This window comes from uncultured Shewanella sp. (assembly GCF_947501225.1).
Classification (GTDB): Bacteria; Pseudomonadota; Gammaproteobacteria; order Enterobacterales; family Shewanellaceae; genus Shewanella.
On the sequence record NZ_CANMUW010000001.1, the window covers coordinates 1 to 230,686 of the forward strand.

General features: G+C 47.8%; 190 protein-coding genes, 13 tRNA genes and 2 rRNA genes (1 of these 205 cut by a window edge). 130 read left to right on the plus strand and 75 right to left on the minus strand.

Features of this window, described 5'->3' with window-relative positions:
* From Q1B47_RS00005 to rimI, 5 genes are all read left to right on the plus strand, one after another.
* Nucleotides 1–751 (plus strand): 23S ribosomal RNA (locus Q1B47_RS00005); the annotation flags it as partial.
* A 102-nt stretch (nucleotides 752–853) separates the two neighbouring features.
* A 5S ribosomal RNA gene (rrf, locus tag Q1B47_RS00010) occupies nucleotides 854–969 on the plus strand.
* A gap of 1,106 nt (nucleotides 970–2,075) precedes the next feature.
* Nucleotides 2,076–2,152, plus strand: a tRNA-Trp gene (locus tag Q1B47_RS00015).
* 230 nt (nucleotides 2,153–2,382) lie between these two features.
* On the plus strand, nucleotides 2,383–2,727 hold the full coding sequence (locus Q1B47_RS00020; RefSeq protein ID WP_299786716.1) for a DNA polymerase III subunit psi: 345 nt from the start codon (nucleotides 2,383–2,385) through the stop codon (nucleotides 2,725–2,727).
* A 53-nt stretch (nucleotides 2,728–2,780) separates the two neighbouring features.
* A complete protein-coding gene (gene rimI / locus Q1B47_RS00025) occupies nucleotides 2,781–3,185 on the plus strand; it encodes a ribosomal protein S18-alanine N-acetyltransferase (RefSeq protein ID WP_299788742.1) in 405 nt (134 codons plus the stop codon).
* A 66-nt stretch (nucleotides 3,186–3,251) separates the two neighbouring features.
* Here the strand turns inward: rimI and lipA are convergent, their stop codons facing one another.
* From lipA to leuS, 14 genes are all read right to left on the minus strand, one after another.
* The gene (gene lipA, locus Q1B47_RS00030) at nucleotides 3,252–4,217 is read right to left on the minus strand and encodes a lipoyl synthase (RefSeq protein ID WP_299786718.1); all 966 of its coding nucleotides are present in this window, start codon (nucleotides 4,215–4,217) and stop codon (nucleotides 3,252–3,254) included.
* The gene (lipB, locus tag Q1B47_RS00035; protein ID WP_299786721.1) at nucleotides 4,210–4,869 is read right to left on the minus strand and encodes a lipoyl(octanoyl) transferase LipB; all 660 of its coding nucleotides are present in this window, start codon (nucleotides 4,867–4,869) and stop codon (nucleotides 4,210–4,212) included. Before lipB ends, lipA begins: the two co-directional genes overlap by 8 nt.
* Before the next feature lie 148 nt (nucleotides 4,870–5,017).
* On the minus strand, nucleotides 5,018–5,284 hold the full coding sequence (gene ybeD / locus Q1B47_RS00040; RefSeq protein ID WP_299786723.1) for a DUF493 family protein YbeD: 267 nt from the start codon (nucleotides 5,282–5,284) through the stop codon (nucleotides 5,018–5,020).
* 133 nt (nucleotides 5,285–5,417) lie between these two features.
* Complete coding sequence (locus Q1B47_RS00045; protein ID WP_299786725.1) at nucleotides 5,418–6,590, minus strand: serine hydrolase; 1,173 nt, start codon at nucleotides 6,588–6,590, stop codon at nucleotides 5,418–5,420.
* Between the two features lie 169 nt (nucleotides 6,591–6,759).
* Nucleotides 6,760–7,557, minus strand: a complete 798-nt coding sequence (locus Q1B47_RS00050; protein WP_299786727.1) for a septal ring lytic transglycosylase RlpA family protein — start codon at nucleotides 7,555–7,557, stop codon at nucleotides 6,760–6,762.
* Nucleotides 7,544–8,560, minus strand: a complete 1,017-nt coding sequence (gene mltB, locus Q1B47_RS00055) for a lytic murein transglycosylase B (RefSeq protein WP_299786729.1) — start codon at nucleotides 8,558–8,560, stop codon at nucleotides 7,544–7,546. Before mltB ends, Q1B47_RS00050 begins: the two co-directional genes overlap by 14 nt.
* Before the next feature lie 177 nt (nucleotides 8,561–8,737).
* The gene (rodA, locus tag Q1B47_RS00060; RefSeq protein ID WP_299786731.1) at nucleotides 8,738–9,844 is read right to left on the minus strand and encodes a rod shape-determining protein RodA; all 1,107 of its coding nucleotides are present in this window, start codon (nucleotides 9,842–9,844) and stop codon (nucleotides 8,738–8,740) included.
* Complete coding sequence (mrdA, locus tag Q1B47_RS00065; protein ID WP_299786733.1) at nucleotides 9,841–11,697, minus strand: penicillin-binding protein 2; 1,857 nt, start codon at nucleotides 11,695–11,697, stop codon at nucleotides 9,841–9,843. Before mrdA ends, rodA begins: the two co-directional genes overlap by 4 nt.
* 82 nt (nucleotides 11,698–11,779) lie before the next feature.
* Nucleotides 11,780–12,250: a 23S rRNA (pseudouridine(1915)-N(3))-methyltransferase RlmH gene (gene rlmH, locus Q1B47_RS00070; protein ID WP_299786735.1), complete on the minus strand. Its 471-nt coding sequence runs from the start codon at nucleotides 12,248–12,250 to the stop codon at nucleotides 11,780–11,782.
* Nucleotides 12,250–12,579 carry a ribosome silencing factor gene (gene rsfS / locus Q1B47_RS00075; protein ID WP_299786736.1) on the minus strand — a complete coding sequence of 110 codons (330 nt, stop codon included), beginning with the start codon at nucleotides 12,577–12,579 and terminating at the stop codon, nucleotides 12,250–12,252. Before rsfS ends, rlmH begins: the two co-directional genes overlap by 1 nt.
* 122 nt (nucleotides 12,580–12,701) lie before the next feature.
* Nucleotides 12,702–13,331 (minus strand): nicotinate-nucleotide adenylyltransferase, encoded by a 630-nt coding sequence (gene nadD / locus Q1B47_RS00080; RefSeq protein ID WP_299786738.1) that lies wholly within the window; start codon nucleotides 13,329–13,331, stop codon nucleotides 12,702–12,704.
* A 7-nt stretch (nucleotides 13,332–13,338) separates the two neighbouring features.
* A complete protein-coding gene (holA, locus tag Q1B47_RS00085) occupies nucleotides 13,339–14,379 on the minus strand; it encodes a DNA polymerase III subunit delta (RefSeq protein WP_299788745.1) in 1,041 nt (346 codons plus the stop codon).
* Nucleotides 14,380–14,446: 67 nt separating this feature from the next.
* Nucleotides 14,447–14,941: an LPS assembly lipoprotein LptE gene (gene lptE / locus Q1B47_RS00090; RefSeq protein ID WP_299788748.1), complete on the minus strand. Its 495-nt coding sequence runs from the start codon at nucleotides 14,939–14,941 to the stop codon at nucleotides 14,447–14,449.
* A 148-nt stretch (nucleotides 14,942–15,089) separates the two neighbouring features.
* The gene (gene leuS, locus Q1B47_RS00095; RefSeq protein WP_299786740.1) at nucleotides 15,090–17,681 is read right to left on the minus strand and encodes a leucine--tRNA ligase; all 2,592 of its coding nucleotides are present in this window, start codon (nucleotides 17,679–17,681) and stop codon (nucleotides 15,090–15,092) included.
* Nucleotides 17,682–17,802: 121 nt separating this feature from the next.
* On the opposite strand from leuS, the gene Q1B47_RS00100 reads away from it, so the two are divergent.
* Nucleotides 17,803–18,303: a zinc ribbon-containing protein gene (locus Q1B47_RS00100; protein ID WP_299786742.1), complete on the plus strand. Its 501-nt coding sequence runs from the start codon at nucleotides 17,803–17,805 to the stop codon at nucleotides 18,301–18,303.
* Nucleotides 18,304–18,699: 396 nt separating this feature from the next.
* Nucleotides 18,700–20,568 carry a methyl-accepting chemotaxis protein gene (locus tag Q1B47_RS00105; RefSeq protein WP_299786744.1) on the plus strand — a complete coding sequence of 623 codons (1,869 nt, stop codon included), beginning with the start codon at nucleotides 18,700–18,702 and terminating at the stop codon, nucleotides 20,566–20,568.
* Nucleotides 20,569–20,695: 127 nt separating this feature from the next.
* On the opposite strand, the gene Q1B47_RS00110 is transcribed toward Q1B47_RS00105, so the two are convergent.
* The 7 genes from Q1B47_RS00110 to Q1B47_RS00140 form a co-directional block, all read right to left on the minus strand.
* On the minus strand, nucleotides 20,696–21,580 hold the full coding sequence (locus Q1B47_RS00110) for a GGDEF domain-containing protein (RefSeq protein WP_299786746.1): 885 nt from the start codon (nucleotides 21,578–21,580) through the stop codon (nucleotides 20,696–20,698).
* A gap of 264 nt (nucleotides 21,581–21,844) precedes the next feature.
* Complete coding sequence (gene lnt / locus Q1B47_RS00115) at nucleotides 21,845–23,386, minus strand: apolipoprotein N-acyltransferase (RefSeq protein ID WP_299786747.1); 1,542 nt, start codon at nucleotides 23,384–23,386, stop codon at nucleotides 21,845–21,847.
* Between the two features lie 43 nt (nucleotides 23,387–23,429).
* Complete coding sequence (gene corC, locus Q1B47_RS00120; RefSeq protein ID WP_299786749.1) at nucleotides 23,430–24,305, minus strand: CNNM family magnesium/cobalt transport protein CorC; 876 nt, start codon at nucleotides 24,303–24,305, stop codon at nucleotides 23,430–23,432.
* A gap of 25 nt (nucleotides 24,306–24,330) precedes the next feature.
* Complete coding sequence (gene ybeY / locus Q1B47_RS00125) at nucleotides 24,331–24,807, minus strand: rRNA maturation RNase YbeY (protein WP_299786751.1); 477 nt, start codon at nucleotides 24,805–24,807, stop codon at nucleotides 24,331–24,333.
* Nucleotides 24,797–25,840: a PhoH family protein gene (locus tag Q1B47_RS00130; protein WP_299786753.1), complete on the minus strand. Its 1,044-nt coding sequence runs from the start codon at nucleotides 25,838–25,840 to the stop codon at nucleotides 24,797–24,799. Before Q1B47_RS00130 ends, ybeY begins: the two co-directional genes overlap by 11 nt.
* A 151-nt stretch (nucleotides 25,841–25,991) precedes the next feature.
* Entirely contained in the window at nucleotides 25,992–27,416 is a 1,425-nt protein-coding gene (gene miaB, locus Q1B47_RS00135) for a tRNA (N6-isopentenyl adenosine(37)-C2)-methylthiotransferase MiaB (protein ID WP_299786755.1), read from the minus strand.
* A gap of 95 nt (nucleotides 27,417–27,511) precedes the next feature.
* Nucleotides 27,512–27,829: a hypothetical protein gene (locus tag Q1B47_RS00140; RefSeq protein WP_299786757.1), complete on the minus strand. Its 318-nt coding sequence runs from the start codon at nucleotides 27,827–27,829 to the stop codon at nucleotides 27,512–27,514.
* Nucleotides 27,830–28,125: 296 nt separating this feature from the next.
* Between Q1B47_RS00140 and Q1B47_RS00145 the strand changes: the two genes are divergently transcribed.
* The 16 genes from Q1B47_RS00145 to Q1B47_RS00220 all read left to right on the plus strand — a co-directional run bounded on the left by Q1B47_RS00145 (nucleotide 28,126) and on the right by Q1B47_RS00220 (nucleotide 38,676).
* Nucleotides 28,126–29,334, plus strand: coding sequence for an FAD-dependent oxidoreductase (locus Q1B47_RS00145; protein WP_299786759.1), 1,209 nt, complete (start codon nucleotides 28,126–28,128; stop codon nucleotides 29,332–29,334).
* Between the two features lie 202 nt (nucleotides 29,335–29,536).
* A complete protein-coding gene (gene pth, locus Q1B47_RS00150; protein ID WP_299786762.1) occupies nucleotides 29,537–30,121 on the plus strand; it encodes an aminoacyl-tRNA hydrolase in 585 nt (194 codons plus the stop codon).
* A gap of 165 nt (nucleotides 30,122–30,286) precedes the next feature.
* A complete protein-coding gene (gene ychF, locus Q1B47_RS00155; RefSeq protein ID WP_299786765.1) occupies nucleotides 30,287–31,378 on the plus strand; it encodes a redox-regulated ATPase YchF in 1,092 nt (363 codons plus the stop codon).
* Nucleotides 31,379–31,855: 477 nt separating this feature from the next.
* A tRNA-Met gene (locus tag Q1B47_RS00160) sits at nucleotides 31,856–31,932 on the plus strand.
* Nucleotides 31,933–32,030: 98 nt separating this feature from the next.
* A tRNA-Leu gene (locus Q1B47_RS00165) sits at nucleotides 32,031–32,115 on the plus strand.
* Between the two features lie 50 nt (nucleotides 32,116–32,165).
* Nucleotides 32,166–32,240 (plus strand) — tRNA-Gln (locus Q1B47_RS00170).
* A gap of 17 nt (nucleotides 32,241–32,257) precedes the next feature.
* A tRNA-Met gene (locus tag Q1B47_RS00175) sits at nucleotides 32,258–32,334 on the plus strand.
* Between the two features lie 121 nt (nucleotides 32,335–32,455).
* A tRNA-Leu gene (locus tag Q1B47_RS00180) sits at nucleotides 32,456–32,540 on the plus strand.
* A gap of 49 nt (nucleotides 32,541–32,589) precedes the next feature.
* Nucleotides 32,590–32,664, plus strand: a tRNA-Gln gene (locus Q1B47_RS00185).
* Nucleotides 32,665–32,761: 97 nt separating this feature from the next.
* Nucleotides 32,762–32,846: transfer RNA gene (locus Q1B47_RS00190), tRNA-Leu, on the plus strand.
* Nucleotides 32,847–32,887: 41 nt separating this feature from the next.
* A tRNA-Gln gene (locus Q1B47_RS00195) sits at nucleotides 32,888–32,962 on the plus strand.
* Between the two features lie 1,165 nt (nucleotides 32,963–34,127).
* Entirely contained in the window at nucleotides 34,128–36,458 is a 2,331-nt protein-coding gene (locus tag Q1B47_RS00200; RefSeq protein WP_299786768.1) for an OmcA/MtrC family decaheme c-type cytochrome, read from the plus strand.
* A 191-nt stretch (nucleotides 36,459–36,649) separates the two neighbouring features.
* Nucleotides 36,650–37,954 carry a winged helix-turn-helix domain-containing protein gene (locus Q1B47_RS00205; protein ID WP_299786772.1) on the plus strand — a complete coding sequence of 435 codons (1,305 nt, stop codon included), beginning with the start codon at nucleotides 36,650–36,652 and terminating at the stop codon, nucleotides 37,952–37,954.
* 20 nt (nucleotides 37,955–37,974) lie between these two features.
* Nucleotides 37,975–38,307: a thioredoxin family protein gene (locus Q1B47_RS00210; RefSeq protein ID WP_299786775.1), complete on the plus strand. Its 333-nt coding sequence runs from the start codon at nucleotides 37,975–37,977 to the stop codon at nucleotides 38,305–38,307.
* A 92-nt stretch (nucleotides 38,308–38,399) separates the two neighbouring features.
* A tRNA-Leu gene (locus Q1B47_RS00215) sits at nucleotides 38,400–38,484 on the plus strand.
* A 96-nt stretch (nucleotides 38,485–38,580) separates the two neighbouring features.
* Nucleotides 38,581–38,676: transfer RNA gene (locus Q1B47_RS00220), tRNA-Leu, on the plus strand.
* Nucleotides 38,677–39,193: 517 nt separating this feature from the next.
* On the opposite strand, the gene Q1B47_RS00225 is transcribed toward Q1B47_RS00220, so the two are convergent.
* From Q1B47_RS00225 to lolB, 3 genes are all read right to left on the minus strand, one after another.
* Nucleotides 39,194–40,141, minus strand: a complete 948-nt coding sequence (locus Q1B47_RS00225) for a ribose-phosphate pyrophosphokinase (protein ID WP_299786778.1) — start codon at nucleotides 40,139–40,141, stop codon at nucleotides 39,194–39,196.
* Between the two features lie 81 nt (nucleotides 40,142–40,222).
* The gene (gene ispE, locus Q1B47_RS00230) at nucleotides 40,223–41,077 is read right to left on the minus strand and encodes a 4-(cytidine 5'-diphospho)-2-C-methyl-D-erythritol kinase (RefSeq protein ID WP_299786781.1); all 855 of its coding nucleotides are present in this window, start codon (nucleotides 41,075–41,077) and stop codon (nucleotides 40,223–40,225) included.
* Nucleotides 41,067–41,726 carry a lipoprotein insertase outer membrane protein LolB gene (gene lolB / locus Q1B47_RS00235; protein WP_299786784.1) on the minus strand — a complete coding sequence of 220 codons (660 nt, stop codon included), beginning with the start codon at nucleotides 41,724–41,726 and terminating at the stop codon, nucleotides 41,067–41,069. Before lolB ends, ispE begins: the two co-directional genes overlap by 11 nt.
* 271 nt (nucleotides 41,727–41,997) lie before the next feature.
* On the opposite strand from lolB, the gene hemA reads away from it, so the two are divergent.
* The 10 genes from hemA to Q1B47_RS00285 all read left to right on the plus strand — a co-directional run bounded on the left by hemA (nucleotide 41,998) and on the right by Q1B47_RS00285 (nucleotide 51,427).
* Entirely contained in the window at nucleotides 41,998–43,248 is a 1,251-nt protein-coding gene (hemA, locus tag Q1B47_RS00240) for a glutamyl-tRNA reductase (RefSeq protein WP_299786787.1), read from the plus strand.
* Between the two features lie 13 nt (nucleotides 43,249–43,261).
* Nucleotides 43,262–44,347, plus strand: coding sequence for a peptide chain release factor 1 (prfA, locus tag Q1B47_RS00245; protein WP_299786790.1), 1,086 nt, complete (start codon nucleotides 43,262–43,264; stop codon nucleotides 44,345–44,347).
* Between the two features lie 55 nt (nucleotides 44,348–44,402).
* Nucleotides 44,403–45,245, plus strand: a complete 843-nt coding sequence (gene prmC, locus Q1B47_RS00250; RefSeq protein ID WP_299786793.1) for a peptide chain release factor N(5)-glutamine methyltransferase — start codon at nucleotides 44,403–44,405, stop codon at nucleotides 45,243–45,245.
* Nucleotides 45,246–45,891: 646 nt separating this feature from the next.
* Complete coding sequence (locus tag Q1B47_RS00255; protein WP_299786796.1) at nucleotides 45,892–46,488, plus strand: hypothetical protein; 597 nt, start codon at nucleotides 45,892–45,894, stop codon at nucleotides 46,486–46,488.
* A gap of 107 nt (nucleotides 46,489–46,595) precedes the next feature.
* Nucleotides 46,596–47,033 carry a T6SS immunity protein Tdi1 domain-containing protein gene (locus Q1B47_RS00260; RefSeq protein ID WP_299786799.1) on the plus strand — a complete coding sequence of 146 codons (438 nt, stop codon included), beginning with the start codon at nucleotides 46,596–46,598 and terminating at the stop codon, nucleotides 47,031–47,033.
* A 451-nt stretch (nucleotides 47,034–47,484) separates the two neighbouring features.
* Nucleotides 47,485–47,895, plus strand: a complete 411-nt coding sequence (locus tag Q1B47_RS00265; protein ID WP_299786802.1) for a hypothetical protein — start codon at nucleotides 47,485–47,487, stop codon at nucleotides 47,893–47,895.
* Between the two features lie 110 nt (nucleotides 47,896–48,005).
* Nucleotides 48,006–48,224 (plus strand): hypothetical protein, encoded by a 219-nt coding sequence (locus Q1B47_RS00270; RefSeq protein WP_299786806.1) that lies wholly within the window; start codon nucleotides 48,006–48,008, stop codon nucleotides 48,222–48,224.
* A 39-nt stretch (nucleotides 48,225–48,263) separates the two neighbouring features.
* Entirely contained in the window at nucleotides 48,264–49,127 is an 864-nt protein-coding gene (locus Q1B47_RS00275) for a hypothetical protein (RefSeq protein ID WP_299786809.1), read from the plus strand.
* Between the two features lie 552 nt (nucleotides 49,128–49,679).
* Nucleotides 49,680–50,864, plus strand: coding sequence for a flagellin lysine-N-methylase (fliB, locus tag Q1B47_RS00280; RefSeq protein ID WP_299786812.1), 1,185 nt, complete (start codon nucleotides 49,680–49,682; stop codon nucleotides 50,862–50,864).
* 47 nt (nucleotides 50,865–50,911) lie between these two features.
* Nucleotides 50,912–51,427 (plus strand): hypothetical protein, encoded by a 516-nt coding sequence (locus Q1B47_RS00285; RefSeq protein WP_299786815.1) that lies wholly within the window; start codon nucleotides 50,912–50,914, stop codon nucleotides 51,425–51,427.
* A 101-nt stretch (nucleotides 51,428–51,528) separates the two neighbouring features.
* On the opposite strand, the gene Q1B47_RS00290 is transcribed toward Q1B47_RS00285, so the two are convergent.
* Nucleotides 51,529–51,960 carry a GNAT family N-acetyltransferase gene (locus tag Q1B47_RS00290; RefSeq protein ID WP_299786818.1) on the minus strand — a complete coding sequence of 144 codons (432 nt, stop codon included), beginning with the start codon at nucleotides 51,958–51,960 and terminating at the stop codon, nucleotides 51,529–51,531.
* A gap of 248 nt (nucleotides 51,961–52,208) precedes the next feature.
* Between Q1B47_RS00290 and Q1B47_RS00295 the strand changes: the two genes are divergently transcribed.
* From Q1B47_RS00295 to Q1B47_RS00325, 7 genes are all read left to right on the plus strand, one after another.
* Entirely contained in the window at nucleotides 52,209–53,144 is a 936-nt protein-coding gene (locus Q1B47_RS00295) for a LysR family transcriptional regulator (RefSeq protein ID WP_299786821.1), read from the plus strand.
* A gap of 133 nt (nucleotides 53,145–53,277) precedes the next feature.
* Nucleotides 53,278–53,673, plus strand: a complete 396-nt coding sequence (locus Q1B47_RS00300) for a SirB2 family protein (RefSeq protein ID WP_299786824.1) — start codon at nucleotides 53,278–53,280, stop codon at nucleotides 53,671–53,673.
* Nucleotides 53,673–54,461 (plus strand): tetratricopeptide repeat protein, encoded by a 789-nt coding sequence (locus Q1B47_RS00305; protein ID WP_299786827.1) that lies wholly within the window; start codon nucleotides 53,673–53,675, stop codon nucleotides 54,459–54,461. The genes Q1B47_RS00300 and Q1B47_RS00305 overlap by 1 nt, the downstream gene beginning before the upstream one ends.
* Before the next feature lie 305 nt (nucleotides 54,462–54,766).
* On the plus strand, nucleotides 54,767–56,020 hold the full coding sequence (locus tag Q1B47_RS00310; RefSeq protein WP_299786830.1) for a DUF819 family protein: 1,254 nt from the start codon (nucleotides 54,767–54,769) through the stop codon (nucleotides 56,018–56,020).
* A 135-nt stretch (nucleotides 56,021–56,155) separates the two neighbouring features.
* Complete coding sequence (gene kdsA / locus Q1B47_RS00315; RefSeq protein ID WP_299786833.1) at nucleotides 56,156–57,004, plus strand: 3-deoxy-8-phosphooctulonate synthase; 849 nt, start codon at nucleotides 56,156–56,158, stop codon at nucleotides 57,002–57,004.
* Nucleotides 57,005–57,446: 442 nt separating this feature from the next.
* Complete coding sequence (locus Q1B47_RS00320) at nucleotides 57,447–58,985, plus strand: AbgT family transporter (protein WP_299786836.1); 1,539 nt, start codon at nucleotides 57,447–57,449, stop codon at nucleotides 58,983–58,985.
* 185 nt (nucleotides 58,986–59,170) lie between these two features.
* Nucleotides 59,171–60,043: a multidrug transporter gene (locus Q1B47_RS00325; protein ID WP_299786839.1), complete on the plus strand. Its 873-nt coding sequence runs from the start codon at nucleotides 59,171–59,173 to the stop codon at nucleotides 60,041–60,043.
* Here Q1B47_RS00325 and Q1B47_RS00330 read toward each other — a convergent pair.
* The 3 genes from Q1B47_RS00330 to Q1B47_RS00340 all read right to left on the minus strand — a co-directional run bounded on the left by Q1B47_RS00330 (nucleotide 59,999) and on the right by Q1B47_RS00340 (nucleotide 63,211).
* Nucleotides 59,999–60,688, minus strand: coding sequence for a phosphatase PAP2 family protein (locus Q1B47_RS00330; RefSeq protein WP_299786842.1), 690 nt, complete (start codon nucleotides 60,686–60,688; stop codon nucleotides 59,999–60,001). The two genes, Q1B47_RS00325 and Q1B47_RS00330, sit on opposite strands and share 45 nt — an antisense overlap.
* A gap of 146 nt (nucleotides 60,689–60,834) precedes the next feature.
* Nucleotides 60,835–62,844 carry a flavohemoglobin expression-modulating QEGLA motif protein gene (locus Q1B47_RS00335; RefSeq protein ID WP_299786845.1) on the minus strand — a complete coding sequence of 670 codons (2,010 nt, stop codon included), beginning with the start codon at nucleotides 62,842–62,844 and terminating at the stop codon, nucleotides 60,835–60,837.
* The gene (locus Q1B47_RS00340) at nucleotides 62,831–63,211 is read right to left on the minus strand and encodes a DUF413 domain-containing protein (protein WP_299786848.1); all 381 of its coding nucleotides are present in this window, start codon (nucleotides 63,209–63,211) and stop codon (nucleotides 62,831–62,833) included. The genes Q1B47_RS00335 and Q1B47_RS00340 overlap by 14 nt, the downstream gene beginning before the upstream one ends.
* A gap of 153 nt (nucleotides 63,212–63,364) precedes the next feature.
* On the opposite strand from Q1B47_RS00340, the gene Q1B47_RS00345 reads away from it, so the two are divergent.
* Entirely contained in the window at nucleotides 63,365–64,201 is an 837-nt protein-coding gene (locus Q1B47_RS00345) for a LysR family transcriptional regulator (RefSeq protein WP_299786850.1), read from the plus strand.
* Between the two features lie 4 nt (nucleotides 64,202–64,205).
* On the opposite strand, the gene Q1B47_RS00350 is transcribed toward Q1B47_RS00345, so the two are convergent.
* The 4 genes from Q1B47_RS00350 to Q1B47_RS00365 form a co-directional block, all read right to left on the minus strand.
* Nucleotides 64,206–64,313 carry a MetS family NSS transporter small subunit gene (locus tag Q1B47_RS00350; RefSeq protein ID WP_299786852.1) on the minus strand — a complete coding sequence of 36 codons (108 nt, stop codon included), beginning with the start codon at nucleotides 64,311–64,313 and terminating at the stop codon, nucleotides 64,206–64,208.
* The gene (locus Q1B47_RS00355) at nucleotides 64,310–65,797 is read right to left on the minus strand and encodes a sodium-dependent transporter (protein WP_299786854.1); all 1,488 of its coding nucleotides are present in this window, start codon (nucleotides 65,795–65,797) and stop codon (nucleotides 64,310–64,312) included. The genes Q1B47_RS00350 and Q1B47_RS00355 overlap by 4 nt, the downstream gene beginning before the upstream one ends.
* Nucleotides 65,798–65,995: 198 nt before the next feature.
* Nucleotides 65,996–66,925, minus strand: coding sequence for a 2-dehydropantoate 2-reductase (locus tag Q1B47_RS00360; protein WP_299786857.1), 930 nt, complete (start codon nucleotides 66,923–66,925; stop codon nucleotides 65,996–65,998).
* Between the two features lie 32 nt (nucleotides 66,926–66,957).
* A complete protein-coding gene (locus Q1B47_RS00365; protein ID WP_299786860.1) occupies nucleotides 66,958–67,317 on the minus strand; it encodes a VanZ family protein in 360 nt (119 codons plus the stop codon).
* A 177-nt stretch (nucleotides 67,318–67,494) separates the two neighbouring features.
* Here Q1B47_RS00365 and Q1B47_RS00370 point away from each other — a divergent pair, with 177 nt between their 5' ends.
* Nucleotides 67,495–67,980 carry a YajQ family cyclic di-GMP-binding protein gene (locus Q1B47_RS00370; RefSeq protein WP_299786863.1) on the plus strand — a complete coding sequence of 162 codons (486 nt, stop codon included), beginning with the start codon at nucleotides 67,495–67,497 and terminating at the stop codon, nucleotides 67,978–67,980.
* 74 nt (nucleotides 67,981–68,054) lie between these two features.
* Here the strand turns inward: Q1B47_RS00370 and Q1B47_RS00375 are convergent, their stop codons facing one another.
* From Q1B47_RS00375 to Q1B47_RS00390, 4 genes are all read right to left on the minus strand, one after another.
* Nucleotides 68,055–69,491, minus strand: a complete 1,437-nt coding sequence (locus tag Q1B47_RS00375; protein WP_299786866.1) for an MFS transporter — start codon at nucleotides 69,489–69,491, stop codon at nucleotides 68,055–68,057.
* Nucleotides 69,492–69,699: 208 nt separating this feature from the next.
* Nucleotides 69,700–70,026 (minus strand): hypothetical protein, encoded by a 327-nt coding sequence (locus Q1B47_RS00380; protein WP_299786869.1) that lies wholly within the window; start codon nucleotides 70,024–70,026, stop codon nucleotides 69,700–69,702.
* An 82-nt stretch (nucleotides 70,027–70,108) separates the two neighbouring features.
* Complete coding sequence (locus tag Q1B47_RS00385) at nucleotides 70,109–70,693, minus strand: peptidylprolyl isomerase (RefSeq protein WP_299786872.1); 585 nt, start codon at nucleotides 70,691–70,693, stop codon at nucleotides 70,109–70,111.
* 36 nt (nucleotides 70,694–70,729) lie between these two features.
* Nucleotides 70,730–71,296: a YajG family lipoprotein gene (locus Q1B47_RS00390; RefSeq protein ID WP_299786875.1), complete on the minus strand. Its 567-nt coding sequence runs from the start codon at nucleotides 71,294–71,296 to the stop codon at nucleotides 70,730–70,732.
* 230 nt (nucleotides 71,297–71,526) lie between these two features.
* On the opposite strand from Q1B47_RS00390, the gene Q1B47_RS00395 reads away from it, so the two are divergent.
* Nucleotides 71,527–72,573, plus strand: a complete 1,047-nt coding sequence (locus tag Q1B47_RS00395) for a DUF2804 domain-containing protein (protein WP_299788751.1) — start codon at nucleotides 71,527–71,529, stop codon at nucleotides 72,571–72,573.
* Between the two features lie 266 nt (nucleotides 72,574–72,839).
* Complete coding sequence (locus Q1B47_RS00400) at nucleotides 72,840–73,403, plus strand: porin family protein (protein WP_299786878.1); 564 nt, start codon at nucleotides 72,840–72,842, stop codon at nucleotides 73,401–73,403.
* A 122-nt stretch (nucleotides 73,404–73,525) separates the two neighbouring features.
* On the opposite strand, the gene Q1B47_RS00405 is transcribed toward Q1B47_RS00400, so the two are convergent.
* On the minus strand, nucleotides 73,526–74,764 hold the full coding sequence (locus Q1B47_RS00405; RefSeq protein WP_299786881.1) for a methyltransferase: 1,239 nt from the start codon (nucleotides 74,762–74,764) through the stop codon (nucleotides 73,526–73,528).
* 120 nt (nucleotides 74,765–74,884) lie between these two features.
* Between Q1B47_RS00405 and Q1B47_RS00410 the strand changes: the two genes are divergently transcribed.
* The 14 genes from Q1B47_RS00410 (at nucleotide 74,885) to dinB (ending at nucleotide 87,126) form a co-directional block, all read left to right on the plus strand.
* A complete protein-coding gene (locus tag Q1B47_RS00410; RefSeq protein WP_299786884.1) occupies nucleotides 74,885–75,538 on the plus strand; it encodes an alpha-ketoglutarate-dependent dioxygenase AlkB in 654 nt (217 codons plus the stop codon).
* Nucleotides 75,539–75,681: 143 nt separating this feature from the next.
* On the plus strand, nucleotides 75,682–76,185 hold the full coding sequence (locus tag Q1B47_RS00415; RefSeq protein WP_299786887.1) for an ACT domain-containing protein: 504 nt from the start codon (nucleotides 75,682–75,684) through the stop codon (nucleotides 76,183–76,185).
* Between the two features lie 124 nt (nucleotides 76,186–76,309).
* Nucleotides 76,310–76,609 carry a BolA/IbaG family iron-sulfur metabolism protein gene (locus Q1B47_RS00420; RefSeq protein WP_299788754.1) on the plus strand — a complete coding sequence of 100 codons (300 nt, stop codon included), beginning with the start codon at nucleotides 76,310–76,312 and terminating at the stop codon, nucleotides 76,607–76,609.
* A 263-nt stretch (nucleotides 76,610–76,872) separates the two neighbouring features.
* Nucleotides 76,873–77,382, plus strand: coding sequence for an S-ribosylhomocysteine lyase (gene luxS, locus Q1B47_RS00425; RefSeq protein ID WP_299786890.1), 510 nt, complete (start codon nucleotides 76,873–76,875; stop codon nucleotides 77,380–77,382).
* Between the two features lie 548 nt (nucleotides 77,383–77,930).
* Nucleotides 77,931–79,265, plus strand: a complete 1,335-nt coding sequence (locus tag Q1B47_RS00430; RefSeq protein ID WP_299786893.1) for a Na(+)-translocating NADH-quinone reductase subunit A — start codon at nucleotides 77,931–77,933, stop codon at nucleotides 79,263–79,265.
* Nucleotides 79,265–80,464 carry an NADH:ubiquinone reductase (Na(+)-transporting) subunit B gene (locus Q1B47_RS00435; RefSeq protein WP_299786896.1) on the plus strand — a complete coding sequence of 400 codons (1,200 nt, stop codon included), beginning with the start codon at nucleotides 79,265–79,267 and terminating at the stop codon, nucleotides 80,462–80,464. The genes Q1B47_RS00430 and Q1B47_RS00435 overlap by 1 nt, the downstream gene beginning before the upstream one ends.
* A complete protein-coding gene (locus Q1B47_RS00440) occupies nucleotides 80,457–81,251 on the plus strand; it encodes a Na(+)-translocating NADH-quinone reductase subunit C (RefSeq protein ID WP_299786899.1) in 795 nt (264 codons plus the stop codon). Before Q1B47_RS00435 ends, Q1B47_RS00440 begins: the two co-directional genes overlap by 8 nt.
* The gene (locus Q1B47_RS00445; RefSeq protein ID WP_126505797.1) at nucleotides 81,251–81,883 is read left to right on the plus strand and encodes an NADH:ubiquinone reductase (Na(+)-transporting) subunit D; all 633 of its coding nucleotides are present in this window, start codon (nucleotides 81,251–81,253) and stop codon (nucleotides 81,881–81,883) included. Before Q1B47_RS00440 ends, Q1B47_RS00445 begins: the two co-directional genes overlap by 1 nt.
* 5 nt (nucleotides 81,884–81,888) lie before the next feature.
* The gene (gene nqrE, locus Q1B47_RS00450; RefSeq protein WP_299786915.1) at nucleotides 81,889–82,497 is read left to right on the plus strand and encodes an NADH:ubiquinone reductase (Na(+)-transporting) subunit E; all 609 of its coding nucleotides are present in this window, start codon (nucleotides 81,889–81,891) and stop codon (nucleotides 82,495–82,497) included.
* A gap of 45 nt (nucleotides 82,498–82,542) precedes the next feature.
* Nucleotides 82,543–83,790: an NADH:ubiquinone reductase (Na(+)-transporting) subunit F gene (gene nqrF / locus Q1B47_RS00455; protein WP_299786918.1), complete on the plus strand. Its 1,248-nt coding sequence runs from the start codon at nucleotides 82,543–82,545 to the stop codon at nucleotides 83,788–83,790.
* Between the two features lie 143 nt (nucleotides 83,791–83,933).
* Nucleotides 83,934–84,950 carry an FAD:protein FMN transferase gene (locus Q1B47_RS00460; protein ID WP_299786921.1) on the plus strand — a complete coding sequence of 339 codons (1,017 nt, stop codon included), beginning with the start codon at nucleotides 83,934–83,936 and terminating at the stop codon, nucleotides 84,948–84,950.
* A 109-nt stretch (nucleotides 84,951–85,059) separates the two neighbouring features.
* Nucleotides 85,060–85,281 (plus strand): (Na+)-NQR maturation NqrM, encoded by a 222-nt coding sequence (gene nqrM, locus Q1B47_RS00465; protein ID WP_299786924.1) that lies wholly within the window; start codon nucleotides 85,060–85,062, stop codon nucleotides 85,279–85,281.
* 194 nt (nucleotides 85,282–85,475) lie between these two features.
* Nucleotides 85,476–85,658, plus strand: a complete 183-nt coding sequence (locus Q1B47_RS00470) for a hypothetical protein (protein ID WP_299786927.1) — start codon at nucleotides 85,476–85,478, stop codon at nucleotides 85,656–85,658.
* A 385-nt stretch (nucleotides 85,659–86,043) separates the two neighbouring features.
* Complete coding sequence (gene dinB, locus Q1B47_RS00475; protein WP_299786930.1) at nucleotides 86,044–87,126, plus strand: DNA polymerase IV; 1,083 nt, start codon at nucleotides 86,044–86,046, stop codon at nucleotides 87,124–87,126.
* 58 nt (nucleotides 87,127–87,184) lie between these two features.
* Here the strand turns inward: dinB and Q1B47_RS00480 are convergent, their stop codons facing one another.
* On the minus strand, nucleotides 87,185–88,645 hold the full coding sequence (locus Q1B47_RS00480; protein ID WP_299786933.1) for an aminoacyl-histidine dipeptidase: 1,461 nt from the start codon (nucleotides 88,643–88,645) through the stop codon (nucleotides 87,185–87,187).
* A gap of 317 nt (nucleotides 88,646–88,962) precedes the next feature.
* On the opposite strand from Q1B47_RS00480, the gene Q1B47_RS00485 reads away from it, so the two are divergent.
* The 4 genes from Q1B47_RS00485 (at nucleotide 88,963) to Q1B47_RS00500 (ending at nucleotide 96,730) form a co-directional block, all read left to right on the plus strand.
* Nucleotides 88,963–90,498, plus strand: a complete 1,536-nt coding sequence (locus tag Q1B47_RS00485) for a leucyl aminopeptidase family protein (protein WP_299786936.1) — start codon at nucleotides 88,963–88,965, stop codon at nucleotides 90,496–90,498.
* Nucleotides 90,499–92,824: 2,326 nt separating this feature from the next.
* Nucleotides 92,825–94,114 (plus strand): NCS2 family permease, encoded by a 1,290-nt coding sequence (locus Q1B47_RS00490; RefSeq protein ID WP_299786939.1) that lies wholly within the window; start codon nucleotides 92,825–92,827, stop codon nucleotides 94,112–94,114.
* A gap of 165 nt (nucleotides 94,115–94,279) precedes the next feature.
* Nucleotides 94,280–95,398: a glutamate 5-kinase gene (proB, locus tag Q1B47_RS00495; RefSeq protein WP_299788757.1), complete on the plus strand. Its 1,119-nt coding sequence runs from the start codon at nucleotides 94,280–94,282 to the stop codon at nucleotides 95,396–95,398.
* Nucleotides 95,399–95,455: 57 nt separating this feature from the next.
* Complete coding sequence (locus Q1B47_RS00500; RefSeq protein ID WP_299786941.1) at nucleotides 95,456–96,730, plus strand: glutamate-5-semialdehyde dehydrogenase; 1,275 nt, start codon at nucleotides 95,456–95,458, stop codon at nucleotides 96,728–96,730.
* Nucleotides 96,731–96,793: 63 nt separating this feature from the next.
* Here the strand turns inward: Q1B47_RS00500 and Q1B47_RS00505 are convergent, their stop codons facing one another.
* Nucleotides 96,794–97,102, minus strand: a complete 309-nt coding sequence (locus tag Q1B47_RS00505) for a DUF3303 family protein (protein ID WP_299786944.1) — start codon at nucleotides 97,100–97,102, stop codon at nucleotides 96,794–96,796.
* Nucleotides 97,103–97,543: 441 nt separating this feature from the next.
* Here Q1B47_RS00505 and Q1B47_RS00510 point away from each other — a divergent pair, with 441 nt between their 5' ends.
* Nucleotides 97,544–99,601, plus strand: coding sequence for a S9 family peptidase (locus Q1B47_RS00510; RefSeq protein ID WP_299786947.1), 2,058 nt, complete (start codon nucleotides 97,544–97,546; stop codon nucleotides 99,599–99,601).
* Nucleotides 99,602–100,183: 582 nt separating this feature from the next.
* Nucleotides 100,184–100,849: a hypothetical protein gene (locus Q1B47_RS00515; protein ID WP_299786950.1), complete on the plus strand. Its 666-nt coding sequence runs from the start codon at nucleotides 100,184–100,186 to the stop codon at nucleotides 100,847–100,849.
* A 132-nt stretch (nucleotides 100,850–100,981) separates the two neighbouring features.
* Here Q1B47_RS00515 and Q1B47_RS00520 read toward each other — a convergent pair whose 3' ends face one another.
* Nucleotides 100,982–101,905 (minus strand): DMT family transporter, encoded by a 924-nt coding sequence (locus Q1B47_RS00520; protein ID WP_299786953.1) that lies wholly within the window; start codon nucleotides 101,903–101,905, stop codon nucleotides 100,982–100,984.
* A 323-nt stretch (nucleotides 101,906–102,228) separates the two neighbouring features.
* Between Q1B47_RS00520 and dnaK the strand changes: the two genes are divergently transcribed.
* The 8 genes from dnaK to greA all read left to right on the plus strand — a co-directional run bounded on the left by dnaK (nucleotide 102,229) and on the right by greA (nucleotide 113,799).
* Entirely contained in the window at nucleotides 102,229–104,151 is a 1,923-nt protein-coding gene (dnaK, locus tag Q1B47_RS00525) for a molecular chaperone DnaK (RefSeq protein ID WP_299786957.1), read from the plus strand.
* A 101-nt stretch (nucleotides 104,152–104,252) separates the two neighbouring features.
* A complete protein-coding gene (gene dnaJ, locus Q1B47_RS00530) occupies nucleotides 104,253–105,389 on the plus strand; it encodes a molecular chaperone DnaJ (RefSeq protein ID WP_299786960.1) in 1,137 nt (378 codons plus the stop codon).
* A gap of 326 nt (nucleotides 105,390–105,715) precedes the next feature.
* Nucleotides 105,716–106,516 carry a M48 family metallopeptidase gene (locus Q1B47_RS00535; RefSeq protein WP_299786963.1) on the plus strand — a complete coding sequence of 267 codons (801 nt, stop codon included), beginning with the start codon at nucleotides 105,716–105,718 and terminating at the stop codon, nucleotides 106,514–106,516.
* Nucleotides 106,517–106,599: 83 nt separating this feature from the next.
* Nucleotides 106,600–107,217 (plus strand): FKBP-type peptidyl-prolyl cis-trans isomerase, encoded by a 618-nt coding sequence (locus Q1B47_RS00540; protein ID WP_299786966.1) that lies wholly within the window; start codon nucleotides 106,600–106,602, stop codon nucleotides 107,215–107,217.
* A 121-nt stretch (nucleotides 107,218–107,338) separates the two neighbouring features.
* On the plus strand, nucleotides 107,339–108,151 hold the full coding sequence (gene dapB, locus Q1B47_RS00545) for a 4-hydroxy-tetrahydrodipicolinate reductase (RefSeq protein WP_299786969.1): 813 nt from the start codon (nucleotides 107,339–107,341) through the stop codon (nucleotides 108,149–108,151).
* A 455-nt stretch (nucleotides 108,152–108,606) separates the two neighbouring features.
* Nucleotides 108,607–109,764 (plus strand): glutamine-hydrolyzing carbamoyl-phosphate synthase small subunit, encoded by a 1,158-nt coding sequence (carA, locus tag Q1B47_RS00550; RefSeq protein WP_299786972.1) that lies wholly within the window; start codon nucleotides 108,607–108,609, stop codon nucleotides 109,762–109,764.
* A 20-nt stretch (nucleotides 109,765–109,784) separates the two neighbouring features.
* Nucleotides 109,785–113,003 carry a carbamoyl-phosphate synthase large subunit gene (gene carB, locus Q1B47_RS00555; RefSeq protein WP_299786975.1) on the plus strand — a complete coding sequence of 1,073 codons (3,219 nt, stop codon included), beginning with the start codon at nucleotides 109,785–109,787 and terminating at the stop codon, nucleotides 113,001–113,003.
* A gap of 319 nt (nucleotides 113,004–113,322) precedes the next feature.
* Nucleotides 113,323–113,799 (plus strand): transcription elongation factor GreA, encoded by a 477-nt coding sequence (greA, locus tag Q1B47_RS00560; RefSeq protein WP_299786978.1) that lies wholly within the window; start codon nucleotides 113,323–113,325, stop codon nucleotides 113,797–113,799.
* A gap of 304 nt (nucleotides 113,800–114,103) precedes the next feature.
* Here greA and yhbY read toward each other — a convergent pair whose 3' ends face one another.
* Nucleotides 114,104–114,403, minus strand: a complete 300-nt coding sequence (gene yhbY / locus Q1B47_RS00565) for a ribosome assembly RNA-binding protein YhbY (RefSeq protein WP_299786981.1) — start codon at nucleotides 114,401–114,403, stop codon at nucleotides 114,104–114,106.
* Nucleotides 114,404–114,494: 91 nt separating this feature from the next.
* Here yhbY and rlmE point away from each other — a divergent pair, with 91 nt between their 5' ends.
* From rlmE to rpsO, 14 genes are all read left to right on the plus strand, one after another.
* Nucleotides 114,495–115,124 carry a 23S rRNA (uridine(2552)-2'-O)-methyltransferase RlmE gene (rlmE, locus tag Q1B47_RS00570; RefSeq protein WP_299786983.1) on the plus strand — a complete coding sequence of 210 codons (630 nt, stop codon included), beginning with the start codon at nucleotides 114,495–114,497 and terminating at the stop codon, nucleotides 115,122–115,124.
* Between the two features lie 45 nt (nucleotides 115,125–115,169).
* Nucleotides 115,170–117,149, plus strand: coding sequence for an ATP-dependent zinc metalloprotease FtsH (ftsH, locus tag Q1B47_RS00575; protein ID WP_299786986.1), 1,980 nt, complete (start codon nucleotides 115,170–115,172; stop codon nucleotides 117,147–117,149).
* A 75-nt stretch (nucleotides 117,150–117,224) separates the two neighbouring features.
* Nucleotides 117,225–118,064, plus strand: coding sequence for a dihydropteroate synthase (folP, locus tag Q1B47_RS00580; RefSeq protein WP_299786989.1), 840 nt, complete (start codon nucleotides 117,225–117,227; stop codon nucleotides 118,062–118,064).
* A 191-nt stretch (nucleotides 118,065–118,255) separates the two neighbouring features.
* On the plus strand, nucleotides 118,256–119,587 hold the full coding sequence (gene glmM / locus Q1B47_RS00585; protein WP_299786992.1) for a phosphoglucosamine mutase: 1,332 nt from the start codon (nucleotides 118,256–118,258) through the stop codon (nucleotides 119,585–119,587).
* A 207-nt stretch (nucleotides 119,588–119,794) separates the two neighbouring features.
* On the plus strand, nucleotides 119,795–120,577 hold the full coding sequence (tpiA, locus tag Q1B47_RS00590; RefSeq protein ID WP_299786995.1) for a triose-phosphate isomerase: 783 nt from the start codon (nucleotides 119,795–119,797) through the stop codon (nucleotides 120,575–120,577).
* 1 nt (nucleotide 120,578) lies between these two features.
* Nucleotides 120,579–120,926 carry a preprotein translocase subunit SecG gene (secG, locus tag Q1B47_RS00595; RefSeq protein ID WP_299786998.1) on the plus strand — a complete coding sequence of 116 codons (348 nt, stop codon included), beginning with the start codon at nucleotides 120,579–120,581 and terminating at the stop codon, nucleotides 120,924–120,926.
* Between the two features lie 108 nt (nucleotides 120,927–121,034).
* Nucleotides 121,035–121,120, plus strand: a tRNA-Leu gene (locus tag Q1B47_RS00600).
* 104 nt (nucleotides 121,121–121,224) lie between these two features.
* A tRNA-Met gene (locus Q1B47_RS00605) sits at nucleotides 121,225–121,301 on the plus strand.
* A 162-nt stretch (nucleotides 121,302–121,463) separates the two neighbouring features.
* Nucleotides 121,464–121,919: a ribosome maturation factor RimP gene (gene rimP, locus Q1B47_RS00610; protein ID WP_299787001.1), complete on the plus strand. Its 456-nt coding sequence runs from the start codon at nucleotides 121,464–121,466 to the stop codon at nucleotides 121,917–121,919.
* A gap of 28 nt (nucleotides 121,920–121,947) precedes the next feature.
* Nucleotides 121,948–123,447: a transcription termination factor NusA gene (nusA, locus tag Q1B47_RS00615; RefSeq protein WP_299787004.1), complete on the plus strand. Its 1,500-nt coding sequence runs from the start codon at nucleotides 121,948–121,950 to the stop codon at nucleotides 123,445–123,447.
* Between the two features lie 26 nt (nucleotides 123,448–123,473).
* On the plus strand, nucleotides 123,474–126,170 hold the full coding sequence (gene infB, locus Q1B47_RS00620) for a translation initiation factor IF-2 (RefSeq protein WP_299787008.1): 2,697 nt from the start codon (nucleotides 123,474–123,476) through the stop codon (nucleotides 126,168–126,170).
* A gap of 57 nt (nucleotides 126,171–126,227) precedes the next feature.
* Nucleotides 126,228–126,656: a 30S ribosome-binding factor RbfA gene (gene rbfA / locus Q1B47_RS00625; protein WP_299787010.1), complete on the plus strand. Its 429-nt coding sequence runs from the start codon at nucleotides 126,228–126,230 to the stop codon at nucleotides 126,654–126,656.
* Entirely contained in the window at nucleotides 126,656–127,621 is a 966-nt protein-coding gene (gene truB / locus Q1B47_RS00630) for a tRNA pseudouridine(55) synthase TruB (protein ID WP_299787013.1), read from the plus strand. Before rbfA ends, truB begins: the two co-directional genes overlap by 1 nt.
* 150 nt (nucleotides 127,622–127,771) lie before the next feature.
* On the plus strand, nucleotides 127,772–128,041 hold the full coding sequence (gene rpsO / locus Q1B47_RS00635) for a 30S ribosomal protein S15 (RefSeq protein WP_299787016.1): 270 nt from the start codon (nucleotides 127,772–127,774) through the stop codon (nucleotides 128,039–128,041).
* Nucleotides 128,042–128,130: 89 nt separating this feature from the next.
* Here rpsO and Q1B47_RS00640 read toward each other — a convergent pair whose 3' ends face one another.
* Nucleotides 128,131–130,164, minus strand: coding sequence for an EAL domain-containing protein (locus tag Q1B47_RS00640; protein ID WP_299787019.1), 2,034 nt, complete (start codon nucleotides 130,162–130,164; stop codon nucleotides 128,131–128,133).
* Nucleotides 130,165–130,360: 196 nt separating this feature from the next.
* Here Q1B47_RS00640 and pnp point away from each other — a divergent pair, with 196 nt between their 5' ends.
* From pnp to deoD, 11 genes are all read left to right on the plus strand, one after another.
* Nucleotides 130,361–132,466: a polyribonucleotide nucleotidyltransferase gene (pnp, locus tag Q1B47_RS00645; RefSeq protein ID WP_299787021.1), complete on the plus strand. Its 2,106-nt coding sequence runs from the start codon at nucleotides 130,361–130,363 to the stop codon at nucleotides 132,464–132,466.
* Nucleotides 132,467–132,619: 153 nt separating this feature from the next.
* Nucleotides 132,620–133,528, plus strand: coding sequence for a lipoprotein NlpI (gene nlpI / locus Q1B47_RS00650; protein WP_299787024.1), 909 nt, complete (start codon nucleotides 132,620–132,622; stop codon nucleotides 133,526–133,528).
* 252 nt (nucleotides 133,529–133,780) lie between these two features.
* Nucleotides 133,781–135,361 (plus strand): peptide chain release factor 3, encoded by a 1,581-nt coding sequence (prfC, locus tag Q1B47_RS00655; protein ID WP_299787027.1) that lies wholly within the window; start codon nucleotides 133,781–133,783, stop codon nucleotides 135,359–135,361.
* Nucleotides 135,362–135,512: 151 nt separating this feature from the next.
* On the plus strand, nucleotides 135,513–135,716 hold the full coding sequence (locus Q1B47_RS00660) for a hypothetical protein (RefSeq protein WP_299787030.1): 204 nt from the start codon (nucleotides 135,513–135,515) through the stop codon (nucleotides 135,714–135,716).
* The gene (locus Q1B47_RS00665) at nucleotides 135,709–136,521 is read left to right on the plus strand and encodes a TatD family hydrolase (protein ID WP_299788760.1); all 813 of its coding nucleotides are present in this window, start codon (nucleotides 135,709–135,711) and stop codon (nucleotides 136,519–136,521) included. Before Q1B47_RS00660 ends, Q1B47_RS00665 begins: the two co-directional genes overlap by 8 nt.
* 177 nt (nucleotides 136,522–136,698) lie before the next feature.
* A complete protein-coding gene (locus Q1B47_RS00670; RefSeq protein WP_299787033.1) occupies nucleotides 136,699–137,958 on the plus strand; it encodes a NupC/NupG family nucleoside CNT transporter in 1,260 nt (419 codons plus the stop codon).
* 379 nt (nucleotides 137,959–138,337) lie between these two features.
* On the plus strand, nucleotides 138,338–139,180 hold the full coding sequence (locus tag Q1B47_RS00675; RefSeq protein ID WP_299787036.1) for an outer membrane protein OmpK: 843 nt from the start codon (nucleotides 138,338–138,340) through the stop codon (nucleotides 139,178–139,180).
* 451 nt (nucleotides 139,181–139,631) lie between these two features.
* Nucleotides 139,632–140,405 (plus strand): deoxyribose-phosphate aldolase, encoded by a 774-nt coding sequence (deoC, locus tag Q1B47_RS00680; RefSeq protein ID WP_299787040.1) that lies wholly within the window; start codon nucleotides 139,632–139,634, stop codon nucleotides 140,403–140,405.
* A 183-nt stretch (nucleotides 140,406–140,588) separates the two neighbouring features.
* Complete coding sequence (gene deoA, locus Q1B47_RS00685; protein WP_299787043.1) at nucleotides 140,589–141,920, plus strand: thymidine phosphorylase; 1,332 nt, start codon at nucleotides 140,589–140,591, stop codon at nucleotides 141,918–141,920.
* 13 nt (nucleotides 141,921–141,933) lie between these two features.
* Nucleotides 141,934–143,151, plus strand: coding sequence for a phosphopentomutase (locus tag Q1B47_RS00690; protein WP_299787046.1), 1,218 nt, complete (start codon nucleotides 141,934–141,936; stop codon nucleotides 143,149–143,151).
* Between the two features lie 150 nt (nucleotides 143,152–143,301).
* Nucleotides 143,302–144,012: a purine-nucleoside phosphorylase gene (deoD, locus tag Q1B47_RS00695; protein WP_299787049.1), complete on the plus strand. Its 711-nt coding sequence runs from the start codon at nucleotides 143,302–143,304 to the stop codon at nucleotides 144,010–144,012.
* A gap of 134 nt (nucleotides 144,013–144,146) precedes the next feature.
* Here the strand turns inward: deoD and Q1B47_RS00700 are convergent, their stop codons facing one another.
* Nucleotides 144,147–144,875 carry an AhpA/YtjB family protein gene (locus Q1B47_RS00700; protein WP_299787052.1) on the minus strand — a complete coding sequence of 243 codons (729 nt, stop codon included), beginning with the start codon at nucleotides 144,873–144,875 and terminating at the stop codon, nucleotides 144,147–144,149.
* Nucleotides 144,876–144,952: 77 nt separating this feature from the next.
* Here Q1B47_RS00700 and serB point away from each other — a divergent pair, with 77 nt between their 5' ends.
* Together serB and Q1B47_RS00710 are read left to right on the plus strand one after the other, a co-directional pair.
* Nucleotides 144,953–145,933 (plus strand): phosphoserine phosphatase SerB, encoded by a 981-nt coding sequence (gene serB, locus Q1B47_RS00705; RefSeq protein WP_299787055.1) that lies wholly within the window; start codon nucleotides 144,953–144,955, stop codon nucleotides 145,931–145,933.
* A gap of 208 nt (nucleotides 145,934–146,141) precedes the next feature.
* On the plus strand, nucleotides 146,142–147,086 hold the full coding sequence (locus tag Q1B47_RS00710) for an alpha/beta hydrolase (RefSeq protein ID WP_299787058.1): 945 nt from the start codon (nucleotides 146,142–146,144) through the stop codon (nucleotides 147,084–147,086).
* A 97-nt stretch (nucleotides 147,087–147,183) separates the two neighbouring features.
* Here the strand turns inward: Q1B47_RS00710 and Q1B47_RS00715 are convergent, their stop codons facing one another.
* A complete protein-coding gene (locus Q1B47_RS00715) occupies nucleotides 147,184–149,595 on the minus strand; it encodes a PilZ domain-containing protein (protein WP_299787061.1) in 2,412 nt (803 codons plus the stop codon).
* Between the two features lie 298 nt (nucleotides 149,596–149,893).
* Here Q1B47_RS00715 and radA point away from each other — a divergent pair, with 298 nt between their 5' ends.
* A complete protein-coding gene (radA, locus tag Q1B47_RS00720; RefSeq protein WP_299787065.1) occupies nucleotides 149,894–151,267 on the plus strand; it encodes a DNA repair protein RadA in 1,374 nt (457 codons plus the stop codon).
* A gap of 343 nt (nucleotides 151,268–151,610) precedes the next feature.
* Here radA and Q1B47_RS00725 read toward each other — a convergent pair whose 3' ends face one another.
* The 3 genes from Q1B47_RS00725 to Q1B47_RS00735 form a co-directional block, all read right to left on the minus strand.
* Complete coding sequence (locus Q1B47_RS00725) at nucleotides 151,611–152,282, minus strand: hypothetical protein (RefSeq protein ID WP_299787068.1); 672 nt, start codon at nucleotides 152,280–152,282, stop codon at nucleotides 151,611–151,613.
* A 158-nt stretch (nucleotides 152,283–152,440) separates the two neighbouring features.
* Nucleotides 152,441–153,031, minus strand: coding sequence for a hypothetical protein (locus tag Q1B47_RS00730; RefSeq protein ID WP_299787071.1), 591 nt, complete (start codon nucleotides 153,029–153,031; stop codon nucleotides 152,441–152,443).
* A 556-nt stretch (nucleotides 153,032–153,587) separates the two neighbouring features.
* On the minus strand, nucleotides 153,588–153,959 hold the full coding sequence (locus tag Q1B47_RS00735; RefSeq protein WP_299787074.1) for a PilZ domain-containing protein: 372 nt from the start codon (nucleotides 153,957–153,959) through the stop codon (nucleotides 153,588–153,590).
* Between the two features lie 241 nt (nucleotides 153,960–154,200).
* On the opposite strand from Q1B47_RS00735, the gene torR reads away from it, so the two are divergent.
* A complete protein-coding gene (gene torR, locus Q1B47_RS00740; protein WP_299788763.1) occupies nucleotides 154,201–154,911 on the plus strand; it encodes a two-component system response regulator TorR in 711 nt (236 codons plus the stop codon).
* 93 nt (nucleotides 154,912–155,004) lie between these two features.
* Here torR and torT read toward each other — a convergent pair whose 3' ends face one another.
* Nucleotides 155,005–156,120 (minus strand): TMAO reductase system periplasmic protein TorT, encoded by a 1,116-nt coding sequence (gene torT / locus Q1B47_RS00745; RefSeq protein ID WP_299787077.1) that lies wholly within the window; start codon nucleotides 156,118–156,120, stop codon nucleotides 155,005–155,007.
* Nucleotides 156,121–156,186: 66 nt separating this feature from the next.
* Between torT and torS the strand changes: the two genes are divergently transcribed.
* From torS to Q1B47_RS00760, 3 genes are all read left to right on the plus strand, one after another.
* Complete coding sequence (torS, locus tag Q1B47_RS00750) at nucleotides 156,187–159,282, plus strand: TMAO reductase system sensor histidine kinase/response regulator TorS (RefSeq protein WP_299787080.1); 3,096 nt, start codon at nucleotides 156,187–156,189, stop codon at nucleotides 159,280–159,282.
* Nucleotides 159,283–159,410: 128 nt separating this feature from the next.
* Nucleotides 159,411–160,670, plus strand: a complete 1,260-nt coding sequence (locus Q1B47_RS00755; RefSeq protein WP_299787083.1) for a DEAD/DEAH box helicase — start codon at nucleotides 159,411–159,413, stop codon at nucleotides 160,668–160,670.
* 63 nt (nucleotides 160,671–160,733) lie between these two features.
* On the plus strand, nucleotides 160,734–160,985 hold the full coding sequence (locus tag Q1B47_RS00760; RefSeq protein WP_299787086.1) for a DUF3624 domain-containing protein: 252 nt from the start codon (nucleotides 160,734–160,736) through the stop codon (nucleotides 160,983–160,985).
* A gap of 89 nt (nucleotides 160,986–161,074) precedes the next feature.
* Here the strand turns inward: Q1B47_RS00760 and torD are convergent, their stop codons facing one another.
* The 4 genes from torD to torE are packed head-to-tail and all read right to left on the minus strand — an operon-like array spanning nucleotide 161,075 to nucleotide 165,632.
* A complete protein-coding gene (gene torD, locus Q1B47_RS00765; RefSeq protein WP_299787090.1) occupies nucleotides 161,075–161,722 on the minus strand; it encodes a molecular chaperone TorD in 648 nt (215 codons plus the stop codon).
* A complete protein-coding gene (torA, locus tag Q1B47_RS00770) occupies nucleotides 161,719–164,211 on the minus strand; it encodes a trimethylamine-N-oxide reductase TorA (RefSeq protein ID WP_299787093.1) in 2,493 nt (830 codons plus the stop codon). Before torA ends, torD begins: the two co-directional genes overlap by 4 nt.
* 19 nt (nucleotides 164,212–164,230) lie before the next feature.
* Nucleotides 164,231–165,409 carry a pentaheme c-type cytochrome TorC gene (gene torC / locus Q1B47_RS00775; protein WP_299787096.1) on the minus strand — a complete coding sequence of 393 codons (1,179 nt, stop codon included), beginning with the start codon at nucleotides 165,407–165,409 and terminating at the stop codon, nucleotides 164,231–164,233.
* 52 nt (nucleotides 165,410–165,461) lie between these two features.
* Nucleotides 165,462–165,632 (minus strand): trimethylamine N-oxide reductase system protein TorE, encoded by a 171-nt coding sequence (torE, locus tag Q1B47_RS00780; RefSeq protein ID WP_299787099.1) that lies wholly within the window; start codon nucleotides 165,630–165,632, stop codon nucleotides 165,462–165,464.
* 222 nt (nucleotides 165,633–165,854) lie between these two features.
* Here torE and Q1B47_RS00785 point away from each other — a divergent pair, with 222 nt between their 5' ends.
* Both Q1B47_RS00785 and Q1B47_RS00790 read left to right on the plus strand, forming a co-directional pair.
* Nucleotides 165,855–166,319, plus strand: a complete 465-nt coding sequence (locus Q1B47_RS00785; protein ID WP_299787101.1) for a hypothetical protein — start codon at nucleotides 165,855–165,857, stop codon at nucleotides 166,317–166,319.
* A 462-nt stretch (nucleotides 166,320–166,781) separates the two neighbouring features.
* Nucleotides 166,782–168,092: an NCS2 family permease gene (locus Q1B47_RS00790; protein WP_299788766.1), complete on the plus strand. Its 1,311-nt coding sequence runs from the start codon at nucleotides 166,782–166,784 to the stop codon at nucleotides 168,090–168,092.
* Between the two features lie 31 nt (nucleotides 168,093–168,123).
* On the opposite strand, the gene Q1B47_RS00795 is transcribed toward Q1B47_RS00790, so the two are convergent.
* From Q1B47_RS00795 to Q1B47_RS00810, 4 genes are all read right to left on the minus strand, one after another.
* Nucleotides 168,124–168,528 carry a CBS domain-containing protein gene (locus Q1B47_RS00795; RefSeq protein ID WP_299787104.1) on the minus strand — a complete coding sequence of 135 codons (405 nt, stop codon included), beginning with the start codon at nucleotides 168,526–168,528 and terminating at the stop codon, nucleotides 168,124–168,126.
* A 90-nt stretch (nucleotides 168,529–168,618) separates the two neighbouring features.
* Nucleotides 168,619–172,332, minus strand: coding sequence for a two-component regulator propeller domain-containing protein (locus Q1B47_RS00800; RefSeq protein ID WP_299787107.1), 3,714 nt, complete (start codon nucleotides 172,330–172,332; stop codon nucleotides 168,619–168,621).
* Between the two features lie 460 nt (nucleotides 172,333–172,792).
* Nucleotides 172,793–174,070, minus strand: a complete 1,278-nt coding sequence (locus Q1B47_RS00805; protein ID WP_299787110.1) for a YjiH family protein — start codon at nucleotides 174,068–174,070, stop codon at nucleotides 172,793–172,795.
* A gap of 429 nt (nucleotides 174,071–174,499) precedes the next feature.
* Nucleotides 174,500–176,044, minus strand: a complete 1,545-nt coding sequence (locus Q1B47_RS00810) for a PAS domain-containing methyl-accepting chemotaxis protein (protein ID WP_299787113.1) — start codon at nucleotides 176,042–176,044, stop codon at nucleotides 174,500–174,502.
* 374 nt (nucleotides 176,045–176,418) lie between these two features.
* Between Q1B47_RS00810 and Q1B47_RS00815 the strand changes: the two genes are divergently transcribed.
* Complete coding sequence (locus tag Q1B47_RS00815) at nucleotides 176,419–177,114, plus strand: hypothetical protein (protein WP_299787116.1); 696 nt, start codon at nucleotides 176,419–176,421, stop codon at nucleotides 177,112–177,114.
* Nucleotides 177,115–177,147: 33 nt separating this feature from the next.
* On the opposite strand, the gene Q1B47_RS00820 is transcribed toward Q1B47_RS00815, so the two are convergent.
* Together Q1B47_RS00820 and Q1B47_RS00825 are read right to left on the minus strand one after the other, a co-directional pair.
* Nucleotides 177,148–178,008: a U32 family peptidase gene (locus tag Q1B47_RS00820; RefSeq protein WP_299787119.1), complete on the minus strand. Its 861-nt coding sequence runs from the start codon at nucleotides 178,006–178,008 to the stop codon at nucleotides 177,148–177,150.
* A 32-nt stretch (nucleotides 178,009–178,040) separates the two neighbouring features.
* Complete coding sequence (locus tag Q1B47_RS00825) at nucleotides 178,041–179,042, minus strand: peptidase U32 family protein (RefSeq protein WP_299787121.1); 1,002 nt, start codon at nucleotides 179,040–179,042, stop codon at nucleotides 178,041–178,043.
* Between the two features lie 174 nt (nucleotides 179,043–179,216).
* Here Q1B47_RS00825 and Q1B47_RS00830 point away from each other — a divergent pair, with 174 nt between their 5' ends.
* From Q1B47_RS00830 to Q1B47_RS00850, 5 genes are all read left to right on the plus strand, one after another.
* Nucleotides 179,217–179,729 (plus strand): SCP2 sterol-binding domain-containing protein, encoded by a 513-nt coding sequence (locus Q1B47_RS00830; protein ID WP_299787124.1) that lies wholly within the window; start codon nucleotides 179,217–179,219, stop codon nucleotides 179,727–179,729.
* A gap of 179 nt (nucleotides 179,730–179,908) precedes the next feature.
* Entirely contained in the window at nucleotides 179,909–181,675 is a 1,767-nt protein-coding gene (locus Q1B47_RS00835) for a hydrogenase maturation protein (RefSeq protein WP_299787127.1), read from the plus strand.
* A 312-nt stretch (nucleotides 181,676–181,987) separates the two neighbouring features.
* Complete coding sequence (locus tag Q1B47_RS00840; protein WP_299787130.1) at nucleotides 181,988–183,790, plus strand: acyl-CoA dehydrogenase; 1,803 nt, start codon at nucleotides 181,988–181,990, stop codon at nucleotides 183,788–183,790.
* A 299-nt stretch (nucleotides 183,791–184,089) separates the two neighbouring features.
* Nucleotides 184,090–185,343 carry a response regulator gene (locus Q1B47_RS00845; protein ID WP_299788769.1) on the plus strand — a complete coding sequence of 418 codons (1,254 nt, stop codon included), beginning with the start codon at nucleotides 184,090–184,092 and terminating at the stop codon, nucleotides 185,341–185,343.
* Between the two features lie 291 nt (nucleotides 185,344–185,634).
* On the plus strand, nucleotides 185,635–188,802 hold the full coding sequence (locus tag Q1B47_RS00850; RefSeq protein ID WP_299787133.1) for an EAL domain-containing protein: 3,168 nt from the start codon (nucleotides 185,635–185,637) through the stop codon (nucleotides 188,800–188,802).
* 164 nt (nucleotides 188,803–188,966) lie between these two features.
* Here the strand turns inward: Q1B47_RS00850 and arrB are convergent, their stop codons facing one another.
* The 4 genes from arrB to yegQ form a co-directional block, all read right to left on the minus strand.
* Nucleotides 188,967–189,671 (minus strand): arsenate respiratory reductase iron-sulfur subunit ArrB, encoded by a 705-nt coding sequence (gene arrB, locus Q1B47_RS00855; protein WP_299787136.1) that lies wholly within the window; start codon nucleotides 189,669–189,671, stop codon nucleotides 188,967–188,969.
* Nucleotides 189,672–189,682: 11 nt separating this feature from the next.
* Nucleotides 189,683–192,265, minus strand: a complete 2,583-nt coding sequence (gene arrA / locus Q1B47_RS00860) for an arsenate respiratory reductase molybdopterin-containing subunit ArrA (protein ID WP_299787139.1) — start codon at nucleotides 192,263–192,265, stop codon at nucleotides 189,683–189,685.
* A 367-nt stretch (nucleotides 192,266–192,632) separates the two neighbouring features.
* Nucleotides 192,633–192,890 carry a YfhL family 4Fe-4S dicluster ferredoxin gene (locus Q1B47_RS00865; RefSeq protein WP_299787142.1) on the minus strand — a complete coding sequence of 86 codons (258 nt, stop codon included), beginning with the start codon at nucleotides 192,888–192,890 and terminating at the stop codon, nucleotides 192,633–192,635.
* A gap of 16 nt (nucleotides 192,891–192,906) precedes the next feature.
* Nucleotides 192,907–194,292: a tRNA 5-hydroxyuridine modification protein YegQ gene (gene yegQ / locus Q1B47_RS00870; protein ID WP_299787145.1), complete on the minus strand. Its 1,386-nt coding sequence runs from the start codon at nucleotides 194,290–194,292 to the stop codon at nucleotides 192,907–192,909.
* A gap of 290 nt (nucleotides 194,293–194,582) precedes the next feature.
* Between yegQ and Q1B47_RS00875 the strand changes: the two genes are divergently transcribed.
* Both Q1B47_RS00875 and Q1B47_RS00880 read left to right on the plus strand, forming a co-directional pair.
* On the plus strand, nucleotides 194,583–195,425 hold the full coding sequence (locus Q1B47_RS00875; RefSeq protein ID WP_299787148.1) for an HDOD domain-containing protein: 843 nt from the start codon (nucleotides 194,583–194,585) through the stop codon (nucleotides 195,423–195,425).
* 61 nt (nucleotides 195,426–195,486) lie between these two features.
* Entirely contained in the window at nucleotides 195,487–196,974 is a 1,488-nt protein-coding gene (locus tag Q1B47_RS00880; protein WP_299787151.1) for a bifunctional diguanylate cyclase/phosphodiesterase, read from the plus strand.
* Between the two features lie 72 nt (nucleotides 196,975–197,046).
* Here the strand turns inward: Q1B47_RS00880 and Q1B47_RS00885 are convergent, their stop codons facing one another.
* Nucleotides 197,047–197,493 carry a thioesterase family protein gene (locus Q1B47_RS00885; RefSeq protein ID WP_299787154.1) on the minus strand — a complete coding sequence of 149 codons (447 nt, stop codon included), beginning with the start codon at nucleotides 197,491–197,493 and terminating at the stop codon, nucleotides 197,047–197,049.
* A 127-nt stretch (nucleotides 197,494–197,620) separates the two neighbouring features.
* Nucleotides 197,621–198,403, minus strand: a complete 783-nt coding sequence (locus Q1B47_RS00890) for a transporter substrate-binding domain-containing protein (RefSeq protein WP_299787157.1) — start codon at nucleotides 198,401–198,403, stop codon at nucleotides 197,621–197,623.
* Between the two features lie 342 nt (nucleotides 198,404–198,745).
* On the opposite strand from Q1B47_RS00890, the gene Q1B47_RS00895 reads away from it, so the two are divergent.
* Both Q1B47_RS00895 and Q1B47_RS00900 read left to right on the plus strand, forming a co-directional pair.
* Complete coding sequence (locus Q1B47_RS00895) at nucleotides 198,746–201,802, plus strand: EAL domain-containing protein (RefSeq protein ID WP_299787160.1); 3,057 nt, start codon at nucleotides 198,746–198,748, stop codon at nucleotides 201,800–201,802.
* A gap of 59 nt (nucleotides 201,803–201,861) precedes the next feature.
* Nucleotides 201,862–203,148: a DEAD/DEAH box helicase gene (locus tag Q1B47_RS00900; protein WP_299787163.1), complete on the plus strand. Its 1,287-nt coding sequence runs from the start codon at nucleotides 201,862–201,864 to the stop codon at nucleotides 203,146–203,148.
* Between the two features lie 82 nt (nucleotides 203,149–203,230).
* Here the strand turns inward: Q1B47_RS00900 and Q1B47_RS00905 are convergent, their stop codons facing one another.
* The gene (locus tag Q1B47_RS00905) at nucleotides 203,231–204,619 is read right to left on the minus strand and encodes an endonuclease/exonuclease/phosphatase family protein (protein WP_299787166.1); all 1,389 of its coding nucleotides are present in this window, start codon (nucleotides 204,617–204,619) and stop codon (nucleotides 203,231–203,233) included.
* A 332-nt stretch (nucleotides 204,620–204,951) separates the two neighbouring features.
* On the opposite strand from Q1B47_RS00905, the gene Q1B47_RS00910 reads away from it, so the two are divergent.
* The 3 genes from Q1B47_RS00910 (at nucleotide 204,952) to Q1B47_RS00920 (ending at nucleotide 208,649) form a co-directional block, all read left to right on the plus strand.
* A complete protein-coding gene (locus Q1B47_RS00910; protein ID WP_299787169.1) occupies nucleotides 204,952–206,004 on the plus strand; it encodes a GTP-binding protein in 1,053 nt (350 codons plus the stop codon).
* A 57-nt stretch (nucleotides 206,005–206,061) separates the two neighbouring features.
* The gene (locus Q1B47_RS00915; RefSeq protein WP_299787173.1) at nucleotides 206,062–207,408 is read left to right on the plus strand and encodes an MATE family efflux transporter; all 1,347 of its coding nucleotides are present in this window, start codon (nucleotides 206,062–206,064) and stop codon (nucleotides 207,406–207,408) included.
* Between the two features lie 140 nt (nucleotides 207,409–207,548).
* Nucleotides 207,549–208,649 (plus strand): energy transducer TonB, encoded by a 1,101-nt coding sequence (locus tag Q1B47_RS00920; RefSeq protein WP_299787176.1) that lies wholly within the window; start codon nucleotides 207,549–207,551, stop codon nucleotides 208,647–208,649.
* Nucleotides 208,650–208,733: 84 nt separating this feature from the next.
* On the opposite strand, the gene nadK is transcribed toward Q1B47_RS00920, so the two are convergent.
* The gene (gene nadK / locus Q1B47_RS00925) at nucleotides 208,734–209,612 is read right to left on the minus strand and encodes an NAD(+) kinase (RefSeq protein ID WP_299787179.1); all 879 of its coding nucleotides are present in this window, start codon (nucleotides 209,610–209,612) and stop codon (nucleotides 208,734–208,736) included.
* Between the two features lie 93 nt (nucleotides 209,613–209,705).
* Between nadK and grpE the strand changes: the two genes are divergently transcribed.
* Complete coding sequence (gene grpE, locus Q1B47_RS00930) at nucleotides 209,706–210,335, plus strand: nucleotide exchange factor GrpE (protein ID WP_299787182.1); 630 nt, start codon at nucleotides 209,706–209,708, stop codon at nucleotides 210,333–210,335.
* A gap of 191 nt (nucleotides 210,336–210,526) precedes the next feature.
* Here grpE and dxs read toward each other — a convergent pair whose 3' ends face one another.
* The 3 genes from dxs to xseB are packed head-to-tail and all read right to left on the minus strand — an operon-like array spanning nucleotide 210,527 to nucleotide 213,534.
* On the minus strand, nucleotides 210,527–212,392 hold the full coding sequence (gene dxs / locus Q1B47_RS00935; RefSeq protein WP_299787185.1) for a 1-deoxy-D-xylulose-5-phosphate synthase: 1,866 nt from the start codon (nucleotides 212,390–212,392) through the stop codon (nucleotides 210,527–210,529).
* A 20-nt stretch (nucleotides 212,393–212,412) separates the two neighbouring features.
* Entirely contained in the window at nucleotides 212,413–213,294 is an 882-nt protein-coding gene (gene ispA, locus Q1B47_RS00940; RefSeq protein ID WP_299787188.1) for a (2E,6E)-farnesyl diphosphate synthase, read from the minus strand.
* Complete coding sequence (gene xseB / locus Q1B47_RS00945) at nucleotides 213,295–213,534, minus strand: exodeoxyribonuclease VII small subunit (RefSeq protein ID WP_299787191.1); 240 nt, start codon at nucleotides 213,532–213,534, stop codon at nucleotides 213,295–213,297.
* Nucleotides 213,535–213,976: 442 nt separating this feature from the next.
* On the opposite strand from xseB, the gene pomA reads away from it, so the two are divergent.
* The 3 genes from pomA (at nucleotide 213,977) to thiI (ending at nucleotide 217,368) form a co-directional block, all read left to right on the plus strand.
* Nucleotides 213,977–214,744, plus strand: coding sequence for a flagellar motor protein PomA (pomA, locus tag Q1B47_RS00950; RefSeq protein ID WP_299787194.1), 768 nt, complete (start codon nucleotides 213,977–213,979; stop codon nucleotides 214,742–214,744).
* Between the two features lie 4 nt (nucleotides 214,745–214,748).
* Nucleotides 214,749–215,717, plus strand: a complete 969-nt coding sequence (locus Q1B47_RS00955; protein WP_299787197.1) for a flagellar motor protein MotB — start codon at nucleotides 214,749–214,751, stop codon at nucleotides 215,715–215,717.
* A gap of 196 nt (nucleotides 215,718–215,913) precedes the next feature.
* A complete protein-coding gene (gene thiI, locus Q1B47_RS00960; RefSeq protein ID WP_299787200.1) occupies nucleotides 215,914–217,368 on the plus strand; it encodes a tRNA uracil 4-sulfurtransferase ThiI in 1,455 nt (484 codons plus the stop codon).
* Between the two features lie 995 nt (nucleotides 217,369–218,363).
* Here thiI and Q1B47_RS00965 read toward each other — a convergent pair.
* On the minus strand, nucleotides 218,364–218,591 hold the full coding sequence (locus Q1B47_RS00965; RefSeq protein WP_299787203.1) for a hypothetical protein: 228 nt from the start codon (nucleotides 218,589–218,591) through the stop codon (nucleotides 218,364–218,366).
* 181 nt (nucleotides 218,592–218,772) lie between these two features.
* On the opposite strand from Q1B47_RS00965, the gene Q1B47_RS00970 reads away from it, so the two are divergent.
* The 4 genes from Q1B47_RS00970 (at nucleotide 218,773) to rlmM (ending at nucleotide 222,004) form a co-directional block, all read left to right on the plus strand.
* Complete coding sequence (locus tag Q1B47_RS00970; protein ID WP_299787208.1) at nucleotides 218,773–219,684, plus strand: transcriptional regulator GcvA; 912 nt, start codon at nucleotides 218,773–218,775, stop codon at nucleotides 219,682–219,684.
* Nucleotides 219,665–220,339 carry an alpha/beta fold hydrolase gene (locus tag Q1B47_RS00975; RefSeq protein WP_299787211.1) on the plus strand — a complete coding sequence of 225 codons (675 nt, stop codon included), beginning with the start codon at nucleotides 219,665–219,667 and terminating at the stop codon, nucleotides 220,337–220,339. Before Q1B47_RS00970 ends, Q1B47_RS00975 begins: the two co-directional genes overlap by 20 nt.
* Nucleotides 220,332–220,721 carry a DUF423 domain-containing protein gene (locus Q1B47_RS00980; protein WP_299787214.1) on the plus strand — a complete coding sequence of 130 codons (390 nt, stop codon included), beginning with the start codon at nucleotides 220,332–220,334 and terminating at the stop codon, nucleotides 220,719–220,721. The genes Q1B47_RS00975 and Q1B47_RS00980 overlap by 8 nt, the downstream gene beginning before the upstream one ends.
* Before the next feature lie 200 nt (nucleotides 220,722–220,921).
* Nucleotides 220,922–222,004, plus strand: a complete 1,083-nt coding sequence (gene rlmM / locus Q1B47_RS00985) for a 23S rRNA (cytidine(2498)-2'-O)-methyltransferase RlmM (protein WP_299787217.1) — start codon at nucleotides 220,922–220,924, stop codon at nucleotides 222,002–222,004.
* A gap of 53 nt (nucleotides 222,005–222,057) precedes the next feature.
* Here rlmM and Q1B47_RS00990 read toward each other — a convergent pair whose 3' ends face one another.
* Nucleotides 222,058–223,065: an isocitrate dehydrogenase gene (locus Q1B47_RS00990; RefSeq protein WP_299787220.1), complete on the minus strand. Its 1,008-nt coding sequence runs from the start codon at nucleotides 223,063–223,065 to the stop codon at nucleotides 222,058–222,060.
* Nucleotides 223,066–223,345: 280 nt separating this feature from the next.
* On the opposite strand from Q1B47_RS00990, the gene Q1B47_RS00995 reads away from it, so the two are divergent.
* The 3 genes from Q1B47_RS00995 (at nucleotide 223,346) to Q1B47_RS01005 (ending at nucleotide 227,472) form a co-directional block, all read left to right on the plus strand.
* Nucleotides 223,346–226,159 (plus strand): prolyl oligopeptidase family serine peptidase, encoded by a 2,814-nt coding sequence (locus tag Q1B47_RS00995; protein WP_299787223.1) that lies wholly within the window; start codon nucleotides 223,346–223,348, stop codon nucleotides 226,157–226,159.
* A 194-nt stretch (nucleotides 226,160–226,353) separates the two neighbouring features.
* Entirely contained in the window at nucleotides 226,354–226,839 is a 486-nt protein-coding gene (locus Q1B47_RS01000) for an isoprenylcysteine carboxylmethyltransferase family protein (RefSeq protein ID WP_299787226.1), read from the plus strand.
* 39 nt (nucleotides 226,840–226,878) lie between these two features.
* Nucleotides 226,879–227,472 carry a GNAT family N-acetyltransferase gene (locus tag Q1B47_RS01005; protein WP_299787229.1) on the plus strand — a complete coding sequence of 198 codons (594 nt, stop codon included), beginning with the start codon at nucleotides 226,879–226,881 and terminating at the stop codon, nucleotides 227,470–227,472.
* A gap of 495 nt (nucleotides 227,473–227,967) precedes the next feature.
* Here the strand turns inward: Q1B47_RS01005 and Q1B47_RS01010 are convergent, their stop codons facing one another.
* The 4 genes from Q1B47_RS01010 to ppnN form a co-directional block, all read right to left on the minus strand.
* The gene (locus Q1B47_RS01010) at nucleotides 227,968–228,528 is read right to left on the minus strand and encodes a hypothetical protein (RefSeq protein WP_299787232.1); all 561 of its coding nucleotides are present in this window, start codon (nucleotides 228,526–228,528) and stop codon (nucleotides 227,968–227,970) included.
* Nucleotides 228,529–228,947: 419 nt separating this feature from the next.
* The gene (locus tag Q1B47_RS01015) at nucleotides 228,948–229,358 is read right to left on the minus strand and encodes a DUF3192 domain-containing protein (RefSeq protein ID WP_299787235.1); all 411 of its coding nucleotides are present in this window, start codon (nucleotides 229,356–229,358) and stop codon (nucleotides 228,948–228,950) included.
* 132 nt (nucleotides 229,359–229,490) lie between these two features.
* Complete coding sequence (gene xni / locus Q1B47_RS01020) at nucleotides 229,491–230,279, minus strand: flap endonuclease Xni (RefSeq protein WP_299787238.1); 789 nt, start codon at nucleotides 230,277–230,279, stop codon at nucleotides 229,491–229,493.
* A gap of 94 nt (nucleotides 230,280–230,373) precedes the next feature.
* Nucleotides 230,374–230,686 carry the 3' end of a nucleotide 5'-monophosphate nucleosidase PpnN gene (ppnN, locus tag Q1B47_RS01025; RefSeq protein ID WP_299787241.1) on the minus strand. It continues 1,040 nt past the right edge of the window, so 313 of the gene's 1,353 nt are visible here — the last part of the coding sequence; the start codon falls outside the window, past its right edge; it ends in the stop codon at nucleotides 230,374–230,376.

A 230,686-nucleotide genomic window follows, 5' to 3' on the forward strand; every position in this document is an offset into this window, starting at 1 on the left:
TGGAGTCATCCTTGAAATACCACCCTTGTAGCTTTGATGTTCTAACTCTGGCCCCTGAATCGGGGTTGAGGACAGTGCCTGGTGGGTAGTTTGACTGGGGCGGTCTCCTCCCAAAGAGTAACGGAGGAGCACGAAGGTTGGCTAAGTACGGTCGGACATCGTACGGTTAGTGCAATGGCATAAGCCAGCTTAACTGCGAGACATACACGTCGAGCAGGTACGAAAGTAGGTCATAGTGATCCGGTGGTTCTGAATGGAAGGGCCATCGCTCAACGGATAAAAGGTACTCCGGGGATAACAGGCTGATACCGCCCAAGAGTTCATATCGACGGCGGTGTTTGGCACCTCGATGTCGGCTCATCACATCCTGGGGCTGAAGTCGGTCCCAAGGGTATGGCTGTTCGCCATTTAAAGTGGTACGCGAGCTGGGTTCAGAACGTCGTGAGACAGTTCGGTCCCTATCTGCCGTGGGCGTTGGATGATTGAAGGAAGCTGCTCCTAGTACGAGAGGACCGGAGTGGACGAACCGCTGGTGTTCGGGTTGTTATGCCAATAGCATTGCCCGGTAGCTACGTTCGGAATCGATAACCGCTGAAAGCATCTAAGCGGGAAGCGAGTCCTAAGATGAGTCATCCCTAGGAATTTAATTCCTCTAAAGAGCCGTTCGAGACTAGGACGTTGATAGGCAGGGTGTGTAAGCGTTGTGAGGCGTTGAGCTAACCTGTACTAATGACTCGTGAGGCTTAACCATACAACCCATATGGGTTTTACTGGTGATTACTTCAAAAGAATACAAAGCATTTGATTTTAGTGTGACTTGATTATTTAAAGCTTTTCAAATTTACCAAATTAGTCTGGAAACCATAGCATTGTGGTCCCACCTGATCCCATCTCGAACTCAGAAGTGAAACGCAATAGCGCCGATGGTAGTGTGGGGTCTCCCCATGTGAGAGTAGGTCATTTCCAGGCGCCTAATTAAGTGAAGAAGCCACCTGAATAAGGTGGCTTTTTTGCGTTTGGGGCATTATAAATTTTAACGTTAATGTTCCCATATCGACTTTCATTGTAGGTAGGTGGCTTATCCACTTAAGCACGTACGTGCAATACCTACTCCCGACGTCGACCCGCCGCTGAGCGGGCTCTCCAGCTTCGTAACAAGTTACTCGCGCTACAAAGTAGCTGAATGCTTCGCATCCAAGGCACTACTTTTTCGCCCCCATGTGAGAGTAGGGTGAAGCTTCTGCGCTTATCAAGCAAAGCTTGATGCTGGAGCTGAACGCGGAGAGCTTGCGACCTACAGGACGTAGGGAGTGCCATTTATGCAGGATGCATATAAATGGTCTCGAAGCTGACCATGACAGGCGCACTCTTTAATTAACACGGAAAATCCCCAGCACTTCGTGTTGGGGATTTTTTCGTTGAACGGCTTTTGAAATGACCACTCGAATATGGGGAAAGTGTAGGACCGGCTTTAGCCGGGAATAGCTCATTTGTAATGTCAACATCGCGGCTGAAGCACGCTCCTACATAGGAGAAGGACGCTTCTACCATCTTATGTTTAGGATTAACGAATGGCTTGATGGCATGGTCAGTGATGTTCCTCACATCATAATGACATTTTCCATATCCCTGTTGAGCAAATGGGGAGGAAAGGACAGGCAGTCATGCTCTATAGTGTTATTTTTCTGCTTATGTTCAAAGGTAAGCTTTACAGGGACCTCCATCTTCGTTTAACGGCTTTTTAGAATAGGAGAACTGGCTTTAGCCGGGAATAGTTCATTTTGCATTCACCCATAGAGTCAGGGGGGGGACGATACTTAATCCAAATTATTAAATCTACCTGTATAGATAAGCGTAAAATTACATCTAAAACTTCCACTCTTATAGGTTTGGTATAGCTCCCGCTTATTGCTGGGTAAATGCTGTTTAGCATTAACTAATGTTAATTTTTCAAAGTTTCGTTTAAAAATAAATCATTAAAGCAATTTGTGACCGAAAAAGCCGCAGTTAAGCGGTTTTATCATAAATAGTACTTTACCTTTTGGGGGAGTTTAAGCATAATGCGTCTCGTCAACAGGGGTATAGTTCCAATTGGTAGAACAGCGGTCTCCAAAACCGATGGTTGCGAGTTCGAGTCTTGCTACCCCTGCCACATTCAGAAAAAGCCGAGCATTAGCTCGGCTTTTTCGTATCTGAAGTTTGATCTATATACCTCATGTTTTAACCATATCAGTCAATGCCTCTCTAAATCTGAAAAATTCAATTTCAGCTGAACAGGGTCCTGTCTCAGGTTTGTTAATTCCTCACTATATCTACTGAAAAGTGCATAGATAAGCTGGTATCCTAGTGGACATCATATTCAAATATTTAAGTGGCAACGGTGTGGAAAAGTCGGCATATCTTGATGCAATGGGAATAACGAGGTGGAACCAGAAAGGGAGTGGTGTGCAAGCTTACGTTATTTTGGTCGATAAGGTTTCTGAGGAGCTGGAGTCGCACCCTATTATTATGACCGTGTTGTCACTGGTGGAGTGTCCCTTTACTCATTGCTCATTTAAAATTTCACCAGATCAAGCTTCTAAAGTGATTTGGGATATGCGACGAGTGAAGATACCCAGGGCTAACCCGATATTATCCTCTCCACCTTTGAATGAACTTGAGCAGCTATCCAAGAGTAAGCGAGAACTATGGAATATGATTGTGGCTCAACAGGAGGCAACCGGGTGAGTATTCAGCCTAAAGTAGAAGTTTGTACACTCGATATTGATGCAAGCTCTCAGATGGCTCATATAGCTTCTTTAGCCCATAGCCACCCAATGAGCTTAGCGACTATAAAAACATGCTTTAGCAAGCTATACACCTCTTTAGGTGTATACCAGGAGGGAGAGTTACAAGGGTTTGCGATTCTTCATCAGATCTTTGAAGATGCGACACTCATGGATATCTGTATAAACCCCAAGTTTCAGGGGAGGGGATTGGGTAGCATGCTGCTTGAGCAGGTAATTGCTCTGGCTTCAAAGGGAGAGGCCGAAACTCTTTTGCTTGAGGTGAGAGACTCGGGGAGCGCAGCTAAAAATTTATACCTGAGGCATGGTTTTCAGATCAGCGGTCATCGTAAAGATTACTATAAAACTGATGATGGCACTGAAGACGCTGTTTTGATGGAGCTTAAGCTGAGCCGCTGAGCTGATAAAAAAATAGCGTCGGCAGAATATTCAGCGACGCTATTTAAACCGTTTGAAGTAAAGGCGTTATTTCACTTCTTTACCTTGAGCCTGTAGATCGGCATGGTAGCTGGAGCGTACCATAGGCCCACAAGCCGCATGAGTAAAGCCAATGCTTTCGGCAAATTCTCTTAGTTCGTCAAATTCAGCCGGCGGTACGTATCGCTCAACAGGTAGATGGAACTTTGAGGGTTGTAGATATTGACCCAGGGTAAGCATCTCAACGTTATGAGCGCGCAGATCTTGTAGTACCTCGGCAATCTGCTCGTTGGTTTCTCCTAGGCCCATCATCAAGCCTGATTTAGTCGGAATATCCGGGTGACGCTCTTTGAACTTCTTCAGCAGATCCAACGACCATTGATAATTGGCACCGGGTCTTGCTTTACGGTAATGCATCGGTGCCGTTTCAAGGTTGTGATTGAATACATCTGGTGGCTCAGTTGCCAAAATGTCCAGAGCTGCATCGATACGACCTCGGAAATCAGGTACCAGAATTTCGATCTTTATACTGGGGTTCAGTAGACGTATTTCGCGGATACAATCGGCAAAATGCTGTGCGCCACCATCCCGAAGGTCATCGCGATCGACAGAGGTGATCACCACATATTTAAGCTTCATATCCTTGATGGTCTGAGCCATTTTTTTAGGCTCATTAGGATCTGGTTTTAACGGTCGACCATGGGCAACATCGCAAAACGGGCAGCGTCTTGTACAGATCGCACCGAGTATCATGAAGGTCGCCGTTCCGTGGTTAAAACACTCTGCAAGGTTAGGGCATGATGCCTCTTCACAAACTGAGTGGAGCTCGTTTTTACGTAACGCTTTTTTTATGTCATCGATACGCTGGCTGGACGCCGGTAATTTCACTCTGAGCCAATCGGGCTTACGCAGCATTGTCTCACGTTCAGAGGGAACCACTTTTACAGGGATACGAGAGACTTTATCTGCATCCCTAAGCTTGACACCCGGTTGTAATCTTTCTGGCCTACTCATATGACTCTGATAATCCTTGATGGTGAACTAGATTCTGATAGCCTAAATTGCGGCTGAAGGTTTTAACAAGCTGTTCGCCCGCCTCTTTAACTGTTTGAGGACCACCTAACTGTTTGCATTGCACCATCTCTAAGCCGGCATAACCACATGGGTTGATGCGTTGAAATGGGCTCATATCCATATCTACATTAAGGGCTAGCCCGTGAAAGGAGCAGCCTTTACGTATTCTAAGGCCTAGTGATGCAACTTTACGCTCGTCGACATAAACGCCTGGCGCGTCGGCTTTAGCATAGGCGTCAACTTGATAGTCTTTAAGCATCTGTACAATGCTATTCTCAATATCGGTAACCAACTGCCTGACACCGATCTTAAGCCTTTTGATATTGATTAGCGGGTATGCAACCAGTTGGCCGGGGCCGTGATAGGTCACTTGACCGCCACGGTCGACTTGAATGACTGGGATATCACCAGGATTTAAAATGTGTTCACTTTTCCCGGCTTGTCCTTGAGTGAAAACGGGCGGGTGTTCAACGATCCAAAGTTGATCCGGACTCGTGGCGTCTCGATTATCTGTATAGTCCTGCATTGCATGCCATACAGACTCGTAGTCCTGTTTACCAAGATACCTGACGTGTAAAGTGCTTTCTGACAAGGGCAACCTCTCCCCTAAACAATAATGGCGGCCATTATACGCTTCTAATCAATAAATGTAAGCCAGATCACATTTGACAGGTTTTGCGTGATCTCATCTGGTATGTGAATCGGGTAAACTCACTGGCATTTACTGATGTTAGTTGATGCTAAAGTACGCGTTTTACGCCTTCGATTTTAGCCAGTTCAACGTACAATGTTTCGACGTGTTCTTTGCTCTGCACCATAACCCGGATTGTCACCGAGTGGTAAGTGCCTTTACTCGAAACTTTGGTAGTGGGTGAGTAATCACCAGGGGCGTGTTGCTGAACAACAGAAACAACGCGATCAGCTAAAGTTTCATGGGCATCACCAACCACTTTAAATGGGAAAGAACTGGGGAACTCAATCAACTCATCAAACTTTGTATCTAACATTTTTAACTCTCAACAATTTCAACATAGGTTATATGGTGTCAATTATACCGAAATCAAGGGGGCGAGTCTTGTTTGGGCGTAAAACGAAACAAGCCACCCTAAGGTGGCTTGAGTTATCTTTCAATATCAATGCTTAGCTAAACCAGCTTGAGAACATCTGCTTGAAGTAATCCATCAACTTGCTGAACCAACTACCTTCATTTACCTCTTGCAGAGTAACAAGCGGGAATTGAGCGATATCTTTACCGTTCAGCTGGAAGTAGATGCGACCGACAGTCTCCCCCTTAGCTAAAGGAGCCGTGAGCTCTTTTGTTAACTCAAAATTAGCCTTAAGGTTCTTAGCCTGCCCGCGGTTGATAGTGATTGGAGTATCTGTCATTACGCCTAAATCAACAGATTCTTTGTCACCGTACCATATCTTTTGGGTCACGAAGCTTTCGCCAGCTTTATAAGGGGTGATCGTTTCGAAGAAGCGGAAACCATAGTTTAGAATTTTCTTGCTCTCAGCTTTACGAGCCGATTCGCTTTTAGTGCCCATAACAACAGCGACTAATCGCATTCCATCCTTAGTCGCCGAAGTGACTAAGTTGTAACCGGCACCAGATGTATGTCCGGTCTTAATCCCGTCTACATTCATACTCTTGTCCCACAAGAGTCCATTACGGTTGTATTGTTTGATACCGTTGTAAGTAAAAGATTTCTTCTTATATAGAACATACTCTTCGGGTACATCACGAATAAGTGCCGCACCCAAAAGCGCCATATCGTAGGCGGTAGTTTTGTGGTTTTCAGAGTCCAGCCCATGTGAATTTTCAAAATAGCTGTCTTCCATGCCAAGCTGTTTTGACCATGAGTTCATCAGGTCTACGAAACCATCTTCCGTACCTGCAATATGTTCAGCCATGGCAACGCATGCATCATTACCTGATTGGATGATGATGCCATGGTTAAGGTCATCGACAGTAACTTGCTTACCGACTTCGATAAACATCTTCGAAGAGTCAGGAAAGTTCTTTGACCAGGCTTTCTTACTGATGGTGACTTTATCATCAGGTGAAATATTGCCGACCTTAATTTCATGGCCAATGACATAACTGGTCATCATCTTGGTCAAGCTTGCAGGGTTTAAGCTTTCATAGGCATTTTCTTCTGCTATGACTTGCCCGGTATTGTAATCCATTAAGACGAAGGCTTTTGCTGCGACCGTTGGTGCGTTAGGGGTTACGACGGGAGCTGCAAATGCAGATGAACAAGCGACAGTAGTCGCAAGAATAAGCGTTTTTAAAGGTCGATTAAAAAGATTCATATCAATAAGGCGCATCTTATTTGGTTATATACGGGAAATCAAAACTCGTCAGAGTATATCACTAGTCGACAAGCTTAATCAGTGAAGGTTCATTAATCTTTTATAAATTGGAACAAAAGCGTTGCCCTATCTAATTGATAGAGCAGTTCTCTAAAATATAAGGATTAATCTATTCAGTGATCAGATAGCTTTGAGGGTATCCGTCACTTTTTAGTTTTTCATTCAGTTTGGTTGCAATCTGGTGTTGACCTATGGGCCCCAGTTGAAGCTTATAGAGATTATTTGCCGACAGTAATCGGGTTTTGAGCTGGTATTTGCTCTCCAGATTTTTTGCCAGTTGCTCAACCTTACTCTTGTTCGAGGAGGCTAACACCTGAATATAATGTAACTTGCTCTCTTTCAGTTCGGCAAGAGCGACAGACTCGGGGTTATCGATATAGATAACCTCAATTTTTACCTTTGCCGTTCCGGTTTTAAGTACATCTAGTCTGTGGGCTGCCGCGTAGGAGAGGTCTATGATGCGCCCTTCGTGAAAAGGGCCTCTGTCGTTGACTCTAACAATGACTTGTTTGCTGTTATCCAGGTTGGTGACTCTTACATAGCTGGGTAAGGGCAGGGTCTTATGCGCCGCAGACATAGAATACATGTCATAAGTTTCACCATTGGATGTAAGGTGGCCATGGAATTTTGAACCATACCATGATGCTATACCGGTTGCCTGATAGCCTTTGCCTGTATCCATTACCTGATATGTTTTTCCAAGTACCGTATAGTTCTTTTTATTTCCCCCACGGCTGTATGGCTCATATCTGGGGTGTGCATCTTCGACTTTGGTTACATCCGGGGCATTACTCGGGGCTTTATCGTCAGCCATATCGTAACGGCCTCCCCCCGAGCTGGAGCAGGCCGAAATACATAGTGCGACAATTATGGCAACCAGCCATGTGGTACTTTTAGCTTGCATCATGTGCTTTCTTCAATTCCTGACTGAATTGGTATACTGCCATTGCATACAATGGGCTGCGATTATAGCGGGTGATCACATAGAAGTTATTCAATCCCAGCCAGTAATCGCTGTCTTTCTCCTGCTTTAGTTCTACCAACATGGCCGGTTGGGATATGTCCAGGTCGACAGGCTCACTCAAGGCAAGTGTTGGTGATAGGATGTCAGATACTTGATAATGTAAACGTTCACCTTCCCAGACTTTCAGGTTTGATGGGAGCTCGGTAGGTCCGGATAGCGGTATTGCTACAGGTGCCTTAGCGACCCAGCCATGCTGATGAAAATAGTTGGCGACACTGCCGACAGCATCGACCGGGTTATTTAACAGATCTCGTTGTCCGTCATTGTCAAAGTCAACAGCGTAGTGACGATAACTGGATGGAATAAATTGGCCGTAGCCCATGGCACCGGCGTAGGAGCCATTGAGGTTATCCAGGTCCAGTTTTTCATCTTTAACCAGCGTCTGTAGGTTACTGAGCTCTTTTCTGAAAAAAGTAGCCCGGGGGGGATAGTAAAAGCCAAGTGTATATAGTGCGTCTACCACCGGGTATTTGCCCATGTAGCCACCGTAGAAGGTCTCTATTCCGATGATGGCAATAATAATTTGTGGATCTACTTCGAACTCTTTTGCCGCCCTGTTAACGGTTGACTCGTGCTTCTTCCAAAATTCTAGCCCGGCATTTAAGCGCTTTTCGGTGAGAAATATCGGGTAGTACTGGTGCCAGGGTTTAGCTTCCCAGGGTTTCGTCATCGCATCTATAACACCTTGATCAAATTTGGCTTTCCCCAGAAAGCTCTTGACCTCCTGCTCTGTAAATCCTAAAGCAAGCTGAGTCTGTAAAAACTCTGATTTGAGTGATGCCGCTGTCTCATCCGGAGAGTCGGCTTTAGACGTTGTAGTGGCTGAGGCTCCGAAGGAGAGCGTGGCCAAAAGCAATGAAGTCAGAAGTTTTGGTGATATTTTCACTTAAATCAGATCCCTTTGTTGAAAAGCTTTCAGAGTCGGATATCGGTGATTAGTCGGATACCCCTAAGAAGGACTCTACCTTGTTAAGTTATCGATATTAACGGACTTGCCTTAATTGTCGATGAAACGGTTATCTGAACATAGCTTCATCACGCAATATCGAAAATTTAGCTATGTTTATCTGTCGATGAAGCGCCTATGAGTATGGATACTCATTAAGATGCCAAATCCTGTCATCAAAGTTAGCATGGATGTTCCGCCATAACTAATCAGAGGCAGAGGGACACCGACTACAGGTAACAGGCCTGAAACCATGCCAATATTAACAAATATATAAACGAAGAAAGTTAAGATAATGCTACCGGCCAGTAATCGGGCAAAACTCGTTTGTGCCCGAGAGGCAATAACCAACCCCCTGCCTATGACATAGAGGTATATTGCCAGTAACAGTAAGCTACCAATCAGGCCAAACTCCTCACCGATCACGGCAAAAATAAAGTCGGTATGGCGTTCCGGCAGGAACTCTAACTGTGACTGGGTGCCATCTAACCAACCTTTACCCCACATACCACCCGAACCGATAGCTATCTTGGACTGAATGATATGGTAGCCGGCACCCAGAGGATCCTTCTCGGGATCGAGCAATGTTAATACCCGTGTACGTTGGTAGTCATGCATCAGGAAGAACCATAGCACGGGGAGCATGGCCAGCACACCTCCGATGAAGGTTCCGACAATGGCCCAGCTCATTCCCGACAGGAACAGCACAAAGATCCCCGAAGCCGCGACAAGAATGGAGGTGCCAAGATCCGGTTGCTTGGCAATCAAGAGTGTTGGGATAAGTAAGATGATTCCGGCTCCGGCTAAGTATCTCTTCTTAGGGGGGAGGGGGAATTTACTGATATACCAAGCCATGGTGATAGGGAAGGCAAGCTTGATCAGCTCAGAGGGTTGAAACTCCATGAAACCTAGGTTAAGCCACCTTTGAGCTCCTTTATTGATCTCGCCAAAAAAGTGGACTCCGAGCAGTAAAACTATACCCGCCAGATAGATGGGAAATGCCCAGCGCCTAAGTACTTCAGGATTGATCTGAGCAACCACAAACATGATCACCAGCGACAATCCCATACGAATAAGCTGGCGTTCCATAAGCGCAAGATCTTCTCCACCCGCTGAGTAGATAACGAACAGGCCGAAACCCATCAAGGCTAAGATCCCGAGCAGTAGCGGCAGATCGATATGAAGTCGCTGCCAAATATTCGGGCGGTGGTTCTGCGAACTCATTGAATAGACTCCCAGCTATCTCGTAACATATATTCATCGAGCAGAGATCTGGCAACCGGGCCGGCATTAGCGCCCCCCCAGCCTGCATTCTCCAGTACCACGGCTAGTACAATTTTTGGATTTTCGAAGGGGGCATAGGCGACAACCAGGGCGTTATCTCTCAGATGCTCGTCAATAGTATCGGCATCGTATTTAGCGTCGGCCGCAACATTAATGACCTGAGCCGTACCGGTCTTCATTGCAGCTGTATAGCTGGCATCTTTAAATCGCTTATTATGTGCAGTATCTCTCATCGCATCATTGATGATATCCCAGTTGTTAGGGTCTTTAAGCACTATGGGGGCCATCTCATCGACAGGGGAGTTAATCTTTGCAGTGCTGTCTTTTATCGACTTGAGCAGGTGAGGCACAAAACGTCTGCCTTTATTCGCCATGATTGCGGTGGCGTTAGCCAATTGCAGAGGCGTTGAGGTCCAGTAACCCTGTCCGATGCCGACTGAGATGGTATCTCCTATATACCAAGGTTGGTTATAGCGCATCCGTTTCCAGTCTTTTGAAGGCATGATGCCGGCAGACTCTTCAAAGATGTCGACTCCTGTTCGTTCACCAAAGCCAAAGGGCTGCATGAAGTGAGAGATCTTATCCACTCCGGTCTTATAGGCGAGTTCATAGAAGTAGGTGTCACAAGAGCCTATTAAGGCGCTGTTGACATCGACCCAGCCATGGCCCCATCGCTTCCAGTCTCGATATTTCCTCTCCACACCGGGGATCTGCCAGAAACCCGGATCCCAAACCCGGGTCTTGGCTGTGATGGTTTTCTCTTCCAGACCCAGTAGTGCGATATGAGGTTTTACTGTCGATGCTGGCGCGTATTGCCCCTGTGTTGCACGGTTAATCAGAGGGCGGGAGCGAGAGTTGAGAAGCTCGCCGTACGCCTTACTGCTGATCCCGTGCACAAACAGGTTGGGATCATAGGTGGGGCTGGATACCATAGCTAATATACCGCCATCACGTGGATCGATTGCCACAATCGAGCCTCTGCGTCCATCGAGCAGCTCAACGGCCTTTTCCTGCAAGTTGAGATCTAAGGTCAGGTAGATATCCTGTCCCGGCACCGGAGGTACAGATTTTAATGTTCGAATGGTTCTGCCTCGGTTGTTCACCTCCTCTTCGAGGTGGCCCGGCTGGCCGTGGAGCAGGTTTTCATAAAATTTTTCGATGCCCTGCTTGCCGATATCTTTGGTCGCGGCATAATTTTTCCACAGGTCATTACGTTGTAATGCTGCTCTGTCCCGATCGTTAATCCTGCCCACATAACCCAGGGCATGAGTCATCATTCCGTTATAGGGGTAGTGGCGCTTCAGACCGGCGACGACGGAGATCCCCGGGAATCGGTGACGGTTTACGCTAAAAAGCGCAACCTCACTCTCGCTCAAGCGGTTCTTCAGCGTTAATGGCTTGAAGCGTCTGTGATATTTCAAGGACTTTTTAAACTCCTCCTGCTCATCGGCAGAGAGGGGAATAAGTGCGCTGAGCTCCGTCAGGGCCGCGGGGATATCTTTTACTTTTTCCGGGATCAGCTCTAAGGAGAAGAAGGGCTGATTTTCGGCTAACAGCTTGCCGTGACGGTCAAATATCAGACCTCGGCTCGGTGCCACCGGAACCACCCGTATACGGTTGTCATTAGAACGGGTTTCGTAGTCTGTATAGGAGAGTATTTGCAGGTGATATAGGTTTGCAAGTAATACCCCCAATAAAATAACCACGCAAGCGAATGTAAACAATGCTCTTCGTTTGAAGAGCGATGCTTCCGCTGCGTGGTCATGCATTGTGATCCGCTTCTTTGGCGCCACTTACACTTTCTCCAGCTTAGAAATAAGCAATTGACACATAGTCTTGTCCTTAGCTTGCTTGCTTAGGTTTTAAGCCCGATAGCTACTCTCTATGGTAAGGGTGATTATTGTTGATGCTCCAAGCTCGGTAGAGACTCTCGGCGACAACAACTCTGACTAATGGATGAGGTAGAGTCAAAGCGGACAGACACCAGCTTTGAGATGCTGCTTGTTTACAAGCAGGGGCAAGACCTTCGGGGCCACCTATGAGTAAGCTCACATCGCGTCCGTCTAACTGCCATCTGTTCAATTGAGTGGCCAGATCCGGAGTTGTCCAGGTTTTACCCGGAAGGTCTAAGCTGACGATATGATTACTCTTGGGAATAGCAGCCAACATCTGCTCGCCCTCTTTGTGAAGAATTCGAGCAATATCGGCATTTTTGCCTCTTTTTCCCGCAGGGATCTCAACCAGTTCGAGTGCCATGTCTCTGGGAAAACGCCGCTGGTATTCCTGAAAACCTGTGGTAACCCAATCTGGCATACGAGTGCCAACTGCGATTAACTGTAACTTCATTAAGCTGGTTTTTCTGACCAAAGTTTCTCAAGTTCGTAAAAATCACGAGTCTTGTCTTGCATGACATGAAGTATCACATCACCTAAGTCTACTAATACCCACTCGCTGCTTTCACGGCCTTCAACACCGTAGATATGTAGCTTGGCACGCTTAGACTCAACCACGACATTTTCAGCGATTGATTTCACATGAGTTTTAGATGTACCAGAACAAACTATCATGTAATCAGTGACGTTAGACTGGTTAGATACTTCTAATGTAACAATATCTTTGGCTTTTAGATCTTCGATTTTATCGATTACAAATTGCTTTAGCTCGGCGCTATCCACGCGGAATACCTCATTAAATTTTTAACAGCGCAGTAGTATAACAGGTTATGACAGATCTCATAAGCGATTGGTGATACCTAATAGCAATTTCCGGTAGGAAAGTGATAAAGCTGAGCTTAAGTTTACGGTCGATATAGTCTATTCACTTGAATAAATTCGATAATCTGTTTCGGCAGCGCATCTTCGGCAAAAACGTCATCAGAGAGTTGCTGACGGATCTCGGTAGAGGAGTAGGGCTGTGGGGTTATCTCTATCGGGATAATGAGGCCGGAGGCTTGATGTGGGATGCTGGCTGCTGGGCTTAGCCTACGCTGATACTCGACATAGACTTCGCTATTTTTCGTTAAGTCCCAGCCATGGCGCTGAGCAACGACGATATGGCACAGCTCAAAGAGTGAGCGCCACTTATACCAGCTTGGTAGTGACACCAGAGAGTCCATGCCGACTATGAAGTAGAACTCATCATTTGGGTGTGAGTCTCTCAGCTGGTTCAGTGTTGTCACCAGGTAGGATGGACTGTCTCGCCTGGCTTCAATATCACAAAGCTCAAACTCATCATATTGGTCACAAATCAGCTGGACCATCTCCAGTCGTTGCGCCGTACTCACACAGGTTGATGACTTGTGAGGCGGGATGTGATTCGGCATCAGCCAAACCTTATCCAACTTAAGTTGTCGCCTGATCTCGAGAGCCGGTCTGATATGGCCAAAGTGAATAGGGTCGAAGGTCCCCCCAAGAATTCCTATGCGCATGCTTAAGTCAGCTCCACTCGTTGAGCTCAATATGGGACAAGCCGGAATGTGCTTTAGGATCGAATAACAGACAAAGGTGACTCATTCCCGTCCAGTCCTCTATCCCATGCTGTTTCAGATTCAACTCTATGGCAGATGCTCCGCTGAGCAAAGACTCAATTTGAGCCAATGAAAGCCGGTTCAATGCGCTCTGATATAGAGGTTTCCGCTTGTCCCAAATCCTGAGCTTGCCCCAGAGTGACTGCAGTGATTGCTGATTTTCAAGCGCACTCTTTAACTGCAGTAATATGGTTAACTCTTTAAATAAACCCCAGAGGATTATGGGCATCGCGACCCCTTCAGCCTTTAGCTGAGAAAGGATATGTTGCGCCTTATCCTGCTGGTTATTCAACATGGCATCGGTGAGCTGAAATACACTGAAACGCGATTGGTCTTCGAAATAGGACTCGAGATGTTGGCTGTTGATCTCGCTTTCAGGGCTAAGCAGTTGCAGTAGCTGTAGTGATTGATCGGCGGCGAGTAAGTTTCCCTCGTACAGGCTGAATAACATCTCTCTGGCGTCACGGGTAAGCCGCAGATTAAAATGACTGATCCGGCCGTCGAGCCAACGTTGAAATTGCTGACCTTCAGGAGTGGTACACGGAATATAGACCCCTTGAGAATCTAAGGTCTTAAACCATTTACTCTTGGTCTGCTCTGCTGCTAGCTTAGGACCCGTCACAATCAAGAGTAGATCCGGATTTGCCATCTGCATCAAGCGTTGAAAAGTTGCTCCGCCTTCGCTTCCGGGCTTGGCCTGGGGAAGTGTCAGCTCGATGACCCTTCTGCTGGAAAAAAGGCTCATGGCTTGCCACTCATCGACTAACTCGTTCCAGTTAAAACTGTTCTCTTGAGTGAGTTGAATCTTCTCTTCAAATCCCTCATTTTTAGCCTGAGCATAGATCTGGCTTCGGCTGGTCTCACATAGCCAGGGATCATCGCCAAAGATGAGATAGCACTGTTGCAGAGGTTTGAGGTGACGCTTGAGTTGATCCGGGTAGACCCTCATCAAATCCCCCCTATTTGCAGGAGAAGTTGCTGTGGAGAGAGATGTATGCTGAGCATTGAGAACGGCATCAGTTTCTCTCTATCGATGCGAGGATCTGTATCATTTGGTCAGCAGCTTGAATGCGCATCTCTTTTAAGAGAAGCTCCATCTCACGGCTTTTAGCTAATGCGGTACGTGGATCATCGAGGTAGTCTCGATGGATGTCGACTTCGAATGTCTGGGCTTCACCTTCCGGCAAGTGTACCGCAAATGTAACATGATAGGTCAGCTCATATTCGGCCACATTTCCTGTTGGATAAAGGGAGAGAGTCGATCTGTCCAGTGAGTCACGTAAAATAGTCAGGGTTGGTGTTTCGTCAGATTCATCTACCAGTGAAATGCTGTGTAGACGTAAACGTTCACGAACCAGGCGAGTCAACTCGCTATATTCGTCCAGACTACTCAGGTGCAAGGTTCTTAACTGCTCCGGAATGGAGTAGCTTCCCTGTAGTTTAAAGCCGCAACCGGCACTGAATAAGATACTCAGAGACATAATTACGAAACATATGCGTTTGATTAGTATCGGCATTAGTTAAACTTTTCTTCCTTTAGGTGACATCACAAGTTAGTCACGACACAGAGCAAGGCGCTCTGTGTCGTTATTAATGCGAAACATATGCCGCTAACGGTTGGCCGCATATGTTAAGCATTGCCTCTTTCAGGCGACGTCATCAGTTAGCAACGATATTGAGCAACTTGCCCGGTACGTAGATAACTTTGCGAACGGTTTTACCTTCGGTGTGCTTGATAACACCTTCCTCTGCCAAACCTTGCTCCTCAACAACTTCTTTAGTCGCATCGGCCGGCACAGTGATCTTAGCACGAAGCTTACCGTTGACTTGAACGATGATCAGCTTGCTCTCTTCAACAAGTGCAGACTCATCCGCTTTTGGCCATTGTACATCTTCGATGCTCTGTGGGTTACCCAGTTCGTTCCACAGACAGAAGCTGGTGTGTGGAATGATAGGGTATAGCAGACGAACAACTGCAGATAGTGCTTCCTGCATCAGAGCGCGATCCTGCTCGGTTTCTGTTGGCGCCTTCTGAAGACGGTTCATCAGTTCCATCACAGAGGCTATCGCGGTATTAAACATCTGACGACGCTCAATATCATCACCGACCTTAACTATGGTCTTGTGTAGTTCACGACGTAACTCTTTCTGCTTACCATCGAGAGACTTAACATCCAACGCAACAGTTGTGCCTTTAGCCACATGATCGTGAGCAAGTTTCCATAGACGCTTAATGAAGCGGTGCGCCCCTTCTACACTCGACTCTTGCCATTCAAGCGTTAGCTCTGGTGGCGCTGCAAACATCATAAACAGGCGCACAGTATCGGCGCCGTATTTGTCTACCATCTCTTGAGGGTCGATGCCGTTGTTTTTAGACTTAGACATCTTGCTCATACCGGTATACACAAGCTCGTGACCTTCACTGTCAACGGCTTTCAGAATACGGCCTTTCTCATCTGTCTCCTGTACGGTTACATCTGATGGAGCAACCCAAACTCGTGCGCCCTTCTCATTGTTATAGTAGAAAGCGTCGGCCAATACCATACCCTGAGTCAGCAGACGTTTAGCCGGCTCATCTGAGTTAACCAGGCCGATATCACGTAGTAACTTATGGAAGAAACGGAAGTAGAGCAGGTGCATACATGCGTGCTCGATACCGCCGATATATTGATCGACCGGAAGCCAGTAATTAGCCTTGGCTGGATCTAGCATCTGGTCAGCATCTGGGCTGCAGTAGCGCGCATAATACCAGGATGACTCCATGAAGGTGTCGAAGGTATCAGTCTCTCTGAAGGCTTCCTGACCGTTAACCTGAGTCTTAGCCCACTCTTTATCGGCCTTAATCGGGCTTTGGATCCCGTCCATAACCACATCTTCAGGCAGAATGACAGGCAGTTGCTCTTCCGGCGTAGGAATGACAGTGCCGTCTGCAAGCGTAACCATAGGGATGGGTGCCCCCCAATAGCGCTGGCGTGAGACACCCCAGTCGCGTAAACGGAAGTTCACCTGACGCTTGCCTTTGCCCTCTGCCGATAATTTTGCGTCGATCGCATCGAAAGCCGCCTGGAAATCGAGACCATCGAGTTCAGGGAATGAGTCACCCGAGTTAAACAGAATGCCTTTCTCTGTGTAGGCTTCTTCGCTGATATCTAAGTCGCTGTCGCTTGGCTTAATAACACCTTCGATAGCTAATCCATACTTAGTCGCAAACTCATAATCACGTTGATCGTGAGCCGGTACCGACATGACCGCGCCAGTACCATAGTTCATCAATACGAAGTTGGCCGCCCAGATTGGAACTTGCTTACCGCTTATCGGGTGAGTGGCATAGAGGCCTGTTGCAACACCTTTCTTTTCCATCGCTGCCATGGCTGCTTCGGTAGTATCGGCGTTTTTGCACTCTTCGATGAAGGCTGCAAGCTCTGGGTTATTCGCTGCCGCTTTTTCTGCAAGCGGGTGACCCGCTGCGATGGCGACATAAGTCACCCCCATCACAGTGTCCGGACGCGTGGTGTAGATATCGAATGTCTCTTCGCTACCCTCGACACCGAACGTCATCTCGATACCTTCGCTGCGTCCAATCCAGTTGCGTTGCATGGTCTTAACTTGCTCAGGCCATTCGTCTAACTGATCGATATCTTTCAGTAGCTCATCAGCATACTCAGTGATCTTGATAAACCATTGTGGTATCTCTTTTTGCTCTACCGTAGTGTCACAACGCCAGCAGCAACCATCGATAACCTGCTCATTGGCGAGTACGGTTTCATCGTTCGGACACCAGTTGACCGAAGAGGTCTTCTTATAGACCAGGCCTTTTTCATACAGCTTAGTGAAAAACCACTGTTCCCAACGGTAGTACTCAGGAGTACAGGTCGCGATCTCACGGCTCCAGTCATAACCGAAACCCAGCATTTTCAGCTGGTTTTTCATGTAATCGATGTTTTCGTAAGTCCATGGCGCAGGTGCAGTGCTGTTCTTAATCGCCGCATTTTCAGCAGGAAGACCGAATGAGTCCCAACCAATAGGTTGTAATACATTTTTTCCCTGCAGTCGCTGGTAACGAGCGACAACGTCGCCTATGGTGTAGTTACGAACATGACCCATGTGTAGCCGGCCAGAAGGGTAAGGGAACATAGAGAGGCAGTAGAACTTCTCTTTGTTTTCATCTTCGGTGACTTCAAATGTTTTTTTGTCTTGCCAGTGCTGCTGCACTTTAGCTTCAATTTCTGAAGGTTGATATTGCTCTTGCATCAATATTTCCCGGCCATGCCGCCCATTTATTTGATCTTGCGCACTTTCCGCGCGAGTTAGATCTGCATAGAATAAACTAGAAGTGAGTCATTAAAAAGGTTCAGATGAAGGAGTATTGAGTATGAGTAAAAAAAGTACTGAGTTGCTAGCGCTATACGAAGCCTTAATTACGCAAGTCAAATCTGATTATTCTGACGATAATACTATGACTGTTAAGAAGTTATTCAACATAGTGACTAGCAGTAAGGAGTACCTTGCTCTTAAAGATCGGGCAAAAGAGAATGAACTGGCTTTAGTCGAACAATTTTTAAAACGTGATATAGCTGCTTATCTTCAAGAGAAAAACGATTCCGATCTGAGTCACAGCCCCACCATGATCACCGTAGAGAATACGCTTTGGCACTGGTTGAGTGGAATAACGGATAGAAGTCAGATCGAGTGGCATGAGGTCATTCAGGATTTTAAGCACCAGGGTCATTACATGAGTGGTGAAATTGTAGGGCAGGGAACCCTGATCTGTACCCACTGTGGACATGAGATGAGAATCGAGTTCCCCGGTGTGATACCCGATTGCCCACAATGCGATGAGAGTGAGTTCACTCGTGAGGCTTTAGCCCCATAAACGGCGCTGCCTCGCTACCAATCTGAACCTGGTAAGCATGTGTTATTAGTGCATGCTTACTGAGAAGCTACGGCCTATGAATATCAGCCCCCCTCGCTGGGATGTTGATATAACCTGAACTTAGTTCGCCGTCTATCTGCCAGAAACCTTCCCGTCAGCCTAAATTTTCATCGTTTTTATCCGGCAATCGACACCGGCAATACGCATTTTTACTCCTTTTTACCTATTTTGTTGAATTCATTTGATATGAATAACCATAATGTGATTAATCTTTACTATATTTGTACTGTAGTTTGTGGTCTTTATTTTAGTTATTCCGTGTAACTCTGTTACTTTTTGGTTAAAGGCGGCGCATTGTCACTTGCAAAGCCATTCGCATCGCTTGGGGGAGTTAGAATGAAGTTTGTACATAAGATTGTGATTGCTGTGAGTTTAATCTTGATGTTGTCCTTAGGCTGTTTGTCTGGATACCAGTATATTCAAATTAAGCAGCAGATTAATGATCAGGTAAACAGTAGTGTCTCTGAGCTGGCCAGCTCCATGAACAGTAACATTCAGGCTGTCATGGCGCAAAAGGCTGACCTTACAGCGTATGCGGTTTCACTATTGCAGACAGAGTTATCGGATGAACATTTTATTGAGGTGCTGGGGCAAGAGGTCATAAAGAAGCATTTTCTTCTTGCCGGTATGGGCCTGGAAAGTGGGCATTTTGTGGGTAACGATCCTAACTGGAACCCGGGCTCTACATATGATCCTCGTAAACGCATGTGGTATCAGGAGGCTAAGAGGCAAAATAAGCTGTTATTTACGCCGCCATATGCCGATGCCTCCAGTGGCGAAATTATGATCTCAACAGCCGCTCCCCTTTATGAGAATGGCCAGTTCAGGGGAGCCCTGTTTACCGATGTCAGTCTTAAAGCTCTGGCCGAGATCAGTAACGAGGCGCACCTTTTCGGTGCCGGCTATGCGTTTATAGTTGGGGGGGAGGGGGAGTTTATTGCTCATCCGGATGCCTCTCAAAATGGCCGTTCAATGGATCAGTTTTTTGGCGAGAGGCTGGATACAGGTAAGGAGTTTGGCGAGCTAGAGATCGATGGCCAGATGCACGCTGTGATCTTCAGTCCCTTAACGGGTCTGGGATGGACACTGGGTATAGTTCTGGATGAAAGCATCATCTATGCCGCCGCCGATGAACTACGTAATGCCGCGATACTCTACTCTGTGTTGTCAATCATTATAGCAATATTGGTTATGAGCGGAATCATCAGTCGCTTGATGAGGCCTCTCGAGGTTCTGAATGAGGCTATGGCCGATGTGGCAACGGGCGAAGGCGATCTTACCCGTCGCTTGAGTACCGACTCCGATGTGGAATTTGCCACTCTCGCAGGCAATTTCAATAACTTTGCCATTAAGCTTCAGGAGCTTATCCAGCAGGTTAAGCAGATTGGTGGAGAGGTTAGCTTAGGCACCGAGAATACGGCACGAGGAGCGAGTGAAGCGACTGACTCGATGAGTGCCCAGACTCAAGAGGTGGAGCAACTGGCTACCGCGATGCATGAGATGGCGACAACGGCTTCCGATGTGGCTAATAATGCTCAAGGTGCCGCCTATGCGGTTCAACAAGCCGACAATGCCGTGAGTGACGGAGCGTCGGCAGTCCTGCAGACAACTGAGTCTATCGAACATCTGTCCAAGCAGATCGATGAGGCCGTGGTAGTCGTCAAAGAGCTTGAAACAGATACCGTGAGCATCGAGTCGATACTTGGAGTGATTAACGAGATTGCCGGACAGACGAATCTACTGGCACTCAATGCCGCAATCGAGGCAGCAAGGGCCGGTGAGTCAGGAAGAGGCTTTGCCGTTGTAGCCGATGAGGTTCGAAGTTTGGCTGCACGAACACAAGAGTCGACCTCAGAGATTAAAGAAAAGATCGAGAAGTTGCAGTCCGGTGTGGCAGCAGTTGTGAATGTCATGGATGAAAGTCGTACGACAACGGTTACCACGGTCGATAAGGCCCAATTAGCGAATGAGACACTTAACGAGATCCGTAAGAGTATCGAAGAGATAACCGATATGAACCTACAGATCGCCAGCGCCGCAGAGGAGCAGAGTCAGGTGGCCGAGGAGATGAATAAGAACACCTCCAACATCAGGGATCTGTCTATGCAGGTTGCTGACAATGCCGAGCAGACAAACCAGGCGATGAGTGAGCAGTTGGAGCATGTTAAACAACAAGAGGCGCTGTTGAATCAGTTTATTGTTTGATCATACTGATTAGTTTGATGCCGGCACCCGTGAACTGTGCCGGCATTTTATTATGATTCACATATCTGAACTAATCCAAGGCTAGATGAATCCTAGTGCGGCGAACTCTTTGAGAGGTCACTCTCCTCTATTCCGGTTTATGTGCTTCAATCAAATTTCTGTCAATATTGTTTAGCTCACTCATTACGACCCGGTTACGGCCACTCTGCTTGGCCTGATAGAGGGCTTTGTCCGCTTTTTCAATCAAACAGTGACTGTTTTTACAATCGGGAGTCAGGCCGGCAACGCCCACACTTACTGTCACGGCTAAAGAGAGAGAGTCTTTGTCCGCCTCTTTGGGGAGCGTCAACACATAGTCTGCTACAAGGTGTCTGAGCCGTTCGGCCAGTTGATAGGAGGTTGATACCTGAGTGCGGGGCAGGATCACGACAAACTCTTCACCTCCATAACGGGCGAGTACATCGGATTCTCTGATGGAACGTTTGAGTAGTTGCGCAATATATTTTAGTACCTGATCACCAATCTGATGCCCATAACTGTCATTTATCTGTTTAAAGTGATCGATATCTATCAGGAAGATGGAGAGAGGGTGAGAGTAATTGATCGCTCTCTCTGTCTCATCATTGAGCCGACGATCCAGATAGCGGCGGTTAAAGATCTCCATCAATGAATCGGTGATGTTTTCCTGTTTGAGGGCGTAGTTCTGCATGATATCCCTGGTGGTTCTGAGGGAAAGGCTGCAGACAACAAAGACAAAAATTGCCCCACCGAAGAAGATGATTGGCACAACCAGATCCAGTGGTTGAGTAAATTGAACCGAACTGAATTTTGCGTATACGATATAGCCTGCGATAAAGATCAGGATCAGCAGTATGAGAAAGCCCCAACTGTATCTCAGCCCTCCGGCAGGCAACTGCCGAAATATCTTCCATACCGGTGCAATCGCAATTGCCAGCAACAGAGCACCGGAGATAACGAGGCCACTTCCTAATACGGGTAAAATATCGTACAAATTGAGTCCTTAATCAGGTGCCACTTCAATCTGAAACACGCATAAATCCAGACGTGCCTTCAACATCGTCGTGGGTATCGTCCTTGGAACCGCAGAAAATATCCGGGACACAGATCTAGAATATCAGATGGTCTAAGCAGAAAAGTGATGAGACTCAAAACTTGATCATTTTACTCACAAATGTGACCGGTTATGTTAACCAGTCACATTATGAGTGAAGCTTGTTCGTCCTTAGGTGACTCAACTACTCCCGGATGCGGGAAGTTATGGTGTTTTAAACCTGCTCCGACCGAGTCCAAGCAGCAACAACAGGGCTGATAATATCAGTACCGGCCACTGGCCCCAAAGAGCAAACAGGGTTTGACCTTTTACCAGCGGAATATCCGCCACAAGCACGCCCGACTCAAACTGAGGTAGTTTATGAGTGATGTTCCCCATTTCGTCTACAACCGCTGTTAAGCCATTGTTGGTTGCGCGGACTAAGGGCCTGCCAAGTTCTATCGATCGCATCTGTGCGATCTCCATATGTTGTAAGGGACCGTTTGAGCTGCCAAACCAGGCATCGTTAGATACGGTCAGTAACAGCTCGGTGCCCTCATCCACATTTGCCCTGAGTTGCTCGGGAAATGCAATTTCGTAACAGATGGCGGGCGCTATCTGGTGTCCCAGGGCATCGAGGTTAGGTTGCCGGTACTCTCCACGGGCGAAAGAGGACATAGGTAGGTTGAAAAGCGGGGCTATCGGCCTGAGCAGCGTCTCGAATGGCACAAACTCCCCGATTGGAAGCAGGTGGTGTTTCTTAAACTCGTTGGTGCCATCGCCCTGGTAATCAGCTTGAGGTTGGATTTTTTCCTTGTGGTTCCCCAGAACAATTAAAGAGTTATAAAAACTATCCTGCTGGTGGCTGATGATGCCGGTAATTATTGCGCTATGGTTTAGATTCGCGACCTTATTGGCATTATCGAGGAACTGTGAAACCATATATTCCGGTGCCGGAATTGCCGCTTCAGGCCAGATGATAATATCAGCATCGAGTTCAGGCCTGGTCAGATCCATGTATTTACTCATCGTCGGCCAGAGCGCATCGGGCTCCCATTTCATACTCTGGGGGATGTTTCCCTGCACCAGCACGACTCTTACCGATTCTCCTTTGGGTTCGACTGATGAAGTAAGCGGAGCGAGATAAGTGGCAATGATTAGCAGGGGAATAATGATGGCTGCAGGTTTGAATCGTTTCTGCATACACAGAGCCAATGCTCCCGCCACAAGCATGCTAAGATAGCTCAACCCCAATGCGCCGACGACACCGGCGAGCGCCTTAACCGGTCCTTCGGTTTGTGAGTAGCCGGCCCATAACCAGGGGAAACCGGTTAACATCCAGCCTCTTACCCACTCGGTTAGCGTCCATAAGGCAGGAAAAACAACCAGGTTTCTCAGCAGCGGTGCATCTGGTGCAATTTTTTGCATCAGGTAGCCGGTAATAGCCGGATAGAGCGCAAGGTAGAGGGCTAGAAGCGCCATCAAACCAATCGATGCAATGAGGGGTAATCCGCCAAATTTGTCCATACTCACATGGACCCAGCTGATACCGACAGAGAAGCAGCCGAAACCAAAACTTAACCAGTAAAAGAGTCCGGCTCTGGCAGACAGATTACGACTTTGATGTAGCGCAAATATCACGGCCATAAGATATATAGGCCATAAGGAGTAGGGAGCAAAAGCGAGCGCGGTACTGGCACCGGCAAGATATGCCAGCACCAGACGTATTTTTGAATGATGGGCGAATGCCCGAAGTTTATTCAGCATTCCAGCCTCATCATAAAACATCATTACCGTGTAAGAGTGTGACTTATACTGTCTTCTCTTCGGTATTTGGATCGGGGAGCTTAACTCTGAGTTGTAGCAATCGGCGCGTATCGGCACTAATCACAGTAAATTCAATACCATCTATGCTCACCTTCTCATTACGCTCAGGAAGATGACCAAATGCATGGGAGACCAGGCCACCAACAGTATCGAACTCCTCATCACTGAATTGAGTGTTAAACTCTTCGTTGAAATCCTCGATTGGTGTCAAGGCTTTGATCATATAGACCTGTTTGCTTACCTTACGGATCTCGGTCTCTTCAGCTGAGTCGTGATCGAACTCATCTTCGATCTCGCCGACAATCTCTTCGAGAATATCTTCGATGGTAACCAGGCCGGAAACTCCGCCATACTCATCTACGACTATCGCCATATGGTATCGCTGACAGCGGAACTCTTTTAGCAAAACATCGACACGTTTGCTTTCCGGTACAACGACAGCCGGACGGATCACTTGTCCTAATGAGAAAGGCTCTTCGTTGTTTTTAAACCCATATTGAAGCAGGTCTTTGGCCAGTAAAATGCCTTCAATATGATCTTTATCTTCATTGACCACGGGAAAGCGGGAGTGTGCCGAGCTAATCACCGTAGAGAGCAGCTCTGATACAGTGTTATCAATTTGAAGCGCCACGATCTGAGCTCTTGGGATCATGATGTCCCGAACGCGGAGATCTGTCACCTCTAATACACCCTTGATCATTTCGCGGGTATCTTCAGAGATAACTTCACGCTGCTCAGCATCGTGTATTACATCAACAAGATCATCACGGCTTTGAGGTTCGCCCTGAAACAACTGGCTTACTTTTTCTAACCAGCCCTTTTTTTGGGCGCTGGTACTGGGGGGGATATCGTCACTCATAGTCTTTCATGACCTTTACGGTCAATTATTGCTCCTTATAAGGATTGTTAAAACCTAGGCTTTCAATGAGTTGAGTCTCTAGCGACTCCATCTCTACCGCTTCGGCATCATTAATATGATCATACCCTAGCAGATGCAGACAACCATGTACAACCATGTGAGCCCAGTGGGCCTGCAGGGGTTTAGCTTGCTGTATCGCTTCGCGTTCGACAACGGGGGCACAGATGATTAAATCGCCTAATAACGGAATCTCGACCTCCGGCGGTGCCTCGAAAGGAAAAGATAGCACATTTGTCGGCTTATCTTTCCCTCTGTATGTCGAGTTCAGCTCCTGACTCTCGGCTTCATCGACAACTCTTATGGTCAACTCCGCTTCTGTCATACTCTTTGGGAGTGCAGTGCGCACCCAAAGTTCAAAATTATCTTTACTCGGTAGCTGGTTATTCTCTATTGCCAGTTGCAGATCGAGATCTAACGCAACCTCAGTCTGGTTAGTGTTCATTTTCCGCTGTTCCTTGAAGTTTATACTGACTATCTTTCTTAGCCTTAGCCAGTTGAATACGTTGGTCATGCTCTTCATAGGCTTCGACGATTCTGGCTACCACCGGGTGTCGTACGACGTCCTGAGCCTGGAAGAAGTTAAAGCTGACCTCGTCGACCTCCCGTAATACCTCTATGGCATGACGCAGCCCCGACTTCTGATTTTTAGGCAGATCGATCTGAGTGATATCACCGGTGATCACCGCACGAGAATTAAAACCGATACGGGTGAGAAACATCTTCATCTGCTCGACGGTCGTATTTTGGCTTTCATCCAGGATGATAAAGGCATCATTGAGTGTACGGCCACGCATGTAGGCCAGAGGGGCAACTTCGATGATGTTGCGCTCAATTAAGCGTTCAACCTTCTCAAAACCTAACATCTCAAACAGGGCGTCATAGAGCGGGCGCAGGTATGGGTCTACCTTCTGGCTGAGATCACCGGGAAGGAATCCCAATTTTTCACCGGCTTCGACGGCAGGCCTTGTCAGCAAAATACGACGAACCTCCTGATGTTCCAGGGCGTCGACAGCTGCCGCTACCGCCAGGTAGGTCTTACCCGTACCGGCGGGGCCGACTCCGAAGCTGATGTCGTGACGAACGATGTTGGCGACATAATCACTTTGATTCGGATTTCGTGGCTTGATGACGCCGCGCTTAGTCTTTATATAAAGCTCTTTGTCATCTCTGGGGGCTTCGGCTTCTAGTGCTACGGCTTCCTGAATGGCAAGGTGAACAGTATCTGGCTCAAGATCCGGAGTACTGCCTTTTATAGACTGAGTTTCCACATAAAGCGTTTTTAATAGGTTATTGACGATGAGGCAGTTTCTGGGTTGACCGACGATTTGAAAATGATTATCCCGGTAGCTGATCTCTACACCGATTCGGCGTTCAAGTTGCTTGATATTGTCATCGAATGGCCCACACAGGGAGATTAATCGACGGGTGTCCGCTGGCTCCAGGTAGAGGTTCAGCGTGGTTAACTTGTTAGACAAAATAACTCCAATTAGCAATTGTCATCTGCTTTCTATATCCACAGTTTACGAGTCAACACGAAGAAATGCTAACGGAATTTATCAATAGGTAAACTGTTGTAAGCTAAAAAAGGCGGCATTAAGATGCCGCCTTAGAACAAGCTCTCAGGAGTTAGGGGATATATTGAGTCACACCTAAATCATCATCCTGCTTATGTTTGGCAAGAATGTCAGATGGTCTGAGTGAGCGGCGAAGGTCCATCTCATCTTCTCCGCGAACAAAGACGCCGCGTAGCGAGTTTGTGTACACATCGACAATTTCAACATCGACGAAGCTGCCGATATGCTTAGGGTCGGCTTCGAAGTTTACGACACGACTGGTTTCGGTGCGGCCTCTCAGCTCCATCGGGTTCTTAACCGAAGGGCCTTCCACTAAAATGCGCTGTACCGTTCCAAGCATTTGGCGACTGTAGCGCATCGCTTGCTGAGTGATTCGGTCCTGCAGAATAGCTAAGCGCTCTTTCTTTTCATCTAAGCTAACATCATCGGGGAGATCGGAAGCCGGGGTGCCAGGACGGGCACTGTAGATGAAACTGAAGCTGTGATCGAACTGAACATCTTCAATAAGCTTCATTGTATCGGCGAAGTCCTGCTTGGTCTCACCGGGGAAACCAATAATAAAGTCGGAGCTTATCTGAATGTCGGGACGTGCTTTTCTCAGGCGTCGGATAATAGACTTATATTCGATTGCCATGTGTCCACGTTTCATCTGAGTCAGAATGCGATCTGAACCGGACTGTACCGGCAGGTGAAGGAAGCTGACCAGCTCTGGGGTATCTTCATAGACATCGATGATATCCTGAGTAAACTCAATTGGATGACTGGTGGTAAACCTGAGTCTGTCGATGCCGTCAATCGCAGCAACGTAACGGAGCAACTCTGCAAATGTACAGATCTCATCGTCATGGGTTGCGCCACGGTAAGCATTAACGTTTTGTCCAAGCAGGTTTACTTCACGTACACCTTGCTCTGCCAGCTGAGCAATCTCGAGAATAATATCATCGAGAGGGCGGCTGACCTCTTCGCCTCGTGTATATGGAACAACACAGAAAGAGCAGTATTTACTGCAACCTTCCATGATAGAAACAAAAGCCGTCGGACCGTCGGCACGTGGCTCGGGCAGTCTGTCAAACTTTTCAATTTCCGGGAAGCTGATATCGATAACAGCCTTTCCGCCGTCTCTAATCTGATCGATCATCTCAGGTAGACGGTGCAGTGTCTGTGGGCCAAAGATCAGGTCGACACACTGAGCGCGCTCCTTGATCACTTTTCCCTCTTGGGATGCTACGCATCCACCAACCCCAATGATTAGATCGGGATTCTTATCTTTAAGTGTTTTCCAGCGTCCAAGTTGGTGGAACACCTTTTCCTGGGCTTTTTCACGGATAGAGCAAGTATTCAGTAGCAGTACATCTGCCTCGGTTGCTTCATCGGTTAAGGTATAGCCTTCGTACTCGTCCATCAGGTCAGCCATCTTAGATGAGTCATACTCATTCATTTGACAGCCCCAGGTTTTAATATGGAGTTTTTTACTCATCAGTTTGCGTCACTCTTGGAACCACGGGAAAAATAGCGCGACATTTTACCTCTTGAGTAACCCAGTGGCTAGCTTTTGCACTTTTTTATTCCAAATCATTCTGAATTCGACTCCTGACTATCGATAATATCTGTCGAATAGGGGGTGACCCAGGCCGTCATCTGCAGATGAGACTTGGCCATCTGCTGTGAACTTGCCCGTGCCTGAGTGTAGATATCCGTCTCAATTTGACTTCTGAAGTTGGACAATATTTCCGTAGTGTATTGATATAGGGCATAATCGAAAGGAGACCTATAGGTTACAGTGATCACCTCAATGCCCTCATTGACTGTGGTGCCTTGGGTTGTTTCGGCTAATGAAGTCTGAGGTACAAGACTGATTGCCAGCAGGGTCGCAGATAGGGTTAGTTTCATAATATTCTCACTCATTCCATTGGTTTCTATTTGAAGACTGAGTGTAGGGGAAGAAGCTGTATTAAAATTGTACTGTTTGTAAGCAGGTGTGAGTCAAAGTACGCACAGCAACATTTATATACTTATTTTAATAGTCTCGAAATGCTTATCGCTTCCGGGAAAACTTTTTGAGCGGTTAATGCCTACTATCTGCTGTCATTTCAGGCTCAATAATGGCGCAAGATAGCTTCTCGTGTGGATTTATAGAAAGGGCTCTCAGCTTCACTTGGGCCAGATAATAGATTAAGAAAAATTGTATGGATGAAACCGTGGTAAGTCAGTCGCAAGTAAAAGCTATAAAAAAAGATGTTGTTATCGTTGGCGGTGGCATGGTTGGGGCCGCCTCTGCTCTGGGGTTAGCGCAACTTGGACTCAATGTTGCGGTTGTGGAAGCGTTTGAGCCGACTCCATATAGTAGTGAGCAACCAGTCGATATCAGAGTGTCGGCGGTGAGCCTGGCATCGGAACAGTTATTAGAACGTTTGGGGGCGCTTAAGCGTCTGAGTTCGATGCGACGAGCCCCATACCTTGGGTTGGAGACCTGGGAGTTAGATGGTTTCATCACTCGGTTTCATGCGCAGCAGGTTGGAGTCTCTCATCTGGGGCATATTGTTGAAAACCGTCTGATACAACTGGCGCTTTGGGAGCAGTTTGATTCATACGATAATATTGAACTTCTCTGTCCGGCAAAGGTTAAGCTGTTTACTCGTCATGAAGAGGGAGTCAGAGTCACCTTAGACAATGGTGTCACGCTGGATAGCAGATTACTGGTCGGTGCCGATGGAGCCAACTCACAGGTCAGAAGTTGGGCCGGAATAGGCCTGACCGGCTGGGATTACGCACAATCGGCGATGTTGATAAATATTAAGACCGATTGCCCGCAACAGGATGTCACCTGGCAACAGTTTACTCCTCAGGGGCCTCGCTCTCTCCTGCCATTGCCGGGGAATCATGCTTCTCTGGTTTGGTATGACGATGCGAGTCGTATCGCGCAGTTAACGCAACTGAGCAATACGGCGCTGGCTCAACAGATAAAGTTGCACTTTCCAGACCGCCTGGACAGGGAATTTGAGGTGTTGCAAAAAGGCAGTTTTAAACTGACGCGGCGCCATGCACAATCCTATTATCGCGATAACCTGGTTATCCTGGGGGATGCGGCGCATACCATCAACCCACTCGCAGGCCAGGGAGTTAACATAGGTTTTAAAGATGTAGATGCATTGATATCTACTGTTTCGCGAGCAATGAGTAAAGGTGAACCTTGGTGGGAAGAGGCTGCATTGCGCTCGTATCAGCAGAGTCGTTATAAAGATAACCAACTGATGATGTCTGCGATGGACCTCTTCTATGCCGGATTCAGCAATGAACTATTGCCGTTAAAGTTACTTCGAAATGCTGCATTAAAAGTTGCCGATATTGACTCCCCGGTTAAGAAGTATGTATTAAAGTATGCGTTAGGCTTGTAGTTGCCCCCCCACTAATTGCCAAAAGTGACAGTTCAGCCATCGAAGAGGTTCTATTATCGATGGCTCCTTCCCCTTCTTTTTTTACCTATACTCCGTGAATCAGAACAATTTTGCTCATTATTTGTTGAGTCGGGCATTGAGTGTTAAAATGCCGCGTTTTTCTTTATGACAACTTCACTCGCTGAATGAAAGAATAGGCTAAATGAGTAACATTAAACTGATAGTTGGGCTTGCAAACCCAGGCGATAAATATGCACAAACCAGGCACAATGCGGGAGCCTGGTATGTACAGGAGTTAGCGAGAGTGTGTGGTGCCACGCTTGTCGCTGACAGCAAATATTATGGGTTGACGGCAAGAGTGACTTTGCATGGGAAAGATGTTCGACTATTGATCCCAAGTACGTTTATGAACCTGAGTGGTAAGTCGGTTGGTGCTTTGGCAAACTTTTTCCGTATCGAGCCCGAAGAGATTTTGGTTGCACATGATGAGCTCGATATGCAGCCGGGGGTGGCCAAGTTTAAACTTGGTGGTGGTCATGGCGGCCATAATGGGCTGAAAGATATCATAGCAAAACTTGCCAATAATAAAGGTTTCTATCGACTCAGGATCGGTATCGGTCATCCGGGGGATAAGAATCAGGTAAGTAATTATGTGTTAGGTAAAGCACCTGCATCGGAGCAGACTCAGATAGAAGCGGCTGTCGACGAAGCCGTAAGGTCTACTGAGTTACTGTTTAATGAAGATATGTCGAAAGCGATGCACAGGTTACATTCGTTTAAGGGCTAATTTCTGTAAGACACAACTCCCCGGCGTTGTTTTTCGATGCCGGTTGTTGGGCAAAATGAGTTAGTGCACCAGTTTAAAAATTGATGAAGCGGCATAGCGCGGCTTTAATAAGAACTTTACCGGCAGTGATACTGCTGGTTTACTATTGATATTAAAGGTAAAAATATGGGTTTTAAATGTGGCATCGTGGGCTTGCCAAACGTAGGTAAATCAACGTTATTTAATGCATTAACTAAGGCCGGCATCGAAGCGTCAAACTTCCCGTTCTGTACTATTGAGCCTAATACAGGTGTGGTTCCTGTACCCGATTCACGTCTGGATGCTTTGGCTGAGATCGTAAATCCGGAGCGTATTTTACCTACCACAATGGAATTTGTTGATATCGCCGGTTTAGTTGCCGGTGCATCAAAAGGTGAAGGTCTGGGTAATAAATTCCTGGCCAATATCCGTGAAACCGACGCTATCGGGCATGTAGTACGTTGTTTCGAAGATGACAACATCGTTCACGTGGCTAACCAGGTTTCGCCTGTTGCCGATATCGAAGTGATTAACACCGAGCTTGCTTTAGCGGATCTCGACTCTTGTGAGCGTGCTATTACCCGTCAGGCAAAGCGAGCTAAAGGCGGCGATAAAGATGCCAAGTTCGAGGTGTCTGTACTGGAGAAGATGCGTCCGGTGCTGGACGAAGGGCATATGCTGCGATCAATGGACCTCTCTAAAGAGGAGCTTGCGGCCGTAGCATACCTGAACTTCCTGACACTCAAGCCAACCATGTATATTGCCAACGTGTCTGAAGATGGTTTCGAAGATAATCCACATCTAGATGCAGTTCGTGAAGTCGCAGCGCAAGAGAATGCCGTCGTTGTTGCCGTTTGTGCAGCAATCGAATCTGAACTGGCTGAGATGGACGCCGAAGATCGTGAAGAGTTTATGGCAGATCTGGGTCTCGATGAGCCTGGCCTGGATCGCGTGATCCGTGCCGGTTACGATCTACTGACGCTACAAACTTACTTTACTGCCGGTGTGAAAGAGGTTCGTGCCTGGACCGTTCCGGTTGGAGCGAGTGCCCCTCAGGCTGCCGGCGTTATTCACACCGACTTCGAACGTGGATTCATCCGTGCTCAGGTGATGGCCTATGATGACTTCATCACATATAAGGGTGAGGCTGGTGCCAAGGAAGCGGGTAAGTTACGCGTAGAAGGTAAGACATATATAGTTAAAGATGGCGATGTGATGCATTTCCTGTTTAATGTATAAGTTATCTTCACAGGCCTGCTATAGATAGTTGTTGGCAGTGCGAGAGGATTAAGTGGCTCAATTGAAAAATTGGGCCACTTTTTGTTTCTGGCTACTGACTTTAGCTTGTCAGGCTATTCGATGAATAGGCTGTAGCAACCGATATTCCTCCCCCTGATGGTCACTAAGACAGCAATTGAAGCGGGAGGTGATAAAGTTACTGCTAGGTTGATGAGTATTTCGAAGTTCGCAGGACTCGAGCCAACCTCTTTTTAGACGCTTTAGACTTTTAAATAGCGATTTTTTCGCCCCTGATAACGCTGTTTCACTGCATATATTGAGGAGAATAGGCTATATTTGTGCATCAGGTGCTCACTTTGGTGAACTTATAGCCGAACAAGTGAATTAGTTTAAAATAGAGAAAAAAAGCGGTTGACCTCAATACTCCGAATAAGCATAATACGCCCCGTTCCTCACCAAGAGGGACGCAGAAACGATGGCAATGTAGCTCAGCTGGTTAGAGCACAGCACTCATAATGCTGGGGTCGCAGGTTCAAGTCCCGCCATTGCTACCATCTTTTCAAGATGTAAAACATGATTTGTAGTTAGCAGTCGGAACTCAGTCCCGACGATATGGCTACCATCTTAATCAGGATGTAAAACCAGATGATGTGCGGGAGTGGTGGAATTGGTAGACACGCCAGATTTAGGTTCTGGTGCCGTAAGGTGTGAGAGTTCAAGTCTCTCTTCCCGTACCATTTATTGTAAAGTAATCGGCTCAGGCGGGTTACAGTAAAAAAAGTTTGATTGGGGTATCGCCAAGCGGTAAGGCACCGGGTTTTGATCTCGGCATTCCCAGGTTCGAATCCTGGTACCCCAGCCATTAATTTGGTAAACGTTGGCAATGTAGCTCAGCTGGTTAGAGCACAGCACTCATAATGCTGGGGTCGCAGGTTCAAGTCCCGCCATTGCTACCATCTCCTCTAGATGTAAAACTTGAGTTGTAGCAAGTCGGAACATAGTCCCGGCAATATGGCTACCATCAACTCAGGATGTAAAATAGAGCCATCTTTATCAGGATGTAAAACAGGATGATGTGCGGGAGTGGTGGAATTGGTAGACACGCCAGATTTAGGTTCTGGTGCCGTAAGGTGTGAGAGTTCAAGTCTCTCTTCCCGTACCATTTATTGTAAAGTAATCGGCTCAGGCGGGTTACGGTAAAAAAGTTTGATTGGGGTATCGCCAAGCGGTAAGGCACCGGGTTTTGATCTCGGCATTCCCAGGTTCAAATCCTGGTACCCCAGCCATATAAAAGGTCAGTTTGTTATGGCCTGGTCTTTAAGTTTGAATGAATTTAAAGATACTTAGATTAGTCTGAAAAGAGTAATTTAAGAAAAGTTAGATGCGGGAGTGGTGGAATTGGTAGACACGCCAGATTTAGGTTCTGGTGCCGTAAGGTGTGAGAGTTCAAGTCTCTCTTCCCGTACCATTGTTTAAAGTACAGGTAATTATCTGTATTAAAAGTTAGATTGGGGTATCGCCAAGCGGTAAGGCACCGGGTTTTGATCTCGGCATTCCCAGGTTCGAATCCTGGTACCCCAGCCAAACACAAAGAAGCCCGTCTCATGACGGGCTTTTTTGTGTCTGGAACACTTATGTCAATTTCCCATGGATGGAATGAAATTGGCTTTGTGTCTGGACTTCTTGCAACAGAGAGTTATTCCGCTCTTTTTATAAAGAGTCCATGGGTCAAAGATGTTCCAGACATCTTCATGACATTTCCTCCATCCCTGGAGGTCAGGGAATGAAATTGGCTTTGTGTCTGACTGAAAATGTTTCCGACATTTTCAGCACTCCCTCTATCTGACCCATATGGATATGGGAAATGTCTTAAAAGCCAATGGAGCGCGCCAGACCATGGAGGTCAGATGTTCCAGACATCTTCACGAGATCTTCATGACATCTCCTCCATCTGACCCATAGGGATATGGGAAATCTCTTAAATGCGAATGGAACGCGCCAGGCCTCGGAAGTCATGGAATGACATAGAGTAATAAAGTTCTGTTCCCCATTTCGTCACTCTGTCATACAACTACTCAGGAGTTAAGCGTAGGGTCCTCTGTTTCTTTATCGGCCTGATATAGACATCGTGCGCCTGTTAAGAAGTTATTTAGTACGCCCTATAGCCATAAGCGTGTAGTTGACACCACAGTGTTTATATTCATGTCTGTTTCTTCTTCGCGCCCGTTTATAGTCGGTTCGTTGTAACTACTCTAAAGTGTAACTCTGATAGCGGAATAAACGGCCAGAACTCGGGTGCTTTCAAAGTCATCGTGTACTGAGTTTATTAAGCATCTGTGAGTGATTGTCATAGGGCTCACTCAAGCTAAACGAGTAAGTCGGCAAGTTTGCTCTTAACGTGGGTTAGTTCAATGATATTTTATGCCGGAACGAGGATGGGCATAAATGGCAAATCGGAGAGAATTCCTATGCTTTGGTAACAAATCAGTGTTTTGTTAGCTTTTGTGAGTGTGATATGTGCTAACAATCACGATTTTAAAGCGGCCTGAAACCTTTTGCTAACAATTTTGTATCACTGCGATCCCTTTTGTTTATCAAGTTGTTTTAATATCTATGTTTTTTTGTGCCCTGTTTCTCGGCGCTTGTTTTCGGCTTAATTGCAACCGAGCCAGTCACACTTTACTTCCAACCACTTAGGTACATTTCACTTGCCCCATATTAGAGGGCATCAATAAAAGCGGTGGAGTAAATGATGAAACGAGTCGATATTAAGCTTGCCTCACTGGCAGCAATAATCGGTTTGGCCTTAAGCGGCTGTTCCGGTGATGATGGAAAAAATGGTACCGATGGTGAACCGGGCAAAGATGGTAACCCTGGGATCCCGGTTGCGACCGATGCCAAGGCATTAACCGTTGCGATAGATAATGTCGTGGTCGGTCCTCAATCTGATATTAGCTTTACGGTAACTAATGAAAAAGAGTTACCCGTTGTAGGACTCGAAAAATTCGGCTTTATTCTTTCGGGCTTAGAGCAGGGAACGAATGGGGATGCCAGCGATTGGAGCCTGCTAAGTTCGGAGTCTTGTCCGGCGAGCAAGTACGCTAAGTGTGGCTCTTTAACAGATAACGGAGACGGTAGTTATAGCTATCGTTTCGAAAAAGATGTGACCGCTGAAAGCGGATTTGCCATTACCGATGAGAAGACATTAAGGCTGGTACTTAGAACCGGAGGCGAGGCCGTAGGACAGGCTGAAGTGGCTTATGCCAACACCAGCTATGATTTCAGAGGAGAGGGCGAAGCGGCCTTATACTCTAAAAATGTCGTTAACAATCAAAATTGTGCCGGTTGTCATGATGACTTTTCCATCCATGGCGGCAAATACACTGAGGTTGAAACCTGTGTTTCGTGCCACACCGACAACAAGGTCAGCGATGCGAGTAAAGTCTTCCCTATGTTGGCACATGATGTTCACATCGGCGTGATCTCTGCGCCGGTCGGCGGTTGTGATAACTGTCACTCTGAGAATGAGCAGGCCACAGACTTCGCTAACTGGAAGATGATTCCGACTCAGGAAACCTGTATTACCTGTCACGCAGATGTTGACTTTAAAGAGGGGGTTAATCACTGGCCCTATGATGACAACACACAATGTGCGAACTGTCATACACCTGAGGTTATCGAGAATGTCCACCTTTCAACTTATCAGGGGCAAAATGAGCGACGCAGTAATCTGCACCTGAGTGTGACCGATGCCAAGATGGTATCGGCCCCCGAGGCCGAGGAGAATAAGGGTAAGCCTGGCTCCTATGTACAGCTAACGATCGATATTCTAGATAAAGATGGTAAGAGCCGTAATGAGCAGTTAGACAAGGTTAAGTACCTCTATTATGCAGAGTTCTATATCAACTGGGGAGGACAGGATCAGGGCTTAGGCTACGGTGAAGACGTTGCCGATGGTCGTGGTAAGGTACTGCGTGTACATACCAATAAGGGTCCTTATCCCGGCTACTCTGAAAAGCCAATTGTGCTCAACTATGAAAATGGTAAGACGACTTACGAGATTGGCCCGTTCGACATGAATGACAAGTTCAAAGGCGACATAAGTGATCTCTATGGTACCGTCTCTCCACGTATCTGGTTCTGTATGGATGCCACTGGTGAGAATATCATGGATTGTGACGGTCAAACTGATTGGAGCAATGGTGCGGCAGGATATAACTGGCTTGAGTTCTTCAACACTCAAGGGTTAATGGAGGAGCGCCCACGCAGACAGGTCGTCACTAATGAGCTTTGTGGTGACTGTCATGGTACTACAACTTCAGAAGATGGCTTCGTTCAGATGACATTGAACTGTCGTAACTGTCACTCAAAAGCCGGCGATGGTGAATTTCACGGCACGACATGTGTATCAGGCAGCGTAGATAGCCAAGAGCAGATCTTACTGAAGAAGATGATGCCACGTGGCGAGCGAGACTGGACTACTGCATCGAACGCGGCCGAAGAGTGTATGGCGTGTCATAACGCTAACGTGGTACCGACTCAGGTCATACGTGATGCGCATACTAAGCAGGGCGATAAGGATTATATCGAGCAGCTGACCATGAGCCACCCTGATCAGAAGGTTTGGATCCATGCGATGCATGCAAACAACCGTGCTAACCAAAGTGGTGAAGGCTGGAGACGAAATGTTGAGTACTCTGCCGATCTGGCTAACTGCGCTAAGTGTCACGTGAAAGACAGCTATGATGCTAAGTTCCTTGTGGGACGTAAGCCTCTTGCTCTCGACCTGGACTACATGGATACCTATACAGATCCAACCGATCCTATTAATGGTCGTTATGCCGTAGATGGTGTGGCCGATGCCTATGTATCGCCAACTGCCGCAGTGTGCTTGAGCTGTCATGGTAAGAGAGCTGCCGAGGAGGGCGAAGATCGTCGCCAGGTACGAAGTGAAGTTGTCGCACATATGAAGCAAAATGGTGCTCAGTTCGGAGTGACACTTGATGAGTACAATGGAGAAGAGTCCTGTGCCGTATGTCATAACCTGAACAACCTAAAAGAGGTACATGGTCAAAAATAACAAGTAAATCCCCTGCAATCCCACCTTGGCCCCGACTTTTTGTCGGGGCCTTTTTTAACTGAGTTCACAATTACTCACTCAGATACGCGTTTGCAGTAAAAGTTGGAAGAATGTCAATTTTAATCGTATTACCATTACATAAAATGGTTCTGTCAAAGGAACTACAGGGAGAGTAGTACGAAGGAAAAAATGTGAATATTTCAAAATGTTTAACAATAGATCTTGAGTCCAGAGAGTTAGTGGATCACAAGGTGGCACAGAGGCATCCGCTGACACTGGCGGAGTTTGAAGTGCTCAAGTGTCTGGTTAACCATATTGGTGAGGTTGTCAGCAAAGAGACGTTAAATGAGGCGGGCTGGCCCAACCGTGTCGTCGCTCCATCATCCCTGACTCAATGCATGAGTTGTCTCAGGCGTAAGCTTGGTGCTCATGATGAGGTCGAATTAAAAAATATTCCCCGTTATGGCTATAGCCTGTGTATTAAAGACACCGATGAAAAGGGTAACCCAGAGCCGGCAGAGCCATCAGATATTGGCAATGCCTCAATCAAAGTCGGGCATTTTAGTCGTTATTGGCGCTGGTTTGGTGCGGCACTGTTTGTTGCTCTCCTGGCGGGCTTACATTTCTCAGGTAAGCTGAAGCAAACCGTTAACTATCTTGCGTTGCTGACAGAGCCCGGCGTGGCGTCGATTCTGGATGCTGAGACCGAACTTGACGGGCAGAAAATACAATTGAGTCAACTCAGGTTAGAGGATCAGCCTGACGAACAGAGAAGTGCGGCACACTTTATTGGTAACTGGTCCAACACGGATAAAATATTCGGCAATGAATTACTCAAGCGTATATTTGCCAATGATAATGCACGTTATGAGTCAGTTGCCCTTTGTAATCAGTATGATGGGGAGTGTAAGGATACCCAGCCTCTGAATCTGGTCAGAGAGAGAAATACCTATTCACCATTGGATCTGCAGTGGCTCAGTGATACTAAGCTGCGTATGGAGCAGGTTACCTATAATAAAATTTTACTTGATAAATTTGATAACCCTCCAGAGGGGCTGGTAGAGGATATCTATCGGGCCGATGTCTATTATTATGGTGCCAGTAAGAACGTGGTGCGAGCCGATGTGCGCCTCTCCTTGGTCTACCAGTCACCGGCTCGCGGAACCCTGGTTATGGCAGCCTGTATCACAGACGATATGCTGCGGCATATCTCTATGCGTTACCAGTTCAGTGGCGAGTTTAAGATGCAACAAAAGACCGTCGATGGACAACTGGTGAAGTCATTTCTGCTCGATACCGGTAATGTCAGCTTTACCAGCCCCGACGAGATCTCCGAAGAGTCTGCTACCATCTATCGTGAAATCCGTAAGTCGGTGCTGAGTAATGAAACTCAGATCCTCAGGCAGGTCTACCAGGATGCTAATAGCGGAGTGTGGATGCTGCCGCTGTGGGGAGATACCATGGTGTGGGCTCACAGGGTAGAGGTTACGTTATAACATTGATATAGGAATATCTTTTGTCTCAGTTTCCAAGTTCAATTATTTACCTTAACCGGCATGAAGATTTGGCCACGCTTAAGTTAAGGCATTCTCATATTTTGCTCTGCTTTTCCGCCGATTGGTGTGCCCCATGCAGAGCCATGGAGGGCACGCTGTTCAACACGGCATTCGAGCTGGGTGAAAAGGCTGTTGTCATAAAGGCCGACCCCAAAATCAGTCAGGCTCTTGCCACAGAGTTGGGGGTACGCAGCATACCTGCCTATGTGGCAATTAATGATGAGCAGGTATCTGAACCAATTTATGGAATACAGACCATCACTAACTTACTGGATATGATTGAGGTTTATTGAACTGTTCAGATTTAACCACCGCTGCTGGCTTTGGCCTAGACAATGTTTTTTATAGGAGCTATAAATAAGTCATAGGGTAATGGTTTATTGATGCGGGAGTGGTGGAATTGGTAGACACGCCAGATTTAGGTTCTGGTGCCGTAAGGTGTGAGAGTTCAAGTCTCTCCTCCCGTACCATCATAGAAAGTAGCCTGTCATTTGATGGGCTTTTTTGTGCCTGTAATAAATATTTCATTCTTTCCCATAATTAGTCAGGTGATGAGGCTGCGGCTTGCGGGAGTGGTACTCTTTTTTAGAGATGGGTAGACACGCCAGATTTAGGTTCTGGTGCCGTAAGGTGTGAGAGTTCAAGTCTCTCCTCCCGTACCATCATTGAAAGTAGCCTGTCATTTGATGGGCTTTTTTGTGCCTGTAATAAATATTTCATTCTTTCCCATAATTAGTCAGGTGATGAGCCTGCGGCTTGCGGGAGTGGTACTCTTTTTTAGAGATGGGTAGACACGCCAGATTTAGGTTCTGGTGCGCTAATACTAAAGATAGTGTGTGAGAACTGTCCTGAAACAAAGTGGAGTCTCTCCTCCCGTACCATCATAGAAAGTAGCCTGTCATTTGATGGGCTTTTTTGTGCCTGTAATAAATATTTCATTCTTTCCCATAATTAGTCAGGTGATGAGGCTGCGGCTTGCGGGGTGGTACTCTTTTTTAGAGATGGGTAGACACGCCAGATTTAGGTTCTGGTGCGCTAATACTAAAGATAGTGTGTGAGAACTGTCCTGAAACAAATGGAGTCTCTCCTCCCGTACCATGATTGAAATACAAAACAGCAGATAAAATGCAAAAAAAATGCACTCCGGAGAGTGCATTTTTTATATATTTATAGCTGCGATTAGTGCTTGAACATCGCTGAGATAGACTCTTCATTGCTTACACGACGAATCGCTTCGGCCATTACAGTCGACATAGTCAGCTGAGAAACCTTATCGAGTGCAGCAATTTCAGGGCTCAATGGAATCGTATCTGTAACAATCACTTCATCGATAACTGAATCAGCCAGGTTGCTCGCTGCATTACCCGAGAATACAGGGTGAGTAGCATAAGCAAATACACGGTTAGCACCATGTTCTTTCAATGCTTCAGCCGCTTTACATAGTGTGCCGCCGGTATCGATCATGTCATCAACTATGATGCAATCGCGTCCCTGGACGTCACCTATGATATGCATCACCTGTGCAACGTTCGCCTGTGGGCGACGTTTGTCGATGATAGCTAGATCTGAATCATCGAGTAGTTTAGCTACGGCACGTGCACGAACAACGCCACCGATATCAGGTGAAACAACAACCGGGTTTTCAAGGTTCTTAGCTAACATATCTTCCAGTAGTACAGGGCTACCGAAAACGTTATCAACTGGAACATCGAAGAAACCTTGAATCTGCTCGGCGTGTAGGTCACAGGTCAATACGCGGTCAACGCCGACGCTAGACAGGAAGTCGGCAACGACTTTAGCTGTAATTGGTACACGAGCACTGCGAACACGACGGTCCTGGCGGGCATAACCGAAGTATGGGATCACGGCAGTAATACGTCCGGCAGAGGCGCGGCGTAAAGCATCAACCATAACGATAAGTTCCATCAGGTTATCGTTAGTCGGTGCACAAGTAGATTGAATGATAAAGACATCCGCACCACGTACATTCTCGTTAATCTGAACACTGATTTCGCCATCGCTGAAAACGCCAACATCTGCGTCTCCAAGTTTGCAAAATAGACGATCGGCTATCTTCTTAGCGAGACTAGGTGTAGCGTTACCGGCGAAAAGTTTAATGTCAGGCACTGTGTCAACCTCAGGCGTATGCTTTATTTTTTAGTGGCTGGAGTTAGTGGCAAAGTAGGCAATAACTCCAGAATAGTGTGTTCAGAGCTGAGCTAGTCTCAACTCTAAAGATGATATATTTGCCCCTTTCGCCACAAACCCTGTCATATCGCTTGGCAATTTCGCCAAAACATCTAAGGCCTGTTGCTGCAGTTCGAACTCCCCGAAAACGCATGCTCCGGTTCCGGTCATTCTGGACGGCGCATATTCTAGCAGCCAGCGCAGTGTCTTGGCAACTTGGGGGTAGCGTTTGGCAACCAGCTCCTGGCAGTCATTTTGCCAGTTGCCCTTCATCAATGAGTCGATATCAAGTTTGGGCGTATTACGTGGAAGATCGGGGTCCTGAAATATCTCAGCGGTCGAAACATGTACGTCCGGGATTAACACTAAGTACCAGTATTCCTTAGGTGTAACTGATTGAAACTCTTCACCTACTCCTTCGGCAAATGCGGAGAAACCATTAATGAAAACAGGAACATCGGCCCCAAGCTGTAAGCCGATCTCCTTGAGCTGCTCTCTATTTAACCGGGTATCCCAAAGGGCATTGAGTGCGACTAATGTTGTCGCGGCGTCGGAAGAACCACCGCCGATCCCCCCGCCCATAGGTAGCCTTTTATCCAACCAGATCTCAGCGCCTTTGTTGCAGCCGGATACTATCTGAAGTAATTTTGCGGCACGGAGAATTAAGTTATCGCTATCGGCGACAACCCCACCCATATTAGAATGCAACTTTAGCGTCGAAGACTCGGTGACTTTGAAATCCAGATAGTCGCAATAATCGATAAATTGAAACAGCGTCTGTAATTCATGATAGCCATCGTCTCTGCGGCCATTGACGTGCAAAAACAGGTTCAGTTTGGCGGGGGCGGGCCAGCCCTGTGATATTCTACTGCTCATTTAAGCGCTCTTTTGGTTGATTCGAAGGCAATATGGGCGTCGCCGACAAGGCTTGCCAGTGGCTGATCTGTAATTTGAGGCGCAGCTCCTCCCGCTTGAGCTCTAGTAGTCTGGGGAGTTCCGCACCACTTTGTTGCTGCCAGCTGATAAATTCCACCTCCCATGGACGAGGATCTTTGATTGTGGTTAGCTTTTTCGGCCTTTGTCGTTCATCTTGCATGAGGAGCTCGTCATCATCACTGAGCTGTCCGGTGATCCACAGGGGGAGGGCATCGACAGGAATTGCCCAGCCGGTCACCTTAGTCAGGAGTCGTTGTGCATCCCTGTCTTGATAGACCTTACCATCGACCTCCAGTCGAGCCTTCCCCTCAACAGTCGTCAGAGATAGCACTGTGGTGCCCAGCATGGTCGTGAGTCTTAGCTCATTCTTATCATCGGTGTGAAGCCAGTAGAGGTTGGTGCTGAATTTGTCCTTGTCGGTTCTGACTGCGAGTTTACCCTGCATCTCCCATGCTTTGGCCTCAGAGACATCATCTACCTCTACCGAGAGTAGATTTTCAGGCGGTGTGATAGAGCATGCTGAAAGCAGAGTTACGCTTAACAGCACCCAGATGAGTGGTATTTTTGTGAGGTAGCTCAAATTATTCATCTATTGCTGATATTGATGAGTCATATGATACGAGGGCTTACTGAGAATACCAATGGTAATCGTAAAATATAGTGCAGGGCGCACTCTATCTGAGGATCTACACAGGTCAGCTTTGAGTCATTAGCCCAATAAATACAGTGACCTTAATTGTGAAAATGGATAAGAACTAAGATTATTATTCGGTTTTGTTAAGCATATTCTGTTTTTAGTCCACTCAATTCAGTAGAATGTCTCACAATAAATGAGATGCCTAGAGACCAGAACGAGTCAGATGAGCCTTGTAGCAATCGGTATTAATCATAAAACAGCCACGGTCGACCTACGTGAAAAGGTCGCGTTTTCACCAGATAAAATTCATGATGCCATGAGAAGTCTGGCGAGTCGGACCAAGACCGGAGAAGCTGTTATTATATCAACCTGTAATCGAACCGAACTTTATACCAATACCGGTGATGAAGCTGAGGTGATTAACTGGTTAGAAGAGTATCACCAACTCTCCCACGAAGATGTAGAACCATGCCTTTATAAGTTTGAGGGGCAGGAAGTTGCACAGCACTTGATGCGTGTCTCCTCTGGCCTGGACTCTTTGATCTTGGGGGAGCCTCAGATCTTAGGTCAGGTAAAGCAGTCTTTCGTAAAGGCGAAAGAGGCCGGTAGCGTCGCTATCACCATGGACAGACTCTTCCAGAATACATTTTCTGTAGCGAAGAAGATTAGAACTGAGACAGAGATCGGCACCGCCGCGGTCTCAGTGGCTTTCGCCGCCGTGAGCATGGCTAAGCATATCTTCTCATCATTGAGTACCACCAAGGTGTTGCTTATCGGTGCAGGTGAAACCATCGAACTGGTTGCCCGTCACCTGAAAGACAACGGTGTAGAGGCGATGGTGGTCGCTAACCGGACACTTTCACGCGCCGAGGGGATGTGTGAAGAGTTTGGCGCCACGGCAATTACACTGGAACAGATACCTGATTTTCTCCCACAGGCCGATATCGTGATATCATCTACCGCCAGCCCTCTGCCAATTTTAGGTAAAGGCATGGTAGAAAAAGCGCTTAAGCAGCGTCGTCATCAGCCTATGTTATTGGTTGATATAGCAGTTCCTCGAGATATTGAAGCCGAGGTCGCAGAGCTTGACGACGCCTTCCTCTATACAGTGGACGACCTGCAAAGCATTATTGAACAGAATATGGCCTCGCGAAGAGAGGCTGCCGAGAAAGCGGAATTAATTGCTGAAGAACAATCGCATCTTTTCATGGAGTGGGTCCGCTCATTAGAGTCGGTCGACAGTATTCGTGAATACCGTACCGCAAGTATGGCAATAAAAGATGAGCTGGTTGAGCGTGCTATCAATAAGTTAGCCCAGGGTGGAGACAGTGAGAAGTTGCTTCTCGAACTGGCAAATAAGCTAACCAATAAATTGATTCATGCGCCAACGCAAGCATTAACAGTCGCCAGTCGCCAGGGTGATCTGAATAGCATTGGCCAGCTGAGAACCGCGCTCGGATTAGATAAAGACTAAGGTTAGCGTTTTAATGAAGGACAGTGTCATTCGCAAGCTAGAAGGCTTGCTCGAGCGTAATGAAGAAGTGTTAGCTCTGTTAAGTGATCCAGGTGTTATTGCAGACCAGGAGCGTTTTCGTGCGCTCTCAAAAGAGTATTCGCAACTGGAAGAGGTGGTAAAAAGCTTTAAATCCTTCCAGCAAGCGACGGAAGATCTCGAAGCCGCTAAAGAGATGGCTAACGAAGATGACCCTGATCTGAAAGAGATGGCTCAGGAGGAGATGAAAGAAGCCAGGTCTCTGCTGGAAAAGCTTGAAGATGAGCTACAGATCCTGCTGCTTCCGAAAGATCCGAACGATGACAACAACGCCTTCGTTGAAATTCGTGCCGGTGCTGGCGGCGATGAAGCCGCTATTTTTGCCGGTGACCTCTTCCGTATGTATAGCCGCTACTGCGAGTCTAAGCGCTGGCAGCTTGAAGTCATGAACGCCAATGAAGGCGAACATGGCGGCTTCAAAGAGATGATCATCAAGGTCTCAGGTGAAGGTGTTTACGGTAAGCTTAAGTTTGAGTCAGGTGGTCACCGTGTTCAACGTGTACCGGAGACGGAGTCTCAGGGGCGCGTTCATACCTCGGCATGTACCGTCGCTGTTCTTCCTGAAGTGCCGGAAGCGGAAGCTATCGAGATCAACGCCGGAGACCTGAAAGTCGATACCTTCAGGGCATCGGGTGCCGGTGGACAGCACGTTAACAAAACTGACTCAGCTATTCGTATTACCCATATTCCTACCGGAATCGTGGTGGAGTGCCAGGATCAACGCTCTCAGCATAAGAACCGTGCCCAGGCGATGAGTGTACTGTCTGCACGCATCCAGGCGGTAGAAGATGAGAAGCGTCGCAGCGCCGAAGAGAGCACTCGTCGCAATCTTGTCGGCAGTGGTGACCGCTCTGAGCGAATTCGTACCTATAACTTCCCGCAGGGACGTGTGAGTGAGCACAGAATTAACCTGACGCTCTATCGTTTGAACGAAGTGATGGAAGGTGAGCTCGACGCGATCCTCGAGCCCTTAATGCTAGAAAACCAAGCAGATATGCTGGCGGCATTATCAGAAGAGTAATTATCCGGTTGCGCTTTCTGGCTGTTTAACAAGGTTTCAAAATTAAGGAACGCCTTTGTACCATACTCTAGCCGAAGCCCTCGATTGGGCTTCATCACAGCTGAACAATATCTCCGACACACCTAAGCTCGATGCCGAGGTGATGTTACTGCACATCATCCATAAGCAGCGAGGTTATCTCTATACCTGGCCCGATGAACGTTTGAGTTCTGAGCAGAAGACCGCCTTCGGCGAGATGGTGGCAAGACGACTGCTGGGAACGCCTATCGCACATATCGTCGGTGAGCGAGAGTTCTGGTCACTGCCATTTATGGTTAACCCGACGACCCTTATTCCGAGACCGGATACCGAGATCTTAGTCGAGACCGCCTTGAACCTACCTCTTGCCGATAACGCACGGGTGTTAGACTTAGGAACCGGCACCGGGGCCATCGCGCTCTCTTTGGCTTATGAGAAGCCGGATTGGCAGGTTACCGCCGTCGATAAGATCATCGAAGCGGTGGCGCTGGCTAAGGCTAACCGGGAGCACCTCAAGCTCAATCAGGTCGAGATCATTCAGAGTGACTGGTTCGACGCTATCGACTGCTACGATTTCAATCTGATCGTCTCTAACCCTCCCTATATCGACGAGGCCGATGAGCACTTGAGTCAGGGTGATGTCAGGTTTGAGCCTCAAAGTGCATTGACGGCAGGTGAAGAGGGGTTCGCGGATCTCTACCATATCGCGGCTGCGGCGAGAGACTACCTCGCGCCCGGTGGCTACCTGCTGCTGGAGCATGGCTATCAGCAAGCGATACAGCTGAGGGAGAAGATGACCGAGCTGGGCTATGAAAATGTCGCCACCGTGCGGGATTTTGGCAGCAATGACCGCTGTACCCTGGGGCGTTGGCCAAGATAGGTAGCTTGGGTTGATCCCCAAGGTTGTCTCTTAAAGGTGAAGAGTGCCGCGGCATCGGCTGGTGCTGCTTTATTTAGTTAGGCTGAGCAGCCCTGAGCGTGCTTTTAAAATGTAACGCCATTGGTAGCTCTAATACCAATGGCGTTTTTGTTTGTAAAACGGCAAAACTAGCCAGCCTTGAAATGAAGGCTGATTACATTTTTTCTTTTGCTCAATTGTATTGGGATGTTTGTTTGAAGGCCGTACCTTTATAGTTATCTATCACCTGCGGTGAGCTTATGTGCAAGTAATCTCTCGGTACGCTGTAAACCCATCCCTGGGCGCTCTACGATTTCATCCCTGAAATCGAAGTCCTCGTGCTCACTTGCACCTGAGTATCAATCTCTTCGATTCGACCTTTTTTGCTAGGATGCGTAACTCATTTCTGCCCCATTACGTGTTAACTAGTGACATATCGCCACCAATGAACAGCCAATATAGCCTTATGTTTTTTATCAATGGGGTACTTAGAACCCGAAAAGCATTATGCAAATACACAGCGATAATTTTCTCACAGATAACCCGCGACAAAAGTGAGCAAAAACCTGATGTTTATGCTCAATAAACTGCCGTTAAATGTTTAATCAATTGAATTAAAAGGGTTTGATTGTTTGTTGTAGAGACCTCTACATCAACTTGCTCAGCTTTGCGGGCGGCTTATTCAACTTTTCTGGAAATGATGTTGATTTTGTCGCTTTATTTCAGTGTATTAGCATGGCATAGTTGCTGTAAGTTAAATTTTAGGCAGCAGTTTATTGAGCTGCTATTCAATAAGCTGTTAAATGGCAAGGATGGCATGAAGACTCTTCAGCAGAAAAATGATGAACATTCGAAGTTAATAGCTAAGGAAAGGCATAGCGCACTCTATTTGTTTTTGTCGCTATTTCCAATATTTGCAATTTTTGGCTATGACTTCTATCAAGGGGTTGTTGATGCTGAAACTCTTGGTTTTCACCCTGCATTTGTAGTGTTTGGTACTTTGCTCTTTGCTTTACCAATTCTAGCTATTGGGCAAATGCTCATACTTCCATCTTGGCTCAAGATGACCTTATATGTATGTATTCAAATCTTATTCATCTCATTGTGGTTTCTTGATGGATTATTATGGCTTGCAATAATTCCGCTGATTATAATTTTGGGCATACTACAGTACCAATTGCCTGAGATCCGGAAATCCGCAGAGCAGAATGAGAATGCCACTTAACAAGCTGCTAAATTCAGATTCACCAAGGCTGTCATGCCATTTGCTGAGCAAATCGCCCGCCAGCACATGGCTAACTTATTAGCAGGGCGTTATACGCAAGGAAGGCCATGAGCATCATCCAAGAAATCAAAGAGTCATGGGGTTGGGTAGGAATTAAACCAGTCCAAGTGGTCGGTGAAAACGATTTCGGCAATCTCATGATCGAGGGTTCTGAGGGTAAGTACTGGCGTCTCTGCCCTGAAGATGTCTATTGCGAAGTCGTTGCCAAAACAAGAGAAGAGCTTGATCAACTATCTACAGATCAAGAATTTCTAGAAGACTGGTACATGCAAGCTCTGGTTGAGCAAGCGCAAGAGCATCTTGGCCCCCTTAAAGAGGGCGAAAAATACTGTCTGGTAACCCCTGGTGCCCTTGGCGGCGAATACGCCATTTCAAACATAAAAACGGCACCACTAATCGAAATGGTGCGCTTTTCAGGTCATGTTGCGCACGAAATCAAAGATCTTCCAGATGGTGCACAGATTAAACTGAGGGTGGTCGACTAAATGCGTATAACAAGGCGTGCAACTTCAGCCCTTCGGGCTCGGACCTCCAAACTGCTACGCAGTTTTCCGGCCCGTTAACGCGGCGTTATATGCCTATTGGAATCGCAATGAAGCAATACTCAGTTGTTAGAATAAAGAGGCTCAAGAAGCAATTTGAGCACAGTGACTTGACCGTTGGAACGCGTGCGCCTCGAGCAGGAGATGTTGCGACGGTGGTAGATGTCTATGATGATGCCTTTGATCTCGAGTGCTCGGATGATGATGGCTCTACTCTTTGGTTGGAGCTATTTAGACCGGATGATGCAGATTTGGACATAGTTAGCATATAACAAGCCGCTTCAGTCTGGACGTCAACAGTCGCCGGTGTTGCTCGTCCCTCGCAGATTTTAACCGGCTTGTTGCCGCCACTGAGCGGGGCGTTAGTTTGCAAAGGAAGGCTTGGGTTATATTAATGGATATTCGATTTGTATTAGCCATATTTAGTGTTTTTATATGTTTTGGGCTTTTTATGAACTATCTAAATACTCGTAAAAATATTGCACTTAATCGAGTCCGCAGTTCCTACACTGCAAATAGTGAGTTTCAATCAAAATATTACCCCGAACCTTTTTACATTTGGTGTGTAGGTGAAGAGCGGGGTTGTTTTAATACCATGCTTGTATCATCCAATGAAAAAGGCCTAATAGTTAAAGGTGGGGTCTTATTTTTTTGGGTAAAAGAGATACTTATACCTTGGTCAGATTTGGAGTTACCAGAAAAAATCAGGCCCTATATTTCGAAGAAACAGACTTTTTTCATTAAAAGCTTAAATGTATACGTTGCAGTTTCACTAAAGCATAGCCAGCATATGGTTTCAAACTAACAAGAATTTAAAGCGCGACTGCTAACAGTTTGCTCAGTTTCGCTACGCTACACAATTTTAGCAAACTATTATCAGCCCCTTAAATGGGCGTTATATACCTAAGGAAATTGATGAATTCAGGTGTCCAATTAACAGAAGCTGAGTTGCTTGAGCTCTATAAGTTTATGGAGAAAGCCAACGAGCTATTTCATCAGCCAATGAATTACTCTGATGCTGAAAAAATTGCCAAATTTGGACAGGAAAACTATCCAACAATCAAAAAGTATTATTACGATGTTTTGTGGGATAAATTACCGGATAAAGTAAAAGAAAACATACTTAACGAGTAAACGTTATATAACAAGCAGTTAAAGCCACAAGGAGATCTAGTGCACGAAGAAACGAAATTACTTATAAGTGCTATTGACGGATTAAGGCAAGAACCTAATTATTTTAAAGACTATGCCTTTCCAATTGCCAGTGCATTCTTCACCTCCATTCTTGGTGCAGGAATAGCCTACCTAACTCTAAGGCATCAAGAAGGCATTCAAATTGAAAAAGATAAAATGGATGCGGCGAATAAATGGATTCTTTCTGCCGAAGAAGCACGGGCAACTCTTCTAGCTATCAAAGGCAATTATCACGGTGAGCTAAGTGAGAACCCGCTCCAACGATTAGCTGCGATACCAAGTATTTTGTTTCATGCAAGTCCGATAACTGAGGGCTATCAAGATCTTTCATTCGTGGTGCCATCTAGCGAAGAAGATGGAGAAAGCTATCACAAATGGAGTCAGATACCACGTATCAGATCAATGGTTAGCAATTACAACTATATCCTTAAGCTCTGGGAGCAAAGAAACGGAATCAATCAGCAATTTAAAGAGCAGTTATTAAAGCACCACGGTGACAAAGCGTATGCCACCTTATCACTCGACGATACGGTAGCTGCTGTTGGGCAAGCGAATGTTGTAATTCTAATTGACTTGACCGAAAGGTTGATAAAACTAACGGATGATTTAATCGTCGAGTTTGATAACTTTATGTCTGAGTTCCCTGGGTACGCAAAAACGAAGATTCAAGTAAAGCGTTTAAAAAGATATGGCTCGATCATGACCTACTCAAATAACGGAAACCAGAAGCTACTCGATTTGCTAGCAAAGTCGCCTGAGGTCGACTTTAAGCCATTTGAGCCTTTATTTGGTGAGTCATCAGAAAACATTAAAAATAGGCATGTAACAGGCTATGAAGAATAGCTTTAACAAAGCCAGCCAGAGGGACCAAAAAAACGCCGCTTCGCTCTGGTTTTTCGGCCCCTGCTGGCGGCGTTACCGCACATCCCATTGCCATACTTTTCTTAAATAAAGCCTCACGAGTTAGACTCTTGGCTCTAACTCATTTGTGTCCAAAAACGTGTTTGTAACTAAGAACCTCATTCGCAGAGATAGGTGACTAGGTGTAGATGCGGCTGAGGGTATCGAAAACATGGAAGTTTTCGTTAAGCGGCCACGGATGGTTTTACAGCGTCCCGAAGCAGTATCTGCACATAAGCCTGCTGCAAGCAATTGGTACAAGTAGAGCTATGGCTTCCTACGAGTAAGTCCAAGACAAAATCAGATTAATGAACCCAACTTAGAAAGATATTTGAAACTTGTTATCAGACAAGTAATCGAAACTGTGTTCGATTACACTTGTTAGCAGATAAATTACCCTATAGTCTGAGATATTTAAGTGTTGAATGGGCTAATAGCTTTCAGTTTTGAGTGGGGACTCGTTAGCCAGAAAGCCATGTTGAAGGAGTAACATCTGTGGCGAGTAACACTATCAGACCCGGGTATGTCAGCGAGTTTAGCTGCATAGGCCCCGACTGCGAAGATTCCTGTTGTATCGACTGGTCGGTGCATGTTGATAAGCAAAGTTATCTCAAGACCATGGCACACCCGCAGCTGAAGAGTCTGGCCGAAGATTCGATGCAGCCAATTAATGTCAAAGATGAAGACTGGGCCATTATCCGTTTTAGCGAGCAGGGAAGGTGCCCGTTTCTGCAACAGGACAAGCTGTGTAAGATTCATGCTGTCGCGGGTGAAGAGGCACTGAGTGAGACCTGCAGGAGTTATCCGAGGATCTTCAGGGTAAGAGGCGATGATGGATTCGAAAGCCTCTCTTTGTCATGCCCGGAGGCCGCCAGGTTGATATTGTTCGGCGAGGATGCGTTTATCTTTGAGAGAAACGAGACTGAAAAACCTATCCAACCAAGATCCGTTCCCTTGTGGGCTGAAAAGGCTTATGACTACAGCATAGATCTGTTGCTCGATGAGCATTCTGACTGGCAGCAAACACTGCTCGCCATAGGCCTGCTGGTCAATTGCGCAGATAAGGTCACTAAACAGCAAGCCTTGCCGGAGTTGCTTGACGATACATATACGCAACTATCCCATATGGCCGCAGAGGGGGAGCTCAGGCAGGCTTTTCAATCATTGCCCTATTTGCCGGAGCACCAACTGCATATCTTTCTTTCTGTTCACTCCATGTGTTGTGATGAGCACCCCAGACGCTACCGGCCCAGATTCGGCGAGTTAAACGATGCTATCCTGGCTATGTCAGATGGGAAGGAGGCGCTGAACATGGAGAAGATTAACAGCGCCTGGAATGATATTGCCGTGCCGGCATTGAGAGCAAATGAGGACTTGTTTAGCCGCTATCTGCTCTATTACATCTATCACCTGCAATTTCCTATGACGGCAGATAATAGCCCCCTGTCGGCATTTAATTTTCTGGTGCTCGATTGCTTTATGCTGCGTAGTTATCTTGCCGTTATGGCTGCAAGGCACAACGGCTTAAGTGAGCGTGACATAGTTTTATGTTTTCAGGTCTACCATGTGGTGAGGCAACATAAACCTAATTTTCACAAGTCTGTAAGAAGCATCATGGAGCAATCTGCCCTTACCGGCGTTGAAGCCGTGGTTAGCCTGTTGAAAACCGGCGGTTCTTAGTCCTGAGTTAAGTAATACAAGTAATCCAACAGGAGTGGATAATAAAAATGGAAGAGGTTAAGTGGTACAAAAAGCCTGAGATGATAGTAGCACTCTCAGCACTTTTGATAAGTTTAGTGACAACCGTCATTAGCATGTATTCCGCATATATAGACCGCGCTTATGCACGTGCTTCTGTCTGGCCCAGGCTGGAAATATTTCGAAGTTTTGGCGATGAACACTTTGAATATGGTGTAACCAATAGTGGAAATGGTCCTGCTCTAATAAAATATGCTGTAGTTCAGTACAAGTCTGATGCCATCAAGTACTGGGGAGATATTCCTGATTTGCCAAATTTCGTTCAGTCACATCTAGGCGCCAGAATATTATCACCACAAAATAGCATCCAACCAATAGTATATAGAGGTGAAAAATCTAAGGAGTTTCTAGAGGCTGACAAGTTTATAAATATTGAGCTTTGTTACTGTTCTATTTACGAAGAGTGTTGGCTCACCAATAGAGTTAATGAGCCCATACTTGTGAATAGCTGCTCGGTAGATGAAAGCAGGAAGTTTTTGCAATAAGCCAGTGAACAACTCCGTCAAAGAGGCTCTGTAGTTGCTCTCATTTAGTAGATACTGTATCTATCTTTATTGCCTGGTTACCCGACTCCTACAGCCAAAACTTAACTCTTCAGGTTTTTTACCATAAAGTACTTGCAGCCGGTTTTGGGGTAGGCCTGCTGAGTCCATTGAAGAGTGTAGCCTCTGGCTTCGTAGAAGGGGCGGGCCTGAAAGTTCAGGGTGTCGAGGATGGCATAGATACAGCCTCGTTCGATGGCGATGGCTTCGGCGTCTGCCAATAACCGGCTACCAATATTTTGTCCTCTTAGTGTCTCGCTCACCCAGAGGTTGTCTATCTGCAGCCAGTTACCGAATGTTCGGGCAGAGAAGCCAGCCAGTAACTCGCCGTTTTCACCTTCGAGTTTTAGCCCAAGGGGGAGGCGCTCTGAGACCTCCCAGTTCTGCCAATTAAATTCGGCGATCTTATCTTCGACTGCATTGGCAAACTCTTTGCTGTCGTCGAGGGTAAAGTCAGTTGTGAAAGTAGGGCTCATGAGCTTTCCATAGTTGATTTATCTTGTGTACAGCATAAACTAGCAATGGTTATGTGATAAGTGCATATTAATCATGTCTAGATGAATAGCGTGCATAGTCGGCTGAACTAGCCTGATATGAGCTTTCTTAAAATCGCTGAAACTGTGCGGCCCAGCGACCTTCAGCTGAGTCGATAATTCTAAACCAACTGGCTTTTTGCCATGAGTTGCTTAGGTTGCGAATGCAATTCATATTGGAAGGTGCCTGAATGAAAATAATGCATAGTAAGCTGCAGCGTCTCGACCTGAACCTTCTTAAACTGTTCTGCGCCCTCTATCTTCATCGTAATGTCTCCCTGGCTGCGGAGTCGATGAACCTGAGTCAGTCGGCGTTCAGCCATGCCCTGGCGAGATTGCGGATGCAACTTGATGATGAGCTGTTTATTCGCAGCCGGGCACAGATGGTACCGACGCGGTACGCCGATAGCATTTATGAGCCAATATCTGAGGTGCTGTCGACCTTGAACTGCTGCTTCGCTCCGCAGACTCATTTTATTCCCTGTGAGAGCCGGCACGAGTTTAATTTTGCCGTTACGGATTTTACCGCACTATTGATGATGTCTCGCCTGATGCCACATCTGGAGGTGCATGCCCCAGGGATCCGCATCAACCTGACCTCTCGCAGCGAGAAGCTGCCTTTGGCTGCATTTGAGTCTGGAGAGCTGGATTTTGCCCTTGGCTATTCGCATTTTGACGAAGTGAAAACCCCGCTCATTAACCGATGGACATGGTGGGAGGATAGATACTGCACCATAGCGGGTAATAAGCTTGAAAGCATGGATTTACAGACTTTTCTCTCACACCGGCATATTCTGGTCTCGCCCTGGGGGGAGAAGACCGGAGTGGTGGATGAGCAGTTGAGTAAGCTTGGGTTAGAGCGAGATATCGCGCTGCAGCTACCCAATGTGATAAATGCGCCATTTGTGGTTGCCGGCTCGAGACTGTTGCTCACCTTGCCTAAATTTGCAGCGCAGACACTTCAGGGCCAGTTACCTGTTAAGCTGTTTGAGGTTCCATTCGAAATGCCAGCCTATCGGCTAGAACTGTTTACCTATAAACCCACTGAGAATACCCCGGAAAATCTCTGGATGAGGGAGCAGCTGCAATCTCTGTTTAAATTTTCCTGGCATGGTGGCGGTACGTAGCGTTTTCAGGCTTGAACAACCTCTTTGGATCTGAAGATATTCTACCCGTTTGCAGAGTTTCTGACCATGATATTGGTGATGGGGGAGGGGATCGGGTACACTACCGCCTTTGTCAGCCAAATAAGAACTTTTAATGGAAACTTTCTACAGTCTTTATCCGGTGATTAAGCATCTTCACCTGACTCTGGTTGCGGCTAGCGTCTTGTTTTTCCTGGTACGTTTTGTGTTGCACCTGCGTCAGTCCCCTATCATGGGTAAGAAGCTGGTCAAAATCGCGCCTCACGTGATCGACACCTTCCTGCTGTTGTCGGGTTTGACTCTCTGTTTTCTTATTAAGCAGTATCCTTTCGTCGACCCATGGTTAACAGAAAAGATAGGGGCCGTTGTTGCCTATATCTTCCTGGCGGCGATCTCCCTGCATGCGCAACGAAACACCCTGTTCAAAGTCTTTGCCGCTCTCGGTGCGATAGGCTGGATAGTCTACGCTGCAAAGCTGGCGATGTTTAAACAAGCGATGCTGCTGGGATAATGACGATTTTTACCTTAAAAGAGACGATTCAGCTTCCTGAATCGGCATTAGAGATCACAGAGCATCTGGGTTTCTCTAAACTGGAGTCTGCTAAGTGGGCCTGGCTTGAGATAGCCGGCTCAGTGCTGAGTCACTATGTTGTGGACAGGCACGCGAGACTCGATGGCTTATTGCGCTGGTTCTATCAAGATCTGGGTTTCTGTGCGCGAGAGTCATATTTCAGCGTCGAGGCTGCGGATCTGGGAAGCTGCATTGTCAGCCGACAGGGAAACAGTACTACCCTGGCTACTGTGCTCATGTTATTGGCCAAGCAGTTGGACCTAAAGCTCGAGCCGATCCTGCTTCCCGGAAATACCGTGCTTTGTAGCCGAATCGATGATGAAGTTCGCTATATTGACCCTTTGACCGGGGATAGGCTCACTCGTCATCAACTGCATTCTCTGGTCCGTGGCGAGTTGGGTAACGGGGCTCCTTTTAAGGCTGCATACCTGAAACCTGCCAGCCTCAAGCGTCTGATATCCAGGATGATCCACGAGCTTAAGGCGGGAAGCATACTCTCGCATAGGTTTGAGCCGGCGATGGAGTGCTGTAACTTGTTGTTGCAGTGGCATGAAGACGATCTCAATCTGAACAGAGAGCGGGCCTTTATTGCCCAGCAGTTAGGCTGTATCAGTGTGGCTGCTGCCGACTTGAAACACTTTGTCGACAACAGTCCTCATGATCCTGTTATCGAGCTGGTTAAGATGCAGCTGAAAGAGCTTAAAGAGGAGCAGGAGATCTACCATTAGTCTCTTGCCGTGCCATCTCAAGGTGTGTCAGGCTGAGAAGTAGATGAGCAGAGCGATGACCTTGCCGGACAGAGAGTCTGGCTCCTGTTAAGAGTGCAAGGCTTGTGCTGCACTCTTCGCCGCTTAGCGTATCCCCTGGTCATGTCGCACTCGGCTCGTTAAATTTTCCGAATTATCGTTGTAAATTGAAAAAAAGCTGTAATAGCAGCGAAAATACAATAATAAAAGCGCTCAGAAGTCAGCGTCATAAATAATCATAACAATAAACAATCAACAAAATATTGCCGGTAGGGAGATAGTATCAAATGAGTAGTACCGCGTTAGTGACCAATGACGCCACGGGCTTGGGCTTGTTGGCCGTCGTATTGGGTTTTGTCTTTTATACCAGTCACAGTAAACATCCGTTCTGGATGAAATTCTATAAATTCATCCCGGCGCTATTGATGTGTTATTTCCTGCCATCCTTGCTCAATACCTTTAACATTATCGACGGCCACGCCTCGCAGCTTTATTTCGTTGCATCCCGCTACCTGCTACCAGCATGTCTGGTGCTGCTGATCTTAAGTGTCGATCTTAAGGCGATCCTCTCTCTGGGACCCAAAGCTATCATCATGTTCCTGACCGGAACCGTCGGTATCGTTATCGGTGGTCCCATCGCCCTGCTTATCGTCTCGGCTATCAACCCGGAGATCATCGGTGGTCATGGCCCGGATGCGGTCTGGAGAGGCATGACGACGCTGGCGGGAAGCTGGATTGGTGGCGGAGCGAATCAGGCGGCCATGAAAGAGATCTACGAGGCCGGAGGAGATATCTTCTCCATCATGGTCACCGTCGATGTGATTGTTGCGAATATCTGGATGGCTGTGTTGCTGTTTATGTCATCGAAAGCCAAGCAGATAGATAAGAAGACAGGTGCAGACACCACCGCCATCGAAAGGCTCAAGGAGAAGGTTGAGAAGTACCATGCCGAGAATGCCCGAATCCCAAGCTTAAACGACCTGATGATGATCGTTGCGGTCGGCTTCGGTGTGACCGGTCTGGCCCATGTGGTTGCCGATTTCTTAGGCCCGTTTTTCGAGGCCAACTACCCATGGACCCGCGATTATAGCCTCACCTCTAAGTTTTTCTGGTTGATCGTGACCGTGACCACTATCGGTCTTGCCATGTCCTTCAGTCCGGTCCGTCACCTTGAGGCGGCGGGTGCGTCAAAGGTAGCATCTGCATTCCTCTATATCTTAGTGGCGACTATCGGCCTGCATATGGATGTATCGAAGTTGGCCGATCCCGATAACCTTTGGTATTTCGCAATCGGTATCATATGGATGATAGTTCATGCGAGCTTTATGTTGATCGTTGCCAAGTTGATACGGGCGCCGTTGTTCTATATGGCTGTAGGCAGTCAGGCCAACGTAGGTGGTGCGGCCTCTGCACCTGTGGTCGCCGCCTCTTTCCACCCGGCGCTCGCGCCTGTGGGTGTGTTACTTGCGGTATTGGGCTATGCTGTGGGAACTTATATGGCTTGGATGTGCGGCCAGCTGTTACAGGCTATCGCGTCATAATCTTGAGTTGCCAGGTGCTTGTTACCTATATTCTGGATATGAGGCCGGCGGCTTAATGCCCTAGCTGAAAGATAGATGTAAACCAAATTGATTCATGCCAAGGCAAGCCTTGGCTTATTTTAGAGAGAAGTTCTGATGAGTAATAAAGTCATAGGTCTGGGTTCAATCGAGATCGCAAACGATAAACCTTTCGTGTTGTTTGGCGGTATGAATGTCCTTGAGTCGCGTGATTTGGCAATGAAGATTGCTGAAACATACGCTGAAGTGACTCAAAGGCTCGGCATTCCTTATGTGTTTAAGGCATCTTTCGATAAGGCTAACCGCTCTTCGGTAAACTCTTACCGTGGGCCGGGGATGGAGGAGGGACTCAAGATCTTCGAAGAGATCAAGTCGACCTTTAATCTGCCTATTATCACGGATGTTCATGAGACGCATCAGTGTGCGCCTGTGGCTGATGTCGTCGACATCATCCAGCTTCCGGCTTTTCTTGCCCGTCAAACGGATCTGGTTGTTGCCATGGCTAAAACCGGTGCCATCATCAATGTTAAGAAGCCTCAGTTTTTAGCACCCCACGAGATGCGTCATATCATCACCAAGTTCAATGAAGCCGGTAACGATAAGATCATCTTGTGTGAGCGTGGCAGCAGCTTCGGTTACAACAACTTAGTGGTTGATATGTTAGGCATGGATGAGATGAAACAGTCCGGTTATCCGGTTATCTTCGATGCGACCCACGCACTGCAGCGTCCGGGTGGACGTGCCGACAGCGCCGGCGGACGTCGTGCTCAGGCGACAGAGCTTGCCCGCAGCGGTATGGCACTTGGCCTGGCTGGCCTGTTTATCGAGGCTCATCCGGATCCGGATAATGCTAAGTGTGATGGCCCATGTGCACTGCCGCTCAATCAGCTGGAAGCTTATCTTAAGCAGATGAAAGCGGTCGATGATCTGGTTAAATCGTTCGATGCTATTGACACCAGTAAGTAGCAGTTGTTGATACGCTATTTTCAAGGCCCCGGTTAATACCGGGGCTTTTTTTTGCTTTTTAACTAGGATTAAGGTTGATTACAGAGTGCAGCTGTATCCTGCCGCGACATCTTATACCAATCAGTATAAAGATGTGATCGCTCAGCGAGAATTTAGCGCTTCTGAGGCAAGGCAACGAGTGAAGAACATAGTTGTTCTACGTTAAAGCTCGTTAACACAGCATCGGATGCGCTAAAACTCGCCTGTTAGGCGTGTTTTTGGCTGCCTACTTCTATGTTGAATGAACTCACAAGGGATCAACCATTCCTTCATCCATTCGCCTTGAATTAGTTGCCAAAAAACACGCTGAGTAGATCACTTTCTTATACTGATTGGTATTAAACAATGCGCCCGCTTTTTGTCGAAAAGTCAGGAGTGCTTAATCAATAGAGGGTGGTGAACTATGGCAAATGAACAGTCTGGTCCGGGAAAGCTCGGACGAATGTTGGATGGCATTGAAAGGGTCGGAAACAAGCTCCCCGATCCTGCAATGCTGTTTCTTATTTTACTCTTTGCTGTGTGGGGGCTTTCGGCACTGCTCTCGGGTGTCAGTTTTGAGGCAATAGATCCCAGAACCAACTCACCTATAGAGGTGGAAAACCTGTTAAGCGCCGAGGCATTGACTCACTTCTTAACCAGCATGGTAAGTACCTTTACCGCCTTTGCACCGTTAGGAGTGGTATTAGTCGCTATGCTAGGTGTTGGCGTTGCCGAGAATTCGGGTTTTATCAATACCGCACTGAAGCGGATGCTCAAAGTTACTCCGCTCAAGTTCTTAACACCTGCGGTTGTCCTGGTGGGGATCATCTCCCATACTGCCACCGATGCAGGTTATGTGGTGGTGATCCCGCTTGCCGGGGTGATCTTCTTTACCGTGGGGCGTCATCCGTTAGCGGGTATTGCTGCAGCCTTTGCCGGTGTGTCGGGAGGGTTCTGTGCTAACTTTATCCCCTCGGGTATCGATCCGTTGCTACAAAGTTTTACTCAATCGGCCGCACAAATTGTTGACCCGGATATTCAGATTAACCCATTGAACAACTGGTTCTTTGCCGCAAGTTCCTGTATCCCTATCGTGTTAATTATCTGGTATCTGACCGATAAGATGCTGGAGCCCAGGTTGAATCGTACTCATAAGGTGAATGTCGAAGAGGTCGATGTCCCCTCCATGGAGGAGAGCACCCCTGAAGAGGAAAAAGCATTTCGTGTCGCCAGCCTGGTGATGGTGGCGGCTATGATCGGTTTCTTCTCGCTTACTGTTTCTGAAACCTCAACCTTGCGTGATGCTAACGGCTCGCTCACCAGTTTCAGTGCTCCATTGATGCAATCGATCGTGCCCTTGATCTTCATCTTCTTTGTGATACCCGGGGCGATCTATGGTTATATGACCGGCACCTTCAAAAACTCGATCGACGTCGTTCAAGCTATGTCTAAGTCGATGAGCGGGATGGCCCACTATATCGTGATGGCATTCTTCTGTGCTCAATTTGTGGCAGCGTTTTCTGCATCAAACTTAGGTGCACTTATTGCCGTTGAAGGGGCGAGTGGTCTTCAGGCGATGAATCTGCCCGCTGAGGTGACGATAGTGGGTTTGATCATCTTAGTTGCCTTCGTGAACCTGTTTGTCGGCTCATCATCGGCTAAGTGGGCCTTGATTGGCCCTGTACTGGTGCCTATGTTAATGCAGTTGAATATCAGCCCGGACCTGTCGCAGGCGGCTTATCGTGTCGGTGATTCCAGCTCCAACATCATCACCCCCTTAATGCCTTACTTCCCACTCGTTGTTGTCTATTGCCAACGCTACGTGAAGGATATCGGTATCGGTACTCTCATCTCGATGATGTTGCCCTTTAGTCTTTTTCTGCTTGGGTTATGGAGTTGCTGGTTACTGATCTATTGGTCGATTGGTATGCCTCTGGGGCTGGGAGCCAGCTACACCTATTAACTGTCGAGCTATTCTCAAGTTACCTGAGAAGATAGCAATATCAGATTTAAGCTCCGAGCTCGCCGGGGCTTTATTACTCTGATTGATAATGAGTATATTTAACTTTCTTGCGTTCCTGATCGTCTGACATCAGTCGATGGGGTATTCTTAGCGGCTATTATCGTTTTCAGAAGTGGCCGGTCTTTATGTGGATCCTGTTTACCTTTCTAGCTGCGTCCATGCAGGCCTGGCGAAATGCGTTTCAGAGCCAATTGAGTCGAGAGGTCAAGGTTGCCGGAGTGACGCTTGCGCGTTTTATCTGGGCCGGACCCATAGCAGGGCTTTATCTGCTGACACTTTATCTGTGGCACCCGGTGGCATTACCCGAGCTCTCACCAGTCTTCTCCCTTTATGTGCTCGGGGCTGCGGCAATGCAGATACTGGCAACGGCCTTGATGGTTAAGTTATTCAAGATGAAGAACTTTGCCGTCGGAGCCGGGCTTGCCAAGAGTGAGGCCTTGGTGGCTGCGGTATTAGGGGTTATCTTTTTCGGCACACAACTCTCGCTATCGGGGGGGCTCGGAGTCATTATCGGCGGCGTCGCTATCTTTATGATGAGCAGCCGTCAGGGGCTAAAGGATATCTCGGTGCTGACCGCTGCTATAGGGCTGGTGTGCGGCAGCGCATTTGCGCTGACATCTCTGTGGGTGAGAGAGGCGAGTCTGAATCTGGAACTACCTTTTCCTCACCGAGCCGCCTGGGTGCTGCTGTTGGTGATAACGATTCAAACCCTCGTGCTGCTGGCTTATCTCTATGTGTCGGATAAGCAGACCTTAACCGCGCTTTGGCAGCGGCCTAAGCTCACCTTGCTGACAAGTACCACCAGCTGTCTGGGATCCATAGGCTGGTTCAGTGCCATGTCCCTTCAAGCCGTACCTTATGTTAAGACCCTGGGACAGATAGAGGTGTTCTTCATGCTGCTGATTGCCATGTATTGGTTAAAGCAGCAGGTAAAGATCAAAGAGGTATTTGCCTTAGTCATGATAGCCGTTGCGGCCATCCTGGTGATGTGGGGCTAATCCCGGGACTCTTAGCTTACCTGTTGTAACTATCACCATCTGGGCAACTAAGGTACCTAAGGTGGCGCCGGCAAGCAGATCACCCAGATAGTGGTAGTTTTGCCCCAACTGTCCGGCGATGACTGCACACATGGCGGCAATCCAGCACGGCCGATAGCGGGGCAGGTGATACCAGAAGATGGTTGCCAGTGCGAAGGTGAACAGGGCATGGCCCGATGGAAATGAGTTATAGGCGAGTCCCTCGGCAAAGGGGTGAAATCCTTCGATGCGATCGGTTATCCAGGAGGGGTTATTGTTAACCCAGGTTTCGGGCCAGGTGCGGCCAAACAGGTATTTCGCTCCCACGCGTAGTATCGATGCCAGAATAAGGGTCATCGTCAGATGTATCGCTAACCAGCTATATTGCCGGCGCAGCTTCGGGGCAATACAAAGCGCGAGTACACCCCCGGCCAATACCTCTAAAACAAGGGGGGTATTGCTCAGCAACTTGATAAATGCGTTGGCAAAAGATTGTCGATAGATGAAATCAGCCAGCACTCTGTCGAGCCAATATACGCACAGGAGTATGGCGACAAGCATGATGGCGTAAGATATCACACTTTTTTTAAATGAATGAAGCAGGTGCTCTGGGCGGGATGTCGTCATCTGGATTCGTCAGTGCAGCGAAATATGTGACGGTAATCTACCCTTTTTGGATAAGAAATGCAGCCAACCTTAAACTCATATCGACTGAAGTTATGATAACAGTGATGCCGGGAGCCGGTGTTGTTTGCTTCGGCATCGTGATAGTTTCAGACGGGGGGGCAGTTTCTCAGGCTATCTAGCAGGTAGTCCAGATTGCTATTGTTGCTCATCTTCTGCTGGTGTTTATCTTCACCGATATTGAACTTAGGCGGTGTCAGCCAGTTTCTTTCAACTAACTCATCGATAAGATCCAGGTATTGATAACTGGTTTTTCCTACCAATAGGTTACTTAAGTTCCGCGTTTCACTGATAGCCTTTATCCGGATGAAACCGCTGAGGTAGAGGTGGTCTTTGGTAAAGCCTCCGCCACGGTAGACACGGGTCGTGGTAACAAATGCATCCGCTGCGTCCATTTTCATCTCGTCGACCAGGAAACTATAGGTATGGCAGAATTTTTGCTCTTTGAGCATAGAGTCGACGGCTAACACCCTATAGGCAAGGGTGTTGAGTCGTTCATGGGCCATGTACCCGGCATCGAGCTCGGCTAATATTGCTAACCCCTCCTGAGTTTGGGTGGCACCGGGAAGTCCCAGTCTCAAAGCCTTCAGCGGTTGTTGACGTGAGTTCAGTGTGGTCGCCATATGTATGCCCAGTTCATGATGACTTAATCTTTGCACCTCGGCATGGCTGAAGCGGGCATGACTGTTCACCATCAACTTAGGCGGAGCCGAGCTCACCATGGCACGGGCTAACAGGGTACTGCTCAACTGCACCTTACACTGCATGCCCCAATCTACGGCTTGCTGCTTCATTAACTCGCAGGCTGCAGACGCATCCATTATCTCCCCACCATCATGTTCAAGCTTTCTGGCGTAGAGAATAAACCTGGCGTTATCTATGTCTGTGGCATCGGGACGACCGTAGTGACGAAGAGAGTGGTAGAGGAAAGCCTCCTGCCCAACGCTTGAGAGTAGATCCAGCTGCTCACTCAGGGAGTTAACCATATCGGAATAGAGTCGCTTCATCGCCGGGTCTGAGATCTGCTCGATGGGAATGCGATATAACTTCTGTTTAAACTCATTGGTATCCAGCGGCAGCTGCCGGTAATGAAAGTCTGGTACAAACCGTTCAGGCGCTCTTTCGAAGCGTCGTCGTTCGGCGGTGAGGTTGATAGGATTGACATACTTGAGAATGCCGACCCTGCTTGCGAGTTGATACAGTTGAGCATCAACATTGAGTACCGCCGGTTCTATCGTGGAGCTCAGCATGTTGGCACTACGTACCTTACTTCTCTGGTTGTACTTGCGCTGGAAGAGGGCGCTGGTTGTACTTAATGCCTGCTTTAAACCCAGTTTAAGTGCATCCAGAACCTGAGGGTAGAGATTGCCGGTTTCAACGTCGACATAGACCTTTCTGATCTGGGTGGGTAGCACTAAGGTACGATCAAATTTTGCGTTGGTGTGGGTTGTTAAGTAGTTCATTCCTGAGTCGATGAGATCGATTGCTGTGTTGCTCGCCATATTGGGTATCGAGATAAGATCAAGCTCTTTATGAAACTTGTTGATAACGGCTTGCCATCGTGGCATCTCTATCTGGGTCGCATCTATATTGAATAGCGGTGCCTGCAGGTACTCCTGTGTGTTATAAGCCTTGATATCAAAAACGATAACCATCCCAAACAGCCCCTCAAGTTTCGCAATCAGGGCCTGATATACAGTGAAAAAGTCCTGATGTTTGCGATGACTCAGGGCTCGTTGTTTAGCGCTGTGTGCCTTGTCCCATAGTTTCCGTTTTGATGCCAGCCTGTAAGAAGTTGATAATGCCCTTGGGCGGTTCAGGTCGTACTCGAGGCGAGAGTCCATACAGACAAGGGTGACAGGCTGTGAACTGATCAACTCATCTGTGTACCCGGACTCTTGGAGATGACGCTCCTCATCTGAGAGCTGACAGCTCTTGAGTAGATCTGGTCGCAATTCGTGACCCGCATGTATTGCGGTACAGACCACCGGGAGGTACTCCTCTATCTTGATGTAACAGCCGGAGCCGGCTAGCCTGCAGGAAAATAGCTCTTTTCGTTCGATGAGGTTTAGGACCTCATCAAGATCATATACTTGCATCTGTCAGGTTGGCCTCGTCATGTTTTACATTCGACTGCTTGAGCGTATCGACAGGGAGCTTGTATGAGTGACAACTGTTCAGGCTGTGGAATTTTCTTGGTTCCCGGGTTAGCTTGACGTACTTGAACCATACCTGTTCCAGTCTGCTGCTGGCCTTGTGGGGCTGACGCAGTATCTCGACAAAATGTCTCTCCTCGGAGGTGAAAGGTTCCAGCTCGCCGGATTCTAAGGAGAGCAGGGTATCGCCGTAGAGGCTTAGCAGTTCAGATTCTGCTAAGGTGAAGTCTCCCGACTTCCTGAATCCCCGAGGGAAGTTGATATTATCGATAAAACATTTTCGGCCGAAACGAAACGATTCTTCACACATGTTAGCCCCTGTTAATCTTGATGCCATAGCTGGATAAGCGAAATACTTACCGAGAAAATAGGCGTTTTGAGTGCAAAAGAGAAACAAGTTATTTTTGTCGTCAGCATAAGAGTTTGTTGTTATTCTCACGGCGGGCACGAATGAGATAATTTGATGGACGTAAAGGTATTTAAAACATTTCTGGAGGTGGCGAAAACACGCCATTTTGGTCGCGCAGCCGAGAATTTATATATTACTCAAGCTGCTGTGAGTGCCCGTATAAAGCAACTTGAGTCCTTCTTCGGTCAGCCGTTGTTCATTCGTCATCGAAACAGCATCAAGCTAACCACATCCGGTGAGCGGCTGTTAACCTATGCCGAGACGATGGTGAAGACGCTTGAGCAGGCCCTCAATGAGTTGGCGCTTGGTGATGATAAGCTGTTACAACTTATGATGGCGGGAACCCCTAACATATGGGATGCCTATCTACAGCAGAGGTTAGGTGAGGTTGCTGAGGCATTTGAAGGTTATGGTTTTCAGGCCGAAGCCCTGAGCCGGGAACAGTTGAGCCGAAATTTATCTGAACGAACTCTTGATATGGCTTTTGCTTTCGATCCATTAAAGTCCGATGAGCTGGTGAGTACACAAGTCTCTGGGATAGTACTGCTCTTGGTTGCAACCAGGCCAACGGATGTCGAGACCGCGTTAAGTCAAAAGTATATCTATGTCGACTGGGGGACACGCTTTGCCAACGAACACGTCCAGCGTCATAGTCGTATGCCAGCCCCCTACCTTCGGACCTCGACGGGAAGAATCGCATTAGATTTCATACTTGATAAAGGCGGGGCGGCTTACCTGCCGGCTTCGATGGTGAACTTCTATCTCGAATCTGAGCAGCTCTATCGGGTAGAAGGTAGTGAGCCCTGGCACAGGCCTGTCTACCTGACCTACCGCCGGGATAGCGCCTCGCTTGAGGCGATAACTAAGGTAGAGGCCCTCATAAGCCGTTAAGCGCCTAGGGCTTAAGCTTTCTGGCTCTCATCGCTATCGCAATACAGATGGCGGCACCACCCCAGGTGATGCTCAGGGCCATCACCATCATAATTATCGCTCCGGTACTCATAGCTTCTCCTTATGATTGGATGCCAGGTTTATCAATATAGAGATAAACAGCATAAATACGATGAGCCCCCAGCCCAGTAGCAGTTGATCGGTAATAGGGTAATCACCATAGCCATTATTGATTGTGTTGACTAAGTTTCTGACTATGATGACGCCCAACATGGCCGGGCTGATAAAGCGCAGGCACAGTTCGAACCATATCCCTATGGTAAATTCCGAGAGCCGGTTGGTGTAGTCCCGGATATCGGCAATTCTGAATAGCCAGGTCAGAATGATAAGCTCTATAAAGCAGCTGAATAGCAGGGCGACATTGTTGATAAAGTAGTCGATAAGGTCGAGCAGGAGCAGTCCCCCGTTAGTGGCAAACGCCATGGAGACGATAAAGCCGCTGCCACACACCATAGCAGCCGCTTTCTTGCGGGGCATGTGTAACTTATCCATGATGGCAGAGGTTACGGCTTCAAGAATGGAGATGTGAGAGCTCAGTCCAGCCACCACTAAGGCCAGGAAAAACAGTGGCCCGAGCAGGTAGGGGGCCGGGAGCAGGTTTATGGCAGCCGGAATGGTGACAAATGCCAGCCCCACCCCGGATGTGACCACTTCGGTTAAAGGTTTAGCCTGCTCCATTGCCATGTAGCCTAACACGCCGAATATCATGATCCCCCCCAGGATAGAGAAACCACAGTTGATCAGCACTGTCATGAAGGCGTTATTATTAATATCTGATTTTTCAGGAAGGTAGCTCGAGTAGGCGAGCATGATGGCGAAGCCCACACTGAGGGTGAAGAAGATCTGACCATAGGCGGCAGACCAGACCTTAGTATCCATTATCTTGCTGAAATCGGGTTGAAACAGATAGTTGAGCCCTTCCAGGGCGCCGGGAAGAAACACAATTCGGCCTATCAGGATCAGGACCATGATGAACAGCAGTGGCATCATTATCTTGCTTGCGCGCTCAATTCCCCCTTTAACTCCGGTGAAGATTGCTAATGAAGTGATGGCCCAAGCTATGGCCATCGGCAGGGCGATATGGGGTTGGAACATGCCTAAGCTGGTGGGAGAGTTATCACCCAGCTGCAGGTATTCGTTAAAGAAGAAGGCGTTGGTGTCACTGCCCCAGCTCTGTGTAAATGAGAAGCCGAAGAATGAGATTGTCCAGCCAATAATCGCCACATAATACACGGCGATGACAGAGGCGATAAGCACCTGAAACCAGCCTAACCACTCCAGCCTTATCCCATAATGGATCCCCAGTCTGGAGAATACCCGCGGTGCCGCCCCCCTGAGTTTATGTCCCAGACTGAACTCCATAATCATAAATGGAATACCGGCAGATATCATGGCAAAGAGATAGGGGATGAAGAAGGCGCCGCCACCGTTTTCATAAGCCATATAGGGAAAACGCCAGATATTACCCAGCCCGATAGCAGAACCGACAGCCGCCAGAATAAAGCCTATTCGTGAGTTCCACTGTTCTCTTTGCATATAATTTTTCCATATTTTTCAATCTACTTTCACCTCTCATAATAGTAGACGAAAAATGAAACCCTGCACTCAGATGCCAGGTTTTCACCTTAATAGGGTGGCGGGATATCTGATCGCCTGATAAGCAAATAAGGGTTAGTAAGTGTGCCGCATCGATACCCGTTTGCACCTTCACCATTTGCCTGTGATGAGTTCAGACTAAATGAGGTAGGCAGATTCGATCTCTTTGACCCGCAGCAGCAGGTCCTGGTTCAGCTTTGCTGATAACTCATGTTGCTTCGCTCTTTGCACCACAAAACCATTTATCGACTCGATCTCTGTCTTTCTCTTGTTGGCAATGTCCTGATGCATTGATGAGAAGTTAGCGGCTGTTAGAGAGATTACTTCGTACACACGGTTAATGAGTGCTGACTCATCAAGCTTAACCCCATCCGCCGCAGCGACCGAAACCAACTCGGAAACGACCCCTGAGATCTGCTGTCGATATTGCATCTGGGCTAATGCCCCGTTATTACAGTTGTGGATCGCTGTCAGGGGGTTGATCGCCGCATTGATGGCGAGTTTATGCCAGAGTGAAGGCAAAATCGGCTCGCACCACTGACTCCCCGGGATGGCATCCAATAAGCGAGATTTCAACTCCCGCCCCATATTTGGCGTGGTGAGTGGGCCTAACTGAGTGCTGCCTGAGCCGGTTTGGACTATGTGCCAGCGACCCTGTTTCAATGCCGCCTGCGAGGTAGTGCCTAAGCTTAAGCCCTGTCCGCGTAGTTGACCTGCTACCTCCAGGTGAGGCCCCATACCGTTATGCAGTAAGAGGATGTGGCTCTCTTTGGGTAGCTTATCTATAACGGACTTGAGTGCATCACCCACCTGGTAGGCTTTGACACAGACAATGACGAGACGAATATGCTCAAATAGTGAGGGGTCACTATGGGCGCAGAGCAGAGTCGCTGTAGATTCTGTCACCTGACCATCTAATGCGGTAAAGGTTACTGTCTGTTGCTGCTCGCTCTCTCTGGTGATGAACAGCGGGGCATCTGCGTCGGTGCGTAGTTGTTGATAGATCAGCTGACCAACGGCGCCGGCTCCCAGAATCGCAATGGCTGTCTTATTCAGTAGTTGACCCATGGATATTCTCTACGGTGTTAATCAGGTTATTTTTAATCGGTGAGTCTGGCTGCACGAAAATAGCGACGGTAGCTCCATTGACTCAGATAGAACAGCATGACCCCGGCCATATCGGCAATAAAGTCACCAACAGATGCGCTGCGATAGGGGAGAGTGGACTGAACCAGCTCTATGAACAGGGCATAGCCGGCAAGAGTGATAGCCAGATATTGCCATCTGGGTCTGAACGCTAAGTGGGTAAGATAAGAGAGGCAGAAAAAACTACCCAGATGACCAACCTTATCCATATGGGGGAGCAGTTGAGGGTAGCTAGGTCTGGAGAAAACCAGATAACTGATAAGTATCAGGGCTAAGGCCAGCGCCATTTTAAAAAGATTTCGTCTTGATATCACTATATCGCAGAAGTTTTCGTTGTTTACGCCATCATAGAAAAACCACGGCAGATTGTCATTAAGAATATCGGGCTTTATTTGGCGTTAAACGGACGCTTTCTCGCGTTGTTAAGGCTTCATATTTACCTCAGATGCGTTAAACTAACCCCACAAAAAATACTGTAAGAGGACACTGTAATGCCTTCAATGGATATTGTTTCTGAAGTGGATGAAGTTGAACTGCGAAATGCAGTTGATAACTCGGTTCGTGAGCTGAAAAGCCGCTATGATTTTCGTGGTAAAGAGGCGAGCATCGAGTATAAAGATCATATTGTCACACTATCTGCCGAAGATGATTTTCAGTGCCAGCAGTTGGTCGATATATTACGTATGCAGATGAGCAAGCGTAATGTTGATCCCGCATCCATGGATGTCGATGAAAAGGCGCTGCACAGTGGTAAAACTTTCTCTTTGAAGGTGCGCTTTAAAGAGGGCATTGAGACTCTGGTCGCTAAAAAATTAGTCAAGTTAATCAAAGACAGTAAATTGAAAGTTCAATCCTCTATTCAGGGGGATTCGGTGCGTGTTACCGGCAAGAAGCGGGACGACCTGCAGGCCGTGATGGCGATCGCTCGTGAGTCTGAACTGGGTCAGCCATTCCAATTTAATAACTTCCGTGACTGAGTTACTGTTTCGCTAAACCTTAAAAAAGCCCTCATCATGAGGGCTTTTTGTTTTATAGCAGATCACCCGCAAGGTTAAGTATGCTGACCGGCCGAGTCATGTGACTCGTCACTTTTTGTCTGTCGGGCCTGCCTGAGGCTCTCGTCGTGTCGGGTGCGCCTGTCGACCATGAGTACTAATCCCAATACCGGTAAGCCGATGATACTGGCACCGATGAAGAAGTTTACATAACCGTAGGCATCGACATAGGCACCCGAGAAACCGGCAATAAACTTGGGGAAAAGCAACATGATAGAGGAGAGCAGTGCGTACTGTGTGGCGCTGTATCCGTTACTGGTCAGGCTGGAAAGGTAAGCGATAAAGGCCGCTGTAGCGATACCTGCGCTGAAATTATCGATTGAGATGACGATGGTTAACAGCGGAACGTTATAGCCCACCACTGCCTGATAGGCGAATAGCAGATTCGTCACCGCGACCAACAGGGCGCCCATAAAGAGTATCTTCATCGTACCGTACCTGGCCAGTAATACCCCGCCAAATCCCGCGCCGACTAAGGTCATGATCAGCCCGTAGATCTTACTGATGGCGGCAATCTCCTCCTTGGCAAACCCCATATCGACATAAAAGACGTTAGCCATGATCCCCATGACGATATCTGATATCCGATAACAGGAGATCAGCAATAAGATCAATATTGCATTGCGTCCGTAACGTTTAAAGAAGTCCATAAATGGCAATACGCTGGCGGTGTATAACCAAGATAGGGTGCCGGCAACGGGCTTAGGGTAGCGCAGGCTCAGTGTCTGTTTAAGTGCTTGCTCCTGCTCATCGGCCTCTCTGTTTTCGACTTCGGGCTCTTTACTGAGGAGCGTGGTGATAATACCCACCGACATGAGCGCCGCCATGGTGAGGTAAGCCGTTTGCCATGAGAGTAAATTATATTCACTGTTGCCGGGATCGACCCAGGCCGCGATCGTCAGGGCACCTGCGGTCGCGACTATCATGGCACTACGATAACCAACCTGATAGGCTGCCGCCAGTGCGGCCTGCATCTTCTCGGGAGCCGACTCGATACGAAAGGCGTCTATCACTATATCCTGTGTCGCCGAGGCGAAGGCCACCATCAGGGCGAACAGAGCCAGGCGCTCCAGGTCTTGTAGCGGGTCGCTGAAGGACATGCCCAATATGGCGCTCACCAGCAACATCTGGGCAAATAGCATCCAGCCTCGCCGTCGGCCGAGCAGACGTGTAAATATGGGCAGTGACAACCTGTCGACTAAGGGTGACCAGGCCCACTTGAAGCCGTAGGCAAGCGCTATCCAGCTGAAGTAGCCTATCGCTGTTCTGTCGATCCCAGCCTCCCTAAGCCAAAATGAGAGGGTCGAAAAAACCAGCATCAGAGGGAGTCCGGCCGAGAAGCCAAGCAAGAGTAGCACCAGTACCCGTTTATGACAGTAAATGGTGAGAGCATCTTTGATGCGGGAATATTTAGAGCCTGATGCAGGTGACATAGATAGATTTCAAGATGGTCATTACGATTAGCTTAAGGGGGCGTGTAGTTTGGTTCAAGATAAAAATGCCTGAAACCGCTACGGCTTAGTGTGTGGAGGTTTTTTCGCCACAAGGGAGGGGGGCAATAAAAAAGCCCGGGCAAACCTGCCAGAGCTTTTCTGTAAAAGCAAAAAGCGATCATTTAAATGATTTCAGCTTCCTACTTTGTCAGGAGATCGGTCTGTTGCCTATGCAGCCTTCTGGTATTTTTCCTCCCAGACTCAGATAATCACAGCACTCATCTATCTGCTTACGCAGATACTGGTTACCACGTATCATCCAATCAGGCCATTTATCAAAGGCATGTAACAGGTGCCAGAACACTCTCTCCATATCTGATTGCGCATCACCTTGGTGATTGAACTGTTGCCACTCTTCAAGGACGTCCCATAGATATAGCTGGACCTCATTAAAAGCGAGTTGATCGCTCAAAAATGCTTTTCCATATTGGGCCAGCTGGGGCGCTTTTTTATCGATGAACTCATCCGGGGTCATCGGCTCGCCTCCTTATTACTGCCTAGGTAGTATAGAAGGATATTGCGTTCTTGACAGGTATTCTGTCAAAAATATTGAACTATTACTTTCTGGGGAGTAGCGTGGCTTTCTCTAAGATGATGTCTTCTATGGGAAAGTCGGGCCAGTCAAGTTTAGTGTTATGCTCAGTTGCAACACCTGCCATGGCCGCAAGTACCTCTTCGCCCTCGGTTACTTCGCCGAAAACAGCATAGCCCCAGCGTCTGGAGGAGGGATCGAGGCGTTCATTATCGCCCACATTAAAGTAGAACTGGCTAGTGGCTGAGTGCGGGTCATTGTCTCGTGCCATGGCGATGGTCCCGAATGTGTTAGATAACCCATTGCCGGACTCATTAACGATTGGATCCGCGTAAGGTTTCTCCTCCTGTTTTAGATCTAATCCACCTCCCTGAACGACAAAATCCGGGATAACCCTATGAAACAGGGTGTTATCATAATGTCCTTTCACTACATAGGTGAGGAAATTATCGACTGTAATGGGGGCCCGTGTTCTGTCTAATTCCACCACTATCTTTCCCATGCTGGTATCGAGCTGTACCTGCGGGTAGAGGGTGTCGGGTTGAATATCGACGGCAACAGCGCTCTGGCTTAGGCAGAGTATGAATAGAGCATTAATCCAACGGATCATGGGGCTTCCTTGTTCTTGTTGTAACTGGGGGCGTGTTTACTGTTGAATAAACTGATTAAGTTCAGGGTCATTAACGATGTCGCTGCTTAATTGACCGAGGAGTTTATTTATCTCGAGTTCTAAAGTCGCAAAATCGGCATTGAAAGGGCCCTTGAGTGTTCCGCGAGCCGTATAACGTTTGGTGAGCTCCTGAGTGCTGTTTTTCGCTATGACATTGATGATGATGTTGCTTTTCGCCTCGAATCCGAAGGTGCTTTCATTGACGTCAGTCAGCAACTGCTCTAACTGAAACTGAATATGTTGCACGGCGCTTGGATCTATCTGGTAGCCAGCTTTGGTAAATCCCTTACGAAACACCTCATCCATCTGTCTTCGGGGAGCTTCTGAGGGGCTGATAAGTTTGGCGGCATCCCCTTCGTTATTGAAGCGCACAATAAAGTTGGCAGCTCGGGTATCTATGGTCTCGATGGCCAGCTCTTGTAGCGATAGGGTCTGTGGCTGAACTAGCGGAAGCTGAGGATCCAGTGCGATGTGGCTCGGCATCTGGTTCGCACAGCCGGATAGTGTGAAAGCAGCGGTTAGCATTAAAAAGAGACGTTTCATTATCTTGATTTTCTTAGTTAAGCATTACGGAATGTCGTGGCATCAGCATACCAGAATTACCATCCGATTCCATCGCCTTCGATGCTGTCGTTTCATGGCGCTCTATCGGCGTACGATGAATAATGTGTTGGGAGGAAGTGCTAGAAATTAAGCTTTAAATTTTACTATCATCACGTTAGAGTAAAAATCAGATGAGCAGGGAGTGGTAGATGGTGTCAAACCGTTCAAATATGAGGAAGATTGAGAGTCAGCGAGCGCCTGAATGTTTGATGTCGAGTCACGGTAACCCCTGTTTCGGCTATTTTGACGGGCCAGTGACCTCTTTGGGGCTGAAACAGTTCCATTATTTGAATGAGATGGATAAGCCAGCCTCCGCCCTGGCTCGTTACCTTAACTACAAGCAGTTTCAATTTGTTAATATCGTCACTCCCCGCTTTGTCATCGGCGTTGCCATCGCCGACATCCGTTACGTCGGCACTGCATTTTGTTACCTCTATGATATCAGTAAAAACACGCTTACCGAGACGACCTGGTTAAGGCCCTTGGGCACCGGGTACCAATTAACGCCCTCTCCTATGTCCGGTGTTGCAAGGATGGGAGGTCGGAATGCCTCCATCTCATTTAGCATAGATGGTGGTGTATGGCGAGTATCGATAGCGACCCGCTCCATTCGCGCCGAGATAGCTCTCACTCCCCCGGTATTGAGCCTCCCCATGGCCATGTGTAGTCCGACCGGGTACAGCGGTTGGACCTATACGCAGAAACATAACGGGCTTAAGCCGGCTGGTGAGCTCACCATCAATGGTGAACCTCAGCCACTCAATAAAGCGTTGGCCGGTTATGATTTTTCTGCCGGTTATATGCGCAGGGAGACGAGTTGGCGTTGGGCAAGCATCAATGCCCATACCCATGACGGTATTGTCGGGCTCAATTTAGCGGCTGGGGTCAATGAAACCGGCTGCAATGAGAATGTCTTCTGGATCAATGGTGAGCGGCACCTGTTAGGACCTGTTCATTTTAATTTTCAACGAACGACGAGTGCTAAGGGGGGCAGAGAGACTCAGGCCTCATGGCGTATCTATTCGGACAATGGTCAGGTTGAGTTGAGCTTCACGCCGGTCAACTGCAGGCAGGAGAAGATGAATCTGTTATTGCTGAAGAGTAACTTCAGGCAGTACCTGGGTTACTACTCAGGTTTTATCATAGATAATTTTGGCAATAAACATCTGCTCGATGATGTACTGGGTCTTACCGAAGACCACTTTGCACGTTGGTGAGTAAGATAACCGATTTTTCGCCCATCCCCCTGGTTTTTTTATCCATATCATCGCTCCCTCAAAAGTTTAGGGCATAACGCCTCCTGCTATCTTAAATTTGTTCAGCTCAGGTACAGCTTGCCTATCTATTATTGCTAGCAAATTGTTGTCTGCGTGTTTTGAGTTGGCTCTCAAATTAACCTCTGTATCATTTTGTTTCTTTTGATTCAGTGGTATTGAACATTGGCTTTAGTAAAAATTAAAGCTTTCTTAATAAAGGACTAATTATGAAAAGATTGTTGTTGGTGATCGGTAGTTTGCTTAGTGTGGGGGCTTATGCCGGTGATTCAAATCATATTGTGGGTGGCAGTGTAGGTTACGGTATTCAGGATTTTGAATCCGAATCCGGGCAGGAAACCGGTGGCGGGGATAGTTTCGCCATCGATGCATATTACCGCTATATGTTTAATGAAAACTTCGGTATCGAAGCCGGGGCATTTAGTGGTACGGGTGGTGTAGCGTCAGTGTTTACCGGTTTGTTCACCGAAGTTGATAATATCAGCTATAAAGGTGTTCGAGGCGCCATTTACGGCCAGGTTCCGCTATCGGAGAGTAACCGTCTCTATGCCAAACTCGGCGCCAGCGCCAACCGGCTCAGTTACGATGTCTCACGGGCGTTCAGCAGTGAGGTGAGCAAGAGTGTAGAAACCAGCGGCAGCGACTTCTATGGCGCCGTGGGGTGGGGGATACGTTTTCAGTCGGGCATCGGCATGAATATCGAATATCAATATGTGCCGGTTCAAGAGCTTAAGGTACAAAACTTTAATATCGGCATGAGCTATCGCTTCTAGGTTTCAATACCCGAACGCGTTAGCTTTTGGCCATTTTTCTGAGCGGCTTTCAGGAGCCAGGCGTTAATAACAGGAGGCAGGAGGAGTCACTATCCTCCTGCCTCTTTAGTTTCTCACCGGCGTTACTTTTTTACGCCACCATAGAGTGAGCTTTGCGGATGAGGTGTGGCTGAGGAGCTTTCTCCATTCTCATGGGGCTCGGCCTTCTTACTAATCTTCTGCGCCTGTAAAATAACAAATTTACCGTTAGAGGCGACCGTGGTGCAGTTTTTAAAGATACGTTGTAGCTTCACATGGTAAGCCAGGTGCCGATTCCCTACCACATGCAGGATGCCGCCATTTTTTAGTGCGCGCCATGACTGGAGGAACATCTGCCAGGCGATATGATCGGTAATCGCTTCTCCCTGATGAAACGGAGGGTTGCATAAGATCAGATCGGGGCGAACACCTGCATTGAGATGAGTTAAGCAGTCATCCCAACTAAATGTGGCCTGCTCGCCCACCAGGCCCGGTGTATCTAATTTATTCAGTGCCCAGTTTCGTCTCGCCGACTCGACCGCCATCTCAGAGTCATCCACAAAATGAATATAGGCCTCAGGAAAAACCTGTTTAGCCTTGAGCCCCAGCACGCCATTGCCGCATCCCAGATCGATAATCGACTTGAAGTTACCCTTAGGCATGTTGTCGAGCATGATGCGGGCCCCGATATCCAGTTTGCCGGCGGCAAACACATTACACAGGTTGGTGATTTCAAGGTTTAACTCGGGAATCGACCATTGAGTCTCGTTGGGCAGAGCACGTGCTTTTCCATCAGTGATACAGGTGATGACACGGGTTTTCTTCCAGGTCAGGCTGGCACTCGCCGGGCCCAGGTTCCTGGCGAAGAGCTCGAGCAGGGGCTTGTTGATCGATTTCGCTTTAGCGCCTATCAGGACCTGAGTTCCTTCGGGTAAGACTTGTGATAAACGGGTTAACTGATAGGTGAAGTAGTTGAGGTTTTTAGGTAACTTCATCAATACCAGCTCGATAGTGGTCGGCAGAGCCTCACGACTATTTAGCCACTGAATATTGTCCGGGTTGAGTCGGTTATTTTCCAGGTTTTGCTGTGCACCTAAAAGGCTGGTTCTGGCGTCGGTTTCGGCACTTAAGGGCCATGCGGGATCGATACTGCGCAGGCATGAAGTTAAGGCACCAAAATTATCATTGATGATAGCGGTGACAACGCTCTGTTGTTCAGTCTCTTTAAGGTGTTTAATCAGGTGCTCGTCGGCCGCATCCCAGGCCTGTAGATTCGATTCCTGATTTTTAGGGTAACGGACGAGCTCCAGCTCGATACCGTCGACTGAAAATTGTGTTGTCATATGCCAAACTGCACCAATAAAATAGGGGCGCATATTATCGCAGATTAAGCCTGCGAGGTACATATGACTATTGCTGGTGGCGGGATTTGGCCGGTAAGGCCGAGGGTGATAGGAGGGGGCATGAAACAACAAGATTTGGGGTTCAACTCTCAGCAGGGCCAAACAGGTCAAGAATTGAGCGCTAACGACGTGAAGCCGCCGATTCAACTTGTTCGTGGTTATCTGGACGAGTCGCAGCAGGCGGCGCTGCTGCAGGAGGTGAGGAGCTACCCGCTCTCCCGCCCGGTTATCAAGGTTTTTGGCAAGCAGCACCCCATTCCCAGAACACAGGTGTGGTTTGGCGATGAGGGTTGTGATTACCGCTATTCAGGCCTGTTCATTGAAGCCTTACCCTGGCCCAAGTATGTACACCTGTTACAACAGAAGCTGGAACGGGATTTCGGCATACAGAGCAATGGTGTGTTGGTTAACCGTTATGCCGATGGCAGCGAGTCTATGGGCTGGCATAGTGATGATGAACCGGAAATTGCACCGGGGAGTGATATTGCCTCTGTGACACTGGGGGCGACGCGTGACTTCTTCATTCGTCATAAGTCGAGCCATAAGAAGGTGCGGGTCTCTCTGGAGAGTGGCGATCTCCTTATTATGCAGTGGCCGATGCAGAGGCATTGGGAGCATAGCCTGCCTAAACGAATGAAAGTACATGAGCCAAGGGTTAACTTTACCTTCAGAACCTTAGTGAAAGATTTCCATAAACAGATAGCTGCGGACTGAAAATATGTGCCAATATTAGGTTAGGTGGCCAGCCTGCTTTTATGTTACTCAGATCTCAATGTTGACCAGATAAATATTCTAAGCTGAATCGAAAAGAAGATATTGCGCTTCACTCTGTTTGTTTCTGCAATAAGGAGTTTCACATGAATAAGTTGTTTATTACCACCGTAATAGGTCCAATCACACCGGGTATCATCAAGTCGTTAGCGGAAGTCACTCGTGCTTTCAAAGGGGAATGGTTGACGAGTAAGGTGATAAAGCTCGATGGTCATTTCTCTGCCATGATGAAGGTGGCTATCGCTCCCGAAGCCGAGGCTGAGTTAAAAGCCGAGCTGGTGGCAAAGTTTGCAGCTCTGCAATTTGTTTTCGATGACGTGATCGCAGAACCCGCAGCGGCCTCCAGAGCACTACATCTGACTCTGGACTGCGGTGATCGTGCCGGTCTGACCCGGGATATCGTTAATATACTTACGAATTTAGACTTAGTCATCGAGCATATGGAGTTTAACCGGGTACATGTATCGCCTATAGGACAAACCGTGTTCTCTTCAAATCTGAATATTGCCGTACCCGAGGGGGTCAGTACCGAGAGCGTGGTTGAGTTGCTCGAAGGTGTGAGTGAAGATGCCAGAGTGAACATCTTATAGTTCACTGATTATCCTTTACTGAATATTCTTGTCTCGGCTATAGGGGAGTAGGGAGGTGTTGACCTTTCCCCCCCCAGGCAGTAATCTGCCGCCATAGCATTTATGTATGACTGAGAATATCGTTATGTCAGTAGAACAGATCATTACCGAAAAACTCACCGCAGCTCTTTCTCCATCTCACCTTGAAGTGATTAATGAGAGCCATAATCACCATGTGCCGCCTAACTCTGAGACACACTTTAAGGTGATCATTGCCTGTGATTCATTCGAGGGTAAACGTTTACTGGCTCGCCATCGAACGGTCAATGAGGCGTTAGCTGCCGAGTTCGCTAATGGCTTACACGCATTATCTATGCATACTTTTACGCCGGCTGAATGGGCTCAAGAGGCCGATATTCCATCGTCTCCTAAGTGTAAGGGCTGATTTTAGAGTTACAATGGCTTACCTATATCAATAAGGCCATGGCGGTTATTGCCATGGCCTTTTCTATATCTGTTCCCGGATTCAGTCTTTGTTACTCAGTCAGACGTTAAACCTTATATTTCAAAATATTCCTGATAACTGAAGAGTATGAAAATAGTACAAATTATGTGCTAGTATGCAGCTGAACAGAGTAAATAGATAACAAGGCGGATGTGCGTCACAGGTACCATTATCATTCACGCCATAACATCAGGAGAGTAGATATGCCCTTACTTGATAGTTTTACCGTTGATCATACCCGAATGCAGGCTCCTGCGGTTAGAATCGCGAAGACCATGACAACCCCTAAAGGAGATGTGATTACGGTTTTCGATCTGCGTTTTTGTGTGCCTAATAAAGATATCTTAAGTGAAAGAGGCATTCACACCCTGGAACACCTTTATGCCGGCTTTATGCGTGATCACTTAAATAGTGATTCGGTTGAGATCATCGATATCTCCCCTATGGGATGTCGTACCGGTTTTTATATGAGCCTGATAGGCACTCCGGTAGAAGCTGATGTGGCCGAAGCCTGGCTCGCATCGATGCACGATGTGTTAAAAGTTGCAGAGCAGGCTCAGATACCCGAATTAAACGAATATCAGTGTGGCACATTCGATATGCACTCCCTGGAGCAGGCGCAGAGCATAGCTCGTTCCATTATCGCCTCCGGTATCAGTATTAATAAGAATGATGAGCTCAAATTGAGCGATGAGATACTGAACGGTCTATAAATAACATCATTCCTATTCGATAAAAGCGGCTTTGCCGCTTTTTTTATGTGGCAATATTGCTTGAGTTAAGCAATCAAAAAAAACGTGAGATTAGTAAGTTAGACTCAATTTTGGTACTTTTGTTGTATTTGGGGTGGTTAAAAAATGAACTGTTAATGGTGTTTATTTGGTTAATTAATGAGCGGTTAAACTTAGGTTAAAAATTGTTTAAATTTTATCTATTTAAGGGGATTTAGCTCTTTTAAATTTCCGATAACCTTGCTAGGCCTGAGTGTTGAATTGCTTTAGTAGTGTCTGAATCAAATATAAATACTAAAGTGTGATCTGAACCATATTCTAAAAAACTTCATTATCCTCCTAAAACACTCACATTTTTCATGGCGATACCGTGATATTTGCGGTAAAATGCGCGCGAACAGCGTGATTGCGGTCGCATTTCTGTAATAAATCTGCGCTAGCTCAATGAGATGGGGTTTTTGATGAAGACTCGTCAAGTTTAGCTGGAACGCGACGCATTTTCTTTCCTTCATAACGTAGTGCTTGTGGATATGATTACAATAAAGAAAGGATTGGACCTGCCCATAGCAGGCGGACCAGAGCAAGTTATCCATAATGGCTCAGCCATTAAACATGTAGCTACTTTGGGTGAAGAGTATATTGGCATGCGCCCCACCATGAAAATTAAGGTGGGTGATAAAGTCAAAAAAGGTCAGGTTATCTTTGAAGATAAAAAGAACCTTGGAGTTAAATATACTGCTTTAGCCAGTGGCACCATTAAAGAAGTTAACCGGGGCGCTCAACGTGTACTTCAGTCTGTCGTCATTGCTGTGGAAGGGGAAGAGAGTGTTTCCTTTGCTAAGTATGATGCAGCACAACTGGATACACTGGACTCTCAGCAAGTTCGTGACAACCTGATTGAATCGGGTCTGTGGACGGCGTTGAGAACTCGCCCTTTCAGTAAAGCCCCAGCCGTAGATTCTACCGCTGCCGGCATCTTCGTTACCGCGATAGATACTCAACCTCTCGCTGCCGACCCTGAAGTGGTCATCGGTGAGCATAAAGAAGATTTTGCAAACGGACTTAAGGTCCTGTCGAGATTGACCGAAGGTAAAGTGTATCTGTGTAAAGCGCCCGGAGCCGATATTCCGGCTGCAAATGCACAGGTGGAAGAGTTTGCAGGCGCACACCCTGCAGGTCTCGCCGGTACACATATTCATTTCCTTCTACCTGCTTCAGTTAACAGAACTGTTTGGCATATTGGTTATCAAGATGTGATTGCTGTTGGTCAGCTATTTACTACCGGTGAGCTAAACACTCAGCGCGTAATTGCAATTGCTGGGCCTAAAGCGGCGAATCCGCGCCTCGTTCGCACTCAACTCGGTGCATCTACCACAGAGATCTCTGCCGGTGAAACAACCGATGGTGAAGTGCGTGTTATTTCGGGGTCGGTTCTTAGCGGTCGCACCGCTACCGGGCCACATGCCTATCTGGGACGTTTTCATCAGCAAGTTGCTCTCCTGGAAGAGGGAAGAGAGAAGGAGTTTTTCGGTTGGGCTATGCCAGGACCGAATAAGTTCTCTATTACTCGTTCCTTCCTTGGCCACCTTTCTCCCTCTCGTCTTTTCAATATGACGACGAGTACTGGTGGTTCAGACAGAGCCATGGTGCCCATCGGTAACTATGAGCGTGTAATGCCACTCGACATCCTTCCGACTATGTTACTTCGTGATCTGGTCTCGGGTGATACCGATGGTGCCGCTACTCTGGGAGCACTGGAACTGGATGAAGAAGATTTGGCACTGTGTACTTTCGTATGTCCGGGTAAGTATGACTATGCGACTTATCTACGTGACTGTTTAGATACGATCGTGAGGGAAGGCTAATGGGCTTAAAGCAATTTTTCGAAAATATTGAACCGCAGTTTGAGAAAGGCGGTAAATATGAGAAGTTTTATGCGCTTTTCGAAGCCGCATATACGGTGTTTTATACACCGGGTCAGGTAAACAAAGGGGCGACCCATGTTCGTGATAACCTCGACCTGAAGCGTATGATGATTATGGTTTGGGCCTGCGTATTTCCTGCTATGTTCGTGGGTATGTATAACGTGGGTCTTCAGGCTCAAGATGCATTGGTTGCAGGTTTTGCTGCTCCTGATGTTTGGCAGGTAAGCCTGTTTAGCATGTTTGGAACCGAGTTGAGTGCAAGCTCTACCTGGCCTACGCTCATGTGGTATGGCGCCTGTTTCTTCCTTCCTATCTACGCGGTGTCATTCGCTGTAGGTGGCGTATGGGAAGTCTTGTTTGCTTCGGTTCGAGGCCATGAAGTTAACGAAGGTTTCTTCGTAACCTCTATTCTGTTTGCGCTGACACTTCCACCTAACATTCCTTTATGGATGGTCGCCTTGGGTATCACCTTTGGTGTGGTCGTGGCAAAAGAGATATTTGGTGGAACGGGCCGTAACTTCCTTAACCCTGCGCTTGCCGGTCGTGCTTTCCTGTTCTTCGCGTATCCGCTAAGCATGTCGGGTGATACCTCCTGGGTTGTTGCCGATGGATTCTCCGGTGCGACAGCATTGAGCCAGGCGGCACAGGGCACACTAGAGTATGGATTTACTCAGGACTGGTGGGATGCCTTCTTAGGATTCATTCCTGGTTCAGTGGGTGAAGTCTCTACGCTGGCACTGCTGCTGGGTGGTGCGGTTATCGTCTATATGCGAATAGCTTCATGGCGCATTATTGCGGGTGTTATGGTCGGTATGATTGCCGTCTCTATGCTTCTGAATGCAATTGGTAGTGACACAAACCCAATGTTTGCTATGCCCTGGTACTGGCATCTGGTACTCGGTGGTTTTGCCTTCGGTATGATGTTTATGGCAACCGACCCGGTATCGGCCTCGTTTACCAACCAGGCGAAATGGAGTTACGGGATCTTGATTGGTGCAATGGCCGTGTTTATTCGTGTCATTAACCCAGCATTCCCGGAAGGTATGATGTTGGCCATCCTGTTTGCCAACCTGTTTGCACCGCTGTTTGACCATTTTGTGGTTCAGGCAAATATCAAGCGGAGGATCGCTCGTGGCTAGTAATAAAGATTCGTTCGGCAGAACTCTCTTTGTGGTTGTCGGTTTATGCTTTATCTGTTCGGTTTTTGTATCAACCGCTGCAGTATTGCTGCGACCTGTCCAGATTGAGAATAAATTGCTCGATAAGCAGAAGTATATTCTTGAAGCCGCTGGCCTTGTCGATACTAAAGCATCAAAAATCGATAAAGGTGAAGTGCTTGCTACATACGCTAAGTTTGTTGAAGCCAAGCTGGTTGACCTGAAAACAGGTGAATGGGTTGAAGGCGATGCAGATTCATTCGATGCCGATAAGGCAGCGCGTGACACGAAGACATCCTTCAAACCACAAAATGACGTCGCGTCGGTTAAACGTGTAGCAAATACCGCCGTTGTCTATGTGGTTAAAGATGAGCAGGGTAACCCTGAGACACTCATCTTACCGATTAAAGGTTACGGCCTCTGGTCAACCATGTATGCCTTCTTAGCTGTTGAGCCTGATATTAATACCATTAAGAGTCTGGTTTATTACTCATTTACCGGTTCCGGTGAAACTCCTGGTCTGGGTGGTGAAGTACAAAACCCTCAGTGGATGGCTAAATGGCACGGTAAGAAACTCTATAACGAGCAGGGAGAGTTAGCGATAAAGGTCACTAAGATCCCAGCTGTAGCTGCTTCTATCCATGGTGTTGATACCCTCTCTGGTGCAACCTTGACGGGTAACGGTGTTCAAAACTCATTAGATTTTTGGTTAGGTGAGGAAGGTTTTGCTCGCTTTATCGAGAAAGTTCGTAAAGGAGGGCTGAGCTAATGGCTAACGCTAAAGAACTTAAGGAGGTCCTGTCGGGACCAATCGTGAGTAACAACCCGATTGCCTTGCAGGTATTGGGTGTATGTAGTGCACTTGCTGTAACCAGTAAGTTGGAAACTGCATTGGTTATGACGATAGCATTAACAGCCGTTTGTGCCTTCTCTAACCTGTTTATCTCAATGCTTCGTAATCACATTCCCAGCAGCGTACGTATTATCGTACAGATGACCATCATCGCATCACTGGTAATTGTGGTCGACCAGGTACTGCAGGCGTATGCCTACGATGTGGCTAAGCAGCTTTCGGTATTTGTTGGTTTGATTATTACTAACTGTATCGTAATGGGGCGCGCAGAAGCCTATGCGATGAAGACGCCGCCAATGATGAGCTTTATGGATGGTATAGGTAACGGTATCGGCTATGGTGCTATCCTGCTGTCAGTTGGTTTTGTCCGTGAACTCTTTGGTAATGGTTCGCTATTTGGTGTCGAGATCTTGAGCAAGATTTCAGATGGTGGCTGGTATCAGCCTAACGGTCTGTTACTGCTACCACCGAGTGCGTTCTTCTTAATCGGTACGTTGATCTGGATCATCCGTACTATTAAGCCAGAGCAAGTTGAAGCAAAAGGGTAAGCGCGATGGAACATTATATTAGTTTGCTAATTCGCTCAATTTTCATCGAGAATATGGCACTCTCTTTCTTCCTGGGAATGTGTACATTCCTGGCGGTATCAAAGAAAGTGACAACGGCGATGGGATTGGGTATTGCAGTAGTTGTGGTACTGACAATTTCGGTTCCTGTTAACCAAATCATCTATCAGGGGCTGTTAGCACCGGGTGCTTTGGCTTGGGCTGGTCTTCCTGAAGCTGATCTAAGCTTCCTGAAGTTCATCACCTTCATCGGTGTTATTGCAGCACTGGTACAGATTCTGGAGATGGTGTTGGATAAGTTTTTCCCGCCACTTTATAACGCTCTGGGGATCTTCCTTCCGCTAATCACCGTAAACTGCGCAATCTTTGGTGCGGTATCATTCATGGTTGAGCGTGACTACAACCTGGCTGAGAGTGTGGTGTTTGGTATCGGTTCAGGACTTGGTTTTGCATTAGCTATTGTCTTGTTAGCTGGTATCCGTGAAAAGCTGAAATATGCTGATGTGCCTGACGGGCTGCGTGGCTTAGGTATTACCTTCGTTACAGCCGGCTTGATGGCCCTTGGATTTATGTCGTTTTCTGGTGTGTCCCTATAACAGGGGCCCACTGGGTCCCTATTTCGGACTTTTAAGGATAAGTTAATGGATATTCTTAAATCTACTCCACTCGAGGTCTACCTTGGTGTGAGTATGTTTACCGCGATTGTCTTAGGTTTGGTGTTGATCATTTTATTCGCCAAGTCAAAGCTGGTTAACAGTGGTGACATTACAATTGGTATCAATGATGATCCAGATAAAGGTATTAAGCTGCCTGCAGGTGGAAAGTTATTAGGCGCACTTGCTGAGAATGGTATCTTCGTTTCCAGTGCTTGTGGCGGTGGTGGTACCTGCGGCCAGTGTAAAGTACACGTTAAATCCGGTGGCGGCGACATTCTGCCGACCGAGATGGATCATATTACTAAAGGTGAGGCTCGTGAGGGCTGCCGTTTATCTTGCCAGGTAAACGTGAAAACCGATATGGAGATTGAACTCGAAGAGGAGATCTTCGGAGTTAAGAAGTGGGAATGTACAGTTATCTCTAACGATAATAAGGCCACTTTCATTAAAGAGCTTAAGCTTCAGATCCCTGATGGCGACTCGGTACCTTTCCGTGCCGGTGGTTATATTCAGATCGAAGCACCAGCCCATCACGTTAAGTATGCAGACTATGATATTCCTGCAGAGTATCGTGGTGATTGGGAGCACTTTGGTTTCTTCAATCTGGAATCAAAAGTCGATGACGATACAATTCGTGCTTATTCAATGGCGAACTATCCTGAAGAGGAAGGTATCATCATGTTGAATGTGCGTATTGCAACGCCGCCTCCACGTAACCTGTCGCTGCCATGCGGTAAGATGTCTTCGTACATCTTTAGCCTCAAAGAGGGCGATAAGGTGACAATCTCCGGTCCATTTGGTGAGTTCTTCGCTAAAGAGACCGACAATGAGATGGTATTCGTCGGTGGTGGTGCAGGCATGGCACCTATGCGCTCACACATCTTTGATCAGCTAAAGCGCCTAAAGACCAAGCGTAAGATGAGCTTCTGGTATGGTGCTCGTTCTAAGCGTGAGATGTTCTATGTAGAAGATTTCGATGGCCTGGCGGCTGATAATGAAAACTTTGATTGGCATGTTGCCTTATCAGATCCTCAGCCTGAAGATAACTGGGAAGGTAAGACCGGCTTTATCCATAATGTACTTTATGAAAGCTATCTGCGTGACCATGAGGCACCGGAAGATTGTGAGTTCTACATGTGTGGTCCTCCAATGATGAATGCGGCTGTTATCGGCATGCTTAAAGATCTCGGTGTCGAAGATGAAAACATCTTATTGGATGACTTCGGTGGCTAATCTGCTGTAAGAAGGCTAGAATCTGCTGCGATATTTGTTATCGGTTCAGAGAGTCGGAGGCGAGGGTGAACTCTTTCACATTCGCTTCCTATGACTCTTCCGGTGGCTCGCAAACAGAATAGTGATTAAGGATCCAGGTCAAAATGAAGAAGACCTTAGTAAACTGGTTAGCTCTTATCGGGCTAGCCTTTTTTGTTTCAGGCTGTACTCAGCCGACTGAAATCATATCGCTTTCGGGCAGTACCATGGGGACGACGTACCACATCAAGGTCGTTCCTAATGAGCAACTCCCTGAGGCCAACTTGCTGCAAGCCGAGATAGATCTGGCGCTGGAAAAGGTCAATGACCAGATGTCAACCTACAGGCCAGACTCAGAGCTGTCCCGCTTTAACAGGATGAGTCACGAAGAGACTGTTACAGTCTCGAAAGATACCGCATCTGTTATTGCCGAAGGGATACATCTTTATAAGGTTACCGGTGGTGCACTGGATATCACCTTAGGACCCCTGGTTAATTTATGGGGATTTGGCCCCGATAAACGCCCGACTAAGCTGCCCTCTGAGGCAAGCATTGCCGAGGCGAAAGCTAAGACCGGTATCGAGTATCTGCATCTTGACGGGACTAAGCTAAGTAAGACAAACCCTGATCTGTATGTGGACCTGTCGTCGATAGCTAAAGGCTTTGGTGTCGACATCGTCGCCGCTGTGCTGGATAAATATCGGGTTCCCGGTTATCTGGTCGAGGTGGGGGGAGAGTTAAGTGTATTTGGTCAAAAAATGGATGGCTCTCCCTGGCGGGTTGCCATCGAGCAGCCCGATGTCGATAATCGCGAGATACAGCAGGTGATAACCCCCGGCGATATGGCTGTTGCAACTTCGGGGGATTACCGTAATTATTATGAGGAGGAGGGACGTCAATTCTCTCACCTTATCGACCCGCGCGATGGTTTTCCTATCGATCACAGGCTGGCGTCAGTAACTGTGCTACACAAACAGTCTATGGTCGCCGATGGTTACGCAACCGCTATGATGGTGATGGGCACGCAAGCATCATTGGAGCTGGCTAAGCAGGAGGGCCTGGCTATCATGCTGATAGAGAAGCAGGATGACGGCTTCAAAGTATTATATAGTGATGCCTTTAAGCCATTTGTAGGTAAGTGACAAGAGTTCACATTTTAAGCGTTAATTGTGTGTCAGAGTGATAGCTTTAACGTGTTCTAAAGTGAATTGATGGTATAATGATCTAATCACGCTATTGTTGGAGTGCATAATGAGTACATTTATAGCGGCATTTGTAGTGTTACTGCTGTTTTTTTTATTAATGTCGATCGGTTATATGATTAAACGCACGGCCGTTGCAGGCAGTTGTGGTGGATTAGGCGCACTCGGCATTGAGAAGGCGTGTGATTGCGATGACCCATGTGAAAACCGCAAGGCTAAAATGGCCGAAGCGGAGCGCTTGGAAAAACTTAATAAGAATCGTATTCTTTAGTCCGCTTAAGTCAGCCACAATGAAGCACCTTTTTGAAGGTGCTTTTTTTATGCCCTAAACAGCTGCTATCCCTAATCTCTCCCTCAGGATACAAATTGATTCTTTATCGACCTCTGATTATCAGTGGGGTTCAGCTTTTGTTCAGTTACTTTCCTTATCCTTGAACCATATCTTGTTGCAACCGGGAGATGAAGATGATCAACACCGAACATGTCGAGAAGACTCACGAGAATGTTACTGAGTTAGTCATTCGTCTGAAGTTGCGTATCGAGTGCCTGGAACGTCAGCTTGAGCGCTCAGTCGTTTCCTCAACCTCCTCTAGCTCAGGATTTAAGTTAACCCGTGATGAGCTCAAGATGCTCCATGAGCAGTTTTAAACCCTTAGCGGGGTCAGGCTTGTCATGATGGATGGCGTTGACTCCGGTCGGTGAGGATATTGCCGGCTCTTCCGGCGACAGAAGCGGTGGTCGATTCACCATTGTTACCTTCAATAGACCTATATCTGGCTAAGTGGCCCGTCTGCATGGATATCGATTCGGGAGCTGGCGGCTCCTATCTTAATGCTATAAATCTGACTCGATAAATACCCAATATTTAGCCCATATTCCAGTGTTTGTTTGTGATGTGAGCAAGAGGCCATTGGCTACTTTCCCTATTTTGGGCACTTGCTCTTGAGTACTGTTTAAATATACAGTATCTTATCTGCAGATGCCTGACATCGATGTTGATGAGCCCGATATCTGTATTTCTGGAATAAGCTAAGTGAAGAAAATCATTCATATCGATATGGATTGCTATTTTGCCGCGGTGGAGATGCGGGATTTTCCCGAACTGAGGGGAAAACCTCTGGCCGTGGGAGGGCGGAGCGATCGCCGTGGCGTTATCAGTACCTGTAACTATGAGGCGAGGCAATATGGTGTTCGCTCAGCTATGGCCTCGGGTTATGCCCTTAAGCTCTGTCCCGACTTAGTTTTAGTTCCGGGACGCATGTCAGTCTATAAAGCGGTCTCGGCTCAGATCCGCGAGGTGTTTTCCCGTTATACCGATCTGATTGAGCCACTCTCACTCGATGAGGCCTATCTCGATGTCACCGACTGCACCTTGTGTCAGGGATCGGCCACCTTAATCGCAGAGGCGATACGTCAGGAGATATTCGAGCTTACAGGTTTAACCGCTTCTGCCGGCATTGCGCCGGTAAAATTTCTTGCAAAGATAGCTTCCGATCTGAATAAACCAAATGGACAGTATGTGATAACTCCTAAGATGATCCCGGCCTTTGTAAAGGACCTGCCACTTACCAAGATCCCCGGAGTGGGTAAGGTCACAGGGAAGAAGCTTGAGGATATCGGCTTAATTACCTGTAGCGATCTTCAGGCTTACCCTCAGAGTGCACTGATAGAGAAGTTTGGTAAGTTTGGTTCGGTATTGATTGAGCGGGCACAGGGTATCGATGCCCGTAGTATCTCCCCACACAGGGAGCGTAAGTCTGTTGGGGTTGAGACCACACTGGCTAAAGATATCTATAGCTTAGAGCAATGTCAGGCCGTTATGCCTCAGTTGATCCAGGAGCTGGGGAGCCGGATAAAGCGAAGTGCTAAGGAGCGCACCATACATAAACAGGTTGTTAAGCTTAAATTTAACGATTTTAAACAGACAACCATAGAGCATAGAAGCGATGAAGTGTCGGTAAAACTGTTTTACGACCTCCTCTCTCAGGCACTGGAACGTCAAAAGGGGAGGGGTATTAGATTACTTGGGGTTTCGGTTGGATTAGCGAGTGATTCCGATACAAAAAAGGAGCAAGACAATCAAGTGAGGGAGTCGCAGATGGACTTAGGATTTTAAAAAAGGCTTTTTTACAAGTAACCAGGCCCTAGGTTCTAGAACCTAGGGCCTGATAAACCTAACCTTTCTCTGGAATACGCTCCAGTACGGCTAACAGTAGCTGGTAATACTGGCCTACCGTTTCAATAAGCACCTTCTCATCAGGGCTGTGTGGGAAGCGAATGGTGGGGCCAATCGATACCATATCCATCTCCGGGTAAGGCTTCTTAAACAGACCACACTCAAGACCCGCATGAATCACCATAATCACAGGCTCTTTATTATAGATGCTGTCATAGGTTTCACGAACCAGTGCCATTACCGGTGAGCTGTTATCCGGCTTCCAACCCGGGTAGGTACCGCTGAATGCCACTTTGGCACCGGCCAGTTGGCTTAGGGCATTAAGTTGCCCTTCTACATTCTCACGGCCGGAATCTATCAGGGAGCGGATAAGGCAGAGCAGGGTAACACTCTCTTCACCTGTAGTGATCACACCTAAGTTCAGTGACGTTTCTGTCACTCCCTCAATTTCATCACTCATGCGAACGACACCGTTCGGGCAGGCGTGCATTAAGCTAATCAGACTGGATTGCGCTGCGGTACTCATCACCTGAGAAGCATTCGAGGTCTCGAGCAGAGTTAATGTTAGCTCCGGCTCAGTAACACTCAGCTCCTGCTTCAGTAAGCTTTCATAGTCGTTGATGGCTTGCTGTAGTTCAGCGAGTTTAGCGCCGCTGACATTGATTGTCGCACTGGCCTCTCTGGGAATGGCGTTGCGCAGAGAGCCCCCTTGAAAGTGGCTCAACTCGAGCCCCAGAGTCGTCGCATTATCGAAGAGGAAGCGTGCCAGAAGCTTATTGGCATTACCGCGACCCAGGTGGATATCTACGCCTGAGTGACCGCCGCGCAGACCCGCAATTTTAAGGGTCAAGGTTTGGCTACCCGCTGCCGGAGCCTGCCAGCTTATAGGCAGGGTTATCTCTCCATCGGCACCGCCGGCGCAACCCATGTAGATCTCGCCCTCTTGCTCTGAATCGGTATTAATAAGGATCTCGGCATCAAGATACCCCGCTTCCAGGCCAAATGCTCCTGTCATACCCGCTTCTTCATCTATGGTTAGCAGGACTTCAAGTGGTCCGTGAGGAATATCATCAGAGCCAAGAATTGCCAGGGCCGATGCCATTCCAATACCATTATCGGCTCCTAAAGTCGTTCCGGTTGCCTTTACCCATTCACCATCTACGTAGGGTTCAATGGGATCTTTCTCGAAGTCGTGTACCTTATCGGAGTTCTTCTGCGGCACCATGTCGATATGTGCCTGTAGGGCAACAACCTTACGGTTTTCCATGCCAGGTGTGGCGGGCTTCTTAATGATCAGGTTACCGACTTTATCTTCAACGATGTCGAGTTGCTTATCTTTGGCCCAGGCCTGAATGTGTTCGCTCAGCGCTTGCTCATGTTTTGACGGGTGTGGGATTGCACAAATTTGTTCAAACCACTGCCATAGGGCTTGAGGTTGTAATTGACTTAATGCTGTCACTGATGACTCCTCTTTTAATGTCGATGAGGCTAAAAATGACCATAGTCTACCACAGAGTCGGGGTTATCATTCTTACCACATGTCAGCAGTGAGTCCTGCTTGCCAAACTAAGTGTCAGTGAAAGTTGCCAATCAGAACGATTATTGCCGAAAGAGCTTGGCATTCTGGAGGGTTTGTGTGCATATTGTCCGGCCAAACTAGATAATTTTAGTCTCGGCAACTATTTAGAAAAAATAGGTTCGAGGTTATCTCTATTCGGCTCGGTACTCACTGCCCGCAATGATATCGATTTGATCTCACAAGCAAAAGGATGGTTCATGGTTCAAGTTAACTTTATTGATGTAAAAGATGATGATGCAATTTTTGAAGGCAGCGGTTGGGATGCACTCGTTGTCGTTGCGACCGATATCAGCCAAACCGGTTTCGATGAAGTTTCATTACTGGCCGAACACGGGGCTAAGGTAGATAAGCGTGTCGGTCAATCTCCCACTCTGTTGTTTGCCCCCGGCCTGGCTGGCGGACGGCTCATCATCTCACCGGTAAAAAATAGTGACGATGATGTCGAGGATGTGCGGATTTTTGCCGATGCCGCCAGAGCCGGTATCAGACTGGCTAAAGATGCCGGTGCTACTCGTCCCTTGATGCTGGTGTCTAAAAGTGCCGATCCAAGATATCAATCAGCCACAGAAGTTGCGGCTCTCGCCTGTGGTCAGGAGCTATGGCAGGCACTGGAACTTAGAGAGGCTAAAGGTGATCTTGGTGATTTTGAAGCGATCGGCTTGCTTAATTCGTCTGAAGCATCAGAGAGTGTGAATGCTATCGAGGCGGGTCGTATTCTGGCGAGAGATCTTTGTGGCACGGAGCCTGAGAGGATGTCTGCACCCGCATTCGCCGATTACTGTATTGATGCCTACCGGGACTCGGGCCTAAAGGTTAGTGTGGTAGAGGACAGAGATGTACTGGAGCGTGACTATCCTTTGCTTAGTGCCGTCGGTCGTTCCTCTTTTGCGGTATCCAGACATCAGCCCCGTGTGGTGAAGGTCGAGTACGTAGGGGAGGGAGAGATAGAGCGTAGCTTTTTCTTCGCCGGTAAAGGTGTGGTTTATGATACCGGTGGTGCAGATATTAAAGTTGCCGGTGGTATGGCGGGTATGAGCCGTGATAAAGGGGGGGCTGCTGCCGTTGCCGGTTTGATGAAAACCTTATCTTTGCTTAAGCCTAAAGGTATTCGCGTCGTTGCTGAGCTTGGCTTGGTGAGGAACAGTATAGGCAGTGAAGCTTTTGTGACAGATGAGATCATCACCAGTCATGCAGGTGTAAGGGTGAGAATAGGTAACACAGATGCCGAGGGGCGCCTTGTGTTGGCGGATCTCCTGTCTCACCTCAGAATACAGGCGGAAAAAGCGGTTAAGCCGGAGCTCTACTCGGTTGCTACACTTACAGGTCATGTGGTTCGCTGTTATGGTGGCTACACCGCGACGGTTGAAAATGCGGTTGCTAAGCAAGATGGCATTGCGATGAGCATAGCAAGTGAAGCGCAAGCATGGGGAGAGCCTGTCGAGCAATCACAGCTTCGCCGTGAAGACTTTGGCAAGATCATCGACCCATCAGGAGCCGCAGATATCCTATCTTCAAATAATGCCCCCTCTTCGGTTACTGCTCGTGGTCACCAATATCCGGCGGCATTTCTTCTGCGGGCATCGGGACTCAGTGCCAATGGTTGCATGTCGAAGATGCCACTTGCCTACACTCATATCGATATTGCCGGCAGTGCGACCGAGGGGGATCCACTATATGGTAAGCCAACGGCGGCGCCTTTAGTGGGTCTGTATAAACATATTACCAGAGCATAGATATAACGGCTGCAAGTGTCCTCCAATATTAAGGGGAGCACTTGCAGTGAGGAGGGGCTTCACTGGTGACATCTCTCCTTTTTAGCCAGGGTCAGGGTTTATCGTTTTAGTTATTCGGCATATCAGTGAAATTTTCTTTACCCATAGCCACCTATGTGGTCGCTGTTCAGTCTAAAAAGTACGAAAACTGTTGTAAACTTACGCTGATTTGCGGTTTTTGGGATTAAAATTAAAAAATACTTGTAATAAAATTACAGTTATCTTATAATTCTTCTCGTTGGTTAGGCAGTGAGCCTTCCATCACTAAGTCTATCCAGGATGGATAACTCTCCAGGGAATCGAGCGACGAGTTGACTCTGCCTTAGTTATTAACTGCTTACCTTCAGAGTTTTTAGGTAAGCTTGAGTAGAGTAATTTTATTACAACTTTGTTAGGAGTATTGACTATGTCTTATACCGGAAATCAGCACGTTTATTGGCAAAATACTTGGTTCTGTACCGAAACTTTGCGTAACGGCTTATTTGCAATGAACACTAAAGGTTAATCCTTTAAGGTTTACAGGGCTGACTACCCCTTTAAGTAGTTTCCATCATCCATCAACCTTAATCCCTTTTGGGATATTTAGACTCAAGTTGCATCTTGATCAATTGATCGATATGCCAGTGTAACTGCTAGCGTGGTAACTCTTTCCTTTAGGAACACTTGAAATTAGTCTTTGCCCGCTCCTTGAGCGGGCTTTTTTTTATCTGGTCTATACCCGTATTCCCCATTACGACTTCAACATGCAGCTCACGTTGCTTACTCGGTTTATCATCTCCGTGAATGCAACTGCTATGATGTTTCGTTTGTTGTAAAATTACAGTTTTTAGGGCGTTTTAGATTAAATTTCAGATAATACTTGTAATTTAATTACAGTTTAGCTATAGTTACTTCGTTGGTTAGGCAATGACGCCTTCCACCTCTAAGTCTATCCAGGATGGATACTTCTCCAGGGAATTGAGCGACAGGTTGACTCTGCGGCGAAAGCCAAGTTTAACCAGAGTATATTTTACAACTTTGTTAGGAGTAGTGATTATGTCTTATACCGGAATTCAGAATGTTTATTGGCAGAACACTTGGTTTTGTACCGATGCATTACGTGGTGGTTTGTACGCCATTGGTTTCAAGGGTTAACTACCCCTCAAGTTAGTTACCATCTATCGACCCTTATCCCTTTGGGATGTTCAGACTCAAGTAACATTTTGATTTTTTTATTGTTCAAAATGTTGGTGCAACTGTTAGCGCGGTAACTCATTCCTTTAGGAAAACTTGATTTAGTCTTGGCCTGCTCTTTGAGCGGGCTTTTTTTTATCTGTTCAAGGCTCAAATTAATCTGTCTCTGCGAAGAGATTCGCCCTAGAGAAGTCATGCATCTTCGATGCTTTATTATCACTCTCTATTACCTTCAAAACATCGAATTGAGACCTGCTTATCCGGCAGGTGTTCTCACTGATTATCGGAAGTGGGGAACGTTGATGAAGACAAGGTTGTCGTGACTTTCCTTGGTATAGGCAAGAATTCAGGTGAATAAACAGTATCTATATTAGGTGTTGTAAAATTACAGAACGGGGTCATTTTTCACTATTTTTAAAATAAATCTTGTAATTAAATTACATTTGAGTATAATTACTCTAGTTGGTTAGGCAATGACGCCTTCCACCTCTAAGTCTATCCAGGATGGATAACTCTCCAGGGAATTGAGCGACAGGTTGACTCTACGGCTTTTCTGTTACTTTGTTTAGTAGGTTGAGCCAAGTTTGACTAGAGTAATTTTATTACAACTTTGTTAGGAGTATTGACTATGTCTTATACCGGAAATCAGCACGTTTATTGGCAAAACACTTGGTTTTGTACCGAATCTTTGCGTGGCGGGCTGTACACCATGAACGTTAAGGGCTAACTAGTCCCTAAGTGGTTACCTTGGTCTGCATAGCTCTGACCCCTTGAGTCATGAAGACCGCAGATAACCTAGAGTTATCACTGTAACACCTCCCCCGGGGAGCACTTAAAAATTAGTATTGACCCGCTCATTGAGCGGGTTTTTTTTGTCTTGCGCCCATTTATTAAAACTCCGATACCTGTCACATAGCCCTATTCCTATTGCGCTAGCCTCACTAGAGTAAACCCCCTATAATCGTCGAAATGTAAATAGATATTGGATGAGTACCCAATATTTTTTACGTGATTTTATGTACCTACACCATAATAACCAGCGCAATAGTCTCGGCTGGATACTCAAATATTACACCCTACTTACAACTATAAAAATTTTAAGGAACACAGTTCCATGTTGGAAAAATTATTTAAATTAAAAGAAAACCAAACAACATTAAGGCAGGAGGTAGTGGCGGGATTAACGACCTTTCTGACAATGGCTTACATTATTTTTGTAAACCCCATGATGTTGGCCGATGCGGGCATGGATCATGGTGCCGTATTTGTGGCTACCTGTCTCGCTGCCGCTATCGGCTGTTTGATCATGGGGATTGTGGCAAACTATCCTATCGCGCTCGCGCCGGGCATGGGATTGAACGCCTTTTTTACCTACACAGTCGTCGGAGAGATGGGCTATAGCTGGGAGACGGCATTGGGAGCGGTTTTTCTTTCGGGGATCTGTTTTCTGATCCTCTCTCTGGTTAAGATCAGAGAGTGGATTGTCAACAGTATTCCAATGTCGCTTCGTCTGGGGATCGCCGCAGGTATTGGCCTTTTTCTTGCCCTGATAGGTCTCAAGAGTGCCGGAATTGTCGTTGCCAGCCCGGCAACTCTGGTAACCATGGGAGATATTACCGCCTTTCCGGCTGTGATGGCCGTGTTGGGCTTCTTCATGATCATCGCCATGGTACACCGTGGAATGAAGTCTGCGGTTATCGTCAGCATTCTCTCAATAACGCTACTGGGGATCCTGTTTGGCGATGTTCAATATCAGGGTGTGATGTCAACACCTCCCTCTATTATGCCCACTTTCATGAAGATGGATCTCTCCAGTGTACTGGAAGTGAGCATGCTTTCGGTGGTATTCGCCTTCCTGTTTGTCGATCTGTTTGATACTTCCGGGACACTGGTTGCCGTAGCGCAGCGCGGAGGTTTCCTTGACGATAAGGGGCGACTGCCGAGATTGAACCGTGCCTTGACTGCTGACAGCACTGCGACAATCGCCGGTGCCATGCTGGGTACATCAACGACTACGAGTTATATCGAAAGTACCGCTGGTGTGAGTGCGGGGGGGCGTACAGGATTAACGGCTGTCGTGGTTGGAGCGTTGTTTTTGCTCTCGCTGTTCCTGTCACCACTTGCGGGCATGGTGCCTGCGTACGCGACTGCTGGTACCCTGTTCTATGTCGCTATCCTGATGATGTCGGGTTTAGTGCATGTCGAGTGGGAGGATTTAACCGAGGCGGCACCAGTTGTCGTTGTCTGTATCTTGATGCCACTGACCTTCTCGATTGCCACGGGTATCGCTATGGGGTTCATCTCCTACGCGGTGATTAAACTCTTGAGCGGACGGTTCAGAGATTTGAATATAGGCGTACTGGCTTTAGCGGCGCTGTTTATCGCTAAGTTTATCTATGGCTAGCTGTCTTCCAGCTTGTTTTTTCTTGAAGGCCATACACCGTATGGCCTTTTTTTATGGGGAAAATTCACAATTCCATCCATTTAACACTTCTTTTTTCCGGTCGACTACCAATTAGCTGCAAGATTGGGTATAACGCTAAGTTCGGCTTTATTTACTATTTTGAAAATGAACTTAAGTGAGATTGGTTACCGCCGCGTCGTGGTAAAACTGGGAACAAGCGTACTGACATCCGGCAGCCGTCAGTTGGATAAGGCGCATATGGTTGAGTTGGCGAGGCAGATGGCGTCGTTAATGAAGGCCGGGGTAGAGGTCGTACTGTGTACATCGGGAGCGATCGCCGCCGGTCGTGAACATTTGGGTTACCCGGAGCTTCCCGATACCGTTGCCAATAAACAGCTGCTTGCCGCTGTGGGGCAGAGCCAACTCATTTTAGCCTGGGCGCAACTGTTCAGCATCTATGGCCTGCATGTGGGCCAACTGCTATTAACCCGCGCCGATCTCCATGACAGAGAGCGTTACCTCAATGCAAGAGACTCTCTCAATGCGCTGTTGGCTCAGGGCATTATCCCTATCATTAATGAAAACGATGCGGTGGCGACCAATGAGATCAAAGTTGGTGATAACGATAACCTTTCGGCCCGCGCTGCTCTGCTTTGTGATGCGGACCTTCTGATCCTGTTAACCGACCAGCGAGGGCTTTTCGATGCCGATCCCCGCTCGAATCCCGATGCGCAGTTGATTAAGCAGGTGGTGAATATCGACGACAGTCTACGCATGCTCGCCGGTGGCGCCGTTTCCGGGCTGGGAACCGGAGGAATGGCGACTAAACTCGAGGCTGCGGATATTGCCAGACGTGCCGGTGTTGAGGTTATCATTGCATCGGGTCATCACCCCAAGGTGATACAGGATGCGGTCTGCAAAGAGCCAGTTGGAACTCACTTTACGGCGCTGGAAAACCCACTCGAGAGCCGTAAGCAGTGGATCTTAGCCGGTCAGGCAACCCGGGGTAAGTTGATATTGGATCAAGGTGCCCTAAATGCCGTGACTCAGAAGGGGAGAAGTCTGCTATCCAAGGGGGTCGTTGGCGTCGAAGGTAAGTTTGAACGTGGCGCAACCCTTCAGCTTGTCGATAGTGATGGCAGGGAGTTTGCGCGTGGCATGAGCCGCTACAGTGCAAAAGACCTGCAGCAGATCGCGGGTAAGCACTCGAATGATATCGAGTCTCTGCTTGGTTATGATTATGGCGATGCCGTGGTTCATCGCAATGATATGGTCGTACTTTAGAATTTAGGTTTACAGGCCGCTAAAGAGCGGATCCTCTGATAATGAAGGTGATGTGACGTGATTGAGAATAATGCAGCTTATCTGCAGACTTTGGGTAAACAGGCCAAACAGGCAAGCTATCAGCTGGCGGGCTTGACCGGTAAACAGAAGCAGGCGTTATTAAGCGCTGTTGCGAACAGCCTGACAAAAAATAGTGCCACCATCCTGGCCGCGAATGAAAGAGATGTCGCCACCGCGCGGGAGAACGGCCTCAATGATGCCATGATCGATCGCTTACTGCTCGATGAGTCACGCCTGCAGGGGGTGATAAGTGATATCGATAATGTGATAAAACTTGCCGATCCAGTCGGTACGGAGCTGGAAAGCCAGATTTTAGATAATGGTCTGCGTCTGTCACGTCGTCGTGTCCCTCTGGGAGTCATTGGTGTCATCTATGAGGCACGTCCCAACGTGACCGTTGATATTGCCGTACTGGCACTGAAAACCGGTAACGCCGTTATCCTGCGAGGGGGGAAAGAGACGCTGCAATCTAATCTGGCCCTGAGCGAAGCGATTCGTGCGGCCGTCGTAGAGCAAGGTTTACCGGCCGATAGCGTGCAACTGATCCAAAGCCCGGACAGAGCCTTGGTGAGCGGTCTGCTCAAGCTTGACCGGTTCGTCGATATGATAGTGCCCCGAGGCGGACAAAACTTGCAGCGCCTTTGCGCAGAGCAGGCAACCATACCGGTTATTTTGGGGGGCATAGGAATTTGTCACCTCTATGCCGATAAAGACGCCGATATCGCGAAATCGATTGAGGTCATTGCAAATGCCAAGGTTCAGCGCCCAACGGTCTGTAACGCACTCGATACGGTTTTAGTTCATGAGTCGATAGCGGATGAGCTGTTGCCCCGCTTATATTCTCAGCTTGCGGCATCTGGCGTCAGTTTCTATGGCTGCCAGCGAGCTCAAACCATTGCAAAGACACAGGGCATAGCCATCTTGGCTGCGACCGCAGAGAGCTATGGTCAGGAGTGGCTCTCACTGACGTTGGGCATCAAGGTCGTCAATGATATCGACATGGCAATTGAGCATATCAGAAGATACTCAAGTGGACACTCCGAGGGGATATTGACAGATAACCTACAGGCATCGGCACATTTCGTTAATGAGGTGGACTCGTCGGCAGTGTACATTAATGCCAGTACACGTTTCACCGACGGTGGTCAGTTTGGTCTTGGGGCGGAAGTTGCTGTGAGTACTCAGAAGTTACATGCCCGTGGCCCCATGGGGCTCGAGGCGCTGACCACCTACAAGTGGATCGGGGTCGGGGAATATACCGCCAGAGGGTGATTGTTCGCGAACAATAGGCGCAATTGTATATAAACTAAAGGAAGCCAGTAGGCTTCCTTTTTTTTAACTTAACTTCTTAATCATCTCTGCTGCGGACTCCATCGCCTCCTGAACCGGGCGAGCCGGAGATATTTTGGTCGATCTGAATATTCCCGGACATGCGATACGCCAAGAGTTGATCACACTTGAAACGCTTCCAACATCATCAGCCTCAACCAGTGTTACTCCCCACAGATCCGGGGTCGTGTCAAACCTCACTACCTCAACGTCTTGCGGTGGAAAGAGTCCCGCCGCCGTCAGTTTTTCTGCCGCCTTTAACCTGTCTAAGGCATCGGTTTCCTCATTCAATTCCCAATAGATTAAAAATAACATTCTCTAGCCTCCGGTAGTGATCTGGCAGCAACTCATCCCTTCGAAGGAGCTGCACTGGATGTGACTAAAAAGTATAGTCCCTTGGCAGGATTCCGGGAGATCGCAGATGTACTTCATACACATTGTTGCCGTTATCCGTAACTTTTTTATTGTAAAGAAACAGGAGCCAGACTGATGGCATGTCTCTACCTGATACTCTTCAGCGTTGAGCCTAATGGCAGGTATAACAAAATAGTAGGCCTCGATATTTAGTTAATCTCCCTCGTCGCTCCTGATTAAGCTTCATTTAATGGGTAAGTACGAAAATAGCTTAGTGTTTAGGTGAACAGGGGGAAGTCGATTCGCTATATTAGTGTGAATTCGATTAACATATGTTATTCGCCGTGTTGCCTTCTTGGGTTGGCAATGACAAAAACAATAATTTAATCAAGGAGAAGACTCGTGAAGAAAGTCGGAGCTCTACTGCTTTGCATCTTGATGCCCTTTGCATCTGCGTTTGCTGAGCAGGCTAAACCAGACCAAGTAAAACCAGAGCAGGCTACGACACTATCTGTCGATGTGTTGTGGAAATTAAAGCGTATAGGTAGTCCAACTATTTCGCCGCAGGGCGAGTATATTATTGCGCCTGTCACTCAATATGATGTGCCAGAAGACAAAGGCGCGACGCAACTCTGGCTGTTCGCCGAAGATGGTTCCAGCCAGCGACCGATAACTGCCGAAGGTATGCTGGTTAGTGAGCCGGTTTTCTCGCCAGATGGTAAGACATTAGCGTTTGTAAGTAAGCGTGATAAAGATGAAGCCGGGCAGGTGTACCTGCTGCCTATGGATAAGCCCGGAGAAGCCCAGCGTCTCACCGATGTTCCCGGTGGCGTAAAAGGCGTGAAGTGGGTGGGCGAGCATATCTACTTTATCAGCCGTGTCTTCCCCGGTAAAAGCTGGGACGAAATGGCAGAGCAGTTAAAGGCCGATAAAGAGGATAAAGTATCTGCCCGTCAATGGAATGCGCTGCCTTATTCAAGTTTTGATCACTGGATCGAGGAGGAGCGCCAGGCGCATGTTTTCCGTATTCCGGCAAAGGGGGGGGAGATTGAAGCCATCACCCAGGCGCTGAATAAGCAGCTGCCCCGCTCATCTCAAAGTGCCGCCAACTATGATATCTCTCCTGATGAGCGCCTGATTGCGTTTAACAGCAATGGTTGGGATAACAAGGTCGATCCTAAAGTTGATATCTTTCTGGCTAAGATTGGCAGCGATAAAGCGGAAAATTTAACCTCAAAAAATAATGCGCCGGACACGAACCCTACCTTCAGTCCCGATGGTAAGACGTTAGCCTTTACTCGTCAGCTTATTCATGGGTTTTATGCCGATACTGCGAATCTGATCCTATTTAATCTGAAAAAAGGCACCGAGCGCGAGATAACCACAGATTGGGACCGCTCTGTGACACGTTTCATCTGGACCGCAGACAGTAAGGGCTTTTACGCCGCGATAGATGATGCCGCAACCCGTCGAATTTTCCATATCGATGTCAAAAACGGCAAAGTAAAAGCAATCACTAAGCAAACTAACTTCGGTAAACCTTCTGTTGCCAAAGACGGTACCTTAGTGGCGGCAAACGATAGCTTTGTGTACCCGGCTCGTGTCGTTAAAATTAACCCAACCAATGGTAAAACCACACGTTTAGATAGCTTTAATGACGATATCCTTGCCGATATCGATATGGGCACCTATGAGTCGGTAACCTATAAAGGGTATAACGATGAAGATGTGCAGATGTGGGTGCACTATCCGCCCGGGTTCGACAGCAGTAAAGAGTATCCCTTGATGATGCTGATCCACGGTGGTCCCCACGGCGCGATCTCTGATGGTTTCCACTATCGCTGGAATGCTCAGACATTTGCCTCCTGGGGCTATGTCACCGCCTGGCCTAATTTCCACGGCTCAAACAGCTTCGGTCAGGACTTTACCGACAGCATCAATCCTGACTGGAAAAATAAGTCATTGGAAGATGTCTTTAAAGCCACCGAGTGGTTTAAACAGAAAGCGTGGATCGATAACGATCGTTTAGTGGCTGGTGGCGCAAGTTATGGCGGGTACCTAACCTCTATTATCTTAGGTCAGGAGCATCCGTTTAACGCCCTGTTTATCCACGCTGCGGTATATAACATGTACTCGCAGATGGCGGCAGATTTCTCGGTGCATAGCACCCGGTTCGGCAACTACTGGGAGAAGCCGGAAATTTATAAAGCTATCTCACCCCATTACGGCGCTGAGAACTTCAATACGCCAACCTTAGTGGTGCATGGCCAGCTGGATTACCGTGTCCCTGTGGGTCAGGGTTTCGAGCTATTCCGTACCCTGCAAACCCGTGGCGTCGAATCCCGCATGATCTACTTCCCCGATGAAAACCATTGGATCATGAAGCCGAATAACTCTATCTATTGGTATAACCAGGTTGAAGACTGGATGACTAAATATGCCGAGCCAGGTGGGAAGTAGCCTAAGCTGAGGTACTTTAGCTAGGTAGTTTGTGAGCACCGCTCATTGATACTTGAACAATGCCGCACCAACCACAGTGCGGCATTTTTATATTTGAAGCTAGGATTAGGGGGGCGGAGCTAATTAAGTTTGCGCTGTGCTTCAAAGCTAAACCCAAATCGAAGAGATAACTTTCTCGAAATCAGAGTCAGGTGTGAACGCGGCTGTGACCGTCCGTGACAGGGATGTCACGGCCGAAGCTATAGGGACATACTTGTGCTGTGTCACAGAAGTGTTTACACAATCCTCGCCGGGAAGGCGGTAGATAACAATGCAATATTGGTATGTAGAATATTGCCAAATACCAAAACCGCCAAATGACACCTACCTAAAATATACCCAGACATCGTTTTCCAACAAGCTATTAACCAATAGTGAAAATCACCAACCAGTAGCCTAATCTGCGAATAAACTAAAATGATTCCATCCACTTTCTAAATTCAATTTGATTAATTGTTTGAAATACAATTAAAAAATAAACTTGGCTTGGCTTTTGCTGTATCTGTATATATTCCAAGGGAATCCAATGACAGGATGGCACAAATGAATAAGCTAATAAAAAAACTTCTTACAGCGACCCTCAGCAGCTTACTGGTTATCTCGGCGGCTTTTTCGACCTTGGCTGTCACCTCGGCCCAAGCCGATGGTGACAGAACATTGAGCCAGCTCTATAGCTATAACGGTCAGGAGGTGGTGCTCGATATGGATGTGGGTTCAGTTGAGATCTTCGCGACCGATGAGCAGGAGATCAGGGTCGAGGTGGTGGTGAGTCAGACCGAGACCAGTTGGTTCACGCTCTGGGGCAGTGCGGATATCGCTGGTGTCGAGTTGGATGTGGCTCTGAGTGCTAAAAGGGTTACCCTTAAACTGAGTGAGCAGGATGACATTAAGCAGGAGTGGAAGATATACCTTCCCCGCCAGGCGGCGGTTAATCTCAATGTCGGTGTCGGCAATGTAGAGGTTGTGGAGATGGAAAATGATATCGATATCGATCTGGGAGTTGGTCATGCACAGGTGAAACATAACGTCACCTTCGCTGCGACCTCCCTCGAATCAGGAGTCGGAGAGGTGTCGGTGAGGGAGTCAGGCAAAAAGGTAGCCGTCGAGCGTAACTTCGTTCGCCAAGCTTATTACAATGAGGAGCAAAGTGGTCTTGGGGAACTGCATGTCAATGTTGGTGTGGGCCAGATAGAGATCGAGCGCTATTAATAAGCCGCCCTGTTGATTAGGGCTTCGGCATAACTCGGAAGGGTGCCATCCCTTCATTTACAGCTTCGGGTTGGTGACCGATAATTAAGCCCACGTGATGTGGGCTTTTTAAGGGGAAAATTATCTGCTTACCTACACAGATTCTCCAGAGGTCGGGGCTTTGCTGCGCAGCTTATTCAGATGAGGCAGTAGCTGCTGCAGGGCAAGCGCCGTTAAGATGAGGCTGAGTCCTATATAGGTCGATGTGGCGATCTCCTCTTGCAATATCCAGGCGATAAAACCGATGGACATGACCGGAGACATGAATACCATAGTGCTGATACTGGCGGTGCGATCAGCCTTTTTCAGCGCCACTAACCAGAGGACGAAGGTGACGCCCATCTCGAACAGGCCCACATAGATACCGGCAGCAAATGCCTGGAAGTTCCAGCTTGGCAGTGCCTGTGTGAATAACAGAGTGCCTAAGATAAACGGAAAGCCAACAAGAAAGCTGAGCAGCAGACTGACGACGGGATCGCCTTTATCTTTAGTGTTGATGATCCAGTAGAGTGACCAGAGCAGGGTGCTGGTCAGTGCCAGCATGACCCCGGTGCCGCTCTCGAAAGAAAATCCGGTCAACTCACCATTGGTGGCGATTACGAATACACCAAAATATGCAATGACCGCTGCCGTTATATCACTCTTTCTCAGTTTCTGTGCTAACAGAGGCACCGAAAGCAGTGGCAGCAGGATGGCCCAGGTGTAATTAAGCGAGAGTGCCTGTTGAGCCGGCAGAAGATCGTAGGCTTTAAATAGCACCAGGTAGTATAGGAACGGATTGAGTAACCCGGTCTGCAGGTAAAACAGCGGACGCTGAGAGAACTGTTGTTTTATCAGGTTTAGTTTTCGCTGAGCCGTGAGAATAAGCCCCAACGCGAAGATAGAGGTTAATACGGCTATAAACACCAGCTGCAGCGGACTCAAGTGCGCTAGCGCCAGCTTAAAAGCGGTGGCAACAGTAGACCAGAGGCAGATAGCGCCAATGCCATACAGATAGGCCTGATTGGATTGTTTCAATGAATTTACTCTTACAACATAGATGACTAAATGATGCACTCGAAGTTTCTACTGCATCACACCTTAAGATTGCATGCATTATACGGTATCCTTTTTGTCAATTGTGAGTTTGGGATCAAAAAATTTACCGATGTGACTAATTTTTCCCTAATGCCCCTTGTATTCGATATCAACGTCCCAATATAGGGTGTTAAGGAAAGATATCGGGAAAACGGGATTGGAAATTAAAGCTGATATTTAGGCTTGAAAACCCTTGAGTCCATCCCCATATCTCCAATCAGATAACAAATTTAGTTTTATAGAAAGATTTCAGGAGCACCACAATGGGTAAAATTATTGGTATCGATTTAGGCACGACTAACTCTTGCGTAGCCGTTTTGGATGGCGACACACCACGCGTATTGGAGAATGCCGAAGGCGATCGTACTACCCCGTCAATCATTGCTTACACTGGTGAAGAGATCTTAGTGGGTCAACCTGCAAAGCGTCAGGCTGTTACAAACCCAACAAACACTTTCTTTGCGATTAAGCGTCTTATTGGTCGCCGCTTTAAAGATGATGAAGTTCAGCGTGACGTTGACATCATGCCGTTCAAGATCATCGATGCAGATAATGGCGATGCATGGGTTGAGGCTCATGGTAAGAAGATGGCTCCGCCACAAGTTTCTGCTGAAACTCTGAAAAAGATGAAGAAAACTGCCGAAGACTTCTTAGGCGAAGAGGTGACTGAAGCGGTAATTACAGTTCCAGCTTACTTCAACGATTCGCAGCGTCAGGCGACTAAAGATGCCGGCCGTATCGCTGGTCTTGAAGTAAAGCGTATCATCAACGAGCCTACAGCGGCCGCACTTGCTTACGGTATCGATAAGAAGCAAGGCGACAACATCGTTGCGGTATACGATTTAGGTGGTGGTACTTTCGATATCTCTATCATCGAAATCGACAGTGTCGAAGGTGAGCAGACTTTCGAAGTTCTGGCGACTAACGGTGACACACACTTAGGTGGTGAAGATTTCGATAACCGTCTGATCAACTACCTTGCTGACGAGTTCAAGAAAGAGCAATCTCTTGACCTACGTAACGACCCGCTAGCGATGCAGCGTCTGAAAGAAGCGGCTGAGAAAGCTAAGATTGAGCTTTCAAGCACGACACAGACTGAAGTTAACCTGCCTTACATCACTGCCGATGCAACAGGTCCTAAGCACTTAGTGGTTAAGATCACTCGCGCTAAGCTTGAGTCTCTGGTTGAAGATCTGATCACTCGCTCACTTGAGCCGTTGAAAGTCGCTCTTGCTGATGCCGACCTATCAGTATCTGATATCAACGAAGTGATTCTTGTTGGTGGTCAGACTCGTATGCCTAAAGTTCGTGAAGAGGTTTCTGCTTTCTTCGGTAAAGAGCTGCGTCAAGACGTTAACCCAGACGAAGCAGTTGCTATCGGTGCTGCAGTTCAAGCTGGTGTACTGGCTGGTGATGTAAAAGACGTACTTCTACTGGACGTTACACCTCTGTCTCTGGGTATCGAGACAATGGGTAGCGTAATGACTAAGCTTATCGAGAAGAACACTACTATCCCGACTAAAGCTTCACAAACATTCTCGACTGCTGACGACAACCAAAGCGCCGTGACAATTCACGTACTTCAAGGTGAGCGTAAGCAATCAAGCGGTAACAAGTCTCTGGGTCAATTCAACCTGGAAGGTATCGAGCCGGCTCCACGTGGTATGCCACAGATTGAAGTTGCTTTCGATATCGATGCCGATGGTATCTTGCACGTATCGGCTACCGATAAGAAGACGGGTAAGGCACAGAACATCACCATTAAAGCCTCTTCTGGTCTGAGTGACGAAGAAGTTGAAGCTATGGTTCGTGATGCTGAAGCACACGCTGACGAAGATGCTAAGTTTGAAGAGCTGGTTACAGCTCGTAACCAGGCCGACGGCATGGTTCACGCGACTAAGAAGCAGATCGAAGAAGCGGGTGAAGCATTACCAGCCGATGAGAAAGAGAAGATTGAAACGGCTATTTCAGCGGTAGAAGCTGCCGTTAAAGGTAGCGATAAAGAAGCTATCGAGAAGTCAACTCAAGAGCTGATGGAAGCATCATCGAAGTTGATGGAAATTGCCCAGGCTAAAGCACAGGCTGAGCAGGGACAACAGGCTCCGGAAGGTGAAGCACAAGCGGCTAAGCCTGATGAAGATGTTGTTGATGCTGAGTTTGAAGAAGTGAAAGACGACAAGAAATAATATAGGCTAACCCCTAAATTATTTTCTGCGGGCGTTAGGGGAAACTCTAACGCCCGTTGTCACAACATTAGCTACAACTTCAGCAAAGAAAGCGTGAGATTATGTCAAAGCGAGATTATTACGAAGTATTAGGTGTCGGCCGTGATGCCAGCGAACGTGAAATTAAAAAGGCTTACAAACGTTTAGCCATGAAATTTCATCCGGATCGCAACCCAGGTGATAAGGCGGCAGAGAGCAGCTTTAAAGAGGCCAAAGAGGCTTATGAGATCCTGACGGACGCGGACAAGAAAGCGGCTTACGATCAGTTTGGCCACGCTGGTGTCGATCCTAACCGTGGTGGCGGTGGCTTTGGTGGCAGTGCCGATTTCGGTGATGTCTTTGGCGATGTCTTCGGTGATATCTTCGGTGGTGGTCGTCGTGGCGGCGGTCAGCGCCAGGCTGCACGTGGTAGCGATCTGCGTTATAACCTTGAGCTCTCTCTGGAAGAGGCGGTTAAAGGTTTAACTAAAGAGCTGCGTATTCCAACATTGGCAGCCTGTGATGCATGTGATGGCAGCGGTGCCAAGAAAGGTACCTCACCGACAACCTGTGGAACATGTCATGGTCAGGGCCAGGTGCAGATGCGTCAAGGCTTCTTTGCTGTTCAGCAGGCCTGTCCTACCTGTCATGGCCGCGGTAAGATCATCAAAGATCCCTGTAACAAGTGTCACGGTGAAGGTCGCGTCGAGAAGAGCAAAACTTTGTCGGTTAAGATCCCGGCTGGCGTCGATAACGGCGATCGTATTCGTCTCTCAGGCGAAGGCGAAGCGGGCGAATTTGGTGCCCCACCAGGTGATCTGTATGTACAGGTCAGTGTTCGTGAGCATGCTATCTTCGTGCGTGACGGTAACAACCTGTACTGTGAAGTGCCGATCTCTTTCAGTAAGGCTGCGCTTGGCGGCGAGATCGAGGTGCCGACGCTCGATGGTAAGGTTAACCTTAAGATCCCTTCCGAAACTCAGACCGGCCGTATGTTCCGTATGCGTGGCAAAGGCGTAAAGTCTGTTCGCAGCCATGCTGTTGGTGACTTGCTGTGCAAGGTTGTGATGGAGACGCCTGTTAAGCTTAACGAGCGTCAGAAAGAGCTGCTTCGTGAGTTCGATGAGACCCTAACAGGTTCATCTTCTAAGAAACATAGCCCTAAGGCTGAAGGTTTCTTCGATGGCGTGAAGAAGTTTTTTCAGGACCTGAATAGTTAAAGTTCGCTTTGCTATATGAAGAAGCCTCGCAAATGCGGGGCTTTTTTGTACATGGCCGAAAATGTTCCCGACATTTTTCGGCATTTCCTCCATCCATGGAGGTCAGATGTGCTTATCCCTATATGCCATGGATGGTGTAAGCGGGGGGGGGGGGTAATGCTGAGGCAGGAGCTAGGTTATTCTCTATGTAGGAGCGGCTTTAGCCGCGAATGTTTATGCGCTATCTTTTTGTTTGCATTTATCGTCTAATTTAAGTCTTAAGACTCTGATTGTCTGAGCTTGCATTCAGCTACAAGTTTCATCGTTTTTATAAAGGATTATTGTCCATGAAAATCTTAGTTATCCTATTCACTGCTCTCCTGTTTTTGAGTGGCTGTGCCACCCATCAATCACCGACAGGCCGAAATCAGGTGTTACTTTTCTCCTCCGAAGAGATCGAACTGATGGGCGCTAGTTCATTCGAGCATATCAAGCGGCAGGAGACGATCAGTCACAATGCGGAGCAAAACCGCTATGTAAATTGTGTCGCCGACAGGATCACTGCGGTGCTGCCAGGCAGTGACCTATCATGGGATGTCATCGTGTTCGAGTCTGAGCAGGTCAATGCTTTTGCACTACCCGGTGGCCATATCGGAGTTTATACGGGCCTGCTACAGGTGGCTGAAAATGAGCATCAATTAGCGACCGTAATTGGGCATGAAGTGGCGCATGTCATTGCCAATCACAGTAATGAACAGGTTTCCCGTGCACAGCTGTCGGGCATAGGTATGCAGATTGCTGATGCGGCATTGGGTGCGGGCGGGAGCAGCAACAAAGAGTTATATATGGCCGCATTGGGACTCGGGGCGCAAGTAGGCTTTATCCTGCCTTATGGTCGGGAGCAGGAGAGCGAAGCTGATATCATGGGGGTAGAGCTGATGGCGCGTGCGGGATTCGATCCGGCCCAAAGTATCGAGTTATGGCTAAATATGGCTAAACGAGGCGGAGAGCAGGGGCCCGAACTGTTGTCGACACACCCCTCTCACGGTCATCGAATCGATGATTTAACTAAGATGCAGCAGCAAGTCGGGCCTTTATATCAGGCCAGTCAATCTGCCGATAAAAACAGCTGCCATTTTATGAAATAATCCATTAGTTATAAGGAATCTTTGTTGGGAGTATGGTAAAGTGTCGCGCGAAATTTAATTGAATCATTGAGAGTAGGATTATTATGTCTGACAAGTTCACTACTATTGAAGAGCAAGCAAGTTACGGTGTGGGTCGTCAACTAGGTGAGCAATTAGCTGCCAACTCATTTGAAGGTATCAATATCTCAGCTGTACAGCTAGGCCTTTCTGATGCGTTTGACGGTAAAGAGAGCCAGGTTGCGATGCAAGATCTTCAAGTTGCTTTTACTGAGATCAGTCAGCGTATTCAGAAAGTTCAGGAAGCGGCTGCTGAAGCTGCATCGGCTGAAGGTGCATCTTTCCTTGCTGAAAATGCTAAGCGCGAAGGTGTTCATACTTTGGATTCCGGTCTTCAGTATGAAGTTATCAGCGAAGGCGCAGGTGATAAGCCAAGCCTGGACTCAACAGTTCGTACCCACTACCACGGTACTTTCATCAATGGTGATGTATTCGATAGTTCAGTTGTACGCGATCAGCCTGCCGAGTTCCCGGTTTCTGGTGTGATTGCCGGTTGGACTGAAGCACTGCAGCTAATGCCTGTAGGTGCTAAGTGGAAGCTATATGTTCCTCATCACTTAGCCTATGGTGAGCGTGGTGCCGGTGCATCTATCCCTCCATATTCGGCGTTGGTATTTGAGGTCGAGCTTCTCGACATTTTGTAATATTAAAAGCCTAAGCTGATGCTTAGGCTTTTTTTTGGAAAAAATATCTGTTGTGCAGTAGTGTTAAAGAACTGATTGTTGTGAAAAGAGTTAAAGAGTTCTTATATTTAGGGAGTCAATGATGAGTGAACGAGTAAGAGTGGCTATTACGGGCGGTAGTGGCCGCATGGGACGAACTCTTATCGAAGCCGCCAGACAACAGCCAAACATCTTATTAGGTGCCGCCATCGAAAGAGCGGGCTCCACTTTGATAGGTGTCGATGCAGGTGAGCTTGCCGGTGTGGGTGCAATGAATGTAGCTATTACCGATTCACTCGATAAGGTTGTCGATGATTTCGATGTACTTATAGATTTTACCTCTCCTGAAGCGAGTGTTGTTCACACAGATTGGTGCGCCAGAAATGGTAAGGCTATCGTTATCGGAACAACCGGTTTTAACCATGCCCAGAAAGAGCAGATCTCGGCTTACGCAGAGACTGCACCTATTGTGATGGCGCCCAATATGGCTGTTGGTGTTAACCTGATGTGGAAGTTACTCGAGGTTGCGGCAAAAGTCATGGGGGACTATACCGATATTGAGATTATCGAAGGGCACCATAGATATAAGAAAGATGCACCATCGGGAACGGCCCTGAAGATGGGGGAGGTTATCGCAGAAACCTTAGGCCGTGATCTTGAAAAGTGTGCCATCTATGGTCGTGAAGGGATCACTGGTGAACGAGATCGTGAGACTATCGGCTTCTCTACTATTCGTGCCGGCGATCTGGTCGGTGAGCACACTGCTATGTTTGCCGATATTGGTGAGAGGCTTGAGATCACTCATAAGGCGTCGAGTCGAATGACCTTTGCCAACGGTGCCATGCGTGCCGCATCCTGGGTCGTAGAGCAAGATCCCGGCCTTTACGATATGCAGCAGGTATTAGGACTCAATTAGAGTCAATGAAAACCGTCAATTCGACGGTTTTTTTATGCATGGCCTGAAATGTTCCAAACATTTCATGGCATTCCCTCCATGACCCGTAGGGATATGGGGAATGTCTGAATGCTATCGGGAATAGCACTGACCCGTGGAGGTCAGAGCATTTATCCCTGAACACCAGGACGGTGTAGGAAGGGGTTTATGCATGGACGCATTTATCCCTGAACACCAGGACGGTGTAGGAAGGGATTTATGCATGGACGCATCAGTCCCTTTCACCTGCTGCACATTTCCGCTGTTTCTGGCGGTCATGGCTTAGGTGAAATTTTTTTGAAGAAAAAATAAAAAAAGATAGACGAATCACAGGAAAGCATATATGCTTGTCCGAATTTGTCAAAATTTCGCTTTTGTGCGGAAGTTGGTATTTTAAAAACAAACAAAACCATTATATTTCAGTGGCTTGGCTCTTTATGGAGGTCGCGTTGACAAAGTCTGCCTTACTCGTACTCGAAGATGGAACCGTATTCTCTGGCACAGCAATTGGTGCCGATGGACATGCTGTCGGTGAAGTGGTTTTTAACACTTCAATGACCGGATACCAGGAGATACTGACCGATCCGTCTTACTCTCGCCAAATTGTAACTCTAACCTATCCTCATATTGGTAACACGGGTACCAACGATGAAGATACCGAATCTGACTCGGTTCATGCTTGTGGTCTGATTATTAGAGATCTTCCTTTAATTGCCAGTAACTTTCGTAATCAGCAGAACTTAAGCGATTACCTTAAGGCCAACAATATCGTTGGTATTGCTGATATCGATACTCGTAAGTTAACTCGTATTTTGCGGGAAAAAGGAGCGCAGGCTGGATGTATTCTGGTCGGTGAACAGGATGTGGCTAAGGCTCTGGCCGAAGCTAAAGCTTTTCCTGGCTTAAAGGGCATGGATTTAGCCAAAGAGGTGACCACTGAAACCAGTTATCAGTGGCGAAGCGGAAGCTGGCGTCTAGTCGGTGGCTTACCGGATGATACACCTGAGTCTGAATTAAAATATAAAGTCGTTGCTTATGACTACGGAGTGAAGCGTAATATCTTACGTATGCTTGTCGACCGTGGCTGTGATGTAACGGTTGTACCGGCCAAAACACCGGCCGCAGAAGTCTTAGCCATGAACCCCGACGGGATCTTCCTCTCCAATGGCCCGGGTGATCCAGAACCATGTGATTATGCTATCGAAGCTATCCAGCAGATCTTAAAAACGGATATTCCAGTGTTTGGGATCTGTCTCGGACACCAGTTGTTGGCATTAGCTTCCGGTGCAAAAACTTCGAAGATGAAGTTCGGCCACCATGGTGCCAACCATCCGGTCAGTAACATCGAACAAGGTAACGTAATGATCACCAGCCAGAACCACGGTTTTGCAGCTGATGAAGATAGCTTGCCTGCCAATATTAAGGTGACACATAAGTCGCTGTTTGATGGTTCACTGCAAGGAATACATTTGACGGATAAGCCTGCATTTAGCTTCCAGGGACACCCTGAGGCGAGTCCGGGCCCTCATGATGCGGCTCCACTGTTCAATCACTTTATTGAACTGATTGAGCTTTATCGTAAAAACGCCAAATAGTCCGGGAGAAGATTTTAAAGATGCCAAAACGTACAGATATAAAAAGTATTCTTATCCTGGGCGCAGGCCCGATTGTTATCGGTCAAGCGTGTGAGTTTGATTACTCGGGTGCCCAGGCGTGTAAAGCGTTGCGTGAAGAGGGGTACCGGGTCATCCTGGTTAACTCCAACCCTGCAACAATTATGACTGACCCGGAGATGGCCGATGCGACCTATATCGAGCCGATCCATTGGGAGGTCGTGCGCAATATTATTGCCAAAGAGCGCCCTGATGCCATTTTACCTACCATGGGTGGACAGACTGCACTTAACTGTGCGCTTGAGTTGGAAAGTAAGGGCGTATTGAAAGAGTTCAATGTCGATATGATCGGTGCCACCGCCGATGCTATCGATAAGGCGGAAGATCGCAGCCGTTTCGATAAGGCGATGAAGGCCATCGGGCTCGAGTGTCCGCGTGCGGGAATAGCTCATACCATGGAGGAGGCACAAGCTGTCCTCGATGAGGTTGGCTTCCCCTGTATTATTCGTCCCTCGTTCACCATGGGGGGGACCGGCGGTGGTATCGCCTATAACAAGGAGGAGTTCGAAGAGATCTGTACCCGTGGTCTCGACCTCTCTCCAACGAATGAACTGCTTATCGATGAATCTTTAATCGGCTGGAAAGAGTATGAGATGGAGGTGGTTCGCGATCGTAATGATAACTGCATCATCGTCTGTTCCATCGAAAACTTTGACCCTATGGGGGTTCATACCGGTGACTCGATCACCGTAGCGCCGGCCCAGACCCTCACCGATAAAGAGTATCAGCTGATGCGTAACGCATCGCTGGCGGTTTTGCGTGAGATTGGTGTCGAAACCGGTGGTTCAAATGTTCAATTTGGTATCAACCCGGTTGACGGACGCATGGTCATCATCGAGATGAACCCGCGTGTTTCCCGCTCATCGGCGTTGGCATCTAAAGCGACCGGTTTCCCAATCGCTAAAATAGCGGCAAAACTGGCAGTCGGCTTCACCTTAGATGAGCTGAAGAATGACATCACCGGTGGTAACACCCCGGCGTCATTTGAGCCCGCCATCGACTATGTGGTTACTAAGCTGCCACGCTTTAATTTTGAGAAGTTTGCCGGCTCCAATGATCGTTTAACGACTCAGATGAAGTCTGTTGGTGAAGTGATGGCCATAGGCCGTACTTTCCAGGAGTCACTGCAAAAGGCACTTCGCGGCTTAGAGGTGGGTAAGAACGGCTTAGACCCGATTATCGATATCGATGAGCCGGAATCCTTAGCCCGTATTCGTCATGAGTTGCAAGAGCCGGGTGCCGAGCGCATCTGGTATATTGCCGATGCCTTCCGTGCCGGTTTAACTGTCGATGATATCTTCGGTTTAACTAAGATCGACCCCTGGTTCCTGGTTCAGATGCAAGATCTGCTTCAACTCGAGTCTCAGGTTAAAGAGCTTGGTATGTCAGGGATGAACGAAGCCTTCCTGCGCCAACTCAAGCGTAAAGGCTTCTCGGATATTCGCCTCTCACTGCTACTGGGAGTGAGCGAGTCTGAGATGCGTAAGCTGCGTCAAAGGCATGAGATCTTCCCGGTTTACAAGCGTGTCGATACCTGTGCGGCCGAGTTTTCGACCGATACGGCTTACATGTACTCTACTTATGAGGAGGAGTGTGAGGCAGCACCATCTAACCGCGATAAGATCATGATCTTAGGCGGTGGACCAAACCGAATAGGTCAAGGTATCGAGTTTGATTACTGCTGTGTACATGCGGCGTTGGCGCTTCGTGAAGATGGTTACGAAACCATCATGGTTAACTGTAACCCTGAGACGGTATCGACCGATTACGATACGTCTGACAGACTCTATTTTGAGCCGGTTACACTCGAAGACGTCCTGGAAATTGTGCGTATTGAGCAGCCTAAAGGCGTGATCGTTCAATATGGCGGCCAGACTCCACTTAAGCTGGCTCGCGCTTTAGAAGCCGCGGGTGTGCCGATTATCGGTACCAGCCCGGATGCGATTGACCGTGCAGAAGATCGTGAGCGTTTCCAGCATGCGATTCAGCGTCTGGAGATGAGACAACCTGAAAACGATACGGTAACCACAGTTGAAGGCGCGGTGATCTCTGCTGAGCGTATCGGCTACCCCTTGGTGGTTCGTCCATCATATGTACTCGGTGGTCGTGCGATGGAGATCGTATATGACGAGCAGGATCTGCGTCGTTATTTCAATGAGGCCGTTAGCGTTTCTAATGCCTCACCTGTATTGCTTGACCACTTCCTTGATAACGCCATCGAAGTCGATATCGATGCGGTCTGCGACGGAAAAACAGTGGTTGTCGGTTCAATCATGGAGCATATCGAGCAAGCGGGGGTTCACTCCGGTGACTCAGGCTGTTCACTGCCGCCATACTCACTGAGCAAAGAGATCCAGGACCAGATGCGTGAGCAGGTGGGTAAACTTGCGATGGAGCTGGGGGTCGTTGGTCTGATGAATGTTCAGTTTGCGGTTCAGGACAACATCATCTATATGATTGAGGTTAACCCTCGAGCTGCACGTACCGTACCTTTCGTATCGAAAGCCACCGGTGTGCCACTGGCTATGATTGCCGCACGTGTGATGGCGGGGCAAAGTCTCGAAGAGCAGAACTTTACTCAGGAGGTGATTCCACCCTATTACTCGGTTAAAGAGGTGGTGTTACCGTTTAACAAGTTCCCGGGTGTCGATCCTCTGCTTGGCCCGGAGATGCGCTCTACCGGCGAAGTGATGGGGGTTGGTGAAACGTTTGCCGAAGCCTACGCTAAAGCACAACTTGGGGCGACCTCGGCCGTGCCTAAGTCCGGTCGTGCACTGCTCTCGGTTCGTAACAGTGATAAGAAGCGCGTTGCCGACCTGGCCGCGAAATTGATTTCACTCGGCTACGAGATAGATGCAACACATGGCACAGCTGTTGTGCTGGGTGAGGCGGGAATTAACCCGCGTCTGGTTAACAAGGTACATGAAGGCCGTCCGCACATTCTTGACCGTATCAAGAATGATGAGTACACCTATATAGTTAACACGACCGAAGGTCGCCAGGCGATCGAAGATTCACGTCAGTTGCGCCGGGGAGCGCTGAGGTATAAGGTCAATTACACGACAACTATGAATGCGGCGTTTGCGACCTGCATGGCTCACTCAGCAGATGATCGTAGCAACGTAAACTCTGTGCAGGAGTTACACAGCAAAGTTAACTAACTAGGGTTACTTAATAATAAAAGGCCGCTTTTGCGGCCTTTTTTGTCCCTGTTGCTTTTGGGATTACACTTTTAAATTAATGAATAGGGATTCACAAAGAGTGATGAACTTGTGATTCAGCTATTTTTTTGATGTGGTTTTATCTTGATTATATCGAGAGTACTGGAATCTGATTGAAAGGTTAGGTACGCTGGCAGATTGATTTAGCCGATGGCGTAGATGGCGCTCAGCGTATAGAATAGGCTGAAAATAGTATTTTGACCTGTAGACCCGGGAGTCTGCAGAGCTGCTTTTGTTTGAAAGGAGACGAAAGAGGATTATGAACAAGGTTCCGATGACAGTTGTTGGTGCAGAACAACTGCGTAAAGAATTAGAATATTTGAAGTTTGAAAGACGCCCCCAAATTGCAGAGGCAATTGGCGAAGCCAGAGAGCTTGGCGATCTGAAAGAAAATGCGGAATACCATGCTGCCCGTGAAGAGCAGGGCTTATGTGAGGCGCGGGTAAGAGATATCGAGGGTAAGCTTTCTAATGCTCAGATCATCGATGTGACTAAGATGACCAACACAGGTCGTATCATTTTCGGTACTACGGTGACGATTTTAAATATCGATACCGATGCCGAAATGACCTACCGTATTGTAGGGGAAGATGAAGCGAATATTAAAGAGAATCTGATCTCGGTCACTTCGCCTATCGCGCGTGGCTTGATCGGCAAGAACCTGGATGATGAGGTGAGCATCGATACTCCCGGTGGCCTGACCGACTACGAGATCACAGCTGTCGAGTATATTTAATCCTTAAGAGCTTCTATTAAAAAACCGCTTATGTAGCGGTTTTTTTATTTTTGGCTGCCGGAGACACTGCAATGGATAACAGGGGGTGTCTCTGCTGTTAATCATTTTGTTCTGGAGCGTCAGGTAAAAAAAAGGAGCCACTGAACTTCAGTGGCTCCTTTTTATCTTTTGCTTGGGAAGTATATACCTTTGGGTATTACTTCTAAGGAAAACTCAAATAGGCTATTAATAATAGTATTTTGTTTTCTCTTACCTGCCTGATTCAGAGAAACTCTCTGAATTACCAAGATGGTATCAAAAAAGATTACTTTGCTTTCGGAATAGCAATTTTCATCTCTTCAGATTGACGAAATAGTACTAACACGTGACCGATAAGCTGAACCTTTACAGCTTGTGTTTCACGTAAAATGGCATCAACGATTGCATTTTTTAACTCTCTGTCACCAGAAGCTACTTTCACTTTGATCAGTTCGTGATGAGTGAGTGCATTATCAATTTCCGCCAGTACACCTTCAGTCAGGCCATTGGAACCAAGCATCACTACAGGCTTTAAATTATGCGCTAAGCCTTTTAAGTGCTGTTTTTGTTTGGTTGTTAAGTTCATTTATACCAACTTTATGCTGAGTTACTGTTGAAAAGACGCTATTCTACCCTTATATAGTCTTTATGTAACTCTCATTTGTTGCGGATTTTGAATGTCAGGTAAAAAACGAACAGCGAGTTCCTCCCGTTGGATGCAGGAACATTTTGATGATCACTATGTCAAATTAGCTCAAAAACGGGGACTTCGTTCGCGAGCCGCGTTTAAAATTGAAGAAATTCAGGAGAAAGATAAGTTAATTCGACCCGGTATGACTGTGGTAGATTTAGGCGCCGCCCCTGGCGGTTGGTCCCAAGTTGCAGTTAAACTGGCGGGAGAGAGTGGTAAGGTTATCGCTTGTGATATTTTACCTATGGATCCAATTGTCGGAGTCGACTTTCTTCAAGGTGACTTTAGAGAGGAAAAAGTACTCGATGCTTTACTTGAGCGAGTGGGAGACGCCAAAGTCGATGTAGTACTGTCAGACATGGCGCCTAACATGAGTGGTACTGGCGGGGTCGACCAACCTCGTGCAATGTATTTAGTCGAGTTAGCATTAGATATGTGTCATCAAGTTTTGGCACCTAACGGTTGCTTTGCTGTAAAAGTCTTTCAGGGGGAGGGCTTCGAAGAGTATATGAAATCAGTTAGAGAGGCGTTTAAAACCGTCAAAACACGTAAGCCAGACTCTTCGCGACCTCGTTCGCGCGAAGTCTATCTTGTGGCGACAGGGTACAAGTTGTAGTACCCTGACGTCAGTAATCGCAAGACTGTATGAGGTCTAGTAATTTTGAGTGATATGGCAAAAAATTTAATTCTCTGGGTAGTCATCGCCGTAGTGTTGATGTCTGTGTTTCAGGGCTACTCCCCCTCTTCATCCACAGCGTTGAAGATGGATTATTCCGCTTTTTTAGATGATGTTCGTAGCGGACAGATTAACTCTGTCGAGATAAAAAGCGATCAACGTACAATCGAAGGAACTAAACGTACCGGAGAGAAGTTCACCACCATCATGCCTATGGAAGATAAAGATCTGATTAATGATCTGGACCGCAAGGGCATTACGATGAAGGGGCAGGAAGCGGAAGAGTCTGGGTTTTTAACTCAGATCTTTATCTCCTGGTTCCCTATGTTACTGCTTATCGGTGTATGGATATTCTTCATGCGTCAGATGCAGGGCGGTGGTGGCAAAGGCGCCATGTCGTTCGGTAAGAGTAAAGCCAAGCTGATGAGTGAAGATCAGATTAAAACGACTTTCGGAGACGTTGCTGGTTGCGACGAAGCCAAAGAAGACGTTAAAGAGCTGGTTGATTACCTTAAGGAGCCGACTAAGTTCCAGAAGCTCGGCGGTCGAATTCCTACTGGCGTGCTACTTGTTGGCCCACCAGGTACGGGTAAGACATTGTTGGCTAAGGCGATTGCCGGTGAGGCTAAGGTACCATTCTTTACCATTTCTGGTTCTGATTTCGTTGAGATGTTTGTTGGTGTCGGTGCTTCTCGTGTGCGTGACATGTTTGAACAAGCCAAGAAGTCAGCCCCATGTATTATCTTCATCGATGAGATCGATGCCGTAGGTCGTCAGCGTGGCGCAGGTGTTGGTGGTGGTCACGATGAGCGTGAGCAGACTCTGAACCAGATGCTGGTTGAGATGGATGGTTTCGAAGGTAATGAAGGCGTTATCGTCATCGCCGCGACTAACCGTCCGGATGTACTCGATGCCGCCCTGCTTCGCCCGGGTCGTTTTGACCGTCAGGTTGTCGTTGGTTTGCCTGATGTTCGAGGTCGTGAACAGATCTTGAAAGTGCATATGCGTAAAGTCCCTCTGGCCGATGATGTTAAGGCGAGTGTTATCGCACGTGGTACTCCTGGCTTCTCAGGTGCCGACCTGGCAAACCTGGTCAACGAAGCAGCCTTGTTTGCTGCACGTGGCAACCGCCGCATCGTTGGTATGGAAGAGTTTGAGAGCGCTAAAGACAAGATCATGATGGGTGCCGAGCGTCGCACTATGGTGATGTCTGAAGAAGATAAAGAGATGACCGCTTACCATGAAGCCGGTCATGCCATTGTAGGTTGTCTTGTTCCTGAACACGATCCTGTACACAAGGTGACAATTATCCCTCGTGGTCGTGCCTTAGGTGTGACTTTCTTCCTGCCTGAAGCCGATGCGATCAGCCAGAGCAGACGTAAGTTAGAGAGTCAAATCTCGGTTGCCTACGGTGGACGTTTGGCCGAGGAGATGATCTATGGCAGTGAAAGAGTGTCTACCGGTGCTTCTCAGGATATCAAGTATGCAACTTCGATCGCCCGTAACATGGTTACTCAATGGGGCTTCTCTGAGAAGTTAGGTCCTGTGCTGTATGCCGAAGATGAGAACGAAGTTTTCTTAGGCCGCAGCATGGGTAAGACACAGCATATGTCTGATGAAACGGCCAGCATCATAGATGCGGAAGTTAAGACGCTTATCGACACGAACTACGAGCGTGCTCAAACTTTCCTCAATGAAAATATCGACATTTTGCATGCGATGAAAGATGCGTTGATGAAGTATGAAACCATTGATGCTGATATGATTGAAGATCTTATGGGCCGCAGAGAGCTTCGTGCCCCTGCAGACTGGAACATGGATGATAATGGTTCCAGCAATGATGATGTCGGTGGTAAGCCTGCCGCTACAGAGAAGAAAGATTCATCTAAGGATGAAGTGAAATCTGAATCTGAGCAGTGCGCCGCCCCCGATGTTGAAGACATTGATGAATCAACGGCTAAATAATTAGCTGTTAGCCTAATGAAGAAAACCCCGTCATGGGGTTTTCTTGTTTCCGGGATTGAGTAACTTGGAGTATATGTGTCTCAAATTAGCAGTGGTGATAAACGCCTCTCTTTAGCTGGGCCTGTCGTGATGGGTATCCTTAACGTTACCCCTGATTCTTTTTCCGATGGTGGTGAGTATTCAAGCTTTGAACTGGCATGCAGACATGCCGATGAGATGGTCGCGCAAGGTGCCGGGATTATCGATATTGGCGGAGAGTCGACAAGGCCCGGCGCTGCAGACGTCGACCTTGATGAGGAGCTTAGCCGGGTTATTTCCTTGATAGAGTATATTGCCGGTCACCATGATGTGTGGATATCGATAGATACCAGCAAGGCCGAAGTGATGAGACAGGCGGTAGAAGCTGGAGCTCACCTGATTAATGATGTTCGGGCACTGCAGGAGCCTGGTGCATTGGAGATGGCGGTAAGTCTTCAGGTACCGGTTTGTCTGATGCATATGCAGGGACAACCACGAACCATGCAAGATGCGCCTGAATATGCAGATGTGGTAAATGATATCAAAACATTTTTTAAGCAGCGTATCGAAGCGTGTTGTACTGCCGGATTAAAGCCGGAAAACGTGTTGATAGATCCCGGCTTCGGGTTCGGTAAAACCTTGTCCCATAATTATGAGCTTCTTAACAGGTTAAGGGAGTTTGAGTCATTAGGTGTGCCTTTACTTATCGGACTATCCCGTAAGAGCATGATGGGTAATCTGTTAAATCGAGATGTTTCATCTAGGCTGGCAGGGAGTTTAGCCGGGGCCATGTTAGCGGCACAAAATGGTGCCCAAATCCTCAGGGTACATGATGTGGCTGAAACGGTGGATCTGTTAAGGGTTTTGGATGCAACAGCCAATTTTGACCGGTTATGATAGCTGACCGTTATCATAAAGGGTTAATACCAGGAGTTGAGCCGTTGATTCAATCTGAGTGACGATAACTGTGTACGAGTGAGCATGGCGGTGCAGAGTCGATTCAGCTCAGGTTATGGATTAGTCGGTAGAGTAGATATTTTATATTTCGGTTGAGGTTTTCTGACCTCAATAGTGATGGAGTTAGGAACGTGAGAAAATTTTTTGGAACTGACGGCATTCGAGGCAAGGTCGGTGCGGGTAAGATGACGCCTGAGTTGGCACTGAAGCTTGGGTGGGCTGCAGGACGGGTTTTATCGAGATCGGGGACTAAGAAAGTCATTATCGGTAAGGATACCCGGATTTCGGGCTACCTTTTCGAATCGGCGATGGAGGCAGGCTTATCAGCCGCCGGCCTTAATGTGATGTTGATGGGCCCTATGCCCACACCGGCAGTCGCCTATTTGACGCGTACCTTCAGAGCCGAGGCTGGCGTGGTAATTAGCGCATCCCATAACCCTTACTATGATAACGGTATTAAGTTTTTCTCTACAGATGGCAGTAAGCTCGACGATGAAGTTGAGCTTGAGATAGAGCGTGAGCTTGATAAACCACTGGCCTGTGTAGAATCACACCTGCTGGGTAAGGTTTCACGTATCGACGACGCGCCGGGACGTTATATCGAGTACTGTAAGGGTAACTTCCCTGCAGATCAGACCCTGCATGGCTTGAAGATCGTTGTCGACTGTGCCCATGGCGCCACCTACCACATAGCGCCGAATGTATTTCGAGAGTTGGGGGCCGAGGTGATCGCCATAGGCGATAAGCCCGATGGACTGAACATCAACCATGAGGTTGGTGCGACCTCTATGGCCAAGATCAGGAAGACAGTCATTGACGAGGGGGCAGATCTTGGTATCGCCTTAGATGGTGACGGTGATCGCATTATGATGGTCAATCGACATGGCAAAGTTATCGATGGTGATGAGATCCTCTATATTTTGGCATGCGATGCTCAGTCCCGCGGAGTCCTGCGTGGTGGTGTGGTTGGAACCCTGATGTCAAACCTGGGACTGGACCTTGCGCTGCAGGAGCTGGATATTCCATTTGCCCGTTCTAATGTCGGTGATCGTTATGTGATGACCATGATGAAGGAGAAGGGCTGGCGGATCGGAGGTGAGAACTCGGGGCATATACTCAATCTTGATCATGGTACGACCGGTGATGGAATTGTAGCTGGTATCTTAGTGTTAGCCGCTATGCGCAGACGGAATGCGACACTTGAAGAACTTACTGAGGGCATCAAGATGTTGCCACAGGTTCTGGTTAATGTTCGGTTCGAAGGAGCCCATAACCCTCTCGAGTCTGAGGCGGTTCTGGCGGCGAAGGGTGAAGTCGAAGCCCTGCTTGGTGAGCGCGGTCGTGTGTTACTGCGAAAGTCAGGAACTGAGCCGTTAATTCGTGTAATGGTCGAGGGCGATGTTGAAGCGGATGTAACTAAGCATGCTAATTATATCGCCGATGCCGTAAGGAATTTGGTGTAAATCATCTCAGGCTGGTGCAGCGTTTATGTTGGATATCGATTCCATCGAAGACGAACAGCCTGTTTTTAAAGCTGAGTTGATTAATAAATGGGTCGGGACGTGTAAAAAAGCATCGTTCCGACCATAGAATCAAAATATTACCACTTTAGGTATTGTAAGTTCATGAGTGGTTCGCTATTATTCTCGCCGCTTTCAGAGGAGACAGAGATGGCACTCAGACGTCCAATGGTCGCTGGTAACTGGAAAATGAATGGCAGTGCGCAATTAGCGCAAGAGCTATTCAAGAAATTCGCTACTAAGCTTCAAAATGATTCAGCGGAAGTGGTCTTATGTCCGCCAAGCATATATCTAGAAAGTGTACGTCAGCAGTTAGATGCTAACAAAGATGCCTTAAATGGTTGTCTTGTCAGAATGGGCGCACAGAACCTCAGTCAACATGACTTTGGTGCCTATACTGGTGAAGTATCTGGGCAGATGTTAAAGGATTCAGGATGCCGATATGTTATTATCGGACACTCCGAACGTCGCCGTATGTATGGAGAGACGAGTGATATCGTTGCTGAGAAGTTTGCAGCAGCACAGAAACATGGTCTGACACCAATCCTTTGTGTTGGTGAGTCGGGTCCGGCTAGGGAAGCGAGAAGAACTTTTGAAGTTATCGCCGAAGAGTTGGACGTGGTTATCGAGAAAAATGGTACCATGGCTTTTGATAACGCGATTATCGCCTATGAACCCTTATGGGCAGTAGGTACAGGTAAGAGCGCTACGCCAGAGCAGGCACAGGAAGTTCATGCGTTTATACGCAAGCGCCTCTCTGAAGTATCTCCATATATTGGAGAAAATATCAGGATTTTGTACGGTGGTAGCGTAACACCGAGTAATGCAGCAGATCTTTTTGCGCAGCCTGATGTAGATGGTGGATTGATTGGCGGAGTGAGCTTAAACTCTACCGAGTTTTTAAGTTTATGTTCCATAGCGATGAGCGCATAATATGTACGAAGTTTTGATGGTTGTTTACTTGTTGGTTGCGATTGGTCTTGTAGGACTTATCCTTATCCAGCAGGGTAAAGGTGCTGACATGGGAGCCTCTTTCGGCGCCGGTGCTTCAGCAACACTGTTCGGTTCATCAGGTGCTGGTAACTTCCTGACCCGTTCAACGGCAATTTTAGCGATTGGTTTCTTTGCTCTTAGCCTTATTATCGGTAATCTGAGTGCAAACCATGCCAAGAGCGAAGATGCGTGGAAAGATCTTAGCTCAGATGCTGCTCAAGTTACTGAACAGGTAACAGAGCAGGTTAAGCAAGAGAGTGAAAAGTCTGAAGAGAAGATCCCAGACTAAACCGGTTCGAAAGAGTTGGTCGGGGCTAGTAAGTTAGCTCCTTTTATCAAGGTCATGATATCCTCAATATCAAAGTAAAGACCTGATAATAAAGTGTAACAATCACATGCGGATGTGGTGGAATTGGTAGACACGCCATCTTGAGGGGGTGGTGAGCTATGCTCGTGGGGGTTCAAGTCCCCCCATCCGCACCAAATTTTTTGGTTTCTCACCGAGAGATCAAAAATAATGAAGCAGAGTTCAGTTTTGCTTTATTATTGCAAGTGGAGATGTTTCTCAATATACTTGCAGCAGTTGACGCGGGGTGGAGCAGTTTGGTAGCTCGTCGGGCTCATAACCCGAAGGTCGTCGGTTCAAATCCGGCCCCCGCAACCAGCTTCTCAGTAACAGGCTATAATAGTCTCTTATTGTTTACAGGTTCTAAACTCAACGACCTCGTTATTACGGGGTTTTTTGTTATCTGGAACTTAAAGAATGTTGTTATTACGACATTGTACTGGGGCTATATAGCCCTTTTTTGTTTTTCGGGGGGTTACCTTGGCAACTATAGAAAATAGACTGGAAGAGATGCTTAAATCTCCAGTCGAAGCACTTGGCCACACACTTTGGGGATTAGAGTACGTTCAAGCGGGCAAACACTCGGTCCTGAGAGTCTATATCGATAATGAGAAAGGCATCTTCATCGAAGATTGTGCCGAAACCAGCCGTCAGGTCAGTGCTGTGCTCGATGTTGAGGATCCCATTTCAACCGAATACACATTAGAAGTTTCCTCTCCCGGTGTAGATCGGCCGCTATTTAATGCAGAGCAATATGCTGCATACATCGGTGAGACAGTAAAAATTCAATTGACTATGCCTGTTGCGGGTAGTCGTAATTTAAAGGGGACCGTTACAGCTATTGAGGGGCAGATGCTCACTTTAACTGTCGATGGTAACGAACTGATTATTGCTTTGGATAATATCCGTAAAGGCAACCTAATCGCTAAGTTTTGATGGATTCAAAAATCAACGAGGCAAGAGGATGAATAAAGAGATTCTGCTAGTCGCTGAGGCGGTTTCAAATGAGAAGGGTGTTCCTCGCGAGAAGATTTTCGAAGCGCTGGAAATAGCCTTAGCTACAGCAACTAAGAAAAAATATGAAGGTGACATTGAGGTTCGTGTCGATATCGATCGTAAGACCGGTGCATATGATACCTATCGTCGTTGGATGGTTGTTGAAGACACAGGTGAACCTTTGGAGAACCCTTTTAGTGAAATTACACTAGAAGCCGCTCGATTTGAGAACCCAGATATCCAGCTTGGCGAGTATATCGAAGACGATATCGAATCAGTAGTATTTGACCGTATTACGACTCAAACCGCTAAGCAAGTTATCGTACAGAAGGTACGTGAAGCCGAACGCGCTCAGGTTGTCGATCAGTTTAAAGACAAAGAGGGTGAGTTAATCACAGGTGTCGTTAAGAAGAGTAACCGTGAGAGTGTTGTGGTCGACCTTGGTAACAATGCAGATGCTGTATTGTTTAAAGAAGATCTTATCTCACGTGAAACCTTCCGTCCCGGTGACCGTGTCCGTGCATTACTCTATGCAGTTCGCCCGGAAGCGCGTGGTGCTCAGCTGTTTTTGACACGCACCAAGCCAGATATGCTTATCGAGCTTTTCCGAGTCGAAGTACCTGAGATTCAGGATGAGATGATTGAGATCATGGGTGCCGCTCGTGACCCAGGCTCTCGTGCAAAGATTGCGGTGAAGTCAAACGATCGTCGTATCGATCCTATCGGTGCTTGTGTTGGTATGCGTGGTGCTCGAGTTCAGGCTGTTTCAAATGAACTCAATGGTGAGCGTGTTGATATCGTACTTTGGGACGATAACCCGGCTCAGTATGTGATCAATGCAATGGCTCCTGCCGATGTGGCATCTATCATCGTAGATGAAGATAACCACTCGATGGATATTGCCGTTGAAGCCGATAGCCTGGCACAGGCGATTGGCCGTAATGGTCAAAATGTTCGTTTAGCGACTCAACTTTCAGGTTGGGAGTTGAATGTAATGACTGTTGCCGACATGCAGGCTAAGCATCAAGCCGAAAGCGCTAAGATAGTGAATCTTTTTGTCTCTTCTTTAGAAGTTGATGAAGATTTTGCACAAGTGCTTGCCGACGAAGGTTTCACTTCATTAGAGGAAGTGGCCTATGTACCGGTATCAGAGCTGATGGAAATTGATGGTTTCACAGAAGAGATCGTTGAGACATTAAGAGAGCGTGCAAAAGCCGCGATCTCTACACGCGCATTGGCTTCAGAAGAAGCACTCGATGGTGCGGAGCCAAGTGAAGAGTTACTTGCGCTTGAAGGTTTAGAAAGACATCTTGCCTTTGTTTTGGCTAGCAAAGGTGTCACTACCTTAGAAGAATTAGCTGAGCAAGGCATTGATGACTTGATCGATATTGAAGAATTGACAGAAGAAAAGGCTGGTGAGCTCATCATGGCAGCCCGTAATATCTGTTGGTTTGGCGACGAAGAATAACTCGCTCAACAGAGGGGATTTAACAGATGGCAGATACAACAGTAGAAAAACTGGCCAGTGAAGTAGGAAAAAGCGCAGACAGATTAGTTGAGCAGTTTTCCGAAGCCGGTATTAAGAAAACTAAAGCTGACACAGTTTCTGAATCAGAGAAGCAGCAGTTGCTGGACTTTTTAAAGAAACAACATGGCGGCGATACGGCTCCAACTAAAATGACACTTCAGCGCAAGTCAGTGTCTACGTTAAGTGTTGGTTCTGGTAGTGGTTCAAAAGATGTAAAAGTCGAAGTTCGTAAGAAGCGCACTTTCGTTAAGCGTGACCCTGCAGCAGAAGCAGAAGCAGAAGCTGCGGCAAAAGCCGAAGCCGAAGCGAAAGCAGCCGAAGAAGCGGCAGCAAAAGCGAAAGCCGAAGCAGAGGCTAAGGCGAAAGCAGAAGCTAAGGCTAAGGCTGAGGCTGAAGCAAAGGAGAAGGCTAAGGCAAGTGCTGCCGCTAAGGCTAAACCTGCAGCGCCTACCGCAGAAGAGAAAGCGGCTCAAGATGAGGCCGACAAGCTACAAGCTGCCAAAGATGCTGCTGCTAAAGCTAAAGCCGATGAAGAAGCTAAAGCAGCGACCGAAGAGGCTAGAAAGCTTGCAGAGCAAAATGCTGAGCGTTGGGCTGAAGAAGAGAAGCAGCGTAAAGAGTTGGAGAAGAGTAGCGATCACCATGTAACGACCTCTTCAGAGGCACGTGCTGCAGAAGATACTGCCGATGCCAATGCTGAAAAGCGTGGACGTCGTCCTCGCAAGGCTACATCTGCTGCAAATGCTGACAGTGCTTCAGCTAACACAGGTAAAGGCAAGCGTCGCGGTGGTAAAGACAACCGTCGTGATAACCGTAATGCACGCGGTGGTCGTAATGCCCGTAACAACCGCAGTGTTGCGCCTGAGTCGATGGACCATGCGTTCACAAAACCTGTTGCAGCAGTTAAGACTGATGTAAGAATCGGTGAAACGGTTTCAGTTTCTGAGCTTGCATCTAAGATGTCGATCAAGGCTACTGAGATCATCAAGCAGATGATGAAGATGGGCTCCATGGTTACCATTAACCAGGTGCTGGATCAGGAAACTGCTCAACTGGTTGCCGAAGAGATGGGTCACAAAGTTGTTCTGACTCGTGAAAACGAACTGGAGCACCAAGTGCTGTCAGATCGTGACGCTAACATTCAAGCCGAGTCTCGCGCTCCAGTTGTTACTATCATGGGTCACGTCGACCATGGTAAGACTTCGTTGCTCGATTACATCCGTCGCGCTAAAGTCGCTTCAGGTGAAGCGGGTGGTATTACACAGCATATCGGTGCATACCATGTTGAAACTGACAATGGCATGATCACCTTCCTTGATACTCCTGGTCACGCGGCGTTTACCGCTATGCGTGCCCGTGGTGCTCAGGCTACGGATATCGTTATCCTGGTTGTTGCTGCCGATGATGGCGTTATGCCACAAACGATTGAGGCTATCCAACACGCGAAAGCGGGTGGTGTTCCATTGATCGTTGCAGTCAACAAGATCGATAAGCCTGAAGCGGATCCTGACCGTGTTAAGACTGAGCTATCTCAGCATGGCGTTATGTCAGAAGAGTGGGGCGGCGACAACATGTTTGTTCATGTTTCTGCTAAGTCTGGTGAAGGTATCGATGAACTTCTTGAGGGTATTCTGCTAGAAGCGGAAGTACTGGAGCTTAAAGCTATCAAAGAAGGCATGGCAGCCGGTGTTGTTGTTGAGTCTAAGTTGGACAAGGGCCGTGGCCCGGTTGCAACTGTATTGGTTCAGGAAGGTACACTTAAGCAGGGCGATATCGTTCTTTGTGGTCTCGAGTACGGTAAAGTTCGTGCTATGCGTGATGAGAATGGCCGTGCCATCAAGTCAGCGGGTCCATCGATTCCTGTAGAAATTTTAGGTCTTTCGGGCGTTCCATCGGCCGGTGATGAAGCTACAGTGGTTCGTGATGAGCGTAAAGCGCGTGAAGTAGCACTCTATCGTCAAGGTAAGTTCCGTGACGTTAAGCTTGCACGTCAGCAGAAGTCTAAGCTTGAGAACATGTTCGCTAACATGGTTGAAGGTGAAGTTCAGGAGCTAAACATCATCCTTAAGGCTGATGTTCAAGGTTCACTGGAAGCGATTGCAGATTCACTCAACAAGCTTTCAACCGATGAAGTTAAGGTTAATATCATCGCCCGCGGCGTTGGTGGTTTAACCGAAACTGATGCGACTTTGGCTGCAGCGTCTAACGCTATCATGATTGGTTTCAACATTCGTGCCGATGCACAGGCGCGTAAAGTGATCGAAGCCGAAAGTGTAGACCTACGCTACTACAGCGTTATCTATAACTTGATCGATGAAGTCAGAAATGCGATGAGCGGTCTGCTTGCTCCAGAGTTTAAGCAAGTTATTATCGGTCTTGCTGAAGTTCGTGATGTGTTTAAGTCTCCTAAGATCGGTGCTATCGCTGGTTGTATGGTTACTGAAGGTACCATCAAGCGCAGCGCACCTATCCGCGTACTTCGTGATAATGTTGTTATCTACGAAGGTGAACTTGAGTCATTACGTCGATTTAAAGATGACGTTAACGAAGTTCGTAACGGTATGGAATGTGGTATCGGTGTGAAGAACTATAATGATGTCAGAGTTGGCGATCAGATAGAAGTCTTCGAAACAGTCGAAATAGCACGCTCCTTAGAAGAGTAAAGCATTAAGAGGGCGGCGCTAGCCGCCCTTTTTATTACAGATGAATGGCAAAATATTATGGCAAGAGAATTTAGTCGTACGCGACGTATTGCACAGCAACTTCAACAGGAGCTGGCGCAAGTACTGCAGCGTGATATAAAGGATCCTCGCATCGGCATGGTAACGGTAAATGACGTCGACGTTTCACGTGATTTAAGTTATGCCAAGGTGTTCGTTACCTTCTTCGAAGAAGATAAAGAGGTTGTAGAGGAGAAGCTGGAGGCGCTAAGCAGTGCATCTGGTTATATTCGTTCGCTGGTTGCCGGACGAATGAAGCTTAGAGTCATGCCTGAGCTAAGGTTTGTTTACGACTCCTCACTGGTTGAAGGTATGCGTATGTCTAACCTTGTTTCCCGTGTTATCAGCAACGATGAAGCTAAGCAGAAGAGTAACTCGGACGATAAAAGAGCTGCCGACAGCGATAACGGCTCGGAAGGTGAAGATTAATGGCTCGTCGTTCTCGTGGTCGTTTTATCGATGGAATCCTACTCCTGGATAAAGACACCGGCATGAGCTCGAACTTTGCTCTGCAGAGGGTCAAACGTATCTTTAATGCGGCTAAGGCCGGACATACCGGTGCGCTCGATCCGCTTGCAACGGGTATGCTTCCAATCTGTCTGGGCGAGGCGACAAAGTTTTCTCAGCATCTTCTCGATGCCGATAAACGCTACACAGTTACCGCTAAGCTTGGGGAGAGAACCGACACCAGCGATTCAGACGGTGAGGTTGTTCAGACTCGTCCTGTTAACTTCACGCAAGAGCTGTTGATGGAGTCTCTGGAGCACTTCCGTGGCGAGACCATGCAGGTTCCCTCCATGTATTCGGCGCTTAAGTACCAGGGGCAACCTTTGTATAAGTATGCCCGTGAAGGTATCGAAGTTCCCAGAGAAGCGCGCCCTATCAATGTATTTGAGCTTAACTTTATCAGCCTCGAAGGCGATGAGTTAACTCTGGACATCCACTGCTCGAAAGGCACCTATATTCGTACTATTACCGATGATCTGGGTGAGATGTTAGGCTGTGGTGCTCACGTTATCATGTTGCGTCGTACTCAGGTTGCCGGCTACCCTTACGAGCGTATGGTTAGCCTGGAGCAGCTCAACGATATGGTGGCTAAGGCCGAGGCTGAGGGTGTCGACCCTAAGTCGGTTCTGGACCCTCTGTTGCTGCCTATGGACACGGCCGTGAGCAAGTTTAAGGAAGCTAACTTGCCTGACAGTGTAGAGCCCTACCTGATGAATGGTAATCCGGTTCAGGCCCCTCTCATTAAAGACCTTGATGAGGGAGAGCTTGTGCGGATCACTATCGGTAATGAACATAAATTTGTTGGGATTGGTTCGATAAATGATGATGGCTTGTTAGCACCTAAGCGTCTGATTGTGGTGCGAGACTCATCTTCAGAGTCTAACTAATCTTATCGAATACTAGCTGTACCGGGGTTTAGCCGCTTAAGGTGCAGATAGTTATTGCGTATTTTGCCTGAAATAGGTAAAATGCCGCGCTTACTTTAGCTGAGTTAGTGATTGGCTAAAGCTTATTAATGCATTACTTGGAGAGACAACATGTCACTAAATGCTGAACAAACTGCAAAAATCCTGGCTGAATTCGGTCGTGGTGAAAACGATACCGGTTCTACTGAAGTTCAGGTAGCTCTTTTAACTGCACAGATCAACCATCTGCAAGGTCACTTTAAAGAGCACAAGCATGATCATCACTCACGTCGTGGTCTGTTACGTATGGTTAACACACGTCGTAAACTTCTTGCATACCTGAAGCGTACTGAAAATGTTCGTTACCAGGAACTGATCAAGAAGCTAGGTCTACGTCGTTAATTTCGACCCGACTTAGATCAAGGAGGCCCAGGCCTCCTTTTTTATTGCCTGTAAGAAGGTGAGAGAGCTGAGTTACTAGGGGCTAGGGGCTATATATGCGTAATACTCGCAGTCTGGGATTTGATATGTGTATCTTCAAACTCTTGCTGTGTCACAGGCTTGCTGAAATAAAACCCTTGTCCTATCTGGCAGTTATTACTGTTAAGCCACTCTAACTGCTGTTCATTTTCAATGCCTTCTGCAACTATGTTCAGGTTAAGTTGCTTACCCAGCATCAAAATCGTCGATGCAATGGCACTTTCATTGGGTAGATCGGTAACGAAACAGCGATCAATTTTCATCGTCGTAATGGGCAGGTGTCTCAGGTAGGAGAGAGAGGAGTAACCGGTACCGAAATCGTCCACCGCGATACCGAAACCGGCCGACTTTAACTGCTGTAACTTAGTGATTGCAAGTTCGATATCGTTCATCAGCGATGTTTCGGTGATCTCTATCTCCAACAGTTCCGGATCTATTTGATATCTCATCGCCAGTTGTTTGATGTCGGGAACAAGGCTCGAATCGGCAAACTGCTGTGAGGCTACGTTGACGGCAATGGGAAGGGCGAAGTTATACTCGTTCTGCCACTTTCTGATGGTCTTACAGGCCTCCTCTATGACCCAGCGGCCAATGGGAATGATGATACCTGTCTCTTCAGCCACGGGGATGAATGACATAGGGCTTATCAAGCGACCATCTTTCTGCCATCTGATCAGGGCCTCACAAGCAACGACCTTGCCGGTTTTTATATCAAACTTAGGTTGATAGTGAAGGATAAACTCTTCGTTTTTCAACGCATCATGTAGTGATGCTTCCGTACGCAACCTGACGGCTGCACGCTCTGTCATCTGCTGCTTGAAGAAAGCCCACTGGTTTGAACCGGCCGCCTTTGCACTGTACATGGCGATATCCGCGTGACGGATCAGATCCTCTGCACTCATGCCATCGTCGGGGTAGATGGATATACCTACGGAGGCGGCAGGGTGAATGGTATGCTCGTTGAGCTGCATGGGAGTGTTAAGCTGGATAAGCAGCTTATCAACAAAGTCGGCTGCCTGGTCCGGCGTGCGTATCTCGTCGGCTAAGATAACAAATTCATCGCCACCGAGTCTGGCTACGGTACCGTTATCACCGACCACGCGTTCGAGTACCCGGGCAATCCTGGCCAAAAACTGATCGCCAATCGCATGGCCCAGTGAATCGTTAATATTCTTGAATCGGTCGAGATCGATAAACAGCATGCAAAACTGATTTCTATGCACCCGGGCTCTTTGAATCGTGACGGCAATGGTTTCCAGAAGTAAAGTTCGATTGGGTAAACCGGTCAGGGGATCCCGGGTCGCCATCTTTCGAAGCTTACTCTGTGTCTGACCAAACTGGATCAGAATCTGATTAAACTTAGATGTTACCAGCCCCAGCTCATCATCTTTATGGGACTTATCCATAGGCAGTAAGTTTTCATCCGGAGATTCAGGATCGATCTTATCTATCGCCTCACTGATCTCGGCTATGGGTTTGGTCAAGAAGCGGTGAAAGACAAATGAGAGTACCAGAGTGATTAGCAGTGCTCGTGCAAGTGTACCGATTAAGCTAAATCTTAATTGAGAAAACAGTGAGTCAGTCAATCCTTGGGTGTCATATAAAATCGTCAAGGTGCCGATGAGCTGCTGCTTCTCTGTTCCCTCGAAGTAGAAGGGCCGATAGAGGGAGCGTGAGATCTCTTTCAGGTCGCCAAAGAGTTTGTCGCTCAGCTCTTCAAAAATATTGGGATGGGAGGCGGCACTGGAAACAGAGACAAACATTGAGCCATCGTCGAGTTCAACAACCGCAGAGCCAACGTGCTCGACTTTTAATACGCCCTCAAGAGTTTGCTTGGCCAGGTTATCATCGAGCGCCCATACGGCATTAGCCGACGGCTGTTCAACCGAGTCCAGCAGTTCAGTTTGTGAAACCTTCAGCTCATCTCTAGCAGACACCCCCACCAATGCAACTTCGACAATAAAAATTGCGACTGCAAAGAAAAGTGCGGAAAAAACGACAAGACTCGTCTGTTTCCAGGTTAGAGATTTAAAGCCTGCATTCATTTGACCATCCTTTATACCAGGGAGCTGATACCAAAAATTCAGGTTTTATGGCGATTCCATAAGAAATTTTTCACTTACTACTCACTTTAGAGAAAAGTTTCCGCTTTGTCATCACTATGTGCCCTTTATCTCTTTAATAGAGATGAAGTATACTTGTCGGCGAAATTAAGGTTATTAAATTTAAGGAATGGTTCACGTGAATCCAATCGTAAAGAGTTTTGAATATGGTCAGCACACAGTCACGTTAGAGACTGGGGTTATTGCACGTCAGGCAGACGCAGCAGTTTTGGCAAGTATGGGTGATACAACAGTATTAGTTACTGTTGTTGGTAAGAAAGCCGAAGAGCCAGGTCGTGACTTTTTTCCATTAACGGTTAACTACCAGGAAAAGACTTACGCTGCAGGTAAAATCCCAGGTGGTTTCTTTAAGCGTGAAGGCCGTCCATCTGAAAACGAAACATTGATTGCCCGCCTTATTGACCGTCCTATTCGTCCACTATTTCCAAATGGCTTCAAGAATGAAGTTCAGGTAATTATCACAGTAGTTTCTGTCGATCCTGAAATCAATCCTGATGTTATTTCGATGATTGGTACTTCGGCTGCATTGTCTATCTCTGGTCTGCCTTTCAACGGCCCACTGGGTGTAGCTCGCGTCGGTTACGTTGATGGCGAATATGTACTTAACCCAAATGTTAGCCAGCTTGAAGATAGTCAACTTGATCTGGTCGTTGCCGGTACTCAAGGTGCGGTATTGATGGTTGAGTCTGAAGCGGCATCACTTCCTGAAGAGGTTATGCTTGGTGGTGTGGTCTATGGCCATGACCAGCAGCAAGTTGTGATCAACGCAATCGAAGAGCTAAAAGCCGAAGCAGGCAAGCCTGCATGGGACTGGACAGCACCTGTTGCCGATGCCGAGCTGGTTGCTAAGATCAAGGAACTCGCTGAAGCCGAGATGACAGCTGCTTATCAGATTGCTGATAAGACTGAGCGTCGTGATGCGGTTAATGCACTGAAGGATGCAGCAATTGAGAAGCTGGTTGAAGAGAATCCTGAAGTCGATCTTCGTGAAGTAGGTAAGTTGCTAGGTAGCCTGGAGAAGAGCGTCGTTCGTAGCCGTATCATCGCCGGTAACCCACGCATCGATGGTCGTGAACCAGATATGGTACGTGCCCTGAACGTAATGGCCGGTGTACTTCCACGTACACACGGTAGCTCACTGTTCACTCGTGGTGAAACTCAGGCGCTTGTTACCTGTACCTTAGGTACCGAGCGTGATGCTCAGAAAGTTGACAGCATCATGGGTGAGTACACTAACCGCTTTATGCTGCACTATAACTTCCCTCCTTATTCTGTTGGTGAGACAGGTATGGTTGGTTCACCTAAGCGTCGTGAGATCGGCCACGGTAAGCTGGCATGGCGCGGTATTAATGCCGTTATGCCTTCTGCAGAAGAGTTTCCATACAGCGTTCGCGTAGTATCTGAAATCACTGAATCTAACGGTTCAAGCTCTATGGCATCAGTTTGTGGTACTTCACTTGCGCTTATGGACGCCGGTGTACCAATCAAGACATCTGTTGCCGGTATCGCTATGGGTCTGGTCAAAGAAGGCGATGATTTCGTTGTACTTTCAGACATTCTGGGTGATGAAGACCACCTTGGCGATATGGACTTTAAAGTTGCCGGTACCCGTGACGGTATTACAGCTCTGCAGATGGATATCAAGATTGAAGGTATCACTAAAGAGATTATGCAGATCGCTCTTCAGCAAGCCTACGGCGCTCGTGTTCATATCTTGAATGTTATGGATCAGGCGATCTCCGGCCACCGTGAAGAGATCTCTGACCATGCACCACGTATCACTACGCTGAAGATTAACCCTGAGAAGATCCGTGATGTTATCGGTAAAGGTGGTGCAACTATCCGTGCACTTACCGAAGAGACTGGTACAACTATCGAACTTGAAGACGATGGTACAGTTAAGATCGCATCTGCAAATGGTGAAGCAACTAAAGAAGCTATCCGCCGCATCGAAGAGATCACTGCCGAAGTTGAAGTTGGCACCATCTATAACGGTAAAGTTGTTCGTATCGTCGATTTCGGTGCGTTCGTTACTATCCTACCGGGTAAAGATGGTCTGGTTCATATCTCTCAGATTGCCGAAGAGCGTGTAGCTAACGTTTCTGACTACCTACAGGTAGGTCAGGAAGTTAAGGTTAAGGTGATGGAAGTCGATCGCCAGGGCCGTGTACGTCTTTCTATGAAAGAAGCTGCGCCTAAAGCTGAAGCGGCACCAGCCGAGTAAACCTACCTGTTAAAGGTATGTTGAATAAGAAAGGAGACCTTAGGGTCTCCTTTTTTTTGCTAACTGATTGATGAAATATTTAAATCCTTGATAGCCGTAGTGATAGCGGATTGCTATGATTACAGGCACTGGTGAACTCAAAGGGTTAAATGGATGATTCAAAAAATGCGAACAGTCGCAGTTGTAGTTTTGGCTGGTATGAGTATTTTGCTTACAGGATGTGTTTCGACTCACTCTGGCGGGAGCGAACAGGGCAAGGTGATGGTAGAGCCTGTGATGCCCGATTATAAGCTGGAGGTAACCCTCGCTAAGTTAAACGAAATTCTATCATCAGCCGAGTTGACCGACGAGCAGAGAGCCCGATTTCACTATGACCGTGGTGTCATCTACGACAGTGTCGGTTTGAGGATCTTGAGTCGAATCGACTTTCACCAGGCGCTGAAGTTGCAGCCTAATCTAGCCGATGCCTATAACTTCATCGGTATCTATTATACCCAGGAGGGGGAGTTTGAAAGCGCCTATGAAGCATTTGACGCCGTGCTGGAGCTCTCACCCGACTATGATTATGCCTTCTTAAATCGTGGTATCGCATTATATTATGCTGAGCGAAACAGTTTAGCGGTTGAAGATATGGAGTCATTCTACTCATTAGATCAAACAGATGGTTACCGCGCTCTCTGGCTTTACCTGACCGAAAGTGAGATAAGTGTTGAACAGGCGAAGCTCAGGCTCGAATATAACCGCACTCAGCTCACTCCCGATGCCTGGTCTAATGAATTAGTTGATTTCTATCTGGGGAAAAAAACGCGGGAGCAGATCTTTGCTGCGGCTAAAGAGGGGCTCTCTCATCCCAATGAGTATGCGGAGCGTTTATGTGAAGCCTACTTCTATATTGCAAAGATTGCTCAGCAGAAGGGAGATAACAGCGATGCGGCCAACTATTTCAGGCTCGCATTAGCGACCAATATCTATGACTTTGTCGAACATAGATACGCAAGAATAGAGCTGGCTAAAATAAATGCTCAACTTAGTGCAGAACAAGCGGCTGAAAAGAGTCATTAAGGCTTCTCGCTTTATTGGTTATGCCATGCAGCCGGGTTTCGGGTTGCATGGTGACCGATTGCTCTCACTAAATATGGTTCCACTTTTATGCCACACCGGCCTGACTTACTTAAGCCCTAAACTCCTCCTCGAAAGCTAAAATTTTTATATTCATCGACTCTGCAGCTTTAATCTGCTTGCCACTGTCTAGCCAAGCCCGGGTCTAACCGCTATAATTGCCGGCTTTTAGAACACCGGAATCTGCAGGTTATCATGTCAGGCAATAAAGTTGAGGTCGACAAGCGTCGTACTTTCGCCATTATCTCTCACCCCGATGCGGGTAAGACAACAATCACCGAGAAGGTACTCCTATTTGGTCAGGCGCTGCAGAAGGCTGGTACTGTAAAAGGTAAGAAGTCCGGTCAACACGCTAAGTCTGACTGGATGGAGATGGAAAAAGATCGTGGTATCTCTATCACGACATCTGTGATGCAGTTTCCCTATAACGATGCGCTGGTTAATCTGCTTGATACCCCGGGTCACGAAGACTTCTCCGAAGATACCTATCGTACTCTGACTGCCGTTGACTCGTGTTTGATGGTGATTGACTCGGCAAAAGGTGTTGAGCAACGCACCATCAAGTTGATGGAGGTCACCCGGCTGCGCGACACACCTATCGTTACCTTTATGAACAAACTCGACCGTGATATTCGCGATCCCTTAGAGTTGATGGATGAGGTCGAGGACGTACTCAATATTGCTTGTGCGCCAATTACCTGGCCGATCGGTTGTGGTAAAGAGTTTAAAGGTGTTTATCACCTTCTTCGTGATGAGGTCATCCTCTACCAGAGTGGTCAGGGGCATACGATTCAGGACTCGACAATCATCAAGGGGCTGGATAATCCGGAACTGGATGCTGCCATTGGTACCTATGCGCAAGAGGTGCGTGAAGAGCTGGAATTAGTTCAAGGTGCATCTAATGAGTTCGATCTGGAGCTGTTTCTTGCCGGTGAATTGACACCTGTTTTCTTCGGTACCGCTTTAGGTAACTTTGGTGTCGATCATATTCTCGATGGCATCGTTGATTGGGCTCCGAAACCTCAGGGTCGTGAGACCGAAGTGCGAGAGGTGCAGCCGGAAGAGGAGAAGTTCAGTGGTTTCGTATTTAAGATCCAAGCGAATATGGATCCTAAACACAGAGACCGGGTGGCCTTTATGCGTATCTGTTCCGGTCGATATGAGCAGGGCATGAAGATGCATCATGTGCGCTTGGGTAAAGATGTGAATGTCAGCGATGCGCTGACTTTCATGGCGGGTGACCGAAATCGCGCCGAAGCCGCCTACCCGGGTGATATTATCGGACTGCACAACCACGGAACCATGCGTATCGGTGATACCTTTACTCAGGGTGAAAAACTGCGCTTTACCGGCGTACCTAACTTCGCACCCGAGATGTTCCGTCGTATTCGTCTCAAAGATCCTCTGAAACAGAAGCAGCTGCTGAAGGGGCTGGTTCAGCTCTCGGAAGAGGGAGCGGTTCAGGTATTCAGACCGATAGACTCTAACGACTTGATTGTTGGTGCCGTCGGGGTACTGCAGTTTGAGGTGGTCGTAGGACGCCTGAAAACTGAGTATAAGGTCGAAGCTATCTATGAGGCTATCAGTGTCGCCACCGCCCGCTGGGTATATTGTGACGATGAAAGAAAGCTGGAGGAGTTCAGACGCAAGTGTAGTACCAACTTGGCGCTGGATGGCGGTGACAATCTGACCTATATTGCGCCGACCATGGTTAATCTGAACCTCTCTATGGAGCGCTATCCGGATATTCACTTCGCTAAGACTCGTGAGAACTAGGATCGCAATCTGAACTGTGGTCGTCTGAGTCAGTTTTGAAAGTTTGTTTCAGGCTTTAGCATAATTAAAACCCCATACGTCAGTTTGGGGTTTTTTTATGTCTTATATATGATTATAGCCAGGTACGGAACGGTGATTATCGGGAGAACAGATGAACCTTATCGTTAGATTGTGGAACGCTTATACCAACTGGTGTGACCGAATGGGACTCACCCCCGAAAATCGCCGGAGTTGCGCCCCCAGGCTTAACGAGCCGGAACCAGAGAGCAGGGAGGAGGCAAATCCCCCTACTGCTCAACAGCCTGAAGAGATGGTTGTTGATAGACCTGAGGGGAGGTCGGGTGTCGATGACTAGCTCTGCGCAGACTGATGGTGTCGAGCCAACCGGATTAAAAATAATCGACAGTCATGCCCATCTGGACTTTCCTGAGTTCGATAGCGACCGCGCCGAGTTGTTCGATGCAATGAAGCGTGCCGGCATCGAGTCGGCCATTATTCCCGGGGTATCTCCTGAGCTTTGGGATAGGCAAATCGCCGTCGCCAAACAGTTCAACTGCCCTTACGCCTTAGGCATCCACCCCTGGTATTGTCAATCTGATTCGCTAACTGTATTTGAAGCTTTGAAATCGAGAGTCGAAACTGTCCGTGATGACAAAAATCTGGTCGCCATCGGAGAGTGTGGCCTGGATAAAATACGAAAAACTAACTGGCAGATACAGTTAACTCAGTTCGAACGCCAACTTCAACTGGCAAAAGAGCTGGAATTGCCTATTATTTTACATGTTGTTAAAGCTCACAATGAGATGCTCACGCTATTAAAGCAGTATGCTCTGCCTAGAGGGGGAGTCATTCATGGTTTTTATGGCGGGGCAGAGCTTGCCAATGAGTATATTCGACTGGGTTATAAGCTGGGAATAGGTGGGTTAATTTTGAACGATAGAGCAAGAAAACTTAAAAATTGCATTGCAAGCATTTCTTTGGATTCTTTTCTTATCGAGACAGATTCTCCCTCAATGGCCCCCGAAAACGCGATTGAAACACGCAATACACCGCTTGTTTTACATTCGATCGTCGAAGAAATAGCGAATTTAAAGAAAAAATCTAATGTTCTTATTTCAGAACATGCTTTTTTAAATACGCTCCAACTCTTTGACCTTTAGTTTATTTTTAAATAAACAGGTGTTGGTCGCATCGGATATTGTTGTTAAATGGCTGAAATTAAAGTTCAAAAATTTGATCAAAACGACGATTTTCACTACTTGGTCGGGTATAATCGAACTCGAAAAAGGTTGGTTAACAACATAATTAAAAAGTATTAACAAATAGGGTGATGGTTAATGGATATTTTAATGAGTGTAGTAGGGGTGGTCACCCTACTTGCGATAGCGTTCGGGTTATCGAATAATAAAAAAGCAATTAACATGCGTACCGTTTTCGGTGCATTAGGAATTCAGGCCGCTTTCGGTGGCTTCGTTCTGTATGTTCCAGTCGGTAAAGATATTCTAAAGGGTGTTTCAGATGGCGTATCTAGCGTTATCAGTTATGCTCAAAACGGTATCGGTTTCTTGTTCGGTGATTTGGCTAACTTCAAAGTTGGTTTCATTTTCGCCATCAACGTACTTCCAGTCATTGTTTTCTTCTCTTCTCTTATTGCAGTTCTTTATTACATGGGTGTGATGCAGTGGATTATCCGTATTATCGGTGGTGCACTACAGAAAGCCCTGGGTACTAGCCGCACAGAGTCAATGTCAGCAACGGCAAACATCTTCGTTGGTCAAACTGAAGCTCCACTAGTTGTACGTCCGTTCATCGCGACTATGACTAACTCAGAGCTGTTTGCCATCATGGTTGGTGGTCTGGCATCTATCGCAGGTTCAGTAATGGCCGGTTATGCGCAGATGGGTGTACCAATCGAATATCTAGTTGCCGCTTCATTCATGGCAGCACCAGGTGGTCTATTAATGGCTAAGCTGATGCACCCTGAAACTGAAGAAGCTAAGAACGAGATGGACGAGCTTCCAGAAGATCCTGATAAGCCAGCTAACGTTATCGACGCTGCTGCTGCAGGTGCTTCATCTGGTATGCATCTAGCGCTTAACGTTGGTGCAATGCTTCTGGCGTTCGTTGGTTTGATTGCCATGATGAACGGCATCATCGGCGGTGTTGGCGGATGGTTCGGTATGGAAAACCTAACTCTGGAATTGATTCTAGGTTACATCTTCATGCCTCTTGCATTCCTTATCGGTGTACCTTGGAACGAAGCACTGGTTGCTGGTTCATTCATCGGTCAGAAGATTGTTGTTAACGAATTCGTTGCTTACCTGAACTTCGCTCCATACATGAAAGACATCGCTGATGGCGGTATGGTTGTTGCTGAGACAGGTCTTGCTATGACAGATAGAACAAAAGCGATTATCTCTTTTGCTCTGTGTGGCTTCGCTAACCTATCTTCAATCGCGATTCTTCTCGGTGGTCTGGGTGCTATGGCACCAACTCGTCGCCACGACTTAGCTAAGCTAGGTATGCGTGCAGTAGTTGCTGGTTCTCTTGCTAACTTGATGAGTGCGACTCTAGCGGGTCTATTCCTGGCTCTATAACATAAATGTTATAAACGTTAGGTAATCCAGGGGGGTGCCCCTGAACTATGACTCTGCTCAACAGAGCAGAGTCTAAGTTAACACAGCCATTTTTCAGATTTAAATTTTTAAAACATACAGCTAATTTTTAACAGATTAAAGATTAGCTGTGTGAGGACAAACACAATTTCAATTTACGTTTTTGTCTAGAATGCGATACGAAATTGTGTGAAAAAACTAGTAGTAAACAGTTATTTGATTCAATGTTAAAACTTAGTGTTCGCAATTTTACATTAATACGGTTGTGCTTTGGCACAAAGTGGGTAAAATGCGGCACGATAAAAAGAAACGCTGACTCTTTTTAAAAGAGCGGCACACCATAAAATAAATGGGGTTGATGATGAAAAACGTTAAAACTTTAGCACTAGCAGCAACAGCTGTAGCAGCAATGTCTGCACCAACTTTCGCTGCTGACCGTGGTGACGATATCCGCGCTGGCGACTACGCTTGGATGCAGTTCAACGCTATGTACGCGTTCAACGAACTTCCACGCTCTGACGCTGATGACGGCGGACACGATTACCTGGAAATGGAATTCGGCGGTCGCGCTGGTGTTGTTGACCTATACGGTTATGTTGATGTATTCAACCTTGCATCTGGTGATTCAGGCGATAAGGCTGAAGGCACTGGCAAGAGCAAGATGTTCATGAAGTTTGCTCCACGCTTCTCTATCGATGCTATTACTGGTTGGGACCTTTCAGCTGGTCCAATCCAGGAAGTTTACTTCTCTACTCTATTCAACTGGGGTGGCGGTGTAATCGGTGAAGATGTAAACGCATCTTTCTGGGGTATCGGTGCTGACGTTATGGTTCCATGGTTAGGTAAAACTGGCATGAACCTATACGGTCACTATGACATGAACCGTAAAGATTGGAACGGTTATCAGTTCTCTATGAACTGGTTCAAGCCTTTCTACTTCCTGGAGAACGGCAGCTTCGTTTCTTTCCAGGGTTATGTTGATTACCAGTTCGGTGGTGACACTGATTGGGGTAACGAGTTCGTACCTATGTCTTCAAGCGGTGGCGCTGCATACTTCGGTGTTCACTGGCACTCAGACAACTACGCACTGGGTTATGGCCTGAAAGGCTACCAGGACGTTTACCTTCTTGAAGATGGTGCTGGTATCGTAGGTCTTGAAACTACTGGTTTCGCACACTACCTGACTGCTACTTACAAGTTCTAAGACCTGCTCTCAGAGTATAGTCCTAGACTCTCTTCTTAGAGGTGAGTAAGCATCTGTTAGAGCCGTGCAATGCACGGCTCTAAATTTAATTTTTACTTAAGCATGAACTATATTTACTTAGTCTGTTTAATTAAAAATTTACCTAAAATAAAGATAAAGTTTTACGCGCTAAAATGGACTTTTCGCGGAAAGGCAGAAACAACGCATTTCAGTTTCCCTTCCCGGTCTTCATGGATTCAAGTCGTGACCTAGTGTCAGGATTGCTGTTACTGAGAACCCTACCTCAATGTCAGCACTGAATACCTGAATTAACAGATATCACCGCTGGTGTTATCTAAGGCGACGCCCGAAGGCCCGGCCATAACAATAATCAAAAAAATGCCACCTCCAGGCACGCCTACGTAGATTTCTATTTCATTTTATTATTTGAATTACGTTTCGGAGAGCTATTATGAGCGATTTAAAAAAAGCAGCACAAAAAGCCATTGAATTGATGGATCTTACCACCCTGAACGATGATGATACCGATCAGAAGGTGATTGAGCTTTGTCACAAGGCTAAGACTCCTGCCGGCAACACTGCTGCAATCTGTATCTACCCTCGCTTCATTCCAATCGCACGCAAGACACTGAATGAGATGGGTTGCGAAAGCATCCGCATCGCGACAGTAACAAACTTCCCCCACGGTAACGATGATATCGCTATCGCGGTTCTTGAGACTCGTGCCGCAGTCGCTTACGGCGCAGATGAGGTCGATGTTGTTTTCCCATACCGTGCACTGATGGCTGGCAACGAAACTGTTGGTTTTGAGCTGGTTAAGGCATGTAAAGAAGCTTGTGGTGAAGATGTACTGCTTAAGGTGATCATCGAGTCTGGTGTACTGCAAGACCCTGCCCTTATCCGTAAGGCTTCAGAGTTGTCTATCGATGCCGGTGCCGATTTCATCAAGACTTCGACAGGTAAGGTACCTGTCAATGCAACTATCGAAGCTGCTGAGATCATGATGACAGTTATCAGTGAAAAGAACACTAAGGTTGGCTTCAAGCCTGCCGGTGGCGTTCGTGATGCCGCTGCTGCCGATGAGTTCTTAGGCCTTGCTGCCCGTCTTCTTGGAGACGACTGGGCTACACCAAATACCTTCCGTTTCGGCGCTTCAAGCCTGCTGGTTAACCTTCTGCATACACTGGAACTGGGTGAAGCACCTAAGGGCCCTCAAGGTTACTAAACAGTGAAGCCCTGTTTTTATATTGGAAAATAGGGCTATCTTTTTTAGTTAAGTGTGATCTAAATCTATTTGGAAACATCAAAACTTGGTTAATATGATTTGTAATTAAATTACGCTTTTGGTGTTTCATTAAAGAGAATGTAACTAATTGATGAAAACTAGTTACACTCTGGAGGCAGTACCATGTTCCTAGCTCAAGAGATTATTCGTAAGAAGCGCAATGCCGAGGCGTTGTCTAAAGAAGAGATTCAATTTTTCGTAAAGGGTATTACCGATAACACGGTTTCAGAGGGGCAAATTGCTGCTCTGGGTATGGCGGTGTATTTTAACGATATGAACATGGATGAGCGCATTGCGTTAACTACGTCCATGCGTGATTCCGGCACAGTTCTGGACTGGAAATCACTGGACCTTGACGGTCCTATCATCGATAAGCACAGCACTGGTGGTGTCGGTGATGTTATCAGCTTAATGCTTGGCCCTATGGCTGCTGCATGTGGCGGATATGTTCCTATGATCTCCGGACGTGGCCTTGGCCATACCGGTGGTACACTAGATAAGTTTGATGCAATTCCGGGTTACCAAACCGAGCCCGATAGTGATCTGTTCAGAAAGGTTGTTAAAGAAGCCGGTGTAGCCATTATTGGTCAAACAGGCGACCTGGTTCCAGCCGATAAGCGTTTCTACTCCATTCGCGATAATACCGCGACAGTCGAGTCTATCTCACTCATTACCGCTTCAATTCTCTCTAAGAAACTGGCTGCCGGCCTGGATGCTCTAGCTATGGACGTTAAAGTCGGTAGTGGCGCATTTATGCCTACCTATGAAGCATCGGAAGAGCTGGCTCGCAGTATCACAGCCGTAGCTAACGGTGCCGGAACTAAGACTACAGCTTTGCTTACCGATATGAACCAGGTTCTGGCTTCATGTGCAGGTAACGCTGTCGAAGTGAAAGAAGCAGTTGACTTCTTAACCGGCGCATACCGTAATCCACGCCTCTATGAGGTGACCATGGGCTTGTGTGCAGAGATGCTACAGTTAGGTGGCATCGCTTCCAGTGAAGCCGATGCGAGAGAGAAGCTTAATCGCGTTCTGGATAACGGTAAGGCGGCTGAGATCTTCGGCCGTATGATCTCCGGTCTTGGCGGGCCTGCTGACTTCATCGAAAATCCAGGCCTGTACCTGCCGGAGTCTAAGATCATTCGTCCTGTGTATGCCGATCAAACCGGTTATGCTTCAGCGATGGATACGCGTGAACTTGGCCTTGCGGTTGTTACCTTAGGTGGTGGCCGTCGTAAGCCTGGTGACGCACTCGATTACAGTGTCGGTCTGACTAAGGTTTGTGCTTTAGGTGATGAGATCACTGCCGATAAGCCAATCGCCTTCATTCATGCGCAAACTGAAAATGCGTTTGCTGAAGCGGAAGCCGCTGTCAAGAAAGCCATACATGTAGGCGACACGAAACCAGAGAAGACCCCTGAGATATATCGTTATATCCGTGAGTCGGATCTGTAACGGAGCATTTAGTATGAAACGTACATTTATTATGATGTTGGACTCGTTTGGTATCGGCGCGGCAGCAGATGCTGAAGCGTTCGGTGATGCCGGGTCTGATACTTTCGGTAATATCGCAAAAGCGTGTGCCGAAGGAAAAGCAAACGAAGGCCGTGAAGGCCCGTTGAAACTGCCTAACCTTGCACGTCTGGGTCTCGCTCAGGCATCTAAGGAGAGCACGGGGCAGCTTCCTGCCGGTTTCAGTGATGACGTAGAGATCATCGGTGCCTATGGCCATGCTGATGAACTCAGCACAGGTAAAGATACGCCGAGTGGACACTGGGAACTCGCCGGTGTGCCTGTGCTATATGAGTGGGGCTACTTCAGCGACCATACTAACTCTTTCCCGAAAGAGCTGACCGATAAGATTCTGGCCAGAGCCGGCTTGTCTGGCTACTTAGGTAACTGTCACGCATCTGGTACGGCGATCCTGGAAGAGCTCGGTAACGAGCATATGACCAGTGGCTTGCCAATCTTCTACACCTCTGCCGACTCGGTTTTCCAGGTGGCGTGTCATGAAGAGACCTTTGGTTTAGAGAACCTTTACACCTTGTGTCAGATCGTTCGTGAAGAGCTTGAGCCATATAATATCGGTCGCGTTATCGCCCGTCCTTTCGTTGGTACTGGTCCAAGCGACTTTGCCCGTACGGGTAACAGACGCGACTATGCAGTTGAGCCGCCATCGAAGACGGTACTGGAAAAGCTTAAAGATGCCGGTGGTGAAGTGGTGAGTGTCGGTAAGATTGCCGATATCTATGCCCATTGCGGTATCACTAAGAAGGTTAAGGCCTCGGGTCTGGAAGCACTGTTCGATGCGACAGTTGAGGAGCTGAAGGTAGCGGGTGATAACACAATAGTGTTTACCAACTTCGTTGACTTCGATTCTCACTTCGGTCACAGACGTGATGTTGCCGGTTATGCCAGAAGTCTTGAGTATTTCGATTCTCGTCTGCCTGAGCTGATGGAATTGATGGGCGAAGATGATCTGCTACTGCTGACTGCCGACCACGGTTGTGATCCAACCTGGCCTGGCACAGACCATACACGTGAACGTGTGCCGGTATTGGCATATGGTGCAGGGCTGGAGGCCGGCTCTTTAGGCCGCCGCAAGAGCTTTGCCGATATGGGTCAATCCATAGCAAGTTACTTTAAGCTTGAGCCTATGGAATATGGCGAGACATTTATTAAGTAAAGGTTAATAGCGATAGGTTAAACTCCTGTCGCTTGTTTTAATTTTACAAATTACAAGTTTTGGCGGTTAGATGATGGCCGCCATATACAAAGGTTTAGGTCTGCTTATCTTGAGTAAGGCCTAAGTTTCATTATATAAGGGGTTATATAGATGGCTACACCACATATTAACGCACCAGAAGGCGCATTCGCTGATACAGTGCTATTTCCAGGCGATCCACTGCGTGCTAAGTACATTGCCGAGACTTTCCTTGAGAACGTTGAGAAAGTTACCGATGTTCGTAACATGTTTGGTTACACCGGTACTTATAAAGGGACTCGTATCTCAGTAATGGGTTCTGGCATGGGTATTCCTTCATGCTCTATCTACGCGACTGAGTTGATTAAAGACTACGGCGTTAAGAACCTTATCCGTGTTGGTACTTGTGGTGCGGTTAGCACTGACGTTAAAGTTCGTGACGTTCTAATCGGAATGGGTGCTTGTACCGATTCTCAAGTGAACCGTCTGCGTTTTAAGGGTCAGGACTTCGCTGCTATCGCTGACTACGGTCTGTTAAGCGCCGTTGTTAAAGCTGCAGAAGCTAAAGGCACTAAGTTCCGCGTTGGTAACGTTTTCTCTGCCGATCTTTTCTACACACCGGATCCAGAAATGTTCGACGTAATGGAAAAGATGGACATCTTAGGTGTCGAGATGGAAGCTGCCGGTCTATACGGTGTTGCTGCCGAGTTTGGTGCTAAAGCTCTGTGTGTTTGTACTGTATCTGATCACATCCGTACAGGTGAAAAGACCTCTTCTGATGAGCGTCAAACTACCTTCAACGAGATGATCGAAATGACACTGGAAGCTGCGGTTACTCTGTAATCCGCTTGCGTCTGTTATCGCTCTTCTCCGTTGCTGTTCGTGCGTGGGGATAAGCAGATATAAATATAAAAGGGCTCTTATGAGCCCTTTTTTGTTACTTGCCGCTACTGAACCTGTTGGTAATAATCACCGCTCTATTCAGTTTTTTCAGTCTGTACTCCATTGAGCCTTTCTTGCTCTGTCTTCCTCTTCTGACTCTTTTCCAGAGCCTTTTTAAGCTTCTCCTGCTCTCTTTTTCTTAATTTTCCAGGCTTCTGTCTCAGCTTTACCCGTGTCTTACGGCGGTCAAAATCGGCTCTCTTGAAAGAGAGTGAGCGGGATAGCAGCATGCCTATCAGGCCAGCGATGATCAACATCATCTGTTGCTGCTCCATGTTGATCTGGTGAGCCTCTTTAATCTCGTTAAAGAATAATCTGGGCTCTAACCTGACCTCGATAAAGCCCAGGTTTTTATCATCTTGAGTCACTGCTTCTACATAAGGGGGGTAGCGCTCAAGGAGTTTATTGAGTTCCTCTGAATCAGGTTCAAGCTCCTCATCTGTGACACTCTGCGCGAATGAGAGCCTCTGGCCATCTTCACTGAAGATGCTGGCCGACATCACCTTAGGGTCTTCAACGAGGGCACTGGCGAGCCACTGCAACTGTTCATCATTTTGTAGCAGCAGGGCCGGTGCGGCGCCATATGCCGTTTGTTGCACCAGTAATCTTGCCATCTTTTGCGTTTGGGACTTTAGAAGCTGTTGTCCTTGTAGTAGGCTAGTTTCCCATAGCTGAATTAGACCCACTGTTAAGGTCAGCGCTATGGCAATCTGCAGTAGCCTGCTAATTCTATGGGTCTTTTTCAGTCCTTTTAGAAAAAACACTTTATACCTGAATCTGTTTGGGTTTACCTAATCATAATTGATTATGGTCCTACCCGGTAGTTGGAGATGCGTTACGAATGGAAAGTCTGAGCCACACTTCACTGTTTTCTTGGTTAACTAATGGAGAGACAGCCAGTTATCAAAACCATGGCCAGACTCTGTCGCGCCATGTCGAATCTCAAGCTCCCGAAGGTACAACGAGCCTCAGGCTCATCTATGAGAGTCCTGTTTCAGAGGCTGAGATAGCCAGAGCCATCTCTGTGTCGGCCCTGCCTTTGAGCCTGGCATTAATCGACAGGCAGAGCGGACTTAACTGCATCGAGCTATGCAGTAATGAACCGTTTAATTTTACTCATCTACAACTCTTCTCCTCTATCGAGAGTGTAGAGGCTTTCTCTATCGCTCCAGAGCAGCCTGTGCTTAACCGTCCCGGTATCCTGGTGATGGATATGGACTCGACGGCGATCGAGATTGAATGTATCGATGAGCTGGCCGCGATGGCCGGTGTTGGTGAGGCCGTTGCCGAAGTCACAGAGCGCGCCATGCAGGGGGAGCTCGATTTTGAAGAGAGCCTTAGGGGCAGGGTATCTCAACTAACCGGTGCCGATGAGTCAATTATTCAAACCTTGTGTGATAAATTGCCATTGATGCCGGGTATCACTGAGATGGTGAGAGAGCTTCAATCACACAATTGGCGTGTAGTGGTGGCCTCGGGGGGCTTTACGCCCTTTGTCGGACATCTCAAAGCGCTGCTTAACTTAGATGCAGCCTATGCCAACAAGTTAGATATCGAAGAGGGTAAGCTGGTCGGTACCGTTTCGGGTACAGTGGTCGATGCACAGTTTAAAGCTGACACAGTAGATAGGTGTGCACAGCTTTGGAACATTCCCCGGGGACAAAGGTTGGCCATAGGCGACGGGGCAAATGATATCCCAATGATCCAGGCGGCCGATTACGGCATCGCCTATCATGCTAAACCTAAGTTGAAACGCTTGGCCGATGTGGCTATCAGCCAACTCGATCTGAGAGCGCTGCCATACCTGTTACGGTTAGTTTGAGTTCTTTACAGAGTCATAATGTTGGTTAGGCCACATTATGACTCTGCATGAACAGATTTTTTTGTTTTAAATGACTGTTTAACTTTTTGAGTTTTATCCGGTTAATCAGCTCTGTCTGTTTTACCATCTGTCAGTCGAGTAATTGCTCTTGTTTTTCCCTTGTTGACTCAGTAAGTTAATCTAATCCTTAGACTGAGTGAACCTAGCCGTGCCCATAGTACAAGTCTCCCATTTTATTCCCTATCTGAGTGGAAAGCTCCATCTCAGAGAGATACGCTCCAGTGAAGTCGATACGGCAGAACTCGTCAGACCGCCTATCCTGATGCTTCATGGTGCCATGTCTAATGGTCGTGTTTTCTACAGTGAAAAAGGAAGAGGCCTGGCATGCTTCCTTGCCGAGGCCGGCTTTGTTGTCTATGTGCTCGATACACAGGGGAGGGGCCTGAGTACCCCTAAGTTACAACGGGGATTTAAAGGTGGGCAGGGGGAGGTCATCAGGGACCAGTTGCCCTTGATTCATCACTATATACTCGGCTTACACCCCAAAGTCTCTCAAGTGCATTGGTGTGGCCACTCATGGGGCGGTGTGCTCATGGCCAGTGCTATTAGTCGTTTTCCCCTGTTTCAGGATAGTGTCGCTTCACTTCTTACCTTCGGTAGTAAGCGCAGGATTAAGGTTAGATCCATGAAGAAGTGGCTGATGGTCGATCTGGGGTGGAATAAGTTGGCTCAGGCCATTGCCTGGAGTCATGGTTATCTGGCCGCCGATAAATGGCGCATGGGTATGGATAACGAAAGTCGCCAGTCACTGGCACAGAGCATAGATTGGGTGAGGGGAGATTGGGTCGATCATGATGATGGCTTCGATTATGCCAGCGCAGCCAAAGTTGTCGCACAAAATGGCAAGTGGCCCAAGTCATGGTTTATCGCCGGCTTGGGAGATCATGTATTGGGTAACCCCGCCGATGTGAAACGTATGGTTGAGGAGTGTCAGTTTAAGGATGTGAACTACACCCTGTTATCCAAGGATAGGGGTTATAAACATGACTATGGCCATGCCGAGATGCTGACCCATAAGGATGCCGTTGATGATCACTTCGTTCAGGTGCGGCAATGGTACCTGAACAGCCACTCAACGAGCAGAAACCGCTGATTCATCCGGCTGACAAGTTACTGCTAGCCTGGCATTCGCGGCTCAAGCCGCTCTTACATGCAGGTGTAAACCTCCATCGATTACCATCATCTCTGGCTCAGGCCGAAACCTCAAGCTGCTGCGGATATTCGTAGAGGTTGGGGTATCTCAACTGCACCTCTTCGGTAATATCCAGTAGTTCACCCACGCCGATGATGCGCCATAACAGCTTCTCCAGCTTCTTCGATTTATGGGGGGCGTGTGCGTTGATATATTCCAGTTCCCGGCGGATATAGTTCAGATCCGGTTTGCCAGATGCTCCGCGATAGACTCTGAGCGCCATGAAGCGGCCCAGGTTATTGCTCTGATTGATGAAGTGTTCTCTGGCGTTGATATCACCAATCTCCGCCGGTGGAAGACACTTCACCCTGACCTGGCCCTGAGACTGTCTCGATACCTGAAGGTAGATCTCAAAGTATTCTAAACCATGCTGAGGCTTCATGTTCTTGATGGGATCGACGAACTCACTCTTGAGGCGACCATCCTTGAGCAGGGACTCTAAGTTGTATTCCATATGCTCTGTGGCCGAAGCCGCGAAGAGATCCATGATGACATTCTTATGGGTACCGATCCCCAGTGTCGACAGATATGCAGTTTTGCTTGTTTTTTCGATAAAGAAAGGCACAGAGTCTAAGTGGCGCATCAACAGGTTCTTCAGTCCATCGGCCAGCTCTTTGGTCTCACTGTGCGCCTCAGTGACCTTTTCCAGTTTCTCCTGATTATGGATGATGAGCTTATTTAAAAACTCGACTCCTGCATGGGGGGTATGCCCCATCACCGCCGCCAGGTGAATGGTGACGTTATTTTTTCGGGTTCTTATCAATCGATATGCGAGATGACTGAGTTTTGTCTTCTTCGCCAGTGGCTGCAATTTAGGGAAACTCAACATCAGCGGAGCCGTCTTCTCAAATTCAGTCGGCTGGTCCAGGGTGAGTTGAAGCCCTTTGCTGGAAATGTCGTGGGTGAAACCGGTGGCCGTGACTTTCCCTTGAGTGATATTTACCTGTGTCTTAAAGGCGAAGCGTGCTTCATTTCTTCTCTCACTAAATTGAAGTGAAAGCAGCTTAATCGGGTTTGACGTGACTTTCTGTTGGCCAAAAATCTTGAGCTTATTGACCTTATTGTCGCTCTTGCCGCTCCACGACTGGTAATCTGGCACGGCATCTTCACTGGTAAGGTTTATCAGTTGCAAAACATGGGTAAACCGCTTGAGCTGCGCTTCTGTCAGTGCTGAGTAACGGGTATTGTCCCCGGGAAGCATACTGGCTTTGTAGGCTTGATTGTGGTTGATCTCATGATGAGCCAGTTTAAAAACTTTCCAGGAGGCCTTGGTGGCCCCAAAACTGAGAAACAGGGCCAACAGGTTCTTACTCTTTAACTCGGCTAGCGTTGCCGAGTAGAAGAAGAGGCAACCCTGAGCCTGAAAGGTGAAGCAGAAGAAGAGGCTGTGATCTTTGTTGTCCGGTTCGTTGAACAGTGCGTGTAACCTGTGACTGGATAACATGCCCGATAGTTGGCTGATATCCTTCTCATCCCGGAAGAAGTGCTGTAGCTGTTGATTATCGCGGCTGAGGAGTTTGTGAGTGACTTTATATTCTCCCTCCTCCAGCTCCACAAACAGGGGCAGGTGAGGAAGGTGAGGCAGATAGTGCCGTTCAAACCCCAGGCCGGTAGCAGCGACTAACACATCATTGATATCGACCTTGTAGCGGTATTTGTAGCCTTTAATCAGGTTCGCCAACATAGTTGCCAGCTCAGCGGTGCCGCCGATTCGTTTGAGGCGCATCCAGCAGTACTCTGCATTTGTCTGAGTATCGACTACCTGATAATCGACCCCTTTTTGCAGGTCTTCATAATAGTACTCCTCGCTCAGTTCAAGCAGTTTGACCCTAATCGGCTTATCCAGATCGAAATTATGGGCCTGTGGCAGCCTGATTCGGGCGCCGCCTACCGAGAGATCGACTGTGATCCCGGCAACTTCGGCTCTTCCTGGCTGCAGCGTCGAGATGCGAATGCTGTAATTCATCCTCTCTTCACTGCGGTTAAAGTAGTTACCTAAGACGACCCCTTTGGCGATAAAAGGGGCTTGATGGTCCAGTTCCTGATTGATTTCACTGCTGCGTAGCTTCAGCTTACGCTGCTTATGCTCTTCGATGACCTGCTCATAAACACCGAGTGTGTATTGATCCCGATACAGGGCCATCGATTGCATAAAGCTCTCTTTAGCCGGGCCGTCGAGATAATGGCGTTGATTGTTGTGGAGCACCTCTTCACAGGGCAGCTCAGACTTGTCTCTGAGATCTATGATGCGGTTACAAGGAGATGAGATCCGGTTGAGTTCCATCTTCAGTAAGAAACGAGTGGAATTCGACTCGCCTGCGGTCAGCTGCTGAAATAGATCCTGAAAATTTGGCTCCATCAATAGGGGCTTGAGTTGTTCAATCAAGGCGCTGTGTTCGTCTAAACTCATCTACTCGCTTCTTCTTATGGGGCGTTCACCCGTTAAGGTTAATGCTATGTCGCTGATCGTATTGGGTTGCTGATACTATTATGTCGGCAGCATATGGCACAACTTGAAGGCTAATTATCGCAACTATCATAGTATACCTCTTTATTATTAGTCACTATCATTTCGTCGACGGCCACAGCTTTTTCCTGCCGGGTGAGGAATGACTCCTGAATGGAAAAGTCGCTTTCTCAAGGCGGGATCTTAGGTCATAATCGGCCCTCGATAATCGTTAACTATCTTTCTTCCTGATAAAAGAGCTATGGCTAAGAATAAAACAGCATATGTGTGTAATGAGTGTGGGCAGGACTTTCCCAGATGGCAGGGCCAGTGCAGTGCCTGTCAGGAGTGGAATACCATCACCGAAGTCCGTCTTACTTCGGGTAAGCCCGCCGGTAATTCAGTATCCGGTTATGCCGGTGGTGTAGGCGGTGGCTCGAAGAAGCTCAGTGAAGTTAAGGAAGTTGAAGCCGAAAAGATGCTGACCGGCATAGGTGAGCTCGACCGTGTCTTGTGCGGCGGATTAACAACCGGTTCGGTAAATATTATCTCGGGTGATCCCGGCGCGGGTAAGACCACGATCTTATCCGATCTCGTATCCCGTATGTCTAAGCTGATGCCCTCACTCTACTGTACCGCCGAAGAGTCGCTGTCACAGTTTAAAAACCGGGTGAACCGTCTTAAGTTGAACTGTAATGAAGATAATCTGTATCTGATGGCGGAGACGAGTGTCGAAGCCATCATCGCCGAGCTCGAGGCGAAGCAGGTGAAGTTCGCGGTGATAGACTCGATTCAGGCGGTCGTTACCGATTTGGCTAATGGTAGTCCGGGTTCCCCCTCTCAGGTCAAGGGTAGTGCTCAGGCACTGACCCAATATTGTAAGCAGAACAATGTCACCATGTTTCTTGTGGCCCACGTCAACAAGAATAATGAAACTGCCGGTCCCCAGACTCTGATCCATATCGTCGATTGCCTCACCCACCTGGAGTGTAACGACGGTCAGGTGCGTACACTCAGAGCCAATAAGAACCGCTTCGGCGATGTCGATACCGTAGGTATCTTCAAAATGACCGAGCGGGGCATGATCAGTGTAGATAACCCCAGCGAAATCTTTCTCTCCGGTTCGACAACCCAGTCTCCGGGAGCGGCCATCACCTGTATCCGCAAGGGCAATCGCAACCTTCTGCTTGAGATCCAGTGCCTAACTACTGAAACCGAGGGCGAGTTTCCTCAGCGCGTCTGTGTGGGGCTTAATATGAACCGTATTAAGATGCTGACGGGGATACTGCGTAAACATACCAGGACCAAGATCTTTCACGATACCTACTTCAACCTGGTCGGCGGTTTGAAGATAGATGAATCAGAGACCTGTATCGATCTGGCGCTGGTGACCGCACTGTTGAGCAGCCTGAATGATTTCGTCGTCCCCAGAACCACCTGCATCATGGGCGAGTTAAGTTTAAATGGTGATGTCCGCCCGATAGACAGCGGCGTACCTAGGGTGAAGGAAGCGGTGCAGCATGGGTTTACCGAAGTCTTTATCCCCCACCGCAACTACCATAAATCGATGGAGGGGCTGGGGGCTAAGATCAATCCGGTGAAGACTATCCATGAGTTGCTTGAGTTAATAAATTAACTCTATTAATTTTATTTTGGTTTCATTGGGCTATTTTGATATTTATTTAGTGTTTTGAGAGCCATAACTTTATTGGGGATTAATTGCTTGCAGCAGGCCTATGTGCAAACACTTCTGTGACGCGCCGCAAGCACAATCCCTGTGGGCTCTACGACAGCATCCCTGCTGTCGAAGGTCACAGCCGCGTTTACACTTGATTGTTTTTCTCTTCGATTTAGAACCTTCTGGCTATGGCACGATTCTGGACAGAAATGAGCTAGGGGGTTGGCTCTGACATATGAGATTGTGATTAGAAAAAGTATGACAACTGTTATTTTTCCGTTTAAGTAACTTGTTATGATGCTTATGCACTGTGTTGTTTTTTATAATTGTGATAATTATCCATGACTTGATGATAAAGCCCTGATGATTTAGTTATTGCTGCGGGATGAAACGCATTAATAAATACTATGTCATTATGTTTGTGAATTCGTTTGCAAATATGTTTAAGTTCAGGAAATACATGTTCTTTCACTGGTTTAAAAGTACCGCCAAGAACAACAATATCAGGATTTATTAATTCAACCTGCCTTTTAATATATGGTGCATATTCTTTTACATGAGCACTAAATGTTTTTTTATTGGTTCTTCGGCCTCCAGCCGTTTTTCTCATGTTTATATATGCAATATTCCACGTAGATGATTTTCCATGAGATTTAGCATCCTTAAAGCTAGGTATTTCCCCACTATAATTAGTAAGACCGTAAGCCCAACGGCCAACCCTGCGAAGTACTTTCCCTCTCCACCAACCACTAGATTTTGTGACCAATGCACGAGAAATAGCATCAACTACGTTTTGCTTTGCTTTATTTGTTTCTTTCAGTATAAATAACACTTTTACATCCGACTTATCCCAATGCTCTGCCGATATAATCCCATCCCTATTAAAATGGAATTTTTCAGTTGGGAATTTTTCCTCCCAAGCATCTAAAAGTAGATTGTGGCAATCGATTTTATTAATTTTTTCATTATCCATTGAATAAGAATCCAGGGCTATTTAAATGTAGTGCGTTAAATACAAAGCTACGATTCCACCATAACGTCTTACTAATGGGCGCAACAATGCTTGGCTAAAATTGGTGGCGAAAGAGCACAAGCCAAGCGTGTTGCGTTCTTCTGAGTAAATTGTTAGCTTTATTTCCAATCGTATACTGGTAATTTTTCTTTTTTGATTCGCTTACAATCAGACAAGAAATAGTCAGGAGACTCTCTATTAGCTGATTTATAGAAAAAACCATTTCCATCTAACAAGTCAAAGTGGGCATATCCACTTTTACCAAATCGTTCACTGTAAACTTTTATATCCGTCTCTGTTCCAGCCCATGAACTGAAAACGTCACCATCCCATTCACCGCCCACATTATCACCAAGGGGCTTGAAATTTATTAGGATATCGCTATTTTTTGTAACCACAACAAAGCCCATAGGCTTGACTTGATTACTAAAATTTATGAGCGCAGCTCTAGCTCTTAATTCTAGTTTTAAGCCCTGAATAGGTTTATTGGTATACCAGTCAGGTCTCTTTGGATCTTGAATTGCCTGCCCCATATTGCAAATCATACTGTATGAATCAGCAAACTTACCTGTTTGATAGAATTCGCTGTAATCCGATCCTGCTAGCTTATAAGATTTTTTCAATGGCCCTTCAAAGCTAGCAATTTCTCCAGCCACTGCGGCTTGATAACCCAAAATAAGGAGAAGTAATACAGTTAGGTGATGTCTCATAGATCTCTCGAAAGCTAACAGTTTATTCAATGTAGCAAGATAACGTTCTTGACTGCTTCATCACTTAGGTAAAACTATAATCTACAGACTATTGCTGCAAAGGTTTATTTCCTATTTCGTGACGAAAACACTCAGAACTGTCCGGTAAAAAGATGCGTGGGGCTTATGAGGTCTGCTTAACTCTTTTTTGAATATCCTGATGTAGATGCGGCTGAGGGTATCGAAAACAGGGAAGTTTTCGCTAAGCGGCCACGGACGGCTTTACAGCGTCCCGAAGAAGTATCTGCACATAAGCTCACCGCAGGTGATAAATAGCCATGAAGGTACGAGCCTCAGTAATCCTACCCAATATCAAATGAGTCAACATAGGAAATGTAATTAGCCTTCATTCGAAGGCTAACAAACTTTGTGGTGATGAATAGAAGTATCTGCACATCCCCTCGCCGGAGGCGATAGATACCCATGAAGGTGGAACCTTCAAGAATCCACCCAATATCAAAGAAACAGACAGGAAATGTTAAACCACCTTCATTCGAAGGTGGTGGATTTAGATAGCTTAGCTTTGTCTGTCATGAACATCGATAAAGTGTTCCAGCTCTCTGTTGAGCAGCGCCGAGTCTCCCAGGTTGAGTTCCAGCATCCGGCGCAGGTGGCTGATGCTGTCGACGTCGATATGGATGCAGCTCAATCCCAGTTGTCCCTGCTTCTTATAGGCAAGGTCAGCTTCCATGGTTAACTCGATATCGGAGTCGGGCAGGGAGAAGCTGAGAAACAGGGCACCATTACCGATAGTGAAGTCGGCGGGTTCCTCGACTAAGGCACCGTTCAGGCTTAAGTCATGAATTTTCGTGGTCCATATATTTCTGCCCTGTGTGAGGCTGGCTTTAGTATTAAACAATATACGGGAAAACTGACGTCTCTCATCCATACGCTATCCTTAATCTGGTAGTCAGAAAAGATCCTGAAAAAATTTATATGCTTAGGCATAAGCATAAGCCAGTTTATAGTCAGAGTAAAAAATCTACTACTATAAATCTGTTTTCATTGATCTCAGCGCTAATTTTTGAACAATAAATGTCGCTGAAGGTGAATATTTTACGCATTGCTTATATGCAAATATGAGAAAATGTGAATAATGTAGGGAGTGTTCAGAGGTGGGGTTAGATACCGTGGCGTATAACGTACTGGTTGTTGATGATGAAGCTGTAATTCGCGCAAGACTGAAAGGCTATTTTGAGAAAGAGGGCTATCGGGTTCATGAGGCTCAGGATGGCGAACAGATGTGGAATGAGTTCAATCGCCAGCACATCGATCTGATAATGCTGGATATCAACCTTCCCGGTGTCGATGGCCTGAGTTTGGCCAGGGAGCTGCGTAGCCGCTCTGATGTCGGCATCATTTTGGTCACCGGTCGTGATGAAGCTATCGACAAGATCATCGGACTGGAGATGGGCGCCGATGATTATGTGACTAAGCCTTTCGAGTTGCGTGAGCTACTGGTCAGAGTAAAAAACCTGCTCTGGCGCATGTCGCTGGTGAAGAAGGCGGAGAAGGCCGTGGTCGAGCAGCTGGATCAGAAAGACGATGAGATCTCTTTCGATAACTATGTTCTCGAGCTTAACAGCCGCAAGCTGCGCTATGGCGATGAGCTGATAAAGTTGACTAAGGCTGAGTTTGAGTTGCTGGCGGCGTTTGCCCTTCATCCTCAGCAGGTGCTGTCACGCGAGCGCTTGATGCAGCAGACCAGCCATCGCAATCAGGATGTGAACGACAGAACCATAGATGTGATCATCAGGCGTTTGAGAAATAAGCTCAATGCAGAGCTGTTTGTCACCGTCCACGGTGAAGGGTACCTGTTCTCAGCCTCGGTGGATGGTTAAGAGCTAGCCATAAGTTGTAAGTTTTAAGCTGTAAGTCGACACCTCTTACTTGCCACTTAAAACTTACAACTTATATTTTAGTTAACTCTGCTTTTAGTTAACTCTGTAAATGGGATAGAACTCGGCGGGAGCCAGGCTGTCGCTTAAGATATCCTCGTTTAACACATCTTTTTGCAGCATCTGAATGGCGGGGCCGATATCTCCAAATTCACCCGCCCCCTCCAGTACCCTTACCATGACATCTATTGCCAATTTACCCTGCAGCACCACTAAGTCATCACTACTGAAGGCAACTTTATCCCTGAAAAGCCCACGCAGAACGGCCGGAGAGAGATAACTGCTGACCAGTTTCACCTGTTTATCTACACCCTTATGTTGTATCTCACCGATGGCGGCCTCAATGGCAACGGCGCTGCCTAAGATATAATCAGGTGTTTGGTCGTTCAGCAGGTAGTGCAGCTGATCCCGGTAGAGGTTACGATTGTTATCTGCGTGACGAACGGATGAGATGGTCACTCTGCTGTTTTCCAGAGCCGCCATAATTCCCTGCTCAACCCAATCACTTCCCCCCTGTTTTTCGGGGCCGGTTAACAGGGCCAGAGTTGTTTGTCCTTGCTCACCGTTAGTAGCCTGCTCAAGGGGAGCGGAATGGTTTTGTTCAACCTGATCTTTAATGAAGTGACCGGCATGCCAGCCCATCTGATACCAGCTGACACCGACACGGGTTTTTATTTTGGGGCTGTCGATTCGATTGACGAGGGCGATGACAGGTTTAGTGATAGGCTCGTGATAGTAAGATAGCAGTTTAGGGTCGACACTACCGAGTAAAATGGCATCATAATCCCGGTTCATGCAGTGATTGAGTTGGCTTAGCTGTTTCTTTTTTCCATAATAGCTGCCGGCTTCGAACAGCTCTAAGGTTACATTGAGTCGTTTCGCCTGCTGAACTAAGCCATAATCGATGCCAATCCAATAGGCATCTTTGAGGTGGGGCACTAAGGCGCATATTTTCCATGGCTTTATTGTCTTTTTAAGAGGATGATAATCCAGAGCCCTGGCCTGTTGAATCTTGACATTGTAGGGAGTGCGCTGCTCCAATGACCAGGTTGTCGATGCAGGCGTGCTATAGGCGTTCGTTGTAATAAGAAGCGGCACTAAACAGAATATAAGTGAGTTTATTTGGCTCAGTAGGCTCTTTTTTACAATCATCGATCTGCGTCATCTTGAATTTTATACCTGAATTAGATTGTATCACTAAACACAGAAGGATTATGAGTGGGTAATTTATCTCTATCGAGGAAAAGCTTAGTGGGGCGCCTGATGTTGGCATTTTGCCTCTTGGGTTTCCTGCTCTTGCTCTTAGTCTCTCTGGGGAGTCTGAGCCTCTACTGGGTTAAGCTGGCTGATAAATATCTCTATGATGAGGCGCTTCCCGCATCCCAGGCGGCAAGATTACTGGTTCAGTCTTCAAATGCCCTGGCCGAAAATGCCACCGCGCTCGGTAGGGTCGAAGAGGAGCCCCAGCGGCAGTTTATCGGGCGAACCCTGTCGATAAACAGTGCCAATATGTTGGGAGCGATAGCGAGCCTTAAGGTGCTGGAGGTGCAGAGTGCCCGTCGGTTAGAGCTGTCGGCGGGTGAGATTATTCATGATATGTCCCAGCTGGGCCTGCAGGTGGGCAAACGCCTGGCGGTCGCCAGAGAGCTTTCGATACAAGGGGAAGCCCTGGCCAGAGCGGCAAGCCACAGTACCCGCTTGCTGGAGGCCGAGTTGGCCGTCGTAGATTCGGCTATCCTGGCAAAATTGAGTCTGGCTTATCCCGAGGTTGCCGGTAGCTCCAAGAGTGCGTATCTGCTCGACACCGTCATCGAGCAAGACCTGGATATCCAGGAAAGGCTCAACCGGGCTTTGAAGCTGATCCATAATATCGCCCTTGTTGGGCAGCTGCTTCAGTCTCCGGAGCAGGAGACCGGCCTGTTGAAGGTGCTCAGCGGCATGTCACAAACGCCGGCTATGAGTGGCTCTTTTTCGTATCAACTCCAACCTGCTGCGCAGTCCCCGGCTTCTCCTGGGGCATCCTCTGTGTTCAATGTCGGCCCCCAGGTCGATTTGATCGCTCTGGAGCTGCTCAAGGGGTTGATCAGGGATCCCGCCCGGGCACTGGAGCTTGAGAAGGAGTTGGTGATACTGCGTCAGGTCTCTCAGGGGCTGGCGGCGCAGAAACAGTACTCTCAACTGCTGAAAGAGCAGGATAAGCAGCTTCAGGCCCTGTCGGACAAACTATATGGGTTAAATCAGTCGGTCGACGATGCGATGGCTACTCAGCAGCAACAGGCGGAGCTCGCCCGTATCGATTATCTGCAACAACTCTCCTGGGCCAAAGCGGGCCTGTGGAGTACCGGGATCTTGATGTTTTTAGTGATCCTGCTGGTCATCTATAAGGTGATATACAGAGGGATCGCACTGAGGTTGAATGAGGCTACAGAGGCCTTGTCCAGACTGAGTCTTGGCGATACCGATGTGACTATCAACTCCCATGGTGATGATGAGCTCACGGCGATGGCTAATGCACTTAAGGCGTTCAAACAGAAGACGGCCCATAACCAGAAGTTACAGGCCGAGTTGAGGGACAGTGCGGCCGAGCTGACCGAACACAAAGCGGCGCTGGAGATCACCGTTGAGGCGCGAACCGAGGAGCTGGCGATAGCGAACAGGCAGCTGGATGCCGAGGCCAAGGGGCATGCCCAGGCCAGAACCATGGCCGAGCAGGCTAACCAGGCCAAGTCGCTGTTTCTTGCCACCATGAGCCACGAGATCCGCACCCCACTCAATGGGTTGCTTGGCACCCTGACACTACTCAGTCATTCGGACCTGCCTCAGGCGCAAAAGCAGATGCTGGCCCTGTCACAATATAGCGGTACGCTGCTGCAGACTGTGTTAAACGATATCTTAGATTTTTCCCGTCTCGAACAGGGTAAACTGACTAACGAACCCAGACCCGTGGCGATCAATGATCTGCTCGATGAGGTGGTGGCGATCATGTTAGCCGGCGCCGGATTAGCCGGGTTAAGGCTGGTACTTGACAGCCCTCAACTGCCCGAGTGCATCAGAATCGATGGCCCTAAGCTGAGGCAGGTGTTGTTTAACCTGATCGGTAACGCGATCAAGTTCACGCCGCAGGGGGAGGTTCGCCTAAAGGTCTCGATTGAGGGAGGCAGGCTCTGCTTCGAGGTGATCGATACCGGTGTCGGGATCAGCAGTGATGCGAAAATGCAACTGTTTAAGGCCTATAGTTCGCAACCCAATATTGGTCGCTCCAGAGGAACCGGCTTAGGGCTGGCTATCAGTAAAGAGCTGGTGGAGTTGATGTGTCAGACCGATGAGGAAGCTGTTGTAGCTTCGGCCGTTGATGAAGATGAACAGAGGCCGAGAAATCGTGCCAGACTCTGGGTGGAAAGCGAGGTGGGTAAGGGGAGCTGCTTCGGCTTCAGCCTGCCTCTGCATGTTTGTCAGCAAGCTGTTACTCCATGCGAGCAGATATTGAATCAGGTGAGTAAGAAACATCTCTTAGTCATTGAAGATAATAAAGTGAATGCCATGGTTGCCCAAGGGTTTCTGGCGCATTTAGGCCATGAGTCCACCCTTGCCAATAGCTGTAGTGAAGCACGAGAGTTATATCGCGCCGATACGGCTACGGCTTTTGATGCCATCATGTTGGACATACAGCTGGGGGACGGCTCTGGTATCGAGTTACTCAAAGAGCTCAGACATATCAATGAGCTGGCATCACATGAGCTGGATATCGCCGCCTTTACCGCTCAGATCCAGGCCGATGATATCGTCAGTTATCAGCGGGCCGGTTTCGATATCGTGCTGGGTAAGCCACTGAATATGCAGTCGTTGGCGGCCTGGATTGGTATGGCTAAGGTGCCCTCAAATCAAGCTGCGGCGACGCCAGCTCTCTCTTCATCTGAGTCAGACCCGACCGAGGCCGGGGCATCCCCTGTGAGTAGTAGTGTCGGTGACAAGGTTCACGGTAACAGTATCGGTGACGATATGGGCGGGGCGCGACTCGATATCAATCAGATAAAGCAGGATATCGAATACCTCGGCAGCGATGCTGTCATCGAGATGCTTGAGCTGTACCGGGAGTCCAGCCAGGTGCAGCTACAGGCCTTAGGCGAATATCCGAAACACTCAGGGACACTCCTGCACGCACTCAAGGGAAGCAGTGCGAGTATGGGACTTGTTGCCATGGCACAGCTATGTAAATCATTTGAGGGGAGAGATTATCAGGTAAGTGAGCACCAACAACTGTTGCAGCTCTACCGGAAGTCGATCGATGAGCTGGAAAAGCTGCTTACGCCATGAATCTGCCGAGGGGCTCGCCCCTCACTCTTTATCCCTTGAGATGTAACGAATAAGCCATTCTCACCGCAGCGGGAATTCTGTTAAACTGCCCGACAACTATTTATGTCGTTTTTCTGTGGTACTGTTTCATGTCTTTTTCATCTATGGCTTTGAGTCAAAAATTGATATCCCTCCTGTCCGAGTTGGGCTATTTGGCGCCTACGCCGATACAGGCTCAAGCCATTCCGGTTATCTTGGCCGGAAAGGATATTATGGCCGGTGCACAAACGGGAACCGGGAAAACCGCCGCATTTGCTCTGCCCATTTTACAAAAGCTCAGTGATAACCTTATGACAGGCTCTGAGGCCGGTGATGCTGTCCATCCCAAGCCTGTTCAGGCATTGATACTAACTCCTACCAGAGAGTTGGCACTGCAGGTCTATCAGAGTTTCGGTAAGTATGGCAAAGACTCAGGGTTGGACACCGCCATCGTTTATGGTGGCGTGAGCATCGATGCTCAAGCCGATACTCTTAAAGCCGGAGTCGATATTCTGGTGGCTACGCCGGGTCGACTTCTGGATCATCTCAGACGCGGCTCGCTGACCTTGAAACAGCTGTCGTTTCTGGTTTTCGATGAGGCCGACCGTATGTTAGATATGGGCTTTAAGGATGAGATAGATGCCATCTTAAGGAAGGTGCCTGCGCAGAGGCAGACCCTGCTGTTTTCAGCCACATTCGCGCCGAGTGTCTTTGCCCTGAGTAAGCGCCTGCTGCGGGAGCCGGAACTGATTGAGGTGGATAAACGCAATACCGTCGCCGCCAAGGTCGAACAGCTAGTCTATGCCGTCGATGCTGACAGGAAGAGTGAGCTTATCTGCCATCTGGCAAAATCAAAGCAGTGGCAGCAAGTACTGATATTCTGCCGTAAAAAAGTCGGTGCCGATCAATTAGCCGCTAAGATGAGTGAGGCCGGTATTAAGGCGCAAGCCTTTCATGGCGACCTGTCGCAGGCGGCAAGAGAAAAGGTATTGCAGCAGTTTAAACTGGGTGATATTCAGGTTCTGGTCGCCACCGATGTGGCGGCGCGAGGGCTCGATGTTGAGGAGCTGAAGGTTGTGGTTAATTATGAGCTACCCTTTATCGCCGAAGATTATATTCACCGGATTGGTCGCACCGGACGTGCGGGAAATGCCGGGCAGGCTATTACCCTGTACTGCGAAGACGATGCCCTGCTGCTCGAGGAGATTGAGGCGCTGTTGGATGCGAGGCTGCCGCAGCAGTGGCTGCCGGGGTTTGAGCCTGATCTGACTAAGCTTGCGCCTGTTGCTAGAAAAAACAGTAAGGCGGCGCAGCGACAGAGAGCCAAGCGAAGAGCCTCAGGTGGTAAGAAGCCGGGGGCGAGGCGCTAGCTGGAGCGAGAACAGACTCTGGGGCTGAATTATTGAGATGGTTTGATAAATGTTGAGGTTGGGATGGGATGCCGTTTTTGCTACACATCCGTGTTTAAAGAGAAGATAGGTCGTTGTAAAACCTGTATGTTGCAGCTCACCATACTCTCTTTGATCTGTTGGCCGCTATGGTACATCTTCTATTATGAGCAGCCATTGGTCGTAGAGTCTATCGCCTTGCTGTTTTTCAGCGTCAGCTTCACAGGCCTTCTGCTGTTGCACCTGCTGGTGTGGGGATACCGATATCTCATTTTGGGAGAGCGGGACCTCAAATAAAAAAGCGCCGGGAGACCCAGGCGCTTTCTACACTCTCTTCTTACAACTTACAACTTACAGCTTACAGCTTACAGCTTACAGCTTACAGTTTATTGTTCTGCCTGCAGACCTGTCACATCGGCCTGTATCCAGCTCTGTGTCAGGCGGGTGAGCGCACTATAAAACCGGCCGCTATCACATTGCGTTACCTTAGCGGCGAAGTTTCCCAGCCAATTATTGAGGTATGACTCGATAAATTCGAGTTGCGTTGCATCATCGGCTGTTTTACACAGGTGAGCAGCATAAGCCAGGATCACGGCAAGGTGATCGGCCGGCTCCGGAAAATTGCTCTGCACCTGCAGCTGACTCTGTTTCAGGAACTGCAGCATCAATTGGTGCTGCTCCCCAAACAGGGCCGGCTCATCACCGCGGTTTTCTTCTCCCTCTTGCAGGTAGAGGCTGGCGTAGGGTGAGGCGCTGTGCTTAGTGCCGACCAGAAACAAACCACAGTAATCGGCGGCAAGTTCCAGCAGGGCTTTATCCGATTTCAGCTCATTGAGTACCGATACCAGAATATCCACATCGCTTTTAAACGCCTGTTCACTGCCCAGCTGTGCCCAGAAATCCTGAGCCTGTTTGCTGGTGAGTTCATGCAGGAGTTGATGATCGACCTCTTTGGCAAACAGGGAGGATAGCAGTTGATAAACCATCCCCCTCGCTTGATTTATAGCACTGTCCGTTACCGGCTCTCTATTCATACTTGTGTCTCAACTGGTCCATTGAAAGAACTTACTTCGGGTACTTTACCCTGATACTTCTCAAATTCAACCAGACAGGTATAGGCAGAACAGGCCTGAGCCAGTTTTGAGGTACCGATATCTTGAGTCAGGGTATTTGGATCGCCATAGCTACAAAGGGCACCAATTTGGGCGCCGCCCTCTTTGCTGCCATCTTCGCCGACAGGGCCATACCAGGCTCCCTCATGGATACGTATGATACCCTGCGGGAAACTGTCGCTGACAACGGCGCCGGCAAGGAGTTGACCACGGTCATTAAATACCCGGACGATATCGCCATCCTTGATGCCACGTTTTTTCGCATCGACGGGACTCAGGTATACCGGCTCACGGCCCTGTACGGTATAGGTTTCACGATACTCTTTAGACTCACACATCTGTGAGTGCAGGCGCTTATCGGGATGACAAGACTGCATCCAGACTGGGAATTTTTCAGATCCCGGGCCGCCGTGGCTGCGTTCCAGCTTTTCCATCCAGGTTGGGTGGCCAGGACAGTCATCATACCCAAACTGGGCGATCTTGCGGCTGAAGATCTCAATCAGCCCCGAAGGGGTACCGAGAGGATTGATCTCAGGATCGTCCCTGAATGCCGAATGGCGTGTCCATGGCTCACCTTCACCGAAGTGAACATAACCCTCTTTCCAGAACGTTTCGAAATCAGGCATCTCAAACTTACCGGCATTGGCTGCCTTACAGTCGTTGTAGAGCTTAATCAGCCAATCTTTTTCCGACATGCCACGGGTGTACTCTTTCTCCTTACCCATGATGGCGGCGAAGCGGGTAAATATTTCGAAGTCGGAGAGACTCTCAAACAGCGGTTCGACCATCTTCTGCATGGCGAGAATACCGCGATTGGCGTAACTGCCATAGATGTCGATATCGTTGCGTTCGAAAGTGGTACAGGCCGGCAGCACGATATCCGAGAAACGACAGGTCGCGGTCCAGTTCATGTCGATGGTGACGACGCATTCCAGTTTCTGGAAGGCTTGCTTCATCTTGTTTCTGTCTTGATGGTGGTTCCATGGGTTGTTACCCGAGAACACCATCATCTTGATATCGGGATAGGTCACTTTTGAGCCATTGGCATCGATCGTCTTTCCCGGCTCCATGATGGCATCGATCCAGCGGGCAACAGGAATGGTGCTGCTTGCGCCTTTAAAGTCATTGCTATCGAACAGCGGCTTCTGATCTTCATCCAGGTTACGCGGGAAGGCTCCCGGTGCGGCGGCGCCGGATGAAGGAACGCCGATGCTTGAGTAGTGGTGACCATAACTGATGCCGCCGCCAGGCAGGCCGATCTGACCTATCATGGTTGCCAGTACGGCCGCCATCCAATAGGGTTGTTCGCCATGTTGCTGGCGCTGAATACACCAGCCCATCATCATCTGAGTGCGGCCCTTGGTCATCACCTTGGCCAGATCTCGAATGATCTCTGCCGAAACGCCGGTTATTTCGCTTGCCCATTCTGGTGTCTTAGCGACGCCGTCACTCTCACCCATGAGGTAAGGAAGGAACCGGTCGAAGCCCAGGCTGTAGCCTTCGATGAACTTCTCATCGTGCAGCTTCTTGGTCACCATCTCATGGGCAATACCCAGCATCAATGCAACGTCGGTTTGCGGGTTGACATAGAGTTGCTCACAGCCCAGATATTTCTGTGTCTTGGTGACGACGGGATCTATGCTGATCACGCGGATCTTGCCCTGTTTAACTTTCTCTTTCAGTTGAGCAAGGTAGGCAAATGATTCGTGGGTCTCGGCGTTCCAGCCCACCTGTAGGTTCTTGTATGGGTCGTTTGACCATAGAATAATGGTATCCGACTCCTCCAGGATCAGTGGCCAGGAAGTGCCTTGAGCGTAGACCTCAGTAGAGCCTAAGATGTAGGGCAGGATAGTTTGTCCCGCACCCGTTGAGTAGTCGCCCACCTTCTTGACGAAGTTGCCGTGCATGCCGATGGCACGCTGCATATGGCTGGTGCTGGAGTGCAGCTGACCGGTGGCACGCCAGCCGGTTTGTCCCGCGTGCAGTCCCGATGGGCCATACTTAGTCTGCACCTCATCGAGTGAGTCTTTGAGCAGGTTGAGAGCCTTGTCCCAGGTCACACGTACGAAGCGAAAATCACCACGCTGTGTAGTGTCGCTCTTGTGCCCCTTAAGCAGGAAGTCTAAACGCACCATAGGGTAGCGAACACGGGATGGATTATAGACCAAGCCCTTAATACCATTGATCATATCTGTCGGATACTTATCAAGATCGAAGGGTTTTACCTGATCAATTACGCCGTTTTTACGCTTCATCTTGAACGCACCGAAGTGCGAACCTGTCGTTAACCAGCCATCTTTTGACTTGGCGCCAGACGCGGCTAAGGCATTGAGTGGAGCGAGTACTGAGGCTCCGCTTAGGACAACATAAGATGTTGATACTAAGCCTTTTAAAAAGTCTCTTCTGTTCATTATTCGTGTCCTTTACTTATTAGTGCGCTGACTTATCAAACGTCGATGAATGCTCTTGCAGGTATTTCTGTACCAGCGCCTGGGTATCCTGGTCCATGTTGACGAAGGCTATCATGCCCTGGAACATTCCCGGCCAGGTGTTGGCATCGAAGTGTGCTTCATCGGGTTGTGTATGGCACACGCTGCAGCTGGTGGTGTATGTGTCACGTGCATAATCCCAAAGTGGTTGCAGGTCGGTGACCAGATAGTCTTTGTCAGTCCAGATCTGCGCCTCAACACGTTGCCATTTTAGTCCTGTCATCGGATCTTCCTTCTCTTCGAAGGTTTCAATGACGCCCTCTTCAAGAGCCGCATCTTTGGTCAGCTGCGCCGACAGTATGTTGAGTCCGAAGTCATAATAGATCACACGACCCGCACCAATCTTCTTACGCCAGCCATCGATGCCTACCTTTACGCGATTACCTTTGCTCTCTAGTACTTTCACCTTAGTGGCGATGTTAAGGGTGCCCGCTTCTACATCGGTTTTATCGTTGTAGAAAAGTGGCTTGGTCAGTGCGGTGAAATAGGTCTGTTCAACCTGAGGCGCACTCTCGCCGGAACCAACCTGAGCGATCAGTTCAGGTGCACGGGATGTACCCATATCCGGTAGTTTATGGGCGATACCCTTGTGACAATCGATGCAGCTCTGATCCAGCTCCGCCGCTCGTTTCATCTGCTTCTGAGCCAGTTTGGACATGCTGTCCCACTTCATCGAGTCGTAGTTGTGACAGTTTTTACAGGCAAGCGAGTTATCACGATCGAAACGTTTCCATTCGCGGCTGGCCATCTCCAGACGTTTAGCTTCGAACTTTTCGCTGGTATTAACCGTTTGCAGTAACCAGCCCCACATGTCGTGAGACGCTTCGATTTTACGGCCTATCTTGCGGCTCCAGTTGTGTGGTACGTGACAATCGGGACAGGTCGCGCGAACGCCCGAATGATTTGACCAGTGAACCGTCTCCTGCAGCTCCTGGTATGGCTTGCTCTCCATACTGTGGCAGCTGATACAGAACTCTTCGGTATTGGTCATCTCGAGTGCGGTGTTGAAACCACCCCAGAAGATGATCCCCATCAGGAAGGCAGATAGACTGACCGTACCTAAGGTTAGGAATTTGGCAGGCTTGTTGAGTGTGCGCCAAATATTGATAAACCACTTCATAACAGCATCCTTTAAAATCTTGAATTATTTTTACTGACCGGGTGAGGGAGAGTTAATGGGCGACGACACCACCAAATGCCTGGATCATCCAGATAATGAATCCGTAGGCACTGATACCTGTGATGGTGAGGATTGGGAAAAGCAGGAATATGATGAAACTTAGAGCCTTTAGCTCTTTTGATTTCACTTGTTTTGCTGATTCTGAGGCTTCTTGATGTGCCATAACTGACTCTCTTTGATGATCTTATCTCTGATATATCTAATATAGTTTATGGTTGTGAATAGCTGTAATGCCTGCAATGAATGGATTTAGCTAAATTATGAAAAAATATGAACAGGACGGGAGAAAGAGAGGATTCCGGTTTCGAGGGCTGTTGTAGGGTGCATGGGCTGGAGGTGTTATATTGCTCCCCTCTCTGTTTATCTCGGTTTTTTTGGGGCATTTATGAAAGTTTGTTATACCTCTGTGTTTATTATATTTTTCTCTGCTCTTTTCAATGTGGCGTGTAGCAGTCACCAAGGGGAGGGAGATGACGGAAGCCACCTACAGCTTGATGAGGTTAGGCTAAGTTTTTACCTGGTATCCGCCGGAAAAGCAGATAGCACATTACCCCAGGTGAACTACATGGGCCAATCCCTGCAGTTGCAGCAGCCGGCTATCATAGGCAATGGCGATGTTGCTGCTGCCGAGCTCCATAGCCCGACCAGCATCTATCTGGAGTTAACTCCCGAAGGCGGCGAGAGGTTGTTTGAGAGCACCCGTGAGAATATTGGTCATCAAATGCTTATTATGCTCGATGATGAAGTGGTTAATGTGGCGACCATTCAGATGGGACTAAGGGCGAATATGGTGATCACCGGGCTTAACGAGCAACAGCTATCGAAACTATTGATCACATTTACCGATTAAAAAAACTCACCGTAAATTAAATGCTTGAACAAATCACAATTTGCCCTACATTCACTTTGTGCTTAGGGGCTATTGCTGTAGAATCCGCCGCCAACAAAGGCTGTGTTGCCAGTGGATAATTCATCTCGTATGAGGTGTCACTATTGGCATAGTTTCATACCGTTAGCACTCTTGTGCGTCAAAGTAAGTGTTGCTGATGGGATCGTGATAAGACGATGCTTGTATTAAGCGATTGTATGAAAATTTGCAGGTCACTATAAAATACAGAAAGTATTAGTGGATCTCTCACCCGCGATTAGCGGGGCTCTCACCTGCCATAGCCTTCCAAAATTTAAGAGATCAATAAGGTATAATATTATGCAGTCTGAACAGACACCCCCTACAGCAGTACTCTCTGCAGCTTCACCATCTACAGCTCAACCATCTGCTATTCAACCGGTTTCCGGCTCTGCGCCGACTTCGATGATAGACAGATACTTCAACATCTCTCAACGTGGCAGCACTATTAGGTGTGAAGTGATTGCCGGTTTGACCACGTTTCTTGCCATGGTTTATTCGGTCATTGTTGTGCCGAACATGTTAGGCGCCGCAGGGTTCGATGCCGGAGCCGTGTTTATAGCGACCTGTTTAATTGCCGCGTTCGGTTCTCTGTTGATGGGGTTATGGGCCAACTTACCTATGGCTATCGGCTGCGCTATTTCACTCACGGCGTTTACTGCATTCAGCATGGTATTGGGCCAGGGGATCTCCATCCCTGTCACCTTAGGTGCCATCTTCCTGATGGGGGTCGTGTTCACCTTTGTGAGTGTTACTGGCATTCGTCAGTGGGTACTGACAAACTTGCCTAAGGGGATTGCACACGGTACCGGCATAGGTATTGGCTTGTTTTTACTGCTAATTGCCACAAACAGTGTGCAGTTGATTGTGGCCAATGATGCAGGATTACCGGTAAAGCTGGGCGATATTCATAGCCTGCCTGTCATCGCGACAGTTGTCGGCTTAGCTGCGACAATCGGCCTGGAGCGACGCGGGGTTCCTGGTGGCATCTTACTCGTGATCATTGCGCTTTCGGTGTTTGGTTTAATATTTGACCCATCGGTACAATATCAGGGCTTGTTCGCCTGGCCGAACCTGATGTCAGAGCAGTCGCTCTTCGGTCAGCTGGACATTATGGGGGCGTTAAACCCCGTCGTGCTGCCGATAGTACTGGCGCTGGTGATGACAGCCATATTCGATGCCACCGGCACTATACGTGCGGTCGCCGGACAAGCCGAGCTGCTGGATGAGAAAGATAATATTGTCGGAGGCGGTAAAGCACTGACATCAGATTCTGTCAGCAGTATTGTAGCCGGCGCGGTCGGTGGGGCCCCTGCGGCTGTCTATATCGAGTCTGCGGCGGGTACGGCGGCCGGTGGTAAAACGGGTCTGACCGCGACAATCGTCGGGATCTTGTTCCTGCTGATGATGTTTCTGGCTCCTTTGAGTTATCTGGTCCCTGCCTATGCGACAGCGCCCGCTCTGATGTATGTGGGGTTATTGATGCTCAGCAATGTCACTAAACTGGACTTCAATGACAAGGTAGATGCGATGGCTGGATTGACCTGTGCGGTCTTCATCATCTTAAGCTGTAATATCGTTACCGGTATCATGCTGGGGTTCGTGACATTAGTCATCGGCCGTATCAGCAGTGGTGAGTGGCGTGCACTGAAGCCCGGTGTGGTAGCGATAACCTTAGGGCTTGTCGTCTTCTATATGGGTGGCTGGGCAATCTAGCGCCAGAGGCGAACTGGGCCTGACACTGAAGCTAATGTGAAAAGGCCCTTAACAGATCTTTCCAGGTGATGATCCCCACTATCTTATTGCGCTTCAGCACAGGCAGAGAACCAATGTCGTACTCAAGCATCAGTCGGCAGGCTTCCTTAAGCGATTTGTGGGGCGCGATAGTGATAGGGTTCCTCGACATCACCTGATGGGCTCTGCGTTGCAGGGTTTCACTATCACGCTCAGTTTCATTGATATTGCCGATATGGGGGCTCAGCGCTCTCAGGTAGTCTCGCTCAGAGAGAACCCCCTGTAGTTCATCATCTTCGATAACCAACAGATGGTGAAAAGGGGCGTTTTCAAAGATCTCCTGGGCGACCAAGAGCCTGTCATCCATATCTATTGTGACGACTCTGGTGCTCATTATTTCCGATACTTTTTTACTCATATCAGGCTCCCAGTTGCCATAAACGATTAATACCAAAAGGATAAATCTGTATATATTTATAGCAGCAATCGAGAGGGGTTGAAAAGAGAATTATTTTGGATTAACCAAAATACTTTTTGGAAGAGAGATGGTAAATTTACAGCCTTTCCCTTTCTGTGACTGTAAGCTTATCTCACCGCCTAACTCCTGAGTCACTAAGTTATAGACTATGTTCATCCCTAAACCACTGCCGCCTTTTCCCCGTTTAGTGGTGAAGAAGGGGGCGAATATTTTATCCTGAACCTCTTCGGGGATACCGGTGCCATCATCTTCATAGAGAATAACAATTTGATGTTCGGTCTCAGTAATATCCAGCGTTAAGTGACCCGGGCGTCCGTCGGGAAACGCGTGAATGACGGAGTTATTGAATAGATTACTCACGATTTGATAGAAGGAGCCGGGGTTACTCCTGATGAGTAGGTTGTCCGGACAGGAGTATCTGTAATCATGGATGGTTCGGGAAAGCATAGGGTTGAGGGAGAGAAATATCTCATCCAGGTAGGTCTTAAGATTGAACTCCCGTACCTCTTCATGGGATTGGTCGACCGATACCTGCTTGAAACTCTTTATCAGTCTCGATGCCCGCTCCAGGTTAGTCAGTATTAACTTCGAGCAGTCGTAGACCTCGTTTTGGTACTGCTCAAAGTCTTCATGGGATACTTCACCATCGGCATAATGTTTATTAAATAGCATTACGCTGTCCTGGAGGTGGGATGAAGCGGTGACGCTGATACCTATCGGCGTATTGACTTCATGGGTAATGCTTGCAACCAGACCACCGAGTGTGGCCATCTTCTCTTTATCCAGCAGTTCACTCTGAGTCTGTTTTAGCTGTTCAAGAGTCTCTTTTAGCTTATCGTTTTTCTGCTGAAGCTCACTGGTTCTTTCCAGCACTCTTGTCTCCAGTTCTTGATTGAGTGCCTGTAAGCTGGCTTCATTGTCTTTTTGAGCCTGAATGTTTTTTATTGTTCCGGTTATTCGTGTCGGCAGTCCCAGTTGATCTCTGTCGATCACCTGGCCCCTGTTTAACACCCACAACCAGCTGCCATCATTGAGTCTAGCACGATAACTTAATTGGAACTTCTCCTGGCCTCTGTTCATGCACTGGTCAATTTCAGCCGCTACGCCATCATAATCGTCCGGGTGGATGCACTGCTTCATTGTGTCACTGAGATGGGTTTCCCTATCCGGGTATTTGAGGAAGGTGTTGCTGCGGATCACCTCCCGCTTTTCGATATCCCAGTCCCAAAACTCATCGCCACTTCCCCATAGTGCCAACTGAAGCCTCTGTTCACTCTTTGCAATCTTCTTGAGCAGTCGATCTTGATGGCGATATTTTCTGGATTTAACGTAGAGTAAGGCTGAAAAGATGGCGACAAAGCCTGTTATATATAGACTATAGGCCCACCAGGAGAGCCAGGGGGCAGGCAGAATTTCAATATTCAGTTGTCTTACAGGGCTATAATAGCCATTGATATCTTTTGCGCGTAACTGAAAAATATATGAACCTGAGGGGAGGCCGGTAAAGCGGGCCACCTGATCAGAATGGCCGGCAAGCCATCTGTTGTGTAAACCTATCATCTTGTATTCATAGGTCAGCCTGTCGGCTCGGCGCAGTTCGGGGCTCAGGTAGGTGAGTGAGAAAATATCGTCTTCATGGGAGAGGGTGAGTTTTTGCTCTTGGGTGACAGGTCGTCGTGTCTGCCCATGAGCTATCGATTGATCTTTATTCTGAACTGCTAGATGTTCAATTATCGGCATCCGCGGGGGAAGAAGGGCGGGAAGTTGACTGCTAAAGAAGTGATTAAAGCCATTAATCCCGCCCAAATAGATGCGGCTATCGCTATCGATAAAACCGGCGCCAAAGTTATACTCATTGTCCTGAAGTCCATCTATGCTGGTGTAGTTTTTAATGCTGAAATCTTGGGTGTTGAACATGCTCAGGCCAGATGCTGTGCCTATCCAGAGGTTTTGTTGGTTATCCATCAGGGTCAGGTAGGCAAGGTTGCCGATGAGTCCGTCTCTGGTACTAAAAACCCGGGTGTCATGAGTTGTAGTGTCGAAAGAGAATATTCCGTTGCTTGAGCTCAGCCATAGGGTGTTATTTTCGCCCTCGATCACAGACATCAGGCGGTTATCTGGAAAGTCGGGTAAATTATCTTTGTTGAAACGTGTGAATGTACCGTCGGCCGAGAGCCGGCTGAGCCCTGCATCATAGGAGGTGAACCAGTAATTTCCCTCTTTATCCTGAATGACGTTGGTGATCTCGTTGCTCGATAGGGAGTCGGTGTCATCTTTATCATGTTTAAAGTGTACAAACCCCCTGGTTTCACTGATATATTTTGCTACACCGGCATCTTGGGTCGTTATCCAGGCGCTGTTATTCCGATCGAAATAGATACTATAGAGGTGGTCGCTGGGTAAGCCATTTCTGTTTATCGCGTTGTATTTGTAGTGAATATAACTCTGTTTGTCAGGTGTGAAGATAAACAGACCTTCTCCTCTGGTTCCTACCCAAAATTGACCTTGGCGGTCCTCTCGCATAAAGCTGATAAAGCTTTGGGACAGTTTAGAGCCCGGCACTTCAAACGGTTTGAAGCCGGTGACCCGCCTGTTTTCATCTTCTTCAGCCTGATATATCCCTTTGGCCGTACCAATCCAGAGCTGCTGACGATGATCTCTGAAAATACTCCTCACGTTGCCATTATCCAGAGGCTTATCGGAGAAGCTGTGTGGGTGAATATGACCAAACTGCTCAGCGTTAAGGAAGGTCTTGTTCAGGCCTCCTCCCTTTGTGCCGATCCAGAGTTGTTGTTCGCTGTCGAGGGTTAAGGCGGTCACTAAAGGGCTGTTGAGTTGATATTTATCTTTGGCACCACTGGAATAAAATTCGATACTCCGGTGACGGGGAGAGTATCTGGCTAACCCTTTCTTCTGCAGCCCTATCCATAACTTTCCGAAGTTATCCTTCTTTAAGCTGGTTATTCTGTTGCCTTTGAGTCCGGTGGCCGACTCGATATGTTTGTAGTTACCGCTGGCTATATCGAATAGAAACAGGCCACTGTTTTTAGTGCCTATCCAGAGTGTATTGCTCTGCCCGCTCTCTAAGCTGGTGATCCGGTCGTCAACGACAGTATTAAGATCTGGAAAGTGGGTGAACACCAGTTCTGGGCTTATCATAGACAGGCCCTTATCTGATGCCAGCCACAGACGGTCAAACTTATCGGCGAAGAGCAGGCTTATTCGATCGCTGAGAAGCTGCTCTCCCTGGCCCGTTTGTTGCCTCTTCTTGGAGAATTGGTTGATAACTCTGTTTTCAGTGGGAGAGTAGTGAATGAGCCCGCTATCTTTAGTTGTCAGCCATATGTCGCCGTTACTGTCTTGAGCCAGAGAGGTAAACTCTGTGTCGGGAAGTGAGCTGTTCGAGTGATTATATGAGCTGAAGGTTTCGCTCTTTGGGTGGTATCGGTTGATTCCATCGCTTCTTGTCAGTAACCATAGCTGCTTTTTTTTTCCATAAAACAACTGGGTGATATGTTTATCGGTCGGCCCGAACATATCATTGGTGACATCAAAAACTTTGAATTTTTTACCGTCGAAACGGTTGAGTCCAGCCTGAGTGGCTATCCAGAGGAAACCATCGTTATCGGTGACGACATCGTTGACGGTATTCATAGAGAGTCCCTGCTCGGCTTCATAGAAGTCGAACTCTGGCTGTTTGCTCAAGGCTTGGGAGAAGCATCCCAGTAGCCAAGTCAAAATCAAGATAGTGACTCTCATCAGGCTGAGTTTTTTCGCTGAATATTAGTGTCTGTTAAGTCTTTAAGTTTAGAAGTAAATCGTAAAAGTGCGAGGCGGAGTTATACCAATCGGTATAAGAAAGTGCTCAACTCAGAGTTATTTTGGGCTACGTAACTCAAGGCGAATGAGTGAGGGAATCGTGCTCCCTTTTGAACCCATTCAACACAGAAGTAGGTGGCCAAAAACACTCCTGAAAGGCAAGTTTTAGCACTTGTGATACGGCGTTAACGAGCTTAAACGTAGAATAACTATGTTTCTCACTCGTTGCGAGCAACATGGATGTTGTGAATGCCCTTTATGCAGGAGCAATAAAAGGCCTTGCCTCACAAGCGCTAAACTCTCGCTGAGTGACCACACCTTTATACCGATTGGTATGAGTAAAAAAAAGAGTGGCAGTGCCACTCTTTTTTTTGCTGTGTTCAATCTAGAAAACGATGTGAGCAACACCTGCGATGACAGGCAGAGTGACTAAGGTTCTTAAGATGAATACCACGAAAAGCTCGAAGATATTGACCGGAATTTTACTGCCAAGGAGCAGTGCGCCGACCTCACTCATATAGATAAGCTGAGTGACCGACATGGCTGCAATGATAAAACGTGTCATGTCTGACTCAATTGAACTTGCCAGGATTGAAGGTATGAACATATCGGCAAAGCCAACAACTATGGTTTTAGAGGCTTCGGTCGCCTCGGGAACCTGCAACAGCTCGAGTAGCGGGATGAAAGGCATGCCCAGATAATCGAATATTGGCGTGTACTCTGCGATGATCAGTGCCACAGTACCTATTGCCATGACCACAGGTATGACACCGAACACCATATCGATGACATTTTTAAGGCCGTCGATCAGCGTGTGCTTGATTCCACCGGCTTTCGATGCCTTATTGAGTGCCTGATCTAAGCCCCAGGAAAAAACACCATGGCCGGCCGGGATCACCTCGTCATCGGCGTGTCTTGGTGTGTCGTCAATATATTTGTCCTTTTTCCAGCAAAGCGGAGGCAGCTTAGGCACAATGATGGCAGCCATAATACCTGCAAGACATACGGTTAAGTAGAAAGGCACAAACAGGTGCTCAAGCCTTACCTGTGAGATAACGACCAGAGAGAAGGTGATCGAAACGGCCGAAAAGGTGGTGCCAATCACTGCGGCTTCTCTCTGTGTGTAGAAGCGTGACTCATATTGTTTGCTGGTCATCAAGATCCCTACACTACCGTCACCAAGCCAGGAAGCCATACAGTCGATAGCACTGCGGCCCGGCAGGTTGAATACGGGTCTCATGATCTTGGTTAGCATGGTACCGAAAAGTTCTAACAGGCCAAAGTTGAGTAGCAGAGGTAACAACATTCCGGCGAAGATAAATACACAGAACAGTACGGGCAGAAGGTCGTTTAACACCAGGGCTCCTGTATCTCCTGAGCGAATGGCTTCGGGGCCAATATCTGAAAATGTCAGCAAGATAAACACTGCACCCAACACGCGGGTTAATAACCACATAGGTGAGACATTAAGCAGTGAGTTTAAGAAGAGATTGTTCTTGATAACCGTCGGTTTCACCAATTTAGTGATGACAGAGGCAAGAGCGGTGAAAACGACCACGCCGGTCACAATTGCGGTCAATGCATCACCAAGGAAAGCTTGCAGACCTTTAGAAACGATAGCGATAGGAATGGTTATCGCATCCTGATAGCTGATGGGCGTCATAAATAGTAAAAGCCCTATCAATGACGGAATAATAAATGTCAGTATCGTCTTTATGTTATGGGGTTGTTTTTCAGCCACTTTTTTTACTCTAAAATGTCGATTTAGCACAATTGCAACAAGTTTACATGCTATTCAGCTTCAGCGTTTCTCTGAATAGCCATTCAAATTAAGGGGGGCAAGATTACTCCCATAATTAGAGTATGTAAATCCTTTCTGTGACGGTGTTAGTTTGATCATCGCCGGAGAATAGTTATTGCATCTTTTTGATTATTTATATTGTAACTCAATGACAGGATGATGTACTAGCTACTTTTGTGTAAAAAACTTGTTAAAACATGTGGATGCAAATGTTTTTTTCAGTGTGACCCGTTGTACTATTTTCTTTTGATGAGGTAAAACGGCATGAATAGGCTTCATGCCGTGATTAAATTAGCCGAAGGTGTCTCTCATGCTCTTAGCTTTATCGGCATTTATTTTTAAATTTACCACCGAGGCCTCTACGCTATGAACGGCTTGTAAGTTGTCACTGCTTGCCTGGCTAATGGCGTCGATATTGATATTTACCTCATCGATCACCTTCTTTTGCTGATCGGCTGCGATTGAATTTTGCTTTGCCAGTGAATGAATGGTACCTATGGCCTGGTATATGGCGTCGACTTTTATCGCCGAATGTTCGGTGTCAGAGGCGCAGTTTCTAGCCTGTTCCCGGCAGCTGTCCATCTGTGAAGTCCAGTGACTTATCATGGTGAACATCATATCGATACTGGTGGAGATACTACTGGTTGACTGCTGAGTTCTATTTGAAAGGGCTCTCACCTCATCGGCGACAACGGCAAATCCGCGACCCTGTTCCCCGGCCCTTGCAGCTTCTATGGCCGCATTGAGTGCCAATAAGTTTGTCTGTTCGGCGATGGCGTTAATCTCTGACATCTGACTCGCGACCCGTTTAGCCTCCTCGTTTAGCTGATGGGCATTAGCTGCAGCATCGGTGACGGTTTGAGTCAGCTTGCCAATATTGTCGGTGTTTGTCTGCATCATGGTATGGCTATCGAGACAGAGTCCGTAGGTATCTTCTATGCTATGTGATGTGGAGAGGGTGTTATTTGCCACTTCTCCCAGATTTGAGGTCATCTGTTCCATGGCATCTGCCATCTGCTTGACCTGGACACTTTCCTGGCTCAAGCCTGAGTGGGTTTGCTTTGCAGCTATCACAAGTCTATCTGCAATCTGATCGATATGATCGGCATTATCTTGCGCGCGCCCCAAAACCCCCTGTAGCTTGGCTTTTTGCATCATCATCTGAAAGCCCAGCAGTGAAGAGGTGTCATTACCACAATAGATAAAGCGGCTGACTGAGTCGTAATCCCGCTTCATCTTCATCAAGTTAGCCGGTACACGAAATGCCTCGTCATAGAAGATGGCGAGGTTGATCGCCATCAGTACAGCACCGGCTGCGATAACTCCCCAGCCCCAGAGCGCGCCGGCGATAAGCAGGCCGCTGGTTGTGCAGAGCGCCGATAACAGTCGTTTCTGGTTTAAACTCAGGGCGGTATCAATATTTTTCCCATCTTTTAAACGTCTATATAGCCGCTCGGCTTGTCGAATAAGGCTTGGATTGGCCGCAATGCGAACCGATTGATAGCCGATAATCTTACCATTTTCGAACAGGGGCGAGACAAAGGCATCGACCCAATAGAAACGTCCATCCTTACAGCGGTTTTTAACCACGCCACGCCAGGACTGTCCTGACTTGAGCTTACTCCATAGCTCTTCGAAGGCGGCCCGAGGCATATCCGGGTGCCGAACCAGATTATGATTATGGCCGATGAGTTCGGCTTCGCTATAACCTGATATCTCAATGAACTTCTGGTTAGCGTAGGTTATCACTCCATGTTTGTCGGTATTGGAGATCAGTTCGTCTCCATTGAGAAGTTTAACCTCTTCATTGGATAGGTTATCTCTATTTGAGGGCATGGGTATCTCCGTTCAGAACAGCTTAATCTAAAGCAGATTGTTTTTATTTTTTTTGCAATTATACTACTCATGTCACTGTTTTGTTGAGTTTTTGCGTGCTAGGTGTACCATAATTATTTTTTACTCAATGCAAAAAAGTCGATATCACTTTGCGTACGAGTTTTACTTTATCTGTTATCTGAGAAATCTGTGTTTCCTAGTCATTGTGACTGAAAATTTGTTTTTTATGCCGGTGTTAAAGTAGGTTGGTCAGCTAATGATCGGGTTTATCAGGCGGCTCGTAAGGGAGTTGTAAGAAATCTGAGCTAGACCTCGTTAATAAAACCTGCTTCCATATATGTTATTAGCCTACTGTTTTAGTGAACTAAGGGAATATGATAGAGAAGAGTAAAAAGCTAACCAGCCTTGCGTTTAAGTTCGGGGCGCTTGGAATTGTCGGGCTTTTGATTGGCATCATTCTATCTGCCATAGGTTTTCAGGACTTCGAGGGGAATAATTTCAATTTCTTCAACCATACCCTGAGTGAACTTGGTCAGTATGGCCACTCCACTTTTGCGGTGGTGATCAATGGTGGCCTATTCTTCGGCAGTTTAAGCCTGATCTTATATTGCCTCTTCTCGATACAACTGATCGACAGCAAGTTGCTCTACTCTCTGTTTCTCTCCCTTGTTTTTACCTTCATCTCCCTGGCGGCAACAGGACTGTTTCCTGTGAATGTGTATCATCTGCATACCATGGCCATTAAGTACTTTTTCTATTTTGGTACGGTCAGCTCTCTCCTCTACCTTGTGTACCTGTTGATGAAGGGGAGGGTGTTTTATTCTCTATGGAATGCGATCACCGGGCTGCTAACCTTCATCAGCTTTTTAGCTTTTCTGTTACTGTCCCACATGGATTTAGGTTTAATTTCAGGGGATAAGCACTTTTACCAAGAGATGGTGATGCAGTTACCCAGGCCCGATATTTGGTGGCCGGCTACGCTGGAGTGGCTGAGTCTTGCCCTGTTTATGTTGTGGGGGGCAGGCATGGTACGGAGCCTGAGGCATCAAGATGAGGTGGATCAGGTCTAAAGCGACGCTATGCGCCGCCTTAGTGACTCTATCTTAATCCAGCCTGGTAAATCCGGCTTCCTGATGCCAATAGCCGTTGCAGTGAGCGGCAGTTGTTGTCACGGCTTGCGAATCTTGGTTTTCAAATAGTTGCTCAGCCTTTTTGATACATCCCATACCCGATGGTGAGACCCTAAAGTAATCTACTCCCATCTTTCTCATCACATCTATCTCTGGCGAAAGGTCGATACTCGCAGCCGACTGTGTCTGTATTCCGTTTAACCTCAACAGGGGTTGAGACTCCTGGGTTTGGGCCAAGAGCCCCTTGGGATTAGATATGCAGATAGTTTGACACTTATCCTTTGCCAGCCCTTGATGACGGGCGGTAAAGCAGCGTGCAGAGAGCGCAAGAGGGAGGTAACCATGGCCGAAGACCTCTACCTCGAATGCCGGTTTCTCTTCCGAAATCACCGTATTAAGCCAGTTTTTAGAGAGTTCCACGGGCATCACGAACCGCTGCATGCCCCAGGTATGCAGTTTTTTCAAACTGGCCAGGTTGTAGTTATTGACCGTAGGCCCACAGACAAACGGCAGCCCTCTCTCCTTTGCCGCCTGCACTGCTCCCATATCATTGGCTTCGATGATAAATTCGCCATTATCGACCTGGCGCTTCAACTCACTATATTCTGAGGGGGCTTCAAGCAGGGCCAAGGTTGAGATGACGACCTCTTTACCTGACTCTCTCAATATATTGGCTAATTCCATATAGTCTGAAAATTTAACTTCCCGCCTGCGGCTGCATATGGTTTCACCCAGGTAAACCAATGGGATCGAACTATCGGCAACGGATCTGTAAAATTCCATTACCTTATCTTTAGGCCAGCAATAAAGCAGAGGGCCGAGTGATGCTTTCATTTTATTATTCCTGTGTTCGAGCACCGATTTGATCACTGCCAGGTACGTTCATAGGCACCGAGCGTGGTGGTTTGTCCTTCGGATACTTTCGAGAGGGCTCTGTCCCACTCGGCTTGTGTTTGGTAATTCTGAGGATCTCTCAGATAGGTATCGATTGCATTGCGCCACACTCTCGTCACCTGCTCCACATAAGCGGGACTACGCTGTCTGCCCTCAATTTTTAACGAGACAACATTCGCCTTAGCCAGTTCCGGCAACAGGCTCAAGGTGTTGAGGCTGGTCGGGGACTCCAGCAGGTGTGTTGGTGCACTGTCATCTTCGGTGATGTAGCGTCCCTTACAGACGACCGGGTAGCCCATCTGTTCATCTATGCCGGATTTATCGATTAACACCTCATTGAGACGAGTTAACCTGTCTGCTCCCTCCTCCTGCCAACGCACATGTTTTGCCGGAGAGCAAGAGCCACCTGTATTGGGTGACTGACCAGTGACATAGGATGAAAGATGACAGCGCCCCTCGGCCATGATGCAGAGGCTACCAAAGGCAAACACTTCCAGATCGACCGGCGTGACCTTGGCAAGATCTCTCACCTGTTTCATCGAAAGTACCCGTGGTAAAACCGCGCGTTCGATATTGAACTCCTCTTTGTAGAGGGTCAATGCGCCCAGGTTGGTCGCACTGGCCTGCACCGAAAGGTGAAGAGGCAGGTGAGGGTAGCGGCTATGAGCATAATCCAGCAGTGACAAGTCGGCCACAATCAGGGCGTCGACTCCGGTATTGGCCGCAATATCTACAGCTTCATACCACCGCTGCTCTTCGCCGGGTTTGGGGAAGGTGTTGATGGTGAGGAAGATCTTTTTCCCCTGCTTCTTGGTAAATTGCGCCGCCTCTTGCAGCTTCTTAGGGGTAAAGTTCAGTCCCGCGAATGATCTGGCGTTAGTATCATTCTTCAGGCCCAAGTAGACCGCATCTGCACCGGCGTTCAGCGCCGTCTTCAGTGATGCCAAGTTACCTGCTGGACACAGCAGTTCCATATTCGTGCTCCGAAATACTCCCAAAATAAGAAAATGGATTTTAAAAGGGAATGGACATCGAATACTTGATATAAAACATGTTTGCGATCATAAAATTTGGGTAAACTTATTCTCTTTTTTACTCTCCTGTTGTAGGTAGAGCGATGACTTCCTATGTTGAGGAGCGAGATTGATATGCAAACACCATTTCCCGGCAATGTAGCCAATCAGCTGTTAGAGCTGGGTCCTAAGTTAGTTCGCAGACCATTGGCCCTGGTGCCTTTTCGGATAAAGGCGGAGATTCTGGAGCGCTTGCTCGGATTACTTCTCGCTCAGCAAGCCATTGATGAGGAGCTTGATTTTCTACATGATAGTTGGGTCGCCATTCATGTCGAAGATATGGGGCTCGAGTTTGAGGTCAGTTTTGATGGGCGTTGGCAGGTCCGTCAACCTGCTAAAGCCGAGGTGACATTTACCGGTCAATCTAAAGAACTGCTACTGGTGGCTGCCGGTAAAGAGGATCCCGATACCCTGTTCTTTCAACGTAAACTATCTATCGAAGGCGATACTGAGTTGGGGCTGGAGGTTAAGAACCTGCTTCTGGGCATCGAATTCGATACTATGCCGTCTCCCATCAGGCATAGTATAGAGAAGTTAGCGCAGCTTATTCAGCAGCTACAGCTCAAGGCAAATCCTGAAACGGCTTAAGGCTGAACAGTAAAAACGGAACCCATTGGTTCCGTTTTTATTGCGCGCTAACTATGCGATTCATGAGTTAAAAACCGGTATCGGACCTGTTCTACAAATTGTTATGGAAGCGCCTTTAACTCTTTAAAGCCGAAAGTTTTTTCTCTCTTTAAGTCCCATAACTTTTATTCGGAGACCCCATGCGTGTCTTATTATTGGTAACTGCATTTAATGGATTAACCCAGCGTATCTTCGAGCAGTTGAAGTTTCAGGAGCACTCTGTGAGTGTGGTTTTTGGCACATGCGATGATGAAGTTCGCCATGCCGTCAATGAATTTCGCCCGGACCTCATTCTTTGCCCGTTTCTTAAACAGAGGATCGCAGATGATATCTGGAACAAGCACCTGTGTATCATTATTCACCCGGGGATCACCGGCGATCGCGGTCCCTCATCTCTGGATTGGGCCATCATAAATCGAGAGAGTGAGTGGGGGGTGACTGCGTTACAGGCCGACAGCGAGATGGATGCCGGCGATATCTGGTCAACGGGTAACTTTCCGATGCGCCCGGCCTCTAAAGCGAGTATCTATAGGCAGGAGGTGACTAAGATGGCGGCACACCTGGTTAGTGAGATACTCGATCAGTTTTCGCCACAGACGATAGACGGTGAGGTGCGCTGGCTCAACACAGGTTTTACTCCCGAGCCCCTGGATTACTCCCGAGCCGATGTGAGAGGAGAGTTGCGGCCACTGCTTAGGCAGCCCATGAGAGCGATAGATTGGCAAAGAGATAACAGTCAAACCATTTTGGATAAGATCCGCGCCGCAGACAGCTTTCCCGGTGTTCTCGATGAGTTCTGTGGTCTGGAAGTGTATCTCTATGGTGCTCATAGTGAAGGGACACTCAGAGGGAGCAGGCCCAAGCAGATCATAGGTCAACGCCATGGGGCTATCTGTGTTTCCACTATCGATGGCGCCGTGTGGATCAGCCATCTAAAACAGAAAAGAACCGTGTCGGAGCATTTTATAAAATTACCGGCTGCCTGGGTATTGGCTGGGGCTGTCGAGGAGGTACCAGAGCTGGATTTGCCGCTTCTGGCCGATAATGACTCCGATACCTTCTCCGAGATCACATATAGCGAGTCAAACAGGGTCGGCTATCTGTACTTCAATTTTCACAACGGCGCCATGGGCAGTGAGCAGTGCTATCGCTTACTCCAGGCCTATAACGAAGCACTTGAGCGGGATACCAGAGTATTAGTGCTCATGGGCGGCGAGGACTTCTTCTCTAACGGTATCCACCTCAACCATATTGAGGCGGATGAAGATCAAGCCGGGTCATCCTGGACAAACATTAATGCCATAGACGATCTCATTAAAGCCATTGTGGAAACGCGCAGTAAGCTCACCGTTGCCGCACTGAGAAATAATGCCGGGGCAGGAGGGGCTATGATGCCCTTAGCTTGTGACTATGTTTTTGCCCGGGACGGTGTGGTGCTCAATCCTCACTATAGGTCTATGGGGTTATATGGTTCCGAATATTGGACCTATACCCTACCGAAAAGAGTTGGTTTGGAGAAGGCGCTGGAGTTAACCGAATCCTGTCTACCTCTGGGAGCACAGGCGGCTGCCAATATAGGCTTCATCGACACTGTCTTTCCTGAGGAGCCGACCGCCTATCGGTTTGAGTTGCAGAGGCATGTTGAGGAGCTTGCAGCGGAGCATCAGTTTGAGCAACTGCTCGCTAACAAGTGCCAAATGCGGGATCTCGATGAAGCCCTTAAGCCGTTAGCAAGTTATCGTCAGGAGGAGCTGGCTAGAATGGAGGAGTGCTTCTGGGGGGAAGGCTCGCAATATCATGAGAAACGAAGAAATTTTGTCTTTAAGATCGCCTGCGCTGCCACACCTGCTCACCTGATTAATTACTCTGATAAAGAGATCAAAAAACGGCACCTGTTATCTGCTTGATGGGGACATTCGTGACGCAGCCAACATAAAGCCAGCTATCTAAGCTGGCTTTTATCTATATTAAATGGGTTAAGACAATGTGGCTCACAGTTCCTGACACTCCTCCTTGGAGGAGGGAGGACTGGTGGTACGATGTGTTGTTAAGGCCATGTTGAGTTTGTGGGTATTGTTGTTGCGATTGCTCGTGTCGATGATGTTACCGGCTCTTCACCTTTTCCGGTAGGTGTGAATATTATCCCGTGGCCCTTAGTGTTATAACGGATTTCCACTCTAAGGTTATCGAGCAGATAAAAGCAACTGAGAGCAGGTTACATGAAAAAGGCAGAACAACCCAAAGAGCATAATGCCATTAAGGCCGATCTTGCCCCTTCATTCGCAGATTCAGTTTTTGATTCCAGAGAAAACGGCGAGCGAAGAAGCGTCATCCTGAACCCCAAGCTCGAAAGCTATGACCATCTGGATCTGCGCTCGAGAGACTTGATTAAAAAGACGATTGCATTTTTTGAGAGTAGGGGGAAGGCAAGACTCAAAGCCGATGACCATGAGCGAACCTGGTATGCCGACTTTCTCGAGTTTGAGAAGCGGGAGCAACTGTTCGCCACCTTCCTGACCCCCCAAGGCTATGGCGGGGAAGGGTGTCGTTGGGATACCTACCGTAACTGTGCCCTTAACGAAGTATTAGGCTTCTATGGCCTGGCGCATTGGTATACCTGGCAGGTATCGATACTCGGTCTTGGGCCTATCTGGATAAGCAGCAATGAAGCGATGAAGCAAGGTGCGGCGCAACAGCTTAGTGAAGGAGGGATCTTTGCCTTCGGGCTGTCGGAAAAAGAGCATGGCGCCGATATCTACTCCACTGATATGTGCCTTACCCGGCAGGAGGATGGCTCCTACCTGGCCAATGGCAGTAAATATTATATCGGGAACGGCAATAAGGCCGGCTCTGTATCGACATTTGGTAAGCTCAGCGGAACCGACGAGTATGTTTTCTTCGTAGTCGACTCCCGGCACCCTAACTATGAGTTAGTCCAGAATGTGGTCAATTCCCAGAACTACGTCGCCGAATATCGCCTCAATGATTACCCGGTCACGAGCTCGGAAATATTAGCTACCGGCCGTGATGCATGGGATATGGCGCTCAATACCGTTAATGTCGGCAAGTTCAATTTGGGTTGGGCTTCAATCGGTATCTGTTCCCATGCTTATTATGAAGCAATAAATCATGCATCGGCCAGGCGTCTGTTCGACCATTATGTGACCGATTTTGTTCATATTAAGCAGCTGTTTATCGACTCCTATGCCCGTTTGAGTGCCATGAAGTTGTTTGCGCAGCGGGGTGTCGATTACATGCGTTGTGCCAGTCGGGACGATCGCCGATACCTGTTATATACCCCCATGGTAAAGATGAAGGTGACCACACAGGGCGAGGAGGTGATAAACGAACTTTGGGATGTCATTGCTGCCAAAGGTTTTGAAAAGAATATGTATTTTGAGATGGCGGTGAGAGACATCAGAGCGTTGCCTAAGCTTGAGGGTACCGTTCATGTCAACATGGCGTTGATTTTAAAGTTTATGGCCAATTATTTCTTTAACCCGGCAGAGTATCCGGAAACGCCCACTATGGATGAACCGGTTAACGATGACTTCTTGTTTAATCAGGGGGCGACTAAGGGGCTGGGTAAGACCCGTTTTCATGATTACCGTAAGGTCTACAGGGGGTTCGATCTCCCTAATGTGAACATCTTTAAGAAACAGATCCGCTTATTGAAAGTGTTGCTTATGCTGGCGAAACCGACTGAAGAGCAGAGCAAAGATTTCGATTTTCTTCTGTTACTCGGGGAGCTCTTTACTCTGGTGGTTTATGGTCAGCTAATTTTAGAAAACGCCAAGATGAAGTGGGTAGAAGATGACCTTGTAGAGCAGATCTTTGATTTTATGGTGCGTGACTTTTCAAAATTTGCCCTGCAATTAAGCCAAAAAGGCAGTGCTACGTTTGCGCAACAGGTGATATGTAAAAGAATGATTAAGCGTCCGGCTGTCGATGAGGCGCGTAATACCCGGATCTGGGAAAATTATGTCTATAGCATGAAAGATCAGTATGAGATGAATCCATAACCACCCTCCGGCGCCTCCCTGCTTCATGGCTGCCTGAGGGGAGGAGTATTGTGAAAGGACGATTACCAAGGTTTAGGCTATATTTACTGGAAGCACATGGCGCGCCGGGTAACGTAGTGAATTTGAGAGTGATAGCCGGACTTTAGGGGGAATGGTGCCTATCGGTTCTCTCCGTCTCCTTTACCTTCGTAAGGCTACACTGCAAAGCTTTTGCTGCCGTAATGAGCTGAACTTCTCTGAGGGGCTAATTGCACTCAAATGAATGAAACGGGTTTTCAGGGAGCGAGAGCGTGAAAGGAATGCTGGTCGTTGAGGATAATAAAGCCATAGCCACGGTTATCGGGCATATCGGTAAATCGTTAGGTTTTCACGTCACTATTGCACACTCCTTTTCTGAAGTGAAAAAGCTTCTGGTTAGTCATCAGAAGTTTTTTGTCGCTTCTGTAGATTATGGTCTTCCCGATGCTACCGAGGGGGAGGTCATTCCCTATGTGCTGGATCATGGTATCCCCAGCGTGGTCATGACCGGACGGATGAATGACAAGATACATCAGAAGTTATTGAATCTGCCTATCATAGATTACATTACCAAGGAGAACTCTCAAGCCTACCATTACCTGTTGAGGGTATTGCATGGTCAGTTAACCAATCATACAACAGGTGTATTAGTGGTCGATGATTCGCTCTCTGTGAGAAGCTATGTTTGCAGCCTGTTAAAGCGGCGCAACTTTACCGTTTTTGAGGCATCCGATGGTGGTAGCGCGTTGCAGCTTCTGAAAGATAATAGCGAGATAAAACTGTTGCTCACGGATCAGGAGATGCCGGGAATGACGGGAATCGAGTTGGTGCAGACAATACGCAAACGTTATACGGAAAGGGACCTGATTATCATCGGCTATTCGGGGATCGATCGGGTCTACCAGTCTGCTCGCTTTATCAAGAGTGGTGCCGATGATTACCTGAAGAAACCTTTCTGTCCCGAGGAGTTCTATTGCCGGATTTTCAAAAATATTGAGCAGCTGCATTATATCGAAGAGATAAAGATGGCGGCTAATGTCGACTACTTGACCTCGCTATCGAATCGGCGTTACTTCATCGACCAGATGAGTGAACAGTTTTCCGAGATGTTGGAAAGTGAGAGTAATCACCTGTTGGCTCTTTTTCATGTGGATGACTTCATATCTATTAATGAGGAGTTTGGGCATAGTGCGGGGGATCAGGTGCTGATCGAGTTTGCCAGCTTGCTGAGCAACCACTACAACGGAGAGTTGTTGGCAAGGTTTGGTGGCGCTGAGTTTGCCTGTCTTATTTCGGGTGACGATTTTTCTAAGAACGAAGCGAACTTGATGGCGTTTCAAGAGAGTGTCAGTAAACATTCCACCACTTTTGAAGGCAGGAGTATCAACTTTTCTGTGAGTGTCGGCGGAACCATTATCTGTGAGCAATCATCGGTGGGCCAATGCCTCGAGCAGTCCGATGAGGCCCTGCAGAAGGCGCAGGGGGGAGGAGCAAATCAGATGATCCTCAATGGCTTCATCGAGCTTGCCGAATAGGGAGAGATTAATTACAGATTTTTAAATCTGCTTTAGTAAAGCGAGAGCTATCCGGCTGCGCAGATATATTTAGATATAAGGCAGCGTTTCTTGTAGTTTCTCTTTTAACTTACTGAGTTGTAGGATTAAACTCTCTCTGTTGCTTTCATGCTTACATATTTTACCCTTCAGAAAAAAGCTTATCCCCCTATGCTTGTCGGGCATAGCCCAACAGGGCTGCTATCCTTAATAAAAGGGGACAGACAACATCGCCAGCTATGGCGTCCGACGGTATGGACGCGGGAAGAAGATATGGATATCAAAACATTTAGCAGTCACCTTACTCATCTCTCACTTTGTGCCGCAGTGTCACTTGTATATTATCTCTCCGGGCGACTGGGACTATCTCTGGCGTTTGAACAAGTCGGTGTCAGCCCTGTCTGGCCCCCTACCGGAATCGCTATCGCGGCTGTTCTTATCTTAGGTTTCCGGATTTGGCCGGGGATCATGTTGGGGGCTTTGCTGGTTAACCTGTCGATAGCGCTTCCTTTCAGCTCCGCAATCATGATTGCCTTAGGAAATACAATCGAAGCCACCTTCGCCGGTTATCTGCTTAATCGTTATGCCGTTCGGTATCCCTTTACTCAGTTGAATCATACTATCTGGTTCATTGCCATTGCCGTGATAGCTCCAATCTTTAGTGCGACCATCGGAGTTACCAGCCTGTCGATGCATGCTCTTATCGAGGCTGGTGCACTAGGTATGGCTTGGTGTACCTGGTGGCTGGGTGACATAGTCGGCGCTCTGGTCATTGTCCCTCTGCTGCTTACCTGGTTCAGGCAGGGGGAGTCGATGAGTGAGCCAACTACTGCCATGTCGTTATGGGGAACCTGCCTGGTTAGCCTGATACTGGGGCTATTGATTTTTTCACCCTGGAGAACTGAGTACGATCCGCATCAGCTGCTTATCTTTCTGGTGTTGCCACTGTTGATATGGACGGCGCTACGATTTTACCATCGTGGTGCTACCCTGTTAGTGACAATCTTTTCTGGTATCGCCATATCCGCCACTCTGGCAGGTTATGGTCCATTTGTCATGGAAACGGCCAATCAATCTCTGTTGACACTGCAGGCTTCAGTGGGGGCGATTATGGTGACCCTACTTATCCTTATTGCTAGCCAGGAGGAGAGAAAACGAGTCAATCGCCAATTGCTTCAGGTACAGCAGAGCCTGGAGGCTAAGGTAGATAAACGGACCCATGAGTTATATAGCTCCAATAAACAGTTGGTGCTCGAGGTTACCAGACAACAACAATTGGGTGAGACCCTGAAGGCTTTGCTCAACGCGACAAATTTGACCTCTAACGATCAATTCCTAAGATCTTGTGTGAAAGATCTGGCCAATGCATACAGTGCTTATTTTGCCTTTATTGGTATATTCGCCGATGAGTCGTGCCTCAGCATCAAAACCCTGGCGGTATGGGCCGGAGATAAAATCGAAGATAATTTTTGCTATCGTCTTCGTGGAACCCCCTGTGAAGATGCGATGAGTCGCACTGTGGAGCTTGTCTCGAGCCGCGCCGCTCAGCTATATCCTGAAGATAAGTTATTAAATGAACTCGGTGTCGATAGTTACTTTGGCTCTCCTCTTGTCGCTCCCTCCGGTGAGACCATAGGCATTATCGCTGTCATGGACAGGAAGGCGATGGATATCGAGGATTGGGTAAAACCTGTGCTGGGGCTATTTGCTAACAGGGTCGCGCTCGAGTTACAGCGTCAATCTTCGCAGAAGGAGATGGAGATGGCGGCGAGTGTTTTTAAGGAGAGTGCCGAGGCGATTGTTATCTGTGATAGTGACGATAAGGTGCTCAGAGTTAACCCCGCATTTCGTAAGATCACAGGTTATAGTCAGGCCGATGTGATTGGTCGCTCGTTCAAGCAGCTCGGGCGAGTCTCTCGAGTCGATACTGTTACAGATGAGCGTGAGCCCAAGAGTAAGCTGCATAATATATGGCAGGGGGAGGTTCCCGGTTACCGGAAAAATGGCGAACAGTTTCTGAGTTGGCAAACTGTGATTCCGGTGAATGATGCCGATGACAATGCCCGGCAGATTATCTATATTTTCAGTGATATTACCGAGAGAAAGCTGTTTGAGGAACATATCTACAACCTGGCGCACCATGATAGCCTGACTCAGTTACCTAATCGTGCCGCTTTTCAGTTACAGATGAAAACCGCACTGGAACGCGCCAAGCGGGCTAAGGCTCAGATGGCTATCATGTTTATCGATCTGGACCATTTTAAGATGATCAACGATACATCGGGCCATCCGGTAGGGGATCTATTGCTGCAACAGGTCGCTGAAAGGTTTAAGAAGGCGCTGCGCAAAGAGGATGTGATATCCAGGTTCGGTGGTGATGAGTTTACTGTACTACTCTCCAATACCCGAACCGATAATGCTACTACTGTGGTTGCCAGAAAGCTGTTGGCCTGTTTCTATGAGCCATTTAAGTTGCCTAACAGTGAGGTGGTGATATCGGCCAGCATTGGCATAGGTGTGTTCCCGGAAAATGGGGATAGTGTCGATAGTTTAATGATGAATGCCGATAGTGCCATGTACAGGGCAAAGGAGAAGGGGCGCAACTGCTTTCAATTTTATACCAAGGAGATGAATCAATATGCTCAGGAGAGGCTGGAGTTGGAGTTGGACCTGAGAAAAGCGCTGGAGCGTGATGAGTTTATACTCCACTATCAGCCCCAGTTTGACTCTAAAGGCAGGCTAACCGGTTGCGAGGCGCTTATACGCTGGCAACATCCTGACAGGGGATTACTCTCTCCCGCCGAGTTTATCAATATGGCTGAGATCACCGGACTTATTGTTCCTATCGGTAAGTGGGTCATAGATACGGCGTGTAAGCAGCACAAATTCTGGTTGTCAAAGGGATACCCTGCACTGAATATCTCGGTCAATCTGTCGGGTAGGCAGTTTCTACACCACGATCTTCTCGATACGGTTCAAAATGCCATCGCAACTTCGGGTATTGAGCCCTCTTGTCTGGAGTTGGAGCTTACCGAAAGCATTATGATGGTGAATGTTGAAGAGACAATACGTACCTTAAACTCCCTTAGTCAGTTAGGGGTCCATATGTCGATCGATGATTTCGGTACGGGTTACTCCTCCATGTCTTGCTTGAAACGTTTTCCGGTGAATAAGTTGAAAATTGACCAGTCATTCGTGCGCGGCTTACCCCAGGATAAGGAAGATGTCGCCATCGTAAAATCAATTATTGTGATGGCTCATGCGCTGAATCTGACTGTTATCGCCGAAGGCGTTGAAACGCTGGAGCAACTCGAGTTTCTTAAATCATCCAGATGTGAAGAGTTTCAGGGGTATTATTTCAGCCGCCCTATACCTGCCGACGATATTGAGCTGTTACTGCAAGACCTTGTCGGTGAAGGTGCCTCTAAGGTGGTGAATTAGAGTCAGTTACGCCGATGGTATCTATGTTTGAATGCTCAAGATTAGAGCTGGCTGGTTTGAGTGAATGGTAAGCCTTTGGAAATGAAGGTGTATCTGCTCTTTATTTCTGATGAAAAGCCATACTACATAGGCAATATGGCTTTAGCGTACAGAAAACCAATAGGTTAGCTCAAGTTTGTCACTCCAAAGCTTCTAATGTAAAACACCTTGGGACCTGTACCGGCCTCTAACTTAAGTTGCTTAGGTTTATGCGCCTTTATAAGTTGAGACACCTTGCTTTGAGGGTCATCTATATCGCCTACGACTCTGGCATTCGATGGACAGGCATCGACGCATGCTGGATTCAACCCTTTATCTAATCTATGGTCGCAGAAAGTGCATTTTTCTGTGGTGAGTACAGCGCGAGTGACCGGGTAACTATCTCCCCGTTCTGGGTTCTCATGAGGTGAAGTTTTTGCGCCAATCCTGTTAAGAAGGAGTCGTGGCGAGGCCGTTCCCTTTGCGACCAACTCTGAGTCATCCTGCCAACGTCGATGTGGTTTAGCTTGGTTGAAGCTAATCATCCCGTATGGGCAAGCTTCCATACACTGCTTACAGCCTATGCACTCATCGTTGTTTTGTAAGGTCAGGCCTCGTTTATCCTTGTACATAGCATCAGTTGGGCATACTTTTACACAAGGGGCGTCTTCACAGTGGTTACACAGGGTTGGAATATAGCTATATTTCACATCGGGGAAGGTGCCCTCAGTTTTTGCAATATGATGTGACCACTGAATTCCATCATTGGTATTATTTTCTGTTTTGCAGGCCAGACTACAGCCGCCGCAGCCTACACATTTTTGTAGGTCAATAACCATTCCTAATTTCATTAGTTGTTACCTCATACCTTTTCAATACGAATACGAATGTGGCCATAGAATGCCGACGCACCGCTAAATCGATCATAGCGTGCAGAAATAATGGCGTTATTGTTGCCGCCTCTGGCAATCTTGCCGAACTCCGTTGCAGCATACCGACCATAAGCCCAGTGGCCTTGACCGAAACACTTGGCAACGCTACCGGGACGAATACCTTCCCATAGTTTTGCGGTACAGGTCAGTTCACCTACAGGGCTGATTATCTTAATTGTGTCACCGGTTTTTATTCCCAGCTCTTTCGCGTCGACAGGGTTTATCTTGGCAACATCCTCATGGGCTTCATCACCGGGGTCGAGGTCTTTAAATTCGTAATACCAAGGTGAATTTTGAGAGCGACCCTCATGGTTGAGACGAGATTTTTGATCGACAAATAGAAGCGGGAAGCTCTTTTCGTCGCCGTCGCGGATAGGTACTTGATAGTGTGGCACGAAGGCTTGCTGTCCAAGGCCTGTATATTCACAAGCCTTTACCACCTCATCGACAGTAACATGGTGCTTTTTCGCATGCTTTGTTAAGGCTTTTTCTAAGGTCTTACTATAAAACTCAAACTTGTGAGTTTCGGTTTTAAACTTGCCCCAACGCTTTTGGTATTTGTAGCTATGTGAGTTCCAAACTCCCTTATCTATAAACTCCTGCCAGCCATTTAACTTATCGCCATATTTTGATGCATCTTTGTGCCATAGCGGGGCCGTAACGTGCTTAACCAGTAACTTGGCGAAATCTGCCTCATCTTTAGCAGGCTTACCGGTTTCAGGGTCGAGCAGTTGTTCGTTGATATATCGCCATGGCGCATCGAAGCCTTTTTCTGCAAGCTTTTTCGCCAGCATGTATGGAACTTCAGATTCATCTTGGCGGGTGTCGTATAAGCGTTTTATCGACGGTTGCTGAATCGAGACATGGCTATGTCCGTTTCCTGCTGCAGAGAGCACCCCCCACTTTTCAAACATGTGGTGGCTGGCGGGGAAGAGGATATCGGCAAACCAGCTAAACTCTGAGATGTTGGTGGTGACATGGGCCATGAAACCCACTTTAGACAAGGCTTCTTCCCAAATCCTGGACTCGGGTGATGCGAAGCCGAAGTTGTTAAAGTAAGCGAGCATGACCTCAATATTATAAGGATCATTGGCATTGATGGCGGTCGCCACGTTATTGGTTACAACCCCCTTGCCTGATTTACCTTTCTTTAATGCCGGAAGTTCCAGACGTCCCCGCTGGTCAATCTTCTCATACTTAATCCCTTTAAGTGCGATCTCATCCAGATAGCTTTTAGAGTCAGGGAATTTCTTATTAAGAGGCGCCTTATTGTAGGGGAACAATCCACCCTTATTGTCAATTGCACCAAATAATCCATTTAGTGCATGGCATGACATCGAGGTGTAGGTGCCTCTCGATTGCATGACTGGACCGCGTGATGTCCATACTTGAATCGCTGGTGCCGCTTTACCCATATCGCGGGCGATAGTACGGATGTCATCGGCTTTTATGCCGGTTATTTTTTCGGCCCACTCAGCACTGTTGTCTTTAAGCGCCAGGTTCCACCACTTAACTAAGCCGTATGCGTGGTTATCTTCAAATAGCTCAGGATCGACAGTTTCGCCAAACTTGAAGTGATTTGTTCCATCTTTAAAGTCACCTACAAAGGGTTTATGCCAAAGTCCACTGATAAGTGCTTCGTGGGCGATAGCTAATGCCAGTGCCGAATCTTGTCCTGTTTCAATTGGGATCCACTTGTGGGCTTTGGCGGCAGAGGTAGATAGTCGAGGATCGACAACCACGACCTTGGCTTGTTCCAGTACGTTACCCCATTCACTCGAATAGAAACTAACCTGGCGGTTGCTGGCAATCGGGTCGGCACCGAAGGAGAGAATATATTTACTGTTTTTTACATCGTATTGATTGTAGCCCCAGTTACCATCCATATAGTAAGGGCCCATTTTATGAGCCTCTGCACAGATTGCGCTATGTGAGATGTTGTTTGGTGAACCGATCATTTGAGTCATATGTTTGTATAGAAGATCGTTGACTAAAGAGTAGCGACCTCTTAGCAATGCATACTTGTGGCTCTCATTTTTGCTGCGTAACTCTAAAATTCGATCGGCGAATATATCTAGCGCTTTATCCCAGCTTACGGGAACAAACTTAGGGTCCTGGTCACGGCCCTTTTTAGGATTGGTGCGCATCATAGGTGTGCGGATACGGTCAGGATCGTAGACCTGCTGTAAGCCAAGGTGTTGGCGTGGACAACTTGAGGTTCCATGAATTTTTGAGTTGTCGTTACCACGAATTTTAATCGCTCTGCCATCCATTATGTAGACCTGCTTTGCACACCATGAGGTGCAACCTTGGCAGGTTGTAGCAACCCATTTTCCTGTACCTGTTAATTTTGGTGCTTGAGGTAACTCAGCTGCGATACTATCTGTAATAGGGGTTAAAGAGAGTGTTCCTCCCAGGCCGGTTAATACCGTTCCTGCAGCAGTTGACTTGAGTAACTGGCGCCGCCCGCTGTCTACATTGCAAGTATGTTTATCTTTATTTTTAAGCTTCATTTCCACACTCCTAGTAAGGGTATATTGACCAACATATACGTTTTCCCACATATTAATGTGCGATAGTTCAAAAAATAACCTTAAAAGTTTAATGGTTTTTTAACAATGCGCGAGCGTCAGAGTTTTATTTTTCTTCACCACCTCACCACAAGGTGAAATTTGATTTAAATCAGCTGGTTAATTATGGTTTGCCTTGTGTCAGTGGAACTAATGATGTGAATATATGGTGTGAAACAGCCGTCGAGTAAAGTAGATAATACAGCTTGAGATAAGCTGAGTTGATATTGGGTTAGTCGAAAAAAAATATCGCCGGCGTAGTCGGCGATATTTTAAAAGGGGGTCTAATAAAGCAGAGGCGAGTTACTCGTTACTCAACAGGCTTACCGGTAATGAGATGATACTTGACTAAGAGCTCATCCTCCGACTCTTGATGAGCCGGGTCCGGGTCGATGCAATCGATTGGACAGACAGAGATACAGGTTGGTTTATCGTAGTGACCAACACATTCGGTGCACAGATCGGGATCAATCTCATAGATCTCTTCACCCATAGTGATCGCCTGATTAGGACATTCAGGCTCACACATGTCACAGTTGATACAGCTATCGTCGATTATTAATGCCATCTGTTAAAGCGCCCGCTTATTTCGTCGAGTGTGGGTTACGGGTATCTTGACCCTGTGGCAAGTTACGCAGTAACACGGCTTTATCCAGCTCAACGTTAGCCGGAACAGCTAAGAAGACGAAGTGTCCGGAACCCAATCCTGCCTCTATGCTCTCGCCCTTACGGTTCTGTAGAGACTCGATGGTGAGCGTCAGGTTGCCCTGAGGGGTCATCACCTCGACACTGTCGCCGACGGAGAACTTATTCTTCACGTCGATCTCTGCCATGCCCGCATCGTTGCGCTTACCGGTGAACTCGCCAACAAACTGCTGGGTATCGCTGATAGAGTAACCGTACTCGTAGTTCTGATATTCATCATGAACGTGGCGGCGAAGGAAGCCCTCGGTATAGCCACGATGCGCCAAACCTTCCAGGTTATGCATCAGCGTACGGTCGAAATCTTTACCGGCAACGGCATCTTCGATGGCTTGACGATAAAGCTGCGCGGTTCTTGCCACATAATAGAAAGACTTAGTTCGGCCTTCGATCTTCAATGAGTCTACGCCCATCTTAGTCAGACGCTCGACATGTTGAATGGCGCGGAGGTCTTTCGAGTTCATGATATAAGTACCATGTTCATCTTCGAAAGCCGGCATATACTCGCCAGGGCGTCCCGCCTCTTGCAGCAGAACGATCTCGTTACTCGGTTGACCTTCGCCTAAGGTCGGAGTCTGGATCTGAACACCATTTTGATCCACAAGGCCTTGAGGGTTTACCGCAACGATATCGCCCTCCATGGTCTCTTTCGCTTCATGGGCATCATACTTCCAGCGACATGCGTTGGTGCAGGTGCCTTGGTTGGGATCGCGTTTATTGATGTAGCCCGAAAGCAGACAGCGGCCTGAGTATGCCATGCACAGTGCGCCATGAACGAATACTTCCAGCTCGATGTCGGGACAACGCTGACGGATCTCCTCAATCTCATCGAGTGACAGTTCGCGAGACAGGATGACACGTTTAATCCCCTGCTGTTGCCAGAACTTCACCGATGCCCAGTTGATGGCGTTCGCTTGTACCGAAAGGTGAACCACCTGGTCGGGGAAGGCTTCCCGTACCATCATGATTAGGCCAGGATCAGACATGATCAACGCATCAGGATTCATGGCAACCACAGGTTCCATATCCTTGATATAGGTTTTGAGCTTAGTGTTATGGGGAGCAATGTTACTCACTACATAGAGCTTCTTGCCTAAGCTATGGGCTTCCTGGATACCCGTTGCCAGATTCTCCATCTTAAAGTCATTGTTTCTTACCCTAAGGCTGTATCTGGGCTGGCCTGCATAGACTGCGTCGGCGCCATAGGCGAAAGCATAACGCATATTTTTCAGTGTCCCGGCAGGAGACAATAGCTCAGGTTTAAACATAATTACTCTCAGTTAGCGATAACAAGCGGGCGGGCATTTTACTCAATGCCACGTCTGTTATCAAATTTAGCGCAAAAAATGTCGAATTGAGAGCCGCTTCAAATTAACCTGTTCAGATGAAGCGGGGAAATTTGGTTTTTTACTCCCTAATAATCCTAAAGTTAGCTAGAATCTAAACAAGATGTTAACTATCTGAGTACTTTTTACGCCTACATTTAACTCGTCAGCTGGTATACTCACCGAGCTCGAAGTGTCGAATAAACTGTGAAAAATTGAGAGTGGGAGTCCTAATGTCTACTGAACATCAACTATTGGTCGGGCTTTTAAAGAAATTAAAGGCTGATTCCTTAGTGCTGCCGACGTTGCCTGAGGTAGCGATGCGAGTTCAGGAGGTTGTTTCAAGACCCGATTCCAGTCCAAAGCAGGTGGCCGAGATCATAGGTCAGGACGCCGCTATTTCGGCGAGAATGATTAAGGTGGCCAACAGTGCCCTGTACAGTCGTGGTGTGAAGGCGGAAAACGTCAACAGCGCCGTTACCCGCATCGGATTAACCCAAATTAAAGCCATCGCGACCTCAGTCGCCATGGAGCAGCTGTTCATCTCTACCAATGAGATGGTGTGGGAGGTGATGGATGAGGTCTGGACCTGTTCGATTGAGGTTACTTCGGCTGCCTGTGCCATGTTGCAGATCTATAATAAGACCCACAAAGGCAGCGGGATCAACTTCGACACCCTCACTCTGGCTGGCTTAGTTCATAACATAGGTGCCTTGCCCGTGCTAACAGAGGCAGAGTCTCAGCCTGAACTGTTTACCAGTATCGTTCAACTCAGGTCACTGGTGCGGAAAATGCAGGGACCGATAGGCCGTGCCGTATTGAAAACCTGGGACTTCTCACCGGAGGTGATGGAAGTTGTCGAAAGGTGGTCGGATCTTCACTACCTCCCCGACAATGTCGGTTATCTCGACTTTGTGCGTGCCGCCGCATTTTATACCGGTGAACTCAGGTCCGGAACAGAGCTGGAAGAGAGGCTGGATGTCTTCGCTAAGCGTGGGTTACCCGTATCTGCCGAAGAGTTAGCCAGCGATGAGTTTCTCGACAAGTACCATTCAATTAAACTCAGTTATGAGTAGGTGAAGATAAGAGTTAACCTCTTAGTTAAAAACTGAATTAATATGGAGCAGACTGACTCGCGTGGAAAGCGACTGGTATATCTGGTTTTTACTCCCTTTATCTGCCGCTGGTATCATCTTTTGGTACCGGCATAGCAAAGGCGACATCGAATTTATCCAATCTTTAGTGCAGTATCTCAAGCGGCCATACGGTACTAATGGTCGGTTAGATATCGCATCTCCCCCTAAAAAATATATTCAGCTTTACCGTGAGTTACAACATTTTATTGCCACCGCACCGGCACCGGCCGATACCGATAAACTAACCGGGTTCCCCAACCGTATAGGGGTGAAAGCTAAGATCATGGCGTTGATGCCATTAACCCGGGGAACCCTGGTGTTGATCGATATCTATCGTTTCAGGTTCGTTAACGACCTCTTTGGATTCTCTGTCGGCGACAAGTTACTCCTTTCATTGTCCCAGCGCCTGAGTGCCCTCGATGCCGGGGTGACGTTTATGGCTCGAATGAATGAGGATGAATTTCTACTCTATTTTGAGCAAGCTCAGGTAGAAAGCACGCTTCTATCTATCCGTGAACAGTTACAGGCTCCGTTTGTGATAGATAGTGCTCCGATAAGGGTTCAGATTCAGATGGGATACCTGGACCTGCAGCAACACCATACCGATATGAGTCAACTGTTACGGCGACTGGATCTGGCATTGATTAAAGCTAAGCTGGATAAGCACCTCTTTGCCGGCTACGTGAAGGATGATGATCTCAGTCAGCATCGTCAGCTTAATATCATTCATCGCCTGCCTAAAGCGATTGAGTCCGGTGAGCTCTATATGGTTTACCAGCCGAAGTTAAGCTTATCCAATGGGAAGTGTGAGCAGGTAGAAGCTTTGATGCGCTGGGAGCATCATACGCTGGGGGTGTTGTCACCTGCCGAATTCATTCCTCTGATAGAGTGCGCCGGCATGATAAAGCCGGTGAGTCAGTGGGCTCTGGAGGAGGTTATCTCCCAACAGGCCAGGTGGCAGAGGTCGGGGTTATTCCTTCAGGTGGCGGTCAATCTTTCTACTCAAGATCTGATTAGTGGCACGCTGGGCGATGATATACAGGCTAAATTACAAAAGCATGGTCTTGATGCCCAGGGACTTTCTATCGAGATCACCGAGAGCACGTTGATGGAGGATATGGATCAAGCGGTTGAAACCATAAAGAGGCTAAAACAGCTGGGGGTCGATGTTGCTATCGACGACTTCGGCACCGGCCACTCATCGCTGGCGTACCTGAAACACTTTCCGGTAGATGAGGTGAAGATTGATAAGGCATTTCTCGATGAGCTGTTAACCGATGAGCGTGGTTTGCATATAATGAAGTGCAGTATCGAGTTAGCAAGAGGCTTGGATTTTGAGGTGACGGTAGAGGGGGTCGAAAGCGACGAGATCTATCGGGCATTGACTGAGCTGGGGGTCGATAAGATTCAGGGAGACCTGATCGCTAAGCCTATGAGTGCGAGTCAACTGGAGCAACGTTGGCCTAAGCTTCAGGTGGGGGAGCGGTAATACAGCCCAGAACATGAAGGGCAACGAATAAGCGATGAGCTTGCTGTGCCTATTCGTTGATATTTCGGTCTTTTACGTGAGCGCGGGTGAGCTGAATGACCGACTGAGGCGCTCAATCAATGCTGGTGACATAGGGGTCAGTTGACGGGCTTTATTCATACAGACCATCTCGATTTTAGCCGTGACGGCGGGCTTGCTGGCGTTAGGTCGCCAAATCTCCTGTTTCCAAACCGTTCTGTATTTGCTTTCGAAGTAGAAGCTGGTTCGTACATCGATAATATCTGCGAATTCGACGCCGTCGTGACACAACATATCACTGCGGTATACCGCGAATCCCAGCCCCTCATCCTGCCACAGCGCCGCTAGAATGTCGGCTCCGATGACATGCTCTCTGGCCCGTTCAAAGTATTTCAGAAAGTTGGGATGGTAAACCACACCGGAAAAATCGGTATCTTCGTAATAGATCTGAACCGGGAAGTGAAAGACTGAGCTGAAATTCATCTCTTTATTGTTCTGCATGTTGGGAGGATCACGGTGAAAAATTAGCGCTAGTCTAGCACAGGCTGGCGCTCAAGAGGTGCTACCTCTGGCTGCTAAGCCATCTCGGAGGCCTGCTCTGAGAATATCTGACTCTGAATCATGAAGGTTAAGGCTGTATATTTATCCCCACATGACGAGCGGTTTTTATTTCGGAACGCATAATTTGTTGGTAACTCCCATCACTTTTCAGCGCTGTTAATCCTGTGTCCAGCATCCTGGCTAACTGCTTTGCCTGCGGGTTGAGTTTGGAGAAGGCGAGGTAGACCTGCCCTGTGTGATTGATAAAAGATGGCGCAATTTCAGATGATACCCGCATCTTGTCGATATATTGCTGTGCTACCCGATCGTACATGATTGCGGTATCTATTCTGTTTAGAAGTAGCAGGTTAATCAGCTGGTTGTGGTTTGACAGTTTTATTATCTTCAGGTGTTTTAGCTTTTCCAGTTCATCGCCATATTCGTGGCCATTGATGATCCCAACTTTAGTACCGGCGGGCAGTTGCCACTTGTTCTCTACTGTGATTGGAGCCTGATTGTTCTGATAAAATGAGGTCGTAGCCGAAAAAAGTGGTTGTTTGCCGAAGATAAATTGATCTTGAGTGCTCTTCTCTTTGATTAAGTTAAACACCCCGTCAACGATTCCTTTTCTTGCCATGACGACGGCACGGGAGTAGGGCACGACAATGCTGTCGACCTCTATGCCGACCCGGGAGAAAGCTGAGTTGATCAATGCGTGAGAAAGGCCGCTACCCGTGGCTTCGGCGTAGGGAGCCCAGTTATCCTCGGCGGCTAACTTTATAGAGTGAATCGACTCGTCAGCCTGAAGGCCGGAGCTGGTGAGACAGAGCAGTAATATCAGTGCATGTCTGAGCATGTTGAAGTTTGGCATAAAAGTCCCTTAAACCATGAGTATCCATATGACTCATAAAGATCATATTAATTGAAATTTATGAAAGCATGACAGCTATTTATCTCTTTTAGTCTGATTTTTGTGATCTTGATGTTAACTTTTCCTCTGTCTCGGGTTTAGCGCCTCAGTGTGAATTTGCAAGAGACTTTGCCCGCGCTCCCTACTCCTTATAGGTTTGCCTTGAATTCGTCTGCCAAAAACTCCGGGCAGATCACTACCTTATACCTATTGGCATAAAAGTTACTTGTCTCAATTTGATAACGATTCTGCTACAATCAAATTTTGTAACCCCCTATTTGTTTGAGAGATTCGTTTCGACATATGGATTCTGATGTCATTTTTTCATTAGTACAGAACGCGGCGCTGCTTCTGGCTATGGTGTTTGTTTATGATGCCGTTCCCCGAAAGCAGAGGCACGAGTACTTTTTTCTTTGGCGGATCTCTGTCGGTATCGTTATTGGTGGTATAACCGTGACGACCATGATGACGCCCTGGAAGTTCCAGCCCGGCGTCTTTTTCGATGCTCGCTCAATCATATTAGCCGTATCCGGGTTATTTTTCGGTGGGTTACCCACCTTTGTCGCCATGGCCATTGCATCGATCTTTCGGCTTTTAGAGGGAGGAACCGGCTGGTGGGCAGGAGTCGGGATAATCATATCGTCGGGCCTGCTCGGTAGTTACTGGCGCTATCATCGCAAGAGTTTCATTGCCGACTTATCATTTAAAGAACTCTATGTGTTCGGTTTTATTTTACAGGTAATCAGCCTCCTGTGGATGTTTGCTCTGCCCTTCGATATGGCGATAAGTGTACTGTCCCGAATAAGTTTTCCAGCCTTAATCGTCTACCCCATCGCATTAGTCTTTCTCGGTCTGCTGTTATCCAGACGGCTAGAGATTGAGCGGGACGCCAAGGTTCAGTTGCAGGATGATTTTATTTTCCGCTCCCAGTTCAATATAGGAAATATCGGTATTGCCATCTCTTCTGTGGATCAGCATTGGATTAAGGTCAACCCACGTCTGTGTCAGATGTTGAAATATACCGAAGAGGAGTTGTTGTCCAAGACCTGGGCCGAGATGACCTACTTTGAGGATCTCCAGTCCGATCTGGCGCAATTTGAGCGGATGCTCGATGGTGAGTGTGATGAATATGAGATGGATAAACGTTTTGTGGCCAAAGATGGCTCGATAGTTTATACGCACCTGACGGTAGCCTGCCAGAGGGTGCACAATAAGGTGCAGTTGGTGATTGCTGGTGTGCTGGATATCACGGCCCAGAAAGAGGTTGAGTCTGCCATGTCTAAAAGTCAGGAGCAGTTAGCCCTGGTCCTGGATAGCAGCGAATTGGGGTTGTGGGATTGGGATCTGAAATCGGACAGGGTTGGTCGCAATGACCACTGTGCCAAGTTTTTGGGCTGCAGTGTCGAAGAGCTTAATGATGATCCACGGATATGGATTAACGCCATTCATCCCCAGGACAGATTGGCTGTCTTACACTCGATGGATAAGCATCTCAAGGGAGAGAACGCACAATACAGTGTCGAATACAGGTTGAATACCTTTTCCGGTGAAACCCGCTGGATACTCGATCGCGGTAAGGTGGTGAGTAAAGACGCCAATGGCGCTCCGGTTCGTGTCTGTGGTACCCATGCGGATATCACCGAGAGAAAGCAGGTCGAGGAGTCGTTAAAGCTTGCGGCGTCTGTGTATAACAACTCGAGTGAGGCGATGAGTGTTCAGGACAACCTTGGGCATATCATCACCATCAATTCGGCCTTCAGCGATATCACAGGATACCGTGAAGAGGAGGTTATCAGTAAACATATTAGAATCCTGCAGTGTGATAGAACCAGTAGGACTCAATATGATCAGATGAATACCCAGATAGGCGAAACCGGCCGGTGGCAGGGAGAGGTATGGTTAAAACATAAAAATGGCTCTGAATTCGTTGTCTGGTTAACCATAAATACTATTTTAGATAATGATGGCGAGGTCTATAGGCGGGTCGCACTCTTCTCAGACATTACCGAGAAGAAGGAGGCCGAACATATCATCTGGAAGCAGGCTAACTACGATCCCCTGACCGGCTTACCTAACCGCAGGATGTTGTTAGAGTATCTTGGCACCGAACTGCTCAAGTCGGATCGTAATAAAAATCACTTTGCCCTGATGTTTCTCGATCTGGATTTCTTTAAAGAGGTTAACGATAGCTTAGGCCATGATGTGGGAGATCAGCTTCTCGTTGAGACCGCCAAACGACTCAAGGGCTGTATTCGTGAGTCCGATGTGGTGGCGAGACTGGGGGGGGATGAGTTTACCGTTGTTCTCTCGGCGATAGAAGACCATAAAGGGGTCGAAAGGGTTGCTGAAAATATCCTCTCACGTTTATCCGAGCCTTTTAATCTTGATAATGAAAGCGCTTATATCAGTGCGAGTATCGGGATCACCCTCTATCCTGACGATGCCGCAACCATAGATGGTCTGCTCAAACATGCCGATCAGGCTATGTATGCGGCAAAAGAGCAGGGTAGAAACCGCTATCACTACTTCACTCCCTCTATGCAGGAGTACGCCAAGTATCGGATGATGCTCATCAGGGATCTTAGAAAAGCGATAGAGAGAGAGGAGTTTGAAATTTACTATCAACCTATCATCGAACTGGGGAGTGCCAGGGTATTTAAAGCCGAGGCATTGATTCGCTGGCACCACCCTGTCAGAGGCGTGGTCTCTCCGGGGGAGTTTATCCCTGTGGCCGAAGAGACGGGCCTTATCATAGAGATAGGGAACTGGGTATTTGAACAGGCCTCGAAACAGAGTGCGATGTGGCGGGAACGTTTCGGTGTTGCGATACAGATAAGCATTAACAAATCTCCCGTACAGTTCAGGGATGAGGGGGAGAGCTTCGTTGATTGGATCGAGCAGCTTAAGAGGCTAAACCTGGAGAGTAATGGGATCTGTGTAGAGATAACCGAAGGCTTGTTACTCGATGCCAGCATGGGAGTCTCTGAGAAACTACTGGCTTATCGGGATGCGGGGGTACAGGTTTCGCTCGATGACTTCGGTACAGGATATTCATCACTGGCGTACCTGAAAAAATTTGATATCGATTACCTCAAAATTGATCAGTCGTTCACTCGCAATCTGGAGTCAGACAGCAATGATGCCACCCTTTGTGAAGCGATTATTGTGATGGCTCACAAGCTTGGAATGAAGGTGATCGCCGAAGGGGTGGAAACTGAGTATCAGCAAAATATTTTGCGCGAAGCTGGCTGTGATTACGGTCAGGGCTATCTGTTTTCCAAGCCGGTTCCGGTCGCTCAGTTTGAATCTAAATATCTTAGCGGTATAACACCGCTGCCCGATGAAAAGATATCACCGTAGCCAGTGATGCATGATTTTGGTAGACTCCGCGCTCATTTATTATCCCATGTGAGTTTTTAATGAAATTTGACGCACTCGATTTGCATCCTTCAATTCTTGAAGCCATCGATGAATCTGGCTATCAACAACTGACACAGGTGCAATCAGAGGTTATCCCTGTGGCATTATCGGGTGCCGATCTTATGGCTTGTGCCGAAACCGGTACGGGTAAGACGGCGGCATTTGCCTTGCCGCTGTTGCAAAACCTGCTCGGCGATGAAGCCGGTTCCGGCTCCCTCAGAGGGCTTATCTTGACGCCGACCAGGGAGTTGGCTATACAGGTGGCTGAAAATATTGTTCGCTATAGCCAGTTTACTTCGCTGAAAACCTTGGCTGTTTATGGCGGTGCCAACATGAACCCGCAGCGTAAAGCGCTCAATGCCGGCGTCGATATTCTGGTGGCAACTCCGGGCAGGCTATTCGACTTTATCGGCCAGCATGGATTAGATCTTTCAAACGTCACCACCTTAGTTATCGATGAAGCGGACAGGATGCTGGACATGGGGTTTGTCCGTGATATCGAGCGAGTCAAAGGCCTTGTTGCGGCTGAGCATCTGACTCACTTCTTCTCTGCCACCTATAGCGATGAGGTAAAGGCTTTGGCGAAAAAGATGCTGCAATCGCCTGAGTGGATTAATGTCGCTCAGAGTCGCTCCGCATCTACTGTCGAGCAGGAGGTCTATCTTGTCGATAAGCGCCGTAAGGCAGAGTTGTTATCTGAGCTGGTTGGACGTAATAATTGGCAACAAGTGTTGGTATTTGCCAGCACTAAGGAGAGCGCGGAACATCTGCAGAGCGAGCTAAAGCTCGATGGCGTTAAGAGTGCGGTATTCCATGGTGATAAGACCCAAGGTGCCCGAAATCGTGCTCTCGATGAGTTTAAGAGCGGCGCATTAAGAGTGCTGGTGGCCACCGACGTTGCAGCAAGGGGGCTGGATATCCAGGCTCTGCCCCTGGTTATCAACCTGGAGCTTCCTTTCGATGCCGAAGACTATGTTCATCGTATCGGACGAACCGGCAGAGCGGGTCTTAAGGGACGTGCCATCTCATTTGTGTCTCCCTCAGATGAGAAGATGCTGGGCGAGATTGAGGGCTTGATTGAACTTAAGCTGCCCCGCACAGTACTCCCGGGTTATGAACCGGGAGCACCGTTACCCGCCAGGTACAGGGATAGCCAGGATGTAACCAAGACAAAAAAGAAGTTTGAGCGTCGTAAAGGTAAACCTGCGCGAAAGCATCAGGGAAAGGCACCAAGCGGTAGCGGCAAGTCAAGCTATGCCAGTCGCAGAGCCGAAAAGAAGCGTTAATTCGATCAGTTTATTGAGCCATAAAAAACCGCCCTTATTTACATAATAAATGGGGCGGTTTTTTGTTATTTATGGAGTGAGATTAAAGCTCGGCTTCTATCCATACCAGGCGGTGATCGGAAGAGATATCTTTACCGTTACCGTATTTGCCTACACGCTCATCGTTCATCAACAATCGCCCCTCCTCGAAGGTCGCCGGCCAGAAGACACCGGAATCTGTGATGTTAAGGTCATTTGACGGGATTGCATGGTCCACACGCAGGCCGAATGTGCTGGTGATGCGATCGGGATAGGTGTTATCGCTACAATCACCTAGTGCTACACACTCAGTAGAACCCAGGCTGTTAGGGGCATAGACACCATAGGTCGCTAAGGTGTTAACGCGGTCGTGGTTCATCAGGTTCTGAATCGAGTCCAGGAAGCCGTCGCCATTTTCCGGATCGGCATTAAGATCGCCCATGACGACGAAAGAAGCATCGTGTGACAAGCCTCCTTTAACGCCCGCATCATCATAGATGTAGTCTGCGCCGCCAACGTAATCACTCCAGAACTCGATCTCAGCACGGTTCAACATCTTGTTGTTTTCGGTGAGGGTATCGAACACAGGTGGAGTCGGGTGCGACAGGAGCAGGTGAACGACCTTTTCACCGTTGGCGGTTGGGATAATGATAGGTGCATCGACATGGTTTTTAGAAGACAGCGGTTTCTGAGCCCACGCCTCTGCTGTGTACCACTCATCTCCACACTTCATCCCCTCAGGGATCGGATATTTCTCATCGTCACAGTTGGTGATGGTCGGGTTTGTTTCACCCGGCATATCTTTCCACTTAAAGTTCTGGAAGGTACGAATGTTGTCGGTATCGATAGGATACTGAGACAACAGGCCAAAGGCATATTGGCCATGATAGAAACCAAAGCCCCAGGCATCGCCCGGCAGTGCTATAGTACCATTTCTGTCGAGGTCAAACTCACTGAGTAGTCCCGTGTTGGTGGAGAAGTTTTCTGCATAGGCGAACTGAATCGGCTCAAGCATCTTCTTCTCATCAGATGTGGCGCCTAAACCATTTTGCGGGACTGCGAGGTAGTTTAAGCGAAAGCCTTTGATGGCATCCTGATTTTGACCTAAGCCGTCGTTGTTAAACTCGCCCATCATCAATACGGCCGGACGCTCAGTCTGAATAATCGCGGCAACGTTGCGGATCTGGATGACCTTCTCGGCGACCTTCAGCTCTTCATCGGATAAGGTTCCGTCAAACCAGCCTTGCATCAGCACCTCCTGCTCCGGTGCGGTGATCTGCATCTCGGCTACCAACTCCTCGAAGCTGCTGCGATCGAAGGATAAGTTATAGGTAGCAAAACGCACATCTGTGGTTTCTGGTTCCGGTGGGTAGATGTTGTTAGTTTCGTCATTACATCCTGCTAATAACGCCATCGATATTGCAGCCGCAGCCGCAGTTTTTAGTAGTTTCATATTGTGACCCATCATTATTAATTATTCTCTTTAGCTCATTTGGTTGAGCTTTCGACGGCATCATATACAGGTGTCCATTAACTGACTATTAAATCGCTGGGTTTAACCGTTGTTTTGGCCTGACTTTACTCATCATTTACCTTGTTTTGCGGCTTGTTGTGCTCGTGTTACATTTGTGTTGTACTGGCGAGCACGTTCTGCCGGTGGCAGGGAGTTGCGTCAATTGATTTAAAGACCGTGTAGAGTGTTAACAATCTATGTCGACTTGTTATTGAGACTCTTCTGATTAATGCATACACTGTGCAGCTCTTTTAAGGGCCGGTATTGAACCTATGATAATTAAACCTGTTGCAACTAATGTGATCACCGGCTTTCTCGGTGTCGGTAAGACCAGCTTAATAAAGCAACTTTTCCTCGGTAAACCAGCCGATGAAAAGTGGGCTGTGTTGATCAATGAGTTTGGCGAGGTAGGCATAGATGCCGCGTTACTGGGAGGCGGCGAGCACTGTGTCGAGATCCGTGAGGTTGCGGGAGGCTGTATGTGTTGCGCCGCAGGTGTCCCCATGCAGGTGGCGATAAACCAGTTGATAGCGAAGGCTAAGCCGGATCGATTGCTGATAGAGCCAACGGGGCTCGGACATCCCAAAGAGGTGCTAAGGGTGCTCAGTGAACCTCACTATCAAAATGTTATCAGCCTCAAGTCGACAGTTTGTCTGGTCGACGCCAGAAAAATTGAAGATCCCCGCTACCGGGAGCATGAGATCTTCAATCAGCAACTTGAGGTCGCGGATATTGTGTTGGCGACTAAGTCTGACCTCTGTTCGGAGCAACACCTTGAACAGTTGCACGCTTTTCTCGAAGAGAAAAAGGTGGGTAGCGAGAGCGGTGATAAAGCCGTTATTCCTGTCTGTATGACTCAAGCTTCCGCGGGGGAGATATCCGGGTTACTTAGTCTGATGGGAAGGAAAGCCGCACCGCCGCTATCAGAAACGAGGGAAGCTCCGAGTATGCTCAGGCCTCAGGTATCGGATCTATTTTCTCTGGAGCCAGCAGTGGCCGGTGCAGAGTTTAATGAGCGGGGGCTGATAAAAAAGCTGAACGAGGGAGAGGGCTTTTATAGTTGTGGCTGGATATTTGACCCCGGCTACGAGTTCTCTTTCGATGAGGTCATTACCCTGGTGAGATCTTTGGATGTGGTCAGGCTGAAGGCAGCATTGATCACCGACGAGGGGATAGCCGGGCTTAATCTGGTCGATGGAGAGCTCAGTGTTGTCGAACTCGATGATGTGATGGATTCAAGGATAGAGATTATTACTTTGGAATCAGTGGATAGTGAGGTTCTTGAGCGGCGTTTGTTGGCTATATCTAAGCGGTTAGGTTTTTGATATCTTGCTGACCTGATATTGATAAAAATAAGAATAATAAATTAACGGTGAGTCTGAATGAGTGTAGATGTGGCCTCTCAAGATCTGGCCTTAGTGAATGAGCCGATCCATAAGTTATTTTGGCGCTATACCGTCCCCACCATAGCGTCGATGCTGGTGACGGGCATCTATGTGACAATCGATGGTATGTTTGTTGGCCATTATTTGGGGGAAACGGGTCTGGCCGGCATGATACTGGCCTATCCGATTGGCGCCGTTTTATACGCGGTCGGGGCCTTGCTCGGCATGGGTGGAGCGGCGCTTGTGTCAATAAACCTGGGGCAGGGGGAGGTCGCTAAGGCACGAAAAATACTCGGTAATACCTTCAGCTTATGCCTCATTAGCGGAACAGGATTTGCGCTGCTTGGCACCCTATACTCCCGGGAGCTTTTACAACTTCTCGGTGCCGAAGGTGAGATATTAGACAGTGCCTATGATTATCTCTTCTGGTATTTCGCTCTGGGTTATTTTCCCATTATTTCGATGGCATTCACAGCCCTGCTGCGAAATGATGGCAGGCCAGGTTTTGTCACCTATGTGCTTATCTTTGGCGGTTGCTTAAACGCGGTACTGGATTGGTTATTCATTGTGGTTTTCCCGTTCGGATTGGTCGGGGCCGCCATTGCGACGATGATCTCTCAGGCCATGACGGGTCTACTCTGCTTACGCCACTTCTTTACCGACAACACTCGCTTGCGAATTAACTGGCAGCAGATGCTACTTAAGTTAGACCACTGCCTGAATATACTGCGAGTCGGTTTGCCCAGCTTCCTATTGAGTCTCTATCTGTCGATAGTGTTAACGCTTCATAATATGGCCTTTTTGTGGGTCGGTGCGCCGATCCATGTAGCGGCCTATGGTGTCGTCAGTTATACCGAGGCGTTTTTCTACCTTATTTTTGAAGGTATCGCCTTCGGTACCCAACCTATCTTCAGCTTCAATGCGGGGGCAGGACGTTATGACAGGGTATTTAAAACCTTGAGAGTTGCATTCGGGATCACTTTGGTCACAGCCGTTATTGGTCTGTTGTTTATCTATATTAAACCTGAATGGATGGTCTATATCTTTGCCGGCGATAATCCTCAATTAACGCCCTACGCTATCGAAGGGATGCGGCTCTATTTCTGGGGCTTGCCGATGGAAGGCCTGTTGCTGGTCGGGGCGAGTTTTTTTCAGGCGATTAACTGCTCCAGAGAGGCCTCGATATTAACCGGAACGAAGCTTGTCTTAATCGCTTTGGTTATCTGCCTGTTTGCCTGGGCATTCGGTGTCAAGGGAGTATGGGTCTCCCTGGCATGTTGCAGTACTATTTTAGTTTGCTGGATGCTGTTTGCCCTGAAACGGGTATCGGCTCGTTTAAATTAGCTCGCTAATCCAGGTTGGGTCTGATAAATTCAATAGCTTACGAGGTGTAGAAGCTGATGTGACCGACAGGAAGGGTTACATCGTTTTTTATTTAATTATGTTTACCCAGCCAGAACAGGTATGAATAAATAGGGACATTTATGAGATCATCGCTCCGCTTTCGCCAACGGCTTGCAGCCATCAGTATCAGTGCTCTTTTGATGAGCAGTTTCACTGCTTTTGCCTCGGATTTTTCTCAAAGCTATGCGGCCTACAAACAAGCCATAGCTGAGAAAAACAGTGAGCAGATACTCAAATATGCCAAGCAGGCTTATGAGTTGGGGGGTGTTCAGTTTGGGGCCAACAGTTTAGATACGGTCAATCTGGCGTTAAACTATGCCAGTGCACTCCAAGGGCTGGAAAAGGTAGAGAAAGGCAAGATTGAGCAGGCTAATTCCCTCTACCTGTTGGCACTTGAACGCTATCAATCAAAGTTTGGTGATCAAGCTCTCGAGGTGTTAGATCCCCTAATTGGTGCGGCGCAAACGAGTTCAGAGCCTAAAACGGCCAAATCGCTGTTTGAAGATGCTATCGATATCTCCTCCGATGCGGACAATCCGATACTATATGCCGATACCCTGAGCGCTGCATTTGCTACCCTTTCCAAAACTCCGCTCTATAACAGAAAAATTCGTAATTATGCACTGGAAGCGTATGAGATCTATAAAGAGGAGTTGCCGCAAGACTCACTTACCCGGGTGAAGGCGGCCTTTATAGCGGGATCGATTCACTTCGTCGAGAAGAAGAATAGCCGAGCCATTCCCCTGCTCAATGAGGTGGTACAGCAGTTCTCCGTGCTCGATTATACTCACCCTTACGAGCTGAAGGCTCACGCCTACCTTGTCGAGCTTTACGAGCGTGAGGGCGAAAGCGATAAGTCTACTAAACACTGCATCGCCATCGGCAGCATGCGGCCCTGGCTGGATGATCAGGAGCAAGTGCCGCTGTATCGCCAGCATCCCAAATATCCGGTCTCCTATGCTAAGCGAGGCAAGGAGGGATGGGCCGAAGTGTCATTTATCGTCGATGAGTCCGGCTTCGTGAGAGAACCAAAGTTAATCGATTCAGAGGGCGGTGATAAATTTAGCGATGCGACGATCGATGCGTTGAAACAGTGGCGTTATGCACCTAAGTTTGTCGATGGTGTACCCGTTGCGGCAGAGTCTAGCGTCATGCTTGAGTTTACTGTCGAGCGAAGGTAATGCTTGTCCCCTATCCAGGGGGAAGAAAAGCCGCTAAGTTAGCGGCTTTTTTAGTTGTGAAATCATCGCCCGATGAGTATTAGTTTAAAACAGCTTACTTCCCCAACCCAGCTTACTTCTTAATACGTGGAAGTAGTTATGTCCTTTGGGATGGATAAGCCTGAGGCGTTCATGACTTCGTTTAACGATGATCTCATCGCCCGGCAGTACCGACAGGGTGACATGCCCGTCACAACTGACCTCCAGGTTATCGCCGTTGTCCGGTGATACCACCATCTTTATGGTGCTGCAGGCATCAACCACGATTGGACGACAGGAGAGGGTGTGAGGAAACATGGGAACCAGAATGAGCGCTTCGAGATTTGGGGTCAAGATGGCGCCGCCTGCCGACAGTGAGTAGGCAGTAGAGCCCGTAGGCGTCGACACTATCATACCGTCGGCGCGTTGACTGTACATGAAGTTATCGTCGATATAGACCTCAAACTCGATCATGTGAGCCACTTTACCCGGATGCAGTACTGCTTCATTGACGGCGGTATTGCTCGACTTTATATTGCCATGACGGTGTACTTCTGCCTCGAGAAGGAAGCGGTGTTCAGTTTCGAATTTACCATCGAGCACATCGCCTAAGGCTGCTTCGAAAGAATCCGGTGGCAGATCGGTCAGGAAACCAAGGTTACCGCGGTTGACGCCGATAACGCCGATATCGAACCTGGCAAGAACACGTGCAGCACCCAGCATATTGCCATCACCGCCGACGACGATGGCGAGATCGCACCTGTCCCCCAGTTCGAGCAGGTCTACCGAGATAGCCTGGGAGCCGATATCGGCAGCGACTCGCTCTTCAACCAGAATGTCAAAACCTTGCATCGTTAACCAGTGATGCAAACGTTTTAGGGTAAGGTTTGTGCCATGGTGATTAGGTTTACCAATCAGGCCAATAGATTGAAACGTTTTAGGCATATTTATCTTAGTGCTAGGGCTTGAAACCTTGAATGTGATCCCCATATTATCCTCAGAGCACGCAGAAACAAAGTATTTTTAGCTGGAGTTAGAATGAGCAACGAGTCAAGTAAAGCGAAAGAGAACCAAGTAGATGAAGCTGTTGAGGCTGAGATCATTGCTGAGAATGAGAGCGAAGCCGGTAACGATGAAGCCAGTTTAATGGATGAACTTACTCAGGCAAACTTTCGTATTGAAGAGCTGGAGCAGGCACTTGAAGCTGCTAACGCTAAAGTTGATGAGCAGAAAGATTCAGTTATCAGAGCCGCTGCGGAAGTTGATAATATTCGTCGACGCGCCGCTATCGATGTCGAGAAAGCCCATAAGTTTGCTCTGGAAAAGTTCGCCAATGAACTTTTACCTGTGATCGACAACATGGAGCGTGCGCTTCAGGGAACCGATGCCGAAGATGAGGCCACAAAGGCGGTTTACGAAGGTGTCGAGTTAACGCTGAAGAGTTTTGTCTCTACAGTTGAAAAGTTTGGTCTGACCGTCGTTAACCCACAAGGCGAACCATTTAATCCAGAGCACCATCAGGCGATTGGTATGCAACCAAGCCCGGATTTCCCGGCTAACACGGTAATGATGGTTATGCAGAAGGGTTATATCCTTAACGATCGTCTGCTGCGTCCGGCTATGGTTATGGTTTCTCAAGGCGGAGCCGGTGTCGATACACAGGCTTAACTTTTATCTGGGCCGACTCTTTTCGGGAGACGGCTTAGATTGAACATCAAGAGATGGATATAAAAAAGGACTGCGATGCAGTCCTTTTTTATACATGGATGTATTTATCCCCGGTGGCCATGGAAGGCCAAAGAGTGGGGTTTATACATGGAATTCACTTATTAACAGCTATCCCCGGTGGCTTTTGAAGCCTATCCCAGATAGACCTCAATTTGCTCTTGAATTCCGGCGGCATCGAGTCCCAGCTCGGCCAGGATCTCTGCCGATGAGCCATGCTTAATAAACTCATCCGGTAGACCAATCTGTAGTACCGGCATTGGCAGTTTCAGCTGTTGCAGCAGTTCTAGTACTCCGGAGCCGGCACCACCCATGATGGCATTCTCTTCAACCGTGACCAGCACGTCATGGGAATCGGCAAGTTCTTTGACCAGCTCTTCATCCAGAGGTTTCACGAAACGCATGTCGGCAACTGTCGCATCGAGAGACTCGGCGGCGGTTAAGACACCGGCAAGTAGGGTGCCGAAGTTCAGAATCGCCACCTTCTTACCCTGTCGCCTGATTAGACCTTTACCTATGGGCAGGGCTTGCATCTCCTCTACCTGAGGCTCGCCTGTTGCACAACCTCTCGGGTAACGCACAGCAGTAGGGCCTTCTCTATAGCAATAGCCGGTATAGAGCATTTGACGACACTCGTTCTCATCCGACGGTGCCATGATCACCATGTTTGGTACGGTGCGCATAAAGCTCAGATCGAAAGCCCCCTGGTGTGTCGGGCCGTCGGCACCAACAATGCCACCTCTGTCGATGGCAAACAGCACAGGTAACTTCTGCAGTGCTACATCGTGAATAAGCTGATCGTACCCACGCTGCAGGAAGGTCGAGTAGATAGCCACAACCGGCTTTAGCCCCTCACAGGCGAAACCGGCCCCTAAGGTTACGGCATGCTGCTCGGCAATGGCGGCATCGAAATACTGCTTAGGAAAACGCTGTGAGAACTCAACCATTCCCGAACCTTCGCGCATCGCCGGTGTGATACCCAGTACCTTGTCATCATTCTGGGCCACGTCACAAAGCCACTTACCGAAGACCTGTGAAAAGGTTGGGTTAGCAGGTTTTGAAGCGGGTTTTTCGAAGGTCGAGGGATCAAATTTAGGAACGGCGTGCCATCCGATAGGATCTTTTTCGGCCGGTTCATAACCACGACCTTTCTTGGTCATGATATGTAAAATCTGTGGACCCGATAGGTTGCGCATGTTGCGCATGGTGTCGACGAGTGCATCGACATCATGACCATCGATGGGGCCGATGTAGTTGAAGCCCAGCTCCTCAAACATAGTACCGGGAACCACCATCCCCTTCAGGTGCTCCTCGGTACGTTTGGCCATCTCCTTGATCACCGGCATCCCTTTAAGCACCTTCTTACTGCTTTCACGAATCGTCGTATAGAAACGACCCGACATAAGTTGAGCCAGGTGATTGTTCAGTGCCCCGACATTCTCCGAGATAGACATCTCGTTGTCGTTGAGTACGACCAACATATCATTATGCAGATCGCCGGCGTGATTCATCGCCTCAAATACCATACCGCCGGTCATGGCGCCATCGCCGATAACCGAGACCACTTTGCGGCCCGCCTGCTCTTTCTCTGCGGCAACGGCCATTGCCAGTGCGGCGCTGATAGAGGTGCCCGAGTGTCCGACACTGAAGGTGTCGTACTCACTCTCTTCGCGCCATGGGAACGGATGTACTCCGCCCTTTTGGCGAATGGTGTGCATCTTATCGCGGCGACCCGTGAGTATCTTATGGGGGTAGGCTTGATGACCAACATCCCAGATCAAGCGATCGAAAGGGGTATTATAGACATAGTGAAGCGCCACAGTCAGCTCGACAGTACCCAGACCGGAAGCGAAGTGACCACTAGATTTACCCACAGATTTCAAGAGGAAACCTCTAAGCTCATCCGCCAACTGAGGCAGCAGTGCTTGAGGGAGCTGTCTTAGCTCATCCGGGGTATTAGCCTGTGCCAGCACAGGGTATTGAGAAATATCCAAACTCATCGAGATAACTTGTCTCTTTATTATACTCTTCGCTCAATGATAAAACGGGCGAATTCGGCAATTAGCTGACTATTGTAAGGTAATTTGGTCAGCGCTGATAGAGCATCTTCAATCAAACCTTGTGCTGTGGCTTGTGCTCCCTCTAAACCCAACAGTCTGGGGTAGGTGCTCTTGTTGGAGTCACAATCGGAACCCTGGGGCTTACCCAGCTCTTCGGTACTGGCGATGATATCCAGTACATCGTCCTGTACCTGAAATGCCAGCCCTATGGCGTCGGCAAAATCCATTAGCAGGGCTTGCTCTTCGTCGCTGACCTGAGCCGCTATCATCGGCAACTCGACGGCGCAGCGGATCAGGGCTCCGGTTTTTAATTTATGTAGTCTGGTCAGAGTCTCGAGATCGATCTGCTTGTCTGTTGCATTGAGATCCATCGCCTGGCCGCCACACATCCCCGAATATCCTGATGCCCGGGCCAGCGCCTTAACCATGGCGAGGTTTTGGCTCGGCGCGATCCCCTCTACGGGTTCACAGATGATCTCGAAGGCGAGCGCTTGCAGGGCGTCACCCGCTAAGATGGCCGTCGCTTCGTCGAATGCGATATGCACTGTAGGCTGGCCGCGTCGCAGGTCGTCATCATCCATGGCAGGCAGGTCATCATGAATCAGAGAATAGGCGTGAACGCACTCGATAGCTGCCGCACATGCGTCCAGTTTTTCCGGTGCGACATTGAGCATCTCACCGATGGCATAAACTAAAAATGGTCGAATTCGCTTACCACCAATCAGAGCGCCATGCTTCATCGCCGACAGGAGTTTCTGATCTGTGATAGCTTGAGCATCGATAACCTGTTTGAGCTGGTTGTCGACACGTTGCTGATATTGAGTGATGGCTCTGGCTAGCAATTATTCGCCCTCGGTAGCATAGGTCGTTAATGAGGCATCTTCATCCTCTTGTAACAAGATGGCGACCTTCTGTTGAGCTTGTTCGAGTTTACCTTGGCTGTTACGCACAAGTTTGATACCACGTTCGAACTGTTTGAGTGCATCGTCGAGGGATACGTCGCCTTGTTCAAGATCAGAAACAATACGTTCGAGTTCACAGAGGGATTCTTCAAAAGTGAGGTTTTCAGGTTTTTTAGCCACGGTAACGTTCCCTAGAAAATAGCGTGTGACAAGGTATCTCAGGCAGCGACTAGCGTCAAATCGGGCTGCTGTATATTTGTGCAATAGCACGCTTTATAGAGGTTTTTTTATAAAAAATTGAATTTGTAGCTAAACTTGCGTGTAAGCTGTCCGATAATTGAAAGTAAGGCTTTTTTTTCTTTGGGTGATTATTGAACGCTGCTCTTTGGTATCGCTTCGATCTTTTAATCATTTAGCTCAGTTACTGCGGGATAGCATGTCCCGTTATTTTGATGATTATATTAAGGATAATTATCTAATATACTGAGATTAGAGTTAAAGTTAGGTATATTAAACCTATGAACACTCTGTGTGATATGGCGCTCTAAGGCCAGATTAATAAATACAACTTCATACCGATCGGATGACCCCATCCGGAATCGGTTTCATTTAAGGAGCAGTTGTGGATTTAGCAACCCTGATAGGACTCATTGGCGCATTTGGATTCGTCATCATGGCGATGGTGAGTAGTGGTGGCATTGCTATTTTTGTCGACGTCCCTTCGGTGCTGATTGTAATGTGTGGTTCTCTGTTCGTCGTCATGATGAAGTTCAATCTTAAGCAGTTTCTTGGCGCAATAAAAATTGCCGCCAAAGCATTTATGTTCAAAATAGATAAGCCCGATGCCTTGATCGAACAGTCCGTAACCATGGCCGATGCCGCGCGTAAAGGGGGCTTCCTGGCTCTGGAGGAGGCGGAGATCAACAACAGCTTCATGCAAAAAGCGGTCGATATGCTGGTCGATGGCCATGACGGCGATGTGGTGCGTGATGCGCTTGAGAAAGATATCTCTCTTACCGAAGAGCGACATAAGCTCGGGGTGAGCATCTTTCAGGCTCTTGGCGATGTCGCTCCGGCTATGGGAATGATCGGTACCCTTATCGGACTGGTTGCCATGTTATCGAATATGGATGACCCGAAATCTATCGGGCCGGCGATGGCCGTAGCCCTGTTAACGACTCTTTATGGTGCCATCATAGCGAATATGGTTGCCTTGCCTATTGCAGGTAAGCTGGAGCTGCGAATGAATGAGGAGATGTTGAACCGTAACCTTATCTTGGATGCGGTGCTGGCTATTCAGGATGGCCAGAACCCACGTGTGATTGAGGGGTTCCTGAAGAACTACCTTTCAGAGAAGCAGCGAGAAATAGACACGACGGACGGGGAATAACCCCATGGCTAAGAAGGATAAGTGTGATTGTCCACCACCCGGAGCACCGCTCTGGTTGGCAACCTTTGCCGATCTGATGTCGCTGTTGATGTGTTTTTTCGTCCTGTTGCTGGCATTCTCCGAAATGGATGTGATGAAGTTTAAGCAGATCGCAGGTTCGATGAAGTATGCCTTCGGTGTACAGAATAAGGTCGAAGTCAAAGATATTCCAAAAGGAACCTCAGTCATAGCACTCGAGTTCAGGCCTGGCAGACCGGAACCCACCCCTATCGAAATCATCAACCAGCAGACCAATGAGATGACTGAACCTGTGCTTGAATATCAGGCCGGGGATGACGACAGCTCAGGTGGTGTGCAGCAGCAAAGAGGTGAACAACGGGGGGGAGAGGCCTCTGCCACCGCTCAGGAGGAAGCCGAATCCACTTCGGCCGCAGAGTCAGAATCAGAATCTCAATCAAAGGATGAGTCAAAGGCGCAGGCTTCTCAGGATCAGATAAACGATGAAGTTAAGAAGATGGCCCAGGAGCTTAATAAGGAGATTGTCGATGGTGCTATCGAAATTGAGTCTCTGGGTCAGCAGATCATCATCAGGATCAGAGAGAAAGGCGCCTTCTCATCGGGTTCGGGCTTTCTGCAACCGAGATTTAAACCCGTCATTCGTCGAGTGGGTGAGCTGCTAAAAGATGTCCCCGGTATTGTCACCGTATCAGGTCATACCGATGATATGCGGATCAGTAATGAACTCTACAGTTCGAACTGGGATCTCTCCAGTAAGCGCGCCGTGGCCGTGGCTCATGAGCTCATTCGTGTCAAAGGGTTTGATCAGAGTCGAATGAAGGTGGTGGGAATGGCAAACTCCGACCCCTTGGTGGCCAATGATTCACCCGGTAACCGGGCTCGAAACCGCAGGGTGGAGATAGCTATCGAGCAGGGTAAACCCAAAGAGTCTGATGAGATTCTGGTTGGGCAGTAGCCTGGTCATTTGACGACACTCCTGTCACCAAACCCGAAAACAGATAGGGCTGGAAAAGGCTATCTTTCCAGTCCTATCTGTTGTAATTGATAGCGGGTATCGTTGTTTCTGCCATTTCCCGATAGTCAAACATTCAACTATCTTGGTATAATGCGCGCAATATTGTTTAAACCCCACCCCCGCTCGGAATACCCTGATGAAATTTATCGTAAAACTATTTCCTGAAATCATGATGAAAAGCAAACCGGTAAGAATGCGTTTTACCAAGATGCTTGAAACCAATATCCGTAATGTCCTGAAAAAAGTGGATGAAACCGCAAAGGTAAAGCGTGATTGGGATAAGATCATGGTGATGGTGCCCAACGATAGACCCGATCTGGTGGAGGCGTTTGCCGAACGTCTGTCCTGTATTCCGGGGATTGCCCATATACTTAAAGTCAACGAGAGTACCTTCGAGTCTATCGATGACATCTATCAGCAGACGTTAGCCCTGTATAAAGAGCAACTCGTGGGTAAGACATTCTGTGTGCGTGTAAAGCGCGTGGGTAACCATGATTTTAAATCGATCGAAGTTGAACGTTATGTCGGTGGTGGCTTAAATCAGTTTACCGAGGCAGCCGGTGTCAGATTGAAAAACCCGGATATGACTATCAACCTGGAGATAGAGAAAGATAATCTGTACCTGGTTGTCGATCGCATTCAAGGGCTGGGTGGTTACCCTATGGCGACACAGGAAGATGTGCTCTCTCTTATATCGGGTGGTTTCGATTCCGGGGTCTCCAGCTACCAGTTTATTAAACGTGGCTCCAGAACGCACTACTGCTTCTTCAACTTAGGCGGTGATCAACATGAGATCGGCGTTAAACAGGTGGCTTATCACCTGTGGCAGAAGTACGGCGAATCCCATAAGGTTAAGTTTATCTCTGTGCCTTTCGACCCTGTCGTCACCGAAATTTTAGAGAAGATAGATAATGGTCAGATGGGAGTCATACTCAAACGTATGATGATGCGCACCGCGGCAAGAGTCGCTGAAAAGATGGGCATTCAGGCGTTAGTCACCGGGGAGGCCATGGGACAGGTATCCAGCCAGACGCTAACCAACTTAAATGTTATCGATCGCAGCACCGACCACCTCATTTTACGTCCGCTGATCGCTATGGATAAGCAGGATATCATTAACCTGAGCCGTAAAATTGGCACAGAGGACTTCTCTAAGTCGATACCTGAGTATTGCGGTGTGATCTCGCAAAAGCCGACAGTCAAAGCGGTACTTGCAAAAATTGAAGCCGAAGAGGAGAAGTTCTCCGAGGATCTCATCGAACGTGTCATCGAAGCCGCCGAAGTGATCGATATCAGAGAGATAGCAACAAGCATGGATACTAAGATTACAGAAACAGAAACGGTTGGTGATATCGATGCAAACGAGGTCGTTATCGATGTAAGGGCACCTGAAGAGGAGGAGAAAGATCCTCTTCAACTGCAGGGCATTGAGATTAAAACGATTCCGTTTTTTAAGCTCGCTACCCAGTTTGCGGATCTGGACAAGGCTAAGACCTACCTGCTCTACTGCGACAGGGGCGTGATGAGCAAGTTACAGGCTCTGTACCTGCAAGAGCAGGGATATGAAAACGTGAAGGTATATCGCCCTTAAATCGCTTCTCAGAGGCTTAAGAGCCTATAGATGTGCTAGATAACCAAAAAGCCGCAACTATTTTATGGTTGCGGTTTTTTTATATCTGTTAGCCAAGGATTGAGTTGTGAGTTGTGAGTTGTGAGTTCTAAGTGGTAAGTGGTAAGTGGTAAGTGGTAAGAACAAGCGAATTGCGTCTGGTGTCATTTCCCTCAGCTTTGCCACTTAAAATTTATGGCTTACGATTTTTTGCTCGGAAACATTCGCGGCTAAAGCCGCTCCTACATGAAGAATATCCTAGCTCGACCTCATTACTTCATATCTCGTGAATTGCAGCTCGAGGCTAGTAACTCTCTGTGCACTGTTATTAAAACTATTGGCTTACGATTTTTTGCTCGGAAACATTCGCGGCTAAAGCCGCTCCTACATGAAGAATATTCAGGCTCGACCTCATTACTTCACATCTCGTGAATCGCAGCTCGAGGCTAGTAACTCTCTGTGCACTGTTATTAAAACTATTGGCTTACGATTTTTTGCTCGGAAACATTCGCGGCTAAAGCCGCTCCTACATAAAGAATATTCAGGCTCGACCTCATTACTTCACATCTCGCAGCTCGAGGCTCGTAACTCTCTGTGCACTATTATTAAAACTATTGGTTTACGATTTTTTGCTCGGAAACATTCGCGGCTAAAGCCGCTCCTACATGAAGAATATCCAGGCTCGACCTCATTACTTCACATCTCGCAGCTAGAGGCTCGTAACTCTCTGTGCACTGTTATTAAAACTATTGGTTTACGATTTTTTGCTCGGAAACATTCGCGGCTAAAGCCGCTCCTACATAAAGAATATTCAGGCTCGACCTCATTGCTTCACATCTCGCCACTCGAGGCTCGTGACTCTCTGTGCTTTGTCATGAACTTAAAACTTCCTTTTTTACAGACACAAAAAAGCCGCGATGCTAATATCAATAGCGACGCGGCTTTTAAAGCGGGACGTTAGGGCAGTGCTGAGTACTTTACTCTGCGCGAGTGACTATGACAGGCGCTTTCTCTGTGGTCTCTTCGGCGATTAAAATAGTATTCATGTCTTCAGTCAGGTTGTTCTGCATCATCTCCATGCCTTCGGCCAGCTGAGCACTAATTGTTGCGTGAAGATCTGAAGTGTCGATAACCATTTCATCGGCGCTAACGGTTGTCGCTGTAGAGAGAAAAGCGAGAACAAAGACAGTTTTAAGGTTTAGCATATGGGTCGCCTCCGGGCGGACATTTCGGGTTGTCAGACACTCCCCAATTACGTCGTAGAGGCTGCCTAACTTTAATCATTTCGTTGGCGCATAATTTAATCAAAAACACTTCCCTTAACAAACGATAAAATGTAACAATACGGATTAGAAAATCTAATTCAAAGATGGGATCCTGATCACTATGTCCAGACGCTTACCGCCCCTAAATGCAGTGAAGGCATTTGAAGCTGCCGCAAGGCATCTCAGCTTTACTCGGGCAGCCGAAGAGCTCTTCGTAACTCAGGCTGCAGTGAGTCATCAAATTAAGGCTTTAGAAGAATATTTAGGCCTGAAACTATTCCGTCGAAAGAACCGTTCTTTGCTGTTGACGGAAGAGGGGCAAGGGTACTTTTTGGATATCAAAGATATCTTTACCCAGCTAGCGGATGCGACTGACAGATTGCTGGCCCGAAGTGCCATAGGCTCACTGACAGTAAGCACTTCACCGAGTTTTGCAATTCAATGGTTAGTGCCACGTTTGGCAAAATTCAGCGAGAATAACCCGGATATCGATGTGCGAATTAAGGCGGTTGATGATGAAGATAGTTCACTGTCAGACGATGTCGATGTCGCCATCTATTATGGTCAGGGAAACTGGCCGGGGTTAAGAGCCGATAAACTGAAAAATGAGGTACTAATCCCTGTTTGTTCACCCATGTTACTCAATGGACCCAAGCCACTCGAAAAGCCCGGTGATCTTAAAAATCATACCCTTTTACACGATATGACACGTCATGATTGGCAAGCCTGGTTTAGGCAATGTGGGATTAATGATATTAATGTGAACCAGGGGCCCATATTTAGTCACTCGTCGTTAGTTCTGCAGGCGGCGGCACATGGACAGGGGGTGGCCCTGGGCTATAGCGTGCTCGCAAGGCCCGATATTAAGGCGGGCAGACTGGTTTGCCCCTTCCCGGAGGTGTTGGTGAGTAAGAATGCTTACTACTTAGTTTGCCAACAAAATCATGCGGATATAGGTAAAGTTGCTGCGTTTCGGGAGTGGATGTTAGATATGTTCGAAGAGGAGTCTCGCAGTGAGTTACTTCCTGGTTAAAGCGCCTCTCGAAGCCCGGGATCTGCTTCAGAGTGAGTGTATTGTCGACGGTGATATGAGTGGCACCGTTATCATATTTACTCACGGAGCCGGGGCAAATATGCATTCTGACTTTATGAATGAGATGGCTGAAGGCTTGACGGCTGCCGGTTTTGGTGTGATCCGTTTCAACTTTCCCTATATGCGCGCCAACGGGATTGACGGTAAACGTCGTCCTCCGGATCGTGCGCCTAAGCTGGTTAAAGACTTCAACTTGCATATCGAGGCGATTAGGGCAGAGTTCGCCCCTGAGCGAATCATTCTTATGGGTAAGTCCATGGGAGGGCGTATGGCCGCGATAGTTGCCGGGGACACCCAAGTCGATGGCGTTATCTGTCTCGGATACCCCTTTATTCCGCTCAAGGGGGGCGAGCCAAGGCTCGAGCCCATAGAGAAGAGTAAGGCGCCTGTCTGCGTGATTCAGGGTGAGAGGGATAAATTCGGCGCTAAGGGAGTGGTCGATACCTGGCCGGTGATGAACAAGGTAAGCCTGCATTGGTTAACTGATGGCGATCATAGTTTTGCACCAAGGAAGTCGTCAGGTACCACCCAAGAGGCTAATCTAGCAGCAGCGATATCATATAGTACTGATTTTATTCGGGGGTTAGATGCGTAAAGGATTTCTACTGTTAGCGGCACTGAGTGGTTTTATGGCGGTTGCCTTAGGGGCATTCGGCGCTCACGGATTAAAAAATGTAACTTCTGCCGAGATGATAGCCATCTTCAACTTAGGCGTCGAGTATCAGTTTTATCATACTTTTGCCTTGATTGTGGTCGCCTTCTCCGGGCATTGGTTAACATCCAGACTGATCGACTGGGCGGGTTATCTGTTTATCGCCGGGATAGGTTTATTCTCGGGATCTCTCTATCTCTATGCTCTGTTAGGCACAAAGTGGACCGGGCCTGTCACGCCTATAGGCGGCGTATGCTTCTTGGTTGGCTGGTTATTGATAGCCCTGGCCGTGTGGCGCAACCGTGTCGTCGAGCTGGATGATTAAACTAAACAGATTTGTAAACTCAGAATCGTTAATTATCGCCGCGGCAATGGCCGTATCTAAGCTTATGCGGTGGTGGAAGTGGGCGATTAAAGCTATCGGATATCTGAACTGACCGGTTTAGATAACAGCATATACAGTGTAGAATGGCGGCCATTATATAGATTGTCGCCATTTTTTATTGGCTGCTTCCAGGAATTCCAATGATTAACCTATTTTTGTTTTGCCGTGCAGGCTATGAGAAAGAGTGTGCTGCCGAGATCCAACATCGTGCGGCAGAGCTTGATATCGGTGGTTTTGTTAAAACCAATAAAAACGATGCTTACGTGATTTTTCAGTGCTTTCAACCCGGCGATGCCGCCGTATTAGCACAAAAGCTCAAGTTAGACTCGTTGATCTTTGCCAGACAGATGTTTGCGGCTAAGGCGCTGCTGAAAGATCTGCCGCAAGATGATCGCATCACGCCAATCGTCGAAGCACTGAGTGAAGTCAGTAAAGCCGGTGAGCTCAGAGTTGAGACGCCGGACACCAATGAAGCTAAAGAGTTGTCGAATTTCTGCCGCAAGTTCACTGTTCCGCTGAGACAGAGATTGAAAAAAGCCGGCTGCCTGCTTGAAAAAGAGAACCCTAAGCGTCCTATCATCCATGTCTGCTTCGTCGCTCCGGGCATGGCTTATGTTGGCTACTCGCTGAGCAATAACAGTTCGCCCAACTTCATGGGGATCCCCAGACTGAAAATGGCCGCAGATGCGCCGAGCCGTTCGACGTTGAAGCTGGATGAAGCCTTTATCCACTTTATTCCCAAAGAAGCACAGGAAGAGCGATTGAGAAGCGGTATGAATGCTGTCGATCTAGGTGCCTGTCCCGGTGGCTGGACATATCAACTGGTTCGTCGTGGCATGTTTGTCGCATCAGTGGATAACGGCCCTATGGCCGAGTCCTTGATGGAAACCGGACAGGTTAAGCACTATCAAGCCGATGGTTTCCGTTTCGAACCGCCGCGTAAGAACATCTACTGGCTGGTATGCGACATGATTGAGAAGCCCTCGCGTGTGGCGGAACTGATCGAGGCCTGGGCTATCAATCGTTGGTTTAAGGAGGCGATATTTAACCTTAAACTGCCGATGAAGAGTCGTTATGTTGAGGTGTCTCAGATTTTAGAGACGATGGCGACTATCCTAAAAGAGAACGGTATAGAAGACTTTCAGATCCAGTGTAAGCATCTTTATCACGACCGTGATGAGGTGACTGTGCATCTATGGCTTAATCCTACCCAACCTTGGTAGTTTTATAAGGTCCTAGGACCTAGATCCTAGGATCTAGGCTCTAGGAACAGCTCTTACAGTCTATCAATCACAGCTTGTGTGAAGTCTGTCGTGCCATGGGTACCACCCAGGTCACGTGTCGTACGGTCTCCTTCGGCAATAACAGAGGTAACGGCGGCGCGTATGCTCTGCGCCTTATCTGACATGCCAAGGTATTCAAGCATCTGGATCGAAGCCAGAATCACCGATGTTGGGTTTGCCAGGTTTTTACCGGCAATATCGGGTGCACTACCGTGGACGGCTTCAAAAATTGCCGCGTCTTTACCTATGTTGGCACCCGGAGCCATACCCAGACCACCGACCAGACCGGCACAGAGATCTGAAAGTATGTCACCAAACAAGTTTGTCGTTACCATAACGTCAAAGTTTTCGGGGTTCATAACCAGCTTCATGCATGTCGCATCGACAATCATCTCTTCGGTGATGATATCCGGATAACGTTGGCTGACTTCACGGGCAACCTTCAGGAACAGACCCGAAGTCGACTTCATGATGTTAGCCTTATGAACGATAGTCACCTTCTTGCGCTTCTCTTTACGGGCAAGTTCATAGGCGAAGGTGGTGATCTGCTCAGCGCCCTGGCGAGTGATGATACTTGTTGCTTCGGCCGTCGCGCCATCTTCCGACAGTGTCTGACCCAGACCCGAATACATACCTTCCGTGTTTTCACGGACGGTGATGATATCTATGTTGTCGTAGCGAGCCTGAGTGCCCTTGAAAGAGAGAACAGGGCGAACGTTTGCGTATAGGCTGAACTTCTTACGCAGAGAAACGTTGATTGAGGTAAAACCTTCACCGACAGGCGTAGTCAGAGGGCCTTTCAGGGTGATACGGTTTTTCTCGATCATATCCAGCGTACGCTGAGGTAAAAGCTCTCCCTGTTTTTCCAGAGCGGCTAAACCTGCATCGGCAAATTCATATTCAAAATCGCAACCGGCTTTATCAAGAATTTTAATGGCTGCATCAATAATGCTTGGTCCAATCCCATCACCAGGGATCACGGTTATAGTTCTTTTTGACATGGAGAATCCTTCCACGGTTTGTCGTTACTGCTATGTCGGCCCATGTCTATAGACACGGTAAAATGACTTGGAATTCGTTTTTATTGTTCACAGCTTTATTTTAAACACTTTTAAACTGTTTTCACAGAAAATAGTGAGCAATCTCACATTTTTTTATATAGTGGAACTTGCAATAAACAAGGCTTATGACGATGATTGATCGTTAAAGGTTAAAAAAGTCTACTTTAGTCTAATGAGGGCTAGGGTCGACATTAACAAAATAAGAAAAATGAGGAAGACCTTGAAGTCACTACCCATAGCATCTTTTATTCTTGCATCGGCGAGCCTGATCACCGCCGGCGCCTACGCTCAAGTCCCTAATCATGCGGATTCCATTGCTCCTGACGACATCATGCATTTCGAGTCGTTGAAAAAACCTGTGGTCTCTGATTCCGGTACCATGCTGGCCGTTGAGGTGGCACCGGATCGGGGAGATAGTCATGGGTTGGTTAAAAGCCTGACATCGTCTAAAAAGTTTACTCTTGATGGCGCTTCTGAGCCGAAAGTGAGCCGAGACGGTCGTTTTGTTGCCTTTGTTGTTAAGAGTTCGTTACTCGATTTAGAGATGGCCTCAGAAAAAGAGAGGAAAAAAATCAAATCGGGCATGGTGTTACTCGATACCCAATCCGGAGAAGAGACCCGCTTCGAAAGAGTTAAATCTTTTGAGTTCAATGAATCCGGAACACATTTAGCCATCTGGTATGAAGCGCAGGAGAAAGAGGGCGACGGTAAGAAAGCCGATAAGAAAAACGATGACAAGAAGAGTGAGCAGGAAAAGGTCGACAAATTCGATAAAGGCACCGAGTTTCAGCTTATCTCTCTGAAGAATGGCAATAAACAAAGCATAAAACATGTTACCCGTTTCTACTTCGATAAAGTGGGTAAGCATCTGGTGCTGGCCAGTAACGATGTGAACGCGAAGATGCATCAGCTGGTATTGATAAGACTCAATAACGACAAAAAAGAGATAGTACATCAGTACAGTGATCAGCAGATCGGTGAGGTTGCGCTCAGTGAAAACGGTCAATATATCGCCTTTACCCATGGGGCTGCCGCGAGCGCGCCCTATGGACGTGAATATAAGTTGTCTCTGCTTGAGATAGCAAGTGGTGCTGTCAAGGCTGTCCCCGCCGATGAGAAATGGAAACTTAACCGTTACACGAAACTCAGGTTCTCACAGGACAGTGAGCGGCTCTTTTTCGGACGCGTTCCTCAGGTGAGCCAACAGCTTGAGATTAAGAAGGTTGAAAAGCAAGCCGACCTTTTCGATGAGAAGGTGGTTACAGGTCAACGTGAGCTACGCATCTGGCACGGGGATGACGCACGTATAAAGCCTAACGAGGTCAAGCAGTACAAGAAAGAGTTGAAACGGACCTACCTGGCCGTACTGCATCTGCAGGGGAACCACCTTGTTCAGTTAGCCGATGAAGCTGTGCCGGATGTCGAGGCGCAGGAACAGACGCGATTCGTTATCGCCAGTTCAGATATACCCTATCGTAAGATGATCACCTGGGCCGGTTTCTACCGGGATTACTATCTGATCGATCTCAATACCGGTCGTAAAATTCCATTTTTGACCCAGCAACCAAGCAATCAAGAACCGACACTCTCTCCAATGGAGCGATTTGTTGCTTACTATCAGCAGGGGCAGGTATATCTTTATCAGATATCTCAGGATAGAAGACACAACCTGACTAAAGATCTCAAGGTCTCTTTTGCCGATGAAGATCATGACTACCCCTCTAATGCACCCGGGTATGGTTTCGGCCCCTGGCTTGAAAATGATGCCGGCCTGTTGGTGTATGACAAATATGATATCTGGCAGATGAATACAGGTTCACTGGAGTCCTTTAAGCTAACGGCCGGTAAGGGGCGTAAGCAGGGGATCCAATACCGTGTGACCGGCCTGGTGGCTGATGAGAGTAAGCCCGACGTCTTCGCTATCGACCAACAGATACTGCTTCACGGCTACAACGAGCGGACCAAAGGCGATGGTTATTATCAGGCTAAGATAGGTGTCTCGGGAGTAACGACCTTGATGGAGGGGGACTATAAGATAAAGCCTCTCGCCCGAAGTAAAAACTCCAATACTATCGTGTTTTCGAAAGAGCGCTTCGATCTGTTTCCCGACCTCTATACCGCAGAGTATCTATCACCACAGACTGCGGTTCGTCAAACCGACTTAGATGCCCAGAAGCGGAAGTTTAACTGGAGCAAGTCAGAGCTGGTTCACTGGACAAATGGTGATGGGAAGCCGTTAGATGGTGTATTGATCAAGCCGACCAACTACGAGGAGGGGAAACGTTACCCGGTTCTGGTCTATTTCTACCGCTTCATGAGTGATCGTCTGCATGCGTTTCCACAGATGAAGCTCAACCACAGACCGAACTTTGCCTGGTACGCCGACAAGGGTTACGCCATCTTCCTGCCGGATATTCGTTTCGAGGTAGGCTATCCGGGAGCATCATCGGTTCAGGCGCTGACCTCCGGTGTGCAGAAGCTGATTGAGATGGGGATCGCAGACCCCGATGCCGTCGGGATCCAGGGCCACTCATGGGGCGGATATCAGACAGCCTTCGCCGTCACTCAGACCCATATCTTTAAGGCCGCGGTAACCGGCGCTCCGGTCTCCAATATGACCAGTGCCTACAGTGGGATCCGTCACGGTAGTGGTTTGGCACGTCAATTCCAGTACGAAACCGGACAGAGCCGAATCGGTGAGAGCCTGTTCAGGGCGCCGCAGAAGTATGTTGAGAACTCCCCCATCTTCTATGCCGAGCGAATCAAGACGCCTATGATGATAATGTTTGGCGACAAAGATGATGCGGTGCCCTGGGAGCAGGGGATCGAGCTCTACCTTGCCATGCGTCGTGCGGGCAAAGATGTGGTCTTCCTCCAATATCAGGATGAACCACATCACCTGAAGAAGTATCCGAATAAACTCGACTACAGTATTCGCATGATGGAGTATTTCGATCACTACCTGAAGGGCAAACCGGCACCGAAGTGGTTAACTCAGGGTGAGGCATATACCGAGTATAAGAAGGCCGACTGATCCGTTTAAGACTCTTTAATTGGTGGAAAACAGAAACCGGGTTTATGACTCGGTTTTTTTATGGATAAGGATTGTTTTATGGTAAATGTTGGCACTAGTATACCCAGTAGATAGGGCGGCTAAGAAGCAATGGCTAGCCTGGGTGTGGCTAAAACCTGAGTGATGCCTGTTTGATTAATATCATGGAGTGGATTATGGAGATGGAGAGCGTTATGGAGAAAGATGTCAGAGGGGCCGGAGTAAAAATTCCCCCGCCGCTCATTTATATCTTGTTTATGTTACTGGCCCACGTCAATGAACTGCTGCTGCCCATAGGCATCACCTTTGCACCTGTGATCACCTATACGGGACTGGCTCTGGTGATCACAGGTCTTATCGTGCTGCTCTCTTTGCTGTTACAGTTTAAGCGGCAAAAGACGGCAATAGAGCCCTGGCAGCCGACCTCATCGATTATTAAGACCGGGCTTTATAAATACTCCAGGAACCCTGTCTATTTGGCGCTGTGTACCATTCCTGTCGGCTTAGGTCTCTACTTTAGCCATATCTGGCTGATCACCAGCGTGATCCCATCTTGTGTCTGTGTCTATTATGTCGCCATCAGGCCCGAAGAGGCCTATTTAAGGCGGAAATTCGGTGACGAATATATTCGCTACCAAAAACAGGTTCGCAGGTGGTTTTAGTCTATGCAAAGGATCCCGAAAATTAACACAGGTAGGACCATGCTGACTATCTTGCAGCATTATGACTATCAGCTGTTAATCGATTACTACCATAACAACAGGGCTCACCTGGCCCCGTGGGAGCCCGAAAGGGAGCCTGATTATTTTTGTAAATATCGGGTCAGAAGGCGGCTAATGGAGAGCAATGAGCTGTTTTCGGTGGGGGCTGCGGTGCACTTCGTCGCTTTTACTGTCGATGAGCAAGCCCGAGACGTTAAAGCCAAAGACGTTAAAACCAGAGATGACAATGATGTGAACTACAACGAGATCATCGGGGTTTGCAATTTTACCAATATTATCAGAGGCTCCTTTCAAGCCTGTAGCTTAGGCTACTCCATCGCCGAGGCACATCAGGGCAAAGGCTTGATGAAAGAGATCCTTACCGCGGGGATCGATTACATGTTTACCGAGCAAAATCTGCATCGGATCATGGCTAACTATATCCCTTCTAACACACGAAGCGGAGCGCTGCTCTCATCGCTGGGGTTTGAGCAGGAGGGGGTGGCTAAATCTTATCTTAAGATAGCCGGGAGGTGGCAGGATCACTGCCTGACATCGAAGATTAACTCTGAGTACTTAGATAAAGGGCTCTGACTCAGGGTGCTGATTAGCTGGAAAATCTGCTTACTTGTCGGATAACAAGTTTAAAGTATCTTCTTAGATTGGCTTCATTAAACTTGTTTAGTCTTGGGTTTACTCGTGGAGAACCATAGCCCTGCTTGTGCCAATTGCTTGCAGCAGGTGCCATATATGGATATATCAATGTCGTGATCACATGGATGTGAATGAACGACCTTATGTGCAGATGCTTCTGCGAGGCGCCGTGAACACTTCCATGTGGGCTCTGCCAAAACATCCATGTTTTGGAAGCTCGCAGCTGCATCTACACTTGAGTGTTTATCTCTTCGATTTAACGTCTTCTGTTGTAACTTATTTTTGAACACAAATGTGTTAGCAATTTTTTTAACTTAGGAAAAACGAATTATCTCAGGTATGACAAAGCCTTTTCATACCAGCATAGACAGTTCACATATGGCTATTAAGTTTCAAGCAAAGTGAGGTTTACCAGTGAGTGGATTGTTGTTTAGATTAATCCTCATATTGTCCCATTGCCTTATATGTAATTTTACCATTTTTTAATTTCCTGCTTTTAAAGCATATTAAAGAGTTATCACTAACTTTAAATGGTAAATCCAGCTTAAGTTCATTAATCATCTCTTTACACTCACTTGAACTAGGTGGATACGGAATTATGAACTCTGGTTGAATAAACACCGGAGCTTTCAGATACACACCGAAAAAGCCGTTTTCACCTTTAAGAAAATACTCAAACACTTGCGAATAATCATTTAAAACTTTGTCAGGTACCATCTTCCATCTAAAGTTTAGCGGCAAGTAAACTCCTAACCTTATGTTGTTCGGATTATCAAATTTTGCTATTTTTCGCTTAACTAATTCTGGTAAACCAAGGCCATCTCTAGTTGTGTTCCAATATGGGTCAACTATTGCAGAATTCGAGAGGCAATACTCGGTATGCTTGTCTAAAAAATTTTGAGTCATCTCCCAACCTTTTTCTAAATCTCGTTTTTTTACCGAGTTTCCAAAAGCGGAGCTTTTTGGTCTGCAATAACGTACAAATTCAATATCCATATACTTAATCCTTTTAAAGCCAAACGCTTCTCATTTTAGTGCTAACTATCTCTAATTCCCTAATTTGGTATGATCAAAGCTTTCTAGGCACCTTTGAACATTATGAAAAATAGTTCAAGTGCATAGTAAAGGAAACTCATCTTGGAGCATTTCCTCGTTAACAACTTAACTAAGAGAACCTCAATCGAAGAGAGAAAATAACCAGGTGTGGATGCGTATGAGGGTATCGAAAACAGGGATGTTTTCGTTAAGCGGCCAGGGATGGCTTCACAGCGGCCCGAAGAAGTATCTACACTTTAGGCGAGCCGCAGGCTATGGGTAACCTTGAAGTTAAAACCTTCAAATAAATTGCCAATAGCAATTCAGCCAGAAGCTAAATCAGAAATGTAATCAGCCTTCATTTGAAGGCTGGCAAACTATCAGATGTCGCTATCGCTACTGGCGGTACTGCTACTGTTGCGACTCAGATACTCCTGGTAGGAGGCATCGCCCCAGGCAATGAGCTTTTGATCCCTGAATAGCAGCGGTGTGCACTCGTCTCTGGTGGTTTCACCGTCAGACTTCTTATGGTGGGTGCGATAGAAGAGGACCTGTAGGGTAGACTCGTCGACGATCTTTGCTTCTGAAAAATCCGCCTTTCCCAGCAGCGACTTGATATGAGTGATCGACTGGCCTATCGATATCTCGGTTAACTTACCATTGATATAAGCCTGTCGGTCTTCCCAGTCCATCTCATCAGGAGTCGGTTCATAGACGAGCACGACGACGGCAACAAAGACGAGGTAAGCTGCAAAAATTGAACCGACAATAACGGGCAGTTTAGATTTCATTGGTGCGACTTTCCTTGGTGTTAACGCAAATAATTTAGATTTCAAAGCTAGGGTGAATAATATAATTCAGCGTGCTGTAATAAGATACCCTCTTAGTTGTTGTTGGTAAATCACAATAGAGTAACTTTATGTTTACATTCTTTTGCTGTCTGCACCAGTTTCCGGATTCGGCAGCCTGAACTGGCTAAGATTGATATTCAACGGCATGTCGGTTTTAAGTTGCACGAGTTTATAACTCATTCTTGCCATCTGTTTGCCGGCCTCGAGCTTTTTAGCCTGTTTAGCGCCGACCTTATCCAGTGAGGCGTAAATATTGGCTAAGGAGCGAAAAGTTCTCAGCAGCTCGACGGCAGATTTCGGCCCGATCCCAGGTACGCCGGGGATCTTGTTGCCGCTATCGCCTGCCAGAGCAAGGTAGTCGATAAATTGCGAATGTTCGACACCCAGCTTCTTCTCACGCTCCCGGATTGTCAGGTAATCCTGGCTGAAGTGATCCCACTGCCGGATATTGGGGTTACCAAGCTGGGTAAAGCCTTTATCGGTGGAGACTATGATGGCTCTGCCACCACTGTCGGCTAATTTGCTCGCCAAAGTTGCGATAACATCATCGGCCTCAGATGCGGCATCTATCGAGTTGATATTGAGACCGGCGAGGTAAGATTTTAATGAAGGAAGGGCCTGTGACAGGGCCTGCGGCATTGGCTTACGGCCTTTCTTATAGTCCTCAAAAAGCTGTTTTCTCCAGGACACTTCATCACCATCCCAGACGATCGCCACATGACTTGGCTGGTGATAGTTAATCAGTTTATTACAGGCCGAACCCAGCCGAATGTCGAGCCCGTTGACATCGTTTTCATTGGGTTGGGCTGCATGCATTCGGCGAACCAGGTTCATACCATCAATTATTAGAAATCTGTTCATTTATCTCTATTTTTTGAGTATGGCCGAAAGAAAGGTAGTCCGTCAGCCGCTGATAACAGGCTATCGGCCGGATATTGCCGATAGCCGAAAGCCATTAGGTGTTTACCTTATAGCAGGGAATGTATTCTCTCCCCGGTAATTTCATTCTCTGCTGTTTCACGAATGCGCTTAACAGCTTATCCAGTAGCGCCATCAGGTCCGGGTCCCCCTTGAGCTGGAACGGTCCCTCTTTTGCTACGCTGCTGATGGTGTCCATTTTCACGTTACCGGCAACGATGCCTGAAAAAGCTCTGCGCAGGTTCGCCGCGAGTTCGGCCTTATTGGGCTGGTAGTGCAGATTCAGATTGCCCATCATCTCATGAGTCGGGATAAATGGCAGTTGGAACTCAGGTTCGATCTTGAGTGAC

Excerpts from the sequence above, each read along its gene's own strand:
- Q1B47_RS00970 (WP_299787208.1), top strand. The coding sequence starts at position 218,773 with ATGTCCAGACGCTTACCGCCCCTAAATGCAGTGAAGGCATTTGAAGCT.
- Q1B47_RS00890 (WP_299787157.1), bottom strand. The coding sequence starts at position 198,403 with ATGCCAAACTTCAACATGCTCAGACATGCACTGATATTACTGCTCTGT.
- Q1B47_RS00915 (WP_299787173.1), top strand. The coding sequence starts at position 206,062 with ATGAGTGTAGATGTGGCCTCTCAAGATCTGGCCTTAGTGAATGAGCCG.
- Q1B47_RS00895 (WP_299787160.1), top strand. The coding sequence starts at position 198,746 with ATGGATTCTGATGTCATTTTTTCATTAGTACAGAACGCGGCGCTGCTT.
- Q1B47_RS01000 (WP_299787226.1), top strand. The coding sequence starts at position 226,354 with ATGGAGATGGAGAGCGTTATGGAGAAAGATGTCAGAGGGGCCGGAGTA.
- Q1B47_RS00675 (WP_299787036.1), top strand. The coding sequence starts at position 138,338 with ATGAAAAACGTTAAAACTTTAGCACTAGCAGCAACAGCTGTAGCAGCA.
- Q1B47_RS01015 (WP_299787235.1), bottom strand. The coding sequence starts at position 229,358 with ATGAAATCTAAACTGCCCGTTATTGTCGGTTCAATTTTTGCAGCTTAC.
- Q1B47_RS00260 (WP_299786799.1), top strand. The coding sequence starts at position 46,596 with ATGAGCATCATCCAAGAAATCAAAGAGTCATGGGGTTGGGTAGGAATT.
- Q1B47_RS00840 (WP_299787130.1), top strand. The coding sequence starts at position 181,988 with ATGAAAAAGGCAGAACAACCCAAAGAGCATAATGCCATTAAGGCCGAT.
- lolB (WP_299786784.1), bottom strand. The coding sequence starts at position 41,726 with ATGAATAATTTGAGCTACCTCACAAAAATACCACTCATCTGGGTGCTG.
- Q1B47_RS00955 (WP_299787197.1), top strand. The coding sequence starts at position 214,749 with ATGGCTAAGAAGGATAAGTGTGATTGTCCACCACCCGGAGCACCGCTC.
- arrA (WP_299787139.1), bottom strand. The coding sequence starts at position 192,265 with ATGAAGCTTAAAAATAAAGATAAACATACTTGCAATGTAGACAGCGGG.
- miaB (WP_299786755.1), bottom strand. The coding sequence starts at position 27,416 with ATGAGTAAAAAACTCCATATTAAAACCTGGGGCTGTCAAATGAATGAG.
- dxs (WP_299787185.1), bottom strand. The coding sequence starts at position 212,392 with ATGAGTTTGGATATTTCTCAATACCCTGTGCTGGCACAGGCTAATACC.
- Q1B47_RS00760 (WP_299787086.1), top strand. The coding sequence starts at position 160,734 with ATGGGATGCCGTTTTTGCTACACATCCGTGTTTAAAGAGAAGATAGGT.
- deoC (WP_299787040.1), top strand. The coding sequence starts at position 139,632 with ATGAGCGATTTAAAAAAAGCAGCACAAAAAGCCATTGAATTGATGGAT.
- Q1B47_RS00990 (WP_299787220.1), bottom strand. The coding sequence starts at position 223,065 with ATGTCAAAAAGAACTATAACCGTGATCCCTGGTGATGGGATTGGACCA.
- Q1B47_RS00505 (WP_299786944.1), bottom strand. The coding sequence starts at position 97,102 with ATGTTATTTTTAATCTATTGGGAATTGAATGAGGAAACCGATGCCTTA.
- corC (WP_299786749.1), bottom strand. The coding sequence starts at position 24,305 with ATGAGTGACGATATCCCCCCCAGTACCAGCGCCCAAAAAAAGGGCTGG.
- Q1B47_RS00825 (WP_299787121.1), bottom strand. The coding sequence starts at position 179,042 with ATGGAACTGCTGTGTCCAGCAGGTAACTTGGCATCACTGAAGACGGCG.
- Q1B47_RS00490 (WP_299786939.1), top strand. The coding sequence starts at position 92,825 with ATGTTGGAAAAATTATTTAAATTAAAAGAAAACCAAACAACATTAAGG.
- Q1B47_RS00965 (WP_299787203.1), bottom strand. The coding sequence starts at position 218,591 with ATGCTAAACCTTAAAACTGTCTTTGTTCTCGCTTTTCTCTCTACAGCG.
- Q1B47_RS00920 (WP_299787176.1), top strand. The coding sequence starts at position 207,549 with ATGAGATCATCGCTCCGCTTTCGCCAACGGCTTGCAGCCATCAGTATC.
- Q1B47_RS00815 (WP_299787116.1), top strand. The coding sequence starts at position 176,419 with ATGATAGAGAAGAGTAAAAAGCTAACCAGCCTTGCGTTTAAGTTCGGG.
- Q1B47_RS00795 (WP_299787104.1), bottom strand. The coding sequence starts at position 168,528 with ATGAGTAAAAAAGTATCGGAAATAATGAGCACCAGAGTCGTCACAATA.
- Q1B47_RS00435 (WP_299786896.1), top strand. The coding sequence starts at position 79,265 with ATGGGCTTAAAGCAATTTTTCGAAAATATTGAACCGCAGTTTGAGAAA.
- Q1B47_RS00370 (WP_299786863.1), top strand. The coding sequence starts at position 67,495 with ATGCCTTCAATGGATATTGTTTCTGAAGTGGATGAAGTTGAACTGCGA.
- Q1B47_RS00875 (WP_299787148.1), top strand. The coding sequence starts at position 194,583 with ATGTCTACTGAACATCAACTATTGGTCGGGCTTTTAAAGAAATTAAAG.
- Q1B47_RS00200 (WP_299786768.1), top strand. The coding sequence starts at position 34,128 with ATGATGAAACGAGTCGATATTAAGCTTGCCTCACTGGCAGCAATAATC.
- dapB (WP_299786969.1), top strand. The coding sequence starts at position 107,339 with ATGAGTGAACGAGTAAGAGTGGCTATTACGGGCGGTAGTGGCCGCATG.
- Q1B47_RS00295 (WP_299786821.1), top strand. The coding sequence starts at position 52,209 with ATGAAAATAATGCATAGTAAGCTGCAGCGTCTCGACCTGAACCTTCTT.
- serB (WP_299787055.1), top strand. The coding sequence starts at position 144,953 with ATGGAAAGTCTGAGCCACACTTCACTGTTTTCTTGGTTAACTAATGGA.
- rlmM (WP_299787217.1), top strand. The coding sequence starts at position 220,922 with ATGATTAACCTATTTTTGTTTTGCCGTGCAGGCTATGAGAAAGAGTGT.
- holA (WP_299788745.1), bottom strand. The coding sequence starts at position 14,379 with ATGAGGGTCTACCCGGATCAACTCAAGCGTCACCTCAAACCTCTGCAA.
- Q1B47_RS00050 (WP_299786727.1), bottom strand. The coding sequence starts at position 7,557 with ATGATGCAAGCTAAAAGTACCACATGGCTGGTTGCCATAATTGTCGCA.
- Q1B47_RS00105 (WP_299786744.1), top strand. The coding sequence starts at position 18,700 with ATGAAGTTTGTACATAAGATTGTGATTGCTGTGAGTTTAATCTTGATG.
- dnaK (WP_299786957.1), top strand. The coding sequence starts at position 102,229 with ATGGGTAAAATTATTGGTATCGATTTAGGCACGACTAACTCTTGCGTA.
- Q1B47_RS00140 (WP_299786757.1), bottom strand. The coding sequence starts at position 27,829 with ATGAAACTAACCCTATCTGCGACCCTGCTGGCAATCAGTCTTGTACCT.
- Q1B47_RS00285 (WP_299786815.1), top strand. The coding sequence starts at position 50,912 with ATGGAAGAGGTTAAGTGGTACAAAAAGCCTGAGATGATAGTAGCACTC.
- Q1B47_RS00910 (WP_299787169.1), top strand. The coding sequence starts at position 204,952 with ATGATAATTAAACCTGTTGCAACTAATGTGATCACCGGCTTTCTCGGT.
- rbfA (WP_299787010.1), top strand. The coding sequence starts at position 126,228 with ATGGCAAGAGAATTTAGTCGTACGCGACGTATTGCACAGCAACTTCAA.
- prfA (WP_299786790.1), top strand. The coding sequence starts at position 43,262 with ATGAAGGACAGTGTCATTCGCAAGCTAGAAGGCTTGCTCGAGCGTAAT.
- Q1B47_RS00810 (WP_299787113.1), bottom strand. The coding sequence starts at position 176,044 with ATGCCCTCAAATAGAGATAACCTATCCAATGAAGAGGTTAAACTTCTC.
- Q1B47_RS00350 (WP_299786852.1), bottom strand. The coding sequence starts at position 64,313 with ATGAGTACCGGAGCGATAATTATGATGGTGATGGCCCTGAGCATCACC.
- Q1B47_RS00310 (WP_299786830.1), top strand. The coding sequence starts at position 54,767 with ATGAGTAGTACCGCGTTAGTGACCAATGACGCCACGGGCTTGGGCTTG.
- Q1B47_RS00850 (WP_299787133.1), top strand. The coding sequence starts at position 185,635 with ATGGATATCAAAACATTTAGCAGTCACCTTACTCATCTCTCACTTTGT.
- rodA (WP_299786731.1), bottom strand. The coding sequence starts at position 9,844 with ATGAGTTCGCAGAACCACCGCCCGAATATTTGGCAGCGACTTCATATC.
- Q1B47_RS00380 (WP_299786869.1), bottom strand. The coding sequence starts at position 70,026 with ATGACCCCGGATGAGTTCATCGATAAAAAAGCGCCCCAGCTGGCCCAA.
- Q1B47_RS00360 (WP_299786857.1), bottom strand. The coding sequence starts at position 66,925 with ATGGGTCAACTACTGAATAAGACAGCCATTGCGATTCTGGGAGCCGGC.
- Q1B47_RS00100 (WP_299786742.1), top strand. The coding sequence starts at position 17,803 with ATGAGTAAAAAAAGTACTGAGTTGCTAGCGCTATACGAAGCCTTAATT.
- grpE (WP_299787182.1), top strand. The coding sequence starts at position 209,706 with ATGAGCAACGAGTCAAGTAAAGCGAAAGAGAACCAAGTAGATGAAGCT.
- Q1B47_RS00540 (WP_299786966.1), top strand. The coding sequence starts at position 106,600 with ATGTCTGACAAGTTCACTACTATTGAAGAGCAAGCAAGTTACGGTGTG.
- Q1B47_RS00400 (WP_299786878.1), top strand. The coding sequence starts at position 72,840 with ATGAAAAGATTGTTGTTGGTGATCGGTAGTTTGCTTAGTGTGGGGGCT.
- truB (WP_299787013.1), top strand. The coding sequence starts at position 126,656 with ATGGCTCGTCGTTCTCGTGGTCGTTTTATCGATGGAATCCTACTCCTG.
- carB (WP_299786975.1), top strand. The coding sequence starts at position 109,785 with ATGCCAAAACGTACAGATATAAAAAGTATTCTTATCCTGGGCGCAGGC.
- torE (WP_299787099.1), bottom strand. The coding sequence starts at position 165,632 with ATGGCACATCAAGAAGCCTCAGAATCAGCAAAACAAGTGAAATCAAAA.
- rpsO (WP_299787016.1), top strand. The coding sequence starts at position 127,772 with ATGTCACTAAATGCTGAACAAACTGCAAAAATCCTGGCTGAATTCGGT.
- Q1B47_RS00420 (WP_299788754.1), top strand. The coding sequence starts at position 76,310 with ATGTCAGTAGAACAGATCATTACCGAAAAACTCACCGCAGCTCTTTCT.
- Q1B47_RS00405 (WP_299786881.1), bottom strand. The coding sequence starts at position 74,764 with ATGACAACACAATTTTCAGTCGACGGTATCGAGCTGGAGCTCGTCCGT.
- Q1B47_RS00660 (WP_299787030.1), top strand. The coding sequence starts at position 135,513 with ATGAACCTTATCGTTAGATTGTGGAACGCTTATACCAACTGGTGTGAC.
- nlpI (WP_299787024.1), top strand. The coding sequence starts at position 132,620 with ATGATTCAAAAAATGCGAACAGTCGCAGTTGTAGTTTTGGCTGGTATG.
- Q1B47_RS00415 (WP_299786887.1), top strand. The coding sequence starts at position 75,682 with ATGAATAAGTTGTTTATTACCACCGTAATAGGTCCAATCACACCGGGT.
- Q1B47_RS00265 (WP_299786802.1), top strand. The coding sequence starts at position 47,485 with ATGGATATTCGATTTGTATTAGCCATATTTAGTGTTTTTATATGTTTT.
- Q1B47_RS00730 (WP_299787071.1), bottom strand. The coding sequence starts at position 153,031 with ATGAGACATCACCTAACTGTATTACTTCTCCTTATTTTGGGTTATCAA.
- deoD (WP_299787049.1), top strand. The coding sequence starts at position 143,302 with ATGGCTACACCACATATTAACGCACCAGAAGGCGCATTCGCTGATACA.
- Q1B47_RS00515 (WP_299786950.1), top strand. The coding sequence starts at position 100,184 with ATGAATAAGCTAATAAAAAAACTTCTTACAGCGACCCTCAGCAGCTTA.
- Q1B47_RS00670 (WP_299787033.1), top strand. The coding sequence starts at position 136,699 with ATGGATATTTTAATGAGTGTAGTAGGGGTGGTCACCCTACTTGCGATA.
- Q1B47_RS00270 (WP_299786806.1), top strand. The coding sequence starts at position 48,006 with ATGAATTCAGGTGTCCAATTAACAGAAGCTGAGTTGCTTGAGCTCTAT.
- Q1B47_RS00430 (WP_299786893.1), top strand. The coding sequence starts at position 77,931 with ATGATTACAATAAAGAAAGGATTGGACCTGCCCATAGCAGGCGGACCA.
- nqrE (WP_299786915.1), top strand. The coding sequence starts at position 81,889 with ATGGAACATTATATTAGTTTGCTAATTCGCTCAATTTTCATCGAGAAT.
- tpiA (WP_299786995.1), top strand. The coding sequence starts at position 119,795 with ATGGCACTCAGACGTCCAATGGTCGCTGGTAACTGGAAAATGAATGGC.
- nqrF (WP_299786918.1), top strand. The coding sequence starts at position 82,543 with ATGGATATTCTTAAATCTACTCCACTCGAGGTCTACCTTGGTGTGAGT.
- lipA (WP_299786718.1), bottom strand. The coding sequence starts at position 4,217 with ATGAGTAGGCCAGAAAGATTACAACCGGGTGTCAAGCTTAGGGATGCA.
- Q1B47_RS00665 (WP_299788760.1), top strand. The coding sequence starts at position 135,709 with ATGACTAGCTCTGCGCAGACTGATGGTGTCGAGCCAACCGGATTAAAA.
- Q1B47_RS00355 (WP_299786854.1), bottom strand. The coding sequence starts at position 65,797 with ATGCAAAGAGAACAGTGGAACTCACGAATAGGCTTTATTCTGGCGGCT.
- dnaJ (WP_299786960.1), top strand. The coding sequence starts at position 104,253 with ATGTCAAAGCGAGATTATTACGAAGTATTAGGTGTCGGCCGTGATGCC.
- torC (WP_299787096.1), bottom strand. The coding sequence starts at position 165,409 with ATGAAGTGGTTTATCAATATTTGGCGCACACTCAACAAGCCTGCCAAA.
- yegQ (WP_299787145.1), bottom strand. The coding sequence starts at position 194,292 with ATGTTTAAACCTGAGCTATTGTCTCCTGCCGGGACACTGAAAAATATG.
- xni (WP_299787238.1), bottom strand. The coding sequence starts at position 230,279 with ATGAACAGATTTCTAATAATTGATGGTATGAACCTGGTTCGCCGAATG.
- Q1B47_RS00410 (WP_299786884.1), top strand. The coding sequence starts at position 74,885 with ATGAAACAACAAGATTTGGGGTTCAACTCTCAGCAGGGCCAAACAGGT.
- Q1B47_RS00335 (WP_299786845.1), bottom strand. The coding sequence starts at position 62,844 with ATGCAAGTATATGATCTTGATGAGGTCCTAAACCTCATCGAACGAAAA.
- Q1B47_RS00790 (WP_299788766.1), top strand. The coding sequence starts at position 166,782 with ATGATAGACAGATACTTCAACATCTCTCAACGTGGCAGCACTATTAGG.
- Q1B47_RS00980 (WP_299787214.1), top strand. The coding sequence starts at position 220,332 with ATGCGTAAAGGATTTCTACTGTTAGCGGCACTGAGTGGTTTTATGGCG.
- Q1B47_RS00320 (WP_299786836.1), top strand. The coding sequence starts at position 57,447 with ATGGCAAATGAACAGTCTGGTCCGGGAAAGCTCGGACGAATGTTGGAT.
- Q1B47_RS00330 (WP_299786842.1), bottom strand. The coding sequence starts at position 60,688 with ATGACGACATCCCGCCCAGAGCACCTGCTTCATTCATTTAAAAAAAGT.
- Q1B47_RS00375 (WP_299786866.1), bottom strand. The coding sequence starts at position 69,491 with ATGTCACCTGCATCAGGCTCTAAATATTCCCGCATCAAAGATGCTCTC.
- carA (WP_299786972.1), top strand. The coding sequence starts at position 108,607 with ATGGAGGTCGCGTTGACAAAGTCTGCCTTACTCGTACTCGAAGATGGA.
- secG (WP_299786998.1), top strand. The coding sequence starts at position 120,579 with ATGTACGAAGTTTTGATGGTTGTTTACTTGTTGGTTGCGATTGGTCTT.
- Q1B47_RS00805 (WP_299787110.1), bottom strand. The coding sequence starts at position 174,070 with ATGACGCCCATCAGCTATCAGGATGCGATAACCATTCCTATCGCTATC.
- Q1B47_RS00395 (WP_299788751.1), top strand. The coding sequence starts at position 71,527 with ATGAGGAAGATTGAGAGTCAGCGAGCGCCTGAATGTTTGATGTCGAGT.
- Q1B47_RS00715 (WP_299787061.1), bottom strand. The coding sequence starts at position 149,595 with ATGAGTTTAGACGAACACAGCGCCTTGATTGAACAACTCAAGCCCCTA.
- Q1B47_RS00755 (WP_299787083.1), top strand. The coding sequence starts at position 159,411 with ATGTCTTTTTCATCTATGGCTTTGAGTCAAAAATTGATATCCCTCCTG.
- pth (WP_299786762.1), top strand. The coding sequence starts at position 29,537 with ATGAGTAACATTAAACTGATAGTTGGGCTTGCAAACCCAGGCGATAAA.
- radA (WP_299787065.1), top strand. The coding sequence starts at position 149,894 with ATGGCTAAGAATAAAACAGCATATGTGTGTAATGAGTGTGGGCAGGAC.
- nqrM (WP_299786924.1), top strand. The coding sequence starts at position 85,060 with ATGAGTACATTTATAGCGGCATTTGTAGTGTTACTGCTGTTTTTTTTA.
- deoA (WP_299787043.1), top strand. The coding sequence starts at position 140,589 with ATGTTCCTAGCTCAAGAGATTATTCGTAAGAAGCGCAATGCCGAGGCG.
- Q1B47_RS00290 (WP_299786818.1), bottom strand. The coding sequence starts at position 51,960 with ATGAGCCCTACTTTCACAACTGACTTTACCCTCGACGACAGCAAAGAG.
- Q1B47_RS00905 (WP_299787166.1), bottom strand. The coding sequence starts at position 204,619 with ATGAAACTACTAAAAACTGCGGCTGCGGCTGCAATATCGATGGCGTTA.
- Q1B47_RS00835 (WP_299787127.1), top strand. The coding sequence starts at position 179,909 with ATGCGTGTCTTATTATTGGTAACTGCATTTAATGGATTAACCCAGCGT.
- Q1B47_RS00390 (WP_299786875.1), bottom strand. The coding sequence starts at position 71,296 with ATGAAACGTCTCTTTTTAATGCTAACCGCTGCTTTCACACTATCCGGC.
- Q1B47_RS00470 (WP_299786927.1), top strand. The coding sequence starts at position 85,476 with ATGATCAACACCGAACATGTCGAGAAGACTCACGAGAATGTTACTGAG.
- Q1B47_RS00345 (WP_299786850.1), top strand. The coding sequence starts at position 63,365 with ATGGACGTAAAGGTATTTAAAACATTTCTGGAGGTGGCGAAAACACGC.
- Q1B47_RS00785 (WP_299787101.1), top strand. The coding sequence starts at position 165,855 with ATGAAAGTTTGTTATACCTCTGTGTTTATTATATTTTTCTCTGCTCTT.
- yhbY (WP_299786981.1), bottom strand. The coding sequence starts at position 114,403 with ATGAACTTAACAACCAAACAAAAACAGCACTTAAAAGGCTTAGCGCAT.
- Q1B47_RS00535 (WP_299786963.1), top strand. The coding sequence starts at position 105,716 with ATGAAAATCTTAGTTATCCTATTCACTGCTCTCCTGTTTTTGAGTGGC.
- thiI (WP_299787200.1), top strand. The coding sequence starts at position 215,914 with ATGAAATTTATCGTAAAACTATTTCCTGAAATCATGATGAAAAGCAAA.
- Q1B47_RS01005 (WP_299787229.1), top strand. The coding sequence starts at position 226,879 with ATGCTGACTATCTTGCAGCATTATGACTATCAGCTGTTAATCGATTAC.
- Q1B47_RS00445 (WP_126505797.1), top strand. The coding sequence starts at position 81,251 with ATGGCTAACGCTAAAGAACTTAAGGAGGTCCTGTCGGGACCAATCGTG.
- Q1B47_RS00305 (WP_299786827.1), top strand. The coding sequence starts at position 53,673 with ATGACGATTTTTACCTTAAAAGAGACGATTCAGCTTCCTGAATCGGCA.
- Q1B47_RS00460 (WP_299786921.1), top strand. The coding sequence starts at position 83,934 with ATGAAGAAGACCTTAGTAAACTGGTTAGCTCTTATCGGGCTAGCCTTT.
- ispE (WP_299786781.1), bottom strand. The coding sequence starts at position 41,077 with ATGAGCAGTAGAATATCACAGGGCTGGCCCGCCCCCGCCAAACTGAAC.
- Q1B47_RS00385 (WP_299786872.1), bottom strand. The coding sequence starts at position 70,693 with ATGATCCGTTGGATTAATGCTCTATTCATACTCTGCCTAAGCCAGAGC.
- Q1B47_RS00820 (WP_299787119.1), bottom strand. The coding sequence starts at position 178,008 with ATGAAAGCATCACTCGGCCCTCTGCTTTATTGCTGGCCTAAAGATAAG.
- Q1B47_RS00725 (WP_299787068.1), bottom strand. The coding sequence starts at position 152,282 with ATGGATAATGAAAAAATTAATAAAATCGATTGCCACAATCTACTTTTA.
- ybeY (WP_299786751.1), bottom strand. The coding sequence starts at position 24,807 with ATGAACACTAACCAGACTGAGGTTGCGTTAGATCTCGATCTGCAACTG.
- prfC (WP_299787027.1), top strand. The coding sequence starts at position 133,781 with ATGTCAGGCAATAAAGTTGAGGTCGACAAGCGTCGTACTTTCGCCATT.
- Q1B47_RS00735 (WP_299787074.1), bottom strand. The coding sequence starts at position 153,959 with ATGGATGAGAGACGTCAGTTTTCCCGTATATTGTTTAATACTAAAGCC.
- Q1B47_RS01010 (WP_299787232.1), bottom strand. The coding sequence starts at position 228,528 with ATGGATATTGAATTTGTACGTTATTGCAGACCAAAAAGCTCCGCTTTT.
- lnt (WP_299786747.1), bottom strand. The coding sequence starts at position 23,386 with ATGCTGAATAAACTTCGGGCATTCGCCCATCATTCAAAAATACGTCTG.
- luxS (WP_299786890.1), top strand. The coding sequence starts at position 76,873 with ATGCCCTTACTTGATAGTTTTACCGTTGATCATACCCGAATGCAGGCT.
- ychF (WP_299786765.1), top strand. The coding sequence starts at position 30,287 with ATGGGTTTTAAATGTGGCATCGTGGGCTTGCCAAACGTAGGTAAATCA.
- Q1B47_RS00145 (WP_299786759.1), top strand. The coding sequence starts at position 28,126 with ATGGATGAAACCGTGGTAAGTCAGTCGCAAGTAAAAGCTATAAAAAAA.
- proB (WP_299788757.1), top strand. The coding sequence starts at position 94,280 with ATGAACTTAAGTGAGATTGGTTACCGCCGCGTCGTGGTAAAACTGGGA.
- Q1B47_RS00340 (WP_299786848.1), bottom strand. The coding sequence starts at position 63,211 with ATGTGTGAAGAATCGTTTCGTTTCGGCCGAAAATGTTTTATCGATAAT.
- Q1B47_RS00690 (WP_299787046.1), top strand. The coding sequence starts at position 141,934 with ATGAAACGTACATTTATTATGATGTTGGACTCGTTTGGTATCGGCGCG.
- arrB (WP_299787136.1), bottom strand. The coding sequence starts at position 189,671 with ATGAAATTAGGAATGGTTATTGACCTACAAAAATGTGTAGGCTGCGGC.
- hemA (WP_299786787.1), top strand. The coding sequence starts at position 41,998 with ATGAGCCTTGTAGCAATCGGTATTAATCATAAAACAGCCACGGTCGAC.
- Q1B47_RS00865 (WP_299787142.1), bottom strand. The coding sequence starts at position 192,890 with ATGGCATTAATAATCGACGATAGCTGTATCAACTGTGACATGTGTGAG.
- Q1B47_RS00300 (WP_299786824.1), top strand. The coding sequence starts at position 53,278 with ATGGAAACTTTCTACAGTCTTTATCCGGTGATTAAGCATCTTCACCTG.
- greA (WP_299786978.1), top strand. The coding sequence starts at position 113,323 with ATGAACAAGGTTCCGATGACAGTTGTTGGTGCAGAACAACTGCGTAAA.
- Q1B47_RS00885 (WP_299787154.1), bottom strand. The coding sequence starts at position 197,493 with ATGCAGAACAATAAAGAGATGAATTTCAGCTCAGTCTTTCACTTCCCG.
- nadK (WP_299787179.1), bottom strand. The coding sequence starts at position 209,612 with ATGCCTAAAACGTTTCAATCTATTGGCCTGATTGGTAAACCTAATCAC.
- rlmH (WP_299786735.1), bottom strand. The coding sequence starts at position 12,250 with ATGAAGTTACAGTTAATCGCAGTTGGCACTCGTATGCCAGATTGGGTT.
- torA (WP_299787093.1), bottom strand. The coding sequence starts at position 164,211 with ATGAACAGAAGAGACTTTTTAAAAGGCTTAGTATCAACATCTTATGTT.
- ybeD (WP_299786723.1), bottom strand. The coding sequence starts at position 5,284 with ATGTTAGATACAAAGTTTGATGAGTTGATTGAGTTCCCCAGTTCTTTC.
- Q1B47_RS00045 (WP_299786725.1), bottom strand. The coding sequence starts at position 6,590 with ATGAATCTTTTTAATCGACCTTTAAAAACGCTTATTCTTGCGACTACT.
- torT (WP_299787077.1), bottom strand. The coding sequence starts at position 156,120 with ATGATTGTAAAAAAGAGCCTACTGAGCCAAATAAACTCACTTATATTC.
- Q1B47_RS00325 (WP_299786839.1), top strand. The coding sequence starts at position 59,171 with ATGTGGATCCTGTTTACCTTTCTAGCTGCGTCCATGCAGGCCTGGCGA.
- kdsA (WP_299786833.1), top strand. The coding sequence starts at position 56,156 with ATGAGTAATAAAGTCATAGGTCTGGGTTCAATCGAGATCGCAAACGAT.
- rimI (WP_299788742.1), top strand. The coding sequence starts at position 2,781 with ATGGCTCATATAGCTTCTTTAGCCCATAGCCACCCAATGAGCTTAGCG.
- Q1B47_RS00900 (WP_299787163.1), top strand. The coding sequence starts at position 201,862 with ATGAAATTTGACGCACTCGATTTGCATCCTTCAATTCTTGAAGCCATC.
- rlmE (WP_299786983.1), top strand. The coding sequence starts at position 114,495 with ATGTCAGGTAAAAAACGAACAGCGAGTTCCTCCCGTTGGATGCAGGAA.
- nadD (WP_299786738.1), bottom strand. The coding sequence starts at position 13,331 with ATGCGCATAGGAATTCTTGGGGGGACCTTCGACCCTATTCACTTTGGC.
- nusA (WP_299787004.1), top strand. The coding sequence starts at position 121,948 with ATGAATAAAGAGATTCTGCTAGTCGCTGAGGCGGTTTCAAATGAGAAG.
- Q1B47_RS00640 (WP_299787019.1), bottom strand. The coding sequence starts at position 130,164 with ATGAATGCAGGCTTTAAATCTCTAACCTGGAAACAGACGAGTCTTGTC.
- Q1B47_RS00485 (WP_299786936.1), top strand. The coding sequence starts at position 88,963 with ATGGTTCAAGTTAACTTTATTGATGTAAAAGATGATGATGCAATTTTT.
- Q1B47_RS00830 (WP_299787124.1), top strand. The coding sequence starts at position 179,217 with ATGCAAACACCATTTCCCGGCAATGTAGCCAATCAGCTGTTAGAGCTG.
- leuS (WP_299786740.1), bottom strand. The coding sequence starts at position 17,681 with ATGCAAGAGCAATATCAACCTTCAGAAATTGAAGCTAAAGTGCAGCAG.
- torD (WP_299787090.1), bottom strand. The coding sequence starts at position 161,722 with ATGAATAGAGAGCCGGTAACGGACAGTGCTATAAATCAAGCGAGGGGG.
- Q1B47_RS00845 (WP_299788769.1), top strand. The coding sequence starts at position 184,090 with ATGCTGGTCGTTGAGGATAATAAAGCCATAGCCACGGTTATCGGGCAT.
- infB (WP_299787008.1), top strand. The coding sequence starts at position 123,474 with ATGGCAGATACAACAGTAGAAAAACTGGCCAGTGAAGTAGGAAAAAGC.